The organism is Methanofollis aquaemaris (assembly GCF_017357525.1).
In the GTDB taxonomy this organism is placed as follows: domain Archaea; phylum Halobacteriota; class Methanomicrobia; order Methanomicrobiales; family Methanofollaceae; genus Methanofollis; species Methanofollis aquaemaris.
On the sequence record NZ_CP036172.1, the window covers coordinates 227348 to 458033 of the forward strand.

Here is a 230686-nt window from a genome sequence, read left to right on the forward strand (position 1 = left end):
ACACCCCGGCAGAGGTGAAGGCCGAGAGCGACATCTGCTGCACCTCGGCCAATGCCGTGGCGGTGGTCGAGTCGCTGGACGCCGACCAGGTGATCTTCGTGCCCGACCGGAACCTCGGCCGGTACGTCGCACGCTTCACCGCCAAGGAGATCCTCCCCTGGGAGGGGTTCTGTTATGTTCACGACCGGATGACGGTCGAGGACATTGACCGGGCAAGGGAGACGCACCCCGACGCCGAGGTGCTCGTCCACCCCGAGTGCCGGCCAGAGGTGATCGATGCCGCCGACCATGTCTTCTCCACCTCAGGGATGGTCAGGCATGTCTGCTCGTCGCCGGGGGAGGAGTTCGTCATCGGGACCGAGAACGGGATCCTGTACCCGATGCAGAAGAAATGTCCGGGGAAGCGCTGTTACCCTCTCTCCGAGCAGGCCATCTGTGTCAATATGAAAAAGACCGACCTCCCCCTGGTCAGGAAAGCGCTGGAACGCCTGGAACCCAGGGTCACCGTCCCGCCTGAGATCGCCGACCGGGCGCGGGCGGCCATCGAACGGATGCTGGCACTGTGAAAACCGATCCCCCCGCCTCTCACCAGACCGCCAGCAGCACCACCGCCATCACTCCCATCCCGAGGACCAGGCCGTAGACCGCAAGGTGCGCCTCCCCGTACTCCCTGGCCGCGGGGAGAAGTTCGTCGACGGCGACAAAGACCATGATCCCCGCGACCGCGGCGAAGAGAATGCCGAGCACCGCACCGCTGAGATAAGGGAGGAGAACGAAAAGGGCAACCACCGCCCCGGCGGGCTCTGCAAGTCCTGAAAGAAGGGAGTACATGAAGGCCGTCCGCCTGTTCCCGGTCGCATAATAGATCGGCACCGAGACGGCGATACCTTCCGGGATGTTGTGGATGGCGATGGCGACGGCGATCGCCACCCCGATGTTGAGGTCGAGGAGAGCGCTGGAGAAGGTGGCCATCCCCTCGGGCATGTTGTGGATGGTGATCGCCGCGGCGGTAATGAGACCGGTGCGGTACAGCCCGTCCGACTCCCTGCACTTCCTCCCCTCGACTTCGCAGATCGCCTCGACTCTCCGCGCCTCGTGCGGGTTCTGCGGGTAGGGAACGACCCGGTCGATGAGGGCGATCACACCCACGCCGCCGAAGAACGCAGCGGTCGCGAGCGGCGGTCGCGAGCGGCGGCCCCGCCGTCTCCATGGCGCCGGCCAGGAGTTCGACAAAGGAGACATAGAGCATCACCCCGGCAGAGAACCCGAGGGCGGCCGAGAGAAAACGAGTGCTTGTCTGGCGGGTGAAGAAGGCCATCAGGCTCCCGACTCCGGTCGAGAGCCCGGCCACCAGGGTCAGCCCGAAGGCCACAAGGAAAGACGTCGGGTCGGTCATCATCTGGACGCCTCCTGATCGTCTGCCCTGTTCTAAAACTCACCGGTGGCGCTTCTCAAAATGGAACTTCTTGCAGAATGCGGAGAAACGCTCACGCGCGTCGAATGAGTTGTTTTTTCCATCCTTGAAAAATTCCACCAGCACCCCGATCTGTTCGATGGTCTCGGGATGGAGTTCGTGTTCCATGAAACAGGCGTCTTTGTCGGCGACCATTTCAGGCACCTCGATGAGCATCAGGAAGGACTTGAGGGTGTCGTGCCTGGACTTGATCACCCAGGCGACCTTCTCCCCCTCAGGCTTGAGCGTCACTCCCTCGTAGCGCCTGTACTCGACCAGATCCATCCGGTCGAGTTTCTGGAACATCTCCACCACGCTTGAGGGACTGATCTCGAGTTCGCCGGCGACGTCCTTGGTCCTGGCATAGCCTTTCTCAAGAGAGACATTGAGGATGGCCTCAAGATAATCTTCAGCTTTTCTGGTGAGGGCGGTCACGCCGTGTACCTTTACCATGCTTCATCAAAAAGGTTGTTCAGGCCCCCTGCCTCTGGTCGAGGAGGAGCCAGGCGACAATGAGCGTGAAGGGAAGGAGGAGGATCGCCGGAGCGTACGGGGGTGCGAACCCTCCGATGAACCCTCCGAGCGAGTTGAAGAAGGCCTCGCTTTCCTCTCCCGCCGGGATGCCGCTGCAGATCATACCGAAGATGTCGCATCCGGCGATCAGCCAGACCATGATCACGCCCAGCACCGCGGTGGCACGCTGGTCGAGGTCGCCGAGGGAGCGGGCGCCTGCAAGCATGAGCACCCCGCCAAGGACGACGACCAGGCCGCCCCAGGCCCAGCGGAAGAAGTCGTCGCCGGTGATCTCAAGGATGCCGATACTGATCGGCCCGGTGCTGCCCGCCCAGACAAGGACGTCGGCAAGGCCGAGGACAAGGGCGGCCGCCCCGACGAGGGCGGCACTGATGGATGCAATGGTATATGATGTCTTCATTTATGCCACCCCCAGGAGGATGCCGATGCCGTGGATCACTCCGCCATAGACGAATACGACCACGACAAGGGCCGCAATGGCGGCCAGGAGCTGCTTCCAGCCTTCACGGAGCATGACCACAAAAGTGGCCACGCACGGGAAGTAGATGGATACCAGGACGACCGAGGTGATCATCTGGTACGGGGTCATGGCGATGGTGGAGAGTTGTGCGACCGCGAGATCCTTTCTGAGGAAGGCGGCGATCAGCGGCCCGACTGTCTCGGACGGCACCCCGAACCAGGTGACAAAGATGGGTGCCAGCGCCGTGGCAAGTGCCTGGATGACGCCGAGAAGATACAGGACGTTGACGATGAGGATACCGAACAGGACAAAGGGTACCGCTTCCTTGAGGAACCCTTTCGTCCGGTTCCAGAGTTTCTTCGCCACATTCTCGCGGACCGGCCACCGGTACGGCGGGACGTCGATGAGGATCTCTGGATTCTCCCCTGGTATCAAGCGGTCGAGGAGGAACCCGAAGACCGCAAAACCGGCGAGCAGATACAGGATCACCCAGCCCACCGATTCGGGGATGACGGCGAGCATGATCCCGAGCTGCGCCCCGCACGGGACGAAGATCGCGAGGAGCGTCATCATCAGGAACCGCTGTTTTTTCGTCTCCAGCACCCTGGTTGCCGTGACGGCCGGGACATTGCACCCGAGGCCCAGGATCGTCGGGACGATCGCATACCCGTGAAGCCCGATCTTGTGGAGGAAGGTGTCGGCGAGGACGGCAAGCCGCGGCAGATACCCTGAGTCCTCAAGGAGGGTCATGGTCAGGTAGAAGATGAGCACCGCCGGGAGGACGACTCCGATAGAAACGAAGAGCCCTGAACTCAGTACTCCAAAGGCCTCAAAACAGTTGTCCGCGAGCGGGTCGCCGACAAAGAGGAAGTAGAGGACACTGTTCGGATCCGGCCAGGCACTCTGGAGCCACGGAAGCCAGTGGTTGTCGAAGAGTTTGACCATGAAACCGTCGGTGACCAGGTCGCCGGCGAACGAAGAGAAGATGCTCCAGAAGGCATACAGGACGGCGAGGGCGACCGGCAGGCCGGTGAGCGGTTTGACGGTGAGGTCGCCGAGGGCGTCGGCAAGGCTGCGCTGTGAGGTGCCGGTGGAGACGACCTTGCTGGCGACCCGTTCGACGATCTCCCAGCGTTGGTCTGAGGTGAGTTCCATCAGTGGCACCCCCCGCACCCGGCGCAACCCCCACACCCGCTCATACGGGCGGTCTCAGGGGATGACCCGTTCGATCGTGCGGCGATGCCGTCGATGTCGCCGGGTTGGGCCTTTCTGAGCATGGCGGCCAGGTCTCTGATCCCCTCGCCCATGGTGGCGGAGGTCTGGACGACCGGAACCCCGAGAAGGTTCTGCAGGCGCCGGGCGTCGATTTTGATCGATTTTGCACGGGCGGCGTCCATCATATTGAGGACGATCAAGACCGGTGCACTCCGCTCCATCACCTCAAGGCTGAGGTAAAGTCCGCGCTCCAGGCGGGTGGCGTCGAGGACAAGGAGCACGACGGCATCCGGGTGTTCGTCCAGGATACGGACGGCCACTTCTTCGGCGGCGTCCCTCGGTTCAAGCGAGTACGCGCCCGGCACGTCGATGACCTCATAGGTCGTGCCGCTGTCGATGAGGTTGCCCCTGGTGACGTCGACGGTCGTGCCCGGATAATTGGAGACAACCGCCTGGGCCCCGGTGAGTCGGTTGAAGAGGGCGCTCTTGCCGACATTGGGGTTGCCGACCATCAGGACCGTCTGGGGGTCGGGGCTCTTTTTATTCGTCATGTTCTATGCTCCGTAAAAATCTCATTCTGATTCTACCATAACACGGGCCGCGATCTCAAGGCCCATGGCGACCTCGACCCCGTCTGCAAGGACAACCACCGGCCCCTTGATCGGTTGCCTGGTGATCATCTTCAGGGGCTTTCCTTTTCTGATGCCAAGGCAGTTTAAATCGTGACGGGAACCAAGGAGTTCGGTGACAACCCCGGTCTCGCCATATTTCATCTGGGTCAATGATTTCTGTGTCATACAACCTCTCAACAACAATCTGTGATGCCATTCTCCTGCCAAGCACGACCTCTCCGCCACCACTCTGGAGGACGACGGGACCGAAGGTGCAGGAGACCATGGTGACGATACGGCCTATCTGCACCCCGCGGAGGGCGAGGTGCTGGTTGAGGCCGTCCCGACCGTGGATGTCGATGATCCGTGCACGGTCACCGGATTTGAGTTCAATCAGCTGCATGCAGGCTGTTCCTCATGTAAAGAATTGAAGTTTCGATTGATATGAGGACTCCCCGAAAGATCTTCGGGATTTTCGGGCATTCGGAAGAAGTTTCGGATCGGGACGATTTTCCGAAGTGGAGGTATCGGAGAGAGCATCGGTACGACCCACCCTCGAATCCGGCTAGATTGTCCCTGGTTTCAAGGACAAAGCCCCTGATCGAGGGACATTCCGGGCTTCTATTCCGATCGAACTATAGGAATGTTTTTTCGTGCAACGCGGCGAGGGAACCAGGTTTCTCCCGCCCCCCTGAGCCCCGGCATGACTGCAAGCAATGCAAAACCTCATGGCCACCCGGTATCGCCAGCGAGAGAGGCGAAACAGGAGACAGGATTCCGGGCGGATTTCTGGTGGGTCGGTCCCGTTGAATCCTCATGCTTTTGTCGGGTTGGACTCTTTGATAAGTCGCCTTCCCCCTTCTGCTCCGCCGGGAAAGCAACATCAAAGGTTCTTGAACCGGTCTTTCCGTCTCCGGCTTTATCCTGGTGCCGGGTATGAGCGGAGCAAGCATGGAAACACGGATAATCGAAGACTAGAGATCGAATCTTTCAGCACGAGAAACAGGACAAAAGGTGTGTCGACCGGGGGAACCGGTCGAGGAAAAATGAGTTCCTTCCCTCTCAGATCCTATATTGGTGCGTGGAATCGCTGGAGGGCGACGAAATTTGGCAATTTTTTCGGATATGATTCCGGACACATCCTCCCCAACCAGGTGCCCGGAGATAGTATGGTGGGTTTTTCCCCTGGAATGCACAAGGAACCTGTGTGTTTGCATGGCCGGGACAGATAGGTACTACCGTCCCGCGGTGTCGGTCACATACGCTCACCCCCTCCGGGCGGAGGCACTCGTTCCTGTGCCTTTCCCCCAATACGTGATTGCCTGAAGATGGCCCTGAGGCCTTCCGGGAGATCATTGAGATCTTTTATGCCTCTGACCGAGGCGACGACGCTCATATGTCGACCCCCCGGCGTGCATTTTTTCTGCTCGTGCCTATCCTTCCAGGCCGGTATGGTGCTGATTTCATAAGCCTCTGTATCTATGGTCGGCCATTCGGGGCTGATGTACCCTCCCCTAAGAATGTTTGGAAAAACGGTGGCGGTGAAATTCCTTTGAGGATTTTCATGAAAACCCAATTTTTTGACAGTGGAGAATTCCTATCCGGCAGGTGGGCCGCGAGGCGGCCGGCCCCCACATCCCCGGGGAGGAGGTTTCTAAAGGGCCGAATTTTCCAAAAAATCTTTGGAATTCTTATATCTGATCCGAAACTCTCTACCTTATCTGTTCATCCAGAACAAAGGCCCGTTATGGACTCCCTGTCCACGCCCTCATGAACTCCCACCATACGGAGAATAATAGAATCATGCCAGCACCACAGACTGCCGCACTGTTCAAGAAAGTCGACACACTGCTCGACGCCATCAGCCCGAACCATGACAAGATGCTCCTCCGGGTCATTGCCGCACTTGTCCCGGTTCTCTGTTTTGCCGGGGACCAGGTCTTTGGCTCTCCGGTTCTCGCCTCGATCGGGGTGGTCACCTATCTCTTCTGCCTGCTGCTGTACGCCGAAGGGCTGCTCAGGACCATTGTCCTGATGCACCGCGTCAGCGCCGAACTCCTCATCGTTGCCGTGATGACCGTCACCTTCCTCGACGGTCAACCCCTGAGCGGGGCGCTGGTCGCCTGGGTCGTCGGGCTCGGCCTCTTCATCGCCACCACCATCATCAGGAAGAACCGCGAGCGTATCGAAGGGCTGGTGAAAGAGGGGAAACCGACGGCACGGGTGCTTGACGGCGGCACCGTCAGGGAAGTCGGGGTGCACGAGGTCTCTGCCGGAGACCTGGTGATCGTCCCGAAGGGATCGACGATCCCGGTCGACGGTGTGGTTACTGAGGGGCACTCGTCGGTCGACGAGTCCGCGGTCACCGGCGAGCCTTACCCTGTTTTCAAGCAGGCAGGAAGCCAGGTCACTTCAGGCACGCTCAATCTCTCGGCACCCCTCCATGTCAGAGCGACGCGGGACGGGGACGACACCTATCTTGCGGTGGTCACCCGGGAGATCGAGGCGAGTCTTGCAGAGAAATCACAGACCCAGCGGCAGGCCGAGACGATCGTTCAGGTCTTTCTCATCGGGGTGACCGCGTATGCGGGGCTTCTGTACCTCGTCACCGGCAACCTCCACCTGCCGGCCACCGCCCTCTCGGTGGCCTGCCCCTGCGCCTGGGCGCTGGCCACCCCCGCCGCCTTCGCCGCGACGATCGGCCGCCTTGGTCGGGAGCATGTCCTCACCAGGGGCGGCGAACCTCTTGAGCGACTCGTCGGGGCCGAGACCCTGGTGACCGATAAGACCGGCACCCTCACGAGGGCCGAACCCGAGGTGGGAGAGATCGTCATACTCAATGGTGCCGACAGGAAGGAGGTGCTGAGGTCTGCTGCCGCCGTCGAGGCCAGATTCTCGCATCCGATCGCTACGGCGATCACGGCATATGCCGTTTCGCAAGGGATCGGTGCGCTGCCTGAGGTGACAGAGAGCGAAGATCTCCCCGGCCAGGGGGTGCGGGCGGTTATCGACGGGAAATCGATCTTTGTCGGGAGCGGCGAGACCATCCGGGCGGCAGGCGTCACCCTTCCGGCCGTGCACTATGAGGGGCGGGCGGTCTGGCTCGCCGTCGAGAACGATCCGTGCGGAGTCTTTGTCATCAGGGATGCCCTGCCCGAAGCGGTGGAAGGGTTTGCCGACGCCGTGCGGGCGTGCGGGATCAATCGGGTGGTGCTGGCCACCGGCGATCAGGAAGAGGGGGAGGCGCAACGGGTTACCGCCGCGATCGGTGCCGACGAGTACCATGCCGGGTGCAGACCTGAGGACAAGACCGCGCTGGTGAAGGGATTCCAGAACGGCGGGCGCGTGGTGATGGTCGGCGACGGGGTGAACGACGCCCCGGCCCTTGCGGTGGCGGACGTCGGGATCGCGATCGGCGGCCACCGCAACCCCGGTCTTGTCGTGCGGTCGGCCGAGATCGTCGTCCTGGGCGACGACCCGGCCGCAGTCCCTGGCATCCTTGCGGCCGGGAAGGCGATGAAACAGGTGATCAGGCAGAACTATGCCTGGGCGGTGGGGTTCAACACCGTCGGCCTCGCCCTTGCGACCGCCGGGCTGCTCAACCCGATCCTGGCCGCCGTCCTCCACCATATCAGTTCGGTCTTTGTCGTGGCCAATGCCGCAAGGCTATACTTCGGCCGGGGGGGCGACCCCAAAAGACCACATAATGGCCCTTGATGCTAATTTTAAGTCCATATGACTGCGAAATTTTTCGCACCCAAGGGATCTTATTTTTACCCTGTGGTTTCATCTCTATGCATGCGACCCATGAAGAAGAACACTGCGCGACGCACCCTCCCCCTCCTGGGTGTGGCCGCCGTCCTCGCCGCCTGTCTTCTTGCCGCCGGATGCACGGGGCAGACGCCTGACGGGACGGACAATGAAACCGTGCAGGGGATCGATCTGAACGGCACCGCCTGGGATCTTGTTTCGTACGCACAGAACGGTTCGATGAAGAACACCCTCGAAGGAACCACGGTCTCCCTTGAGTTCGGTGAGAACAACACGGCCGGCGGCTCTGCCGGGTGCAACCATTACTCCGCCTCGTACACGCTGAACGGTAAAACGATCACCTTCGGCCCCGCGATCTCGACGCAGATGTATTGCATGAAACCGGGTGTGATGGAGCAGGAGAGCGCGTACCTCCGACTCCTCGACACGGTGAAATCCTATGAGGTCAGGGACGAGACCCTGACATTCTTCGACGAGAACGGCGCTGCCGTCCTGGTCTTCGCGAAGCATCTCCCTCCCGAGCCCGAACCGCTCGTCGGGACAGACTGGGAACTCCGGTGGTACCATGACAAAGAGGCGATCGTCTCTGTCATCTCAGGCACGACCATCACCGCCGTCTTCGACGAGGACGGTAAGGTCGCCGGTTCTGCCGGGTGCAACCGCTACTTTGCCTCGTACACGGTGAACGGCACGGAGATGACCATCGGCCCCGCAGGTTCGACGTTGATGGCCTGTATTGACGAAGACGTCATGAAGCAGGAGAGTACCTATCTCGGACTCCTGAGCACAGTGAAGACCTTCGCGATCGAGGGTGAGACGCTGACCTTCTTCGACGAGAACGGGACAAAGATCCTTGTGTTCGAGAAGGCCGTCCCTCCGCAGCCCGAACCCCTTGTCGGGACAAACTGGACCCTTGAGTCCTACCACACCGGTGACGCCATTGTTTCGGTCATCGCCGGCACCGAGATAACGGCAGTCTTCGACGAAGACGGAAAAGTTGCCGGCTCGGCCGGGTGCAACCGGTACTTCGCCTCATACGAGGTGAACGGCACTGAGATGACCGTCGGCCCTGCGGGTTCGACCCTCATGGCATGTCCTGACGAGGACGTCATGAAGCAGGAGAACACCTTCCTCAGCCTCCTCGGGACGGTGAAGTCCTTTGCGATCGAGGGCGACCGCCTCTCGTTCATGGACGAGAACGGCACGGCGGTCCTGGTCTTTGTGAAGACAGAGGGCCCCACGGCCCTGCCCCTTGTCGGCACCACCTGGGTGCTTGACACCTACCACCTCGGAGACATCGCGGTGCGAGTCATTGAAGGGACCGAGATCACTGCAGTCTTCGGGGAAGACGGGAAACTCACCGGCTCTGGCGGGTGCAACAACTACTTCGCGACCTACAACCTCTCGGGGTCGTCCCTGGAGATCGGCCCGGCGGGGTCCACGAAGATGATCTGCGCTGAGCCCGAGGGGATCATGAAGCAGGAGGAGACATACCTGTCGATCCTCAAGGCCGTGAAGGGCTACGAGATCGAAGGGAACCAGTTGAAGTTGCTCGACATGAACGGCTGGCGGATCCTTCTCTTCAATGCGAAGGTCTGAAGAATTTTTTCTCTCTCTCTCTTTTTTTGGTTTTGTAGAAATCATCTTGATAACACTCTGTGGTGGGGGACGTGACGGTCGACGATCTCCAAACTTCTCGACTGCTTGAAGGTCAGAGATCATCTTAAGTTCGCTGGCGCTCGCACCTCACTACACGATAGGTCAAGGATGGCAACCCCCCTCTTCCTGTTTGTCCATTGTGCCTTCTCGACTCATCGTCATCCTGGGGGTTCGGGAGATGCGAGCGTCAGCGAGCTTGAGAATATTTTGAATTTTCGCTGTGCGAGTGAGAACGAGCGTGAGATACACGGAATATTTCGATGACGACCGAAGGAAGTCGAGAAGAGAGAGTCTTCGAGGAGTCCCCGGCCCGAAGAGTTGGTGAGACAATAGAGTCACGGTCACCCAAGAGTTGGTGAGGGTTCGTTGGATCCACCGTCTATAACCCTCTCATATCCGACAACGGGGACCATGGGCCTTTCGGCCCCTGGTCCCTTCATCGTGAAGATTGGTCAAAGGCGGCAGCAGTCGATTAAAATGATAGCATTGGATCCCTCTCTTTGTGATCCTCGAACAATCGCCCTGGCGGGGGTCCGGGGACGACACGCCCCCGGCGAGAGACAAGCAATACACTCCCCGCACCAACTCCATCACCCTCTCTGATCACCCCAAAACGGGATTCATGAGCCTCCGGCCCATGAACCCCCTCATCATGAAGATATGTCGAGAACCGCAAGCAGCCAGAACAATGATAGAATAAAAATCGGCTCTGTAGAAAACCTCACCATTTCTTGGTTTAAGCATGATTCAGCCGCCTTCGTCCATGCTTGTGCCGGGGGCAGCGCCCCCGGCATGGTGGTGTGGGAAGGCACGTCGATCTGATCAGCCGCCCCCCATCGTCGAACCTTCACCGCCGTCTCGCACCGGGGGGCGGCCAGCCCCCCGGACCCCCCACGAACCGAAGATAGGCAGGGGCGGCGATGGAGTGAGGTCTCCACCAGTTCTTCTATCTTGAAAAGAGAGCGATCAAGCGGCGAGAAATTTTCATCCCGTATGCTTGAACCCCACGTTCATGCCCGATTCTACAGAGCCAAAAAATCTTACAGGATCACCTGGTCTGCAATCCTCGACCTATCATCGTTCTGAGGATCCATGGGATGCGAGCGTCAGCAAACTTGAGAATATCTGTGATTTTCGAGATCTGAGCGGATCGAACATGAGATGATTCGTAGGGTCTTCGAAGAACCTCCTACGAGAAGAACCGGGAAGGCGGATGAGTCACGCGTGCATCAAGAATTAGTGAAAATATCTACAGAACCAAAATAAATGAGTGAAAAAAAGTGACCATGACCCCAGTGTTCACCTGAAATCATTTTGGGAGTGCTCAACGAGGGGATCGCCCCCTCTGTTTTGATTCATTCTGCACGTGACCACTCAGAATATATGCTCGGGCTCAAGGTACCCGGATGAGTAGACCACACCGGTCTTGACATCAGAGAGGGTATACTCACTGCCGCCGTTGATATCGATCGCACCACTGGACCATGTATCGGTCGGATTATCTGGGTCTCCGCGATCACAGCGGAAGCCGAGTGTTGCTGGCGATCCCGGAGAGAAATATTCGCAATAGATAATGAATTGCTCCCCTGGTTCCACGATCGGGTCTTTCAGTTCCTCAAGAGTCAGGCCGCTGCCAAATTTCTGCATCCGATAGCCTGTTGCTTCCTTAGGGAGTGTAATACTATATTTTCCTTTACCACTCTGGTATCCGCTGTCCTCGACATAGATGAGGCTGACAGGGTCATTATAGGTCAGAGTAAATGTTCCCTGTGTGCCACCACTCCACTGCGTAAAGCCCAAACCTGTCATATAGTATTTCAGGTTCCTGAGGTCCAGAGTGCCACCGCCAGCGTTTTTAAAAACAATCCCTATCTGTGCATATGTCCATCGAGGAGGGTGTGATACATCCTTATATCCTCCGGAAGACACGCCGACCAGTTCCACCTGGGCGTCTGATCCCGTCTCGACCTCGCTGGTAAGCGAGGTTGCAAGGGAACTGACCACCGCCGCAATGATGATCGTCACGACGAGCATCAGCATCACCCCGACGACCGGTGAGACCGCATGCTCCCATTCTTGCATCTTTTTCATCACCATGTCGCCACCACATCCTGGTCATACACCGTCTGACCGCTTGGTGTGTGGACGATTGTTATATGGACAACCGACCCCTCCTGGAAACCATATGCCGTCCGGTCGGTCACATCGAACCCAAGGAACGCGTTCCTGTCCTTGAACCAGTACGGTTCGCCCGCTTTGAACAGGCAGGTTCCAAAGCACGGGGGATTGCCAACCATACCATTGCCAGGCACAAGACAGTTCATGGCCGAATCTGGAAGAAGACAATAGCCATTCACCTGGGGAACGAATGGATTGGAGTTCTCGTCCCACACATCATCCTGACCGATCGCACCGTCCAGCGTGTGCTTGATGACCTTGCCGGCATTCTTCAGAGGAACCCCGTTATAAGTCTCGGGGACCGTGTAGGTGGTGATGATCTGGAGGTCTGCTGAACTGAGCGTGTCTCCAGAGACCATGGTCAGCACCACGCACTCTGGGGCAGGACCGGGCGCATTAGATTTCACCCCATTCCCAACTTCATCTCCAGCACGGATGCTGATGTCGAATGCCGTCGTCGGTGCCGGTTCGGCCGAATCACTCAGGCCACCTGAAAAACTGCTGACCAGCGCGGCGACGATGATCGTCACGACAAGCATGAGCATCACCCCGATCACCGGCGAGACCGCACTCTCTCTTTCGATGAAAAAGGAGAAGGGACTCTCCGTTTCAGGGCTTATTCTCTCTCTGCACATTGTCATTCACCTATTCTGAAACGCAAATCACCGCAGGATCAGCGTACCCTTCTGGATGGGCTTGCCGCTCAACTGATTGGTGATCGTATACTCGAAGGGCACATCGGCCTGTACCTTGAAGATACCGCCTGTATCTTCAGGAGACCAGGTAAGGAACCGGCCTTTTACCACGGTTTTGTCGGTGGATTGAGTGCTGTCATAACAGTCATCTGCAACGATCATGAACGAGTCGCCGACGGTGATCAGTTCATCGCCGCCTCCAGGGAGTGCGAAATAGGTTTCCTTCTCTTCGGAATCTTTCACGAGTGTCAGTTTCGATTTGTCGACCGCTGTTGAGGTGCTGTTGAGGTGCGTCTTCATATTGAAGTTCATCACGCTGTCCCCGTTTTTCAACTGGACCGTAATATCCCGCAGCGAGAAAGAATCCCCACCTGAGAGACGGAACTTAATGCCATTGTTTGGCTTATCGGAATGATCGGGAACGTCATTCGTTTTGTCGGTATCCGTAATGCTGCAGGTGTAAGAAGTAGAGAGCGAGACCTGCGGTGCAAGCGTCTGGTCCTGTGAAACACTGCCTGAGAATGCACTCACCATGGCGGCGATGATGATCGTCACCACGAGCATCAACATAACGCCGACGACCGGAGAGATCGCATCGTCCTCTTTTCTGTTGATTCCAATCATTGTACAACCACCCTGCTGCTGAAAAAGCTCTTCTGGCTTGGGAGATGGATGATCTCGAAGTCAACCGCAGACCCTCTCCCAAAACCATATTCATTACGCTTCTCTGGTGTCGAGATGTCAAAGCCGAGCACCGTGCTTGTGCCTTTAGACCCTCCCGTGCTCATGACATCGCCTGAGGAGAAGGTGTACTCCCCGAAGTTCGTCTCATCGTCTCCGGGTGTGCCGCACGCGACATCATTCAGGTACGGGATCTTTACAGAGGAGATCTCCTCGCCATGGATGATCATCCCTCTCACAGCCTTTGTCGAGGATGTCACCTCACCGCGCTGCATGGTCTTGTGTGTCGATGCTGGCGGCGTGTAATAACTGACTATCCGCAGGTCGGACGTTGGGATACTGCTGCCCCCGTGGTGTTCGATCAGCATGACATACTGGTCTTTGTGGTCCCCTCCGTCGGAGATCATTTTTACGTCGATGGCGGCTGAGGGGGCGGTCTCGGTGTTCCCAAAGGCGTCGCCGGCGAACGCCGAGACAAATGCGGCGATGATTATCGTCACCACGAGCATCAGCATCACGCCGATGACCGGGGATACTGCGTCGGATTTCTCAGAACTCATTTTATCTCTCTTCCAGATCTGCCTGTTCATAACACACTTCCTACAAGAGTACCGGAGGAAATGACCGCTCCTGTGTTCTTATCGCTGAGCGTGTACGTTGTCCTGCTGCTCACCTCGAACTCACCGCTGGTGTATGGTGAGCCCTCCATGCCGCGGTCGGAGACGTACGCCACACGCCCGTACTTGCTCTTACCGTCCTCGATGAAGCGGTCCGCGTGGATCACGAACCTGTCCCCGGCCTTGATTTTCGAATTGGCAACAGTCGTGGCATAAGATGCATCATTCGTAGCCTTGCCATCTTTATCTACAATGCCGATCTTTTTCATGCGATACGTGAAATCAGACAAGAGACGGGCCTCATCTGGCACGGGGATATCAAGATACTTCGAGGAGGGGGCATCGGTGTAGGAGATCGAGACCTCGTCCCCCCCTGACAGGGTCGACTTCAGGTGAAGGTTCATATCTGACAACAGTAACGTCTCTCCTCCCTTGTTCTCGAATACCAGACCAATCTCCCCAAGACTCCCGCTCTGCCCTGTGAGCACCCCGACATACTCGACCAGGGTGCCTGGTGCTGCGTCGGTGTCCGAGACAAAACCGGTAGAAAATACGCTCACCGTTGCGGCGATGATGATCGTCACCACAACCATCAGCATCACGCCAACGACCGGGGAGACTGCATCGTCATTCCTTGAATTTACCACGGTACAATCACGTCCTTATCAAAGAGGACCTTCCCGTTGCCGGTGTGGACGATCATGACGTTCACCGTAACCCCTTCCCCAAATCCATACTTGCTATACACGCCTGTTTCAAATCCGAGGAAGTTGTCACGGTTGAAGGTGAGGCGTCCGCCCGGCACAAGAGTGGCCGTCCCGAAGGTCTTCTCCGCAGTTCTCGTGGACACGATGCTGTCGTCGTTGGTCACCTGCGGCGTAAACGGATATCCAGGAACTTCGGTATCAATGGCGTTCTCCTTGACCGGGGCAAGCGATCCGTCGATGGTGTGTTTGATGAGACACCCACTTTTCTCCAGTTCACTGGAGCCCCACTTTTCGGGAACAGTAAAAGAACTGACGATCTTGAGGTCTTTTGTCGCCAGAGAATCGCCGCCAAGATGTTCGATCGTCACGTTCTTCTCGTTCGGCCCGGCAAACATCTTGATATCCAGCGTTGCCACCGGCGCCTTCTCACTGGTAGACCCCAGGCCCCCGGCAAAACTGCTGACGATCGCGGCAATGATGATCGTCACGACAAGCATCAGCATCACCCCGACGACCGGGGAGACCGCATCGTCCCCTGCGCCGGAGTCCGGTTTTTTTCTGCCCCGTAATGGGGGTGTACATATCCAGGATTGTAAAATCATGGCGTCGCTTCTCCATAAACAAATTAATCCAAACTATGACAATAAATTTGTATTATGATATTTCGTAATTTGATATTTAAACTTTCTTACGGCTTATCGTAGCATATGGGTTGTTTTCTTAAAATAATGCTCTGCAATCTCGCCTATCGGGGTTGCATGCCGACACTGCATTGCGATCAAATAAAATAGCGATAAAGCAAACATTTTTGATATGGCGGCCAATCTCCGCCTCATGGAGTCTCACGATTATGAATCAATATCGGATCATAGCAGTCCTGTGTATGGCGCTCCTTCTCCTGGCTACAGCCACTGCAATCACTTCAGCGCGTTTCTCAACCCCTGAGGGGCCCAACGCAGGGATAAGTCCTGGAGATACCATTTTTATAGGGGAAAGAGAGGTAAATTTCTCGGCCTATTCTGACTCCACAAAAGGAGATCCGGTGCGGATCGTAAGAATTGACGAGTCCGGACAGCAGGTCGACCCGATTGCGATCACCGACAATGTCGCAAACTACATCCGCGGGAAACCAGGGCAGTATTACCCTGTTTACAGCGATGGAAACCGCAGTGAGAGCAGGTACTGCCTGATACAGAATGCTGCCGACAGCCTGGGGCAGATGATGATACGCACGGTCGGGACAGATATCAAGCCTGATACCAACCCCAGCCGGCAGGATGCCATCCCCTACCGGATGGGCATACAGTTCCAGATACCTGACCATAACCTCCCCCTCAATCAGTTTCAAGATTCATCATGGTATGAGTACGAACTGCAGGGCAATATCAGAACACACAGCATAATCAACACCGCTGGAAGTACGGTCTCTCTCGAAGACCTCGCCGCAAACCCTGCAGTACCAGACAATAATTATGTGTTCCGTCTCTCCGATCAGAGAGCAATCTCTCCTGGCAGCGACGCAACGATGGTGTTCAGGATGACCCTGAATGACCTGAACTATGAACTGCCGTATTCATTCAGGGTACAGGACTACCCGCTTACCCTTCAACTCTCTGAGAGTTCGGTGCAGCGTAACGACGACCTCATACTCACCGTCAAGGGCATGCCCTTCATGCAGTACGACCTCAGCCTGCCTGTTCCCGAGAATGGAGAAGACTTCCCGTTCTTCGACGGGGGCGGATGGGACGAGCCAAAGATCTCGGACTATCACGTGCGTGCCCACCCGGGGTGGGACGGAGAGGTGCGGCTGAACATCCATATTCCAAAAGGCGCTCAGCCCACCAGTTATACCGTCTCCGCGACCGGCCCCGGCACCGTCCAGCCGGTGACGGCGACCTTCTACATCGACCAGAAGGCCATAAGCCTGATCTTTGATGAGCCCGACCAGAACCAGTACGCCATCGGAGATATCATCGAATTATCAGGGACCCTGAAAAATATCGACAAAACATCTGCAACAAAGCTCATTCCGATCTATCTCTCAGTCACAGGGCCTAACCTGCCCCCGAACGGTGCCCCTCTCACTGATCCGTCACAGGAAGTGGTAGACGGCGTCCCGGATTCGTTCACCGTCACCTCGTACAATCCGGTCTTTGGAATATGGAGTTACAACTGGGAGACCTCGAAGTTCTCCTGCGATGAAGGGACCTACACCGTCCACGCCAACCTCCAGCCGATCGGGTATCAGAAGAGCAGTTATCCTGGTGCTCCAGGGTCCATCGACGGCGAAGTCCCCCCCTCGTGGGAGTATGAACTGAGCAGCCCGACCCTTCACGCGAAGTTCGACGAGAATACCGGGGGAGTCTTTGCCCGCGGGGATTATCTCTATTCCTGGTGGTATGCCAGGGGGAGCCCGGGCAACACCGGGATGACAAGTTCCACCGGTCACATGAAGTGGTACATCTTCGGCCCCAACTTCAGGTATGCCGACTTCAACCCCAGGTTCCCGCTCGGTGACAAAGAAGAAAAAGGTTCATACGGCATTACCCACTCGCGCAACTTCACCTATGACCTCTCCCCGGGGAACTACTTCATCGTCTACCAGCACCCGGGACATGACGGCCAGTTCGGCCTCCTGCCAGAGAATAGCCTCTTTTTCAGGGGCAATCTGAGAGAATTATTCGATGTGAATAATGGAAACGTGCTCGTCGACCTCGGGAGACTTGATGCGAAAAACGCCGCCGACGCCATGGTGAAGGCGCTGGACTCGCCGAACATCGACGACACCTTCGTGATGGACACCTTTACCGTCGAAGATCCCCTGATCCGGATCCGGCCGCCTGGCGACCTGGTCGTCGGTGATAAAATGGTCGTCGAAGGAAACACCAACCTTGCCGGAAAGGGAACAACCGCCGACGGCACAAATGTTGCCGACAAATTAACCCTGAAGATTACTGCGCTTGATCTCTATGATTCAGGCAAGGCAAATACCGTCATGAAGATCCCGGTCGACTACACGACTCCAGGGAAGTATGACTCCTCCAGCGGACTCCGTCCGTTCTCCTACGACCCGGTCGACACCAGTTCATGGTACCCGGGAAAGTACGAGATCACCGTTCAGTGCAAGGATGTCAAGTACAAAAGTACCACCACCTTTGAACTCCTTCGAGAGGGAAGCCAGAGGACTATCTCAGTGAGCGAACCCGAGCAGGATCCATCCATTCCCGTCACCTCTGCACCAACCTTCACTCCCGACCCGGGCCTCACCCCTGCCCACGTCGACGAGACCACGCCCATACCCATGACCACCCGGTCTCCTGGTTTTGAAGCATACCTCGCGGTTGCCGCAGTCATCGGGGCGCTTGTCGTGAGGAGGAGATAAACGTGGACCTCACCTTCGACGAGTCGCTGTTCAAGAAAGTCATCGCCGTTCTTGTGATAGCAATTATTATCGTCGGCGCCATCGCCACCCTCAAATTTACCGGTCTTCTCGGTGACGACGGCGACGGCCCCCTCGGTCCAGGTCAGGTTCCTTCGACCCCTGAACTCGACGAACCCGACTTCGAAGAGCAGGAGAGACAGGTCGCCGGACCAAAGTCCTATAACTGGACCTATCGCGGGACCCAGATGGAGATGGACCTCTTCATCTCCAACGCCACCTACCAGCACTTTGTATCTTCGTCGTACGGGACCTATGAAGACAAACCACAGCGCATGGCAGAATACGTCGTGACCGACGGCGATGACGGGGTCGTCGGCACGATCGCAGAATGGTTCCTCACCACCTCTCTGGCCGCGGGCTACGGGGACCGCGACACCGTTGGCAATGTCCTCGCCTTTGTGGAGAACCTCACATACACCACGGACGAAGAACGCCGGCAGACCGGAGCGTACCCGAACTACCCGGCCATCACTCTTGCTACCCAGGAAGGGGACAGCGAGGACCACACCATCCTTGCCGCCGCCATCCTCCATCAGATGGGGTACGGTGTCTCCCTCCTCTATTATCCCGCACAACTCGACCGGCGCATGATCATCCCCGAGGCCACCGCACTCGGCATCGTCAGCGACGGTGCCCTTCCGGGACGGACTTACGGGGCCGTTGCGGAAACTCCGGCGGGCAAGTTTGTCTACGACGCCAGGAACAAGACCGCTCTCACCCCCCTCCCCGAAGGGTGCGATGTAGGATCCGGGTGGTACTCGGGCGACGCCGTCTGGCACAACGCCACCTCCTCAGGTTCCCTTGACGATGTACGCTACTACCCGGCAAACCGAACCTTCGTCACCTGGACAGACCTGCCTGACGTCGATACTATCGTCATAGAGAACGCCGTCTGGAACCAACCGCTCCTCATCACCGCGGCCTGGACCGTGAACACCACGGAGAAAGGCATTCCCCGCGGCGCATACGACGGGATGGAGCCGTTCTTCAACGGCGGCGACGGCCTCTGGCAGGGCTGGACCGTCTCGCGGGACGACCGTCTCGATGCCGGCACCACCATAGCCGGGAAACAACCCCTCAATGAAGCCCCCCCGTTTTCGGCGAACGAGAGTCTTACCGCAGCCCTTCGCATGCCGGCCTCTGAGTTCACCTCGCCGCTGATCACCTGGCTTGAACCGGTACAGGAATACTATGCCGACACCTGGTACCCCTCCGGGATCGCCTGGACCTATGACGACAAATGGCACCTCCACGAGAACATCCTCGAGATGCAGGACTCCCTGCTTGAGAACCCGGAGGACTACTCGCTCCGGGGTGTCACCGAGGTCGTCGCACCGGTCCCCTGGCGGGTCTCCTATACGGTCCGGAAGATGGACGAGGACCATACAGAGAAAGAGATGACCCCGTACAGCGACGTGAGGTTCGCGGTGTACCGCATCGAAGACGGTGCCGCCGTCTTTGACCGGACCTTTGGGTGGCAGACGATCTACGGTGCGGATGTGCGGAAAAACGAGGCTGTATTTGGCGCTGGAGAATATGCGCTGGCAGTTTTTGTCAGGAACTGCGAGGTGGACGTGGCCATCGAATATCACGGCACACCGGCTGAAAAGACCTATCGTGGAGGGATATGATGTTCGACTTCTCTTCACTCTTTAGAAAGAAAACAAAAGAGATCCCTTCAGAAGATATTGCAGCAGATGAAGTTCCGGACCCCGACCCTTTCATCCTGGACCTTCCCCCCGCAGACCCGGCAGTGGATATGATAGAACGGTACTGGCTGGTCCCCCCCTTCTCGTACGTCAACATCTCCCGCGGGGACGCGGCCAGTCTCAGGTACGAGATCGTCGAACCCGGGGTCTCGGAAAAAGAACTGATCATCCTTGAAGAGACGTTTGACCAGCTCAGGGCAATGCTGATCTATGATACCGCTCGCAAGAGAGGCGAACTCGATCTCGATCCAGATCTCCTGAGAAAGGTGATCCGCTCTTTTGACCCGGAGATGCCTGATGAACGGATGGAAGTTCTGGTATATTATCTCAGGCGCAACTTCCTCGGCTACGGGAAACTCGACCCCCTGATGAACGACGATAAGATCGAGGACATCACCTGCAACGGCCCTGACATCCCGATCTTTCTTTATCACCGGAAATATGCCAACATTCAGACAAACTGCATCTATGACAATGAAGAACTGAACAAGTTCGTGCTCAAACTTGCCCAGAAGGCCGACAAACAACTCTCACTCTCGACCCCCCTCATCGACGCCGCCCTCCCCGAAGGTTCGAGGGCTCAGATCACCTACTCTGACATCATCTCTTCCAGGGGGAGTTCATTCACCATCAGGAAGTTCAAGGCCGACCCCATGACCCCGGTCGATCTCATCGAGAACCAGACCTACGACGCCGACCTTATGGCCCACATCTGGCTTGCCGTCGAGAACCACAAGAGCATGATCATCTCAGGCGGGACCGCGAGCGGCAAGACCTCGACGATGAACGCCACCTCCTTCTTCATCCCGGCGGTGGCAAAGATTGTTTCCATCGAGGATACCCGCGAGATCCAGCTCCCGCATACCAACTGGCTTCCGATGCGGACACGCGAGAGCGCCAATGCGAGCGGCACCGGGAATGTCGGGATGTTCCACCTCCTCAAAGCGGCACTCAGGCAGCGGCCGGAGTATATCATCGTCGGCGAGGTGCGGGGGGAAGAAGCGCAGACCCTCTTCCAGGCGATGAACACCGGGCACACCACCTACTCCACCGTTCACGCAGGAAACGTGCGGGAGACAATAAACCGCCTGACCCACGACCCCATCAACGTCCCGGTGGCAATGTTTAACGCTCTTGATCTGATTCTCGTACAGAGTCTCCTCTATGATAAAGGCAGAGGATTTCGCCGATGTCTCTCACTGAACGAGATCAAGGTCGTCGACGATGAAATCAGGTGGGAACCGCTCTTTTCCTGGGACCACCGGACTGATCAGTTTGTCAGGGTGTACAGGCAGTCGACGGTCTTTGATGAGATCGCCTACCAGAATGGGTGGGACAAAGAGCAGTTAGAATCAGCACTTGCTGTTCGCAGAAACGCTCTTGAGGAGATGGTCCGGAAAGGCGCCCCCTCTCCTTCGATGGTCGGGCGGATGATACAGGGAATGACCGTGCAGGAACAGCGATGACAAAATCAGCATCCCCCAGTACCTTCAGGGATCAGATAGCACACTCATTGCTGTCAGCACACATCCCGATCCCTGCCGCCCGATACCTGCAGTATGGTCTGATCGTAACCCTGCTTGCCGGTTTCCTCTATATACTCTCCGTTCTCCTCCTCTCCCTCTTCGGAGTCGAGGTCAATGTCCTTCCCATCCTCCCGTACGGCATTACGGTCCTGATCGGTTTTATTGTCATTATCGGCCTGCTAATTCTTGGCATCTACCTCTACCCTCTCCTTCAGGCGGAAGGGCGCCGGACACGGATCGAGGCGGACCTTCCCCATGCGGTCACCTACATGCAGGCCCTCTCCTCAACCTTTACGCTCTATGGCATATTCCGAGCGGTTTACGAGGCAGGCGACCTCTATGGTGAGGTCTCAAAGGAGTGCGGGCTGATTGTGAGGGATGTGGAGGTGTTCGGTCTTGATCTCCTCACGGCAATGCGAAATGTCCAGGAGGTCACGCCCTCGGCCAACTTCAAAGAACTGATCAACGACCTCTCGCTGGTCTACCGGAGCGGAGGAAGCCTTGTCAGTTTCTTCAACTCCAAGTCGGAGACATACCGTGAACTTGCACGCCAGGAGCAGGAATCTCTCCTCCAGATTCTGGAAATGATTGCCGAGATCTACGTGACCGTGTTTGTTGCCGGTCCGATCGCGATCATCATCATGCTGGTGGCACAGAACCTCACCGGCCAGAGTCAACTTGGCGGCATCATGCCGCTCATGTACCTCGGTCTCCCGCTGGGGGCGATCTGTCTCATCTTCATTCTCTACGTTCTCCTCCCCCCTGACAACCTCGACGTCACGCACCGCGAGGTACGGGACTCTGAGTTTGATGCCGATATCCTGGACCCTGCTACCGGAGAAGAACCAGACGAGAAGTTTCTCAAAAACCTTGAGTCAAGAAAACGCTGGCTGCGTCTTTGTGAGATCCTCCGCCATCCCGGAACATTCTTCATCTCCGATTATACGGTCGGGGCGGTGATTGGTGTTGGACTACTCGTCGGCCTATTCCTCAGTTTCCAGTTCGGGTTCTTTGAAACGGTATTCTCCACTTATACTCTGGAGGTCTTTCTCTGTCTTGCCATCATTGCGACCGTGGTACCGGTGATGATCGCCTACGAGGCGCGTCGCCGGTACGTCATGAAAGTCGAGGCGCAACTGCCTGAGTTTCTCGCCGAGATCGCGGATATGCGTGATATCGGTATGACGCTGCAGGGTGCCATCTTCATGATCTCCAACACCAAGATGGGCGTTCTCTCCCGTGAGGTGAAGATTGCCGCCGAGGAACTCAAGTTCGGATCCAGTGTTTCAGGGGCTCTCGTACGGATGGAGGAGCGTATCGGTCTCGTCTCGGTGAAACGGGCGATATCCCTGCTGGTGCGTGCAAGCGAGGTGACCGATTACATCCGCGAGATCCTGACGATCGCGATCAACGACCTCGAGCACTACATCAAGATGAAGACAAAACGGCTGAATGTCTCGTTCGTCTACCTGGCGGTGATTTATCTTTCATTCGGCATTTATCTCTACTCTGCCTACCAGTTGAATGTCGCCTTTATCTCAAGTTTCTCCGCGTACGACGTCACCTTTGATATCTCGACCAATATCAGGGAGATGCTCCACATCGGTATTATCCTTGGGTTCTTCTCCGGGATCATGGCCGGGCAGCTCTCGTCGAACAGTGTGCTTGCAGGCCTCAAGCACGTCTGCGTGATGCTGGCTGCGACGGTGATCCTCTTTGTCTACATCATTTGAGGCAGTTTCCATGAATGACAGAACACACTACGATGATGCGGTCTCCTCGGTCGTCGGCGAGATGATCATGATAGTACTGGTCATCATCCTGGTCGCTCTCTTTGCCACGTCGGCATTCTCCCTGATCCCTGGCGGCCGGGAGGCGAGCGTCGATATCGCAATGACGAACGAGTCCGGTGACTCCACCGTGATCATCTGGCACAAAGGCGGTGACTGGGTGGAGAAGAACGATCTGAAAGTGGTTATTCTCGGAGAGGATGGGTCCAGGGATGAGTATACGGGCCCGGACTTCGATCTCTATGATCACAACGGCGATCCCACCGGGGCATTCGATCTCGGCGGGCGTCTGGAGGTCGACCTTGATCGTCCCCTTAAGGGAGGAAAAGATACCGTGCGACTGGTGACGCAGACGAATGTCGTCTATTCAGGGGAGATCTGAGATGGAGAAAGATGAAGCAGTCTCAACCGTGATCGCGCTGATGCTGGTCCTTGGCATTCTCGCCACGGTGATCGCGATCTACTCTGCAACGTATCTTCCCGGGCTGAAACAGCAGTCTGAGATTGAACATTCCCACGAGGTGGCGGACGCCTTTGTCAGGTTCGGTTCGGATATCGATTACGTGGTATCGCATAAGACAACAGCCCGGTTCAGTGAACCGTTCTCCCTTGGCGGCGGTGAGGTTCTCTTGAGCCCGGTCAGATCGAGCGGGACGGTCACCATAGAAGAGAAAAATATGGTGAAGGTGACCGTCAGCAACCAGACACAAACCAGGAGTGCTACGGCCTCCATCGTGAACATCTCGTACGTGCCCTCGTTTACCACCTGGGAACCGCAGGGGTATCGGTGGGAGTACGGTTTTGTCGAGGTGACAAAGGACGAGAGGGCGGTGCCGCAGTCTTCGCGTTACCACACCAGGGCCGACGCCCTGGAAGACAGTGACAAGTTCCTCGGGTCGTTTATCGATGTGATCGACTCAAACAATGGCATCGAGATCACCCTGGTGAACCTCGTCCCTGAGAATGGCAGTTCATGTATCACCGGGAGCGGGATCGCCACGCTCGGATTGAATGCAACGGCAGACTCCAAAGGGGTCTCCCTGACAAAAGTAACCAAAATTGTCTTCGAAGACCTCACCTCGGATTCAATGATGACAGAACATCTGGACTATATCTGCAACGATATCCGCAGCAGGATCCCCGGCGCCACGTATGACCCTGACACACATACGCTTGAGTTCGACCCTGCGGTAAATCCGGTGAGCGTGACTCTCAGGGCCGTGAACGGCGAGGTGAGCGTATGCTAAATGCAGAGAAGGAGATGGCGGTCTCCCCGGTCATCGGGGTCATGCTTCTCCTGGCGATCGTAATCATCATCGCCGCGCTTGTCGCCTCCTTTGCCGGCGGTGCGGTCGATGCAAAGGAGAAGGCGCCCTCGGTGGACCTTGCGGTGTATACTGCAGGGAGTGGGAAGGAGTTCACCCTCGTCTTCGAGCACCGGGGTGGGGACCAGGTCAGGATCGAAGACCTCAGGGTCACTACCTGGGTCCACGGGAGTCAGCATTCTGTGTCTCATGAGGGAAAAGACCTGGAGACGCTCACTGGATCCGATGTCTTGAAGGCGGGAGGCAGTCTGGATACCGGGGATCTGGAGGCAACCGAAACTTTCCTTGATCTCGAAGGGAAGTTGTCCGACCGCATCAAGGAGTCGGCCGTGGTCGAAGTGAAAGTCTACCACCTGCCAGGTGGCGCACTCCTCCATAAGAGCAGTATTCTCTTGAAAGAACGGTGAATGATATGCACAATGGTATGAATACGATAGATAATGCCGTGTCTGAGGTGATTGGTGTCATGCTGATGATCTCGGTCACGTTGATCATCGTGGCCCTGGTGGCGGTGTACGCCACCGGCGCGGCGAGCGGGGATGAGCAGTCGGTCAGGGCAAGCCTGATCGCGTCAGAGGTGATGTCTGGTGAAGACGAAGATGAGTATATGGTCGTCTTCGAGCACATGGCCGGCGATCCGCTCCATCTCAACCAGACGACGGTGAGCCTGGGCGTGCGGGACGACGCCACCCGGCACATCGTCGTCAAGAATGGCAAGAAAGATCAGAATGATAAGAACAATCTGAAAAAAGAAGTCTATCTCCAGAGATTTACCAATCGTGGTGACAAATTTATGGTGCAGCTCGGCGACCGGTTCGTCCTGTACGCCGACGGGAAGGATGATAACGGCGACCTCTACTGGGGAGAGGGGAAGACGTTCACGGTCGAGTCAGGTCACTACCTCACCTACCGGTTCATCGACCGGCGCACCGGCGCACCGATCTCGTCAGGGGAGATCGCGGTCCCTGAATTTTAAGGTAGAGGAGGGCCTCGCCCCTCCTGCCTTTCCTTTCCTCCTCGATCACCTCACGACGGGCTTCACGGGCCTTCGGCCCCATGACTCCGTCTTCATGAAGATTGACGCGAGACGGCGGCATTCGATCCAAAAAATAGCACTCATCGGGTCCATCGCTCTGTTGTTCCCCCTCTTTCGCCATAGCGGGGGTCGGGGGATGTGAGTCCACCTTTTTGATCCACCTGTTCTCCCCTCTCGGTCGACCCACGACCGGGATCATGGAGCCTCTGGCCTTGGTCAACGCCCGGCGGGTGATTTCGTCTCCGGCCTCTTACTCAGGCCGTACAACTGCGATCGCCCCATAATCACCGTCGTCAAAGACGGCCGGGACAGCCCAGACAATATATCTGCCATATTCACCGTCAAGGGAGTGCCAGGCACGGTTGCCGTCCATTTTTCCCCGTACAACCCCGTCAAGATGGCCTGAATCAGCCAGGAGGTCGAAGAACGCACAGGAGGTCTCCGAGATCAGAACGCCGGCGACCGAGGCCTCTTCAAGGCTGAAAAGATCACAGAAGAGCACATTGGCATGCCTGACCCTGAGGTCTGAACCGATCGTGACGGCGGCATCGGGCAGGAAGGGGAAGATGGCCGAGACAGGGAGGCGCAGGGCGAGGCGGTAGACCCTGGCCGATCCAACAACCTGCATTTCGACCCTGCCTGCGATGACGAGCATGTTCAGATACTTCGCGACAGAATTGCGGTTGAGATCGATTTTCCGGGAGATATCAGAGATCGAAAGCCCGTGGGCCTCCTCTTCCAGAAGTTTCAGTATCCGGGCCCTTCCATCCTCGCACTCAGACGATGCCGGGCACTGTTCCCTGTCCTCTACCATGTCCATATAATTTTCGTTATGATCACATAAATGGATTAACATCTCTGAGTACAAAAAACCCTTTCAGGAGTTCATGCCCTCATGATGCACTGCTGGTGGCGTCAAGGGCGCATGAGTTCTGAAGTACGCAGGGCCCGTACCTCTGCAATGCATCTTCAGGTCCGGTGTGGATCCTCCCGCACCCGCCCTCGTGCAAGGGAGAAGAAGACCCCAACGACACAGAGGGCGGCAAAGAGCATGAAAGCCAGCGCGGTGCTTTCGAGGAGGGGGGCATGCTCGGCGGGGGTGATCGCCACCCGCCCGATGACCACCGAGAAGATCATCATCACGATCCCCATCGAGAGCATCATCCCGACCTGCCTGGAGGTGGCGAGGGTCGCGGAGGCCACCCCGTAGTACCGCTTCTCCACCGAACTCATGATGGCATTGGTGTTGGGCGATGAGAAGAGGGCGTAGCCGGTGCCGAGGATCACGAGGGAGAGGAGGATGTAGGGGAAGGGCGTCTCTTCTGTAAGGGCGGTGAGCATCGCGAGGCCCACGGCTGAGATGGCCATCCCGACCGAGGAGACGATCCTGGGCTCGACCCGGTCGGAGAGTCGCCCGGCCGCAGGGGAGATGAGGGTCTGGACGACCGGTTGGGCCAGGAGGATGAGGCCTGCGGCCTGGGGATCGAGGCCGCGGTTGAACTGGAGGTACAGGGACAGAAGGAAGCCCACAGCAAAGGTGGCGCTGTAGTTGATGAGGGCGGCGAGGTTGGAAAAGGTGAAGACATGGTTCTCAAAGAAGAGCCGCACCTGGAGGATCGGGCTCTCGGTGTGCGACTCCCACCAGACAAAGAAGAAAATCCCGACGACGCCGACGGCGATGAGAACGAAGCCCGCCACCTCAGGAAGAAGGGTGAGGCCGTACATCAGGGCAAGAAGCGTCGCACCGTAGACGACCGAACCGGTCCGGTCGAAGGGTTCGTCGCGGGGCGTCGACCACTCGCCCCTGGCCCGCAGGGTGAGGGCGACGGCGAGGAGGCCGAGCGGCACGACGGTAAGAAAGATGCTCCGCCACCCGAAGTGCTGGGTCAACACCCCACCGAGGAACGGCCCCATCGAGAGACCGGTATAGACCGCGGCTACATTGATCCCGAGCACCCGGCCGCGCTCGCCTGCCGGGAAGACGGCGGTGAGCACTGCCACGGCAGTCACGGCGGTCATGGCAGTTCCAACTCCCTGCGCCATCCGGATGACGACAAGGGCCTGCACCGAAGGGGAGAAGGCGCAGAGGATGGTCGAGAGAGTGAAGATGGTGATCCCGGTCAGGAAGATTTTTTTCATTCCCTGAATGTCGGCGAGTCGCCCGAAGGGGACAAGACAGATCGCCGAGGCCAGGAGATAGGCGGTCTGGACCCATCCAAGCAGGATCGCGTCGGTTGCGAACTCGGCGCCGATGGCCGGGAGAGCAATGTTGATGGACGAACTCATGAAAGGTGTGAGGAACGAAGCGACGGTGGCGATGATGAGGATGCACCGCCGGTCAGGCGCAGTATGTTCCTTGGCTGGGCTGGGACTCATCATCAGTGAGAAGGGATGGTCGCTGCTCTGATATGAATGCCGCGACTGGAGTGGCGGGAGAAATAGGGGGCGATCGGACGGCATGCCATCATGAATCATGACGCGGCCGATACGTAACAAAAGTGTTATGTAACAAGATTGTTATACAGTGGGTTTGAAGATCATGCTGCCCGTAGGAAGTCCTGCAACCGGGAACGATTTTATCGACAGAGAGATCGAAACCAGACTCATCCTTGATTATCTGGATAAAGACCATATCCTGCTCATTGCCCCGCGCAGATATGGAAAAACATCCATCATGAAAAAAATAGAACGCACATTATCAGAATCGGATGATATAATCTGTATCTTTCTGGAAGTTGAAGACATCTCAACCCCCTCAAAATTACTAACAGAAATGATATCTGGATTGATATCATCAGAAAAGCTGAAAAAAACAACAAAAATCACAACCAAGATAAAAGACGGATTCCATTGGTTCCGGGATAATTTCGAAAGTCTGGAATCGGTTGTCTTGAAAGCACAATTACGCCACGATATTGAATCCGATCTCCAGGAAGAATGGGATAATAAAGCATATCAGATGATGAAAATTGTCGGATCAACCAGCAACAAAGTCATCATCATTATTGACGAGTTCCCGTATGCACTCAAAAAAATGGATTCAAAAGATATGGAGGCATTTTTAAGCTGGTTTAGAAAAGTGAGAATGACCATCCCAAATGTGAAGTTTGTTGTGGGCGGATCGGTCAGCATTGATAATATTGTGGATTCTATAGGCGAATCAAAATTGATCAACGACTTTAAACGGGTGAAGATATCAGGGTTCAATAAAACCGTTGCACTGAGTGTTATTCAAAGAACATTTGAAGAAGAAAACTGGGATTACCGTCCAGCGTATGGGGAATATATCCTTGAGTGTATAGGCGAACCATATATCCCATATTTTCTTGCGATCTTTCTCAGTGCGATAAAAGATGAGACCACACAGGGTGAAGAGATCTCTTCTGATCTGTTAAGAACGATTTATGAGACCACGATCCTCGGAAGTGAGGGGAAACACCATTTTATTCATTATAAACAGCGCCTGAACACCGTCACCGACTACCCGGGGATACAAAGAAAGGTTGCAAAGAATCTATTGGACCAGTTATCACAGGTCGATGTCTACCCTCGAAGTCTGGCCTATGAAATATACAGAAATGAATCAGGTACAGATGATCATGACGAATTTTGCAGTCTGCTCGCAGACCTTGCGCATGACTACTATATTGTCGAGACCCCGGATGGAGATCTGAAATTCCATTCAAAACTCCTCAAAGATTGGTGGAGAATATACCATGGATACTGAATCTCTTACGCTGTTTCGTTTTTCTCCGGAAAAAATCCCGCAGGACACATTACGAGAATTATTCGTCGGACGTGAAAAGCAACTTGACAACCTGGTCGATGATGTCGGTAAAGCCTCAAAAGAGCACACCACAAGATTTCATCTCATCGTCGGTCCCAGAGGGATCGGCAAATCACATCTCATGGTCCTGGCATATTATGACCTGATAGAAAAGTATGGTTCGACGGTCATCCCCATCAAATTTGCAGAAGAAGAATACTCAATTTATCGTGCATCCGACCTTTTTTTACGGGCACTTGAAGAGTATGATAAAACCTACGGAAGGGTTCATACAGATATTCCGAAGGATAAAGGGGAAGATTTTATACTTGATTTCGCTCTGGGGAAGTTGGAACAGATTTCCAGAGAGGAAAAAAAGCAGTTCGTCTTCCTGATCGAAAACTTGAATGAAATTTTTCTGCAGCTGGAAAAAGACGAAGTTGCAAAATTGCGTTCAATCTTTCAGAGATATGATATCTTCTCTGTCGTTGCATCTGCTCCGATGATCTTTCCAGGCGTTTCAGAACACGATGAACCTTTTTTCAATTTTTTCAAGATCGATCATCTCAGAGAGTTTTCTCTTGCAGAGAGCAAGCAGTTCATGAGAAGGATCGGGGAGGTAGAAAAGAATGAATACTTCCTGCAAAATTTTGAAAAATTCGAGCCAAAACTTGAAGGGATCTATCACCTCACGGGCGGGAGCCCCAGACTTGTTCTGATCATCTACGAGATCATTCACCGTGGAAATATTGAGAATATCGAGACGATCTTTCTCAAAATGCTCGATGACCACACACCATATTATCAGAAGATATTCGAGATGCTGTCCGGGCAACGGAGAGTGATCGTTGATACGCTTATGCTCTCACCTACACCACTGACCCCCAAAGATATTGCCGAAAAGACGCGTATCGACGGAAGAACCGTCAACTCTCAACTCAGGAGACTGGAAAATGACAGATATGTCAGGTCTCACTCGATAGGAAAACGTACCTGCTACGAGGTACGGGAACGACTCTTCCGGCTCTGGAGAGAGATGAGACAACCGTTCGGGCGCAACAGGATCCCTCTCTTTATCGATTTTCTCACGCTCTGGTATACTCCCGAGGAGAGAGAGAAGATATTCCGGACAAAATTCGAGCGGTTAGAGGCAGGGGATACGTCCGTACTCAGGGGCCTCCATGAATACCATGAGGGCCTCGTTGTTGCCGATACAATCTTTGAAGGGAGTCCCGAATCATTCGGCACACTTGTTCGGAAACTTATGATGGCATATAATCTCAAAAAAAGAGAAGAAACCGTCGTGCTGGCAGACCGTCTTTATCCTCAGGCAGATAAAATCGGTCCGGACAGCATCTACCCTTATACTCTGGTCCTTCTCTCACTCGGATTCGACGAATATAGGGAAGGTAATTATGGGTACGGTAAGAAGCATATCTCAAGGGCGTACGAGATCGAATCAAAACGAAGTGAAGAATTTGATTTGAAAAATGACACGATAGAATTACTCAAAGAGATCATCGACACCGGCGATCCCGAACTCGTCAGGATGGTGGCCGATACCATCATCGAAGCGAAAGGGGATAAGGATTCAGAGTATCGCCGGTTCATGAAACCGATCACCGACGCCCTGATGATCATCGAGACCGGGAACACATCGCTCTATTATCTGATGCTCCAGTCGGAGGAGAGAGATCTGATTGCCGATATCGTAAAGAAAATTATGAAGTCAGATGCTTTGAGTCCGGACGTATAATCTCGTCCCACAGAACGTGGGGCCGCCATCATCCACAAGGGGCAGACAAAAACGATCTGTCCGGAGGGAGCCCCCTTCTCTCCAAACAAATTCAATAGCAAAAAAAATTATTCCACCGGGAGGGTGGTCTTCACCTTGAAACCCCTCGTGATGAAGGCAAGGTACACGATCCCGATGATCACCCAGATAAACCCGATCTCTTTTGCGAAGATGTCGAGACCATACCAGATCGCCCCGGTGAGGAGGAACCCGATCGCCGGGATGACGGCCAGTTTGGGGGTGCCCTCGATCTTGACGAACCGATACGCGAGCGAGAGGTGCAGGAGCATGAAGGCCGTCAGTGCCCCGAAGTTGACCAGGGACGAGAGATCCTGGAGGGTCAGCACGTAGAGAAGCACGCCGGTGACGGCGGCGACGGTGACGATCGAGATGTAGGGCGTCTTGTACTTCGGGTGGAGCCTGGCGAAGGCCGCCGGGATGTGGCCCTGACGTCCCATCGAGAAGAGGACGCGGGAGACGCTGGCCTGGGCGGCGAGACAGTCGCCGACCCCCCAGGCGATGACCGTGCCGAGCATCGCGAGGATCTGGAGCCAGTCCCCGCCGGCCTCCTGGGCGATGAAGAAGAAGGCGACGTCAGGATCTTCGAAGGTGGCGCCCGGGTGGATGACCGCACCGAAGTAGGTGAGCGAGACGAAGAAGAATGCGATGAGCGGGATGACCATGACGACGGCCTTGCTCACGACTTTCCGCGCCTCGACCGTCTCCTCGGCGAGGGTGGTCATCATGTCGAAGCCCAGGAAACTGAGCACCGCCACCGAGGCGCCCGAGAGGATCGCACCTGCGCTGAAGGTCTCGGGATTATAGAACGGCGCAAGCGTGAACGAGAGCGATGGGTCGGTGATGATCTTCGCTATGGCTACGATGACGAAGATCGCAAAGACGGCGATCTCAAAGAAGAAGAGCGCCATCGTGACCCGTGCGGCCTGTTTGATCCCGATGATGTTCAGGATGGTCGTCGGGATGAGGAAGGCGAGCGCCCAGAAATAAAACGCCACGCCGGTCGCTGCTTCAAGCCAGAGGGCCGAGACCAGGACGACCAGACCGGGGATCAGGATATAGTCGAGCAGGATCGCCCACCCGGCGACGAACCCGATATGGGGGCCGAAAGTCTCTCGCACATAGGCATAGGCTGATCCGGCCTCAGGGAAACGGTACGAGCACTGGCCGTAGACCCAGGCGGTGACCGACATGACGATCGCAGCGAGGAGGTAAACGAGCGGGACGTGTCCTTCGGAGAGGACGGCGACGATCCCGTAGATCCCCATCGGGGCGATGGGGACCATGGTGATGATCCCGAAGGCGAGCAGATCGCGCATATTCAGGATGCGGTCGAGTTGTTCGGCCATTTATGCCTCCATATGCAGCGCTTCGAGGAGCGCTCCGAGCGAGACGTGGGTCTTTGGGATACGTATCCGAACCGTCTTTCTCGGGTTGACGAGCTGGCTCACGCCGGCGTCGGCGACGAGGCTTGCGAGCATATAGGCGTCTTCCCAGGAGAGATCGTTGGCCTTCGCAAGGGCGCGGACGGCACAGGCGAACCCCTCTTCAAAGGCCGCGGTCAGGTCTTCGTCGGAGACCAGGATCGAGAAGGCGTCGTCGGTCTCGACGACCGGCCAGGCCGGGGCGAGATCCTTGCAGAGGTCGACTTCCACGGTGACCTCGGCCGGCACCTCGCAGGCGGCGACACAGGCCTCGCCGTCGCCCATGACCGCATGGACGTCGCCGAGCGCGAGCAGCCCCCCCTCATGGAAGACCGGGAGGTAGAGGGTTGCGCCGGCACCGATGAGCGTGGTGTCGAGGTTGCCGCCGTGCCTGCCCGGGTTGCCGCAGGAGACCTCTTCGTCTCCGGCGACGCCGATGACTCCGATCATCGGACGGGTCGGGATCCTCATCCCGCAGAACTCGACGGCACCCTCGTTCACCGGGCAACGTCTGGTCGTCGCCTGTTTTGTCCGGGCGCCGAGGACGCCGGCGTCAGGCACGGTGACGATGGTCCCGAAGGCCCCGGGGACGATATCGAGGACCTTCACCCTGAGGGCGTCGCCCCGCACGGCACCCTCGACGGCCACCGGGCCGGTTGCCGGGTTGACGCGTGAGAAGTCGATCCCGGTCACGAACTGGTCTTCGGTGGTGATCTGGTTGGAAAAACAGTCCAGAGTTTTGAACCGTACGATGCTTCCCGGTCCGACCGTCTCCACTGCGGTGTTGGAGGGGCCGAAGGCAAAGATGCATCTGTCATCATGTATTTGATGAAACGAACGCTGCATATGCTTGAAAGCTCCTGGCAGTCATCCTTTGGAATGAAGTACCAGAGTGTGCGGTTGGCGCCAATGCAGGAAATAGGATTCGATTTTTTTCAGGTATGCGGGTCGGGATCGGGGATCTCCTCTAATATCTGGGCAGATGTGGACATTCAAGGATGTTCTGGCGATTATGACTGCGATTCAAAAAATGGGGTACCGATTATATCTTCACGGAAATATCGGGCCTTGCCTCTCCTCTTGTCTCTTCCACGGCACCGGGCGGCCCATGCCATGCCATGGCAGGGCACGGGCCTCCGCACCGGGAGAAGATGGGGCGCGCGCAGATTCTCCGGGATCTCTCTCAACGCTCCCGTCTCGGCCTGAGCGGGAAGATGTACGGAACCCCGTCCCGCTCCTCGACCATTGCTTCGACCCCATAGACCTCGGCGATGAGGTCGGGGGTGAGCACCGCGGACGGCGGGCCGCTGGCATAGACCTGACCATGCCTCAGGACGACGAGCATCGTGCACGAGCGGGCGGCGAGGGTGAGGTCGTGGATGGCCATCACCACCAGGCGCCCGCCGTCATGGGCAAGCCTGCCGACCGTCTCCATCACCTCCATCCCGTTTCTGAGGTCGAGGGCGCTCGTCGGTTCGTCGAGGAGCATGAGCGGGGAACCCTGGGCCAGGGCCCGGGCGACCATCACCCGCTGCCGCTCCCCGCCGGAGAGATCGCGGAGCCGCCTGAACGCAAACTCTTCCACCTTCAGCGCTTCCATCGCCTTCACCACCGCCACCTCGTCCTCCTCCTTCACCCGCCAGGAGAGGTGCGGGCGGCGCCCCATCAGGATGGTCTCGTAGACCGTGGCATGTGAGTGGCTCGCAATCCCCTGCGGGACGTAGGCGATCTTTCTGGCGACCTTCGGTCTGGGGAGGGAGGCGACGGCCGTGCCGTCCAGGAGGACGGTGCCCTCGGACTTGAAGATCCCGTCGATGCACTTGATCAATGTCGTCTTGCCAGACCCGTTCGGGCCGACGAGGCCGACGACGCCCGGGCTCTCCGCGAGAAAACTGATCCCTTTGAGAACAGGGTGGTTGCGGTATGAGAAGGAGAGGTCTTTCACCTCAAGGTTCACCACCCGGCGTCCCCCCTGCGCATGAAGAGATAGATGAAGAACGGGACGCCGATGAACGCGGTCATGATCCCGACCGGCAAAACCGTCGGGGCAAGGATGGTCCTGGCCAGACTGTCGGCCGCGAGGAGGAGAAGCGCCCCCACCAGGCCCGAGGCCGGGAGGAGGAACCGGTGGTCGGTGCCCACCACCATCCTGGTGATGTGGGGGGCGACGAGGCCGATGAACCCGATCGTCCCGGTGAAGCAGATCACCGCCGCCGTGAGCAGCGAGGAGATGAACATGAAGATGGTCATCGAACGGTTGACCGGCACCCCGAGGCTCTCGGCGATCTCGTCCCCCTCGGCGAGGACATTGAGGTCCCATGCACGGTAGACGAGGTAGGGGATACAGACTACGAGGAGAAGGGTGACGATCCCGAGTTTCGGCCAGGACGAGCGGTCGAGAGAACCGAACATCCAGAAGACGATCTCCTGGAGTTCGTCGGCCGTCCCCAGGTACTGCAGCAGCGAGGTGACCGCCGAGAAGAGGTACATCAGGGCGATGCCGGCAAGAATCATCGAGGTGGCCCCCATGCCGCGGTATCTCGCCATCATGTAGATGACAAAGGCTGCGAGGAGGGCGAAGAGGAAGGCGTTCCCGACGATGAGATAACTCCCGCCGACGAAACCCGCGCCGAGGACGATTGCCACCGAGGCGCCGGTCGAGGCGGCCGAGGCGATGCCCAGGGTGAAGGGACTGGCGAGCGGGTTTCTGAGGATCCCCTGCATCACCGCTCCGGCCACCGCCAGGCCGAACCCGGCGGCGACGGCGAAGAGCACGCGGTGAAGACGGTAGTCCCAGACGATCGTCTTCGCCATCTCGGAAGATTCGAACGAACCCGGGAAGAGTCCGGCAAGCACGGCGCGGTAGGCCTCGGCGACCGAGAACCCCGCGCTTCCGAGGGTGACGGCCACGCCGAGCAGGAGGAGGAGGGCCACGAACATGGAAAAAAAGAAGATCGCCCGTTTCTGCCGGGCGACCGCTATGCCTTCCCTGAGTGCGTCGTGCGTCATGGGGGCTCAGGGGTAGACAAAGACTCCTGTGGCGGGGTCGAGGTCGAGGTGCTGGAACTCCTCCAGATAGGTGCGGTGGAGGGACTGCGGGTCGAGGGCTGAGGCCTGGTCGGGATAGCACCACTCTGCAAGATAGGTCATCCCGATAAAGTGCTGGGGGCCGCCCATGATGTCGTTGTGGAGGATGTGGAGACGGTCGTTCTTCACGACCGTGAGACTCTGCCATCCGGGCCGTGCGGCGAGGGAGTCGTAGACTTCGGCGACCTTCTCGTTCTCGGTGTCCGCGTAACCGCCGTACGGGTAGGCGCCCGCGCCGATGAGTTTGACGATCATGTCAGGGTCGGCGGCGATGACGGCCTCGGGGTCGACCTCTGGGTACTCGGCCGGGAGGTCTGAGAAGATGTTCTTCCCGCCGGCCATGGTGATCTTCCTGTCATATCCTGACCCGGCGGCACCGGTCTTGTAGTCTTTCCAGTTCTCCATGTAGACGGTGGGCCGCTCGGCCTCAGGCACGCCGGCACCGGCGGCCGAGATGTTTTCAAGGGCTCCGGTGTAGAAGTCGGCGAAGCGCTCGGCCTCGGACTCCTTCCCGAAGATCTCCCCGAGCGCCAGCACCTCGTCGGCATAGGTCTCGGGCGTGAAGCAGTCGAACCTGAAGACCTTCACGCCGGGGATCGAATCTTCGAGTTTTCTCTGGATCTCGTCGCAGGATTCCTTGCTGGTGGTGGCGTACAGGAAGACGGCGTCTGGCTGTAGAGCGATCACTTTCTCGTAGTCGGGCGACCAGACGCTCCCGACCACCGCGGTGTCCTGGTATTCGGGGAAGAAGGTCGTGCGCTCCGGCGAGTACTTGTCCACGCCGACGACCAGGGACGGGTCCACGCCAAGGGAACGCATCGTCTCAAGAGTCTCGCTGTTGAAGACAACGATCTTCTCCACCGGTCCGTCGAGGGCGACCTGCCGGCCGGAGAGGTCGGTGACTGTCCGTGATGTGCCGGAGAGGACGGCAAGGCGGGATGCAGCATCCTCGACCGTCGCCAGGTCGGGGGCGCCGTCTCCTCCGGTGAGGAAGGAGAGGACCATCCTCACAAACTCGTCCTCGGAGACGGTGTCGGCCGGAGCCTGGAGGGCCGCGGCCGCCGGTGCGGCGAGGAGGAAAAGGACGAGGAGTATGGTAAAGGTTCTCGCGCTCATTGCCGCCGCCCCCTTGAGAAGATCAGACCGGCGAGCAGGGCGACGATGAGGGCCGGTGCCGGGCCGGGCGCACCTGTGGTAGTGGCAACTCCCGCCCCGTCGACACCGATGCGAGAGGCCTGGATGGTGCCGTTGAGCCGATTGACAAAGTCATACCATTCTCCAGTGATCTCCCCGCCTCCCTTATCGGGAGCGACGATCTGGTAGGTGACCGAGGTCTCGTTGAGCAGGGCGAAACAGATCTGGTTCTTATCGGCTGCCACCCGGTCGGCCGGGAGGGTACTCCCTGCAAAGACAAAATCCGGAGGCAGGTGCTCGATCACCCCCCCGGCGGCGATCTCCTCGATCGACAGGGTGACATCCACCACACTCCCGTCCTCCGGGGCCGGGGTGCTGAGGGTGCGCTCGACATCGGCGGCGCCGGCCAGTGTCGGGAGGCCGGCGAGGCAGATGCACAGAAACAGGGTCAACACTTTCCGCATGTGTATCAGTCCAGCTATCTGATTCAGCTATGACATCACGGGTTAGAAACTTTGTGCTACAGGGTGACAAGAATACTCAGATCGGTATTACCCTTTCGACCCCCACCGCCGCGGCATAGATCGCAAAACTCCGCTCGCCGTCGAGGCCGAGGAGGGCGTCGAGTGCGTCGTCGTCGAAGGCGGCCATGGCACAGACACCGCATCCGACGGCTTCTGCTCCGAGGTAGAGGTTCTGGCAGGCATGCCCGGCGTCTATGAAGATGTACCGGTAGCCCCGCTCGCCGTACCGCCAGGTCATCCGGTAGATGTCGGCCGCCCAGAGGAAGACGACGGCCGCGTTGCCGACCATCGGCTGGCCGATCAACGCCTCCTCGACGGCGTCGACGACGTTCTCCGGGGCTTCGACCGCGGAGAGGCCGTGTGAGACGGCTGCATAATGGTACAGTCCTGGTGCAAGCCCTTCCACCTGGTTCACGAGAAGATAGGTCTCCAGGGCGTGGCGTGCCCCGGCAGACGGCACGGTCCTGAAGGTCCAGGTGTCTCTGAAGACCGAGGTCACTCCCTGCGAGCACCAGAGGAGGTACGAGAGGGTGGCAAGCGGCAGGGGTTCGGGAGCATAGGTGCGGACGCTCCGTCTCCGGGCGATCGCTTCGACCAGACTGACCGGCCTGAGGTCGGCATCTTCAGGAGGTGGGAGCGGGGTCACCGGCCCGGCATGCGGGCGTTCGAGCGGCGGCTGCGGCCTGCCGAGCACCTGGTCGGAGGGCGTGAGATGGGCAAACTTTGTCTCTTCAAGAAAGGTACGTCCGGTGCGAATCATCTCTCTCTGCATGGCCACCCCCGTACCGGGCAGGCATGTAAAGATTTGCGCCGGACAGGATCAGAGGGTATTTACCCGCGAAGACACCCATCCGGTATCGAGGGATTATGGTTTCCTGGCTCTTTGATCGGGTGGTCTTTGCAACTGATTTTTCACAGAACGCAGAGGAGGCGAGTGCGGTGCTCCCCCTTCTCCCGCGCCTCGGGGAGGTGACCCTGCTCCATGTCATCGGGCCGGGTGAGGAGGGACGACCGTGGTTTGCGGGTCGGTCTCTGCGTTCGCCTGAGGAGACGGCGGAACAGGCGCTCTCCACGCTTGCTGAGCGATACCAGGAGGCCGGGGTCAGGGCCAGGCACCGTACTGTCCGTTCCCCTGACGGCGATATACCCGCTGCAGTCCTGGCCGCCGTCAGAGAGGAAGAGGCGACGGCGGTCGTCGTCGGTGCCCAGGGGTATGGGCTCATCGGCACGCTTCTTCTCGGGAGCGTCTCGACCGGAGTGCTGGAGGAGGCCGTCGGGGTCCATGTGGTGATCGCACGGGATGGTGCCGAGACGCAGGATCCGGGGACCACCCCGGTCCTCTGCCCGGTGGCCTTTGGTCGACCGTCACGAGAGGCGGCGGCCCTCCTCCCCGCGCTTGGTGCCAGAGAGGTGGTGCTGCTCCATGTGCTCAAGAATGACCACGGTGTGGAGGAAGAGCGTGCGGCTGAGGGAGAACTTGCCAGGCTCAAGGCTCACCTGGAGTCCTGCGGGACTGAGGTGCGGACCCTCCTCAGAACCGGTCGGGCCTCAGACGAGATTGTCAGAGTGGCCAGGGACGCGGGGGCCGGGTTGATCGTCATCCCGCGCCTTGGCAGGACCGACTATATCAGAAACATCCTGATCGGGAGCACCGCCCTGGCCGTCGCGAAGAAAGCGCCGTGCTCGGTCCTGGTCCTTGCCCGCCCCCCTGACCTGAGCGAGGAGGTGCGCGAACTTGCCCCCGAAGAGTTCCCGCTCGCCGAGGAGGTCTGGACCGGTTACCACGGGCAGACAGCCGACCCGGCGACCGACCGGATTTTCGGGCTCTTTGTGGAGGGGACACTCGCGGCGGTGGCCAGGTGCCGCCGCCACCCCGACGGCCTGGAGGTGGACGGCGTCTTCACCCCCATGGAGATGCGGGGGCGCGGGTATGCCAGGAAGGTCACCGAGGCACTGGTCCGGGCCTGCGGCGGAGAAGACCTGTACATGCACTCGACCCTCGACCTCGTCGGGTTTTACGGGGGCTACGGTTTTGTCTCCATCCCCGAGTCCGGCCTCCCCCCCTCGATCAGGGCGCGGTTCTCCTTTGCAATCGGGGATCTCAGAGGAGCGAACGTCCAGCCGATGATGCGCCCGGCAGGCGGCGGGTCGTCGTGATCCTGAAATCTCTCTTTCCCACCTGTTGGGTGATGGAGGATGACTCGAAGTCTTTGAACTGATCCGGTCAGATCGATCTGCTGTGAATGGGGCCTGAGACGTGCCTGATGGTCAGAGTGCAGGAGGCACCGTTACGATAAAAGATGTCGTCATGCTCATTTACCGTGGAAGGTGAAGCGGTTCCCGCCGAGTCCGGAGGTCGGGTTCTGTCGATATCCAGATCGATGCAGGTACCACTCAGGCTATGGTGCCATGGGAGAGATCTTCAAGGAAGATGATCTTTCCTTCGGCCACTCAGGTGGAGGTCACCATTCCTACCCGGCCCAGAGCATCACGGCCGCGACGCCTGAGACGGCAATGAGAAGGGCCGTCATGATCACCGCTCCGATCCACCGCGTTCGTTTCATCTTATCTCTCTCCAATTGGTTCGTCCGCATTCGCTTCATCGAAGTCGAGTCCTTCGGTGAGCGCGCTGCACCCCTGCATCTCTTCGAGCCAGGTGCCGGTCATTGCCCATTTTCTAGACATCCATCATACAATCGCGCCCGGGGCGGCACCCTGATCGCGGGCACATGAAGGGCCGGGAGGGCTCCTCGTCCACAACCTCGAATCCGGAAAGATACCGGTTCCGACGTCGACGGGCATTTATATATCCTTTTTTGTATATTATAGTTCTGTGCGGATCATCGAAAGATAGGAGAAAGAAGGAGAGTCCCTTCGACCCCTGACCAACTCCGGTCCCCTTTGAGTGGTGCTCGGGTACTGGTCTTGCGCCATGCCGGAGGTAAGAACAACTATTATTTCCCGGCTTCCCACACGGTTGAGGGTGAAAAAAACCCACTCTCTTTCTCCCGGCATGAGGGCCGCGCTCCTCCTCCTCCTCGCCGCGGGTCTCCTTGCGCTCTCGGTCTTTGGTGCGGCATCGTTCCTCCACCAGGACAGCCCCCACGAGATTGCCATCATGACGACGGCCGACCTCCACGGCCATATCTTCCCTTACGCAAACGAGACAGGCGCGACCGTCGGGGGTATCGAACGGATTGCTGGTGCGAAAGATGCGATCGCCGCAGATGTCGACGGGTGGGTGCTGCTCTCCGCCGGCGACGATCTGACCGGTCCGCTGTACGCCACCTATGACGGTGAGCCTGAACTGGAGGCCATGAGTCTTGCCGGCTACACCGCGGCCTGCCCCGGCAACCATGAGTTCGACTATGGGGCGGCGCATTACCTGAATGCAACCCGCCATGCCGGGTTCCCACTTCTCTCGGCCAATCTCAAGATCGACGATCCCGCACTCGCCTCGGTCATCAGGCCCTCCGCCGTCATCGAGGTCGACGGGATCAGGTGCGGGCTCTTCGGCCTCATCACCCCCGACCTCGCGCTCATCACCAACCCCGGCCCGAATGTCACGGTCGATCCTGACTATGTGGGCGTGGCCAGGAACGAGGTGAAGGCCCTCAGGGAGGAGGGCGCCGGGTTCGTCGTCGTCCTCTCGCATATGGGCGCGGCCTGCGACGAAGACCTTGCGAGGCAGGTCGGGGGGATCGACCTCATCGTCGGCGGGCATGACCACACCTATGTCTGCGAGAGCGTCGACGGGCCCGAGGGGTGGACGACGGTCATCGTCCACGACGGCAGTCAGGGCGAGAGCCTCGGGGTGCTGAGGTGTGCGATCACCGGCGACGGGATCGAGGACTGGCAGTGGGAGACGGTGCCGATGGACAAATCGGTCGGCGCCGACCCGGCGGTCAGGGAATACCTCGCGCCCTTCAGGGCGGCAATGGAAGCGCAGGAGCAGGAGGCGATCGGCGAGAGCACGGTGCCGATCGATGCCGTGAAGGCGCACCTGCGCACTCAGGAGATGCCGCTCGGCGACCTGGTCGCCGACGCCTGGCTGGCATGGTTCGGCGAGGCCGATCTCGCCGTCGTCAACGGCGGGGGGATCAGGGGCGACCGCGTCTTCCCGGCAGGCCCGGTGACGCGAGGGATGCTCGCCGAGATCCTCCCCTTCGGCAACGAGATCGTGATCGTCAGCATGAACGGGACCGAGGTGCGCCGGATGCTTGAGATGAGCGCATCGGCCCTCGGTCCTGAGTTCCAGGGCATCCAGGAGTCGGGTTTTCTCCAGGTCGGCGGCGTGCGGATGACGATCGATCCGGGTAGGCCGGGATATGCCGCGGTCTATGATGAAAAAGCGATCCGGGAAGTGCTGTGCGAGGGCGCACGGGTAGAATCGGTCCTTGTCAGGGAGGAGGGTGCATGGGTGCCGATCGAGGACGACACCATGTACACCGTCCTGGTCAACGGGTACCTGGCAGATGGGGGGGACGGGTATGCCCTCTTCGCCGGGATACCTGAGGGGAGGAAGATCAGGACCGGGGTCAAGGCCATCGAGCCTGTCGAGGCCTATGTCAGGGAGCGCTCACCCCTCACCCCGGTCACCGACGGGCGGATCACCTGTGCCTCGCCTGACTCCCCCTCACCCGTGGTAGTTCCGGCGTGACTCTTCGATGACCCCTAATTTTCCGATCCTCTCCACCTCGCCCTCGCGGTGGAGGGCGCGGGCGCCGGTGTCCTGCCGCGCCGGGCAGTACGGGCAGAGGGAGAAGGGGACGTCCCCTTCCTTCTCCCTCACCGGGCAATAGTATGCCTCGCCCTCGGCATAGACCTCAAGCCCGCCGGGAAACGGCGTCCCGACCGGGTGGGCGGGGCGGCCGCGGACGTACATCGTGTAGGCCGCAAGGAGGTATTTGAGGAAGAGGAGGTCGGGCTCTTTTCCGGCCGCCACCCTTGCCCGGCAGGCCGCGGCGACCATCTCTGCGTAGGCCGGAAGGGAGGCGTCCACCGGTCCGTCGTCGAGATCCTTTTTCCCCTGACAGGTGAGGACGAGGTCGTGGTACGTCCCCATCACCTGCTCCTCCACCTTTGGCAGGAGGCGGCGGCGGTATCCTGGTTCGAGGTCTTCGGTCTTTCTCCTGAAGTTCTCCATCATCGCCCGCAAGTCGGTGACCTGGAAGGTGGAAACCCCGCGGCCGACGACCGCGAGGAGGGCACGCTTCGTCTCCGCATCTTTCATCTCTGCACAGATCTCTTCCACATCTTCCAGGGAAAGCGCAGTCCCACTCTCCCCGCGTGCCGGGGCGAGCACCTCCTCCCACATCGCCGGTCCGGGGGCAGGGGCCTGGCGGGGGTTCTCCGGTGATGAGAGGTGGAAGAATCTGTCGAGGAATCTCAGTCGCACAGAAAAAGGTCGGCACCAGGGGGAGAAAAGGGTGCGTGTCGGGGTCAAGAGGATGGTGCCAGGCAGAAGATTCACGCACCCGGACCTGACGTCAACGTAGAATAGACCCTGATCTCGTCGTCGTCCGGGTCATAACCGATGTACACTCTCTCACCCGCTTCCTCCTCAAACTCCCAGACGTACGGTGCGACCGATTCCTCGCAGGAGAGGCTCACCATGCGTGCCTTCCAGTTCCCGTCGGTGTACCCCGCATCGCCAAGCATGATGATCGCCGCGGTGAAGGGTGGGCGCATCCACGCGAAAGTTCCTGAGAGGTCATGCCTCCATTGGGAGAAATCAGGCGTCCCATTCTCAGAGACAGATATTTTTGCAACTGCTGTGATCTCTTCTCGATAGAACGGGACCAGATAGAAGTCGCGGATATTCCGGTCCCGGGACCGCACCAGGGTGGCGTCGCCGGCGAAGGCACCGGTGAGATTGGAGGGGAAATGCTGTTCCGCCTCTCTGACGACTGCCGGGATCTCCTCAGGCGGCACGGTCTCCAGCGAGACCTGCGGTCCTCCATGTCCGGGATGGAAGACGAGCAGGGCACCGAGCCCGACGAAAGCCACCACAAATGTCAGGAGGAGTATCGCAGCGAGAACCCTGAATTTCATCTGAAGTCACCTTTCAACAGGTCCGGATGGGATTTTGATAAATATATATTTTATTGACAGATATATTGGAGGTCGGTAGTTCGAAACCTTCCGGTTCTGTGAATCTTCTCAGGAGAGGCACGATAGAGACAGGTGACAGACCCACCATTCCCGACCGGGAGGTGGATGGGAACAGAGCACCTCGTCCCCTCTGAACATCCATCTTCCCATCACTCGCACCGGGGGCGTTGCTCCTGACCACCGGGATTGCGGTTGGAGGGAAGGCAGCGGGGCGATCCTGTCCTCTGCCGATCCGTCACACAGAGACAGGGTGTGGTCGGCCCCTGAGATTCACGCCAGAAGAGGATTTCAAGAGATCCAGAAATCGAAGACTCTGCCGGACTATCTCCCATACTGATTGAGCAGGTGGATCAGCGCGGCAAAGCCCTCCATCTCCATCAGCAGGACATCGTCCCGGCGCATCCCCATCGAGGTCTCGGCGTCTGCGGTGAGCATCTCCGGACCGCGGACGACCGTGCGGGCGACGCCGTCGCGGGAGAGCACCTTCGTGGCCTCCCGGTCATGGACAAAGGCCCGGCCCGGGATCACCACTGCCTCTTCGAGGGAGGCGAGGTCGAGGGCCGCAAGGTCGTCGCGGGTGATGAGGCACGCGATCTCCTGAGGCGTGGCCACCACCCGGCACCCCCCGCCGCAGGCGTCGAGCACCTGCTGGACATACGGCGTGGCGACACTGCCGCTGACCACCGTCGCCCGCCGCCTGACCCTGGGGAGTTTGGCCAGAAGGTCGGGCTCTTTGAGGATGGCAAAGGGGGATCCGATCTCGGGATCCCAGAGGGGCGTGCCGCTGATCTTGAGAGCGTGGGCTCCGGCAAGGGCGGTGACCTGGTCCCTGAATGCCTCCACCGTATCGACCCGCTGCCCCTCGATGACGGGTGCGTTCCCGAGGATCAACCCCTGTTCGGTGGTGTTTGCAAACCGCATCAGGATCAGCCCCTTCGCCCCCGCGTCCTCCAACCATGAGCAGGTCTCTTCGAGTTTTTTGCCGTCGTTGATACCGGGGATCACTACAGCGGCCGCATAGACATCGATCTCCTCGCAGAGCCGACGCATCACCTCAAGCGAGACCTCGGGGGTGGGGTCGTGCATGTACCTCCGTCGAAGGGCCGGGTCCGCGGAGAAGATGGTATACGAGACCTCGGTGAGACCATTCTCGATGAGCACATCGGCGACACCAGGGTCGTCAAAACCCTTCCCGCTGGTATAACCGATATGGAGGGGCGCCTCCATGCTCCCGAGGAGTTCGACAAGGTCGGTGAAGGCCGGATAACAACTCGGATCGCCGCCGCCGCTGATGGTGACGCGGCTGATGTCGTCGGTGAGCATCTGGAGGTTAGCAAGGATATCGTCCGCAACCGTGGATAGAGACTTGAACCCGCTGTACTGCTCCTTCACTCCGCGGGTGCAGTAATCGCAGCCCACCTTGAAAGGTGGGCAATACTGGCAGCCAAAGGGAGCGACGTCGCCGACATGCTTGAAATAACAGTACTCACAGAAACCCCGGCAATCGACACCCGGGCGCCCCCCGATATCCACGGTCAACTGAGCCATCTGCTATTTCTTTCTGTCCTGCAGAGTTAAATGCTATGGGATCGCTGTTTTGCGGGATCCGAAAAAAAAGATTGGTCGGGGCAGGCCGTGTCACTTGAATCTGCCGCGGCTGAGGACGATGCCGATGCCCGCAAGGGCGATCAGGCCGAGGGCGACGTACCCAACCACCGCAGGCATGTTTCCGGCGTTACCATCTGGTCCGGCCGACTCCTCATCCGACGGGAATCCTTCACCGATCCTGACGTCCCTGATCGCGACGGATCCTCCGGGATTTTTCGTTCCCTCACCGCCGCTCTTCGGAGCGAGAGTCTCGATTTCGGCGGGCCTCTCGTTTGCCCCGGCACTCTTCTCATCAGAGGATGAGGCGGACCAATCGCCGCCGTCGCTGTCAGAAGAGTAACTTCTGGGCTGTGCGTCGGTGGAACCGATGGTGAACTCGGTCTGGTCCACGGCGATGACCGAACCGTTTTCACCGGTACCGCAGAGAATAACCTGATAGGTTCCGGCCTTGAGTCCTGCGAGTGCCTCGGCAGGCACGGTCACCTCAGATCCCGTCCCGACCCCTGAGATCCCATAACCGGTGGAGATCGGGATTACCGCATCGACATCATCGGGCGCCTGAGTCTCACCGTCGATGATGAGACTGAACATGACCGGGCAGTCCTCGTAGGAGTGACCGGGCGTCTGCTGCATCAGGACGTCGAAGACTGACGTCTGAGTGACCATCGGGTGGTCCTTCAGGTCCATCAGGTTCTCGATGTTGACCCCCATTTCAGCATCGAAGACAGCATCTTCTTTGAAGATGAGATAAGTCAGCCCCTCAATTGCGTCTCCATCATCAAAACTGAGGGCGACGTCTCCCCCATCAGTGTAGGTCTGTGGAGATGCACCGCCGTTCCAGGTGATCGCACGGTCCTTGTGCATGACGACGACAGGAGCGCTGCCAAGGATCGTCATAGCCGAGGTGTCCTGATCATACCTGAAGAGAAGACAGAGATACTCTCCAGGTGGCGGGACGGTGTCGGGATGGGCGTCACCCATGCTCTTCGCCACATTGGGGTCGACAGAGAATTTGCTGAGGTCGACCTGCGTGTTCATGAGGGTCGTGCCAAAGTTATCCGGGTCGTAGCCGATCCCGTTGAAACCTCCCCAGAGCACAAATTCGTTCGTCTGTGGGTTCACATAGACGATTCCATTCTCAGTGTAGAGGTAGATGAGATCGGTGGCGCCAAAAAGTGCATCATAGTCGTCAGGACTCTCGACCTCAGGAGTCTCAGGCGGGCACCTCAGCAGGAGAACATTCCCGGTCTCACCAGGCACTTTTGTGGAGATCGTCGGGATCACCGCTTCCTTGTAGACTGTATGGGCATTGTTCCCGCTCCAGTCCGCCTGCCCTACCTCCGCAACGGTGACAGTACATCCGTCTACCTCAAATGTACCGCCTGGACAGTCTCTGGTGATATACCTCACCTGTGGGCAGGTGAGTGTCTTCACGTCGTTTCCTGTGGTACTTCCAAGGCCGATCCAGGTCAAATCAGGATCGGCGAGGTCGATGACCGAGATCTCGGATACCACAAGACCGTTGAAATCAAATGAATCATCGCATGAGACTGTAACGACCGGATCTGCAGCAGATACTATCGTCACCGCCCCGAATAGTAGAACAAAAAGAAAGATAACCGAATAATATCCAAAGAGCGTTTTCATTGCTCCCCCCGGTAACCCAAGTAACTTTTATAATATATAAATGTTTACTGACCTCAAAGAACGAGGGGACAAAATAATGGACTTCAAAACCTTTGTCTTAACCCTGATTATGCTGTCAGCATGCGTCCCCATGGGATGCGCCGCAGTCAGCATATCGGTTTCACCTGATGCGATAGAGGAGGGGGACCAGATAGAGATCACCATGCAGGATCTCCCTGACGGTGCCTCTTTTGCCATCCTGGTGGAGAGTCGGATCGAAGTGGGAAATGAAGAGAAGTTCTTCTATGAGGTGCAGGACTTCGTGCTCCCGGTCTCGTTGAGTGGCGGGTGGATATTTGCATCGACCAGAGACACCGCCTTCACCACCCTCTCCACAGCGCTTGATGGGAGTGCCATCAATGTCGGCGGGCCGTCGAAGGACGGTGTCTTCACGTTTTCACAGCAGATGGATATCCCGGCAGGGACGTATCGCTCTCTCAAACTTGAGGGGCGGTCGATGCCCGATGTCTCGGAGATCACCACACAGATGCGATTGAGCGGAGAGAAGACCGGACCCGTAGACAGCACCATCACCTTCTCGGTCAATGGCGTCAAGAAGGGGTCTAACACCATCGAGATCATCGTGGACGATGAGACCGCCCTGAGGGAGACAATACCGATCGGTGGCGGAACAACTGCGGAGCCGCCAACAGAAACAACGACAGTGCCGACCACCGAGAAACCTTCGGGTTCGTCGGGTTCTCCGGGTTCTCCGGGTTCATCAGGATCGTCAGGGAGCACAACGCAACAGAATGGTGGGGCGACAGCGACAGAGACGGTGACTACCGTTCCAGGTGTCGGTGCGGTGTGGTCTGAGGACAGACTGGTCCGCCTCGAAGGTCCGGGACTCGAAGGAGTGGGCCTGGCCAGGGCGGAGAGCGGGAATGTCCCTGACGGATGGATGCCTCTCGGTGATGCGGTTTCGGTCACCCCGGCGGACCGTACGTTCGGGGAACCGGTGCATCTTATCTTCACGCTTCCGGAAGGTGAGGCCGCAAGCGAGGCGACGACCTTTATTGCAGTCTTCAATGGTGGAACCTGGGAGATCCTCCCGAGCAATCTTGAGGAAGGAATAGTCGTCACTGAGGTCGCCAGTGCAGGCACCTATCGCCTGATGCGCTTTGCCGAAGCCGGGACGACCACAGTTCCGACGACAACCGCGACCACACTCCCGCAGACCACCCAGTCTTCTGTCGGTCCAACATGCCTTATTGCAGCGGTTATGCTCTCCTTTGTCCTTCTCAGGGGCAAAAAATAACTTTATTTTTACGAAGAAAATAGGATGAAGATCGGGCCGGGAAGGCAGAGAGATGGCAGTGAATAAGGCTTGATCCAGGGTGATTGTTCAAGCCCGGGATACTTTTGGGGTATGCTCATAGAGAGGATGTCATTTGGACAGGGCAATCCGATGCCCTGATTCTTCCCGGGTCTCGTTTTTCAGGACATCGTAAAATCGGTCTTTCGCATGCCGCTCGATCCAGGGGCGGTGGCCGCATCTCTCCAACAGGACGAACCGAAAGTTTCTGAGAATTCGGGAGAGGGGAATATCTGTCCCTGCAAAGGGATGCGGGTCATAATCGCCATGGATGGCGACGACCGGACACCGGATCCGCTCTCCCAGTTTCAGCAATTTCCCGCTGCTCCTCAACGCATCGGCCTCCTCCCAGACTCGTTGATAGACCTCATACCGGCACTCCAGAGCCTCATCGTCATGGGGCAGGGGGTCATATGCGTCGACTCCGGAGAGGAGCGACCCGAATCTGGCCAGAGTGATATCACGGTCCCCGGCGGCCCGACCGTTCAGAACTTTCATCAACGAGAGAACTTCCTCCCTCTCATCATCACCGAGCCTCCGGAGTCTGGTCCTCATAATCTCTCCGACATAGCCCCCTTCAAATGGTCCGCTCCCGACGAGAATGAGTTTCTTCACGATTGAAGGATACCGGGCGGCAACGATCCATGCAAGCCATGCACCCCAGGAAAAGCCGATCAAGGTGACGGGTGAATCTCCTTCGCTCTCCAGAACGCCCTTCAACTCCTCGACCTGCCCGTCGAGGGTGGTCGCCGTCTGGAGGGGTTCCAGGACGCCCCCCACAGACGAAAGTTCACGGGCAACCGGCGCCATCTCCCCGGCCGCACCGGGGCCGCCGTGGACGACCGCGATGGAATACGGCCTCTCACCATATCGTCTCAGGTTGTGCATCTCCCTGCCCCTCTCTTTTGATCGGATCGATCAGATGCGAAATGCTGAAAAAAAGGTTGTGCTAAAATTCATTCAGGAGTGCGAATGGCAGGGGGAGGCCCTCGCTCACTCTTTCTCCTCGCCGCCCTGACTGTTGTGCCGTTCGAGTTCGAGTTCGCGCAGGACGTTCCGCTTGATCTTGCCCGAGATGGTCTTGGGGAGATCCTCGACAAACTCGATGGCCCGCGGGTATTTGTACGGGGCGGTCATCCGCTTCACAAACTTCTGGAGTTCCTTGATGAGGACGTCCGATGGCTCGAAACCCGGCGCCAGGACGACAAATGCCTTGATGATCATCCCGCGGATTATGTCGGGTGACCCGACGACGGCACACTCCTGCACCGCCGGGTGTTCCATCAGGGCCGATTCGACCTCGAAGGGTCCGACGCGGTAGCCCGAACTCTTGATCACATCGTCGTCACGGCCGACAAACCAGAAGTAGCCGTCTTCGTCCATGTAGGCCTTGTCGCCGGTGTAATACCAACCGTCCTGGAAGGACTCCTCGTTTGCGGTCGGGTTGGCAAAATATTCCATGAACATGCCGGGAGGTCTGGGCTCAGCCCTGATCGCGATCCGTCCTTCCTCGCCTGTCGGGACCGGTTTGCCCTCGTCGTCATGGAGTTCGACCTGCCATCCGGGCGAGGGCCTGCCCATCGATCCGAGTTTTGGCTCCATGCACGGGAACGTGCCGACGCAGAGCACCGTCTCGGTCTGGCCGTAACCCTCGTAGATCGTCTGATCGGTCCCCTTCTCCCAGGCCCTGATCACTTCGGGGTTGAGAGGTTCGCCCGCACTGACGCAGTGACGCAACTGCGAGAGGTCGAACTTCTCCAGGTCTGCGAGGATGAGCATCCGGTACACCGTCGGTGGTGCGCAGAAACTTGTGACTTCATATTTTTCCAGGACCGGCAGGAGTTCGGTCGCCTTGAACTTGCCGCGGATATCGAAGATGAGGGTGCAGGCCCCCTGCATCCAGGGACCGAAGAACTTGCCCCACGCGCACTTGCCCCATCCGGTGTCCGCAAGGGTGAAGTGGAGATCGTTTTGTTTGATATCGAGCCAGAACTTTCCGGTGACGATGTGGCCGATCGGGTAGGCCTGGTTGTGGAGGACCATCTTCGGCTCGCCGGTCGTCCCTGAAGTGAAGAAGATGAGCATCGGGTCGACCGCTCGGGTCTTCCTCATGCCCGGGAGACGGACGAAGACGGTGGAGGCCGGGGCCGGATAGGTGAGTTCGATGGGGTAACTGATCCAGCCCGGCATCTCCCCGTCCACCAGGAAACGGGAGACGAGCGAGGGACATTCCGCACAGATCTCGTCGACCTTCCAGGCGTTCTCGGTGTCGGTGATGACCATCTTGAACTTGCCGGCATTGACCCGGTACTCCAGATCCTTGGGAGTGAGCATTGTCGGACAGGGACAGAAAACAGCGCCGAGCTTAATGGCCGCTATGGCGAAGATCCACCACTCAGGAATGCGGTGGAGCATGATGATGACCCGGTCGCCCTTGTTAATGCCGTACTTGAGAAGCATGTTTGCCGCCTGATTGGAGAGGTTCATCAGGTGGCGGAAGGTGTAGTTCCTCTCATGCCCTTCCTGGTCGGCCCAGATCATCGCAAGCCTGTTGCGGTCTTTCTCTGCCCACATGTCGACGACGTCAAAGCCGAAGTTGAAGAACTCCGGCACCTCCGGGTGATAGGAGGCATAGACGTCCTCGTAGGTTTGGTATGTATGCTCGGCGTCGTGCATAACGGTATACCGTATGGGAGGAAGGGTTGATATAGTATGCGATGCCCGGGGAAGTCTGGAAAAAGGACTTTTTTCGGCTCTGTTGAATTCCTTTTCTGGAGTGACCATGAGGGGCTGCTCACACCCTTGCCCCTCCGTGATGGATCGGCAGAGGACGGAAACACACTCTGAACGATTCCCCCCCGCCTTCCCGCCCCTATCGCAATCCCGGGGGTTCCGGGGGCAGCGCCCCCGGCGCGTATGGTGTGGGAAGGCACGTCGATCAGAAGATCTCTTGAACAATGTTCAACTGCGTATGCTTGAGCCAGGGGTTCATGCCCGATTCAACAGAGCCCTTTTTTCGTATTCAATGCCCGTTTCAGGGCCGGGATAGAAAAGAAAAATGGGGGCCGGGTTCAGTCGTCCTGGTCCCTGACGTGGCTGTTCTCGTAGCGTTCCATCTCGATCATCTTCAGTTCTTTGCGCCTGATCTTGCCTGAGATGGTCTTGGGGAGGTCGTCGACGAACTCGATGGCCCGCGGGTATTTGTACGGGGCGGTCGTCTTCTTGACATGCCGCTGCAGTTCCTTGACCAGGGTATCGGATGACTCGAACCCTTTGTTGAGGACAACGAAGGCCTTGACGATCATCCCGCGGATGAGATCGGGCGACCCGACAACGGCACATTCCTGGACCGCCGGGTGCTCGATGAGGGCCGATTCGACCTCGAAAGGTCCGATCCGGTAGCCCGAACTCTTGATCACGTCGTCGTCACGGCCGACAAACCAGAAGTAGCCGTCATCGTCAAAGTAGGCCCGGTCACCGGTGTAATAGAAGCCGTTCTGGAAGGATTCGGCATTGGCCTCAGGGTTGTTGAGGTACTCCACGATCAACCCGGCGGGCCGTGGATTGAGCGAGATGGCGATCCGCCCTTCCTTGTAGGCGCCAAGGACATTGCCCTCCTCGTCATGGAGCTCGATATGCCAGCCTGGCGAAGGGCGCCCCATCGAACCGAGCTTTGGCTCCATGCATGGGAAGGTGGCGATGGCACAGACTGTCTCGCTCTGCCCGTAGCCCTCCCTGATGGTGATCCCGGTCCCTTCCTGCCAGATCCGGATCACCTCGGGGTTGAGGGGCTCGCCCGCGCTGGTGCAGTGGCGCAGCTCGCGCAGGTCGTACTTCTTCAGGTCTGCGAGGATGAGCATCCGGTACACCGTCGGCGGGGCGCAGAAGGTGCTGACCTCGTACTTCTCAAGGAGCGGGAGGATCTCGGTCGCGGAGAACCTGCCATGGATGTCATGGACAAAGACCGCCGCACCGCAGATCCACTGCCCGAAGATCTTGCCCCAACCGCACTTTGCCCATCCGGTGTCTGAGAAGGTGAAGTGGACATCGTGCTCGGTGAGATCCTGCCAATACTTCGCAGTGATGATGTGGCCCAGCGGGTGCGCCTCGTTGTGGAGGACCATCTTCGGCTCGCCGGTCGTCCCTGAGGTGAAGTAGATGAGCATCGGGTCGGTCGCTCTCGTCTTCTTCTTCACCGGCAGCGAGACGGTGTGGTGGAGGACCGGCGCAGGGTACATCAGTTCGTACGGGAAACTCGCCCATCCTTCCTGCTCGCCGTCCACCAGGAAACGGTACTTGAGCGTGGGGCACTCGTTGCAGATCTCCTCGACCTTCCAGGAGTGCTCCATGTTGGTGATGACCATCTTGAACTTGCCCGCGTTCACCCGGTACTTCAGGTCTTTGGGGGTGAGGAGCGTGGGGCACGGACAGTATACGGCACCGAGTTTGATGAGGGCGGTGACGAAGATCCACCATTCGGGTACTCTTGGAAGAAGAATGAGTACCCGGTCGCCCTTGCAGATGTCGTACTTGAGCAGGATATTTGCCGCCTGGTTCGAGAGGTTTGCAATGTCCCTGAAGGTGAATTTCCTCTCTTTACCACTCTGGTCAACCCAGATCATGGCAAGGCGGTTTCGGTCCTTTTTGGCCCATGCGTCTACGACGTCATACCCGAAGTTGAAGTATTCGGGGACGTCGATCTTGAAACCCGCATAGGTCTCTTCGTAGTTTTCCATGTTGTGCTCCGCCATGGGATCTGTCCGTATACCTATGGTCAGTCACCGCTTTTTAATCTGACCGGTCTGGCGCTGGCCGGGCATGTATCTTTATGAAGGCGCGGCGCGATTTCCAGGCGATCAGGGGGCGGCTGTGATGGATGTCGGGATGATCGCAGTCATTGACGTGCTTTTCGCGGCGGTTGCGCTCTATTATGGCCGAGCGGTTCAGGATCGCCGTCACCGCCGTCATCCTCCTGCTCGCTCTTGCGTGGCTGGGACTGGTCACGCCGGCCCAGGCCGTCTCGGGGTTTGGGAGCAATGCCGCCGTCTCGATGGCAGGCGTGATGGTCCTCGGGTACGGGATCGACCGGGTGGGGATGATGCACCGGCTCTCCCAGTTCCTCATGGTTGGGGGGGCGGGTTGGAGCGGTGCCTCTTTGTGAGGGTATCCTCGGTCGTCGGCACGGTCTCGTCGGTGATGCAAAAACTCCTATCTCATCCCCACTCATCAGGTCAACGCCCTGCTGATGAGGCCCCGAGGCTACCATACCCGCGACCACCTCCGGGCCGGTACGGTGCTCACCCCTTTCTTTGCGCTGGCCTCAACGCTCCCGGTCTATCTCCTCTATCTCACCGGAACAACTGAGGCGGCGAGAATCCGCGAGTAGTCTTCGTCAGGGATCGCCCGCATCGCCTGGGCAGCGAGTTCGTCTCGCCAGTTGTCAATGTTTTTGAGCACTTTCAGTTCTTTTGCAAGAGGAGCGACCTGAATCGGCCCCTGAAAAGCCGCAGCAGGTTTGAGTTTGACCCTGAGCGGATAGCCCTCCTCGGTCCCGGAGAAAAGCGGGATCCGATTGATATAGAGTTCGGACGCGATCTCAAAGGCCCCGAGAAAGGAAGGCTCTTCCAGGTCATGGATATAGACAAGGAGACGGTCGCCGAGTTCTACCTTGCTGATCGTGTCGGCGTGACGCTGGGCGACCGCCCAGACCATCTTTTCCCTGATAGTCTCCCATTTATCTTCTTCAGAGACAGCAATCCAGCAGGTCATGGATGGTGATTGGCTGTCCCCTATTAAATGGTTTCGAGGGGTTGCGGGTGTGCGGAATCTATAAATGTCGGGGCCATGTGATAGCCCGGAGTGGGGATGTCAGTATGCCATACCGGTGGACAAGCAGACGGGACGTCGACGAGACGATTGTCGTGGTCATGAACTCGATTGAAGAGGAGGGAATGCTTCCCGAGTGGCTCAGGAGAACGATCCGGGGGTCGATCGATACGTCGGATCCGCAGTACGTGCGGTACTTCTATGATGAGGTGAAGAGACATGTCCCGACGGCGCTGAAACTCTTCGAGGAGAGTCCGTACGTCCCGTGACAGGTGACGGGGTCGGATACTCTATTCTTTCTTCATTTTTGGAAAAAATTTTCCATTCATCCCGGTCCATTTCGTTATAATTAAAGTATTGCAGACCGACATCCATATCAGTGAACGATTCTATGGATCGGATAAAAATAGCCATCGTCGGGGTCGGGAACTGTGCGTCTTCCCTCATCCAGGGGATCGAGTATTACCGGAACCATATGGATCAGGACGCGATCGGGCTGATGCATCGCGAGATCGGCGGCTATGCGCCGGGCGACATCGAGGTCGTCGCCGCCTTCGACATCGACGCCCGCAAGGTGGGCGGAGATATCGCGGAGGCGATCTTCGCCCCGCCGAACTGCACGAAGGTCTTCTGCCCGGAGATCCCAAAGATCGGCAAGGTGGTCAGGATGGGGCGGGTTCTCGACGGGTGCTCAGCACATATGACGCACTACCCCGAGGCCCGAACCTTTGTCCCCGCCCAGGAACCTGAGGCGACGAAGGAGGAGATCGTGGCCGAACTGAAGGCATCGGGTGCGGAGATCCTCCTCAACTATCTCCCGGTCGGTTCAGAACAGGCGGCCACGTTCTATGCCGGGTGCGCCCTCGAAGCCGGGGTGGCCCTCATCAACAATATGCCGGTCTTCATTGCGAGCGATCCGGAATGGTCCGAGCGGTTCAGGGCCCGCGGGATCCCGATCATCGGCGACGACGTCAAGGCACAACTCGGGGCGACGATCACCCATCGGACCCTTGCTGACCTCTTTGCAAAACGGGGCGTCGTCCTCGACCGGACCTACCAGCTCAACACCGGGGGGAACACCGACTTTCTTAATATGCTCAACCATGAGCGTCTTGCCTCGAAGAGAGTCTCAAAGACTGAGGCGGTCCAGTCGGTCCTTCCCCACCCCCTCAAGGACGAGAACATCCATATCGGGCCGAGTGACTATGTCCCCTGGCAAAACGACAACAAAGTCTGTTTCCTGCGGATGGAAGGCCGCATCTTCGGCGATGTCCCGATGAACCTCGAACTCCGCCTCTCGGTCGAGGACTCTCCGAACTCAGGCGGGGTGGTCATCGACGCGATCAGGTGCTGCAAACTCGCTCTTGAGCGGGGTATCGGTGGGGTGCTTGTCTCGCCGTCTTCGTTCTTTATGAAGCACCCGCCGGAACAATATCCCGACGACGAGGCATATGCGATGACCGAGGAGTTCATCGCCGGGCGGCGGCAGGTTTGAAAGGCGTTGTTTTTCTGGCGTGACCGATAGACAGAGGACGGGAACGCCCTCTGAACAATCTCCCCTCTGTCTTCCTGTTCCAATCTTCATCCAGGGGGTCTGGGAGCAACGCCCCCGGCGCGATTTAATGGGGGAAAGGCAGGCGATCGAGAAGGGGCACCCAAAAAAAGAATGAGAAATGCGAACCTGCTCTCTCGCGCCGGGGAGAAAAACCTGGATTCCCGAAGGCGAAGATAGCCGAGGGGCGGCGATTGAGAGGGAGCAAGGATCCTTCCACATCCCAAAAAACCGCGATGAGAAATTTTCATGCGGTATGCCGAGGCGTGCTCTCGCCTCATGACCAATGCAACACAGCTTTTATTTCCTGCGTTTCTTCGTCTTCTTCGGTTTTCTTGATTTTTTCGAGGGTTCTTTCTTTACGGTCTCCTTCATCTTATTCTCGACAAAGTAATCAAGGAGTATCCGCGTCTTGCGTGTGCCGAGGGACGGTTGGGTGCTCTCGAGCCAGAGGAAGAACCCTGCCATATGCGGAGTGCGTCTGCTCTCGTACTTGAACCCGCCGGCCTTTGCCGGCACCATCTTGTAATATTCCTTCCGGTTCCGCGTCCTGAAGTACAGAATCGGGCGGCACTCAGGGAGGTTGACGGCGAAGATCACCTTGGAGAAGCGTTTCATCACCTCTTCGTAGGTGATGGGTTCACCCTTGATCTTGATCTCGGTGCACTCGAAGAGGTACTTGATCGCCGGGGGGTGGAACGCGCCGAAGACAATCTTCTTGACGATCGGCGGGACATCGTCGGGGGCGGTCAGGGCCTCGCAGGACGCCCCTTCATCCATCAGTTTGATCATCCGTTCTTTGCGCTGGTCATGGAGTTCCCGGTAATCGAAGGGTCGTTTGGGACTGACATCGCCGAGCGAGATCAGTTTTGGGTGCGCAATCGGTTTTCTCGGCCTGTACCTGATATCCCGCGGGTTGAGAGTCTTCTTGATCTCCTCGCACGAAGAGGTGACGATCAGGACTGAGTCAGGTTCATTCATGATCCGCTGGACAATGGCGTTCCTTGAGATGTCCACCGACGAGACAAGGATGAACGGGACGATGGGCTGACCGTAAAGATAACCGATGAGCCGTTTCTTAAAGACAATCTCCTGTTCGAAGTCCTTGAGGTCGGTGGGCGAGGTGATGATCTCCGCGAAGGCGACGGTATTCTGCTGGTCGATGAGAAGGAGGTCGACCTCTGCAAGATCCTGGCCATTGCCCCTCACCTTGATATCGCCATAGTTGGAGTAGAAGGTTCCATTCTGATTCTGCGAGATCTTGTGCCTGGTATAAGGTGCATCGGCCCCTTTTCTGATCACGCCCTTGACAAAGTCGCACCTGGAGGCCGCCAGGATCATCATCTCATAGATGAGCCCCTCATACCACCGCCCCTCTGCGGTCCGCATCAGGGAGATATCCTCAGAAAACAGGTATTTTTTTTCAGATTTCCGGAGATGCCGGGTTGCTTTCAGAGCAAGGGCGTGTGTCGGGGCGATGGTATTGAAATTTTTTCGCAGCCACTCGATCATCTCCAGCCCATTATTTAATGCCATTGGATTTCCTTTCTTCCCGTTTTTGATCTGCCTTTTTGTATAAACATTTATGGATGTTCAGTCTGTTGCATCCTTCTCAAGCACCAGAACCCGACGAGTGAGGCTCTTGTGCACCCGCTGTTCGTGATATTGCAGGATGGTGAAGTGGCGACCGGCGATCTCTCTGATATCGCGGTGGGCGATGACGACCGCCCGACGACCGTCTTTGAGCACCCGCTTGATCTCGGTGAGAGATCCTTCATACAGCCAGTTCAGACTCTCGGCCTTGATGCAGACCGACTGGCCGTACGGCAGGTCGGTCACCACGGCATCGACCGAGGCGTCGCCGACCGGGAGGGCGGTGGCGTCGGCAACGAGGAGGCCGGCGGGAGGTACGTTCTGCTCTGCTCCCCTGACCATGAAGAGGTCGACATCGCTCCCGAACACCCTGGCCCCGACCAGTCGCCCTTCCTCAAGCATCCCGCCGGTCCCGCAGAAGGGGTCGTACATCACCTCGCCGGGCATGACGAGCGAGAGGTTCACCATCGCCCGCGCCATCCTCGGCATCATGACGCCGGGGTGGAAGAAGGGCCTGGTGATCGGACTCCTCTCCTCGTAGGTGCTGCGAAGCCCCCCCACGAGGACGCGGCCGAAAAAGCACCGGTCCTCTGATATGACCGCTCTGAAGATGATCTCCGGCGATTTCAGCGAGACCGGGCCGCGGATATGGCTCCCGATCAGTCGCTCCAGGGTGAGTTGGGGAGGATGGTCGGCGCTGCCGTCGACTACTTTGACCCGCGCGGCGAAGGGACGGTCGGTCTCGATCGCCAGGTCGTCGAGGAGGGCGACGAGGGCGTCGGCGGTCGGTTCGCACTCGCCGAGGTATTCCATCACCGTATGGGTGAGGGCCAGTCGGTTGGTCGCCGCCGGATCGGGGCACTCAGCCACTGCCACTCTGGTCCGCCGGTCAATGACCCGGCCCACACATTCCAGTTCGACGAAGGGGAGGGTCGGGTGTTCCCCTGAGAGCTCAAAGAGCAGTTTCATGGCTACCCATTATTAAGGGATTCTCAAATATATAGAGGCGTGCAAAGCAGTACGGCCGGAACCGATGACAAAACCCGTTCATTCTCTTCACAAACCCCCACTCGGGGCGCGTCTAACGCTCCAATACCCCCGGCGATCGCCACCGGCACTCCCCCGTTCTTCAAGCCCGAGTTCGAGGAAGCCTACCAGTATATCCTCAGGCACTATCAGGTTCCCGAGCGGGAGGTGGCAGTCTTTCTCCCCTGTTCGGTCCACAAACCGTACAGCACCAGCCCCAGCCACCGGCTCTTCGACCGGGTGATTTCTTCGAACCTGCCTGAGGAGCGGGTCCATCGGGTGGTCTTTGGGACCTGCGGGGTGGTGCCGCGAGAACTCGAACTGATGTACCCCTATGCCTCGTACCGGTACATGCTCGGCCGCTCTCCCGACCCGGCGGTCCATCGATCGTTTCTGCGGATCGAGACCGTCCGTCTGGAGGGATATCTCAGAAAGACGGAAGGGACGTACCGGCACCGCGTGGCCTATTGCCTTGGTGAGTTCAGGGAGGCTATGCGGGCGGCGTCGGCCCGCACCGGCATCCCGGTCACCCTCGTGCCGTCCGACGAGACCATCGCTGCGTGCAGAGATCCGGCGGCACGGTTCCCTGACGGGAGCCTCAGCAGGGAGGAGTACCTGGAGGAGTTTGCGGCGGTGCTCAGGGGACTGTGACCTGGTCAGACACTGGTCTTGATGACAATCGTCGATGTCCTCTCTATTATCATAGAACATATCCCAAAACTCTCTGAGGCTTGAACACTCCCTTGAACTGAAACACTCCTTTCCAGGAATTTTGAATGCGGATCTTCCGCCGGGGGGCTGCCGCCCCCCGTTCTCCCCGCAGAAGATAGGGAGGAGGGCATTCATCCCCTTTTCAGGATCATCAAGGGTGTCTTCCCGTCCCCATCGCCATCCCGGGGGTCCGGGGGCAGCGCCCCCGGCACGAGCGTGTGGGAAGGCCATAGATGCTTCTTTGAGCTATGAAGGGGTGAGGATCTTTCAACCATCATCCATCGCCATCTTCTGTGAAGGTAAAAGGTTGGAGAGTTTTGGGATGACCTCATATTTATGGTCTGAGTGCCCTGGGGCGGGCAGTCTGCCATGTCTGATCTTCACACGGGTGCGATCAGAAGGATTTCCCAGCGCAAAGAAAAAACTGCGGGGATATATTTTCAATATATACGCAAATCGGCTCTGGAGATATTCGTGCCTCTTCCGGATGCGAGCGCGACTTGCCCGGACTTTCAAGATGTAGATTGTGGCCGGGAAGGCAGAATGGATGAAGATGAAGAAGGTGTTGCCTTCCTCGACCATCGTGAGGCCAGGGGACCGGGGGCGGCATTCCCTCAGGTAGAGAGAGGGCTAGCACATCCCAGTCCTATGGGCATTATCCTGCAAAATCATCAGCCATGGGAGTTTCTATTGGGTCGAATATCTTCGGAATATAATTTTCAGCCTGAAATCCCGCAATATGATGCATATCCCTATATGCCAAGAGGTGCAGAATTATGCAGGCGATGACGTCCGCCATCAACCGCCCTATTCTGGACTGATGACGTCTATTTTCCGGCCGGACGTGCTGCGCCATGTGGAACACCATTACACCTCAAACTCTTCATGGAGCCTGCGGCATCTCCGGCCGGCAAGGGTGATATATCTCGCCCGTCATGACCACTCGTCGCGTACACCTTGCGACACACGGAGGAAAGAGAGATGCAGACTTGGATTATTGTGGGTATCGGTGGATTTATCGGGGCGGTGCTTCGATACTTCACCAGCGGCTGGCTGCAGGGGAGCGTCGGCACATTTCCCGTCGGCACCCTCGGCGTCAACGTGATCGGGAGTTTTTTCATCGGGGTTGTCATGTATCTCTCCGAATATGGGGGCGTATTTGACATGGAGACCAGGATCTTCCTGACCCTCGGCATACTCGGAGCGTTTACGACGATGTCGACATTCAGTTACGAGTCGTTCCGGCTCCTTGAACAGCAGGCATTCGGGCTGTTCGCTCTCAACCTGCTTGCCACCATTACCCTGACCCTTCTTGCCGTCTGGGCAGGGAAGATCGGGGCCGGGTATCTTGTGGAGGCTGCGCTATGAAGTTGGAAAAAAATGCAAAGGCTGTGCTGCTCAGGATTTACATTGGTGAATCCGATCGATATGAGGGCAAACCCCTCTATCGTTATCTTGTGGAACTGTTCAGGAAAGAGGGATTTTACGGGACGACGGTCCTGCGCGGGATCACCGGGTTTGGGATGACCAGCAGGATCCACAGTCATTCGATCCTCAGGCTCTCCACCGACCTGCCGGTCGTCGTCGAGGTGGTGGACTCGCGCGAGAAGATCGAGCAGATCAAACCGGCCCTCGAAGAGATCATCAGCGGTGGGCTGGTCACCGAGGAGGAGGTCACCATCTGCTTCTATCGCAGCGACGAGGACGAGGCGTGAGGGCCGGACGCGCGGGGCCAGAGAGGCGCCGGCCAGGACGTGCCGCGCCTTCTTCTGCCCTGACAATGTGATCCCCCGAGTGCACTCTTCTCTCTCGCCGTCCCCCACGCAACGAACGTGACGATACTTTTTTTCTTGAGCATATCCCCAAACTCTCTAGGGGTGAAGACCTCCTCGAACTGAAGTGCCTCCTTCCAGAAATTCTAAACTCTCTCCTCGACCGGGGGGCTTGGCCGCCCCCAGACCCCCCGCGGCACGATTGGTCGTGGACGACAATCCGTCTTCATAGATTTCAAATATGCCTTCCCGACCCTATTTCATCCCAGGGGGTCCGGGCGGCACTCGCCCCCGGCATGATGGTGTGGGAAGGCGTGCTGATCAGCCGTGCCGCCTCCATCAGAGAACCTTCATCGTTATCTCACACCGGGGGGTTGCACCCCCCAGACCCCCTTGCCACACGATAGGTCGAGTACTGCAATTTCCTCTTCATGTTTGTCTATGCCGCCTTCCCAGTCCAATCTTGATCCCGGCGCGAGCATATGGGAAGGCGTGCTGATCAGATATGTCGCCCCCTTGCAGGATCTTCACTGCGACTTTGCGACGGCGGCCGGCAATTGAGTGGAGGTCTCCATGGGTTCTCCTGTCTTGTGCGAGAGATGAAACGACGATAATTCTCATCCAGTATGCGTGGCGTGATCTCGCCTCATCTCTGATTCTCTTGCCGGAGCGGTGATGGGACACGATTCCCATCGATTATCCATTTTTGAAAAAGAGATGGTCTCTCTGGACCTGCCCTATCGCACAAATGCCTCGCGTCCTGCAAAAGGCAGGCAGCCGTGTGCCTCTTCCTCTATCCTGAGCAACTGATTATATTTCTCCACCCGCTCGCCGCGGGCCGGTGCACCGGTCTTGAGATGCCCGGTACCGAGGGCGACGCAGAGGTCGGCGATGAACGTATCGACCGTCTCGCCGCTCCGGTGCGAGACCATCGCACCCCAGCCGTTGGCCTGGGCCAGGTCGACGGCCGCGATCGTCTCGGTCACCGTGCCGACCTGGTTGGGTTTGATGAGCACGGCGTTGGCGGCCTGCTCCCTGATCCCCCGGCTGATCCGCTCCACGTTCGTGACAAAGAGGTCGTCGCCCACCAGTTCGAGGCGGTCGCCCAGCGTCTCGGTCAGCAGGCGCCAGCCGTCCCAGTCGTCCTCGGCCAGGCCGTCCTCGATCACGATGAGAGGGTAGGCGGCGGCAAGGTCTGCATAATAGTCCACCATCTCTCCGGCAGAGAGCGCTCGTCCCTCGGTCTTCAGGCGGTACTCGCCGTCCCCATACAATTCGCTCGACGCCGGATCGAGGGCCAGCCCGATCTCGGCCCCTGGCCTGAACCCCGCCGCCTCGATCGCCTCGACGATGAGGTCGAGCGGTTCCTGGTTGGACCTGACCGCCGGGGCGAACCCGCCTTCGTCCCCGACGCCGGTGTGATACCCCTTCGCCGCGAGGAGCGCCTTGAGGGCGTGATAGGTCTCCGAGCCGTAGCGGAGGGCCTCCCTGAAGTCGGGCGCCCCGTACGGGACGATCATGTACTCCTGGAAGTCGGCGCCCTGCCAGGCGGCATGCACCCCGCCGTTGAGGATGTTCATCATGGGCACCGGCATCGCCGCTCTCCCTTTGGGGTTTTCGAGGGAACGCCACAATGAGAGCCCCGACGCCGCGGCCGCACCCCTGGCCACGGCCATCGAGACCGCAAGGATGGTGTTGGCCCCGAGACGGGCCCTCGTGGGGGTGGCGTCGAGAGCGATGAGGCCGCGGTCGATCTCTTCCTGCTCTGCAGCGTCCTTGCCCTGCAAGAGGGTCGCGATCTCGGTGTTCACCAGGTCGACGGCGTGCAGGACACCTTTCCCGCGGTATCTCGACTGGTCCCCGTCTCTTAGTTCGTGGGCCTCATGGACCCCGGTCGACGCTCCAGAAGGAACGGCGGCGCGGGCACGTGCCCCGCATGCAAGCCAGATCTCAACCTCGACCGTGGGGTTACCCCGCGAGTCGAGGATCTCTCTCCCGTGAAGGGAGGTGATGGTGGTGTCAGTCATGAATAGTTTCACTCCGTTATGGTCAATCAGCCCTGAATCACGGCGACGAGCGCCAGTGCATCTTTCAGCCGGGTGATCTCACCCGCCGTCTCTTCGATCTCCCGGTCACGCCGCGCCGACGCCGTGCGGACCGCCGTGCCGGTGACCTGGACCGCCTCGTCCAGTTCGGTGTCCAGGTCTTCCTTGAACCGCCTGAAGGCGGCGTCGATGTTCTGGCGCGTGGCCCACCTGAGGTTCTCGACATTGTAGAGGGCGAGGCGTTCGATCTGGTCGGTGAGCCTCGCCCGCATCCGCCTCGCCCGCAGGCGGCTCGGCATGGCCCGCTCGATGAGGTCGGCGCCGACAGGGGAGAGGACGCTCCCCCAGTGTTTCCGCAAGACCCAGAAGGGTTCGCGCTCGACCACGTAGATCTCGCGCCGAGGACGGGCCGGAGTCGGGACCGCAAAGAGCGTGGCCGCCTCCTGGCGCACGCTCTCGACAAGACCGTCGACCTGGTCCTGGTGACGCTGGAGCCTGGCCGCAAGATCCCCGTCGACGAGGGCGGTGGTCTCTGCGAGGAGGGCTGAGAAGTAGTCGGGAATAAAGGCGGCGAGGGCGTCAATGGCGGCCTGCTCGTCCAGTCGACCCTGCGGGGAAGTGCGGAGCGCCTCAAAGGCGACCTCGTCCAGGCGTGCGATCGCACTCTCCCTGAGGCGCCCGGCCTCGGCCTCAAGGAGGGCGTTCACCCGCCGGTGGTCGCCCTCGATCTGGTCGGCGATCGCCTGGCGCTTCTCCTCGGCCTCCGTGATCACGGCGTCGAAGACCTGACACTTCTCTTCGAGGTCTTCGAGAGGGGTCTCGTGCGAGCGGAGTTCGAGTTCGAGGTGGAACCTGAGTTCGTCCACGACGGTGCGGGCCCGCCGCTCCATCGCCTCGCAGAGGACGTCCTCTTTCTCGTGGACGAGGAAAGTAACGAGGTGGTCGACGACGGCGTCAAGCCCGCTCTGCCGCCAGGCCTCCTCGTCGCCTTCTTCCCGCGCCCGGAGTCCGGTCCTGGCCGAGACCGAAAAGATCGTCAGGTCTTCCCCGTCCTCCCCGGTCTCCCCTGCAAGCACCTCTCTGAGAAACGCGACGGCGGTCTCCTGTTCGTCCTCTGAGAGGTAGTCGACCTTGTTGAGGAGGAAGAAGAGCCGGGGGACGGCGTGGCGCACCTCACGGAGGAAGCCGACCTCGACCTCGGTGATCGGCGGGTCTGCCGAGAGGAGGAAGAGGGCGGCGTCGCATCGAGGGAGGAGGGCGAGGGTCGTCTCGGTGTTGTGGCGGTGGGTGGACCCGATGCCGGGCGTGTCGATGAGGACCACATCCTCAAGCAGGGGCGCCGGGTGGACGACCTCGACCGAGGCGACGTGTTTCTCGTTTCCCGGGTTGCGGTCTTCGGCGACATATTCGAGGAGGACGGCTCTCATCTCCTCGGCGTCCCCGGCCTGGACGACCTTCTCCTCGCCTTCGTCCTCGAATCTGACCCGCACCTCCCGCCGCGCCCCATACGTGACGACGGTCGGGACGGCGGTGAGCGGGACCACCCCGCGTGGCAGGACGTCCTCGCCGATGAGGGCGTTCAACAGTGTGCTCTTGCCGCGTTTGAACTGGCCGAGCACGGCAAGATGAAATCTGCCGGCGTCGAGGCGGTCGGCAAGGTCGAGGAGGCGGGTCTCGTACCTGGCGTAGTCTGGCCCGAGGCCGCGGACGCACGCGATCGCACGCTCAAGGGTCTCTGGTCGGCGGGGAGAGGCGGGTGCTCCCTCGTGGTTAAGTGTCTGCTGCATGCTCCTTCTCCAGTGCGAAATCACGGAATGCTCGGGGAATGCAGGAGTTATCAGCACAAAAGGCGGTTTAAGGTGAACTCCATCACCTGGATAGAATGAAGTATGCACCGGTGCCGCATTAATTCTTTGCAATTGGGTGGGGGGATGTGATGAGGGACAACTTTTTAGAATCAAAAATGATGGCGTTCATCTGATCCTGCGCCCTGCGATCTCCCGCCTATCGCCACGGAGGGGAGCGAACGAGAGCGAGTGTGAGAAAATCTCCGATTTTCGAGGTCCGGGGGCGGAGTCCCCCGGTGGATGATGAGTGGTACACTTTCTGCACCACTCCCCCCCCTCCCTCCTTCCTCTCAGATCACCCGACGACGGGCTTCATGGGCCGTGCGTCCCCTGAACCCCTCGTCATGAAGATCGATCGTGGACGGCATCTCGGCGAACAAAAAAGAGAATGCTCATCTGATCTCCGCCTCTGTCGTCCTCGACCAATCGTGACGCGGGGGGTCCGGGGGGTGCAACCCCCCGGCGGATGATACAAAGACCCCCGGGCGAGAGAGTATGAGACGACGAGCAAGGCACATCCTCACCTTGGATTGGCGAGGGGTTTTGCAGATCCCTCTCCCAAAGTGGAGAGAGAATGATCAGAACCCACATATAACTATAGAATTATATTTCCCAATACACGCACCCCGGGTCCCCTGCGACTCCCTGGAAGGCGGTCTGGCCGTTGGATTCTGGTGCGGTCCTCCGCCTTCCAGAGACAGACCCCATGAAGGTGATGAGATGAAAAAACGCACAATTTTTGGGATCAGCGTCCTGGTCCTGCTGGCACTCGTCCTGATCTCGTACTGGTTCCTCTCCGGTCCCGGCGCCGACCCCCTTGGACCAAACCTCAACACGACAGGGAACGAAACGACGGCTGGAAACATCACCCGTCTCTCTGACGAGGAGAACAAGACTCCTCTGGCTGAAACCCCCGACGAAACCCCCGACCAGACACCTGTCGAGACCATAGAAGACGCACTCGCGGCCAGGAACATCACGTTGAGTAATGAGGAGGACGCCATTCTTCTGACCCAGGACACCGACCTCGCCGCATTTGCCCGTGAGCGGATGAACAGCCACGGGGTATTCCAGGAAGAACTGGCCGGTACGGTGCCGGGCGAACCGGTCTATGTATACTCGCTGGACGAAAAACTGAACGATTACTACCTCATCCCCTTTGAAAAGGACGGGTATATCGCTGTCATTGCAACGGTTACCATCATGGACGATATTGCACTCTTCGGCAGCGTGACTGCTCCTTCAATTCAGACAAAGGACGTCGTGCGGCCGACACTGGAAGAGGCCAGGGAGGTGCTCTCTGAGCGCGGCCATGACGACGACCTGGATGCCAGACTGGTCTGGAAGCCCTGCCTGCAGACCATGTCGCGACTCCAGCCAGTATGGGAGTTCAGCAACGATGACGGAGAGACGTGGTACGTCTGCTATTCTTTCGACGACACGATAGAGGTCTATGACGAACTGACCGAAAAGACGCGTGCAGGCTGAGAGCCACGCCCCTCACTCACTCCCTCTTTTTTGCGGGAACATTTCCCTTCCCCTCCTGCCGTGGCCCGCCCGCTCAGGCATGCGAAGATCAAAGATTTTTCCGTGAATCTTTGATTCTCGACGGCGCAGTCCCGGCTGAACGATACGAACACTCCGTCCAGCACTCATCTGATCCCCTGCTCAACGATCTCCCTTCAATCGCCGTCCCGGGGGTCCGGGAGCGAAGTACCCCGGTGGGAGGGTGAGCAGCACACTTCCTTAAAGCACCTGACCACGGGATTCATGGGCCGTGCGGCCCCTGGTCCCCTCATCATGAAAAATGGTCAGGGACAACATTTTGCCGATCAAAATAGATGGCGTCAATTTGGCCCGCCGCTCTCCGCTCTCCCCCCTATCGCCCTCACGAAGTTCACCCAAAAACCATCACACGAAAGTTCAAGAACCACAGACAATTCGGAGATCCCCTATGAAAGAAAATTTCTGATCTCCCGTGCACGAGAAAACCGAAACATACCCCGCCAGAAAAAATCATCACACTTCAAAAAATTCCTTGGCACCCCCAGGGCATGCCGCTCACAAAAAATTCACAAAAAAACGCGGAAAGGCGGTCTACTCTTCAGCCCTGCCCCGCATCAGGATAGGGGCGAGGACGACAAACTCCTCTTCAGATGCATCAATGGCGCCTTCCCGACCCTATCTTCATCCCGGGGGTCCGGGGGCAGAGCCCCCGGCGCAAGAATGAGGAAAGGCGATGGATTCAAGGTCATAGGGGGTTGAGGGGATGAAAAGAGGATGGTTTCTACAGGGCCGAAGAACCCCTTCTTCCCTGAATTCTTCTTTTCGAGTTCGAGGATCTTCTCGTAGAGGTTCCTCTCTTCGTCAGAGAACTTCTTTGGCACGACAAGCCGCACTCTCCGCCCGGAACCTGGAGGACCATGCTGTGATTGATTCTGCCCGGGATTTTCAGTTCGACCGTGCGGTCGTCGATAATTTCTGGGATCTGCGGGGTGATGCCGCGTGAACTCGAACTGATGTATTCCTATGCCTCGTACCGATACATGCTCGGCCGTTGCCCTGACCCGACGGTCTACCGATCGAGATTGTCCATCTGAAGGGATATCTCAGAAAGACGAAAGGGACGTACTGGCATCCCGGTCACCCTCGTGCCGCCTGGCGGGACCATCGCCGCGTTCAGGGATCTTGAGGCGAGATCCCCCCCCAACGGCAGTCTGGGCATGCGGGGGGCCGGGAGGAGTTTGCGGCGATGTTCAGGGGACTGTGACTCTATGATCCAGCCGCGTCCTCGACCTCCTCCAGCCACTCGTCCCTCCTCGTCGCCAGATACATCACCGTCGCCCGACTTTCCCGCACCCGTTCACAAAGTGCCCGCCCGAGTGCCGCCGCACATTCGGGACACGGGGCATAGAGGGCCGGGTCGTGCTCCACCACGATGCTCTGCCGCTGCACTTCGCCGAGCAGAAGAAGGAGCTCCCTCGCGTCCCGCACCGGCCAGGCATCCACATCCCCCGCGAGCATGCCGCCGATCGCGTCGAGGACGGGGTGCGTCCTCCCGCAGAAGTAGACCGGCGGAGGATCCGTTTCCCTGACAACCAGGGCAACCTCCTCCCTGGGTGCGACGAGGACGGTGAAGGCGGCCTGCCTGATGACGGTCTTTTGATGCATATGTTCCGTCCGGTTTTCCAGATAATGAGATGATGGCGTGCGTGCGGTCCGAAAGTGTTTTTTGGTCTGAGAGGGGGGGACAGACCGGGTCCGCCCCGACCCACCCCATCTATCCCAGATCTTCGATGAGTCGCCGGCCCAGCAGTCTGATCTCCGAAAGGTCGGTTGCGATCTCCTCGCCCCTGAGACCGGCCCCCATGAGATCCGCATCCGTTGGAATGACCGCAGCGATCCGATCACCCTCTTTGATGTTCTCTCGCATGAGGGGCTCGCTTGTCTCGTCCACCTTATTCAGGATGAAGTACACCGGTTTGTCCATGCTCCGGGCCATCTCCAGAACCTTCTCCGAGAGTCTCAGCGACTCGAAGGACGGGTCGATGAGCATCAGGACCGCATCCGCGTTCTCCTCGATTCCCCTCCCGAAGTGCTCGATGCCCGCCTCGGTGTCGATGATCACCGTCTCGCCGGGGTTCAGAGTCAGGTTGCCGATGAACTGCCGTGCAAGCATCCCCATCGGACAGGCACACCCCTCGCCCGCCTCGTGGATCTTCCCGATTGCGACGAGTATTACGCCGTCCTTCTCCGAGATATAACTCGCCGGAAGATCGGCCAGCCCCCATGCTTCTTCAAAGAACGAGACCGAACCATAGTCTGGCGCCGCCTCCATGATCCTCTGCATGACGGCCTGCTTGCCCCCATAGTAACCGGTAAAATCCTGAGGAAGGTCGAGGCCCAGTTGCCGGTGGAGGCCGAAGTTCGACTCGTCGGTGTCGACGACAAGGACCGGGCTGCCATTCTCTGCCAGTGATTTTGCGAGGAGGGCTGCAACCGTGCTCTTGCCGCTCCCTCCCTTTCCGCATAGAACAAGTTTCATGATACTCCCGTTGTTACAATTCTGATTTTAAGTAATATCCGATATTCAAAATTTCGATATGGATCGCAAACGGTCCCGGCCTGATCGGCAGGCATGAATAAAGAAAGACCTCCCCGACATCCTGCCCGGATGCCAGGGACAGACTTTTTCTAAAGAGTAAGTTTCGTGAAGGCCTTCCCTTCGAAGGAACCCAGAACACCGGATGGACTCACAGGAACGGTCAGGCCCATCTCCGTTTCATACGATCGAGGGCGTCGAGCGCCCTGACGGCATACCAGGTATTCTCCAGCGTCGCCGTCCCGCCGAAGACCGACCTCGAAAACCCGCCGGTATCTCGCCTGCACCGGCGGACAAATGCTCCGGCGCCGTCTGCCGGCGGCACCCCGAGAAGGCGGGCGGCTTCGACGCCGGCGGCGACATGTTCCAGATATGCCGGGACCGCCCCCGGCAGATTCAGATATCCATAGACCGGGTGGACACAGCAGGCCAGAAAAGATCTGGTGCTCGGGGGGACAACTCCAAAAAAGGCGGAGATCGCAAGAGCGTGATAGGTCTCGACGAGCGTGGAATACCCGCCGCCGTACCCGCTGTCAGGGCGATGACAGGTTCTGACCGCGTTGAGGAGGGCCGTTCGCACCGTGGGGGAAGGGTGCGCCCTCAGAGTCAGGCAGAGTCTGACGAAAAGATGCGGCCTTGAGAGCAGACTCGTCGACTCGACCGGGCGCGTGCCGCCGTTGGAAACAGACGGAACGATCGAGAAGAGCCAGGGGAGCGGATCGCGCTCAGGCCCGAGGTCGAGGACGGCGAGAGACGAGAGTACATAGTACCCGCTCTCCAGCGAATAATACCGCCCGTCCTCCCCCTGCCTCTCAAGAAGCCAGCAGGCGGTTTCGGGATCGTCCGGCACCGCCCCGAGGAGGCGGAGAGTGTCGAGGGCGAAGAAGGTGTCCGCAGGGTTTGGTTCTTCGAGGCGGTAGAAACAGTAACCGCCGTCGGCACACCGCCGTTCGGCGATGTACCGGATACAGGAACAGATGATCTCGTCGGTGAACATAGAACCTCATGCAGACGTCATCAGCCTGGTCGGCGTTTGAAGGCGGACGTCATCGCCTGCATGCGGTCGTTGATCAGAGATGATTTCGAGTGGGGAAGGATAAGGGTGGCGGTCCCCCTCCCGGAGATGCAAAAACTCATATAAACAGAGACTCATCTGCGGGATGATCAGGATGCACGGGAGATGGCGGGAGAGCCTGCGGACTAAAGTGGGTGACCTCTCAGTCTATCGGTTCAGAATATTGCTCTTTTTCCTGATCCTCACCCTGATCATCATTCCGCTGGCTGTGGTGTACCCCGAATTCAACCCCCTCTTTCTCATTTTCTTCTCCATGGTCATCATCAGCGGGGTCTTTGCGGCACAGAGAAAACGACATTTTCTCATCCTCATCCTCCTCCTCGCCATCCCCGCGGTCGCCGCCCGTTGGATCTCCTACCTCTTCCCCACCGCCGTCAGTGAGATCACCGTCCACCTCTTTGCCCTCCTCTTCTTCTCGTTCTTCGCCGTCTATCTCCTGGAGATCGTGCTCAGGGCAAAAACGATTACCGGCGACACCATCGCCGGGGCGATCAGCGTTTATCTGATCATGGGACTGACCTGGGCGCTGGCCTACCAGTTCATGGACGAGATTCAGCCAGGCTCGTTCGCCTACGACACCGGCACCGGGCCGGGCGGCGTGCTCTCTCTGATGGACTATGTCTACTTCAGTTTCGTCACTATCACCACCCTGGGGTATGGCGACATCTACCCTCTCTCCCCGGTGGCGGAGTCGGCCGCCTCCTTCGAGGCGGTGACCGGGACGATCTATATTGCGGTGCTCATCGCAAGGCTGGTGGGGTCGATGGAGTGGTAGGCGGCGAGACCAGAATTTCCGGGGCACCTTCACGCGATTCATCTCCCCCACCTCAACGATACCCTGATAACGCTGCTCACCAGAGCAGAGTCTCATGACTCACTGGCTTGCCATCGCCAACCGCGACAACGCCGTCGTCATTGAGAAAAAACAGATCTGGGGCGTCCCGAAACGATATGTCAACCAGATCGCGAAGACCGGACCGGGGGACACCCTCCTCGTCTATGTCGGGCAGGAGGTGGTCGACAGGGACACCACGCTCCCGCCGGCGATCACCGGGTGTTTTGCGATCACCTCAGAAGTCTATGAAGACACGAAAAAGATCTTCACCGCACCCCCCAGACTCAGGGACGAGATCTTCCCGTTGCGGATCAGACTCGCGCCCATCAAAGTCTTCGACCCACCCCTTGAGTTCAAACTCCTGATCCCGAAACTGGCATTCATCACCAACAAGAGACAGTGGTCAGGGCATATCAGGGGGCAGGCGATGCGGGTAATCCCTGAGGAGGATTATGCATATATCATGAAGGCCGCCGAAACGCCGCGGGACTGAGAAGTCAAAGTTCTCCTCGTGCAATCGCCCGTGCCGCTGAAAAGCCCGTTGAGAATGCCGCCTGGAGATTGTAGCCGCCCGTATCCCCGTCGATGTCGAGCACCTCGCCGATGAAATAGAGGTCTGGCACCAACTTCGAGGCCATGCTCTTCTGGTCGACCTCGTCGAGCGAGACCCCGCCCCGCGTCACCATCGCCTCGTCGAGACCTGAGAGGGCCTGCACGGTGAGCGGCCACTCGATGAGATGGGTGATGATCCGGTTGCGCGCCTTCTTGTCGAGGTGGGCGGAGGTGAGGTCGGCGGCGACCCCGGCTGCTTCGAGGAGTTTTCGGATGAAACGCTCAGGGAGCGGGTAGTCGTTGAGGATCGTTCTGACCAGTCGGTTCCCATTCGAGGCGGTCTTCTCGACGAGGTCTCCGACGAGGGACTCGCGGGTCATGCCGGGGAGGAAGGAGATCCGCAGCACATCGCCGGCGGTGATATACCTGGAGAGATGGAGGATACCCGGCCCCGAGAGCCCGGAGTGGGTGAAGAGGAGGTCGCCGGTCTGCTCGCGGACTTTCTTGTTCTCTCGAAAGAGCGAGATCGAGAGATCTTCAAACGAGATCCCGGCAAGGTCGGCGAAGGGGTGGGCCCGCACCTCGACGGCAGCGAGGGCCGGGGCGATCGCGGTGACCGTGTGCCCGAGGGCCCTGGCCATGGCGTAGCCGTCGCCGCTCGATCCGGTGGACGGATAGGTGGCCCCGCCGGTGGCGACGACAAGGGCGTCGGCATGGTAAGAGGACGGGCCGGTGCGGACCGTAAATCCCTTCTCCGTTGCGGCGACCTCTTCCACGGCCTCGTCGCACCTGATCTCCACGCCCATCCGCCTGCACTCCTCAAGGAGGAGGGACAGGACGTCGGCGGCCTTCCTGCTTGCGGGGAAGATCTTCCCGTTCGGTTCGGTGACGGTCGAAAGGCCGCGCTCCTCGAAGAACGCGACGAGGTTGCGGTTGGTGAAGCCACGGAGGGCCGGTCGCAGGAACTTCCCATGGTCACCGTAATGATCAAAGAACCCGGCGACCTCCCCGGTATGGGTGAGGTTGCACTGCCCGGTCCCGGTGATGAGGAGTTTTCTCCCGCAGGATTTTTTCTTCTCGATCACCAGCACCTGCCGTCCTTCTCCTGCAGCATGGACGGCGCAGAAGAGCCCGGCGGGTCCGCCGCCGATGATGATGATAGTCGGAGTGGCCACAGTATCCCGGTATGCGTGGGCCGCAAGAGATCTTAGCACTATCTGAGGGGAAGATGCAACGGGGCAGCCTGCTCTCCAACCATGTTTTTGCTGGCAGTATTATCCTGATTTCCGGCCTTCTTCCTGGATTGGGTTGTCACCGATCCTTAGAATGAAAAGTCCTGCCACCAGAACCGTTCCAGGAAAAAATCTCGCAAAAACTACAATTGTTTTAGATTTACCAAAAATATTGCGCAAATCAAATGAATTCATTATAAGAATATTCATATACTTCGGTGTGATAATATCAATATTCAGGTGAAATCCCCCCCGAACAATTCCCTCTCAGGGCAGGACGATGCGCCAGGTTTCCTCCAGCGCCTGGTCGACAGCATCAGCATACCCCTCTTCTACAAAGACACTCGGCAGGTCTACCTTGGGTGCAACACTGCCTACACCGAATTTATCGGATTACAAAAAGACGAGATCATCGGGAAGACCGTCTACGACATCTTCCCGCCCGAATTTGCCGAGACCTACCAGATCAGAGACACCGAACTCCTTGCCAACGCCGGGGTCCAGCAGTACGAGTTTTCGTTCCGGTCCGGTGACGGCAGGACTCGCCGCGTCGTCTTCTACAAGGCGACGTACGCCGACAGGTCCGGGAACGTCGCCGGCCTCGTCGGGATCGTCCTCGACATCACCGAGCAGCGGAATGCCGAGGAAAGACTCCGTCATTCTGAAGAGAAGTTCAGGATGCTCTTCGAGACGATGAACCAGGGAGTGGTCTACCAGGACGCGGAGGGGGGGATCATCGACGCCAACCCGGCCGCCGAGGCGATCCTCGGCCTGGCCCGCGCTCGCCTCCTCGGAAAGACTCTGACCGACCCATGCTGGGACGCCGCCTGCGAAGATGGAGAGGAGCACCCAGCCGAGGCCGCCCTTCAGTCAGGGATAAAAAGCAGGAAACTGGTCGGGATCAGAGATCCGATCTCTGACGAAGAAAAGTGGGTGATGACCTCGACCATCCCGCAGGGGGGCAACAAGGTGGCACAGCCGTACCACCAGTTCACCACCCTCGTCGACCTGACCACCGAGATCCAGGCCGAGCGGGCACTTCAGCATTCGGAAGCCGAGAAGGCGCTGATCCTGAACTCAGTGGACGAAGTGATGATCTACCTGGACTCCGACTATCGGATCATCTGGATCAATGACGCCACTTCCATACTCCTCGGGATAAAAAAGGAAGAAATCATCGGCAGGCGCTGTTATGAAGTCATCTGGGGGGGCAGCGAACAGTGCCCGTGGTGCCGGATCCCCCGCGTCGTCGAGAGCGGGAAGGCCGTCTCCGACGATGTGACCCTTGGAGACAGCCGGATCTTTCATATGACCACCTATCCGGTCCGAGACGAGATGGGTGCCATGGTTGGGTACATCGAGAAAGGGATCGACGTCACCGAGATCACCAGGACACGCCAGGCCCTGGAGGAGGCGAACCGAAAACTCGCGCTCCTCTCGGGCATCACTCGCCACGACATCCTCAACCTGGTCATGGCCCTGACGTTCTATAACGGAGAGGTTGAGAAAGGCCTTCCAAAAGACTCAGAACTGGCCCCACTGGTCGGGAAGATCAAGGAGACGACACGATGGATCGAGGAGCAGATCTCGTTTACCAGAGACTATGAGGATCTGGGAGTCCATGGTGCCGAGTGGCTGCGGGTCTCAGACCTCCTGCAGCGGGCGGCAACGGTCATCCCCGGAGAGATCGCCTACACCGAATCTGTCGGCGACCTGGAGGTCTTTGCCGACCCTCTCCTTGAAAAGGTCTTTTACAACCTCTTTGAGAACGCGGCCAGCCACGGAGGAAGGGTCACCGAGGTTTCGGTCTCCTTTGTGCCCGGCGACCCCACGGGGACGATCGCGATCGAGGACGATGGTGTCGGTGTGCCGACATCAGAAAAAGAGCGGATCTTTCAGAAGGGTGTCGGGAGAAAGACCGGGCTTGGTCTCTTCCTCTCAAAGGAGGTGCTGGAGATATCGGGGATCGAGATCAGGGAGACCGGCGGGGAGGGTGAGGGGGCGCGCTTCGAGATCCTGGTGCCAGTCGGTGCGTATCGCTCAGGTCAGGCGTGAGAGAGAACGCCGCATAATATTCTAATATCAGGACGCTGGGTATGCCTGATCATAGGGGATCTCGGGCGCGGCGGACCCCGGGGTTCCGGCATAGGGGGGACGAAGAGATGATGCGAAGACCGGCTGCCAGACGGACGGCCAGGCGGACCTCACGCAGGGTGACGCGTCGGCAGTTCAGGAGGACGGCCCTTGCCGGTGGGATGGTGGCGCTTGCCGTTGGCGGGACGGCAGCCGCTTTCAAGGTGCGCCAGCAGGACGTCGACCGGATCGAGGTGTACACAGGAAATAAGATCGATGAACTCTCAGAAGATGAGTTCAACCTGGCCATGGACGACCTGGGCATCAAGGAACAGGAGTTGACCGAGCAGGACATCAGGACGATCGAGAAGGCACCGCCGGAATCTTATCTCGACGAACTCGAACGGCTTGCAGCCCTGAAGGAGAAGGGTGTCATCACCGCAGAGGAGTTTGAGACGAAGAAGAAGGAACTCCTGGGTTTGTGAGGAGCCTCTCTTCAGCCCGGATTGATGACATTCAACCCGCTGCGTTCGGAGGCGGGGCAATGGATCGAAGAATATCGTCGACCTATGATAGGTCCGGCCGGAGAGTCGCACCGACCTTCCCGGCTTCGGGATCTATTTTGAATAATCTCATGCCAGAAAAACGGGATGAAGGGAGTACATATCTCTTTGTAACTCTCCGACATCCCGATCCTGCAAGACACACCGCGGCTCCTTAGACCATTTCCTCGACCGGGGTCTCTTCAACAATGGTCTCTTCAACCACTTCTTCCTCGACCGGGGTCTCTTCTTCGACTACCTCTTCTTCAACCACTTCCTCTTCAACCATCATCCCTTCAGGCAGCAGCACGCCGTCGATGACATGGATGACACCGTTCTCCGCCTCGACATCGGGCATGATCACCGTGACATTGTCGACCATCAACCCTCCCTCAGCGTCGAGGGTGAGGGTGAGGTTCTCGCCGGCGAGTGTCTGCACGGTCATGTTCTCCTCAGCCATGGCGATGAGGTCGGTCGAGTTGTATTCTCCCAGCACAATATGGTTTGCCAGAACGTAAACGAGTTCTGCGGACACATTTTCAGTGGACTCGTTTTCGACAGGTTCGGTTTCAACCGTCTCATTCTCGACCGATTCGTTTTCGACGGACGCGTTTTCGGCCATATCAAGCTCAAGGGCTTCGAAGGCCTCGTCAGATGGAGCGAAGACAGTGTACGGGCCGCCAAGGGCGAGGAGTTGCTCCATGCCCGAGACCTCGACCACCATTGTCATGATGCTCAGGTTTTCATCTGCTGCGATCATCGCATCCAGGCCGTCCATCCCGTCGGTGACGTTATCCATCTCTTCTTCTACTATCACTTCCTCGGTGACGTTGTCCATCTCTTCGTCTATTACTACGTCCTCAGTGACATCGTCCATCTCTTCGTCCATTTCATCGGTGACATTTCCCATCTCTCCTCCCACTTCATCACCATTCTCCTCCGATGAAGCGAGCGGGACGATGCAGAGGCCGATGAATATGGCGCAGATCAGGAAAGTCCTGAACATCTCCATTCCTTTCACACGAACACCTCTCTTGTATTTACGGGGGAAGTCGTACGGACAGGGATGAGCAGGTAAATGGGCTGGTTCGATGAAATCTACGGTCTTCGCTGGTGCAGCGTGGTCCTCGTAATGCAGTCGTCTTCAGGATAATGCGTCCCCCGCATCCCTTGAGAAACTCAGTTATTTTATTTGAATATATCTGTAAGAACCGCGCAGAGGCGATCAAGTGCGATATGGGGACCATATATTTCCTTTTTTTAGAACTGATAGTATCGTAAGCCGCCGTCTCCCTCTTACCCGATGTATCACTCTCATCTGTCTCGCGTCCAGCCTGGCTTCGAGACCGCGGATCCCTTCTATGGTCATCGTTCATCCATTTTCTGAGATTTTCATCACCAGGTCTGCAGGCTTTGCGGCCAGATGGAAAAAGAGAGTTCCCTCACCGACATATGACGGAGCTTCTTGATCTGACACCCCGGCCCCCTCGCACTCCTCAGTCTATCATGTCCACATGGAGGGAGGTGCGGGAGCCCTGATCTCTGGTTTTATCCGGGTCTCCGACTAACACATACGGCAGACTATGACTCAGATCGGCGTCATCGGCACGGGCAGCATGGGCAGCATGCTTGTCAGGGCCTTCATCAAAAGCGGGGCGGCGGCCCCGGAGGAGGTCATCGCATACAACCGGAGCACCAAGCGGGCGGCCGCTCTCTCGCAGGAGACCGGGATACGTCTCGGCACCTGCCGGGAGGTTGCGGCCGGGGCAGGGATCGTCTTCCTCTGCGTCAGACCCCACGAAGTGGAAGGCGTGCTCAGAGAACTCGGGGACACCCTCTCCCCCCGCACCCTGCTCGTCTCCATCGCCGCCGAGGTGCCGCTGGCCGACCTCCAGGCATGGACCGGCGCACGGGTGGTGCGGGTGATCCCGACGCTCACCTCTGAAATACTGAAGGGGGCCTCCCTCGTCGTCTTCGGAGAGCGAGCGACTTCGACGGACCGCGACCTGGTCCGCACCCTCATGGACGCGATCGGCCGGGCCGTCGAGGTGGAGGAAGAGGCGTTCGAACTCCTCACGCTCCTCACCAGTTGCGGCCCGGCGTTTATCGCCGCCACGATGAAAGAGTTTGCCGCGGCGGCGGTGCGGCGGGGCGGAGTCTCCCCGGCATGTGCCGACCTCCTGGTCACCGAGACCCTCGCCGGGACGGCCGGGTTGCTCGAAGAAGAAGGGAGCAGTTTTGACGAAGTCATATCACGGGTCGCCACCGAAGGCGGGATCACGGCGAAGGGCGTGGCGGTGATCCGCAAGGAAGGGCCAGGCGTCTTTGACGCGGTGGTCGCGGCGGCGCTTGGAGAGGACGAGTGACACCAAGAACCCGAAGGACAGTCCCGGCCCCGGGCAATATCCGGCCATATCGGCCTCCTTTTTGAGAATGAGGCCCCATATTTGAACTCACTTCGGCCTCAAATCCCGAAAGTCCAGATAATCGGTTTTTCAAGAATCGAAGAGGATATCGTGAAGTCACCCCGCCTTCTGAGGGGCTGTATGGAGGGGGAGGTAGTTTCACCCCCTGCCCTCCCGGTACGCCCACTGTCGGGACAGGAGATCGGCCGGAAATCGGCTCGATTATTTAAAGGCATTTGGGGCGCATCCTCGATATAGAAACAGATTGAGGGACCATAAAAGCCCGGAAGTCCCTTTCCAGGTGCCTTCTCTCCCATCTCATCACCCACCCGCACTTCCCGGGACAATGACGGCCTGAGGGCAGACAATGCATCGAACCGCGGACCGTTTTCATCGCCCTGAAAGATCTCCGTCACCCGGTCCCTTCCCGCAGCCATACCCACGCCGCGTCCCGCTCGCTCTCAGGAAAGTACCGTCCCTCATGGGCATAGAGCGGCACGGCAAGTCTTGCAATCCACTTCTCCCACGCCGCATCGCCGACGATTGCCAGACGTTCGACCGACCGGCCGTACTTGATCCCGAACTCGAAGTCCTCCCAGAGCGCCGCAAGTTCCACACCCTGGAACTCCTCCATATCGCAGAGCATCCTGATCGCCCCATACTCCCCGATGACCCCCCCGGCATCCGCGAAGATGCGGTCGTAATCGGCGGCGGTCAGTCTCCCGCTCACACGATAGCCCACGACCTTCCCCTCGCTCTGGTCAAGTTTCTCGATCATACCTGTGCCTCCTGCGTCCCGGAGGAGAGATTGAGATATATAGATACTCCCGCATGCCCCTCTCTGATCTCCTCCTCAATCGCGGCGGCACCCCGATGCTCTCCCCACAAACCGGCACGCCCTCCGCGGCACCGAGATCTCGAACCGTGCACCCTTCCCTGGTTCGCCGGTCTCGCGGATCAGAAGTCCGGTGATGGCAAGCACCTCGCGGGAGAGGTACAGCCCGAGACCGGTATTCTTGTAATACTCCCTCTTGAAAATCCCATCTTTGAACTGCTCCGGGATCCCGACGCCGTCATCCTCGCAGACAATGACGACCCCACCCTCCTCCTCCGTGCAGGAGAACCGTATCGTCGTCACGTGCTCCCCGTACCGCAGGGCATTGTCCACCAGATTGAAGAAAACCTTCTGAAGAAGGGGATCGGCATAGATCTCCAGACCCTCGAACTCGATCGAGAGGGCCACCCCCCCCACGTCCAGCGCCCGCACGCTCCCGGCGATGACCCGGCGCACGTCCTGCCACACCGGAGCCGCGACCCCGATATCCTGATAGTCCCGCGTGAACTCGATCTGGCGGCGTATCGATTCGGCGGCCATCTCCTCCTTCTCGATGTACCCGAGCACCGTGGGATCGGTTGTCTCCGCCTTCGTAAACCCGATATAGCCAAGCAACACTGTGATCTGGTTGAGGATATCGTGCCTCGTGATGCTGGAGAGGAGGTTGAGCTTTTCGTTTGCCGTCCTGATCGCCATCTCCGCGATCTTTCGTTCTGTGATATCACGTGCGACCAGGATTACCGAATCCACGGCCATCGGCGAGATCACCGCGGCAAACCATACCTCCCGCCCCCCGATGGACAGACCGTACTCGAAGTTCACCGGCCCCCCTGTCTCCAGCGCCCGCTCGATATTCTCATGAAACAGCCTGGCCTGCGGACCTGGACACACCTCGTCGACAGTCTTCCCGAGCAGTTCGTCGGCAGGCCTGTACAGGAGCGTCGGGTTGGTCGGTGCGACCTTCAGGTACCGTCCCTGCGCATCACAGACAATGACGACATCGGTCATACCCGCAAACAACGCCCTCAACTCGGCCTCTGAAGCGTTCCGCTCCTCTTCGGCCCGTGTGCGCATGACGAACTGCCCGATCCGCTGGGCGATGATCGTGATGAGGTTCTCTTCTTCCTTTAAGAACGGCCCCTCATCGTATTCAGGCCGTTCTTCCAGGTACACCACCTCGACCCTGCCGATCGTTTTCCCCCCGGCCACGATCGGCCGTTCCTGTGTCCATTCCGTCTCCCTGAACAATGCAGTCCGGTACATGCTCCCGTCCACGGTGATCCGCACCGCCGTGATCTCCGGGTACTGCCAGGCAGGCAGAATCGCCGCCGCGATATTCTGGATCACCCCGTCGATAGGCGCCTCCCCTTTCTCCAGGATGTTTGAGATTGCGTACAGACACCTCAACTCTTTGACCCGCTCGTTGAGGTCGTACGTTTTCTTCTTCAGCGCCTCTTCGGCGTGTTTGCGCGTGGTGATATCGCGGACGATCGCCTGGACTGACACCTCGTCCTCCAGCTGGATCCGGTTCAGACTCACCTCGGCAAAAAACGGTGTTTTCCCGGAGGTATGGCACTGACACTCGAAGAACTGCGACTCCCCCGCAAGTGCCCTCATGATCTTCTCCGAAACTATTTCCATCGAGTCCGAACCGTCGGGCTGGAGCGGCGGTGAGAATGCAGAGAGCGTGCTGCCGACGAACTGCTCGCGCGTGCACTCGAAGATCGTGAGCGCGCGTGGGTTGCAGTCGGTGATCCGGTTGTCCCTGATGAGCAGGATCGCGTCGTTTGCGTACTCGAAGAGCGACCGGTACTTGGTCTCGCTCTCCCGCAACGCCTCCTCGGCATGCCGGAACTCCGTGACATCGCGGATGCCCTGCACCGCACCGGTCACCTCCCCTGCGTCGTCGTAGAGGGGAGCGGCAAACGCCTTCAGGATCACCTCCTTCCCCTGCGGCCGCGCCTCCCCGGTCTCGGCGATCAGAAAATCTCCGTGCCTCTCGATCTCGCGATACACTCGCTCTTCTAGTTCCTCAGGGGAGGAGGAGAGGAGATCGAGAAGAAGCGGCCTTTTGTCCCCGTAAAACGGAACAGCATAGGCATGGTCGCCCTTCCCGAGAATCTCCACCGCCAGAACACCGGTCATCTCCTCGATCGACCGGTTCCACGCGATCACCTTCCCCTCAAGGTCGACGGCAAAGATCGCATCAGGCATGAAATGGATCAGGTCGGCGAGACGCCGCGTCTCTTCCGCTTTTTTCCGCTCGGTGACATCCATCACGGCCACAATACTCTGCTGCGTCCCAGGGATCGTCGCAACCGACATGAGCCCGTTCCTCACCTCCATGGCTCGATTTTTAAAATGACATTCATAGACCAAAGGGACCTGATCGGGATCGACCCTGCGCAACCGGTGATATCCGGCCACCCTCTGGAGGTCGGCCTCGCACGCCACGAAATCCTGCCAGCTCATCCTGCCCTCCACCTCGTCCCGGTTATACCCGCTGAGTCTCTCGAACTCATGGTTGACAAGGGAGATGGTCGTGTCCTCATCGACGATGACCACCGGGCTTCCGCTATTCTCGAAAAGCGTACGGTACCTGGCCTCCGACGCCTTCAGGGCTTCTTCGATCCGTCGCTGATCGGTGATGTCCTCCATCGTCTCCACCGCCCCGATGACCCGACCTCTCGCGTCCCTGATCAGAGCCGCGGTGAAATGCAGCCATGTCCCGTTCTCACCCATCTCGGGAAAGAAGGTCGTGCCCTCGTATGCGTCCTCGATAAATCGCGACCTCGTATATTTCTCCTCGTCCCACCCCGCGAACTCTCTCCTGTCAGGCGCCCCGTCGATGAGCAGGTCCGCCAGGCACGGTCGCTCGTCCGGATAGAACGCCTTCCAGTGGTCATGGGTGCCGACGACCTCCGCGGCCCTGATCCCGCTGTATGCCTCCAGCGCCTCGTTCCAGTACGCCACCCGGTGGTCTCCGTCGAGGACGAACTGCGGGATCGGAGAACCCTGAACAATGGCATTCAGGCGTGCGTCTTCGGCCTCCTTGTACTCGGTGATATCCCTGAGCGACTCGATCGCCCCGATGACCTCGCCCTGATCATTGTACAGGGGCGAGGCCTTCCCCCACAGGTATGCCCCGCGGCCGTCAGAAAGAAGGGGGAGGAACATCTCGGCCACGACGGTATCGCCCTCGCGTTCCAGATAGTGGTATGCGGATCCGAACTCGGCGTCAGGTTCCTGGACGAGGTCGACGAGGATCGGGATGGCCTTCCCGTAGAAGGGCACGGCATATGCATACTCTCCCTTGCCAAGCATATCTTCCTTCTTTACCCCGGTCATCTCCTCCATCGCCCGGTTCCAGGCGATGACTCTCCTTTCGGTATCGATGACAAAGGTGGCGTCGGGGAGGAAGTCGATGATGTCCAGAAGTTTCTGACGTGCGGCCTCGCGCTCTTCTTCAGCCTTTTTCCGCTCGGTGATGTCGCGGATCGACTCGATCGCCCCGACGACCGTGCCTTTCGTGTCGTACAGCGGCGAGGCGACGAACCAGAGATAGGCGCCTCTCCCTTCGTTCAGGCGGGGCACGAAAAATTCCGAGATCAATCTGTTCCCCTTCCGTATGACGCCGGGATAGGTGCTCCCTGCCTCCTCTTCCCCGGCCAGCACCTGATCGATGAGGAGCGGCCTCCTCTCGCCATAGAAGGGTACGGCGTATGTGAAGTCTCCCTCTCCAAGAACCTCCTCTGTTTTTATCCCGGTCATCTCCTCCATCGCCCGGTTCCAGGCGATCACCTTCCCGTCGAGGTCGACGGCAAAGGTGGCGTCGGGCAGAAAGTTGATCACGTCGGCCATCCGCTGCCTGGATTCGCGGAGTTCGACCATCGTCCACTTCCGCTCGATGGCAAGGGTGATCTTGTGTTCGAGTTCGACGAACTGGGAGACCGGGTCGCCTCCTTTCTGAAGATAGAAGTCGGCTCCGTGGTTGAGGGCCTCGATCACCACCTCCTCCCTCCCTTTTCCGGTGAAGAGGACGAACGGGAGGTCGCCGAAATGCGTGCGGATAAATTTGAGAAATTCGATCCCGTCCATCTCGGGCATCTGAAAGTCTGAGATGATGCCGTCGTATTTGTGTGAGTGCAGTTTTTCGATCGCTTCTGCGGCCGATCGTGCGGTCTCGACGGTGAGATGTCCTGATTGTTCCAGGAAAAGTTTGCCGATCTCAAGAAGCGCCGGTTCGTCGTCGACGTAGAGAATGGAGAACATTTATGCCAATCTTCATATCTCTCACCTGATATAATCGCTGTGATCGGTCATTCCGGAAAAAAAGGAGGGGAGGGGATGAGGGGTGAGGGACGGCAAGGGATCGTCTCGCCCGTCCCTTTCCTTTCCCACCGCTCTCAGTTGAGCGTGAAATGACCGACCATCTCATCGAGGTGTGCGGCCATCCCAGCGACCTCCTGGGCGCCGCCGCCTGCCTCCTCGGCCGAGGCCGAGATCTCTTCGAGGAGGGCGGCCACCTCCTCGATGGTCTTCATTTTTTCTCGGGTCTTCTCTTTTGTCATTTCCATCGCCTCGGAGACCCTGGTCGCATCGGTGGCCTGTTCTTCGGTGGCTTTGGTGATCTGGGTCACGCTCGCCCTGATCTCTCCTGACATCCGGACCATCTGGTCGAGGGCGTCGAGGGTCTTGCCGACACGCTCGATCCCGGTACAGATCTCGGTATACGAACTCTCGATCTCCTGTGAAGTCCTGGTGGTCTGTGCCTGGACGGTGGTGATGAGTTCTTCGATCTGGCCGGTGGCCTTCTTTGACTCGCCGGCAAGATTTCTCACCTCGCCCGCGACGACGGCAAAACCGCGCCCATGCTCGCCGGCCCTGGCCGCCTCGATGGCGGCGTTGAGCGCGAGCAGGTTGGTCTGGTTGGAGATGTCGGTGATCAGTTTGACGATCTTGTTGATCTCATGCATCTGCGAGTTGAGTCTGGCGATCTCCGCCATACTCTCCTTTGACGCGGCCTCCACCTCTTTCATCTTTGCTGCGGCGGTCTGGCCGAGTCTGCTCGCGTCTTCACCGATCTCGGCACTCTTCTCTGCGACCTGAAGCACTTCCTGGCAGGTGCCGGCCACCTCCTCGACTGCCGCCGAGAGTCCGGCCATCGCACCGGCCGATTCTTCGATCTCGTCGAGTTCGCCCTTCGAGTTGTCGGCGCCCTTCTGGCTTCGAGCCGCGATCTCTTCGACGGCCTGTGCGATCCCTTCGACGCTTCTGCTCGCCTCTCCGGTGCCGGCCTTGATCTCCCTGATGGCCCCGGCAAGGTCGAGGGTTGCGCCCCTGAGTTCTTCTCTGGTCCTCTGATAGTCCTCCTTGAGGGCCCTGAGGGGATCGTCCTCACGGATCTCAAGGGCGAAGGTGAGGTCCTGCCCTGCCATGGCGTCCATGGCAGTCTTGAGTTCTCGTGCACTCTCTTCGAGTCTTACGGCGTGCTCTTCGGCCTCTTTCTGCTGTTGCACATGCGCGGTGATGTCCTCGATCACCTCGATGTAGCCGATCCGGTCGCCGCGGCCGTCGGTGAGGTGAGCGGTGCCGACCTGGAGTGTCCTGCCTTCGTGCTCGAAGGTGGCGGCCATCCGCTCTTTCCCGCTCTTACGGAGTTGTTTTATCATACAGTTCTCGTTGTGGCAGAGCGGGCCGTTTGCGGCACTGCAGTGCCGCCCGATCGCTGCCGTGCGGTCGATGTTGAAGGTTCCGGCAAAAGCCCGGTTCATCCCGGTCCAGTTCATCGAGCGATCGGTGACCGAGATGGGGTACGGGATACTGTCGAGCACGGTTGCAAACCATTTATTTCTCTGTTCCCCTTCCTCGGTCATTTTTCTGAGTTCGTCTTCCTGTTCCCGCTCTCTGGTGATGTCGTCAAGGGTCACCAGGAGATTTTCGGTCCCTGCGTCCCGGTCGATGATCGGGACCGCCCGATACCTGAGATGTTTCTCTCCGTCTGGCAGATTGGCAATGCATTCGCCGGAGACCTGCGTGTTCCTGGCGAGGGCCCCGGTGATCTTCTGGCCGTTTACCGGAGTGTAGGAGAGTGTGCGCAGGTTCGTCCCGGTCAGGTGTTTCTGACTGATCCCGCTCATCGCGGTGAAGGCGCGGTTCCCGTTGACGACCGAAAGGTCTCTGTCCAGGAGGAGTATGGGCGTCGGGTTCTCCATGACCGCGGCCTGGTAGAGGGTGAGTTCTGTGTTGAGGTCGTTGGCTTTTCTCTGCATCTCCCATCTTCGGGAGGTGGTGCGGTTGACGGCGGCGGCGATGGGTCTGAGGTCGGTGGTGCACGTCGTCTCGTCAAGGTGGATCGGAGACCCATTTCCTGGTGTGGCGTCAAGGGCTCCGATGATCTCTTGTACTTCCATGTTTTAGCCTCGAAAGAGTTCCCGCCCCCTTTGCTCTGTAGAGGGACGGCAAATAAAAGGGGTTTCATGCGGTCATTTTGAGGATCAGGGCCGCAAAAGATCTTGTAGTCGACGTCATCTACAGAGGGGGATATTCTCAGGTTATTATTGGCAAAGCTTATAATTTTCTATCAACCATATGGATCTAATTAATATAGTTAACGTATTTTTTGAAGTACATGAAGGTCAAGAAATTATCTTTTCAGGAGATTTGCGCGCCGTTGCGGGGCGCATGTTGGCATTTCTGGGTGTTGTAAAAATCATCATGATGGATTTCTCTGCGGAGGGGTGATCGGCCCCCCGGTTCCCCAAGCGCGGGACGGCGGGTGAGATCCCTTCCGGCGGGTCGGTGCACAGGAGGGTCTGATTCATATCCTCAGGGGACAAGGATATCTCTGATTGACAGGAGCGTGATCTCAGTGTTCAGAAAAGTTTTGTATCCCACTGATTTTTCGGAATGTTCATACAAGGCCCTCGATTACGTCAAGACCCTCAAGGCCGCCGGCACCGAGGAGGTGGTCGTCGTCCATGTCCTGGACGAGCGGGAGATCGACCTGGTCTCGACCGGGATCGGGTGGCTGGCCGGCGACCGGATGGTCGAGTACGACGCCAAACTCGAACGGCGGATGCGGGAGAACGCCCAGGAAAAATTGAACGGCATCCTCTCGGCCATCAGGGGCGCCGGGATGAAGGCGAAGGCCGAGGTGCGCAAGGGCTTCCCCTCTGTCGAAGTCCTGGCCACGGCAAAGAGGGAGCGGGTCTCCCTGGTCGTGATGGGCAGTCATGGCAAGAGCAACCTTGCCGGGGCGGTGGTCGGGTCAGTCTCCGAGGAGGTGCTCAGGAAGTCGACGGTGCCGGTGTTGATCGTGACCAGGGAGACGCAGAACACCTGCATCGGCAGGTGAATTTTTTTTCAGTTTCTTGGGGAACCGGGCATGAGTCGGGGGTATGCCTGAGACCTGCTCCCGGCTCATGCCTGATCCAACAGTTCCGCCTCTCACTCCTTCTCCCCGCACAACTCCGAAGGAAGAGGTTCGGCCTCCTCCCGGTGCATCCCTTTCCCGGTCCGCCGCCTGATCAGATATTTGTAGAACTCGTGAGATCCAAAGAGGAGGATCGGGAAGGGTATGAGCAGGAGGAGGTAGGCGGGCGGGACGCTCGCGGTGTTGAAGATCGCCTGCACTGACGGTGCGGTGAGGAGGAGGTAGATCCAGATCGCCTCCAGGACCACGGCGACGATGAGCAGTTTGTTGGTGAAGAGGCCGCGTTCAAAGGCCGAGAACTCCCAGGAACGGAGCGTCCAGACATTGGCGAGCTGGCAGGTCACCGCCCCGAGGAGAGTCATGGTCATCGCCTGCCGGTGGAGTTCGGTGCCGGCGATGGAGAGGTCGCCGTACTGCCAGCCCATCAGGAAGAGGAACCCGAGGAAGGCGGTCATCGCCGCGGTCGCCTCGATGATCCCCAGGAAGAAGTAGCCTCGCTTGAAGACTTCGCGGTCGAGGATCCGCTCGGTCTTTCCCACCGGCGGGATCTCCATGATATCTTTCTCGTGCCGCTCGGAACCGAGGGCGAGGCCGGGGAGCATGTCAGAGCCGAGGTCGATGGAGAGGATCTGGATCACGGTGAGGGGGAGCGGGATCCTGAGGAAGAACTGAAGGATGTACGGGACGATCTCGGGGACGTTGGAGGCGAGGATGTAGGTGACGAACTTTTTGATGTTGAAGTAGACGGTCCGCCCCTCTTCGACGGCGGCGACGATGGAGCAGAAGTTGTCGTCGATGAGAACCATGTCGGCCGCCTCCTTCGCGACCTCGGTCCCCTTCACGCCCATGGCGATCCCGATGTCGGCCTTCTTGAGTGCCGGGGCGTCGTTCACCCCGTCGCCGGTCATCGCCACCACCTCGCCGTTCTTCTGGAGGGCGGTGGCGATCTGGAGTTTCTGGTCAGAACGCATCCTGGCAAAGAGGACGTCCTCGTCTTTGAGGATCGCTTCCAGGCGCTCCTCGGAAATCCCGGCCAGTTCGTCGCCGGTGATCACCCTGTCCACCGAGAGCCCGACCGCCCCGGCCACCGCCCCTGCGGTGATCGGGTTGTCGCCGGTGAGGACCATCACCCTGATCCCGGCCCGCCGGCAGGTCGCGACCGCGCCCGGCACCTCTGCCCTCGGCGGGTCCATCAAACCGACGAGTCCGAGATAGACGAGGTCGTCCTCTTCCTCGGTCTCGCCGTAGGCGACCGCGAGGAGACGGTAGGCCTGCCTCTCCAGGTCTTCGGCGTGTGCGGCGATCCGAGCCCGTTCTCCATCGTCGAGGGGGACGGCCGCCCCGGTGCGGTCCCGGAAGGCCCGGCACTTCGGGAGGACCACCTCAGGGGCGCCCTTCGTGAAGATGAGACGGTTGCCGTCCTTTGCATGGACCGTGGACATCATCTTACGCTCGCTGGTGAAGGGGATCTCGGCTATCTTCTCATAACCCGCAGGCCCCACGCAGGCCTTCCTGGCCGCGGCGACGAGGGCGAGTTCGGTGGGGTCGCCGTGGAGGTGGTCGCCCTCGATCGCCGCCCGGCAGTTGAGGAGCGCGGCCATGAGGAAAAACTCCAGGCGTTCGTCAGACCCCGCGGTCCGCCCCTCGATGACCGCCTCGCCGTCGCCCAGGTAGCCCTCGCCGCTGACCGCAACCTCTTCGCCGCTTGAGAGGACGATCACCCTCGCCGTCATCTCGTTCCGGGTCAGGGTTCCGGTCTTGTCGGTGCAGATGACCGTGGTGCTCCCCAGGGTCTGGACCGAGTCGAGGTTCTTGATGAGGGCGTTTCGCTGCGCCATGTGCTGGCTTGCAAGCGAGAGCGAGAGGGTGATGGTCGGGAGCATCCCCTCGGGGACGTTGGCGACGATGAGGGAGAGGGCGAAGATCGCCGCGACGAGCAACCCGAACCCGGCAAAATAACTGAGGACAAAAAAGACCCCGCCGACCAGGACGGCGGCGAGGGTGAGGATCCTGGTGATCCTGACGATCTCTTTCTGCATCGGGGTCTGGCGCTTCTCCACCTCCCTCGCAAGGGTAGCGATCTTCCCGAACTCAGTCGTCTGCCCGGTGGCATAGACCACCGCCGTCCCGTTGCCCGAGGTGACGGTGGTCCCGGCGAAGACGACGTTCTCGGCCGCAAGGGCCGAGGCCGCCGACGAGGGTGCGGCGGTCCGGTGGCGCGGCCTCGACTCGCCGGTGAGCGTGGAGAGGTCGACGTACAGCGAGTTCACGCCGGTCAGCACGGCGTCGGCGGCGATACGGTCGCCCTCTTCGAGGAGGAGGACATCGCCGGGCACGACCTCGCGGGCGTCCACGGTCTCGGCGACGCCATCCCGGCGCACCGTCACCATCGAGGGCATGAGCCGCAGCAGCGCCTCGACCGTCCGGTCGGCCTTGTACTCCTGCCAGAAGGCGAAGGTGGCGTTGATGACCACCGCCCCGACGATCGCATAACCCAGGAGATCGTAACCCTCGCCCGGTGCCGAGGCGTCGGCGACAAGGGAGAGGACGGCGGCGACTTCGAGGAGGACGGCAAAAAATTGGGTATACTGGCGGAGGTATACCCTGAAATAATTCTTTTTTTCCCGTTTCTGAATGACGTTTTTGCCGTGGACGCGGAGGCGCTCGTCGGCCTCCGCTCTGCTCAGCCCCTCCTCCCGTGACCCGGTCTGCGCATAGAGTTCGTCGCGGTCCCCGGCATAAATCGCCATCGGCCTTCACCGGCAGGGCCGGGATCTCCGCGTTCCTGCTATATATGTTGTCAGGCAGTCCTACCGTCGAGATAGGCCTCGAAGGCCTGGAGGGCCGCGGGCAGATCGGTCCGTGCAAATCCGACCCTGAAGTGGCTGTCGCCGTACTCGTAGGCCGTCGAGGGGAGGAGGAGCACCCCGCTCTCCTGCACTGTCCTGACGGCAAAGGCCTCCACGCTCTCTCCGGTGAGCAGGCGCGGGAAACCGATGGCCCCGGCCGTCGGGCGGACCCAGGCGAAGCGGTCGGCATGGCGCTCGAAGAAGGCGTCCAGGAGGGCGAGGTTGGACCTGATGATCCCGAGGTTGCGGTCGACGATCTCGTCGGCATGCCTGAGGGCGAGGGCGGTCAGGAACTCCGAAGGGGCGCTGCAGCAGATGGTGGTGTAGTCCTTGAGGGCGGCGACCCGCCGGCGCAGTTCGGCGTCCCGCGTCGCCGTCCACCCGATCCGCAGGCCGGCAAGTCCGAAGGCCTTGGACATCACGCCGACCGAGACCCCTTTCTCATAGATGTCGGCCATCGGCGGGAGGCGGGAGGCGGGGTCGTATTCGAGGAGGCGGTAGACCTCGTCTGAGAAGACCCAGGCCCCGGCGTCCTCGGCGATGTCCCGCACCGCCTGAAACTCCTCGCGGGTCATGTGGCACCCGGTCGGGTTGTGCGGGGTGTTGATGACCACGGCCTCGGTCTCCCTGGTGACGTGATCCTTGAGAGCCTCGATGTCAGGCCGCCACCCGTCCTCGTCGCAGAGTGTCCAGTGCGAGACCCGGCACCCGATGGACCTTGCCACCTCGTGGAGGGACTGGTAGGCCGGGGACTGGACGACGACGTGGTCGCCGGGGCCGAGCATGGCATGCATGCAGAGAAAGATCGACTCCTCCGCCCCGGCGGTGACAATGACTTCATCGGGGCCGACCGCCGAGTACATCCCGGCGACCTCCCGGCGCACCTCCGGGCCGCCGGCCGACTCGGTGTACCCGAGCCAGAGATCTTTGAACCGTCCTTCGGCCCCCTCCTCCATCGCCAGGAGGTCGGCGAGGTGTACCGACTCGCAGTCTGAGGTGCAGAGGAGGTGGGGTGCCGAGAACTCGTATTGTGCGAGAAACCGTTCGAGTTTGAAGTCCTGAAGATGCATAAGAGATGACATTGGTTTTTCGGGGGGATAAAGGATGTCGGCGAGGGAGAGCGTTCTCTTCTGAATAATTGGCCCTCTGCCTTTCCGGCCCGATCTGTGTTCCGGGGGTCTCGGCTGGTGGCCGGCCCCCGGCGTGAAGATCAGGCGTGCCGCCCTCAATTGAAGAATTTTCCCCGCCGTCTCGCGCCGGGGGGCGAGTGCCCCCCGGATCCTCCACGGGCCGAGGATGGGCGGAGGCGGCAGTGGTTGGTGTTCCTGTTCGCTGTTTTGATGTCAGTGATCAAGGATCTCCGGCGTGGCCTTCCTGGGGTGGGTAGAGCCACGGTGCGTATGGTGCGGGAAGGCACGTTGATCAGAAATCTCTGGAACAATTTTCATCGCGTATGCCTGAAGCATGCTCTCGACTCATGCATGATTACCATGAAAATGATCCAGACGTTTAATTCTGGAGTTCGGGATGCGAATACGAACACACAGATTTCCCTCATAACCAATATGCAGAGAACAAAATTGCCCCCAGAACAATCAGGCTCTATGCCTTCCCGGTCCTATCTTCATCCCGCACGATCCCCATTGATTCTCCTCTCTTGAAAAAGAGCGATCAAGCGACGGGAAATTTTCATCCTGTATGCTTGAGCCAGAGGTTCATGCATGATTCTACAGATCCAGTTCTTCTCCGAGGATACAGTTTACTCAATACTCCGCAGATCAACTCTGCCGTCGACGCGGACGTAGTCCCCTTTCTTCAGGTTAAGATGAAAATATTTTTTGTCGATCTCGATCAGGATCTTTCCAACACCAAAATCGACAACGGCATAATGCCACCGTTCGGCGTCTTTGGGATCGTCGGGGATGATGATCTCATCGATGCGTCCGTCGATTTCAAGGGCCGGCATCGAGGGATCCACGTATGCATGCTGATCTTCGGTTTCGTTCTTTTCCAGAGACGTCACAAGCATGCTCAGCACGACGCTTCCGTTTTTCTCAACCATCTCAGGATTGCAGAGCATCTCGTCATCGAACACAGATGCCCGAGTACCGTCTGCAAATTCAACGCGTACGACCTGAGTGTATACCACGTCTTGGTATTCGGCATCCTGCCTCGCGCCCACGATGTGGACAGGAACCTTGAGACTCTCTTTCAGCGCCCCATCTACAATATGGCCGGTTTCAGGATGTGCCGTTACAAGATACCCATTTTCGGCAATATAGAGGCGCAACGTCCTCCCATGAACTGGTTCACGATACTGGAAGACGGTCTGCTCGATCTCGACACCCTCCCGCGCACCGTTTAGGATCAGATCCCTGACCTTATCCTGTTTCACATAGTCCAAGCCAAAGGCGGAATAAAATTGGTTGCCTGACGGGGTGTTAACATGGTTATACACGATGTGAATCCAGCCGCTTCCTCCTTGATTGTCCTGATCCCACACACCGATTAAGTCGTTCCGGCAGCCTTTGACTCTTACATAGTCACCGATCTTATAAGTTGCTATAGCATCTCTTTCATCCCAACAAAGGTCTACCCCGATAGTGCCGACACCGATGTCGATAGAAAGAGAGTGATGTTTCTTATCGATATCAACGATCTCACCAAAAAAAAGAATGGGTTCTTTTTCTATGCTGACTACATCGTCAGGTGAGCGGTATTTTGATTCAACGCCCTTTGCAGGTGAAGAGTGTTTTCCGACATGGGCAGCAAATGCTAGAATACCCACTGTCTTGACTGTGCCTATCATCTCGTCTCTACTGCTCCCATCAGAGTCGAAAAGGTAAATTATCGTCCCGTCCTGCAGTTTGATAAAGACAAGTTGTTCATACACCTGTCCATTCTCGCCCAGCATGACCGGAATATTTTTCAAGATTTTTCCTTTCACACGCGCTCGAAACATCGACTTCACCTATCAATTGAACATACCCGGGACATGATCTGGAACTTTACCGAGGGATACTGGATGTGCTGTCCGGAGATACCCATTGCTACCTAACACAACTTTCATGAAATGATCCGCATCAATTCTCTCCCAATATACAACTGAATCCTCTGGATCCTGTAGTCCTGTTCTTGCACAGTTCATTATCAAATCTCTAATCCGATTTTCATCCTCATAAGCACTGCCAAATGCTTCGACGAACTGATTTTTGCCTAGATAGAGGATGTGGTTATTCCGGATGTGGATCCACCCGCTTCCTCCCACATCATATACAGTGCCTAAAGCCGTCCCTTCCGCTGATTTAAGTGTTCCTTCCTCTAACCATAAAGCAGTCCCGTCCCCACGTTTGGCCACTCTCAATATCTCAGTTGGCGTGAGTTTTTTGGTGCCATCATCGACAAGATCGAGCACATCGTCGGCGGTAACACCATCCCGAACCGTCCTTGTCCCGAGGCCAGGGGAACCTCCTGAACCAGCATAGATCTTGTCGAGCGCCGCGATCTTCTCAACCTCAGTCGGACAGTTCTTCCGGACAGCCTCGACAGCAATCTTTCTGTACTCATATTTCAGGACCAATTCCGGGTGATCGACGAACTGCCGGGCAATTTTCCCGATGTACTTCCCGCCATCACCACCGCCGGGGACCAGCCCGACGAGACAGACGGCTGCCATCTGCCTGTCTCCCTGTGAGATGTACACCCCGGCGTCCCGGATATCGCCGATGAAGATAAAACCGCTGAGCGACGAGCCGATCTGGTAGTAGGTGTTATCGTGGTTCTCCTCGTCGTACGCCCCTAGGGTGAACCCAAGGACCAGTTCGGCCGCTGCATGCTGCGGGCTGTACGCGTGGGTGCTGGGATCACGTGGTTCGCCGTCTTTTCCGTCGATCCACCCGTCACCATCGGAATCAGGGTTGGTGGGGTCGGTATCGTTGCGCAATTCATAGGAATCGGTCAGACCGTCGTGATCTGTGTCTCTCTCTAGGGGATTGGTGTAAAATTTCCGCAGTTCATCGATGTCATCAATCCCATCCCCATCCCCGTCGACGCTGTTCGGGTCGCTCACGAGGACAAAGTAGATCTTTCCGTCGACCGTGACCATCCGACCGGCTTCTTCGCTGTCGGTCAGGCCGTCGCCGTCAGAATCGGCACTGTTCGGATCGGTAAAGTGCAGGTTCCCGAAACCGTCGTACCATCCCGCCTTTTCAAGCCAGTCAGGGATACCGTCGCCGTCGGTGTCGATGTCGGACGCGAATTCAAGGGAATAAGTGAGATCACCGTAGTTGTCGCTCAAGATGCCGGAATCGTGATTCCACATCCCGATCTTGCCGCCGGTGTGGGTGATCTGGAGGACATTCGAGGTGACATGCACTTTGCTGACGGTCGTGCTATAGGCTGAACCGCTCTTATTGTACCGGACACTCATGCCCAAGTTGCCATAATCTCCCCATGCAGGTTTAGCCCCGATGTGCCAGTCGATCCATGAAGACAGCACGGCGTTGTTGTAACTGCCCGAGCAGTGGATCCTGTAGACTCCTGGCGGGAATCCCGCCCCTCCGTTGAACCAGTGAGTATTGAGCGTCTGGAGATTGGTGATCCGGATAGTCCAGGGGCCGTCTCCTGAGTCAGCGGCCGCTATCATCGTCATCCTCTGCTTCGTGCGGGGGTCGACGAAGAGACTCTCCCAGAGCGTGGCGTTGAAGACCGCAAGTGTCGAGGGAACGGTTACATTCCCGGTGATCGTCTGTGCGGTGGCATCGACCGTGGAGACGACCGGTTCATAGGTTCCGATGGTGCTGTTGAACTGGAAGAGCGAGAGGTCGGCCGTCGAGTTGACGCAACTGGCATTGAAGGGGAGCGTGACCGTCCCGTTGACGACCGAACCGTTCAGGCTCTGGTCGCTGAAACTGAGGTTCACCACTGGACCGGCCAGCGCCGGGGTGCCCGTGTAAACCGGCGAGGTGACGTTGTAGATGAGCAGTGTCTTTGCCAGGTCGCCTGTCCCGGTGACAGAGACTGTTACACTGAGGTTTTCGTCGATCTTCTGTGTGGTGTAGACTTCGTCCCCGTCAGGTACGCCATTGCCATTTGAATCGGCATCATTGGGGTTGGTCCCGATCCTGAGTTCACTGTCGTCGTCAAGGCCGTCGCCGTCGGAATCGGCAAGCATCGGATTGGTACCAACCTCGATCTCCTCGCTGTCGGTGAGCGAGTCGCCGTCCGAGTCGCTCTGGAGAGGGTCGGTGCCGTGCATCTGCTCTTCAAGATTGGTAAGTCCATCGCCGTCCAGGTCCTCGTCACCGTCGGAGATCCCGTTGCCGTCGGTATCGACCAAGTTCACATCGGTCAAAAGACCCATGCTGAGCAGTTCAAAGGTATCGGTCAGACCGTCGCCGTCGGTGTCCTCGTGGAACGGATCGGCGCCGATCCGATACCTTGCACAGGCAGGCAACTGGCCGCCGAGGAGTTCGTAGCCGTCGATGACACCGTTGCCGGCCTCATCTTCATCGGTTTTGTTGCAGTTTGAGTCTGCGTCAAGGGGGTCGAAGCCGATCTTCTCTTCGTACCATCCAGGCAACAGATCGCCGTCAAGGAGCAGCGTCGCCGACCTCAGCACACCTCCTGAATCCTCTGCTGAGATGGTGACGGTGTTGACGACTGTGAGATTCATCACGGCCGAGAAGTTCCCGTCCACCACCGGCACCAGAGAGGATACACCATTATGGACGAGAGTCACGTTGGTGATCGCAGGGTCGGTGACATTTCCCGTGACTGTGATGTTCCCGCTGGACACGTCGTCCTCAATCGGTTTCAGGATCGTGATCACGGAGGGCTCTGGAATGGCGCTGACCACGACCTTCGCCAATCCGCTCACCGATCCGTTCGCCGCTGAGACATTTGTCGTTCCAGGATTGCATGCCGAGAAGAGACCATTCTCGTCGATGGTCCCGACGGCCTCGTTGCTGGAGGTCCAGATGAAGAGAACACCGTCCATTACAGTGTCCGCATGATCATGGGCAGTGGCGTTGAACTGACAGGATTCGCCGACCGACAGATCGCGCTGCGCCGGCAGCACCCTGATGGTTGTCAGAACCGGGGAGGTGATTTTCTGGAATTGCCCGCTGCTCCACGCGTGCATGAGCGGGTACGTGTCCGTGTCTTGGCTCTCAGAGAGATTATAGGGAGTGTCTCCAATGCCGTCGTCGTCCGCATCTGTTCCGCTATAGTCTTCCCAGTAATTTCCGAGACAAATCCTGCGATAGGTTCCGTTATGGAGGTATTCGATCTCCTCAGGAGAGTTCCAGGTATTGATATTGTCATTAGCCCAGCCGTTTGTGCTGCCACCTGTTACATCGTTGAGATAGATCAGGTTCGAACTCGATGCTCTCAGAGCGATTCCATTCGTATTTGCATTCACAGTATTGCAGGTCACCGTATTGCTGTCTGAATCACTCAGCAGGATGCCATAATTGTTTGAAACCACAGTGTTCTCTGTGATGGTGTTGTTTTCAGAATGAGAGCGGACCCTGATACCGTGGTTGTTGTTCGAGGCTGCGGTGTTGTGGATGAGGATGTTGTGGCTGGATGAATTGAGGCGGATGCCGTAATACTCATTTGAACTAGCAGTGTTGTTCTGGAGAACATTGTGATGTGCATTGATCTCCAGCGATATGCCGCAGTCATTCTGTGATACGTTGTTGTAGGAGATGTTGCAGTCATTGGCGTACTGGAGAGAGATGCCGCTGCTGCGGTGGCCGTTCATATTTCCGGTCGCTCCTGTGATGCCGAATCCGGAAATTGTCACACCGTCTGCGGTGACGTCGAAGACATGGTGATCAGAACTCACGGCATGCACGCCGGTTGAATCCGACCCATGCTCGGTTCTGAGAATTACACTCTTGTTTACCTGTACGTACTCGGTATATGTTCCATCCCTGACGATGATCGTATCACCGACACCGGCAGCGTTCACCGCCGCCTGTATAGTGGTGAAGTCAGCACTGCCCGATGCATCGACGTACCAGGTCTGTAGTCCATCGATAGGAGTGAATTGGAGAGATGTCTGTGTGTTCTCAATCGGTTCATCAAAAATGGTGCAATTGTCGATCCCAACTGTTTCAGTTGGTTGTTCTGGCGTGACATTCGATGCCACGCCGGCCGCGCTTGCAGAGAGCGCAACCGGAAACCCTGCGGCAATTATGAAAATAGCCAGAATCAGGGGTAGAATCCATTTGTTTTGTCTCATTTCATGTGCCTCACAGATTGTTTTCCTGAGGCACGGAGTTAAGACTAAATAGAATTAGCATTTACAGTACCATGCCTCAGGGCGACGGGGAGTTCATCGTTCTTGTGGATGAGGAGTGAACTCTCCCGACAATTATCTGTAGATGATATCTTCTTTTAAAAATATTGCGATATTGATTTCAGGATTATTTCCAGAATTTCAACTGTAAAAGGTATTTTATCCAAGATAAACGATCAAGTCCCTCCATGGAATTTCAGAGTCGCCATGACACCACGCACGCCCCCGAATACTAGACTGTCCTCTCAATCATGGGGTGTTCCAATCTTCTCGGTCGCCCATGCCACCGAGACCGAAATCTATCCGGCAGCAAATATCTTTAGATTCTATCATCAGTTGATGGGGTAACTATTTGTGAAATCAAGTTTTAACCTTGATACAGTATCGATTTTGATTTATCAGTCTGGCATTCATTTTTGATCATCAAGGTCATCCCAAAGGTATTCACGGCTTGAACCATCCGCTGGATCATTAAATGTTTTTCGACTCTGTAAAATTGCTTTTCTGGAGTATGAATGCCGGGCAACTGGCCGCCCCCCAGACTCCCAGCGTCAGGACAGACGTGGTACGGCAAACTCCCTATACAGCACCTGAATGCTGTCGTGGGAAACTCACTTGATAGAACAAGTCCATGCTCTTCATAAAGGCGATACAACAACCTTCCACTCTATCTTCTGCGGAGGAGGGTTCGGGATGAGGTGGCAACTCTCTTCTGGTCGGGAGTTTTAGGATGACCTCATCTTAAAAATTAGTGGAGCATAAAAAAGATAACATAATGTCCAATTCTTGCTGTATATTGAATGCGTCTGTTCCTTTATCATCCATTTTTCATCATCGATTACTTTCTTCCAGTCATCAATCCTGAACGTTGTGGTCCAGAACCACTAGTTCAATGTCAGAACCATCGGTCCCGTGGGCGATGACGGTGACGCTCACCGGTGTACTGTTATCCTCGAACACGGCTCCCTTCCAGGTAGCCTTCGACCCCTCGACGGCCTGTAGTCCGTTAGCGGGCTCGACGGTTATGGCAAGACCGCTCGCGGCAGCGGCAGAGGTATTCGAGACATCAACGCCATGGAAGCCATTGATATAGACCGAGTAGGGGGGGTCGGCGAGGGCGGAGGTGGCGGGCACCTCCAGAGCCGTGAGGACGATGGTGTCGGGGGCGGTGTGTTCGAGTGAGATGAAGGTTCCTATCAACGCCACTGAGGAAGACACCTCGATCATCCCGGCACCGATCATCAAGTGAGCGACGAGCGGCGGGAGGGCCACAAAGGTGAGGATAAGAAGGATGATCGAGCTGAGAACCAGCCGCGATGCCCGGGCATTCTCTTCGGGGGTGTTCACCTTTTCCTGCGAGGAAAAGAGGACAAGGGCACCGAGGACGGCAAGGACCGCCACCATCAGGGTCAAGAACAGGAGAGGGAGAGTATAAATGATAATTATGGAAGCCTTGAAGATGAGGTGCCCAACTGGGTCAGTGCTCCCATGACTGAAGAGATCTAAGATCTCAGAATGGACCATATTGATGAGGAAGACCATACATCCGGAAACACCACCCGCAAAGACAGCCTGCGCCTGGCTCCCCACCTCACCCTGTTGCAGGGCGACCGCGAGCATCCCAGCAAGGAAGAGGACCAAGATGGTGAGCACGATGTACTGGAGTTCACTGATGCTGTCAAAAATGCTGTGGTTGAAACAGATGATATCATCCCAGCACCATGCATTGACATAGGTGCCCAGGAATATCCACAGTCCACCGCCGAGAAGTCCGGCAAGGAGCGAGGCAGGGAGGAGACGTGTGAGTCTCTGGATTGCCATGTGATTCGAGGATGTCATAATGGCTCCGGTTGAAAAAAAGAAAGGTTAGAGATATGGGTCAACCAGCACGACCTCGCAGGTCACCGCATCAACAAGTACCTGTCCACCCTGCGCAAAGGTACCATTATCCTTTCCATCCACATTAACAATCCACGTGAGGCGCTGCTCATCCTGTTCTGGATACATGACTGCCAACTGCACATCCACATTGGATACTTCAATCTCTTTAAATTGGGCAATTGCCGTTTTAATTGCATCCTCTCTGGAGATCTCGGGTTTGAGACCGACCTCCAGTGCCCTTTCTATCCCATGGTAGGAAATTACGTCAGCGGTGTTTGGGTTGATCGAGACAGAGACGTAATTAGGAGTCAAAATGCCGTCGACAATCTCACTCCAGACAAAAAGGTACTCTTTTCCTGCGTCTCCATGATCCAGAAGATCGGACCGGAGGAGTTGCATTTTTTTGTGGGAGAATGCTCTATATTTAGACCTTGCATACTCTTCTGCGATCTCTCGCGCTTTCTCTTTATTCAACTGCACTTCAGTTGAATTTTCGAGTGATTTGTAGAATATTACTCCTTCAACGGATTTTGTTTGAGAGTTTACGTATAATTTTTCATCTTCAGATTCAAACAGAATCATATCACCCGAGCAAGTAGACATCACACCTTTGTACTCGATATTGATGTCTTTTTTCCCAAGAAATGCCAGAACCTTATTTTTTGTGTCTTTACAGTCAACGATGTTGTTTTGGTCACTAATCAGACCTTCGATATCCTCCTGTGAGGTTGAAGTTGCGCTGGCTCCAGACATAAATATAGCGCCAATACTGCAGACCAAAGCACAAATAGTTATTATTTTGAGCTTTTTCATGATTTAGACCCCCGCAGTTGCTGGATCAATTCTCAAGTTCGAGTTTCCCTTAATAATGTACGACTCAACTCCCCCAGTATAAGCCACGAATCTTATCTGAGTATCAAATACAGCTCTTCCTGCTGCATTTTCAACAGTTTTTCCCTCATCAAGAAGATCCCAGAAATGATCAGACCAACATTCAGCGGTATTGACTTTGATTTCTTTTTCAAATCCGACTGCACAGTCTACACCGTTTGATGTTGACTCAGTCAACAGATTTCCATAAGTACTTTCAGTAGCACCAGATTTACATGCCACAAATACAGCAAGAGCAAGATCATTTAATTCTCCCGATGTAAAGTCTGAGATTGAATTTTGACCTGTGGTGGCAAAGATACGAGTTGTACCAAATTGTATTTGTCCCGGACCTCCATGACCACTGAAATAGAATACCTGATCATCTGGTAATCGGTTGAATGCGAAGTCTGCACGGCGATCTTTGTATTTAGATGTGGAATACCCCATGGACGCCTGTTTTTGCGCTGCATGCTCGATAAAAGAATATGTATCGATGCCGTCACTTACAGCGTAGTTGCTTGCTCTGTACGCTGACGCTGACTCAAACACTGGACTCAACACTATAAGAGTGCAGAGGACCAACATCCCCAGCATCAGAGATCGATTATCAATTCTCCATTTTTCTTCCATAATTCTCTCACCTTCCGGTCAGGAAGTTCTGAGAGGCACGTCCCGACTTCGAGTGAGAAGAAGTAGGTCAGTGCCTCAGGGCGACGGGGAGTTCATCGTTCTTGTGGATGAGGAGTGAACTCTCCCGGCGACTCAAAATATAATTCGTTCACTGATAAACATTCCGATATTATCTTGTGGAGTATATGCTCCCTGTGGAGATATTATCATTGATCAGTCTCCGAAACAAGGTGTGGCCAATCTCATGAATACTTGTTATGGCAGTCGAGTCCAGCCGTCAAAATAGTTTCGCGTCATAAAATAGAAGAACGATCTGCCCCCTGGCGGTCTAAGATGATGCCCTGCGATCTGCTTTGCTCTGTTCGCACCTCTCATATCTTTGAACTCTCTGGATTTAAGGCTCTGTAGAATCGCTTATGAAACAGAATCTCAGGCGGTTCTCTGATAAATACCGCCGGATTTTCATGGAAAAACCTCTCCCATTTGTAATGTTGAGTCCTGGATCTCCCCTCTTTCCCTCCTCCTCCCGAGCCCACGACGCGAGCATATAAGGGTGAAGATTTCTCCCCCGTAAATTTCCGAAACCAACCACGTTGATCCTGGTGAGGGGTCAGGCCTCCGATCGATTCTGGCATGCGCCCATTATTATATATCATCATAATATCTTCACCATGGAACCGCTCATCACGACCATGCCTCCTGGACCGCGTGCCCGCACCATCCTGGAGCGGGACCGGCGGGTCGTCTCCCAGTCGATGGCGCGGGAGTATCCCCTGGTCATCGAACGGGCCGCGGGCACCAACCTCTGGGACGTGGACGGGAACCGGTACCTCGACTTCACGGCCGGGATCGCCGTGATGAACGTGGGGTGGAACCACCCGGCGGTCGTCGAGGCGGTGCGAGAGCAGGCGGGCCGCCTCTCGCACGGGGCGTTCCTCGACTTCTGCTCTGAGGTGCCGGTCCGCTACGCCGAAACACTGGTGAAGATGCTCCCGGCCGGGCTCGATCAGGTCTACTTCTCCAACTCGGGTGCGGAGAGCGTGGAGGCCGCCCTCAAACTTGCCCGCCGCCACACGAAGCGGAAGTATTTCATCTCCTTCTACGGCGGTTTCCACGGCCGGACCTACGGGGCGCTCAGTCTCACGGCGACGAAGGTGATCCAGAGGAAGCACTTCGGCCCCTTCCTGCCGGTGGTCCATGCCCCATATCCCGACCCGTACCGCCCCTTCGGTCTCGAATCGGTGAGTTGCGCCGTCGACGTGATCCGGTATCTCAGGGAGGAGGTCTTCAGGACCGAGGTCTCGCCAGAGGAGGTGGCGGCCATCGTCGTCGAACCCATCCAGGGCGAGGGTGGGTATGTCGTCCCGCCGGCCGGGTTTTTGCGGGGCCTGCGGGAACTCTGCGACGAGTACGGGATCCTCCTGGTCGCCGACGAGGTGCAAACTGGGTGCTATCGAACCGGGCGGTTCCTTGCCTCCGAGCACGAAGGGTTCGTCCCCGACATTGTCTGCCTGGCCAAGGCCCTCGGCGGCGGGATGCCGCTTGGCGCCACGATCGCCTCGGAGGAGGTGATGAACTGGCCGCCCGGTTCGCATGCCAGCACCTTCGGCGGGAACAATGTGGCCTGCGCCGCGGGACTGGCGGTGCTTGAGATCATGCAGGAGCCGGGGTTCGGGGAGCATGTCAGGGAGGCCGGGGCGGTGCTCCTCGACGGACTTCGTCGGTTGTATGAACACCACGAGATTATCGGGGACGTGCGGGGGGTCGGGATGATGGCCGGGATCGAACTGGTCGAGGACCGGGTGAGCAGGGTGCCGGCGCGGGAGACCAGGAACCGCGCCCTGGTGCGGGCGTTCGAGCGGGGGCTCACCCTGCTTCCCGCAGGCGAGTCGGTGATCCGTTTCTCCCCGCCGCTCGTCATGGACGAAGAGGAGATCAGGGCCGGGCTCGCAGTCCTGGACGAGGCGATGGAAGGCCTCTGAGGAGTTGATGAAGATGAGAAAAGTTACCTATGTCAGCCTGGAATCGGACGAGGGGATGCATGCTTCCTATGAGGCGGCCCTCTCAGACCTGGAGAGCCGGCTCGGCCACCGCCACCCGCTCTTCATCGGCGGGAAACAGTTTACGACGACGCGGGAGTTTGCGGTCAGGTCGCCGGTCGACCAGGAGGTGATCACCGGCCACTTCCAGCAGGCCGGCGAGGAGGAGGCGAAGGCGGCGGTCGAGGTGGCGAAAGACGCATACCCGGCATGGAGCAGGACCGACCCGGCCGAGCGGGTGGCGGCGATGCGGGCGACGGCAAAGGTCCTCGACCGCGAGGTCTACTCCCTCGCCGCCCTCATCACCATGGAGGCCGGCAAGACGCGCTCCGAGGCCGTCGCCGAGGTCGGCGAGGCCGTCGACATGATCCGGTACCACTGCGACCTCTATGAGCGGGCCGACGGGTTCGTCGTCCCGATGCGGCCCGAGACGCCCGGCGCGACGAACCGGAGCGTGATGCGTCCGCACGGCGTCTGGGCGGTCATCTCGCCCTTCAACTTCCCGCTCGACCTCGCGGCCGGGATGGCCTCGGCGGCCCTCCTCACCGGCAACACCGTCGTGCTCAAACCCGCGAGCAAGACCCCGCTCTCCGGCATCAGGCTCTATGAAGCCTTTGTCGAGGGCGGGGTGCCGGACGGCGCCGTCAACCTGCTCACCGGTCCCGGCCACCCCTTCGGCGAGGTGGTCACCGCCCATCCGGCGGTCGACGGGATCGCCTTCACGGGCTCGCGGGAGGTGGGGATGTGGCTGATGCGCACCTTCCTGGCGCGGCAGGCGTACCCCAAACCGGTGGTGGCCGAGATGGGGAGCAAGAACCCCTGTATCGTCACCGGCACGGCCGACCTGGAGAAGGCGGTCGAGGGGGTGACCCGCGCCGCCTTCGGGTACGGGGGGCAGAAGTGCAGCGCCACCTCGCGGGTCTATGTCCAGCGCGAGGTTGCCGAAGAGTTTGCCGGGATGTTGATCCGGCGGGCCGGGGAGTGCGCCGTCGGTGACCCGCGAGAACGCGGGGCATTCATGGGGCCGCTCATCTCGGCCAGGGCAAAACAGACCTTCGAGGAGGCGGTCGCCAGGTGCCGGCAGGACGGCGGGCGGGTGCTGGCCGGTGGGATGACGCTGGAGGAGGGGGCCCTGGCCCGGGGGTTCTATGTGCAGCCCACCGTCGTCGCCGGCCTCCCCGAGAGCCACCCCCTCATGAAGCACGAACTCTTCGTCCCCTTCCTTTGCGTGCAACCTGTCGCATCTCTGGATGAGGCGATTCACCTTTCCAACGAGACCGGGTACGGCCTGACCGCCGGGATCTTTGCCGAAGACCCGGGGGAGGTGCGTTCCTTCTTTGACGGGATCAGGTTCGGAGTCTGTTATGCCAACCGGCGGGGCGGGGCGACGACCGGGGCGTGGCCGGGCGTGCAACCCTTCGGCGGGTGGAAGGCAAGCGGGTCGATGGGGAAGGGCGTCGGCGGGCCGTATTATCTCCTCTCTTTCCTCCGCGAGCAGGCGCAGAGCAGCCGGAACGGCCTCTGACCGCCACCTTTTTCTCGCCCCCCCGCTATTCAACGGCATGCGATTGGCCATGGAGCGCTGGCATCTTCCCGGCCTGAAGCAGGCGGTGGAGCGATGCCGGGAGAGGAACGGGCAGGGGATCACCTGCACGCTGACCCCGATCAGTGAATTTGCAAAAGACAAAATCGAGGCGAAGAAGTGGGCGTCAGAATTCGTCTCGGCCGTCCGTGCCGCCGAGAAGCGCAAACTCGACGCCGCGGTGGGGGTGAAGTTGACCGCGCTGGGAGGAGTCTTCGACCCCGAGGGGGCGCTGGAGCACCTGGACACGATCGTCGGCGATGGCGAACGGCGCGGGGTCGCCATCGAACTCGATATGGAAGGGCGGGGGCTGGTGGACCTTGCCATGGAGGCGGCGTACCGACATGCGACCGCCGAGCCTCCGCTCACCCTTGCCGTGCAGGCCTACCTCGACCGAACGGTCGACGACCTCTCCCGTCTTGCGGTGACCGGGACCAGACCGCGTCTGGTGAAGGGGGCGTACCTCGGGGACGCCGACGACTTCTTCGATGTCCAGGCCAGGTTCAGGAGTGTCGCCGCCAGGCTCATCACCTCGGGCCGTCCCTTCTCGATCGGCACCCACGACCCCGACCTGGTGGCCTGGCTCCTCGATGCCGGCGGGGCCTCGAAGGAGCAGGTGGAGTTCGCGTTCCTGACCGGGCTGGCCGACCGGACAAAAGAGCAGATGGCCGGGCAGGGGTGGAGAGTCAGGGAGTACATCCCCTTCGGCGAGGCGGCGGGGGCCTATGTGGAGCGGCGGCGGCGCTACCTTGCAAACCTACGGGCACTCGGGAGGATGCCGCTCCCCTGAAGTCTCCCCTTTTCGCGTCTCGCCGGCAATCCAGGCCAGGTAGTCGGCATCGCCGCCGATGACCGGGAGAGCGATGATCTCGGGGACATCATAGGGATGCGCTCCTTTCAGGGCGTCGGTGAGATCGGAGAGGAGATCTCTCCTCGTCTTGATGACCAGGAGTTCTTCACGCTCGCTGGTGACCGTCCCCTCCCACCAGAAGACCGACCCCACGCCAAAGAGACTTACGCACGCGGCCAGTCGTTTCTCGACGACCAGTCCGGCGATCCGTTCGGCGTCCCCCGACGGGGCGGTGCAGAGGACGACGACGATTTCGGCGTCCATTCAGACCCACCCCCGCGTCCGCATGGCGTCGAGGGTGTTGCTCACCGCGATGGAGTAGGCCGCCCGCCGAAGCGAGGTGCCGGAGATGAGGGCCTTCTCGTGGACGCTATGGTAGGTGTCCTTCATCTGTTTGCGCAGTCGCCGGTCGACCTCGGCCTCGTCCCAGTGGTCGAGGGTGGCGTTCTGCACCATCTCGAAGTACGAGACGACCACCCCGCCGCCGTTGCAGAGGATGTCGGGGAGGAGGAGCACCCCGTTCTCTTCAAGGGCGCTCTCGGCCGCCTCGGCCACCGGGCCGTTCGCAAACTCGGCGACGATCCCGGCCCGCACTTCCCCGGCATTCTCTTCGGTGATCGCGTTCTCGAGGGCCGCGGGGATGAGGAGGTCGACGTCGAGGGTGAGAAGGTCGCTGCTGCTCATCTCCCTGCCCCCCGGAAACCCGGCGACCTCCCCGGTGGCGTGCTTGTGCTCGATGAGGCGGTTGATGTCGAGACCCTCCCGATTCATCACCCCGCCCTGACTGTCGCTCACCGCCACCACCTTCGCCCCGGTGAGGACGGAGGCGAGGCGGGCGGCATGACTGCCCACGTTCCCGAAGCCCTGGACCGCGACCGTCGCTCTGGCAAGATCGATCCCGGCGTCCTTTGCCGCCTCTTCGACGACGTACCACCCGCCCCTGGCCGTGGCGTCGACCCGGCCTTCCGAACCCCAGACCGCGAGGGGTTTGCCGGTGATCGCCCCGAAGGCGTTTCTGCCGGCGATCCTGGAGTACTCGTCCATCATCCAGGCCATCACCCTCGCGTTCGTGTAGACGTCGGGTGCGGGGATGTCCTCGTCAGGTCCGATGAACCTGGAGACCGCCCGGATATACGCACGGCTCAGCCGTTCGAGTTCGGCCTCCGAGAGTTCTTTGGGATTGCAGATCACCCCGCCCTTCGCCCCGCCGAGGGGGAGGCCGAGGAGGGCGCACTTCCAGGTCATGATCGCCGCAAGCCCCCTGATCGATTCCAGGCTCTCGTCGGGGTGGAAGCGGATCCCGCCCTTCGTCGGCCCGCGTGCGTCGTTGAACTGGACCCTGAACCCCTCGAAGACCCTGGTCTTCCCTGAGTCCATCCTGACCGGGATGGAGACATGGAGCTCGCGCATCGGCATCGTGAGGGCGGCCTCGGTCTCGGCGTCCAGGCCGAGGTCGGCGGCGCAGGTGCAGACATGCCTGATGATGGTTTCGAGGAGTCCGGTCGCGCTCATAGTGAGGGCAGCATTCTCGCGCGCTGAGATAAATATGGTGTCTGGGGATGGGGAGTACCTTACAGATGAAGATTGATGGCCAGATAATTATATATTTCATGTGTTGCTATGTGGTTGTAGTGAGTAAATCCTTCCCGAAAAGGATGAGGCCGCCTTGAGGCGGGTGGGACGAAGTAGGGAAGGGGTCACTATTTTCTGCGTCCGTTAAAGTAATCCAGTGCAATGGTGATGCGATTTTCAAACACAGAGTAGTAGTCATTATAGGGCAGAGGTTCTCTGTAATGTCGGTGCACTGCTCCTGCAATAAAATCAACAGCCTGTATGCAATGATTCTTTTTTGAATCAGCGTGGAGAATTTCCAGATCATGCTCCCCCGTGTGGTTCGAATGCTCCTCCATCGAACGATAAAGAAGATATTTATCAAACTCATCTCTGACCACACCATCCAGAGATTTGTCTATTATCACATTGACATCATGTGAACATCCGTACTCTGATAATATTGTCGAAACAAGAGAACCTGTGATATAATTGTACAAAACCTGGCGTTTATCTCTGAGATTAATGTAGACCTGTTCTTTTCTCAGGACTGCGTATGCGATATCAACATCCGTCCTTGAGATACATTCCAGCACACGCCTTCTGTATGTGTCATCAGTATTGTGGTATTTTAACTCAGAGATGTTTTTGTATTTCTTTGGAAATTTTTTCTTGACCCTCTTCATACAGGTCTTACACTGCTGAACTTTTTCTGGCCCTTCTGCGATAATTGCTCCTACGATAAAGTATGAAGAACTATTCCCGCTAAAACCGAGATCGCCTGATTCATCAATGTAAATATTCACGCCATGAGGGGATGGCAGGATGTCGGAAATACAATCACCCCTGATCTGATCAATAGAATTGATGAATAATATATTGCATGGCCCATTCAATGTGGGCAATTTTATAGGTGGGTCTACAAAATGGTTCTAAAGTATCTGAAACTTGGACCTTATAGAATCGCTCATGAATAGAAAGCACACCTCAAGCATACCGAATGGAAATCTTTTATAGCAGATCTTCAGGGTGATTCATAGTAACCCATTCCCTATTCCAGGCGCATGTGTGAACCAACCGCCTTCCCACATCTTCGCGCCGGGGGCACTGCCCCCGGATTCCCTGGACGAAGATTGGGCCGGGAAGGCATAATCGATGAATATGAAGAGGGTTTTGTCGTCCCCACCCCTATCCTGACACGGGGGATCGGGGACAACCAACCCGCCGGCCCATCAAAACCCCCGCCGCAACCCCGCCCGCCGCGCCTCGGCCACCGCCTCCTCGTACTCCTCCCTCCTGAGCGCCCGGCCCAGACTCTCCTGGCACGGCGCAGTCCCTGCGGCGGCATGCCACATCGGGCGGTACTGGTCCATGACATTCACATACGCATCCCGCGAGACCTCTTCGGCGATAAAGCGAAAGACCTCGCGGCTCCCGGCAAGCCCGTCGGGGAGGACGAGGTGGCGGATGATCAGACCCCGCACCGCGACTCCCCGCTCGTCGACGACGAGATCGCCGACCTGCCGTTGCATCTCGACGAGTGCGGCCTTCATGTACCGGGTGTAGTGCGGGGCATGGGAGAGACGGCGTGCGGTCTCGTCGTCGCCGTACTTGGCGTCCGGCATATAGATGTCGAAGACCCCGTCGAGGAGTTCGAGGGTCGGGACGCAGTCGTAGCCGCCGGTGTTGTAGACGAGCGGGACGGAGAGTCCTGACCCCGCGGCGATCACCAGCGCCCCGAGGATCTGAGGGACATAGTGGGTCGGCGTGACAAAGTTGATGTTGTGACAGCCCCGCCGCTGGAGGGCGAGCATCATCATGGCCAGGTCGTCGCAGGAGACCTCCTGCCCGGCGCCCTCCTGGCTGATGGGATAGTTCTGGCAGAACTCGCAACGCATCGTGCAGTTAGAAAAAAAGATCGTCCCCGACCCATACCGGCCGACCAGTTCGGGCTCTTCCCCATAGTGCGGCCCGAAACTCGAAACCTTCGGTTCTGCTCCGCTCCGGCAATATCCCCGCTCCCCATGGAGACGGTCGACCCCGCACTGCCGCGGGCAGAGCGTGCAGGCAGAGAGAAGCGCCCGGGCCTCCCCGGCCCGGCGTGCAAGTTCCCCGCTCCTGAGGAGGGAGAGGTATGAAGTCTCCCTCTCTCCCATCGGTCTGGACCCGGTGCTCTTACGTCACGACGAAACTACCGGTCATCTGGTTCGGGTGGACGTCGCAGCGGAAGAAATAGATCCCCGGCTCCTCGGGTGCGGTGAAGGTGTAGGAGATCTGGGCCGGGCCGGTGATGACATCGCCGCGGAAGATCGTCTCGACGGCGGCGGGCGTCTTGTACACCGCAAAGTTGTGGTCGACCCCCTCGTCCTGGTTGTCGAAGTTGATGATGACCGGCGCCCCGGCCGGGACGCTGATCTCGTCGGTGTTGAACGCATTGTCCAGAGCGCTCAGGTCAAAGGTCACGCTCTCCCCTGAGGGCACAATTTCCTCGGTCTCGGTCTCGTTCGTCGTCTCATTCGTCGTTTCGTTCACGACCTCGACGGTGGTCTCGGCCATGGTTTCCGTTTCAGTCTCGGTCATTGTCTCAGTTCCGACTGCAGGTTCGGTCACCGTTTCGGTCACGGTCGTCTCTATCGGTGTCGGCGTGGGCGTCGTTGTCCCTGGTTCCCCCGTACACCCTGCCGCCATGACTACGGCGACCAGGGCGGCGAGTGCCAGCAAGCGTACCATCGCGTGCATGGTGCCGCAGAGGGTGATGGCGGTTCATATACCTTTCGGGCTTCTCTATATGCCGGCCCATCGAACCATAGAGTGATGCGCGAACTCGCTGCCGTGAAGACCGAGGTGAAAAAATCGCGCTTCTACGCCCACCTCTATGTCCTTGACGACCCCGACGAGATCACAGAGGTGCTCGACCTCCACAGAAAAGCATACCGCAGGGCCGCCCACCACTGCTCTGCCGTGCGGTTTCTGCCGGGAAAAAACCCGGTCGAGGCCACCAGGAACGACGGCGAGGTCGGCCACCCCGGCAAGGCCCTCCTCGCTGTCCTGGAAAAACATGCCCTCGACCACCACGCTCTTGTCGTCTCCCGGATCTTTGGCGGGATCAAACTCGGCCCCGGTGGGGTGACCCGGGCTTTCAGGGACGCCGGCGAGTATGTGGCTGATTATTATCGAAATGAGGGATGAGGAGTTGTGTAAAACCCCTTGATCACTCCATATTTATCTCACCAAAGAAGGACAACTCCGCATCCATTCCGGGCCTGAAGACCGGGGGCTTCCCGAGCCCTCCGCGGGGTGGCGGCACCATGCTCTGCACGATCTCTTTCTGACAATCGTTATGACCGCACATCCCGGGGCGAGAAGGGGAGATGGCGCGGAACCACAGGATTACGAAAAAAGTATCGGACATTTGAGGGATGACCGGGCACTAAGTCTCCCTTCGTCTCCCTTCACTTCCGCATCACAAAGAAGACATACCCGTACTCCGCTGCGTGCGCCCGGTACACCGCGATCTCTTTTTTCGTCATCTCGACAAGTTCCATCGCCCCGGCGTCGCCGGCGTGCTCAGCCGCAAACTCCTCAAGCCTTGTCTCAAGGGGACGGTAGTAGTCATCCCACCAGGCCGCTTCAGGGAGCCTGAACGAACCGACGAGGTCAAGGCCGCAGTCGGCGATGACCGCCGTATATTCTGCTTCGGTCCTGATCGCGGGGTAGATCTCCGCCCAGAAGGCCTTCGCCTCGGCCGAGGGGGCGGCGGTGAACCAGGCCGACTCGGAGACAGCCATATATCCGCCGTCTTTGAGGAACTGCTTCCAGTACGAGAGGCCCTTCTCAAAGCCGATGATAAAGATCGATCCTTCGGCCCAGATGAGATCGAAGGAATGGTTCTCGAAGGGGAGGTCGTCCATCGAGGCGCATATCGTTTTGATCCGGTCGGCGACCCCGGCCGCCGCGGCCCGCTCCTCCAGGGCGTCGAGGACGGGACGGTGAACGTCGACCGCCGTGATCCTCGCGTCCGGGCAGAGTTGTGCCAGGGCGAGAGTCTGCATTCCCGACCCGCACCCGACATCGAGGATCTCAGGGTTCTCTGGGAGTTCGGGGATCAGGGCAAAGGCGCGGGCCGTGCTCTCGTCGTTGCCCGGCCCCTGCCTGGGAAGGGTCTCGAAGAGGCGACAGATAAGTGAAATGTCCATAGAGGGGGTGACACCCCCTCTTTCAAACTGTTTGTGGTCAGACCTGGCGGTCAAAGACGAACTGCTTCGAGCCGTCGGCCCCTTGGGCGGCGACGGCGACATTCACCGGCGTGCCGTTGTTGTGGACCGCCGTCCCCTGCCAGGTGGCCCGCGACCCCTCGAAGGCCAGAAGCCCGTCGACGGGTTCGACGGTCACGGCAAGACCATTCGCGGCAGCGACGGTAGCATTCGAGGCCTCGACGCCGTCGAGATAGACCGAGAAGTGAGGGTCGGTGAGGACGGAGGTGGCGGGCACTTCCTGAGCGGTGAGGACGATGGTGTCGGGCGCGGTGCGTTCGACCGAGATGACGCTCCTGCCGATCGCCGCGACGGTCGGCTCCGTGCCGGGCATCGCATGGGCGACGAGCGGCGGGAGGAACATAAAGACAAGGATGATGAGGACGGTCGAACCGAGGACCAACCGCGATGCCCGGGCATTCTCTTCGGGGGTGGTTGCCTTTTCCAGAGAGGAGAAGAAGATGAGGGCCCCGAGGACGGCAAGGACCACCATGGTCAGGGTCAGGAACATGAGGGAGAGAGCATGACTGAGAATTAAGGAGGCATGAAAGATGAGATCCCCGACCAGGTCGACGCTCCCGTGACTGAGGAGATCTGAGACCAGAGTCAGGATCACGAAGACGAAGCAGGCCATACACCCCGAAACACCGCCCGCAAAGGCAGCCTGCGCCCGGTTCTTCCCGGGGTACAGCGCGACCGCGACCATCCCGGCAAGGAAGAGGGTCAGGAAGCAGAGCACGAGGGTATGGGCGCAGCCGATGGTGAAAAAAATGCCATGTTCGAAACTGAGGAGATCATACCAGCACCAGTCATAGACATATGATCTCAGGAATACAATCATCCCGCCGCCGAGAATTCCGGCAAGGAGCGAGGCGGGGAGGAGACGCACAAGGTCTTGAAGAGTCTGTTCTGTGTTCATGATACCACTGGTTGAAAATCAAAAGGTCGGGGAGAGGATTCATCGGCACGGCCATGCTCTCGCTGCATCGCCCGGGTCCGGAGAGGCATGTCCGGCCTCAATGTGTCGCGGGATGAGAGGGAGAGTTCACGGCATGGACGAATGAGAATCAGAATCCTCTGATAGTTTGAAATTGAATTTATTCTCAGATATATTTTCTGATCGAATCGTATGGGTTCAATATGTCCTGTGGAGTCTGTGGTGTGGCGGGTGAACCTCGTGGATGTCGGTCATGGCAGTCAGGTCCGGTCAGGTCACCGAAAACACCCCATGAACCGGGCAATGTCCTTCACAAAGGCGATACATTGCCCTCCCCCCCGGGGATCCGGGAGCAGCGCCCGCGGCGCGATTGAGAGAGAGACGTCCCCACCCTGAAACGCTGCTCAGCAATTTTCATCCCATATGCTTGAGCCTGGGGTTCATGCAAAATTACCATGAAAATGATCCTGAATATCGGCCCTTGAGATTTTGATGGAGATTGAAAACACCTGCATCAGGCGAGACCCATACACAAAGAACAGAAACGTCTTCTGAACAATTGTCTCTCTGCCTTCCCCGCCCAATCGCAATCCCGGGGGTCCGGGGGCAGCGCCCCCGGCATGAGAAGGCATGATGATCAGACGTGCCGCCCTCATCGTCGAATCTTCACCGTCGTCTCGCGCCGGGGGGTTTCACCCCCCGGACCCCCCACGGACCGAAGATAGGTGGGGGCGGCCATGGAACACGATCCCCTCCGATTCTCCTCTCTTGAAAAAGCGCGATCAAGCGACGAAAAATTTTCATCCCATATGCTTGAGGCGTGTTCTCGCCTCATGCAAAATTCTACAGAGCCAGAGAACAAAAAAATCGGGTGTGGAGAATCCGATCCGGTTGCATCGGACGTCTGCGATCCGTTCCGGACATCCTCCGATTATATCGACCAGTCCATACTCTGGCGCTGGAGACCGACCATATGCTTATACAGTCCTCCCTGCTCGATCAACTCATCAGAACTGCCCTGCTGTGCCACATACCCGCCGTCCAGCACGACGATCTTGTCGGCATTCGCAACCGTCCGCATCCGGTGGGCGATGACCAGCACGGTCTTATCTTTGATCAACTGCGAGATGGCGGTCTGGATCTTCGTCTCGTTCTCGACATCCAGAGACGCCGTCGCCTCATCCAGCAGGACGACCGGTGCGTCCTTGAGCAACGCCCGTGCGATGGAGATCCGCTGGCGTTCACCGCCCGACAACGTCGAACCGTTCTCGCCGATGACCGTCCGGTACCCCTGCGGCAGGCGGGAGACGAAATCGTCGCACATCGCCGACTTCGCGGCCGCCATCACTTCTTCGTCGGTTGCGTCCCTTCTCCCGAGCCTGATATTTTCCATCACCGTATCCTGGAAGAGCACGACGTCCTGGAAGACGATGGCATAGTTTCTCAGCAGCGCTTCGGGATCGACCATGGAAACATCCACGCCCCCGAGCGTGATCGTGCCATGATCGATATCCCAGAAGCGGGCCGCGAGTTTTGTCGCCGTACTCTTCCCGCCGCCCGAGGGCCCGACCAGCGCCGTCACCTCGCCCTGCTTCGCGGTGAACGAGACATCTTTCAGGACCGTCTCGCCCTCGTTATAGGAGAACCCCACATGATCGAAGACGATATCGTAGCCCTTCGTCGAATACTCCTCGACGCCCTCCTGCACCGGGTGCTGCATGATCTCGTTCATCCGATCGATACGCACATCGACATGGATGATCTCGGCGATATTGGCAATGACCCCGGAGAGAGGATCATAGATCCTGGACGCCGCAATCAAAAAGATCAGGAAGGTCAGCAGATCGGTCTGGCCGTTGATCAACAGACTGCTCCCGACCAGGATCACGGTCGCCAGTCCCAACTTCAACACCATCTCCGCACTCTTGACGAACACCCCTGCGGTGAACTCTGAAGAGATCTGTGCCTTCTCGGACGCGTCCAGTTTCCGGTCCAGACCGTCCAGATAGGCCTCTTCCCGGTTGTAGGCCTTGATGTCCTGCACCGTCTCCAGGCACTCCTGGATCCCGTCCGCACAGGCACGCTTCGCGTGGTAATGCTTCTCGACCCCACTCTTGTGTACTCTCTTCGAACCGAGGATGATCACCAGGGCGACCGGTATCACCCACAGCAGGGCCACTCCCATCTTCCAGTCAAAGATCAACAGCCCGATCCCGACCAGGACCGTCGAGATGCTCGCACCGACCAACTGCGGGATCGCATGCGAGAACGCATGTTCCAGGTCGGCACAGTCGCCCATGACAGTGTTGGTCAGGTCGGAGAGGTCTTTCTTCCCGAAGTACGATAAGGGCAGGTGCCGCAGTTTCTCTGCCAGCGAGATCCGGCGCGTCGCACTCTCAGCGTAGGTGGAAACAAATACACTGGTATACTGGACCCAGTGACAGACGTACATAAATCCCAGGATGAGCACGCCCAGCACCGTGTAGAGCACAATGTCGGGCGGCTGACTCGCCGGCGCCCCGAAGATCGGTTTCAGAAGGGCGTCCAGCAGGAGCACCAGAAGACCCAGGGGCACCATCAGACTGATGTCGGCAAGGGCACAGTACAGACTCCCTTTGATGAGATCCTTTGCGCCCTGTTCGCTGAGCGCGAACCGGTTCTGTAGATATTTACGCATGACTTTCCTCCTTTCCCACTCTCCATTCTACGGAGTGCTGGTATTCCTGCCACATCTCTGCATACAACCCGTCTTGTGCAAGGAGTTCATCGTGAGTTCCCTGTTCTTTCACCTCGCCGTCCTTGACGACCATGATGCAGTCGACGTTGCGCACCGACGAGAGCCGGTGGGCGATCATCAGCACGGTCTTGTTTTCGGTCAGTTTTTCAAAGGCACGCTGGATCTGGTATTCGTTCTCGGGATCCGCAAATGCCGTCGCCTCGTCCAGGACGACGATGGGGGCGTCCTTGAGGATCGCACGGGCCAGGGCGATACGCTGCTGTTCGCCGCCGGAGAGGTACACCCCGTCTGTCCCGACGACCGTGTCCAGGCCCTCAGGGAATTTGTCGAGGATGTCGGTACACCGGGCCAGTTCTGCCGCCCGGAGCACTTCCTCGCGGCTGGCACCAGGTCTGGCAAACCGGATATTTTCCAGGATGCTTGCCTTGAACAGATGAGCGTTCTGGAACACAAACGCAATCTGGTCCATCAGAGAGTTCGACGCCATGTGCCGTACGTCCACGCCGCCCACTTCGACCGCACCCTCCTGAACGTCCCAGAACCGTGGGATGAGACTTGCAATGGTGGTTTTCCCTCCGCCGGACGGGCCGACCAGCGCATAGGTCTTCCCTTCGGGGATCACAAAACTGACATCGCTGACCGCCTTCCCCTCGCTCCCCGGATAGGTGAACGAGACGTTCTTAAAGGCAACAGAATGTTCTTTCGGCTGCTGCGGACGGGCGGGTTCGGGGAGAGGTTCGTCGTCCAGGAGTCCGGTGACACGGTTCACCGCTTCCATCGCGACAAAATACCCTTCTGCCAGACGCATGATCTTGTTCATCATCACCGCACAGACCGGAGTGAAGAGGATGTAGAAGATCAGGTTCAGGAGGAAGGCCTGGTAGTCGGGGGCGTGCGCGATGAGCAGCAACCCGACCGGGACCAGCAGGACAAAGGTTCCGTTGAGGGCGACGGTGTACTTCGTCATCGGCGAACGGCACCGGATCGAATAATCCAGCACCCACTCTTTGTAGTTCCGAATGGATTGATGGAAATTTTTGAACGAGTACACCGTCTGCTGGAAGACTTTGACCACCGGGACGCCGCGCACATATTCGACGGCCTCGGTGTTCATCTCTTCCAGGGCGTCCATATATTTCTGGATCGAACCCCGATCTCCTCCCATCATCTGCTTGAGATAGTAGACGCTCACGACAAGCGGGATGAGACTCACGAGCCCCAGTCTCCAGTCAAAGACAAAGAGCAGGGCCAGGATGGCGAACGGCATGACCACCGCACCGGCAAGGTCGGGCAGGAGGTGTGCCATGAAGGTGTGCGTGGTCCCGGCGTTGTCGTCGATGATCTTTCTCATGCGACCGCTGGTGTTCTGGTCGAAGAAGCCCAGAGGCAATGTAACGATTTTGTGCATCGCCTCTTTTCTCATGTTCTTCTCGACACGGAACGCCGCCAGGTGGGAGCACATCAGCGCGGCAAAGTAGAGCACAACACTGAGAACGGCAAACCCGACCGCCAGCCATCCGTACCAGGTGACGCCGGCGGCGGCGGAGAGGTCGGGCCATGCAGCAAAGACGTCCCTGACCACATACCAGATACAGATATAGGGAGCAAGGGAGAGCACGGCACTGATCGCAGACAGAATGCATGCCGTCACAATCAGGATGCGATGATTGCCTGCAAGTTCAAAGAGCCATGAAATCCCTCTTTTTTTATTTTCTTTCACGAAAATCTCCTCTTACATATTTTGATCGTCTATTCTTGATCGGTCCTGCTGCCCGGACAGTTCTGTCCGTGCTGCGAGGCCTCGTCCTGACAGGACAGAGGGGACCGGAACCGGCCGGGGTGTGCCGGGATGACGTGCCCTCCGGCAGGTTCGCATTCATTTGGAGATAAATCAGTCGGACGCATATCTTATCAGAAAATATGCGATTCGGCCGCAATTAACCAGAGCCGAACTCTCTTCGGAAATGGAGATTTTTCCTGAAAGTTTTGGGTAAAAATGCAAGCCGAAAGATGGGAGGGCCATGCCCTCATGGCAACACGAAAAAACGCGAGGAAGGAAAAATGAGAGGACGTTTCACCTCACGTCGTGAACAGATGAGCATGTACGATGAAGTCATCAATCCTGGACTTTGTAGGCGGCACGGTTGATCGATCACCGTCCCGATCCCTCGCGTCGATCCATCGCACGCCTTCCCTCATGATTCGCGCGGGGGGTTGCGACCCCCGGACCCCCCACCCCGGGATTGGGTCGGGAAGGCAACGCCGGAGATCCTGACCGCTCCCCGTCTGGCAAAACCGCGGACATGAACACCACTCACTCTCTCTCCGTGGGGGTTCGGAGGTGCAACCCCCCGGCGCGAGACGGCGGGGAAGATTCTGCAATTGGGGGCGGCACATCCGATCATCATGCCTTCCCTCCATTGAACGTCTGGATCATATTTCCATGAAAACCCCATTGAAATCCGGAAAAGAATTCAATGTGTCTGTTCTCATCGGTTCAACATGAGGCGCAAGCCTCATGCCGTTTCATGGTAACACCCCTGACAATTGCATCATGAATGCTCTCCACCACGCCCTTCCAGATATCTCCGATATTTTTCCCGGCACTCCTCAAGATGGGGTATGAGAGGATAGTTCATGGAAGAACTCTCAATCCAGAGCGGGGATGTACCGACCAGAGCGATGTACGTCTCGACCATCGCAAATAGTTCTTCAATCCAATCTTCGAGCCTGAACCGGATGTCCCGTGCATCGGTACCCGGCAGATACCAGTTATCGAGTGAGAACAGGATCGTACCATCTTCACCGGGGGTGAGGGTTATGGTTCGCTGACCAGGGGTGGTCAGATCGATTGGAAACGCCTTCCATTCAAGGCATTCTGCTACTGCAAAGAGGGGACCCTCTACAAATATTGTCGCCCAGAAGAGTTCTTCATAGAAAATGTCATCGAATAACACCTCCCCGTCAACCGAGAGGGAAAACCTGGACAGAGCATTTTCCGGAGTTTTACCTTCGGTGAGGGTGACACCGAACGAGAGATGTGACACCTCGCCGTCCGGTGTCGGGGGGAGTACCGGCCGGTATGCACGCCAGGCGCGATCTACGAGAGCATCGTAGTCCAGGATCTGCCCGTCGCCAGGCAGGATCCCCTGACCGGAACAGCGCACCATCACTTCGTTCCGACGATCGGCCAGTACCCGGGGGTATGGAGTCCTGCTCACATGCGGGTGGATCTCAAGCACCTGCCAGAGATACCGGTCCACAGCATCGACGACGACCTCCACATAGTCCCTCACCGGCATCGCCGTCTCCTGCATGACAACGGCGTCTGATTCCTGTACCGAGATCTGCACCAGACCGCGGCCACAGGGTTTCAAGACCAGATGGGGGCAGGACAGAGAACCGGACCAGATGGTGACAGTCTTTCCATCGAGCAGTTCGAGGCCGGATTGAACGAACCTCCCCAGCAGAGAGAATAGGGAGGTTTCGATGAAATGATCCCCGGAGGTATCGGTTTCTCCCCCAAATACAGGGACATCATCTATTTTCAGGGAAAAAGAACCTCGTTGCCTTAACCATGCGTCCCAGGGTATGCTCTCAATATCTGACGTATCAACCAGGTAATTTTTCGGAGAGAGGTTTTCTTCATCGATGAAAAATTCGAGAGCGAAAGGCGCTCCGTTTCCTTTTTCTAATAGATCTCCGATATCAACATCCGACTGGATGGCGTCCGATCGCGGATCTGTCAATTCATGGATACTCACCAGATCTCCACGACCGATTTGAAGATGGAGATGGTCGCCTTCATGGAAATGATCCTGATCTTTCTCAGGCAGGTCAATCATGATCGCGTCGGGGCCAGAATTCACGATACCATGACTTCCCTCATAAATGCCATTCTGCATGGTCCCGATGTGAACAAGTGTACCCCATACTTCGAACGAAGACGAGCCCCGGGTATCGGTCAGGATTCGTGGAACAACTTCCGGGATCTTCTCGATACCCATATCAATACTGCTTTCTATCTCGACCGCCACCCATTTCCAGAGCATCGAGAGAGGGCACTTCACAAACCAGGAAATGAGTTCAAGCCTGGTACCGTCCAGCATCTCAACCGTAACCAATTCGTCATAGGACTCCCCCTCATAGAGACTGTTGGGCTCGATCTCCAGAACCCTCACCCTGAGCAGGGTCGAGATCATTGGTCCGCACCTCCCTCAGCGATCACGGGGAGACGAGCGTCCTGCATCCTGAGGACGCCTCCGGGCACATATTGGGTGATATCGATGTCACGGTAGTCGCCGTTCTCATAATGGTGTGTGCTGTGAGAGAATGATATATACGAATAGAGCGCAGTGACGTCCTGACTTTCCCACATGCAGTTTTCAGGCATTTCTGTCTCTTTCACAGCCCACACAAGTGCCCGGCGGACCTCGTCACCGGACCGCACGACACAATCCCGGTGGTTTCCATGGCTTCCGGGTTTTTTATTGACATTTTTTTTCGAACTCATCGGTACATTTCCTCCTGAAGGTGTTGTTCATACAGAAGGACGGGGTAACCCCATCCCGGATCTGCTCCTTTTCATGCTCAACTCGGTTGTCTCACGTGGTGAAGACGCGGGACGTGTCTCGCTTTCAAGAGAAGGCACCAGATTCCCTTATCAACCTTCCAGGATCATTTCTCCAGGTGACGCCACCAGAACTGTTCGGGATAATAGTCGGCGGCGGTGTCGGCATAGATGCCGACACTGAAGTCACGATGCCTGTCATCAGCGTCAGAATACACGTCACGGTGCAGTTCATCGAAAGCGTCTACCTGAATCTTCATCTCTGTAAGGTCGTGGTCCTTCGCCATCTCCATCATCAGGATCTCAAGGGCATCGCGCTCGTTGAGGGTCTGTTCAATCTCTGTCCGGTAGGGTTCAAGGACGGTCACCAACGCCACCACAAGCCAGTAGTTCTCTACGAAAAACTGCAACTCGGTAAAGGCCTGCTCCCTGAACGGTGCGCCGCCACGCGCTTCAAGGTCGGCAAACCGCCGGTTCAACTGCTCATACTCGACCCTGGCAGAAGAGAGATCGGTTCCTTTTGTCTCATAATAATCCAGAAGAAAACCCAGGAAATATTTGCAGCAGTACGGTGCCCTGGCGGTGTAGCGCCCCTTTACCTCAAGGGTGTCCGTGTGGGTTTCGGTCTCGCCGATCACCACGGCATAGCGATCCAGCGCCTGCCGCACCAGACCAGAGAGGGTATCGGTGGTATGCTCGCTCATTCTCATCAGTGGGATGAGACAGGCATCAATGAAGGACATATCCGACTTCTCCCTCATCATTTCACTCACTTCCTCCAGCGAGATGAGACCGTCCCGCTCGTCGACATAGGGCAGGTAGACACCTGAGACCCCGGTTGCTTCGGGCCGGAAGTACGACTGGATCTCTCCTTTCTCGTTCCCGGCCGCAAGGGTGTTGCTCGCACGGTCGTAGACTATCAGGTTATGAAGGTCGGCCTGATAGTAGACCTCCACTCCATCACGCAGGGACGCAAGGTGGCAGGCCTGCTCGAAATACTCCTGCATCATCCACTTGTTTCCCACCGTGATCAGATCGAGGGGAGCGAGATTGCGGGCCTGCCTGCAGTATTCATGCACCCCTTCCCGGTCGCTGAACTCCCCGGAAAAACCGAAGTCAGGCCCATGACGGGCAAAGTGGAGAGACGAGATGTCGGGGGGGATACGCTGTGCGAGGATAAGGGAAGGGTGCGCCCACCAGAACGGATCTGGGGGTAGATAAAAATACCATGAATCAAGACGGCGGATCTCCTCTTCGGCAAGGTTCCCGATACCCAACTGATATTTGAAGCGCAGAACGCGGTCGAGGGCAGCGATCCTGATATCGATCTCATGGAGGTCGTGGTCACGCCTGAGTTCGGCCCGAAGGATTTCTATCGAGTTCCGGCGATCAAGACTGTCATCAACTCTGTCCGGGAAGACAGGATGTAAAAAGGAACGGACATCCCGCCAATAATTGTCGATCCGATATTGGAACTCCTCCATGAGTTTTTTACGGAGTGGTTTGCCAAGATGCTTCTCGGTCGCCTCCCACTTCGTATTCAGAAGTGTGTACTGATCTTTGTACTCCGACACATCGACGCCTGCTCCCTCAAGATAGGAGAGGAGGTACCGGGCCTCGCTTCTTCGCCGATAGGGATAAGATGCACGAAACTTCCCGTCGACTTCAATTTTGTCAAAAAAAGCATTGGTGCTCTCAATACTTCCGTGAAAATATTCTAAATGCCACTCCAACCTCTGAATTAATTCCTCTGACATTTTCTATCTCCCGATCATTTCCTGGGGTGACGCCACCAGAACTGTTCGGGATAGTAGTCTGCGGCGGTGGCGGCATAGATGCCAGCATCTCTGAATTCGTATTCAAAATAATATATGTCCCGGTGCAATTCTTCGAGAGCGTCCACCTGGATCTTCAACTCTGTGAGGTCGTGGTCCTTCGCCATCTCTATCATCAGGATCTCAAGGGCGTCGCGCTCGTTGAGGTCGTGCTCGGCTTCGGTCAGGTAGGGTTCGAGACTGGCCACCGACGCCGCCACCCGCCAGTAGTTCTCCACGAAGAACTGCAACTCGGCATAGACCTGCTCCCTGAACAGTGTGCCGCCGCGTGCTTCGAAGGCGGCAAGCCGCCGGTTCAACTGCTCATACTCAGTTCTGGCAGAAGAGAGATCGGTTTCTTTTGTCTCATAATGATCCAGGAGATAACCCAGGAGATATTTGGAGCAGTACGGCGCCCTGGCGGTGTAGCACCCCTTCACTTCAAGGGCGTTCATGTGGGTCTCGGTCTCGCCGATCACCGTGGCATAGCGATCCAGGGCCTGCCGAACAAGTTCTACGGGGGTCTCGGAGGTGGCGGCCCGTTCAGCCTTCCCCTTCAACGGGATAAGCAGGCCGCGTGCATCCCGTTCGTCGACGTACGGGCGGTAGACGCCTGAGACCCCGGTCGCTTCAGGCCTGAAGTACGACTGGATCTCTCCCTTCTCGTTCCCGGCCGCGAGGGTGTTGCTCTCGCGGTCATAGACCACCAGGTTATCGACATCGGCCTGATAGTAGACCTCCACTCCCTCACGTAAGGACGCAAGGCGACAGGCCTGCTCGAAATACTTCTGTACGCCCTCATGGTCGCTTAATCGCCCAGAAAGGCCGAAGTCGGGGCCGTGACGGGCGAAGTGGAGAGATGAAGTGTCAATGGGACCGCGCTGCGCAAGGATGAGAGACGGGTGTGCCCACCAGAATGGATTTGGGGGAAGATAGAGGTCACGGGATTCGAGACGGTGGATCTCCTCATCAGTAAGATTCTTGATATCTCGTTCATATTTGAAGCGCAGAACCTGGTCGAGAGCGGCGACCTTGAGGTCGATCTCATGAAGGTCGTGATCGCGGCGGAGTTCGGTCCGAAGGGTCTCTATTGCAGTACGATGATCGAGATCATTGTCAACTTCGTCTAGAAAGTCGGGATCTAAAAAGTGACTGGCAATTCGCCCGTACTTTTCGACCTCGAACTGTAAGTCCACCATGAGTTTATCACGGAGTGATTTGCCAAGAAGATCTTCTGTTTCTTTCAACTTTCTACAGAGGAACGAATACTTCTTCCTGTATTCGGAAACCTCAATTCCATTGGATTCAAGATAGGATAAGAGATATTTTAATTCATATTTTGAATTATAAGGGGAATGAGCGGAATATCTTCCAAGAACCTCCAGTCGATCAAAAAAAGTTTGAGTTTCCTCTATATACTTCTCGAAATATTTCATATTTCTTTCGAGCCGATTTACGTATCTATCCAGCATTTGTTCATCCCGATCAAATTCAATTCAACGAAACCCGGACCTTGAGGTACTCGATCTGTAAATCAGACGCAGAACCATCGGCCCTATGGACAACGACTCTCACCGGCGTACTGTTGTCCTCGAACACGGCTCCCTTCCAGGTGGCCTGCGATCCCTCGAAAGGCTGCAGTCCGTCGGCAGGCTCAACGGTCACGGCAAGGCCGCTCGCAGCAGCGGCGGAGGCATTCGAGACGTCGATGCCGTCGATATAGACCGAGTAGGGAGGGGTCGCAAGAGCGCAGGCGGGGAGTACTTCATGGGCGGCGAGGACGATGGTGTCCGGAGCGGTGCGTTCGAGTGAGATGAAGGTCCACACCGGATACGCCTCGATCATGCCGGCACTGAACATCAAGTGGGTAACGAGCGGCGGGAGGAACAGAAGGACGAGAATGATGAGGATGGTCGAGCCGATGACCAGCCGCAATGCCCGGGCATTCTCTTCGGGGGTGGCCGCCTTCTCCCGCGAGGAGAAGAGGAGGAGGGCCCCGAGGGTGGCAAAGGCCGCCACTATCAGGGCCGGGAAGAGGGTAGAGGCGAAATTGACGAGGATGTAGGAGATGCTGTCGATGAGGAACCCAACATGGTCGGTGACCCAGTCCCTGAGGAGATCTGAGACCAGAGTATGAACCATAATGACAAAGAAGGCCATACATCCGGAAACACCGCCCGCAAAGACAGCCTGCGCCTGGCCCCCCACCTCACCCTGTTGCAGCGCGACCGCGAGCATCCCGGTAAGGAAGAGGGTCAGGAAGCAGAGCACGAGGGTATGGGCGTAGCCGATGGTGAAAAAAATACCGTGGCAGAGACCTAAGAGATCATACCAGCACCAATAATAGGCATAAGATTTCAGGAATACGATCAGTCCGCCGCCGAGAAGCCCGGCAAGGAGCGAGGCGGGGAGGAGTCTTTTGAGGTCTTGGAGTGTCTGTCCTTTTTTCATGATAAAACCAGGTGAAAATTCAGGTTCCGGCTCTCTCCGCCGCCGCCCACCCCACGGAGACGAGCGTCCTGCATCCAGAGGACGCCTCCGGGCACATACAGGGTGATGTCGATGGGGCCACGCCGGGCGAGGATGAGAGATGGGTGCCACCACCAGAACGGATCGGGTGGGAGATGGATGTCACGGTATTCAAGATAGAGGATCTCCTCATCGGAGAGGGTATCGAGTCCTCGCTCATATTTGAAGTGCATGACACGGTCCGATCAAATTCAATTCAACGAAGCCAGGACGCTACGGTTCAGAACCATTAACTCAATCTCAGAACCATCGGTCCCGTGGGCGATGACGGTGACGCTCGTCGGCGTACTGTTGTCCTCAAACACAGGCCCTTTCCAGGTGGCCTGCGACCCCTCGAAGGCCTGCAGTCCGTCGGCTGGCTCGACGGCCACGGCAAGACCGCTCGCGGCAGCGGCGGAGGCATTCGAGACATCGATGCCGTCGAGGCCGTCGATATAGACCGAGAAGTGGGTGTCGGCGAGAGTGAAGGCGGGAGGCACCTTGTGGGCGGTGAGGACGATGGTGTCCGGGGCGGTGTGTTCGAGTGAGATGAAGGTCCCCATCAACGCCGCTGAGGAATGAACCCTGATCATGCCGGCACCAATCATCAGGCGGGCGACGAGCGGCGGGATGATCATACAGACGAGGATGATGAGAACGGTCGAGCCGAGGACCAGCCGTGATGCCCGGGCATTCTCTTCAGGGGTGGCCGCCTTTTCCAGGGAGGAAAAGAGGATGAGGGCGCCGAGGACGGCAAGGGCCGCCATTATCAGGGCCGCGAAGAGGGTAGAGGCGAAATTGACGAGGATGTAGGAGATGCTGTCGATGAGGTACCCGACCGGATCGGTGCCCCCGTTGCCCACGTACCAGAGGAGATTTGAGACCCGAGTATAAACCCTAATGACAAAGAAGGCCATAAATCCGGAAACACCGCCCGCAAAGGCAGCCTGCGCCTGGCTCCCTACCTCACCCCGTTGCAGCGCGACCGCGAGCATCCCGGTAAAGAAGAGGGCCAGGATGCAAAGCACGAAGACCTGGAGGGTGCTGCTGATGTCGAAAATGCTGTGGTTGAGACAGATGATGCCATGCCAGCACCACATATCGGCATACGATCCCAGGAATACAAACAATCCGCCGCCGAGAAGCCCGGCAAGGAGGGCGGCGGGGAGGAGGCGTTTGAGGTTCTGGAGTGTCTGTTCTTTTTTCATGATATCACCAGTTGAAGATTCAGGTCCTGATCCGCTCCACCGCCGCCCATGCCACGAAGAGCACCGCCGCTCCCGCCGCGGCGATGACGACACCCCGGAGAGTCGAGACGAGGAGGGCAAGCGGAGGGGGAAGAGAGAGGTCGAGCGGATCAGTCCAGAGGACGAGCACCACGAGGTACGGGAAGAGGAGGGTGCCCGAGACTGCGACGGCGGGGATGGGCCGTCTCAACGGGAGGCGACGTGTGAGGAGGAGGAACGGCACGACCGCCGCCAGGCAGAGGAGGCTGAGGCCGGACAGAAATGTCATGAGGCTCAGCAGGGCGTCGAGGAGGGGAGGGGCGTCGAAGTACGACCATCCGGGAAGAAAATTGGGCAGGTCCATACGCCTCGACGCCCCCATCAGGGAGGCGGGGACGAGATAGAGGAGGGCGAGGCCGGCGGCGAGGATCAAAAGACGCCGCGGCCCGACCTGCACCTCAGTCCTCACGCCCTCGTAGAGGAGGGCGGCGGCGCACCCGAAGAGGAGCGGGGTGAGGAGGAGGACGCCGGCGTACCGGACCATAGCGAGGGCACCTATGTCCGGCATCCGGAACGTCGGTTCGGGATCCTCCCCCGGCGGCCTGACCGCTGACGGCGAGAAGCGTTCTGCGATCAGCGCCTTCAGCGAACCCTCCGGGTCGGGGCCGACGACGTCCCCGCAGGTTCCGTAGTAGACGATGAAGAAATCGTCTCCATTGTCGAACGGCCTCACGTAGGTGAGGACGTACCCCGTCGCCGTCTCGTTCGTGAAGCGCAATGCCGGGCACACCTGCTCTGCCGCAGCGGCAGGGAGATGGTCGCCGAGGTCGAGCATCACAGGAGATATCTCGCCACGGTCGGCCAGCAAACCGAGGAACATCTTCTTCTCGTCCCTGAAGGCCTCTTCGTCGGTGTACCACCACTGGCCGATGACGTACTCTTCGCCGGTCTGCTCCCGCGTGTACACCGCATGAAGGGGAGTCGCCGATTGAGAGGAGAAAGAAAGAAGGGGGCCGTATCCGAAATCACTCAGGTTCGTATGAAAGTCGCCCTCAATGGTGTGGACAGTGGAGGGCGGGTATCCCGGCGTGCCCGAACCGTCGGGAATGAACCAGGCCTGCTTCATAAAGGGATCTGGCTGGTCGGAGCCGCAGAGAAAGAGGCCGGGTTCGAGAAAGCCCGGAACAAACCAGATGAAAACGACACAGATGAGATACAGTCCTATGAGCGCCGCTGGCCGCGGCATCTGCTCCTCGGATGAAGCCTCTGTATGTCGAGTGATTTTTTTCAATGATATACCCCGTTCGGGCGCCCGGTATCGATCCATGGGATGATACCGCGTGGATGGGGGAGGGCACCCCTTACAGGTACCAATAGTGGAAAATTGATTATATAAACAAATCGATATTGATTTTGTAATTATTCGGGCCCTTGAAAGATATGATCCGATTTTTCTCCTCCGATGCCCGGCATCGAGCGTACGCTCCCGATGATCCACAGGCAAAAAAGATGAACGCCCTCACAACCCCAGCACCTCGAGGAGGTACAGCACCGCGAGCATCAGGACGACGAAGACCGCGACCACCACCCACTCGTTGACCCTGAGCACTTCCGGGATCGTCCTGATATCGAACTCGCCGCGGGCCAGAATCCCGCCGACGAGCCGCGGGTACAGCCTGGCAAAAACCCCGGCGCCGATGACCATCCCGACGACCCCGCCGACCAGGGCGTCGAGCCACCCCTGCCCGACCGCCCCGGCGACGGTGCCCGGACAGTAGCCGAGGATTGCAAACCCGGCGCCGAAGATGAGCCCACCGATCACCACCGAGCCCAGGGTCACGTTCTTGCAGTGGATCATAGCCATCTCCTTTCCCTTGAGGAAGTAAAAGCCGATCATCCCGACGATCACCGCCGAGAGCATCAGTTTCACCACCGTGAAGTCCTGGAGAAGAAGTTGGCCGACGATGACGTCGTAGGTGGTCACCCCTCCCTTCTGGATGAAGAAGCCAAACCCGATCCCGAGCAGGAGCCCGATGAGCAGTTGGGCCCGTGCATTCTTGTGAAGTGCCGTCAGCATTCTCTTCACCCCCTCAGAACGGAAACCCATAGATCGCCATCGCCGTCACGATCCCGCCGATGAAGAAGAAGGCCGCCGCGATGATGCTGTTGACCGAAAGTTGGAGCGTCCCGCTGATCCCATGCCCGCTCGTGCACCCCCCGGCCCAACGTGCGCCGAAACCCAGGAGAAATCCGCCGGCCAGGGCGACCAGGACGCGGACGACCGGGTCGTAGCCGAAGGTTTCGCCCCAGAGCGACGGCACCCAGGCAAGGGCGAAGACGCCCGAGAGCATGGCCGAGATAAACGCCCCGATGACGATCCCGACGACGATCATCCACGAGCCGTCGACCTTCGGGACATATTTCCGGTAGTAAGGATGTTCTTTCACTCCCTTTCCCCGCACCGCGACCTCGACCATCCCGCTTGTCTTGACAAACGCCGTCGAGCACCCGAGCGGCCGGTCGGCAAGAAGAAACGAGAGCACCGCCATCACGCCGACCCCGACCCCCGCGAGATACGGGGACCAGAGCGGCGCCGTAAGATATGCAAAGACCATATCAGACTCCCCCCGTGTGCATGGCACACGCACCCCCGTCGGCACCGCGCTATAAGAATGTGCGCCGCGGCCGCCGACTATTTGTGCCCTCCCTCACAATGATCTATCCGATGCCCCCAAGCAACCTCAGCCCCTCCCTTGTCGCCCGATATTTTCATCACCAGTGCCCCAGGTTTCTCAGGTATGCCGCCACGCCGCCGCAGGCCCGCGCCGGACTCGGCATCCCTGAACCAATGGAAGAGCAGAGCGTGGTCACCGACCTGCTCAGGAAGAAGGGGTTTGCGTGGGAGGAGGAGGCCGTCGGCGGGCAGATCCCGGGGAAGGTGCTGGTCGCGCCCGGGGCCGGCCCTCTCCATGAACGGCGGTTCGGGGTGCAGGAGAGCCTCCGCCTCCTCGCCGACGCTCCTGCGGGCACCGGCATCTACCAGTCCACTCTCGTCGCCCCGCCGGGATTTTACCGGCGGTTCAGCCTCGACCCGACGGTCTGTTCCTTTCACGAGAGTCACCCCGACCTCATCTGGTCCATCGGCGACGAACGCCTCAGGGTGATCGACCTCAAGGCGACCGACCAGGTCAAGACCAGTCACCGCGTCCAGGTCGCCCTGTACGCCCTCATCATCGATGCGATCCTTGAGGAGCAGGGCATCGAGCGGAGCGTCGACCGCACCTGCGCCGGAGTCTGGCTCCAGGACGCCGAGGCTCCGGAGACGGTGGAGATCACCCCTGACCTGCGGGTGCTGGAGACGTTCCTCTCCCATGACCTCGGGGCGATCATGGGCGCCCCTCCCCATGACCTCCCCTGGCACCTCAGGCCGAACTGCGAGGCGTGCCCCTTCTTCGCCTCGTGTCAGCGAGAGGCAGACGAGAAAAACTCGGTCTCCCTCATGCCAGGACTCACCCCCGGCGCCAGGCGCTACCTCCACGACCTCGGGGTCGACGGCCTCGAAGACCTCGAGAAATTCCTCACAGAACCGGACGCGGACGACACCCTGGAGCGGTGCGGATCGCTGCGGGGGAAGGGCGAGCGGCTCAAACGGCAGGTCAGCGCCCTCACGAGCGGGACGGTCGTCCCGCTCGGCGGGGCCTCGCCCTCCCTGCCAATCAACGAGAGCATCGGAGTCATCGTCACCCTCCAGAAAGAACCGGTCGGGGGCCGCCTCTATGCCGCCGGGTTCAGGCGGTTCAAGGGCAAGGACGTCTACCCATCGCCCTCACAGGTCTGGGTGCAGGTCGCCAGGACCCCTGAGGAGTGCGGGGAGGTCGGCAAAGAATTTGTCAGGGCGCTCCACCATGAACTCAAGACCCTCGCGGAATACAACGAAGGCCGTTCGTTCAGGGAACAGCGCTCGCTCCAGACCTACGTCCTCGACGAAGGCGAGCGTCTTCTCCTCCTCGACCTGCTCAGGGAATGCGCCGAAGACCCGGAGACCGCAACCGAAGCCCTCCCCCTTCTTCAGTATTACGCCGGCGTGAACGGCGACCGGACCAGGTACCCGGTGGTGGTCCTCTCGCGGCTCCTCAACGAGTCGGTCGCCCTGCCGGTGCCGGTCGCGGCTCGCCTCCCAGACGTCCTCGCCGCCCTCCTCGGCGCCGACCACCCGGCCTCGTTCAGCCCCTCAGACCTCTTCTGGCCGGCACTCAGTAACCGCATGAAGAGCGACGCCGTCGCGATGGCATGGTACGGCGGCCGCGCCGAGGCGCTGGAGTGGACAAGAGACGAGGTCGCCCGCCGTCTCCGCACCTCCGGCGACCTCCTCTGCGCCATCAGAGATCGTTCCCACCCCCACCGGTGGGCCGAGAAGTTTGCCTTCCCGCCGGTTCACCGGTACGCCCACCCTGAACTCGCCGCCCTTGCCGGGACTGTCAGGGAAGAGGCGGCGACAGCGGCGGCAGAGGTGCGACAGGCGAGGTGTCTCCCAGAGGCCGAGGCAGAATGGAACGGAACCCAGATCAGGCTGCGGTGTATCGACAGCGAGAACTGGGAGGTGCTCTCCCGTCTCGACAGGGCCACGCTCCCCACCATCGGCGGCCTCCCCGGTTACCTCCTCGTCCCCGACACCGCCGAGGGGATGCGGGCTGCCCGGGCCTTCGACGACGCCCCCTATGTCGCCACCACCAGACCGCCGCAGGGCGAGGTCAGGTTTGCCGGAGTGAAAGAGGTCGAGGAAAACCGCAGCGGCCAGGTCTCGCGCCTCACCCTCGCGATCAGGTACGCCGCCGACCAGGACCAGTTCGGGGACGGCGACCACGCCCTCCTCTTTCCGCGGGCAACCGACTTCACCTCAACCAAGATCCTCGACCAGATCGAGGAGTCAGATGCCCTGAGAGAGAGCGACCTCCTCACCCTCCTCACCGACCCGCGAGCCTTCGCCATGCCGATGCCCTTCCTCTGCCACCCCGACCCGGAGGCGCTCGCCGGATTCACCGAAAGTCAGAGGCGGGCCCTCTCCCGGATCCTCGAAAACCGGTTGACCCTTGTCTGGGGCCCGCCGGGCACCGGAAAGACTCACTTCCTTGCCCATACGATCCGGACGATCGCAAAGGCCGGGCAGGGCCGGATCAGGATCGCGGTGAGCGCCCTCACCCACGCCGCCATCGAAAACCTCCTCTTTGAACTCCAGAACCTGACGAGCGGGGACTTCGGCCTCGACCTCTCGGTCTGCAAACTCGAACGGGCAACCAGCCCGAAGGGGCACGCGCTCACCGTCCTCGGCCACGACGTCATCAAGGCCATGACCCGCGTGCCTGACCGTTTTGTCCTCGGCGGGACGGCCCAGGCCTTTCACAAGTACCGGACCCACCTCCCGACCTTTGACCTCCTCATCATCGATGAGGCCTCGCAGATGCAGTTCGGCGAACTTGCCCTCCTCCTCCCCCTCCTGGACACGGGGGGCAGACTGGTCCTGGCAGGCGACGACCTCCAGCTCCCGCCGGTCGTGATGAGCGGCACCGACGAGGACGAGGAGGAGAACGAGCTGCAGGACTCGGTCTTCGCCTGGATGAGACGCCGGGACACCGGGTGCGACACGTCCTGCACGGTCCAGCTCCTGGAAAACTGGCGGATGAACGCGACGCTCTCCCGCTTTTCTGCAGAGAGTTTGTATGGCAGCGGCTACCGCCCGGCAAACGAGGACGTCGCCTGCCAGCAGATCAGGCTCCTGGAAGGGGACCACCGCGACCCCTTCGTCGAGTACGTCCTCGACCCCGCCTGCCCGCTCACCGTCGTCGTCCTGGAGGGGGTGCGGGCCGCCGTCGAGAACCGGGAGGAGGCCGGGCTGGTGGCCGACCTCGCCTGCGCCCTGAGGGAGAGACTCTGTCAGCCCGAACAGGAGACACCCTACCCGGCCTCGATGAGCGGCGACAGCGCCTTCTGGCGCGAGGGGCTTTTCATCGTCAGCCCGCACCACGCCCAGATCGCGGCGATCAAACATGCCCTCTCCGAGCGCAGGCCCTGGAAATCAGACCCCTTCGTCGATACCGTCGACAAGATGCAGGGCCAACAGTGCGAGGCGGTCATCGTCTCCTATGGCGTCAGCGATTCTGAAACCGCCCTGAGAGAGGCAGAGTTCATCTACAGTCTCAATCGGCTCAACGTCTCGGTGACGCGGGCACGGGCCAAGTGCATCGTCTTCCTGCCCCGCCCGCTCCTCGAACCTTCCTTCGAACTGCTCAGGCATGAGAAGGCAGCGAGAGGGCTCGAATATATGCTTACTCTCCTCTCCTTCTGTGAAAATGGAGAAAAGCAAAAATTCTCTCTTGAAGGAGTCGGAGATGTGACCGTCTTCAGGACTACGTAATAATTTAGAACTTTTGAAGAAAATAAAGACAGAAAAACCGATCGAAATAAAAGAATATCGAATATTAAAAATGTACAGAATATAAATCTTTATAATGAATCATGTGAAATTCTCATAGCAGGGTGAGATCATTCGGTGCATCGCATTTGCCCACCATAAAGGAGGGACCGGCAAGACGACCTCGTGCCTCAATATCGCGGGGTTTCTCCAGAAGGCAGGGAAGAGAGTCCTGGTCGTGGACAGCGACCCCCAGGCAAATGCAACCTCAGGTCTCGGCATCAGTCCGGGATCCTATCAAAAGAGCATCTACGACCTTTTCATGAGCAGAGTCGAAGGTTACCCCGAGGTAAAACTGCAGGAGACAGTGGTCAAGACCGATTCCGGGATCGACCTCCTCCCTTCCTCCCTCGATCTTGTAGGGGCCGAACCCTACCTCTACTCGGTCGAAGACCGCGCGACCATCCTCAGAGACGCCCTCGCCGGAGGGGCCGCGGACTATGATCTGGTTCTCATCGACACCCCGCCGAGCATGGGCCAGCTCGTCATCAACGGCATGGTCGCGGCAGACCATGTCATCGTCAACCTGGACTCCGGGTTCTTCGCCCTCGGCGGCGTCGCGACGATGAAGGCAATCTTTGGGGACATCGAGGAACATGTGGGCGTGAGCATCAGGCCCGAGATGGCCCTCATCATGTCGAGGGGAGGCTCGCAGGAGAGGCCCGGAGGATTCTTCTCCCGGATGAGACGCCGGTTCACACAGAACCATGAAAACGAGGATAGAAAAGATCCGGTCGAGGCCGAGGCGTCCAGAACATTTCTCAGAGTGGAGAAGATCCCCTTCTCCCCTGAAATCCCTGAGGCCCAGGAGCACGGGCTCCCGATCTCCCATTATGCGCCGGACTGTCCTGCCGGTGCGGCGTACCGGGAGATTGCGGTCTTTGTAGGTGAGTGGAACTGATCAGATAAGAGGTGGAGATGATGATTTCTGAAAAACCTGGGAGACAGGCACTTTTTGCCGCGCCGGCGGCATTGAACGGGAGCGGAGAGGAAAAAGAGGCCCTGATGGAGAGGGTCAGCGAACTTGCAACGGCACTGTGTCGGGCACTGGAAGGAGATTTCTCGGTGCAGGTCGATGCAGAGGAGACCCCCGAAGATCTCAGGAGTCTTACAGATGCAGTCGCAGGCGTCATCTCCAGGATGCAGGAGGTACCCGAGCATGGGGTCACCGATCTCACCGACACCCTCCGGCAGGCCCTGGCCGGCGAGTCCCCCGCACCGGTCGGGACAGAGATGCTCCCGGACAATCTGAAAGAACTTGCCGATATGGTCAACTGCACCCTCACCAGGATGCAGGAGGACCGGGAGGCCATCGCAGGGCTGAATAAAGAAACAGCCCGGATGCAGGAGGGACAGGCGACCGTTGCAGAGTTGAGAGAAGAGATCGCCAGGATGCAGGAAGAACAGGCAACGGTTGCGGATTTGAATGAGGAAATTGTCAGAACACAGGAGGAACAGGCAGCGGTTGCTGAACTGAAAGAGGAAGCAGCCAGGTCGAACGCATCGGTCCGGAAACTGGCCGACGCACTCAGGCACACCCTCAGCGGGGACGCGTCCCTCCGTCTGGACAGTTCCTCCTACCCGGGCGAATTCAGGGCTCTTGCCGACGCGATCCAGGAGATTTTCTCTCAAATGCAGGAGAAGCAGAAGGCCGACCTCTGGCTGAAGACGGTCTTCCTGGAGAACCCGATGCCGATGGCACTCATCAACCGCGACCTGCGGGTGCTCGCCCTCAACGACGCTTACTGTGAGTTGATGGAGGAGTCCAGGGAACGCCTCACCTCAGGCTCGAAGAGCCGCGTCGGGATCAAGCATCTTGCCGGGGACAGAAACAACCATGTCTTCTCACGGGGCAAAAAGACCAGGTCGACACTTGAACTCGCCTTCGGGAGGAGAAGAAAGGTCGTCGAGCAGTACGGGATCCCCCTCACCGATAAAGCGGACCGGACCGACCAGGCCCTCTTCATCTTCTATGACATCACTGCTGTCAGGGAAAAGGAGGCGCAACTCAAGGAGGAGATGACCGAGATCAAAGACCTCCAGGTCCGTACCCAGACGATCGTCGACCAGAACCCGATGCCAATCCTCCTCCTCTCCCCCGACCTCACCATCGTCTCTGCCAACGAGGCCTATGCCTCGATGTCGGGGATCCCATTCGAAAACCTGAAGGGGACGAGCGTACGCTCCTTCAAGATTCTTGAACAGAAAGGCGAAGGACTCAAGCAGGCCCTCCAGTACAGACGTCGCTGCCGCGGCGAGGTCACGGTGGAACTCCCGAGCGGCACCCACGTCCTCGAACAGTACGGCATCCCCCTCATCTCGACCGGAGGAGAGATCACAAACATCATCATCGTCTACAATGACGTCACCGAGCAGCGCGAGAAAGAGAGCGAGATAAGATCTCTCATGGCCGAGGCCGACGAGCGAGCACGGAGGTTCGAGATGAGTGCCGCCACACTTGGCAGAGTCATGGAAGCCGCCGCCGGTGGTGACCTCTCCACCGGTGTCGCCATCGACGAGGACGACCTCCTGGCAGCGGTGAAGGAGGACTACAACCGTTCGCTTGGGAACTTCAGAGCGATCATCGAGGACGTGAACCGGGCCGCGCATGTCCTGGAGGAGACGGCCGGAGAGACCAGCAGGGGTGCGGCCGATATCAGCAAGGCCACCGAACAGGTGGCGCTCGCGACCCAGAAGTCCTCTGAGTCATCCCGCGACCTCCTCGAAAACATTGAGAACGTGAACCGGAGCATCTCCGACTTCTCGGCATCCATCGAAGAGATCGCAAGCACCACCCAGGAAATCATGAAGAAGGCCCAGGCTTCGGCCGAGGAAGGACGGGCCGGTGCGGAGATCGGAAAAGTTGCATACCAGAAGATGGAGGCCGTCGGGACGGTCTCAGAGGCGACGGTCCGGGACATCGGGCACCTCAATTCTCAGATGCACGAGATCACGAAGATCATAAAGTTGATCAACGAGATTTCCAGCCAGACCAACCTGCTCGCGCTCAATGCCGCCATCGAGGCGGCGCGGGCGGGCGAGCACGGCAGAGGCTTTGCGGTCGTCGCCGGGGAGATCAGAAACCTGGCCGGCGATTCGAGAGAGGCGAGCCAGCAGATCGAGGAACTGATCGCCTCCATCCAGAAAGAGAGCGAGCAGACTGCCGAATCGATGCGTGCATCCCATGAGGAGATCCAGGAGGGGATCGACAGCGTCAACCGCGCCATCACCGTCCTCACCAGGATCAGTGTCGATATCGATGACGCCGCGAGTGCAATCACCGAGATCACGCAGGCGACCGAGAATCAGGCCGGGGAGACCGGCAAGATCATGGAGATGATGGAGCAGGCCGCAAGCAAGACCAAAGAGAACCTCAAACAGGTGGAAGACATGGCCGCACTCGCCGAGGAGGTCAGCGCCTCGACGCAGGAAGTCGGAAGTGCCGCCCAGGAACTCACCGAACTTTCAACAGAACTGAAAGGGAAGATGGACACGTTCAAGACCAGTTAGCATTCAGGGAACACACCATGGACGACTTTATAGCACTCAACCGGACGATCGAGCGTGTTGTGGGGATCAAGACCTCCAACTACAAGGAAGACTACATCCGCCGCCGCCTCCTCTCCAGGATGCGGATCTCAGGGAAAGAATCGTTTGCCGACTACCACAAGTATCTTCTTTCTGAGGAAGGCGAGAAAGATCTCCTCAGGAACGCGCTCACCATCAATGTAACCGAATTCCTGCGCGATCCCGAGGTATTTTCGCTTGTGCACCAGCAAGTGCTCCCCGAGATCCTCAAAAAGAAGAAGCGGATCCGGATCTGGTGTGCAGGGTGCGCCACCGGGGAGGAGGCGTACACCTACGCCATGCTTGCCAGGGATCTCTCGTTCACCCAGGAGATCGACTGCACCATCTATGCGACCGATATCGACAAAAAAGTCCTTGAGAAAGCGCGTGAAGGGGTGTATGATCCCAGGGCCCTCAAGAACCTCAATGAGAGGCAGATCCAGAGGCACTTTATCCACACCGATGAGGGGAAGTATGAGGCAAAACCGGAACTGAAAAAACTGATCCACTTCTCCCATCACGATCTGATGACCAATGTCCCGGCAGCCCGTTTTCTGGACCTTGTCTCATGCAGGAACGTGACCATCTATTTCAACGAGAAACAGAAGACCGACCTTGTGCGGATGATACACGAGTCTCTCGGGATGGGAGGCTACTATGTGATGGGCAAGACCGAGTACCTCGGACGGGATGTCGAGGATCTCTTCGCCCCCTTCGATCCGATTCAGAAGATATTTGTCAAGAAATAGATTGAAAACTCGGCTCTGTTGAATTGCTCATGAGGCGAGGGGCACGCCTCAAGCATACGGGATGAAAATTTCTCGTTGCAGTTCTCCTGAGTGCGGAGGAATATTTGATTCCTCTCCTCACAACAGGGCACCTGAAGGATACTGTTCAATTGCCCGCCTCGGCTTCGGCTATCTTCGTCGTGGGGGGTCCGGGGGGTCTCCCCCCGGCGAAAGAAAGCAGGAAAACATTTTTTAGTCTATATGTGGGGCGGCACATCGATCGGTCTGCCTTCCTCGAACAATCCAGAAAAGGGGATTACCGTCCTCCCCTCTCTCTTCTGCGGGAGGACCACGGGGCAGCCAGCCACCCGGCAGAAGATCTGCGCTCAGAATTTCTGGAATGAAAAGTTTTGATCCAGACAAAGATTCATGTCCGGGATACTTTTGGGATATGCTCCATGAAAACCTCATTGAAGATTGAGAGGAGATGGCGTGGGATCAGAGAGGTACAAAAAAAGCATGAGGGTTTCAGCAGAACCACTCTTTCAAACCGTTTTTCGGAACATGCATTCACACTCGCACCCCCGAGCCTGTTCCCCGGGGCAGGGCCGAAATAGCTTCGACTCTACGAGTGGTAACAGTCCAGGTCGATCAATCCGCGTCCTCAGTCTCGGCCTCGATCTCAATCGCTGAAAGCCGTTTCATCATGTCCCGCTGTGCCGAACTCCGTTTGAGTTCGGCCAGGACAACGAGGAAGTTCGCCCCTACAACGACGAAGACGAGCAGCATGCTCATCCAGAGCATGAACCCCCGCGCAGAGAGGAATGCCGCCCAGAGGAGTGCCACCGAGGAGATGAGGTACAGGAAGACCCATGTCCTGAATTCCGGGAGCTCCATCAAAATATAAATTGGAGTGATATGATATATAGGTTTTTAATTTTTGAAAAAGAGAAATTGACAAATTATTGCAATATATACTTTTAATATTCGTTAAATATTAAAAAAGTATTTTACACAAGATGTCACATAGAGAGATCATGTCTTCAGGAGACCTCCTGAGCGTTGCGGCGGGTGTCGTGATCGTTGTCCTCGTCGCCTCTGCCGTGCAGTGGTGGGGAGACGACCGCCTTCCCATAGACAACAGTACAGAGAATGTGCAACCGCTCCTTTTGCACCAGACCGATCCGACCCAGTCTCCGACTCCGGTACCTCTGCCCACCATCTCAAAGATTGGATATGTCGAAAAACCGGTTCTCAAATATAAGACCTATCTCCTGCCAGACAACATCAGTCTCTTCGGGGCCTCGGATCCATCCTGGAAAACAAAAGATAGCGTCGCCTTCGCCTCTCTCGAAGAAGAGCACGGAGGAGTCACCGGCACCTTCACCGTCCCCTACCCGATGTGGCGGATGAACTGCACCGTCACCCCCGACGATAGCCCGGAATATACGCTTTTCAGGGCAATCCTCATCGACGTCAAGACAAATGCCATCATCGAAGGCATCGAACTCAGGGCTCCGGGCCATGTCATCAAGAATATCATGGTCTCTGATGGCGAATATTATCTCGTCGTTGAATGCCGACACGCCCACTTCACGATAGATATGGAGACAAAAAAAGAATTCATCCGATAGTTTTACTGCGTATAATATTCAAAGTCCATTCATAAACTCACTTCCATTTTTTCCGCAGGATCAATTGCCAAAATATAATATCTCATCCCTTGTAGTAGACTATGATATGCGCGGTGAGACACTCTCCGAAGCAGTCCAGTATGAGAGAATCGAGATGCTGAAACTGGACTTCTTCGAATATATACAGAAAAATCACCATAAAATCGATGAAAAACTGCCGGTCTTCTACGGGTATGTCATTTCGGCCCTCGACTCCTCATTTCCTCACCTGGACTCCAGAGACCTTGACACCTTTCTGGACGCCATCAGTTTCAAGATCCTGGAGACATCCCCAAGAGCTGCCGATGCTGGCTTTGTCGAGAGCGTCATCGAAAACGCCGCGAGGTTCAAAAAAGGAAAAAAACCGAAGGCCGGTCTCGAGATCGCCGCCGGGTTCAGGATGGTGAAGGCCGGCGAGTTTGCGCACGCGATCCCCTACCTCCGAAAATACCGCTCCCATGATATCATGGCCCATATGACGCTGGCCTACTGTTACTATGTCCTCTCACTCCATGAAGTCGCACGACTCGGCGACACAAAGACCCCGGGCGAGATGGAACTGAGGGCCAGAGAACAGATGCTGGAGATCGCACGGACCCACCGGAGCATAAAGACCGCTCTCCCCTATGGCACCGATCCCGCGCTCCTCAGGATCTTCTGGCTGATGATCACCTGCGCCACCGAATGGTTCCCGAGCAACCCGGCCTTCATCAAAATCGGCCTTGAGAAGGCAAAGGCCGATCACAACCATGAGATGAGAAACGAGATGCTGAAGATCGCCAGGAACCGCTTCTTCGACGACATGGGATTCCTGCGCGAGGCATTTCATTTCGCCATCGAAGAGGGAAACGGATCCGAAGCGGCGGGCGTTGTAAAACAGATGCGCCAGCAGGCACCGGACAGCAGCGAACCAGTCTACTATGGGATGCTCCTGGCCCTGAGAACGACAAAACGCTCGGGCTATCACACCTTCAGAAAACAGGCCGAAGAAAAAAGAATGCCTCCCGATGTCCTCGGCCTCCTTGACCTCTCGTTCTCGCTCTTCTCAGGACTTGAAAAGGATGTCTACACCCGCATACGGATCATGAGAGATACCTATCCGTCGCTTGACCATTATCTCACGCTCATCAACTATCTCTCGCATGACATCCTCTCCGAAGAGGAGACACGAGGAAAAAAAGCAAAAAAAGCCTATCTCGACTCGATGGAAGCCTACTGCAGACGCAGACTGCTCCCGGGATAAGACCTCACGTACCCCTCGCCGGCCTTTCAAAGGTGATGGGTATCAGGGTCGTATTCTCGGGAGAATAATATCCGACTGCAGTCGACGTCGAGTACCAGCAGCGCCCCCCGCAGTCCACAAAGACCTTCTTGACGACCGGAGACCAGATGCCGTCCGCCCGATCGATCTCTCCGGCAACACCGCCGTCCGCCCAGCAGAAGATCCCGCGATCAGTCGCAAGCCAGAGCGCCCCGTCAGGCGCGGGGCTGAGATCTCTGATAGACCTGACACCGGTTCCCAGGTCAGAAGAGAGAAGCACCCGTGTTAGTCTCCCTGCAGGACCGAGGTGGACCACCTCCGTGCTGTTGAAGAGATAGACCCCGCCGAAGGGATCGGTCCTGACCCCATCGTAACCTGAAAGCGGCATGCCGTTCAACGTAACCGGATGGAATCCGGCACTGACATTCTCTCCTATCGCCCAGAGACCGTCATGGGAGAGACAGTAGAGGAGACGGTCCATGGGATCGAGTGCCATGTCTTCCAGGTCGTAACTTGCCGGCGACCCTGGTCTGAAAGGCTTGTACCAGGTCCAGTTCTCACCTTCCACGCGGTGAACACCGCTGTTTCGCGTCTCGATCCACATCGCATCGTCCCAGCGCTGCAGCCCGATGACCGCCGGGTTCTTGAGCCGGTGCTGGTCGGCAATGTTCCGGAAAGTATGACCGTCCAGAGTCTGGAGGCCGAGAGTCGTCCCGATCCAGAGCGCACCCTCGGGCCCATATTCTATCGAGAGCACGGTATCCGAAGAGAGCCACTCGGGCATATATCCCTTTGGCGCGTGATAGGTCGTCCAGTTTGCTCCGTCATAAAAAGAGAGGCCGTCTGAGGTCGCAAAGACCACTTCGCCCTCGGGCCCGTTCACGCAGTCATGGACCTGAGTGGACGACAGACCTCCATAGGAAGGGAGGAAGATCGTCAGATCTGCAGATGCCGGGAGAGAGAGGGTAATGCAGATGAAGACGGCGAGGATCAGAGCTCGGCGCATACCCCATCCGCTCTCCTGACCACAATCTCTCCGCCCGCCTTCGGGTTGTATATCACCGACCTCCCGACCTTCCCGCCGACATCCTCTGCATCAAGGAAGATGCGCTTCTCTTTCAGAGCGTTGTGCACCGCCTCGATGTTCCGTTCGCCGATATTGAGATTGTTGTCATTGAACCCGAACATGTTGGCGCCGCCCACCATCTTCGCGCGGATCGAACCGTTCCTCGACCCAAAGGCTCCAAGCCCCTCAAGCAGCGTCACCAGAGCAGTGTCTGCATACTTTCCAGGCCGATCGGTCTGGCCCTTGCTCTCGGGGAGCATGACATGAGCCATGGCTCCGACCCCATGCCGCTCGTCATGGAGGATCAGGGCAATGCAGGAACCGAGCCCTATGGTGGTCATGGCATCCCCGCCCACATAGTACTCGCCGATCCCTATAAATCGGGCGTTGACATCGATGGGTCGAAACTCGGCCATTGAGTTCTCCCTCACATCCCCTGTGATGTAAGCGCCTCAAGGAGACTGAGCAAGTTGCCAAGCATCTCGGGCGTGAGGAACATCAGGATCGTCCCGTCGATCGCGTGCTCGCCTGAGGTCAGGTTTGTCCTGAAAATGACCACGTCGTTGGTCTCCATGGCGACCTCCGCGATGAGCGCCTCCATACCCGCATGGGCCATATCGATGCAGAGGGCCGGCGGGGAGGGGAGCATGACGATACCAAGGAGGCCGGCCGTGGCGTCGAGAAATGCCGAGACCATGATGTTGCCGATCTCGATGATGGCACTCTGGTCCATCTCGTTGATCTCCCGGTCCATATCGTCCATGCCGAGCATGGTGTTGGTCATCCTGATCGCCGAGGCAAGCGGCATCGTCACCACGACAAAACCCTCGCCTTCGACCTCGCCTTTAATCCTGAAGACCACGAGTGCGACTTTTTCGTCTCCCACACACTTATAAAATTGAGCGATGTCGATGATGTCGACTGCCGGTACGTCCATCTCGATGTTGCTCATCAGCATCTGGGAGAGGGTCGTCGCTGCATGGGCCGCCCCGATGTTCCCGAGTTCCCCGAGTGCATCTGCCTGTATCTCTGTTAATTTCATGATATTCCTCAGATCATTGTATTCACGTCAAGGACCGGGACGACTTCGCCGTCACCAGGAATAGTGACGCCACCCACGCCCGGACAGCTCCCGATGAGCGTGCTGAGCGGTTTGACGACGACTTCCTGCTGCCCTTCGACGACATCGGCCACGATACCGCATTTCTTGGAACCATACTGGAGGACCACAAGAACCTCTCCATGATTGGATCCACCAAACATGTCGCCGAGCAGATGGATCGGGAGCACCTCGTCGCGGAGGAGGATCACCTGGCTGCTTCCGACCCGGTGGACGGCGTCTTTCTTGAGAATTGCAACTTCGACGACGTTACTGATCGGGATCGCACACCGCCGGCCATTGATCCTGACCATCATCACCTCGACAATGGCCATCGTCGGCGGCAGGACCAGTTCAAAACAGGTTCCCTCTCCCCGGGTGGACCTGACATTGATCGAACCCTTCATCGATTCGATGGCGGCCTTCACGACGTCCAGGCCGACCCCGCGACCGCTGATATCGGTGATCGTCTCGGCGGTCGAGAAGCCCGGACTGAAGAGGAGATCGTTGACCTGATCTTCTGAGAGAGCGGCGGCCTCTTCCTGAGTCATCAGCCCCTTTGAGACTGCCTTTGACCTGACCCTCTCGACATCGATCCCCGCGCCGTCGTCCTCGATCCTGATGACGACATTGTCGCGGTCTCGCATCGCCGTGAGGTGGAGACAACCTTTCTCTGGTTTTCCGGCAGCCCTGCGCTCCTCGGGAAGTTCGATCCCGTGGTCGACGGCATTCCGGATCAGGTGCAGGAGGGGATCGTTGAGCCCGTCCATGACGCTCCGGTCCAGTTCGGTCTCCCCACCATCGATGATGAAGTCCACTTCCTTGCCTTCATGCTGGGCCACGTCACGGACGACCCTCGGGAGACGATTGAAGATATGGCTCAGCGGGATCATCCTGATGTGCATCATCAGGTTCTGGAGATCGGCCACCGAACGGCCGACCATGCTGAGGGCCTCGTCGAACTCCTTGATCTGGTTCTTCTGAGCGATCTGTTTAAGGCGGCCCCGGTTGATGACCAGGTCCTCGACCAGGTTCATCATCTGGTCGAGGAGGTGGATGTCCACCCTGATGTTCTTGATCTCCTTGGTCTTCCCGTGGTGTTCGGATTTCTGCTGTTTGGCTTCTTTCTTCTTCTCGGGTGCGGGGGGCGCGTCCGCCGACTCCACGGTGACGCTGACGATATCGGTCCCGGAGATGGCCGCCTGGATCGCCTCGGCTCCGGCCTCGCTCTCGAATATGACCTCAAAGTGGTCCTCGAAGTTGCCGTCCTCGATCGCCTCCACTCCTGGTTTGGCAGAGATGATACTGCCGATCTCACCCAGGTTCGAGAGGGCGATCATGGCGCGGACATCTTTCATCGAACACTCGGGGACAAGGGTAACCGTCACGCGGTAACGCTCTCCGCTTCCCCGGGCATTCCCGTCCACAGGTGCCTCGGACTCTGCAGGATCCCGCTGCGCCTCTCCGTCCTCGGTGGAGGATGCATCCGCCCGGTTCCCGTTCTCCTTCCAGGTATCGAGGGCCGTGACCAGATCCTCGATATTCTCACCCTGATCGTCGCCGCCACCCTCGATCGAATCGAGCAGGGCTTCGATCTCATCGGTACACCCGAGGAAAACATCGATGAGCGGTGCGGACGCCACGACTTTGCCGTTCCTGATGAGGTCGAAGACGTCCTCCATCGTGTGGCAGAGTTTTTCCAGGTTCATGTAGCCCATCGACGCCGAGGCGCCCTTGATGGTATGGGCCGACCTGAAGATCTCGTCGATGGTCTCCCGGTCGTTGCACTCTTCCAGTGTCAGGAGCGCCTGAGCGATGGTCTCGTTGCTCTCCCTGGACTCCACCACAAAGAGTTCTTTATAATCCTCCATATCAGCCATCTTCTGCCTCCATTCTTCTGACCGCCTTCACGACCTCCTCAGGGATGTGCCTCAAAGAGACCGTCTGATCGACGCTGCTCTTTTTGAGTGCCGAACGAGCCATCCCGTATACCAGGCAATCGTGCTCCTTACAGACATAGACCGTCCCCCCGGCGGCTTTGATGTCGGCGGCACCGTCGCCGCAGTCACTCCCCATGCCGCTCATGACAACGGCGAGTGTCCGTTCTCCAAATACCTTTGCCGCCGACGAGAAGGTCTTGTCAATCGCCGGCCTCACCGCATGGACCGGTGGTGCCGAGGAATGGATGATCTTGCCGCCGCGGGTTCCCTCCCCGGTAAGGATCGCCGAGATCACGGTGTGGAATCCAGCCTTCGAGATGACGACCTCGCCTTCCTTCAGGACAGATCCGTTCTCCGACTCCCGTACCGGAAGAGGACAGATCCGGTTGAACCGTTCGGCAAGAGCGGCGGTGAATCCTGCAGGCATATGCTGGGTAACGACAACCGCCGCATCCAGTTCAGAAGAGAGCCTGGAGAGGACGAGGTCGAGTTGCTGAAGACCGCCGGCCGACGACCCGAAGAGGACCACCTTTCCGGCGACTCTGTCCCGGCGCCCTCTGACCTTGACAGCCGTCTTGATCTCGATGAGGTGTTTGATCCTGGTGACCAGTTCCTCCTCGATCCCCCGGACCTTGAAGATCTCGGTGGGTTTGAGCATGAAGTCGTCGGCACCGAGAGCCAGGGCTTTTCTCGTGTGCTCAGCGTCCTTTGCGGTGAGGGAACTGAGCATCATCACCTTCGGTCGGTGCTGGCATTCTTTCATCCTTTCGAGTACTTCAAGCCCGTTCAGCTTTGGCATCTCGATATCGAGCGTCATCGCATCAGGCCTGAGAGTATCGATCAGTTCGAGTGCTTCGGCACCGTCGGACGCCGTCCCCACAACCTCGATCTCCGGCGATTTGCCGAAAATATCCTTTAGTATTGTGCGGATAAAGACCGAATCATCGACAATTAGAACCCTGATCATGATCAGGCCCCAAGGACGTTTTTCACCTCCTCAAGTACCTTCGGTGCCTGGAACGGCTTGACGATATAGCCCTTTGCGCCGCTTTTTACCGCCAACTTCACCATCTGTTCCTGGCCCACCGCAGTACACATGACCACCTTTGCATTGGGGTCGATCTCCCTGATCCCCTGGAGTGCTTCGATGCCGTTCTTCTTTGGCATGACGACGTCCATCGTAACAAGGTCAGGTTTCAGTTCCTGGTACTTCGCGATCGCGTCTTCGCCGTTCTCGGCTTCACCGACGATCGTATGCCCTCCGGAAAAGAGGATATTCTTCAGGAGAGTCCGCATAAAGAGCGTATCATCGACAATCAGGATCTTACCCATGGTGCTCCCAGGTATTTTATTTGAGAACACCCATTAATAAAGATATCTATTTTTGTATGTGGTTAAAAATAAAAGAATTTATACTTTTGTTGCATCTGAGATGTACCTTACTCCTTTTGTCGTGAGTTTGACCTCTCTTCGAGTCACGACGACCTCGGCAAGCCCCTGTTTGATCAGGACATCATAGATATGATCGACATCCCGCTGCGACACATTGAGCATATTCTCGATCGATGCCGTGTCCATCCCGCTGTAGACAAGCATCGCGACCTGCGCCGACTGGGGATCGAGTTCGTTGCCCGCCATATCCATCCCCTTTGTGGACTCCTTGAGAAAATTGTAGAGCACCTGGAGGGTCGTGATCGGACAGAGGACCAGACTGGTGACCACATCACTCTCCTCAATGTGGTCGATCTTGATGACATCGATATTCTTGCCCTGGACCTCCCGCTTGGTCATCTCGATCGAGGCGACATCATCCATGGGCACGCAGATCTGGTGATCCTTCGAGAAGAACCAGATGCCCGACACCAGGACGGCGATACCCCCTTTCTCCCAGTTTGCATCCTTGACAAAGACGCCTCCCCTCACTGCCGGGGACATGAAGAAGGTGCTGAGGCGGTACGCACTGCATGAGGCGAGGATCTGTCTCTTCACAATACTGAGCACCTTTGCGACCGATGCGATCCTGATGGGATCCTTCTGTCCCTTTATCACAATGCTGAGAACACTACCCTTTGCCTCAAGGTCGACAATCGATTTGTACTGGACAGCAAGGGTGTTGTCCGAGGACTTCATACCCTCAGCGTCCAGAGCGAGTTTTGCAGCGATCCATTTTCCCTGCACTTCGATCTTCACCGGCAGACTACTCATTTCGCATTCACCTTCGTCTTCTTTGCCTTCTTGGGCTTCAACATCCCCATAGTCTCCTCAAGCTCTCCGAGCAGATCCTTGGCCTCGAATTTCTTTCCTTTGAGATCGCGCAGCAGGCTGTCATGATCTTCGGTCTTCTTCTTCTTGACATCTTCTTTGAGAAGACTCATCAGGTCATTCGGGTCTCCGCTGCCGGTCGCGAAGGCGACCATGTCAACACCACTACCGTCTTCTTCTTCCCCGGCGGATGCTGCCGCCGCACCGCCGGCATCCTGCGGCGGGGCGATGTCAGCCTGCAATGTCTCGGTCAGGGACGGGGCATTCTCTTCTTCAGGTTCAGGCTGAAGGTCATCGATCTCGGCATCAGAGAGATCGAGCGAGTCGAGGTCGACCTCGTCGAAGCCGTCGAGGTCTTCGGAAAGATCGCTGTCCAGATCCTCGATCTCCCCGAGTTCTGCAAACTCTTCGAGTTCTTCGGCATGTGCCTCCAGGATCGCGGAGACCGCCGAAAGGTCGGCCGACACTCCGGGCACCTCGGCGTCGAGGGGGATTTCCAGGGCAGACCCGGAGTCCAGTTCCTCGTCCCCAAGGTCAAGCCCTTCAAGGTCATCGTCGAACTCATCGTCACCGAGAGCAAGAGCGCCCACTCCTCCTGCTCCGGCCGACGCCTCGGACGCAGAGACCGCTCCGCCGGAAGCCATTGCAACTTCAAGAGCCGAATCGATCTCCTTCAATTTTTCGTCTTTATGGAAGAGCGTTGCCTTCAGCCTTTCAGCACCGCCTCTGAATACCCCGGAGAGTTGTGCGCATGCCAGACGGAGAGAGACTAATGTATCCTGATCCTGCTTCTTCGTGAGTATCGCATTCTCTCTGCCCGCACTGTCCTGCCCTTCAGTCTTCTCTCTCCTGACCCTGAATTCCTGGATAGCCTTCTTGATCTGACTTGGCTTGAGGTCCGAGAGTCTGGCGGCCCCGAAGATAAAGAGGGTGAGAGAGCCTGCGACGACGGTCCCGATAAGCAGCAGTTCAGTCGGAACATCATAGAGAATGAAGACTGAGCCGATGGTCACTGTCGAGAGAAAGATGAGCAACCGCCTGACGGTCGGATCGATTGTGGGGAAACTGATCTTTTTCATGTTAAACCGCTCCAAACTGGGGAATCTGGAAGAAGAATTCGATAATCGGCGGTACGATGAGGATAAGCATCCCGGTGATGGCGAAGAGGAGCGCCGAGAGGAAATAAACCATGTACCGGTCCCCCCCTACGACAACCTTGCCTGCGATGATGTTGGACATGGTGATCATCAGGAGGATGATCATCACGAAAGGAACCATCTTGTCCTCAGGGAAGTTGACAAACATGGTCATCGAGCCCATCATCGATCCGGCGATCGAATCCGACGAGGTGAGAGCCGCCTGGTTCTCGCCCAGCGATGCCATCACGTTGGTGACGGCCTTCGACATCGTGTGGAGGATCTCATAGAGGGTCAGGAAGATCCCGACCATGGCGATGTGCATGGGGACCAGGAGGACAATAAACCCGGTCGCCACCATATCGCGCTTCCGGCGCAGGAGCACCTGCGAGAGCATGGACGATCCCACGATCTTACCGATGACTCCCGGCGCTCCGCCGAGTGCGACCGAGTCCCGGAAGATGTTCATATACTTTGCAATGAGGTTTGTCCCGCAGTCGCCGATGAACCGCTCCCAGGTCAGCGCCTCTTCAAGCCCCAGGTTCAACTTGGTATAGGCCGAGTTGATGAGAGGTTCGAGGGCGACGAGAGACTTGCGGTCGACCTCCCGGATCGCCTCGACCATGGTGGTGCCCTTCCCTTCCATGATCGATCCCACACCCCGGATAAATGCCGGGAAATCCTCGTCCCTGAGCACCACATTGTGGTTGTCGATGTACCCGATGATCCCGAGGGGGGCAAGCAGGAGACCGATCATCAGGTAGACCATTCCGGTGTTCACTCCTGCCAGAAGAAGGAGGAGAACACCGACCGCGGTGATCCCGAGGATCGGTTTCTGCAGCCTGTCGATCATCGCTTGTTCACGCGAACACCAGTGGTTCATCGAACGGTCGATGGTCTTCTCGTCGACCGGGACGGCGCGATACATCAGGGTGACGCCGAACCCGGAGGTGAGCAGGACCATGGCATAGGCCATGTTGAGTGCGGAATCGATCCCGCTCGGTGCATAGATCGCGACCGAGATCATGAGGATGATCGCAATGAGCATCGAGGAGAAGAGGAGGGCGATATAGGCGTCGCCCCACTTTTTCAGCATCTCAAAGCCCTGTTCGAAGGTGTTGCGGTAGACATTGCGGGCGGTGCCCAATTCCATCTCCAGGAAGTCGCCGTCAGGCACCCCTGACTCGATGGAGTTGGCGTACCGGTTGAACATGCTCCTGAGCATGTCGTTGTGGACCCGGTCGGCCACCATCCTGAGCCCCTCGGCATACCCGTAGTTCCAGCGTTTGACAAAGAAGACAACCTTCTGGATGTACTTTGTCGAGATGTACTCGTACCGGTTTGCGGTGTACTCGAAGAGTTCGGGCCTGGAGACGTCTGCCGTCATCGCCGAAGCCATGTATGTCGTCATGAAGACCAGGTCCCCTTCCATCTTCTTGTTCTCGGAGATCTCGGCGACCTTTGTCTTCACCGCCTTGAACTCTCCTTCGAAGGGGACTGTCCCGCCGTTCTTCTCGGCGAGTTTGCTCTTCACCGACTCAAACATCTCTCAGACCTCGATATCAAGGAGACCCTGTTTCTTGATCTTCGAGATCATGTGGAAGAGATCCCAGAACCTGATATACCCGGCATCGTTGAGCCTCTGCAGGATCTTCGCCCGTTTCTCGACCTCAAAGTAGATCTCGTTTCTCTTGCTTTCCGGGATGCCGAGCAGGGTCGCGATCTTGTTCTCAAGCAGATAACTGCTCCCCCGCCCGGAAAAGACATGCTCGTCGGTGACCGGGTCCCAGTGGAACATCTCGACAAAGGAGAAGCCCTGGGACTGGGGATCATAGCCGACAAGTTCGTTGATGCTGAGGATCCTTCGTACGGTCCCGCCGCCCGGTCTGCGGACCGCACTCTGGATGAGGACGATGTTGAGGTTGTCCACATGGGTTTTCGGGATATTGATCGGGTCACCGCAGAGACGCTGGATCAATTTTTCCACCGACGCGGCGTGGAAGGTGCTCATGACCGGGTGGCCGGTCTGCATGGCCGAGAAGGCGACGCTCCCTTCGATACCACGGATTTCACCCACCAGGATCTGGTTGGGACGCTGACGGAGGGCGGCTTTCAGCAGGTCGAACATCGTCACGTCCGAGCCCTCGCCCTCGCCCTTACCCTTCCCCTTCGCGACCTCGCGCGTCCAGTTCCGGTGCGGCACGGTCAGTTCGGGGGTATCCTCGATGGTCACGATCTTGTTCTCAGGCGGGAGAAAGGTGGTGATGGCGTTGAGGGTGGTCGTCTTCCCACTCGCCGTCTCCCCGCTCACGAAGAGGGACATCCCGAACTCAAGGCAGATCCAGAGGTACGCCGCGATCGTGAAGTCGCAGGTCTTGGAACTGATGAGGTGGAGGATGGAGAGCGGTTCTTCATTCACTCTCCTGATCGTGAAGTTGCTCCCGTGCCGACTGATGTCGCTGCCGTACACGATGTTGATACGCGACCCGTCAGGGAGGGTGGCGTCCACCACCGGGTTGCGGTAGGTGATCGGTTTCTTGATCCGCTCGGCCATCTTGATGACAAAATGGTCGAGGGGGCCGGATTCCGTGAACCCGATCACCGACTTGAGCCCCTTGAAGACCTTGTGCTCGATGAAGATCGGGCCGACGCCGTCGCAGGAGATATCCTCGATATAGGGGTCGGAGAGGAAGGGCTTGAGGATGCCCATCTCGATCTTGTCCCTGACCATCATGTACTCGAGCGCCCGGTGTTCCTGGGGGGTGACCACGATCCGCCCGTCAGGGAGTCTGGTGACCCCTGTGTCCACCTCGCTGGTGTCAAGTTTCTTCTTTGCCGAGAAGTCGGTGTTGAGGAACTTGACAACTTTGTCCTTGACCGAGGTCTTCTGGATGCCTTTGAGGAGGTCGGAACTGATCTCCTCGCCCGACTCTTTGATGTACACGATCTCATGGATCAGTTTCTTCAGGACCACCGTCCGCTCCTCGTTGGTGATCGGGTCTTTATCCAGGGCATCCAGGAGGTCGATGAGCCTGGCCTCGACTGCCGGCATCAGATAGTTGACACTGTGGAGGAAGGAGGGCTCGATCGGGATATAGTAGTTCCTGACATCTTCGGGGTCCTGAAGGATGTGAATGAATGTGTCACCGTCAGCCGGGTAGATGAGGTTGAGGTTCTCAATGTTTCTGGCGTCCCGCCCGAGTTCAGAGAAGAAGAGCGGGATCCCATACTGGTTCACCGGGAAGATGTTGAGGTACTCGAGAAGGTGAGGGCTCTGCTTCACGTACTCTCTCGCATTGGAGGGGAGCATCCGGTACAGGGCAGAGGACTCGGGGTCTGCATAGCAACCGCTCAGATCCTCGTTTGCCTCTGTTTTGAATGGGAGTTTTGCTGAAACAAAGAGTGGTGCGCCCATATCAGACCTTCGCGTAGGTCATCGGAATAATCTTCATGCCATAACCTGGGTGGACCTCGAAACTGATGATGTTCCCGGTGGTCCTCTGTGCCCCGCGTACCTTTACGACCTCAAGCATCATGACGTACTTGTCGCCGACAAGTGCCTTCTTCATGAAGAGGTGGGCGTCGCAGATCGATCTGATACGCACCAGGGTGTCGGCCTCGAAGGCGTAGGTGTGCAGGGTGATCAGGATCGTCTTGCCGTGGTCGACGAGGTTTTTGCAGTTCGTGAAGAAGGTGAGGATCATGTCGGTGGAGGCGTATTCCGTGAAAAGCGTGAGTGAATCGATGACCGCCACCTCGGCCTTGCTCTGATGGATCTGCGCGATGATGGCCTGGAGGATGCCCTGCATGTCCTCTTTCTTCCACTCAAACCCGACGGTATGCAGGGGATAGGTTCGCAGATATCCCCAGGCAAAGTAGTCGGAGATGTCCAGGCTCATTGACTCCATCTGGCTGATGAAACTCTTGGTGGTGTTCTCGGTGGTGAAGAGGTCGACGTTGAGTCCCTGCTTCATCGCTCCCCAGATGATCTGCTGGGTGAGCACGCTCTTGCCGGTGTCGTTCTCCCCTTCGATGAGGGTGAGCGACTCGAGGGGCAGGCCGTCGGCAATCTTCTTGTCCAGTTCCGTGTTTCCTGTGGAGAGGATCTTCTTGTCCGCCCCGCCAAGGAGGTCGCCAAGGGAGTTGTCTGATTGTTCCGCCATGGTATCACCTGAGATATGCAGAGTCTGAGACGCCGTTCGACGTCGTTACCTGGGCCCAGTCGGGCTGGGCGCCTTCGTAATGGATCGACATATTGATCCTTTCATCTGGATCGAGTTCATGGGGATGGATGGCATCGGGCTGGATCGAGACCCACGACCAGGTGCCGGCACCGCCTGCGGTGTTATAGGGATAATAGATCGGGGTTGTTTTCTCAGTGGCGGTGAAGACCACCATCTGGTCGAACTTCAGGATCGGTTCGTTGCCGGTGTTCTCCACCAGGAGATAGAAGGTCGAGGCGCTGGTGTCTACAGAGTGATCGATGATTGTAATCGACGTATGGAGACGGGACTCCTGTACCTGGACCAGGTCTTTGTGGGCGGCGGCGACCACCTCTGCGGTGACAAGGGTGCCGCCGATGATCGTGTAGGCGACGACAATGATGAGGACAATCGATATTGCCGATGCAACCAGTGACCCCGCTCCCATGCTCATGCACCTGCCGTGAACTCTGTCGACCTCACCGTCCCGCCGGGCAGCACGATCTGGAAATAGACGACATCTCCGGACACTGTAGGAAGAAGGTTGCAATCATCGATGTCAATCAGGATCGTCTCACCTGGCAGCCAGTATTTTGAGTCTCCATCAAGGACATCATAGGTCCAGCCTGAAGAATAAGAGATCCGGTTGAATTCGCCGGGTTTGCCGATGAAGATGTCAGATGAAGACAGTTCATTTACTGCAATCCGGGTTGAACCGAGATTTTTAATCCAGATATCCGCACTCTTGTTCGAGGCTGAGACATAGGCATTGATGATCTTGATATCTGTCCGGGCCTGCTGATCCACGGCATGAGAAGTAGATCCTGCAGTGTCAGAAATAGTATAAATTATGGGGAAAATTGCATTAACGAGCACTCCGGCTGCTATTACAGCACCGATTAGCAATATAGCAGTCGTAATGGTTTCGCTCGACATCCATCATATCCTGTTCAAATCCTTTCCAGCGATTTGATCCAGTCATCGCTGGTGTCTTTCTCGATCTCTTCCTGCTTTTCGCCTTCGACTTTTGTGGACTTGTTGTCCATCAGCACCTGGATCATGTCCCGGTCGAGGGAGATGTCGTTGGGGTCAAGGATGCGGTTGAGGACATAGAGTTCTGAGACAAATTCTTCTGCTTTGATCTCGTCGGCCTCGCCGAGGGAGGGGGGCATGAGCCTGGCGATCTCTTTGACCTGCGCGATCTCGTCGCGTTCCAGGTAGCCCATGGAGGAGTACGAGTCGAGCATGATCTCAAGTCGGTCAAGGCCGTATTTCTTGACAGCCTTGCCGGTCCACTCAAAGAGCCGGTGGACTTTCTGGAGGCGGATTTTGCTCTGTTTTGGGTGTTCGGAGGACTGATGCTGGTTTGCGGCGAGCTGCGCCTGAAGGGCGGCAAGCATCTCGCTGTCGGCCTGAAGACCTGCGAGGTCAGATCCGAGATCAGGTTTTTTCTGTTTTTTCGGTCTGGTCTTGACCTCTTCCTCTTCTTCCTCTATTTCTTCTTCCTCTTCTTCGGCGTCCGCCGTGTCTATGGGGGGCGCCTGGGCAAAGCCGCTTGCAGCAAAGACGAAGGGGTTCTCCATCTCGTTCATCCGCTCCCTGATGTCGATGAGGAGCTTCTTGATCGATGACTTGACGAGGTCAACCTCACGCTCAAGGTTTGCGAGTTTGACCTCAGGATCGTCTGCCGACGCGGCGCCGAGAATTTGATCAACCTGTGCCTGGTTCACCGTCATTCCACATCACCATTCCCTTTTTCAGAGTTCGACCTCAAAAAAAAGGGGGTTAGTAGATTCAAATCCTCACTCGAAGAGGAGGGTAACGTTGTCGACCTGTGTCGGCACGTACTTCTTCAGCTGGAGGGTCGCACCGACCGCAGGCTTGAGTTCAATGCCGAACTGATCGCCGGAGACTGCAGTTGCATCTGCCGGAATCGAGACGTTAATGAGGAACTGTTCGCCCCTCTGCACGAGGGTGTCGTCGTTCCCGTTCAGGATCTGCTCGACAGACCAGTTGCCTGCACCAGGGACACCAGGGGTAATCTTACCGGTCTTTCTGTCCACAGAGGAACTCCGGTTGACAATGTACTGGCCGCCCTTATCGGTATAGGTCATCAGGACGTCTCCGACATCATAGGCGCTACCGCCGGCAGTCGTCGAGATGGTAAAGAGGACGTTCGTCAGATTATCATGGGACGATCCGCCGAGGCCGACGACATTGCCGACGATCTCGACGCTCGAACTGGCCTGTGCCATACTGCTGTGGACGACTTCCTGGCTCTTCTGGGAGGTGAAGAAACCAGCGCCGAGCATCACATACGAGAAGACCGCTGCGACCACAACAAATGCGATGAGCACGATTGCAGCCTCAAGGCCGGTAAATGCTTCTTCCTGCTTGAAAGATCTCATTTCTGTCTCACCTCAGTACACTTCGTAGAATCTCTTATCTTCAATCCGCGTGGGGGCGGTCCGTGCGAGGGACAGTGCGGCACCGACCGACGGCTTCACGTCGATGGTGAAGACCTGCTTCGGGCTGACAGAAACATCATTCAGGGGCACATCAACTTTCACCAGTTCGCCGGCCTCAAGGAGGCTGTCGGAGTCGGTATCGTTGTTGTACCAGGTGTATCCTACCTGCGTACTGTTCAGCAACGCGAAGGCGTTGTCCGTGGTCACCGCATATGCAGTCCTGCTGAGGTCGACGGGCGTACCGCCAGAGGTCAGCTGGAGATAAAAGGTCGCATTGGCCAGTTTGTCGCTGGCGCCACCTATCACGACGACGCTGCCCGCCAGATCGACCGACGAACTCGTCTGAGAAGTCGCCGTGTGGACGACTTCCTGGCTCTTCTGGGAGGTGAAGAAACCAGCGCCGAGCATCATGTACGAGAACACAGCGGCCACGACGACGAAGGCGATCAGGACGATCGCAGCCTCGAGACCGGTGAATGCCTCATCATTCTTTCCGAATTTTCTCATAACTTCACCCTAGATTTTCAGTGAACGCTGGACCCGTCCAACATTCCTACCAAGTAACTCTACATCCGAATATATATAGATTCGCATTTTTATGCCGGCACGTTCAATTCTTTTATCGGGAATACCATCCCAATCAATTCTCAATTCAAAGATAGAAGAATTTTTATGCACCCTGAAATCATATAGATCGAGAGCAAACAGATGGAGAAAGAAGACGTAATCAGCCTGGTGGCTGGAATCGCCATTGTGATCATCGTCGCTTTTGTCGTAAAGCCCATGGTTCAGGGAGAGACGCCGGGCCAGGCCATACCAAGCGCAGAAGGACAGGCAGGAGTCGGCGCTGTCCTGACGCCAACCATTCCCGCGCCCCCGCTCCAGACACCCACACCCGTGCCGACCTGGGACGGGAAGACAAAGGAAGTCGGTTTCGTCGACCCCGCGTCGTACAACATCAACCTATCAAATGACGGGATCGGCAGGGGCGTCAAGATCCCCCCCGTGATCCCGACAAAGTATCACATGGTCGCGTACGCCAGGATCCAGGGGAAGGGTAGTGGTACGACCGAGATCATTCGCATCCCGTTCCCGTACTGGGAACTCTGGTATGATGCCGACCCATACAGCACCGACTTCTGCTTCTTCAATGTCCAGGTGATGGACGCGGACGACCCCAACCGGTTCGTGCGGATCCTCTCCCACCCGTACACCGACTTCAAGAGCAACGATGACAAGAAGAGCGGATGGACAGAACAGTTCTATGAGGGCAACGGCGATTACTGGTTTGTGATCAACACCCAGATGATCCGATCCTATGACCTCAGGGTCATGGTGCCCGAACAGTACGCGCACCCCGAGAACTCGTAAGGCCGGCAGACCGGGAAAACCGGCCGGCACACTCTTTTATTATCCAGTGTTTCATTCTCTCCTATGTACGGGATCTCCACCTATGCCCTCCATACCCTCCCACTCGCCGAGGCGCTGGACCGGATCGCGGCCCTGACCGGATATGTCGAGGTGATGGACGACGGGCTTCACTTCCTTGAGAATGCAGAGCCGCTCCTCTCCTATGACCTCCGTTACACCATCCATGCGCCGTCCAGGAGCGTCAACATCGCCAGCACCCTTGAACCGATCCGGCGGGCAAGCGTCGAGGTGATCACCGACTGTTTCTCCATTGCGGCGGAGGTGGGTGCCGACGTGGTTATCCATCCGGGGTACTTCGCATGGGAGGCCGACAAAGAGGAGGCGCGCCGGCAGTTCGGACGGTCGCTGGACGAACTCTCGGGGGCGGCCATGGAACGATCGATCAACTATGCGGTGGAGAACATGGCATGGGAGTTCTTCCTCCTCCAGACTCCCGACGAACTCCCCCTGCCCGGAGATGTGGGACTTGTCCTCGATGTGGGCCATGCCAACATCAGGAGATGTCTTCCCGCATTCCTCGACCACCCGATCTCCCACTTCCATCTTCATGACAATGACGGGAGTGCCGACACCCACTCGCCGGTGGGTACCGGGACCGTCGATTTTGCCGCGGTGATGAAAGCGGTCAGGAGGAGCGGCGTTGACCCGGTGATCGAAGTGAAAGAGATCGAAGGCGCGATTGAGAGCATTGAGAAACTTGAAGGGATTTACGGATAGATTCCAACGTAATATACACAATATATTATTCTTTTTCTGATCTGGAACAATCAACACAATTTTATAGGAGATTCGCTCACCTATGTAATGCATCTGTGCTCTGGTGGCCCGACCACTGGCAGGATGAACAGGTGCCTCGGTGGCATAGCGGTATCGCGCTTCCTTGGTAAGGAAGAGGTCGCGGGTTCGATTCCCGCCCGAGGCTCTATTCGTTTTTGTTCGGTTCTTTTCAGTGTTTCTCTGCAGCATTCGCTTCTTCCATGCGATCGCTTCTTTCCATCCATGCTTGAAGAGAAAGGGCGGCGCCTCGGCGATTGACCGCGGCGCGCATACGGGACGGGCGATCCGGACGGCGACCCGTCTGATCGACGTGCCTTCCCACACCATACGCACCGGGGGCGCTGTCCCCGGACCTCCGTGCGATAGGAGGGGAAGGCGGGCGGGGAATCGTTCTGAGAGGTTCCCGTCCTCTGCCGATCCGTCACGGAGGGGCAAGAGCGTGAGCGGCCCCTCATGGTCACTCCAGAAGAGAAATTCACCAGAACCGTCAGATCGTTATTTTTCGTGAACTACTGGATCCAATAGTCTCCCCTCATCTCATGTCGACGCCTTTCTCGCTGGAGAAAAAAAACCGGGCAGTCAGTATCTCTTGCTGGCCATCCCCCCTGCCATCATGACGGTCAATACTCCTCCAGGAACCACTTTGCATCCAGGCCCTTGATCTCTTTCACGGTCGTTTCGGGCTTCCACACCACCCGCACCGCAATGTCTCTGTTCATGTCGATGAGCAGATACAGTTCCAGCGCGGTGAACGCAGGCACCGTATAGGCTGTCAACGCCAGGCCCTCGATGTCGGCCAGAAATTCATCAAAACGCTCCTTTCTGATGATATATGTGCTGTCAAAACTGTTATTCATCAGGACCACGTCCCCGATCATGCGGGGAGGGGCGTCCTCGTTTTTATATCTTCGTGCCCGTGCTCGCGGGGACGACCATCGGGTATGCCGGGACAGAACGCTTTTTCATCGAACAGAACCAGATCCACACGGCAGACTATGACCTATCATCATCTCTTCGGCCCGGTCCCGTCCAGACGTCTCGGGGTCTCGCTCGGGGTCGACCTCATTCCCTTCAAGACCTGCTCATACAACTGCGTCTACTGCGAGTGCGGCCCGACGACCCGCCTCACCGTCGAGCGAAAAGAATATGTCCCGACCGCCGAGGTGATCAGCGAACTGCGCACATACCTTGCCACCTCGCCCGCCCTCGACTACCTCACCCTCGCGGGGTCGGGAGAACCCACCCTCCACACCGGGATCGGCGAGGTGATCGCGATGATCAAGGACGAGTTCCCTGCGTATCGCGTGGCTGTCCTCACCAACGGCAGCCTCCTCTCCGACCCCGAGGTGCGCCGCGCCCTCCTCAGGGCCGACCTTGTCGTCCCGACTCTTGTCGCCGTCTCCGAGGAGGCCTTCAGGAAGATCCACCGGGCGCACCCCTCGATCACCCCTGCCGCGGTGATCGACGGGATCGAGCAGTTCAGGGAGGAGTACGCGGGCGCCCTCTGGCTCGAAGTCTTCATCGTCCCCGGCGTCAACGACGGCGACGAGGAGGTCGCCGGGATCGCCGGGGCCGTCGAGAAAATCAGGCCCGACAAAGTCCAGCTGAACACCCTCGACCGACCGGGCGCCGCCGTCTGGATCAGACCTGCAGAGAAGAAACGGCTCAGGGAGATCGCATCGGCCATCACCGCCGCACCCGTCGAGATCATCGACGACCTCCCCTCGCGCGATACCGTAGGGTCGTTCCATCCGGAGACCTCCGAGTTCATCCTCTCCATGGTCAGGAGACGGCCGTGCACCCTCGACGACCTGGCCAGGATCACCGGCCTGCACAGAAACGAGGTCGGAAAATATCTCCAATACCTGCTTGAAGAAGAGTTGATCGAAGAGAAAACCGAGGAGAGAGGGACGTTTTTCCGCCCCAAAAAATTCAGTCCTTCCTGAGATGCACGTCCATCTGCGGGAACGGGATCTCGATCCCCTCTTCCCCGAACCGCTCGTCGATCCTGGTGTTGATGAAGTCCTGCACCTCCCAACTCATGTTGAAGGCCTTTGCCCAGACGATCAGCACAAAGTTCAGACTTGAGTCTGCAAACTCCAGGAAGTAGACGCTCGGCGCGGGGTACCTGAGCACCGCTGCCGAGCGCTCCACGGCCTCGTCGGCGATCTCAAGGAGGATCTCCTTGACCCTTTTAACGTCGGTGCCGTACGCCACCGAGACCGGGATCTTGATCTTGAGCCGCGTCTCGGGGAGGGCGTAGTTGGTGATGACTGAGTTTGCGACCATGGAGTTGGGGATGGTCACGAGTTGGTAGTCCAGGGTCTGGATGCGGGTGCTCCGCGGCCCGATGCTGACCACGTCGCCGAGGTACCCGTCGATCTTGATCCTGTCCCGCACCTGGAAGGGCTTGTCCATCACGATGAGCGCGCCGCCGAAGAAGTTGGAGAGGATATCTTGCGCCGCCATGGCAACGGCGACACCGGCGATCCCGGCACCCGCGAGGAGCGGCGTGATGTCGATCTGCAGGGTGCTGAGGATGAGAAGGAAGGCGATGAACCAGATGACATACTTCACCACCACCTCGAGCACCTCGATGATCCGGTCGTCGACCTCGCTCTCAGTCCGTGCCGACATCCACCCGCCATAGAGGTGGATGAAGTTGTACGAGAAACTCGAGGCCACCCAGGCGCCGATGATAATATAGAAGGCGTTGAGATACTCGGATGCCAGGATATAGTCATAGCGCGCCGGGATGAGGTCAGAGTAAAGGACCGAGAAATAGATGCTGACGACAAAAACCGTGATGACAAGAGGTTTTCCCATCGCCGCGACCAGGAGATCGTCGATCTTTGACTCCGTCCGCTCGGCACGCTTCAGCAGCAGGCGATAGACCCAGTAGATGATTACCGATCCAATCAGCCCGGTAAAAAGGAGAAGAATGGCGTACAGGGCGTTTCCCATGGGTACACTTATGCTCTGGAATGCATATTAAACTATGAGGATTCCATGGCAACAGGAGACGAACTGAAGGCCGCGCTCCATGACCTGGTGGACCGCGACTACACTTTCATGCATATCTGCGGCACGCACGAGGCGGCCATTGCACGGACCGGGCTGCGCAGCGTCCTCCCCGAGGGCTTGAAGATTGTGATGGGGCCGGGTTGCCCGGTCTGCATCACCCCGCAGGGCGAGATCGACGCCGCCCTGAAGTTTGTGGAGAAAGGGTGCATCGTCGCCACCTACGGCGACCTCCTCCGGGTGCCGGGCACAAAAGGCTCCCTTGAGTCGAGCGGCGGGGACGTGCGCGTGGTCCAGGGCATTCACAAGGCCGTAGAGATCGCGGAGAAGACCCCTGATAAAGAGGTCGTCTTCATCTCGGTCGGGTTCGAGACGACGGCGCCGACGGTGGCGGCGACCATCCTTGCCCGCCCGCCTGAGAATTTCTCCATCCTCTCCTGCCACCGTCTCGTCCCGCCGGCGATGCAGTGGCTGCTCGAACAGGGCGAGGCCTCGCTGGACGGATTTCTCCTCCCCGGCCATGTCTGCGTCGTCACCGGCTACGAGGAGTACGAGCAGTTCCCGGTTCCCCAGGTCGTCGCCGGGTTCGAGGCCGAAGATATCCTGCTTGGCCTCCTGATGCTGGTGAAGCAGGTGAAGGAGGGGCGTCACGAGGTCGAGAACGCCTATCCGCGCGCGGTCTGCCGCGAAGGCAACAGAAAGGCGATGGACCTGATGTACGAAGTCTTCGAACCGGTCGACGTGGAGTGGCGCGGCTTCCCGGTGATCCCGAAGTCAGGGCTGAAGCTCAGGCCCGAGTTCAGGCAGTACGACGCCCTGGAGAAGTTCGGGATCGAGATCAAACATGTGGAAAAACACTCGGGATGCATCTGCGACCAGGTGCTGCGCGGGGTGGCGCAACCCACCGACTGCAAACTCTTCGGAAAGGTCTGCACGCCGAGGACGCCGGTCGGCCCGTGTATGGTCAGCCACGAGGGTGCCTGCAAGATCTGGAACCTCTATCATGTCCGCCACCTCTGAGTGGCCCACCCCTTTTTATATTTGGCGAGTCAACTAGTATGAGCAGGCCCCGGTAGGGTAGTGGATATCCTGAGAGCCTCCGGAGCTTTCGACCTGGGTTCGAATCCCAGCCGGGGCGTCTGTGTTTTTCTGTTCCGTTCATTTTAAGATCTGATCTCTTCATTATGCGACCTTAATGCCTTTGATCGATCTTCAGGAGACATGAGACCAGAATCTCAGGTCCGGAATATTAAGCTGACTTTTTGCAATAAGATAATATTCAAAGAAATCTCAAAGCATTTCTATTAAATATCAGCAACCCGCACTGTTATGTTGCTATGTGCGCGCCGGCCATGCACTCCGTTCAGATCGTCTCTGAAAGGAGACAGAGACAGAGCAACAGAATCAAAGGACAGTGACCATGAAACTGCGCACCCATGTCGCACTCGTGATCGTCCTGATCACGCTCTCCCTGATCAGCGGCATCGTCCTGGCCTCACACTATCTCCTGCTCGAAGATCTGGACGATGTCGAGAAGGCCGCAGTCGAGAGGGCCTGCGACCTGCTTGAGAGCCATATCGACAGGGAAGTGCATGCCCTGGCTCTCCTTGCGGGCGACTATGCGACCTGGGACGAGACTCACACCCGCCTGACTTCCGTCGAGACTTCCGATTTTGAATCCGATTATCTCAATAAGACTTTTATTGCATCACAGGTCGATTGGCTCATCATTTTCGACAAAGAGGGTATGCCGGCAGTCCATCTCTCCTTCGGGGAGGCAAACGAGACGCCCGACCGGCAGACCCTCCTCTCTGAAACCAGGCGTCTGAACCTGACCGTGATCAACGAGAGCACCGAAGGGATCGTCGTCCTCCCCGAGGGGCCTGCGATCGTCGCCGCCGCCCCGGTGCTCAGGGGTTCGGGCGAAGGACCTCAGGCCGGAACACTGGTCATAGGGCGGCAACTCGACGAGGAGATGGTGCAGCAACTCTCAGACACCGCCATGATGCCGATCTCTCTCGTTGACTCCGGCGAGAAGATCACGTTCAGTGTCGTTCATCCCGGTTCCCCGGTCACCAACAGGACAGAGATCGGGATCTCGGCCGACCGCAAGAACATCTCGGGTCTCATCACCATACCAGGCCTGGCGGAGTCGCCGGACTTCATCGCCAGAGTCGATCTCCCGCGGAACCTCTATTTCGGAGGGCTGGATGCCATCTACACTTTCATCCTTCTGATCGTCACCACCTGCTCGGTCGCAGGGATACTCATCATCCTGGTCCTCGACCGTTCGCTCATCTCCCACTTCAGGAGGATGACCGATGTCGTCGAGGCGGTCCGACAGGACCAGGACTATTCGCGGCGCCTGCCAAAGGGACATGTGAAGGAGATGAATCTCCTCACCTCCTCGGTCAACGAACTCTTCGGATACCTGGAGAAATATCTTGTCGAGCGCGAGAACTACGAGCAAACGATCACAGAGTCGGAGGAGCGGTACCGCACCCTCGTCGAGTCAGCGAAAGACGGCATCTGCGTCATCGACAGGGACCGGATCATCGACTGCAACTCCAGGTCCTCCGAGATGCTCGGGCGCGGGAGGGAGAGCGTGATCCAGACCTCCCTGCTTGCCTACACCCCCGAATACCAGCCTGGCGGCAGGCGCTCAGAAGAGTTGCTGGAGGAATACACCGGGCAGGCCTACCAGGGCGAGTCCCCCTGCTTCGAGTGGCGATACCTGACAGTGGACGGCACACCTGTCGATGTCGAGGTGACCCTGAACCACTTTGACCTGGCCTCGGGTTCGTACCTCCTTGCGATCGTCAGGGACATCTCTGAGCGCAAACAACTTGAACAGTTGAAATCGGAGGCGTTTGCCCAGATCGAACAGAACCTCCGGCAGTTTGCGGTTCTCAACGACGAGATCAGAAACCCTCTCCAGGTCATCCAGGGCCTCGCTGAACTCGACGGCGGGGAGGACACCGAGAAGGTTCTCAGGCAGGTCAGGGCGATCAACGAGATCGTCGACGAACTGGACCGCGGCTATATCGAGTCCGACAAGGTGCGCGAGTTCCTCAGAAAACACTACGAGATCGGGGAAAATGAGGAGTGACCAGGTAGATTGTTTATTTAGAGGTTCAGAATTTCAGGCGGGTCTTTGAAAACCGCTGCAGTATTTTTCAAGAACATACCCCCAGAGCCGATATCCTCAAGAGCCCATTTATCTGTACAGGCTCACAGCCCATTCTGAGGCCTCATCGGCCCCGGCATTGTTCCGCGCCCGGGCACCGGCGGGGCGGAAGTCGCCGGGAGATGATTAAGCACTGTTGCTCTATCTTTTAAAATCACCGATATTATATGGGTACATAATAAAAAATCGCCATATTTAATTGGAATTTAAACAGTGTCTTAAAATAGTATGACCTTCGAGTAAAATCTATTTGGGACAGGCGGCACCGCTGACAGCAATCCCCACTGAAAACCTGCCCGGCAGCGTCTGTGTACCACAGCAGAGAGATCATGAAAGTCCTGACATTCATCGTCCTTGTCACCATCTGTACGGCACTTGCCCTGATCACCGGTATCTTCGGGGTCACCCATCTCCTCCTTGATGAGAACATTGAGACGGCCGAGACGTCAGCGATGATCGAGGACTGCACACTGCTGGAGCATGGGCTCAAGAGCCAGCAGAATGACCTTGCTCTCCTCTGCCGGGACTACGCCACATGGGACGACACCTATGCCTTTGTACAGGATCAAAATGAGGCCTATCTTCGATCGAACATGGTCCCCGAAACCTTCCGCTCATCGCACCTTGACACAGTCCTGATCTTTGATGCAGAAGGCACCCTCTTCTACGGGGCCGGGTACGATCGTTCAAACGAGAGCATTGTCCCGCCGGCCCCTCTCCTCCTCACGCACCTGCGTGCAAACGGCCTTATCGAAGCGAACACTTCTTCCGGAGAGGTCGCCTCCGGGCTGGTCCTCCTCCCGCAGGGACCGATGATGATCTCGGCCGCACCCATACTCAGGAGTTCGGGGGACGGCCCTGCAATGGGGGTGCTGGTATTCGGACGGTTTTTCACCGAGGATGAGATTGCCGGGATCCGGGAGGTCACCGGCCTGCCGGCCATATTCTTCTCACCCGACGACCCTGCAGCATTCGCCGGCATTGCAGCACCAGAACTCCCCGACCTGGAGAACCCCACGGCGGTCATCCGATCGGCCGACCGATCGACGATCACAGGAGTGACTCTCTTCACCGACATTGCCGGTCAACCGGCACTCATCACGCGAGTCGACGCCCCGAGAGATCTGTACTCCGGGCATCTTGCCATCGTCACCTCTCTCATCGCCGTCATCATCGCGACATGTGCAGGTCTCGGCCTTCTTCTCGTCGGCATCATCTATTACTCTGTTATCCGCCGTTTCGAAGAGATCAGCAGAACCGTTGCGGCGGTCAGAAAAGACCGGGACTTCTCCCACCGCCTCCCTCCCCAAAAGACCGACGAGATGATCATGCTCTCCGCATCGGTCAACGATCTGTTCTCCTTCCTTGAGGAGTACATCGCTGAAAAGAACCGATACGAAGAGGAACTTGAGGAGTCCAGAGAGGAATACCGCCAGTTGTTCCACTCGGCCAACGATGCCATCTATGTCATCCATGAAAAACAGTTTTCAAGGTGCAACCAGAGGGCACTGGAGATGCTCGGGTGCCGGAGGGAAGATACGATCTCTCGCTCTCCTCTCGATTTCTCCCCCGAATTTCAACCTGACGGCAGACGGTCTGCGGAGGCGATGGAAGCGTACTATGCTCTGGCATGCGGGGGGGCCTCTCTCAGATTTGAGTGGCGCAACCAGAGGAAAGACGGTTCTTCAGTCGATACCGAGGTCACCCTCACCAGGTTTGACCTGCAATCAGGCCCCTATCTCCTCGCCATCGCGAGGGACATCACCGAGAAGAAGCAGACCGAACAACTCAAGGCGGAGGCGTTCGCGCAGATCGAAGAGAACCTCGAACAGTTTGCCATCCTCAACGACGAGATCAGAAACCCCCTTCAGGTCATCCTGGCCGTCGTCGAGTTGAATGCCTGTGATGACGCCGAGATCGTGATGCAACAGGTCAGGTGCATCAACCGCCTCGTCGACGACCTGGACGCCGGATACATCGAGTCTGAGAAGGTGCGGGAGTTTCTCAGGAAGCACTACGAGATCGGGGAGAAAGAGGAATAACCGATAAGATGAGGGAGGGAAATTATCTCTTGTTCTACCGGGATTGCCACGACAGCGAAAAACTCCAACCGCCGGTTGGAGAAACCAGTTCATCATTCTGTCGCGTTGCAAGGTGATACCTCGTTCCCTGCCGATCCGTGACGCGGGGGTGGAGTGTGGTCAGCCTCATTCACCCTCCTGAAGAGGAATGCCACAGAGTCCTGCTATCAGTTGTTACCCGCGAGTCGGTTCAGAAAAACTCGCACCACGGGTGCGAGAAATCGGTTGGAGTCAGCAGGAACACCGACCATCACCGACCCGCCCATCTCGCGCCGGGCGTTGCGACCCAGGCCAGAGATCGTCAGGAAGAGATCGCGGGAGAAAAAATATTCACAGTCCCCGCAGCATATTCCCGAACTTGGGCAGGAAATCTTTCTTGCGCGACATCACGTTTTCAAGTCGCATAGGTTGCCCGGTCATCCCCAGTTTTGCCAGGGTCACCTCGTCGGCGGCGGCGAAGAGGTCGCTGGCATTCTCAAAGACATTGGTGAAGAGCGCGATGAAGATGTCGGCCCCGGCCTCGGCGCGCAACCCTTCGAGGACGCCCCTGATCTCCCCGGCCCGCTCGGTGCTGTACTCGAAGGAAGGGACGATCACCTGGGCGATGACCACCGCCCGGTCGAAGAGGTTGTAGTGCTTGGTGTCCCTGAGGAGGAGGTCGTGGAGAGGGACGTCCTTGAGTTCGATCCCCTGCTGGACCATCTCTGTCCCGTACTCCTCGGGGTCGACCCCTGCAATCGCGGCGAGGTAGTCGACGGCCTTCCGGTCCTCGGGCGTCGTCGTGGACATCCGCAGCACCAGGGTGTCGGAGAGGATACCGGAGAGGAGGAGGCCGGCCGTCCTCTGGTCGGGCTCGATCCCGGCCTCGATGAACTTGCGGGTGACGATCGTCGAGGTCGAACCCACGGGTTCGTTGAGGAACCGGATCGGCTTGAGGGTCGAGAACGCCCCGATGCGGTGGTGGTCGAGGATCTCAAGGACGTCGGCCTTCTCGATCCCGTCGACGGCCTGCGAATATTCGTTGTGGTCGACCAGGATCACCGGTTTGTTGATCTCGTCGACGAAGGTGTTGCGCGAGATCATCCCGAGGAGACGGTCGTCGGCCCCGACCACACAGGCCGTCCGGTATTTGGAGTTGGAGACGACACCCTTGACATATTCGAGGGGGTCGTTTGTCCCGACTCTGGGCATGTCGGTGGCCATCACCATGCTCGCCGGGAGGGAGAGGTTGATCATCTTCCCGACCCCGAAGGCGTCCAGGGTGGTCGAGAGGACGGCGATGTTGCCGGTCTGTGCGGCATGAATCACGCGGTCGCCGACCGGCGATGCGTCGGCGATGATGAGGGCGGCGATCCCGGCCGAGATGAGCGCGAGTTGCGCGGGTTCGTTGTCGCCGACGATGGCCACGTCCCGCTCACCCAGTCTGGAGAGCGAGACATGGAGGGCGTCGATGGCGATGTAGACCATGCCTTCCAGGAGGTCGGGGCCTGGGACGACGATCTCGGCGCTGAGGATCTTCGCAAGAGTCTCGAGTTTGATGGGCGCGATGGAGAGCTGCTCGATCTTCGTCCTGGTCACATAGGCGCGGGCAAGCCCGTGCTCACTGACCAGACCGAGGAGACGGTCGTCGTCGTCGACGATCGGCATGTTCCGCACGCCCTGCTCGTCCATCTTTGCGACGACCTCGATGGTCGGGACGTCGGCGCGGGCGCTGATCGGGTAGGTGAACGGGAGGTCGGAGACATTCGGCTCGACGCTCTCGATAAAATACGGCTCTTCCGCTCCGAAGTGTTCGAGCACGAACCCGGTCTCAGGATTGATTTCGCCGCAACGGGCGGCGACGTATTTTCCAGGCTCGGCATGGTTGAGGAGTTCGGCATAGCCGATGGCGCTGCATATGCTGTCGGTATCCGGGTGCTTATGTCCGATCACATAGACTTTGTTCATCTGCATTTTCCCTCGGGATCGTTGGCCTCATAATCTTGCCGCTCCGCGCTCATATCACCTTCCCCCTCGTTGGCGGGTGGCAGGAGAGAGCAGGTGAGATCCCTTCGGGTGGGGCGGCAATTATGATCACTATAGGTTCTCGGTCAGGACTTCTGAATGACTGCCTTCCCACACGCTCGCACCGGGGGCGCTGTCGAAAATCGAAGATTTTTTCAGGCTCGCTATCGCTCGCAGCCCCACTGGAACTTTCTACGACCGCTTTCCTGAGTAACGGCCATTTCTCAAAATCTTCCTCAGTGAGGTGAACGATGACACCGTCCTCTGTCTCGCTCTCATTTACCGGGAAGAGATGGATAGAATAAGAAGGATCGATACTTTCCCGGTACAACCCGTATCCTGCATACGCCACGAAGAGGAGAAAGGCGATGCCGATGATGAGCACCCTCTCCTGACATTTCGGTCTCGTTTTTCATTGGTCCGGGGTGCCTCCTGGATTTCCGGTTTTTTCATCAACAGATCCGGGTGCCCCCCTCTGCTCCGGACACAGGGGTTTACCTCCGCATAGAACCGAATTCAATAGGCAATAGATACCGCTTCAGTGGATAAGTGTCTTGATCTCGAAATATTGCCCCTCATATTCGACGTAAATAGGCGTGTCGGTTGTATGGTTGCGGATGTACTCCCGCCCAAACTCTCTATGCGCCGGAGATGTTCTGAGTTCTGGTGCTGGTACACTATCATCATTTTCTTTGAATGCTTTCCCGAGCGACGGCCACTTCTCGAAGTCTTCTTCAGTGAGGTGGACGACTATGCCGTCCTCTGTCTCGCTCTCATTTACCGGGAATACCCTGAGAATTGGGGGATCATTACTTTCCCGGTACAGTCCGTATCCTATGTAGGCCACGAAGAGGATAAAGGCGATGCAGAAGATGAGAAACACTCTTCTGACATTTCGGTCTCGTTTTTCGTTGGTCATGGATTTCTTCTGGACTTTTGAGTCTTTTTTATCGACATTACGGGGTGTCTCAGGGCACCCTTCTGTCCATTCCGCCTTGATCTTGACTCTGATGTCATCTCGCGGTAGATCTAAACTACAGATCAGAAATGTGATCTCATGATTGACCAATCAAGATGTTGAAATATTCCCCTTCATATTCAACGTAAATTGGCTTTTCAATGGTGCTGTTGTACATGTACTCTTCGCGAAATGTGTCAAGCACCATTGGATCATCCAGTTCTGGTGCACCTGCATTGGAATCTTCCTTAATCGCCTCCTCAAGAAACGGCCATTTCTCAAAGTCTTCCTCGGTGAGGTGGACGATGACATGATCCTCTGTCTCGTTCTCATCTATCGGGAATGCACCGATAAACGGAGGAGCGGTACTCTCCTGGTAAAGTCCATATCCTGCATACGCCACGAAGAGGATAAAGGCGATGCAGAAGATGAGAAACACTCTCCTGACATTTCGGTCTCGTTTTTCGTTGGTCATGGATTTCTCCCACATTTCCGGGCCTATTTTCATCAGCAATCAGCAGACATGAGGTTCTATCCTCAAAAATGAAAAGATGGGTAATGTCTATGTGACATACTGGGACACATTCAATTTTGCCTCCTTCTCTGGACGATTGTTTTCATTTTTGCATCTCCAAGATTTTTCTCATCGGAGACCCGGCACCGCAATGGCTGTCACAAATGATAACCAGCAGCACCATAACCTTCGGGCGGCACGTTAGGGCCGGGAAGCACGCTGGTCACGTTCTCCGGCCCCGGCGGGACACTCGTTCAGGTGTCCACGGCCCGAAATATGTCCTTGGTTATATATATGGATTCTGTGCTGATCCTCTAATTTTCAGGGAAATAAAAACCTCTATTCTGCCAGATCATACCTGCATGATCTCGCTTTGAGGTGGCCCCCGGCGCGAGATGGCGGTGAAGATTTTGTGAGGAGGGCGGCATGGCTGATCCCTCCATCTTCTCGCTCAAACACGCGTCCCTCCCCCTATGCTCTCGCCGGGGAGGCATAATCTACGAACATGAAGAGGGTGTTGCCGCCTTCCCCTCCTATCAGTTACACAGGGGCGGGGGACGACCAATCCCCGATGAATACTCCAGAAAAAAATTGAAAGAGATATTATTTCTTCAGGGCACGCCCGGCCGAGAAGGCCTTCGCGATCTCCGGCCCGACGCCGTGGTACGTACGGCACGCTGAGTCGTAGAGGAAGGGCATGACCTTCTCCATCGCGGGGTTGCCGTCCTCGCCGAGGACCGACTCGTCCACCCTGACGTCGACGATCTCGCCGATGAACTGGGTGTGGACGCCGATCTCGACGCTCTGCGAGACCCGGCACTCAAGGACGACCGGGAACTCCTCGATGTAGGGGGCGTCCACCTGCGCCGCCTTCGCCGCGGTCAGGCCGGCGGCGGCGATCTTGTCGGTGTTTTTGCCCGACTCGATCCCGAAGTAGTCGGCCTCCGCGACATACTTCGCGGAGGGGATGCAGACGGTGAAGGCCTGTTTTGCCGTCAGGTTCTCGTAGGTCTTCCTCGACTTCTGCACCGATACCGCAACCGACGGCGGGTTCGAGGAGCATATCCCGCCCCACGCCGCGTTCATGGCGTTGGGGTTGCCCTCGGCGTCGTACGTGCAGATGATCAGCACCGGATGCGGATACAGAAGGGTCTTTGCACCGATTGATCTCTTCATGCCTCTTACTGGGCGGCAGAGGGTAAGGTTCTTGCGCCGGAGAAGGAAGAACACAAAAAAAAGATTCAGAAGTCCGGTTCGGACTTCAGTGCCTCGACGAGGAGGGCGACGCCGTTCTCGATATCGGCGAGGTCGAGCACCTCGACCGGCGAGTGGATGTACCTCGTCGGGATGCTCAGCGTCGTCGCCGGGATGCCGCCCCGCTCCAGGTGGATGGTGGTGGCGTCGGTGGTCCCGCCCTTCCCGACTTCGAGCTGGAACGGCACTTCCTTCGCCTCGGCCGCCTGCCGCAGCCATGCGACGACCTTGCGGTTCGCGATGAGCCCGCGACCGTTGCTGTCGACGATGGTGATCACCGGACCGGCTCCCATCTCCAGAGAGGCGTCCTTCTTCTCGATGCCGGGGTGGTCGCCAGGGATCGTGGTGTCGGTGGCGATGGCGCAGTCGGGGTTGAGCGAGTAGGCGACAGTCTTTGCCCCCTTCAGCCCGACCTCCTCCTGCACGGTGAAGACCCCGTAGATGGTATGCGGGGACTTGACCGTCTTGAGCGTCTCGATGAGCATCGCACACCCGGCGCGGTTGTCGAAGGCCTTCCCGGTCACCCGCTTGTTCGCCAGGGCGCAGAACTCCCGGTCGATGTTGACCGGCGTGCCGACCTCGATGCCGAGTTCCGCCGCCTCTTCCGCCGACGTCGCACCGATGTCGATGAACATGTCGTCCACCTTGGGCGGGCGCTTGCGGTCCTCCTCCTTCATCACATGGGGCGGCTTGCCGCCGACCACACCGTAGACCGGACCCTTCGTCCCGTGGAGCACGACCCGCTGGGCATAGAGCGTGGGGTCGTACCATCCGCCGATGGTGACGAACCTGACAAAGCCCTTCTCATCGACGTACTTGACCATCGCCCCGATCTCGTCCATGTGCGCCGCAAGCATGATCGAGAAATCGTCGCCCTTCTTGACCGTGATGAGGTTACCCATCGAGTCTTCCCTGATCTCGTCGACAAAGGGCGCGACCTCGGCCCTGATGACCTCGGCGACGCTCCCCTCGCTCCCGGAGATCCCGTGGGCATTGGAGAGTTTTTTCAAGATTTCTTGAACCATATCATTCACCTTTCTTTTCTGAGACGTTAATCTTCAAGGACCGCCTCGGCGATCCTGGCCAGCGCCCGCCGCAGATCGTCCTGCGACGCGGCATAACTGATCCTGGCGTAATCGGGCGCGCGAGTGCCGAAGGCCGAACCCGGCACGATGATCACTCCCTTCTCGACGATCTTCGCAAAGAGGTCGTGGCCCATCGGGACAAACGCATAGAACGCACCCTCGGGCACCGGGAACTTCAACCCCATCTCGGCAAGCCCGGAACAGAGGAGGTCGCGGCGCGCCCTGTACTCCTCGCGCATCGCCGCCACCGGCGACTGGTCCCCGGTGAGTGCCGCCAGCGCCGCATACTGCGAGATGGAGGTGGCGCAGGCCTGGCAATACTGGTGGACCTTGATGCACTCCTCCACCACCGCATCAGGCGCGGCCATATAGCCCAGACGCCACCCGGTCATCGAGTAGGTCTTCGAGGTGGCGTTGATGGTCACGACGTCCTCGCCGAAGCGCGCCGCACTCACGTGAGGTTTGCCGTAGGTGAAGTGCTCGTAGACCTCGTCCGAGACGACGGTGACGCCCATGTCCCCGGCATACTCGACGAGGGCCTTCACCGACTCCTCACTCTCCACCATCCCGGTCGGGTTCGCAGGCGTGTTCAGGACAAGCAGACGGGCGCCGTCCATCCGCTCCTTCGCCGCCTCCACGTCGAGGTGGAGGGAGGCGTCGAGGCTGAGCCCTTCGGCCCGGCCGCCGGCAAGTTCGGCGAGTGCTGCATAGGAGACAAAACCCGGATCCGCGATGAGCACCCGGTCGCCCCGGTCCACCAGAGCCTCCATCACGATATGGAGGGCCTCGCTCGCTCCCGCCGTGACGATCACCTGATCTGGCGAGTACGAGAGGGCGTTCTCGCGCCCGAACTTCTCGCAGACCGCCTCGCGCAGCTCCGGAATGCCGGCGTTCATCGTGTAGCCGGTCATTCCGCGGTCGATCGCCTCCTTCGCCGCTTCCCTGATCCGGGCCGGCGTCGGGAAGTCGGGCTGGCCGATGCCGAGGTTGATCGCGTCCTCGCCTGCCCCTTCGAACATCTTCCTGATCCCCGAGATCTCGATCCCGCGGACCCGCTCTGCAAACCTATCTCCAGCCATATCGGTCACTCGATATTGGCGTGCCTGCACTTGAGGTCTTCGACATTGGTCTCGGTGATCTCCATCAGGCGCGAGACGATCGCGTCTGCAAAGACCATCGAGGTCGTCTCAAAGATCGTGCCGAGGGGAGCGAAGGACTTGTGCTGGCCCATCATCTGCCTGACCTCGAACTCGGCCGACTCGTCCTTCACCTCGTCGCGGTGACTCTCGATCTCGACGGCGCAGTCGGCGATCTTTCCGATCCGCGAGTCCGAGTTCGAGGTGATGAGGCAGACTCGGCCGCCGATCTCCTTGACCGTCTCCGCAAGTTCGGCGACGGTCTTGGTCTTGCCCGAGCCCGAGAAGACCACCAGCACATCGCCCTCGCCCATGGCCGGGGTGACGGTCTCGCCGACGACGTACGAGTGCAGCCCGAGATGCATCAGCCGCATGGCAAAGGCCTTCGCCACCAGCCCCGAGCGTCCGGCCCCGAGGACATAGATCCTCTTTGCGCAGAGGAGTTCCTGGAGGAAGGACTCGACCTCGGCATCTGCGATCATATCGGCGATAGAGGCAATCTTTGAGGCCATCAGGCCCATCATATCCTGAACAACGTGTTTTTCCATGGTCCTACCTCACAGGTGGTCGTGCCAACTACATTAGAATATCGTGTTCGGAGAGGCCAATAGGAAATGTCATCACACCTGAAGACGACATGTATCCGGGCAAAGAAATGAAGCGAATAGAGCCTTATTTTTCATGCGATGGTGCGACGCTCCTGCACGGCGATGCGATCGAGTGCATGGCGTCCATCCCCGACGGCTCGGTCGACCTCGTCTTTGCCGATCCCCCGTATAATCTTTCCAACGGCGGCTTCACCTGCCAGGGTGGGAAGCGGGCGCCGGTCGACAAGGGTGCATGGGACCAGAGCGCAGGGATCGAGGAGGACTTCGAATTTCATCGCCGGTGGATCGAGGCCTGCGGCAGGGTGCTCAGGGACGGGGGGACGATCTGGATCAGCGGCACCTACCACTCGATCTATGTCTGCGGTTTCGCCCTCCAGGCTCTGGGTTTTCAGATCCTCAACGATATCTGCTGGTACAAACCCAACGCTCCCCCGAACCTCAGCACCCGCTACTTCACCGCAAGCCACGAGACCCTGATCTGGGCAAAGAAGGGGGAGGAACGGCACACCTTCAACTACGACGAGATGAAGAACGGCGAGTGGGAGTACGATGTCATCAAACGTCCGGGAAAACAGATGCGGTCGGTCTGGTCGGTCCCGGCCCCCAAGCGTTCCGAGAAGAAGGAGGGGAAGCACCCGACCCAGAAGCCGCTCGCCCTCCTGGAGCGGGTGGTGCTCGCGAGTTCCGAGGAGGGTGACCTGGTCCTCGACCCCTTTGCCGGGAGTTCGACAACCGGGCTTGCGGCCGTGATGCACGGCCGGCGGTTCCTGGGGATCGAGCGGGAGGAGGAGTACCTCGACCTCTCGGTCCGGCGGTTTCGAGCGCTGATGGACTGAGACTACAAAAACCTCTCAAACCGATCTTTTTTCGCCCGGCAGATCGGGCAGATCTCGGGCGGTTCATCGCGTGCGCAGAGATACCCGCAGACCCGGCACCGGTGGACCGGGTACGGGAGCGAGCCCGTAAGATGGGCCGGCCGTTTTGCGGCGCTCTTCGTGGGGCCGCCGGGCGGGCGGCGTTCGGGCACCCGGCCGACCGTTTGTTCGCCGGCGACGACCGCCCCTGTGACATAGAGAGTGCAGTAGCAGGCGCCGTATTCGGCGAGATCGGGATCGCGGTACTCACACGGGCAGACGATGTCGGCGTCGGCCTCCTTCACCCCGATACTGAGACGGCACGGGCATGCCGGGTACCCATACCGCCGTTCGTTGGCCAGAAGGCCCCTGACCAGGTCTTTTACAAACTCAGTGTCAGGGTTGAGATGGTAGCCCCCGGCCTCGGCCTCACGGTCCAGGCGGAGACATACCTTCTCGACCTCCTCGTCGGTGACTCTGTCGGTCACACCAGCGCCTCCCTGATCTCGTCTTCCTGGTAGCCCACGATCGTCTTCCCGTTGATCACCAGCGTGGGAAACGATCCCATCGGATTGTAGCGGTGAATAATCTCAGTGTAGACCTTCTCCATCTCGTCCTTGGGGAGTTGGTCGACGAAAAGGTAGTCGTACTCCACGCCAAGGGTATTGAGGAGATCTTTGGTCTTTGCGCACCAGCCGCAGGTGCTCAGGGCATAGAGCAGGATCTGCCCCTTCTTCTTGCCGTCGACATGTATCAGGTCCATAAGATATGCGTGAGTTGCCCCCTCTCCCCATAAGGGTTGTGTTCCCGATCAGACCGGGGGGAAGGTTGATGTCCGGCGGCGTCCCCCATCTCCGTCGATGAGTCTTGAACTCCTCGTCGAGGCCTACCGACTCGCCGCGGAGAGCCTCAGCTTTGTAGGGGCGCTCGTGATCATCTACGGCGGGATCAGGGCCGCGGTGAGGACGCTGCAGAAAGAAGTGTTGAAAAAACCGTTCAAATACCATGACATCAGGCTGGGGTTCACCTCCAAGATCGTCTTCGGCCTCGACTTTCTCATCGCCTCCGACATCCTCCTCACCCTCATCGCCCCGAGCCAGGAGGAGTTGCTCGTCCTCGGTGCCACGGTCATCATCAGGACGATCATGGGATATTTTCTCACCAAAGAGGCACAGGAGTTTGTCTTCGATTGATCGAGTTCGGAGAGTCGGGCATGATTCGAGAGTGCGTCTCAGGCATGCCTGATGAAAATCTCATTTCGCGACTTTGTAGAATTCGGGATGAACGCCGGGCTCAAGCATACGCGATGATTATTTTTCGTCGCGTGCTTGCTCTTTCTCAAGAAAGGATAACTGATGAAAATCTCGCTTCATCGCCGCCCCCTGGCTATCCTCTCTCCGGCGGGGTCCGGGGGTGCAACCCCCGGCCGAGACGGCAGAAAAATATCTCCGATGGAGGGCGGCACGCCTGATCATTCCATCTCGCCTTCCCCCATGCTCCCGCCGGGGGCTCTGCCCCCGGTCCCCCGGGATGGCGATAGGGTCGGGAAGGCCACGCTGGAGATCCTTTGATCACTCTCCTTACAACAGAAAAACAAATCGAAACACCACCTCTCGCCGCCCCCGCCTATCCTCATTCCGGCGGGGTCCGGGGGTGCAACCCCCGGTGGAAGACGGCAGAAAAATTCTGCGACGAGGGGCGGCACATCGATCAAATCATCATGCCGCCCCCCACCGATCCTCACCGTGGGTGATCATCACACCCGGAGCGACCCAGAGGGGAACTCGATCCCCAACGCCGGGATGAGATCCCTGATCTCCTGGAGCACATAGTCGGGCCTGCAGATGGGTTCGGGCCCCTCGCTGTGGTCGCCGTACAGTGCATAGGCCGCCTGCATCCCGAGCGCCTTTGCGGGTGCGACCTCGCGGCGGATGCTGTCTCCCACGACCATCGTCGTGGCCGGTTCGGCAGAGAGGGCGTTGATGGCGCAGCAGAACTGTGTCGGGTCGGGTTTTTTCCGGCCGGTCAGGTCGGGGGTGACAAGATACGAAAAATAGTCCCTGAGCCCGGTCTGTTCCAGTCGCGCCAGCGCCTGGAAAGAGTAGGCGTCGGTGACGACGGCCATGGTGATCCCGGCACCGGCGATGGCCCCCAGGGTCTCCTCCACGCCGTCGAAGAGCCTGATCGAGGTGAGTTTGGCCCTCTCGTAGACCCAGCACGAACGGCCGAAGGCCTCTCTTCCGGCACCGAGCATGGCAAGATAGTCCCTGATGTTCTGCAAGTCCTCGTACCCGACGCCGGGCCGCCTGAAATACTGGTAGAGTGCTTCGGCGTCGCCGGCTCCGAGATCCTCGACGACCGCCCGGCACGCCTCTCTCTTCGCGCCGACGAAGTCCCAGAGCGTGTTGTCCATGTCGAAGAGCACGTGCCTTATCGCCGGATCCCCAGGGCCGAAAGTTTCCTGCATAGTTCGATGTCCCTCTCGCACTCGGTATGATGGTCATCGCCGATGAAGGTGAGCCTGAAGGCATCGGGGTCGTCCCCCTTCCCCCCGAACTCGCCGAAGAGGACGGCCGATCCGATGGTGACGACGCCAAAGGAGAGAGCAAGGTGGGCGACGAGTTTGAAGAAGGTCTCGGGCGAGGCATGGCGGGGTTTTGGGTGGTAGGGTGCCCTGAAGAGAAAATATTCCACCCCCTCGGCATCGCAGAGGTCGGCCATCGACCCGTCCGCGGTGAGGAGAACCGGCAGGCCGAACCGCTTCTCCTCGAACCGGCGGAGGGCCTCGACGATCATCTGGTCGTTCTCGCGGGTGGCATGCACCGCCTTCTCTCCTTCATCGACGAGGATGGCCCGGTCGCGGAGGGTCTTGTACTCGGGCATCGCGAGGTACGCCGCCTTCCTCGACTTTTTCTTCCGCCGGTTCTCGAACTCGGCGATATACCAGCTGGCTTCGGGCGCACTCTCCCGCAGTTCGGCGATGAAGCGGGCCGAATATTTGTGGTTGAGCACGTACTCGATTTCCTGGCGCACGATCCCCGTGAGGATCACCTCGTCGGGACGGAGGGCGCGACTCGTGGTGAAGAAGCGGTGGTACATGAGGTTGGTGTCGAGCCCGAACGAGATCTCCTTCTTCAGCCCGCGGTAGATCTTCGCCTTCTCCCTGAACGCCTCCATGTTCGCATAGGTGGTGACCCCGCTGGCAAGGAGACATTCCTCGAAGTCAGAGAAGAACGGCATCTCCATCGCGTGCTCGCCGAACCTGAGCGAAGCGGCATAGAACTCGTCGGGGTTGGAGAGGATGGAGATCCGGTAGCCCGTACCCTCGGGCCGCGCTTCGAGAAGACGGATCCCGTAGATCGGATACGAGATGACGACCTCGCCGCCGAAGTGATTGATGAGGGCCGGGATCTCCCGGCTCGCGATCAGCATCTCGCTCATCCGCCGCCCTCCTCGACGAGGTCGCGGAGAGGCTGGATGTGGAGGGGGATGAGCAGGTACGGCATGGCCGGCGGGTCGGGGATGGGGAGACCGAGATAATAGATGTGGTCGACCCGCAGATCGGCGGCGGCAAGATCCAGGCAGACCGAGACGATCGCCGCCTTCCGTCCCGGCGTGATGTCGAGGGCGATCTCAAAACCACCAGCGATAAGGAAGCGGACCAGCCCGGTCACCTCCTCCCCGGCCGCGGCATAGTCGCCTTCGGCCACCCTGACGACCGATACCTCAGGGGAAAAACCGTAGCGTTTTGAGATCAGCCTGATCCCCTCCAGCACGGGCCCGACAGAACTCTCCTCCCAGGCGACGAGATGGACCAGTGCCGGGCGGTAGCCGCGCTCACGCAGCACCGCATGATAGGTGTTGAGGAGCGCCCAGCCCGATCGGCCGGCAAGGGAGATGTAGGCCTGCACCCGCACCCGGGACATACCCCCGGATGAGAGGCGCGGGCAAAAAAGGTTGTCGTTTATGCGGCCGGGATCACGAGCGGGAAACCGCGGTGGGTCTCCACGTCGACCGGCACGCCATAGACGGCGGCGATCACCTCGGGGGTCACGATCTCGGCCCCGCCGGCGGCATAGATCGTCCCGCCCTTGAGGAAGATGAAGCGGTCCGAGTACCTGAGGGCGGTGTTGAGGTCGTGCATCGTGAGGACGGCGGCGACGTTGTGGGTGGCGACCGCCTCGCGCACGGTGTCCATGATATCGATCTGGTTGCGCAGGTCGAGGCTGCTCGTCGGTTCGTCGAGGAGGAGCACCCTGGGCTCCTGGACCAGGGCCCTCGCGATGCTCACCTTCTGGAGTTCGCCGCCGCTCATCTCGTCGATGAACCTGAGCGAGAGGTCTTGCAGGCAGAGCCTCTTGATCGCCGCGTCCACCAGTCTGAGGTCGTGCTCGGTCACCTTCCAGCGGATGTACGGCCGCCGGCCCAGCAGGATGGCGTCGAAGGCGGTGAGCCGCCCGGTCTCGCACCGCTGCGGGACGTAGCCGATCCTTTTGGCGATCTCCAACTGTTCGAGGGCAAGGACGTCGTCGTCGCCGACCATCACCGACCCGGCCTTCGGGCGGAGGATGGCGTTCATGCACTTGAGCAGCGTCGTCTTCCCGACGCCGTTGGGGCCCATGATCGAGACGACCTGCCCGTTCTCCACCGAGAACGCCACGTCCTGGAGGACGGCCCGCGAGTTGTACTCGAACCTGACATCTGATACTTCGATCAACATCGTGCATACCCCCGTACCAGCAGATACAGGAAGACCGGAGCGCCCATGAACGCGGTGAGGATCGCCACCGGCAGGATATGGGGGGCGAGCATGATCCTGGCCACGGTGTCGGCGGCGAGGAGAAGGACCGCCCCGGCGACACAGGAGCCGGGAATGAGGAAGCGGTGGTCGTCGCCGATGACCCGCCTGACCATGTGCGGACAGACGAGGCCGACAAACCCGATCACGCCGAGGAAGGCGACGACGATGGCAATGACCATGGAGGCGAGGAGCATCCCGACGAGCCGGATCCGTTCCACGTTGACGCCGAGCCCCTTTGCGGTCTCGTCTCCGGCGTCGATGGCATTGTAGTTCCAGCTGTTGAGATAGAAGTACACCGCCGCGAGGGCGACCGGCACGGCGATGATGGGAAGCTCGTTCCAGCTTGCACGGCCCAGGTCGCCGAAGGTCCAGAAGACCATCGCGGCGAGCTGGTTGTCGTCGGCAAAGTACTGCAAAAACATCGTCCCTGCAACGGCGAGAGAGCCGATGGCGACGCCGGCGAGGACCATCACCTCGGGCGAGGTCTGCCGCATCTTCGAGATGGCCAGGATCACGAGGGTGGCGAGGAGCGCGAAGACGAAGGCGCTGACGGTGGTGAGAAGGGGGTTGGAGATGTTCACCGAGGTGCCGGTGCTCTGCATCGTCCCGGCTCCGAGGATCATCACCGAGAAGGCCGCCCCGAACGCGGCGGCATGGGAGGTCCCGAGGGTGTAGGGCGAAGCGAGCGGATTCCTGAGGATCGACTGCATCGCGAGGCCCGCAACCGAGAGCCCGAGCCCGGCGACGATGCCCGCGAGGGCCTGAGGGAGCCTGATGTTCCAGATGATCGAGTCCTCCATCTGGGGCACCTGGCCCGCGAAGACGTTCGGGAGCGAGAGGTTGAAGAATCCGTTGACCCGCTCGATCAACCCGGAGACGAGGGCGGTCGCCACCTCGGCCGGCGGGATCCAGACCGCCCCCACCGAGATGGAGAGGATGAGAAGGAGAATGAGGATGGCCACCCCCCCGAGGATGGCCGAGATCTTCCGGCCGGTGTATTGGAGATATTCCTGGGGAACCTCCCCGTCAGCGAGATGCATCCTTCACCTGCTCCCTCTGGATTCAGATACTCAGTTTCGTGAACGCCATCTGCTGGAAGTCGTCGTTCATCTCACCGAAGACCGGTTTCTTCACCAGGAAGGTGTAGATCTCGTCGGCTTCCGCGGCCGGGTCGATGTCGGCGAACTGATCGGGATACAGCACCTTGCCGACATAGTAGGCGTCGGCCAGGATGGAACCCTGGTTCTGGCTGTACCAGTTGTACGGGAGGACACCGTAGACTTCGCCGTTCTTCTTTGCCGAGAGCCCGGCGTAGGAGGGGTCGTTCTTCAGTTCGTCGATGGCGCTTGAGCCGTCGGTGAGCTGGAGGGTGGCGAGGTCGACGAAGATGATCTCAGGATCCCACTCCAGGATCTTTTCCTTGGCGACCGGGGTGCCGGTCTGGAGCTGCTCGTCAGGGGCCTTCGAGGTGTCGTAGGCGACGTTGACGGCGTTCACGAAGACGAAAGGCGGGTAGGAGGTCTCGGTGGACTGCAGCCCGTGTGCACCGCGGTAGGCGATACCGCCGACATAGGCGCGGGTCTTCTCGCTGTCAGGGACGTCTTTGGTCCTGGTGTCCAGGTCGGCGATCCGCTCGTCGAAGAAGGCGATCACTTCTTCGGCGCGGTCATCGGTGCCGAGCACCTTGCCCATCGTCCGCAGCGACTGGCAGAAGTCGTCCCGGTGGAAACTGAGGTCGCCGTAGTTGAGGACGACGACCGGGATGCCGGTCTTCTGCTGGAGTTCTTCGGGGTCGTAGCCTGAGGTGGCGTAGGTCTTGAAGATCACGTCCGGCTTGAGGGCGAGGATCTTCTCGGGGTCGTCGTGGCCCCTGAACTCGCCGATGAGGGGGTAGTCCTTGAACTGGGGGTTGGCAAGGAAGTACGGGCGGGCGTCCATCGGTTGCTCGCGTTTTTCGATGTCGTCGACCCCGACGATCCGGTCCTGGGCGCCGAGGTAGGTGAGGTAGCGCAGGCTGCCCGAGCCTGAGCAGACGACGTGTTCGATGGTGGCGGGCACGGTCACGCTGCGGCCCGCACCGTCGGTGATGGTGACAGTCTCAGCGGGGGCGGGGTTGTCCTGGACGGTGGCGCCGCCCTGCGTGCCGGTGCATCCTGCGATACAGAGGCATGCCAGGAGGGCTGCCGATAAACAGAGGTAGAGAAACGTACGTCTTGACACAATTCATCAACTCTATACGATATATCTCTGAAGGTGCGTTATTAAATCTTATCGTTGTTAACTTTGGTATGAATATCGGGGTGCGGCAGAGATATTCTTCAGAGCAGATATGAAAAAAGAGAACAATTCTCAGCAGGATTCAGGTCTCAGATCTCCTCGATGGAGACGACATGCACCGGTCTGCCCCACTGCTGGATGGTCATTACGTCCTCGGCCGGTTCGAGCGTGAACCGCACCTTCAGTCCGTCCTGCTGGAATGCCTCGTCGAGATCGAGAGGGAGGTAGCGTGCCCCGTCGTCGGCGACGATCCCGTAGAAACCGCCTTCGAGGTCGATGTAAGTTATGGTGCCGGTGCCGGTGACCCCGGCCGCCGGAGTCTCGTTCACCGTTCCACCGGGTGTCTCATTCAACTCTTCGCCGCCATCGGTGCCGGTGCACCCCGCAAAGAGCACCGCACCGCAGAGGAGTGCGACGACCGCCAGGATGGCGGGCCATGATCTGTCATACATTGTTTCCACCACTCTGAGATCGGTCTGAGAGAATATAGTGCTTTTTAAGACCGCGAATTTATTCGTAGTCACAAACCTATTGTTATCGCTTCAAAAGGTTTTAATCGTTTATTGAATCAGAATGCCCGGATAGAGAGTTCATATGACATCCGGTAGAGAACCGCCAGACTCCATCGATGGCGGCACCCGGGATCCATGATGGACAATACAGGAGTATTTACCGATTTTAGGTTTAAATTCACTGGATTATGGTAATTCATCGCCGACAGTCAATATAGTATTTGTTATATGCTATCATACATATTTATGTCTGGGCGCGTTTATCCGCCCATTTAGAAATGTGTCCTTCGAAAACGGTACGAAAGTCGTCATACCGGAGGATACAGAACCTATCGAGAGACTTCATGAGGTGAAAAAATGGAGAAAAAAATTGGTTCTCACAGCAAGTGGATGCTCCTGCTTCTGATAATTGCAGTTGCAGTAACGATACAGCCCGTAAGCGCAACGACACATGTCGTTGAACTGGGGAATGCATGGATCTGGGACAGACCCAGTGTCACCAGCGGGGTTCTCAACCTCTGCCAACCTGAAGAGTATACGATCGAGATCAACTCAGGTGACATTGTGGAATACAGGATGGAGTATGCATTTACCGACGAGCGAACACATAGCGGAGACAACAGTGCGTCATTTATTTTGCGCTGTAATGGAGTCGATGCAGACAGGGATGAGATCATTGATAGAAGCAATATAGATGATGGAGAGCACAGGTATCTCTCATGGAGCCAGAGGTATTATAATAATAATCACCATATTCTCGTGGACCTGGTGGCCGCATATAACGGTGATCGATCGTGGTCGGATAATAAGCAGATGCTGGTGCACATCAATGTGGTATAGATCTCATCGAGAATTTCATCCTTTTTTTATGAAACCTGCTCTCCGGCCCCGATATCATGCGAGAGATGAGTAAAAATCATAGGGGTGACGAACAGTCGATATTGGGGGCCTCATACTCCTGAAGAGAAGCTTAGTTTCCCTCATCTCGGGCCTATATTTGGAGGAGCCGGCAGGATGATATATCCGCTTCGAAAAAAGATATACTCAGAGATCCGGAGAATATCAATGATCATCACAACCACCGACACCATCCCCGGCCGCGACTTCGAGACACTCGGCCTCGTCGTGGGCAACACCGTACAGGCAAAGAACATCGGACGCGACATCCTGAGCGGACTCAAAGGCGTGATCGGCGGGGAGATCACCGCCTACACCGAGATGCTCTCCGAGGCACGGGAGATCGCACTCGATCGGATGGAGAAAGAGGCCGAGAAACTCGGTGCCGACGCTGTCGTCGCGCTCAGGTTCTCTACCGCGGAGGCGATGCCCGGCGCCGCCGAACTGATGGCCTACGGGACCGCGGTCAGGTTCAGGTAAACGTGCGGGAGGGGGAATCCTCCGCCCGCACAACACATTTTCTGTCCGGCGCAGGCGGCGATGTCCGGCATCTGCCGCTCCGAATCGCGCCGATTTCCTGCATTTTTCCCGCCCTTATAATAGTCGATCGGAGAGAGGGAAAGGTCAAACCATATCTTCGGTTCATCTAGTCCGGCATAGGGGCAGGAGATAGCATGGATATCCGGGGATTTCGTGGATGAGGCTGATTATATCGATATCTGAAAATACAGTCGTTTTGAGCCTAGACCCGAGGTGACGATCCCTGAATGGAAGTAGATCTGGGTGTATCCGGGTGTACAGTAGTTTACTAAAAATTATGATCTGACCCAGATCCAATGGAACCACTCGTATGAAAAAGGGTTTTGTTGGGCTTTGTAAAATTCCTCTTCAGGAGCGATCATCGGGGGCTGACCACACCCTTACCCCCGCATGACGGATCGGTGGAGGACGGGATCACTCTCTGAACTATTCCCCCCCACCTTCCCGTCCCTATCGCAATACCGGGGGCCCGGGCGGCAAGCGCCCCCGTCGAGAGCGTGGGGGAAGGCATGTCGATCAGACGGGCCGCCCCACAGAAGAACAAGAAATTTTGGCCTGCTCTCGCACGCCAGGGGGAGACCCCCCGGACCCTCTCCACGGCGAAGATAGCCGGGGGGCGGCGAGGTGCTCGGTTCCTGTCATCCTCCCTGTCAGGAGGAGAGGAATCGAGGGAGTACCATGAAACGAGATGAAGCGTTGCCTCAGGCTGAACCAATGAAAACCAATAAATTGAATTCTATTTCTGATAGCAATGGGGTTTTCATGGAACAGAGTTTTTATGCGGCATGCCTGAGGCGTGCTCTCGGCTCATGCCTAATTCTACATAGCCGAAAAATTAGAGAAGTAATGGGGTAGGAAGGGAAGGGCTTCCCAGAGATCCAGAAAGGAGTGGCAACCCTCCACTATATTCATCACCCGCATTTAAACAGATCTCGGATCACACCCCCGCACAACTAACTGGTTCTGGCCATCCATGCAATCTCCTGCTCAAATCGACAAAATATTAATTTTTAAAATAATTGACAATTTTTATGTAGAAAAGTATAATAATTGAAAGTATCTATATTTTCAAGTTTAAATTGGATCCCCGTGCGATCGGAACAATACTAAAGGCAACCATGAAGGATCCATTTAGCCGGAAAATCCAGGGACAAACCACCAGATTTCATACCCCCAACCATCACGCACAGCCATCACAGGTTCCTCTTCCTCCTTCACTTGCAGCAGAAACCATACCCAGACTCATCACTGCAGATCTCAGGATCCGGAAAGAATCGCGACATGGCCATAAAAAATGAGACCAGTATGAAACCAGAACCCAGCGTTGACAAAATTGCTCCTGCAGTTTGCCTGCACGAAATCGACAGAAACAGTACCCACGCCAAGTGGAACGCGGACTCAGTCGGATCTTCAAGGACGAACTGGTCCCGGAAGACTTTGTCTCCCACCACTATTGTCTACCTTCTACCCCAAACCTCGCCATCCGCCCAGAGCAGGACCGGAACATCTTGCAGTTCTATAGACTCAACCCCCGCCTTGAATGCTTCTTCTTCGAAGATCTGGCACTTGCCTGATCGGCATGCTGATCAGTGTAATTCAGGAAAAAACCGGACAATTCGGTCATATCGATACAATGAAGTTGAAGACACTCTACCTGACACTCTATACTGATAAGCCTGTGAAGAAGGATGTAACGCACCTCCAGGGCTATATCGCCGGTCTGGATTCCAACCGGCCAATCCTCAACCCTCATGCCCAGGTCTTCCCGCAGAACTATCCGCGCCTGCAGTGCCGGGTCGTTGAGGGAATACCCACGATTCTCGGGATTGAAGAAGAAGTGGAGAGACTCCTCGAGATCATCGGGACGATCAAAGAACTCCATCTTGGCAATGTGACGTACCAGGTGACTCTTCGGAGTGCCTACGAGCAGGGGATTTATCTCCATTCAACTGAGAGTCTGCGGCACTATCAGTTTGTCACCCCCTGGCTGGCGCTCAATGAAGAGGACTGCGAGCATTACCAGAACCTGCAGAACTGGCAGAAAAAGAAGGATCTGATCAACCAGATTCTTGTCGACAATATCCTTTCCATGGCAAAGGGGCTGGGAATTGTCGTTGACCAGAGACTCAGGGCGGACACCTGTCTGGAGGAGGTACCGATCTCTTACAAGAGGATCGAGATGATTGGGTTCGTTGGAGATTTCAGGGTGAATTATTCTATTCCCGAGTATTTCGGCCTGGGTATGGGGATCTCTCGTGGATTTGGCGTGGTGAAATCGCTCTCGATACCGGGGACTTATTCGGTGGTGACCAAGGAATCGGCGAAGATACACTTCTCATAAGGAATGAGGGGGGTTGAGGTGCAACCCGATTCAAGGACGACACATCAAAAGAGGTCGATACTGGGCCTCCCCTGTGTGTAACCACAGATGAGAGAGTAACGGCGGTTGGGTGAGGAGGAGTGTGACAGGTTCCGGTCACCTCCCCTACGCGTGCCCAGACACCCTTATATACCGCAACCTCCCCCTCAGCGAGGGAGGGACATGATCTTCGAGCAGATCGAATCAGAAGGATTGGCCCACTATTCGTACTTCATCGGGGCCGGGCGGGCCGCGTTCGTCGTCGATCCCAGGCGGGACGTGGACGTCTACCTCGACCTCGCCGCAGCGCACGGGGTCGGAATCACCCACATCTTCGAGACCCACCGCAACGAAGACTACTGCACCGGATCGCTCGAACTCGCCGGAGCGACCGGAGCGGAGATCCTTCATGGGGCGGCCCTGGACTTCGCCTTCGGCCGCCCGGTAAAGGATGGGGACGTCGTCGGCGTAGGATCGCTGGAGGTGCGGGTGCTCGACACCCCCGGTCACACCGACGAGAGCATCTCTCTCGCGCTCGCCGAGGCCGGGCATGCCGACACACCCTTCATGGTCTTCACCGGCGACGCCCTCTTTGCCGGCGACGTGGGGAGGACCGACTTCTTCAAAGAGCGCCTGGAAGAGATGGCCGGCAGACTCTACGACTCGCTCCACGACACGATCCTCACCCTCGGCGACGGCGTCATCGTCTGCCCGGCCCACGGCGCCGGGTCGGTCTGCGGCGGCGCGATCAGCGCCCGCCCGCTCACCACCGTCGGCCACGAGAAGCGGACGAACCCCCTTCTCCAACTTGACAAACCTGAGTTCATCGCCCGCAAACGCGCCGAACACCACCCCATCCCCCCGTACTTCGCCACCATGGAGCGCTACAACCTCGCCGGCCCCCCGCCCCTCGGAGAGGCCCCGTCGATGCGGCCGATGACCGCCGGCGCCGTCGAGAACGCGGCCGGACGGGGCGCCGTCCTCGTCGACCTCAGGGGGCCTTCCGCCTTTGCCGGCGGCCACATCCCCGGAAGCCTGAACATCTGGGAGGCCGGGATCTCGGCATATCTCGGATATTATGCAGGATACGACCAGCCCATCATCTTCGTCGACGACGCAGCATCGGCCCCGCGCAACGCCGAGACCCAGGCCCGACGCCTCGGATTCGACACCATTGACGGCTACCTGGCCGGCGGGATGAGAGCATGGTACCGCAGCGGCCGCCCCATCGCCAGGTGCGGAACCTGCTCGGTCCGCGAGGTGGAGCCCGGTGCAAAGGATCAGTTCATCCTCGACGTCAGGGATGTCGCCACCCGCCTGGCGGTCGGGACGATACCCGGTTCCCACTCCATCCCGGTCGAGGAGATCGTCGGCAGGATCGACGAAGTGCCGGGATACAAAAAGATCCTGGTCTACTGCAACACAGGGTTCAAAGGAAGCCTTGCGGCCTCGGTCCTTCTCAAGAACGGCTGCCAGGACGTCACCAACATCCTGGGCGGGATGAGCGCCTGGATCGAAGCCGGGCGTGAAGTCAGAAAAGGCGCGGGCAGGGAGTGGCCGCCACTCCCGGCATGACGCGCCCGACAACAGTGCCAAAAGCACCGTTCAGATGAGGCGACACGCCGCGCCGTCAAGCATCGACCAGACAACCGGTTCAGATTTCAGTCGTCTCGGTCTCTGTTGTCTCAGTCTCGGTCGTCTCGGTCTCTATTGCCTCGCTCTCGGTTGTCTCGTTCTCGGCAACTTCCTCAACGGCCATCACCGTCGGCGGGAGGAGCACGGCATCGATCTCATGGATGATACCATTGCTTGCCTCGATATCAGCCGTGACCACCGTGGCACCTTCAACGGTCACGACACCGTCGGTGACCGAGACATTCAACATCTCGCCCTCAAGCGTTTCGAGCGTCTCGACATCTTCGAGAGATGTCGCATTGAACTCTCCGGGCACCACATGATACTGCAGCACGCTGGTGAGCTCTGTGGTGTTGGCCAGGAGGTCATCGAGGGTACCGGCGGGCAGCGCCTCGAAGGCCGCGTCGTTCGGTGCGAAGACGGTGTACGGCCCCTCCTCCTGGAGTGCGGCAGTCAGTTCGGCCGAATCGAGCGCCGTCAACAGGGTGGTGAAGGTTCCGGCATCGGTCGCAACCCCGACGATATCAGCGGTTGTCCCGGTCTCGTTTCCAGTCTCATTGCCCATTTCTGTCTCTGTCTCTGTCACTGTCACAGTTTCTGTTTCAGTCACGGTTTCCGTCTCGGTTACTGTCTCAGTCTCCCCGATGGGCACAGTCGTCGTAACCTCTGTCGGCGACGGCGTCTGGCCCTCCGGCGAGGTGCTCGTACACCCGCAGACCATCAGTGTGGCTACGAGTGCTGCAAGCACCAGGAGTGTCCATTTCCCACTCTTCATGGATGTGTCCCCCCCCACAGGGTTATCCTCTCTTCATAATTTGCTCCATATAGTCTTTCCCCCATGGGACCCGCTCACCTGCGATGACCTTCCTGAGCGTGGAGGTGTCGGTCACCGGTTGTTCGCATGCCGAACCCCTGCAGAGGTAGGTCACCGGCCTCCCTTCGTCGAGGTCCATCTCGCGGGTATAGGGTGCGACCGCATTGAGCACGCCCTCGTTCCTGCTGTCTCTCAGGATGAGCGAGGTATATGGGAGATAATATCCTTTCAGGACTTCCAGAAACTTTCTCGTCCTCATGTCGTCTCTCTCTCCCGCGACCACGACCTCATAGGAGTGGGAAAGGGCGGAGAGGAGGGCGTCCATATACCCGGCATAGGACGACGGCCGCTCGGAGGCCATCGTCGAGAATGCCCCGAGGCCCGAGGAGGCGGCCTGTGCATAGAGGGTGCTGCCGGTCAGGCGGGAGAGGGCGAGCAGCGCGGTGAGGGCAAGAGAGTTCCCTGACGGCACTGCTCCGTCATATGCCTCTTTTCTCCTGAGGATCAACTCTTCGCCGCCTCTCGGGGAGGTAAAGAACCCTCCTTCATCTTTGTCCCCGAAGAGGTCGATCATATGATCGGCAAGGAGACGGGCCTCCCGCAGGTACGTGCCCTCGAAGGTGGCGGGGTAGAGTTCGGTGAGCGCCCAGACCATGGCGGCATAGTCGTTGAGCATGCCGGGGACCGCCGTCTCGCCGTCCCGGTACCGGTGGAAGAGTCTTCCGTCCTTCCGCCGCATCCGGTCGAGGAGAAAAATGGTCGCACTCTCGGCCGCCGCGACGTAGCGCTCCTCGCCAAAGACCTGCCCGCCCCTGGCCAGCGCTGCGATCATGAAGGCGTTCCAGTCGAGAAGAACTTTGTCGTCGACAGACGGCCGCGGCCGCCTGGCACGGGCCGAGAGAAGGGTCTTCCTGGCACCCTCGAGTTTTGTCCTCACCTCGTCCTCTCGCATCGCGAACTCCTCGGCAAGATCGATCGCCGGCACCCGCTGATGCAGGATGTTCACGCCTGGCACCGGCCCCTTGCTCTTGAGGGCACGGCCGATGCCGTATGCCCTGACAAAGAGGTCGGCGTCGGCGGGGTCGAGGAGTTCTCCAACGTCCTCGGCGGTCCAGAGATAGAACTTCCCCTCGATCCCCTCGCTGTCCGCGTCTTCGGCGGTGTAAAACGCTCCGTCAGGCGACTGCAGATCCCGCAGCACATACTCGAAGACCTCGTCGGCGGTCTCACGGTAGAACGGTTCCCTGGTCGCCTCATATGCCTCGATGCAGGCGAGGGCGAGGAAGGCCTGGTCGTAGAGCATCTTCTCGAAATGGGGCACCACCCATTCGGCGTCGGTGGTGTAACGGTGGACCCCATAGCCGAGTTGGTCGAATATTCCGCCCCTTCGGATCGCTCGCAGGGTCTCTTCGGCCATGTCGAGCGCTTTTTCCTCGCCGGTCTCACTCCAGTAGCGTATGAGGAACTGGAGTGTGTGCGGTGCCGGGAACTTCGGGGCGTTGTCGAAGCCGGCGTTGTTCTGATCGTATCGTCGTATCAGTTCCCGGTAGGTCCGATGGATGAGATCGATCCCCGGTTCGGTGCCGGTCTTTCTGCCGGTCTGCGCACGGATCAGTCGTTCCCTGATCTCGTCGGCCGAGGCGACGACGTCTTTGCGCTGATCGGCCCAGAGTCTCTGTATCCGCGGGACCAGTTCGAAGAGACCGGTCATCCCGAAGCGCGACTCCCTGGGAATATAGGTGGCCGCATAGAACGGAAGTTTCTCAGACGTCAGGATGACGTTCAGAGGCCACCCCCCTGTCCCGGTGAGCGAGAGGCATGCCTCCATGTAGACGGCATCGATGTCAGGCCGCTCCTCCCGGTCGACTTTGATCGGGACAAAGGTCTCGTTGAGCAACTGCGCCACCGCGGGGTCTTCGAACGACTCCTCTGCCATTACATGACACCAGTGACAGGTCGAGTATCCGATCGAGAGAAAGATCGGTTTATTTTCACTCCGTGCACGTTCGAACGCCTCTTCCCCCCACGGATACCAGTCCACCGGGTTATAGGCGTGCTGCAACAGGTACGGACTCTTCTCTCCAATAAGATGATTCGGCTTCGGCCGGTTCTTCTCGCCTTCCATATGTGCCCCCCCTCACCTACCTCCTGCCACATCCTCTATATCAGTCTTTCCCGCGAGGCTCGACACCCTTAATCATCCTCTCATCGAAATGGTATGAAAAGAACTGAAAACCAGTATGGTGGTTACAAGAATGGGCGAAAACTTCTTAGAACGTCATTTCAGACTTAGCGAACATGGCACGTCGGTCAAAAAAGAGTTTGTCGGCGGCCTTGTCACATTCATGACGATGGCTTATATCATCGTCGTCAACCCGGCGATCCTTGAGGCGGCGGGTATGCCCTTCGGACCGGCGATGGTCGCGACAATTCTCTCGGCCATCTTCGGGACAGTGATCATGGGAATCTACGCCAACCGGCCTTTCGCGATCGCTCCCTATATGGGAGAGAACGCCTTCGTCGCATACACGGTCTGCGGCGTCCTCGGCTATTCGTGGCAGACGGCACTCGGTGCGGTCTTCATCTCGGGCGTGCTCCTGACGATCCTCACGCTCACGAAGTCCAGGAACCTCATGGTCGAGGCCGTGCCTCACAACCTCAAGGTCAGTTTTGCCGTGGGTATCGGGATGTTCATCACCTTCATCGGGCTGGTGAACTCGAAGATCGTCGTCCTCGGGGTTGAAGGGGCGCCGCTCCATATCGGACAGGTCACCTCGCCCGAGGTGCTGATCGCCGTCGTCGGGTTTTTGATCATGGCGGCTCTGATGATCCGCAAAGTGAAAGGTGCGGTCCTCATCGGGATCCTCTCCGCCGCCCTGCTCGCCTTCGCCGGCGGGGTCGCGAAGGCACCCGAGCAGATCGTCAGCATGCCCCCCGATGTCTCGGCGGTCTTCCTCCAGCTCGATGTGCTGGGTGCGCTCTCCTGGGGGTTCTTCGCGGTCATCCTGACGATGTTCACGATGGACTTCCTGGACACGATGGGGACGCTCGTCGGCGCCTCGGCCAAGGCCGGGTTCCTGGACGAGGACGGGAACCTGCCCGAGATCGAGAAGCCCTTCCTCGCCGACTCGCTCGCGACGGTCTTTGGCGCCGTCGCCGGGACGACGACGACCGGCACCTTCGTCGAGTCGGCGGCCGGGATCGAGGAGGGAGGACGGACCGGGCTCTGCGCCCTGGTCGTCGCCGCCTTCTTCGCGCTCGGTCTCTTCTTCTCGCCGCTCTTCGCGGCCATCCCTGCGGCGGCCACCGGGCCGGCACTGATCATCGTCGGGATCCTGATGATGTCGGCAGTGAAGGACCTGGAGTTCGAGGACTATGCCGAGGCGATCCCGGCATTTGCGGTCATCGTGCTGATGAGCTTCACCTACAACATGGGTGTCGGGCTCTGCGCGGGTTTCGTTCTCTTCCCGCTCCTCAAGGTCGTGCAGGGGAAGGTGCGTGACGTCAAGCCGGCGGCATGGGTGCTCTTCCTGCTCTGTCTGGCCTTCTTCATCTTCTATCCTTACTAACTCTTTTTTTCGAGGCCGCGGATTTGAGGGACGCGTATCGCAAAACCCTCTATCAGGGTCTGTAATTGGAAGACGTTTTCGAAACACGGCGTAGTTCAAGAGATTGTTGCCGCCCCACCCCTATCTTCGTCGTGGGGGGGTCCGGGGAGGGTCTCCCCCCGGCGGGAGAGAGCAAGAGAACATTCTTTATTCTCTCTGTGGGCAGCACGTCTGATCGGTCTGCCTTCCTCCGTCACTCGCAACGAGGCCGCCGCCCCCGGACTCCTGTAATGGCGATTGAAGTGGGGGAGGCAGAGGAATGGCCGGGAAGTGTCTCGATCCTGATGATTGATGGAGCCAAGGATAGTTTTGGGATATGCTCCATATGAAACAGAAGATTGAGATGAAGGGGATCTTTTGAGACGGGTCCGTCATCTTCTTCCATTCCCGCGTCGAACCGATCGTCCTCTCCTCATCCTCTCATCTCTCCCCGATCGTGCATCTCCAGTTACATGACAGTTACATATCAAAAAATAGAGAGATGCCCGTTTCATCGGAAAATCCGCCAGGCCCTGAAGACGCTGAACCCCGGCGACCGGGGCCTCACCAGCAGGAGTTACATATTCATCAGACGTGCACGTGTCGCTCTTCACCGCATCGCAATCTGCCTGATCAGCGCCATCACGCCCGGCTTCGTCTCCCTCGCCCGCCGCGACCGCGACCGCGATCCCCCCATCTCCAGGAACGGCGAGGACTCGAACATCTCCTTGTTGATCCTGCCGCCGATCTCCTCGAAGATCCTGGCATAGGCCGGGCAGTGCGGGTCGACGCCCATGACCTCGCCGCCGGTCGGTGCGATGGCGTTGTACGGACACCCGCCCCGGCAATATTTGATGTGGGCGCAGTCCTTGCAGTGCTCGTCCACGTACGCCCTGAACGCCTCCATCTGCTTCCAGACCGCCGACTGCTCAAGGTCTTCCCTGCTCGGGTGGGTGGCGACATTGCCCATCACGAACTCCGGCATGCCCACGAAGCGGTAACACGGGTAGATGCTCCCGTCCGGGCCGATTGCGAAGGTGTTGCCCATGCAGTCGGCGTAGGTGCAGACCGTGCCGTGGCGGGTGAAGACGCCGCGGCAGAGATCGTTGATGTTCATCACCTCGATCTCGCCCAGGTGCTCCAGGGACTGGTCGAGGAGATAGACGAGGAGTTCGCCGTACTTCTCCGGGGTGAGCGTCCACCGGTCCGGGTTGGAGTCGCGCAGCGACGGGAGGGCCGGGTGGAGTTTGAGGGTGAGGTTGTTTTCGAGGAAGAAGTCGAAGATCTCCTCTTTGCGCTCCACCGAGTCGGAGGTGAAGGTGCAGATGAACCTGACGTCGAGGCCGTGCTCGCGGGCGATCTCGTAGCCCCGCATCGTCCGCTCATAGTAGCCCTCGCCCCGCTGCACGTCGCAGATCTCTTTGGGGCCGTCGATGCTGGAGCCGACCGGGATGTTATACTTCGCGAAGAGGTCGGCGATGCCGGGCGTGAGGAGCCAGAGGTTGGTCTGGATGGCGAAGGTGGGGTTGAGGTGACCGAGCCCTTCGGCGAGGAGGGGGAGGGCCTCGCGGTAAAATGCCTCGCCGGCAAGGAGGGGCTCGCCGCCATGGAAGGTGACGGTGACCTGGTCGTCCCTGAAGTCCTTGAGCCATTCGACCACATCCTCGATCGTCTCGATGCTCATCCGGGGAGAGTGCTCATCCGAACTCCAGCAATATTTGCAGTGGGCCGGGCAGCCCAGGGTGGGGATGAGCATGATGTGGAAGGTGCTTTTCATACGTGGAGGTCATCATGCAGAGAGGTATAGTTTTCCAAATCCACCGCGGCCGCCGGGCCGCGGGCAAAAAAGAAGTATTGGGGGATGAACGAGGTCGGACGTTTGGGGGGTTTGCAGTTCAGAGCAGCACCGAGGCCGCCGCGAGCACCGGGAGCATCGTCACCATGGCGAGGTGCGGCGCGAAACCCGGCGAGGTCTGGAAGGAGTACCTGAAGGGGGTCCAGACCTGGGTGAAGGCCGTGACCGTCGCCAGCACCTGGAGGGCGGCGGCTGCCATGGCAAGCGCCGGGATGCCGGTCGCGAGGGCGGCGAGGGTGGCGACGAGGGCGAGCATCAGCGCCCCGAAGTGGAGGGCGAGTTTCATCCCGAGCATCCTGAAGATAATGAAGCCGGTCACCATGCTGCTTGCGAGGACTGCAAGGGCGAGCACCTGATAGATCGTTTCCATTCTGTTTCACCTCAGAAGTTGACGACGGCGTTCGCAGGGTCGCTGAGGAGCTGGATGTAGGTCGCGGCCCCGGCCAGTCTGACCCCGTCCACGAGGTCGGCCTGGCCGATCCCCCTGAACTTCGCGCTCATCTCGCAGGCGTAGACCGTGGCCCCGCCCCGGATCACCTCGTCCATGAGGTGGTCGAGACGGTCGAAGGCCGGGTGTTTGACGACTGCGGCGTTCCCCTGCCGCGCCATGCTTACGCCGTCCATGAGCAGGAAGACCGTCACCTCTTTGCCCATGCTCTGCGCCGCCTTCGCAAAGAGGAAGGTTGCGTAGGCCCGCTCGGCGTTGCCGATCCCGTTGCTCTGGGCGATGAGGACGCGGTCGCGGGCCACGACGGCCTGGGAACTTTCCTGCTTCTCGGCCTTCTCGGCGATGAGGTAGTGCTTCTCGCCGTCGGCGCCCTGCTTCACGACCTTCGAGCCCGACGACTCGACGGCCGCGGCGATGTCGGCGATCGAGTCGGCGCTCGTGCTCGTGACCTTCAGCCTCTCCCCGACCGGAAGGGTGGCGAGGATGGTGCCGACCGTGATCACCGGGCCGGGACAGAAGTCCCCGCTGACGTCGATCTCTTCCATGGTGCTGCCGGTGGGTGTCATGCGTGCCTCCGTGTGGTTCTCTGCTGATGTGATCTCCAGGGTGTAGCCGTGCTTCCCGGCCACGGCCTCCATCCCCTCCTCGGCGCCCGGGCTGAGGAGGAAGACGACGGTCTCCGCCGGGTCGTCCAGATGTTTGACGACGTTGTCGGCGAGGATGGAGGCGTTCGGGGCCTTGATCCCGAGGGCGCTGACGGTCTTTGCCATCTTCAGCCCCACTTCTCCTTGAAGATCTTCAGGGCCTCGACGATCCCGTCAAGGTGTGCGGGCGGGATGCCGAGGATCACTTCGTCTTCGGCGATCCCGGAGTTCTTCCTTGAGCCATTGCAGCCCAGGGTCATGTTCGGGACGCCGCGCTGGATGACGGCGACGACGGCGTCGGCACAGATGGACTGGATACCGGAGTAGTCGCTGGAGACCCGGCCGCCGTGGGCGTGGAGGGAGGCCTGGGTGAGCCGGAGGGCCTGCCTGGGCGTGGCGACGATGACGACCACGTCGGGCTCGAAGGCGGCCGTCTCCAGGGGGGCGTAGACCGAGGCGTAGAACTTTTCGGTGCTCTTCGGCATCGCGGCGACGGTCTCGAGCGCCCCTTCGGCGGTCTTGAAGTTGCCGAGTTTGTGGTAGGTGCTCCCATTGGCCAGGTGCTCGGGGAGGGGGCCGATGCCCATGACGCCGGCGCCGCCCTTGCACTGGTGCTCGTCGGCGGTGGCATACCCGGCGGCCCCTTTGAGTCTGGCGTCCTGGACAAACTGGCAGTGCCTGCTCTTCTCGACCTTTGCATAGCCTGCCGGGACGTCGTCGGCGGTCTTCGCAAGTTTCACGGCGACGGGGCTGCCTTTCAGCCCCAGCAGTTCGATGAGTTCGGTTGCGGTCGTCTCGTAGGACATGGTCGTTTCACCTTAGGGTTTTAGACTGTGTGGTCTAACTATACGGTATAGTATAGTTTTGATATATACTTTTCCCTGTGGCGAAAGATATTAGACGATATAGTATAGACTCAGAGAGGATCATGGAGACGTACTCAGATACCGAGCAGGTGATCCTCTCCTACCTCAGGTCGCACCGGCCTGAGGAGTGCATGCTCGACAAGATCTCCAGGGGGACCGGGAAGAGCAGGGCCACGGTCCTGAAATATCTCGGCATCCTCCATGCGAGGGGGCTCCTGGAGTACACCTTTGTCGGCCGCAGCAAACTCTGGATGGTGAAGGAAGAGGCGGGCGTCGGGGAGCAGGCGGCACCCGCGGCGGCGCCTGCCGAGGAGGAGCAGGATCTCGCGGCCCTGGCCTTCGCCCTCTACGAGGCCAGGCGGCGGGAGGCCGACCTCGCCGACCGGCTCGCCCTCCCGGAGACGATCGTCCTGACCGTCACCGACGATCTCAGGGTGCTCGCCGCAAACCGTCTCTTCGCCTCCCTCTTCCCCGACACCGGGAGCCTGCGCGACCTCCTCCGCCCGGCCGACGAGCCGAGAGTGGACGGGGCGCTCCGGACGGTGAGAGCGGGCCGGGCTGCCACCGTCGAACTTGATCTCAGGGAGAAGGCCGGGGTCTACCGCCCCTATGCCGTCACCCTCGTCCCCGCGCCGGCCAGCGGCCCGGCCGGGTGCGTGGCCGTCATCGGGGAAGATCTTTCGAGTCGCCGGCGGACGAAACGGGACCTGGAGGCACTGCTGTATATCATCAGGAGTGTGGGGACCGCACCGGACGAGGAGCACCTCCTGGAGGGGACGATGACGGGCATCAGGGAGAAACTGGTCCCGTACCTCCATGCGGCGGTCTTCACGCCCGGCGGGCGTCCGGCCTACGCCACCTTCGAGCCTTCCGCCGACCGTCTGGCCGCCGTCACTCCGCTGGTGAGGGAGAGCATGGAAAATCTCGAGACCGCGACCGCCGGGCCGCTCGCCCTCCCCGGCATCGAGGGCGAGGTAAAATCCGCCCTTGCCGTCCCGATCATCGAGGAGGAGGAGGCGACCGGCACCGTGCTCCTGCTCCTCGGCTCAGCGGCGAGCGCGACGCTGGTCGAGAGCCTGGAGATCGTCGCCGACGAACTGGCGAGCGCCCTGAAGATGCAGCGCCTCGACCGGGAGCGGAGCGAGTACGTCAACACGCTCCTAGCCCTCAACCGCCTCTCCGGGATCCTCAACGACGCACGAGACGAGGCGTCGATGCTGGAGCGTTCCATCGAGGCGGTGATGGGGGCGCTCGGCTTCGAGATGGGCTGCGTCTACCTCCTCGACGAGGCCGACGAGATGGTCCCGCGGGTGCAGCGCAACATGCCCGAGAGCCTGCGGCAGATGTGCCTCTCCGGCGTCTTCGACGCCCTCTTCGAGCGGGCGTTTGCCGAGCAGAAGGTCGTGTACATCACCCCCGAGACTCCGGCCTATGCCGCGCTCGACGAGGCCGTCAGGGCGCAGGGGGTGAGGACCGTCCTCATCATGCCGATCAAGATCGGCGGCGAGGTGGTGGGGCTGCTGAATATGGGGAGCGGCAGAGAGAAGCGGTATATGCGCACCAGCCTGGAGAACCTCTCCTCCATCGGGCTCCAGCTGGGGCTGGCCCTGGAACGTTCGAGGCTGGCTCGGGAACTTGAGGCGCGGGGGTGAGGAACTCTTTTGAGATCCTGATTCTTTTTTTGTAATTCTCTGGAAACTCATGCCTTCCTTCGCACTCGCGCCGAGGGGTGCTACCCCCCCCAGAGATAGCCGTCCCGAGGGCATCTGCACAGCCGAAAAAAGGGTAGATGCCAAGCACCTATTTTTCCAGATACCTCTTATACCACCAGAACCACGGCGTATCCAGGAACCCGACGACGTTCTTCGCCACGATCTGGCCGATGATGAGCGGGACGAGCGGGGCGACGCCGCCGAAGGCGATGACGACGAAGATGACGCTGTCCACCGTGAGGCTGAAGAGGTCGCTGGAGGCGCTCCGGAGGATGACGCGATTCGGATAGCGTTCCTTGAGCCTCGCAAAGATCCAGGCGTCGATGTTCTGGGCGACCAGGAAGGTGACCCAGGAGGCGAGGATGATCCTGAGGCTCTGGGCGAAGACGTCCTGCCACATCGATTCATAGGCGAAGAAGGGCGCCGGCGTGAGGGTGTTGGTCATCACGATGAAGGCGACGAGGAGCACCTGGGTGAGGAAGGCGATCCCGATGGCGATATGAGTCTTGTGCTCGCCGTAGACCTCGTTGATCATATCGATGGCCTGCGAGAGGAAGGGATAGATGAAGACCCCGGCCGGCGCGAAGAAGACGGCGATGCCCAGGTCGAACTCGACGAACCGTGCGGCAAGCACCTGGGAAGCGGCGAGGTAGACGACATAGAACCCGACCAGGGCGGGGTAGCCGTACTCACGGTGGTGCCTGATGATGTACGCCGAGGCGTAGGTGACGATGGTGAGGCTGAGCGCCCAGTAGATCCAGACGACGGGGAAGTCCATGATGTCTTCAGGAGTTGGGCGGGAGAGGACTTAGATGCTGGCACCGCGAGGGGAGGCCCCGAATTTTTCTTCGCCTGTGGAGGACCAGGCATCCCGCAAGAAAATCGTACAGCAGGTCTTCGGGTTTGTCGTCACCGCCCATCTTCGCGCGGGGGTTCTGGAGCAGAGAACATGAACGCGAAGACAAAAAAATCCTGAAGAGCGTTGATGCCGCCCCTGGCTATCTTCGTCGTGGGGGTCCGGAGGCAGAGCCCCCGGCGCGAGACGGCGGGAAAAAATCTGCGATGAGGGCGGCACATCCGATCGATCACCATCCTGATCTCTCGCGCTGATCGATGTGCCTTCCTCAATGTTCGCGCTGGGGGTTTTACCGCCTGACCCGATACCCCGCCCGCGTCAGCGTCTCGATCACCCGCTCGTCCCACCCGGCATCGTCGTCCTCTCGGATCGTCCTGATCGATCTCTCCCAGAACGCTGCGAGGCCGGGGTCGTCGGTCGCGAGGTGCCGGCGCTCCATCACCCGCCCCACCCGCCGTCCCCGTGCGTTCAGGATGAGCAGGCGCCAGCATGAATACTCCCGGCAGATCTCGGGCCTGGTGAGGTGGATGATGCAGCAGATCCGGTTCTGCGCGGGGTCGTCGCGGAGGAAGGGGCAGGCCCGCGGCCACCGCTCGAAGATGCTCGGGTCGGGGAAGAGATGGAGTTTGTCGGGATCGATCCTGACGGCGTGCTCCTCCCCGGTGTAGCGGTTGAGCATCACAAAACTTCCGTCGCCGCACGCCTCAGTCACGACATGGACGTCGCCCAGGTGGCTGCAGCACTCCCCGCACTGGATGCACGTGAACGGCATGGGGTCTCTCCTCGATGAGGAGAACGTTTGGCCGCCCCATAAAAGTGCTCCTCCCCCACGGACACAAAAACCCTATCACCCCCCTCCCCCATATCTTCCCAACCATGGCCCGCGAGACGATACAACCGGCCGGCCGGCTCAGGGACATCCTGAGACGGATCGACGGCCGCGGATACAAGGCATACAAAGACTGCGAGGGGGCCTACGCCTTCGACGACTTCACCCTCATCATCGACCACGCCCAGGGCGACCCCTTCGCCGCCCCGAGCCGCGTGCGGGTGCGGGTGGCGGCAAACGTCGCAGGCTTCCCGGCCGGGTGCTTCACGACCAGGACCCGCGAGGTGGCGTTTCGGGACTTCCTGGCCAGGGGCTTTGCCGCGGCCATCGACGCCGCGGGCCAGAACCGCCGGGGGAGCGGGAAGAGCGGGCAGATCGCCGTCGCCCGCCCCGGCCAGGAGGTGCTGGAGCGCTCATCCGTCGTCGTCACCGCCGAGCACGCCGTCGAAGTGCGGTTCACCGTCGGCCTCCCGGCACGCGGCCGGAGCGTGCTCGGGCGGCAGGCGGAGGCGATCTTTTTTGAGGACGTCCCGGCCCTGGTGCGGGCCTCACTCCTGTACGCCGCCGTCGACGCCGCCGCCCTCGACCGCCACCTCGAGGTGAGCGAGGACGCCGATCATCTCAGGGCCGCGCTGCATGACCGCGGCCTCGTCGCCTTCGTCGCCGACGGCGCCGTCCTCCCGCGGGCGAGCGGGGTGGACGACCGCCCCCTCAAAGGCGGCGTTCCCTTCGCCTCGCCGCCCTCCCTCAGGGTCGAGATCGACCTCCCCAACTGCGGCACCGTCACCGGCATGGGCGTGCCGGCCGGCATCACCCTCATCGTCGGCGGCGGCTTTCACGGCAAGTCCACCCTGCTCCGGGCGATCGAGCGCGGCGTCTACACCCACATCCCGGGCGACGGCCGGGAGTACGTCGTCGCCGACCCCACCGCGGTGAAGATCCGCGCCGAAGACGGCCGCCGGGTGGAGCAGGTCGACATCTCACCCTTCATCGCCGGCCTCCCCGACGGCCGGGACACCCGCGCCTTCTCCACCGAGAACGCGAGCGGGAGCACCTCGCAGGCTGCCAATATCATGGAAGCCCTGGAGAGCGGCACCCGCCTCCTCCTCATCGACGAGGACACCGCCGCGACGAACATGATGATCCGCGACCGACGGATGCAGGAACTCGTCGCCGACGACCAGGAACCGATCACGCCCTTCATCGACCGGGCGCGGGCGCTGTACCGCGACCTCGGCGTCTCGACCGTGCTCGTCATCGGCGGGTCGGGCGACTACTTCGACATCGCCGACACCGTCGTCTGCATGCAGGCCTACCGCCCCGAGGACGCCACCGCACGGGCGCAGGCGATCGCCGCACGCTACGCCTCTGAACGCTTCACCTCGCAGAAAGACGGGTTTGGCACCTTCATGCGGCGGGTGCCCGAGGCGCGGAGCATCGACGCGAGCAAAGGCAGACGGGAGGCAAAAGTGGCGGCCGACGGTGTTCGCGGGATCAGGTTCGGCGTCCACGAGGTCGACCTCTCGGCCGTGGCGCAGGTCGTGGACCCGGCCCAGACCGCGGCCATCGCCCATGGCATGCTCAGGGCAAAACGCCTGATGAACGGGCGCTCGACCCTCGACGAGGTGGTGCGAGCCGTCGCCGCCGAAGTCGAGAGAGAAGGCCTCGACGCCCTCACCTCCCACCCGGTCGGCGGACTTGCGACTTTCCGGCCCTTCGAACTCGCCGCGGCGCTCAACCGGCTCAGAACCTTCAGAGCCGGGCAGACCCGGTAGGTGGGTCGGGTTCCTCCCGGCCCCCGCCTCGTTGCACCTCCCGTACGACCGCGATATCGGGGATCTCCATGCCGCCGAGCAGCGCGACGATCGCCTGCACGTACGGCTCCTGCCGCGTCATACTCGGAGACGCACGCGGATCATCGCGCCCTCCTTTTCGCCCCATCTTCGCATGTCCGGTGGCGATATAATACAGAAAATCTTCTTTTGGGAGACCCCACCGGCAGTTCACCTGGAGCCGGACAAAATTTGGGTTCTTCGGATTGGGGGAGAGCAGTGCACGGGTGCCGGGAAGAGGAACCGGCTTCCCGTTCTTCGAGTTGGCAAGTGCGATCACCTGCCGCCACAAAGGATCGCAGGCACCCGCAGCATCAGGGCATGACCTTGCAGTATCGATTCGACGGCGGCGTGCCGTCGCCGACATAGTGCCGGCAGAAGTTTCCATCCATAGACGGTTCTTTGGCGGAGAAGCGATGAAGGGATCGGTTTTCTTCTTTGTTCGCAGTGCCGGGGACGTCTGGAAAAAAATATGGGCAGGGACCGTCCGCCTCACTCAGGATCCTTTTCGCACGCCTTCTCCGCGAAGATCCCGGAGACCCCGAGCAGGCCGTTGATCCACCGCAGTTCGTCGCTGCACTGGAGCAGGATGATCAAGAGGAGCGTGATCGGGACGGCAAAGATCATGCCGGGCAGACCCAGTATCCAGCCCCAGACGATGAGCGAGAGGATCACAACGATCGGCGGCATCTCGAACCGCTTCGAGGCGATCCTGGCATAGACCGGGTTCTCGACGACGGCGTTGAGGAGGACGACAATCCCCACGACCGCCGCCGCTCCCCAGAGACCGTACTGGAGCCAGGCAAAAAATATTGCCGGGAGGGCGGCGATGATCAGGCCGATATAGGGGATGAAGGCCAGGATAAACGTGAGAACCCCCCACAGCACGGCGGAATGGATTCCCATCAACCAGAGCGAGAGGCCGAAGAGGACGCCGTGGATCAGGTTTGCCTCGGTCCTCACGATCACGAAATCCATCATGAGTCCGCTCATCTTCTCGATCCCGACGAACTTCTTCGGTTCAAGCACGAGTCCTTTCTTCAGGCGCTCGGAGATGCGGGGGATCTCCAGGACGGCGAAGATCGTCGTGATCAGGATTAAGAAGAGGTACATGAGCGCGTTCCCGAACCCGAGGGCATAGGGTTCGATGAAGGTGACGACATCGGCAAGATGGAGGGACGAGAGGGCGAACGACGAGGTATCGATGCCGACGTCATGAAGCAGTCCTGTCAGGTCGGCAAGGCGCATCTGGAGGTCGGCCTGGTAGGTCGGGAGGTCGTTGATCAGCGTCTTGAACGAACTGACCGTGATCGCCACCCCGACGATCATCACCGCGGTGGCGACGACCGAGATGACACCGATGGCGGCGATGTCGGGCAGGCCCCGTTTTCTGAGCATATCCATTGCCGGAAGGGCAAGGATTGTCAGGATCAGGGAGACCAACAGGAGGTTGACAACGTATGCGGAGTATCGCATCCCGATGACGATCACGATGAGTGCCGCCATGATGGCCAGCGACTGTAATGTACCGGAGAATTCTGAAGGATGGTCCATGATATATGTGTCGTAATGGGGAGAGAAAGGATATCATCTTTGGGAATTGATCCGTGGAAGGGATGGGGTTATATCATTTATTTGTCCCGTATTTCGGCGGCCCGGAGCACGCAGTCCCGGCAGTCCTGCATCCCGCAGGCGAACCTGCCTCGAAGAGTGCGGCACCGAAAGAACAATGAGATCGCACGGAAACGATCGTGGAAGGAAAGGCCATGAACACCGGAATGAGCGGATATACCCTGGGTCGGATCGAACCCGCCGACACTGTCTGGATGGAAAAAGAGATCTAATGGGTCTTACAGCATCTCGACCTCGTCCTCCTGCATCAGGCGCACCCGCTCCTCGTAGGCGTCGGGGTCGCGGGCGTACTCCCTGACGGCCCGGATCTCGTCTGCCGCCCGCCCGGTCAGGGCGGCCTGGAGTGCGGCGAGGTCGGCGTCGTGGCGGGTGAGGGCCGCTGCCATCACCGGGGATAAGTAATCCTCTTTTCGCACCGAATCGCCGTCAGCGGCCAGGTGCTCGATCACCGCCTGGTCGTCGCCCAGGACGGCGAGGAGGTGGAGGGCGAGTCTCACCGCCGTGCGGTCATCCCCGGAACATTCGAGGACGACGCGAAGCCGCGTGGCCGCGGCCCCCCGGTCTGCCGGGAGTGTCCCCTGCCGCATTGCCGAGGCATATAAAATCTGGAGACCCGTCTGCGCCGCCTTCCCCCTGAGGTCGAGCACCGCGGCGACGGCGTCCAGGTCTGCAGGCGCGAGCGGGTGCACCGCCTTGTAGAGGAGGAGGTCGTGGAGTGCGGCATGGACCGCATCCTCGTCCCCGGACGCCAGGGCCTCCTCCAGATCGGCGGTCCGAAAAATCGTCCTGTTGTCGTCCTGCATCATATTCCCGGAGATCACTCGCACCGACAACGCATGAAGGTGCCGTTGCCTGACGAAGACGACCCTCCACAAGGTTGATACCTGCCGCCCCCGACTCTCAGTCATCAGAGGAAGAGACGATGCTGCATACCCGTGAGATTATCAAAAAACTCTGGGACGCCCAGGGATACGGCAACCTCGCCATCTGGGAGGACGGGTCCACCGAGGTAGTGGCGCCGGAATCACAGCCGGAGAAAGGAGGCAAAGCACCCCTTGTCGTGCTCAAGCCCCTCGCCATGGTGGCCGGGTTTCCGATGCTCGATTATGCCCTCCATGACGCCGAACTCCTGGCCGCGGTTGAGAAGGCCATCCAGGATGCCGGGGCCGAGATCGTGCGGGACTGAGGGGGACGCACCTAACCCGCGCCGCTCCCTCCCCTTTAACCCGGCGCTTTCATGGCATAGGGCAGGCATTTAGTGGAGAATTGAGGAGTGCCCCGCATAGAAGAGAGGGTAAACATTACCGCTCTGCATTCAGGCACCCAAGGATTCATCACCTATAAGTGTTATTTTATAAGTGGAGACCTGAAATGGAAACCAGCAAGTTGTATGTCGGAAACCTGACATATTCGGTAACTGAAGACCAGTTAGAAGAATTGTTTTCCCAGTACGGCGAAGTCAAGAGCGTCCGTGTTATTGAGCGCAAGGGATTCGGATTCGTTGAGATGGGCACCCCCGAAGAAGCGGAGAGCGCAAAGGAAGCCCTGAACGAGACCGAGTTCTCCGGACGTATGCTTCGTATTGACGAAGCCCGCCCGCCGCGCCCGAGAAACGAATACCGGAGATACTGAGTTTTTCTCTTTCTCCTTTTTTAGGGTGTGCGATCTGTCACATCCCGATTGATCGATCAGCGTCAGCGCTCTCGTATCGTCTTTCCGACTGGCATGAGGTAGAGCGGATGCTCATCCTCGTTCATCCCGAGCACGCGCCCGACATCATCGTCATGGAACGCCCCGATCGAGACGGTTCCGAGTCCGAGGGACGCGGCCTGGAGGTAGATGTTCTGCGCCGCATGCCCTGCCTCCATATGCACGTACCTGATCCCGCGCTCCCCGTATTTCCCGGTGGTCCGCTCGTACACGCCTGCGATCGCAATGACGGCGGCGGCGTCCCCGACCGCCGACTGGTTGAGCGCCGCACCCGATAGGTCGCGCCTGCGATCTCCTTCTGCGACACGGTCGAGTCGATGCTCCGCCGGGAGGTAGCGGTAGACGCCGGCGGGCAGGTCGGCCACCTCGCCTGCCGCCACGTAGACCTCAAGCGGGTACAGCGCTCCGGCAGACGGGGCGGTTCTGAAGCCGGTCGGATCGTCGGTCACCCCCTGGGCCGCCCAGAGGAGTTGTGAGAGTTCTTGCAGGGTCAGCAGGCCGTCGGCGTACTCCCGCACCGAGCGGCGGGCCGCGAGCACCTCCTCGATTGATCGCCCGCCGTCCTTCCGGGGCGCCGGGAGTTGTACGCTCTTTTCTTCACGTTCTTCTGCCGGTGTCCGGACCTCTGTGGTCTGCAGTGTGGAGAAGACCATCGTCAACCCGACGGTCATCATGATCGTAACAAAAAGCATGAGCAGCAGATAGTTCATCCTGACCCCTCTCATGTGGGGCATACCCTGCGCTCTAATATTTATACCGCTCCCCTCGGGAGAGGCGTGAAAAAAGATGAGGACTGATCCCTTCGGTTACGTCCGGGTGTCTTCGCCGAGGTGATCGAGGAGGAAGACCGCGATCTCCTGGCGGGCGACGGCGGCCTCGGGGACGGGGGAGCCCTCGAAGATGTGCCACATGCCTTCGTAGACGATGAGTTCCGCGTCGACGCCGTCGTGCGTCATCTTCCGGTGGATCCTGGAGCACTCGCTCAGGAGGAGGTCGCGGGTGCCGGTGACGACGAGGGTGGGCGGGTAGTCGGCCGAGTAGTTTGCATAGAGGGGGGAGAGGAGCGGGTCGGTGCGATCGTGACCTGCGGCGTAGATGGCGAACCCGGTGAGGAGGGTCTCCTGGGAGAGGACGGGGTCGAGGCCGTCGTTGGTGTACAGGCTGTCGCTGCCGCCGGTGAGGTCGACGGCCGGGGAGAGGAGGGCGAGGGCGGCGGGCATGGGGAGGTCGTTCTCGTGGGCCCTGACCATGGTGGCGAGGGCGAGGTTGCCGCCGGCCGAGTCGCCCATGACGACGATCTTCGCGGGGTCGTGCTCTTTGATCAGGCTCTCGTAGACGGTGTAGCAGTCGTCAAGCGGTGCGGGGTAGGGGTGGTCGGGTGCGAGACGGTAGTCGACCGAGTAGACGGTGAGCCCGAGATCTTCTGCGAAGAGGTAGGCGATGGGGTACTCGGCGCTGTTGAAGATCCAGTCGCCGCCGTGGATGTAGATGGCGATGGGGTCGGCGGACGTGGCGTTCGTCGGGGTGATGACGAGGACCGGGACGCCGGCGATCTCTTCAGTCTCTGCACTCTCCATATGGCTGCGGAGTGCGTCGAGGACCGGTTTCTTCGCTTCGGCACTCATCGCCCTGGCCTTCTGCACTTCTTCGAGGGGGATGTTGGCCGGGACGGTGACGGCGGTGGTGGTCGTGAGGATTTCCTGCGCTTCGGCGCTGATGTCGGTGGGGATGGGGATGTCAGGCGTTTGCGTGGGTGTGGGCGTCGATGTCGTCGGGGTTGTCGGCGCCGGGGTCTGGACGCATCCTGCGGAAATCATGGCGATTGCAAGGAGGAGGGCGGCGGCCAGCAGGCGGTTGCGGGATGGTGTGTTCATGGTCTTGACCTCGGATAGGTTCTTTCTCAAGAGTATTTCTGGAGACGATAAACGTCTTCTGATTATTTTGAGGATGTTTCCCGGAGGGGAGAGGTCATCAGGCGCCGCTTTCGGATCGGGTCTGCGACCATGGATGCCCGGCCGACGCTAACTTCTGTCATGGTGCAACAGAATCGGTTCGGCGTCCTGCCTTACCGGGCAGGATATAGTCGTGCGACGCCAAAAGATGGACGTTTAAGTGGTGTGTGCGCATGGTGTTGATGCAGACGACGCCGCACGGTCTGGAGATGTCGTCATCCCTATCGGGATATGATATGTGGACTGCATCTCCGACCAATAGTGTTGATCATTTTGGTATTTTATTGTTTTTGTGGGCGCGGTTTTCAAAATGATCGCACATTTAATGAGATTCATTCATGTTTATTCATGATGAATTTTAAAAGTTCGGGAACGAGGGTGCGAACCCCCCCTGGCCGCCATCACCTTTTTGTTCTTGTATGTCCATTTTGTAGGAGAGCGAGGGTAGCCAAGTTGGCCAAAGGCGCCGGACTTAAGATCCGGTCCCGCAGGGGTCCATGGGTTCGAATCCCATCCCTCGCATTCATTCTCCGGGTTGCAGTTTGTTGAAAAAACGTCACTTCTGGAATTGTCCATTTCCTGATGGTGGGGGATTTCATGATCTGGCGAGGGAAGATCTGCGAACTGTCGAAAAATGAAAATCTTGATTGTCGTACCAGATAGTTTCCTCAGGTGATTTGACTCAGACTAGCAGATTATGTCAGATTTGAGAGCTGACACAATATTTTAAAATTACATATTGCCGACTGTTAAAAGTTGTAAAAATATCTGTTGTATTGGTCAGCTTTTCGTTTATTCGAAGATTATTCAGGGTTTTACAGCGATACGGGTTTATAAGAAGAAAAAGATACAAATTAAACCAGACTTAGGCCTGACGAGGAAACTATATGGCAATGAGCAAGAAACAACTGGGGAAGCAGAACAAAGTGAAGAAGGCCAAGGCAGAAGAGCTCTCAAAGCAGGCGGCCGGGGGCAACGAGGCCGCCAAGAAGAAGCTCAAGAAGCTCAACAAAAAGATCAAGTGAGCAGCCAGGAATTTTCAACGATTTTTCTTTTTTTTAAGGGCCAGAGCGTGAACGGATTGCCCCCGCGAACAAAAGGAGGCACCACGCGAATGAAGAATGGCCGTGAGCATGCCCGACGTGGCCGGTGCCGCAAGCACGGGGCATCGACCGCCCTCTCCGGAGTCGGCGGTGAGGTGCGTGGCGAGGAAGTCGCGGGCGGTCGGAGACGGCAGAAAAAGATCCCGGATCATCAGGACGCGGTGGGACGGGAGCCTGCGAGCGGTCCATGGTGGTCATATCGATCCACACTCTTGAAGGCACGCGTTCACTTTCACGGCGCACAGGCCATACTTATCACAAATATTGTATCATCATTATCTATGCCACGCGAATGTGGCGAAAATATCCGGAACCGGCGGAGTGGGCTGCCGTTCCTGCGATGAAGACCATGCACTCGTCACCGACGCCGACGCCGACACGTTACCGCCGTGTCGCCGGTGTTTGGGGGATGAGTTCGGGAGAGGTTCATGGCAACCTCAGCATGATGGTCTGAGTCTTTCACCCTTCACTGAACTTCCTTTTTTTTTTTGTTGTCGAAATCCTGCATTCCACCTGCGAAGGGGAACATCCGGAAGGAGGCGTGCGGTGCGTCACGACCTGACCGAATCGATGCCATCAAATGACGACTTCACAATCCACGCACATTTCAGATCAGAAATGTGACAGAAATGTGACAGAAATGTGACAGAAATGTGACAGAAATGTGACAATCACATTCTGGATCACATTTTCTTCAGCCTCGATAGACATACCTGCTCCCCCGCCCCTTTCCCTCAAGGCCGATCTGCGGATCTTCCTGCTGGAGTTGCTGCATCAACCGCACCGCCTGATACCGGTCCGGACGGGTAAACCGCCGGATCTCCGCGTTCGACAACCCCGCCTCACCGCGCTCGGCCCGCTGCCTGAGCACGCTCAACACCCGCGTCGTCGCCGCCTCCCGGTCGATCCGTCGGTCGCGGTCAGGGTGGCCCGCCGCCATCAGTCGGTGGTGAAGGTCGGGACGAAGAACCCGGTTGGTGCCCCGCCTTGAAAAACACCCCAAAAAACGCGCCGATTTCCGTCCATCTCTCCCGCCCTTTCCTCGCCCGCACCGGCACCTTCCCCCATGCGATGTCCGGCAACCACCTCTACCCTCCATTCTGACCCCGATATACCCGCGGTTTCCACGCTCAACCCGTCAAAATACCGCCAGAATAACAATTTCCCAAACGCAGTCCATTCCACCCGGATCAGCGGGCCCAAAATCGAAATCCTGACCCATATCGGGGAGACCCTGGGGGGGGGGAGGAGAGATCCCATCTCCATATTCCGCGCCTGCACCACCCGGGCAAAACACCCTCGAAACCTTCCGGGCATCTCATGCTCTCTTCTGTTGCGTCCAGGTCGCTCTTCACCCGGGCAAACTCCGGGTGGTCCAGGACGCCCGGCAACGTCTCTTGCAACCGTCCCCCTCTTTTTTCATCGGTTTTCAGCAGGTTACGGATGATGGCGTCACCCAACGGACGATGCGGAGTGCGTTGATCACGATTCGAACCCCGACACGGCGATACCGCCGGATCGTTTCCACCATTCCGGGGATCGCACTCACACCCACACCCGGACACAGAGGAACCGGTGCCACCGGGTGCGTGTGCGTTTTGCTGTACTTCAGTAATAAGAGAGAGACGCGTCTCTCTATCTGTACTAATACTATCAGATCCAGAACCGTTCCCGGCCGCTCGATCTTCGCAGACGTCGCTGCAATCCTGCGGGAAATCTGCTGGAATGGTGCAAGAGTCGGCGGGGCCGGGACCATCCGACCACCGCATCGGATCAGATTTATCAATTCACGCCGACTTTATGCCCATCATGCACAGGACGATCGCGCTCATCTTCATCTGCACCCTCCTCTCTGCCGGATGCCTCTCACCAGAACCTCCGCAGACGGAGGAGGGCGTCCGCCCGGTCGCGCCGGGAGCGAACATCTCCCTCTTTGAGGGCCAGGGGGTCTACACCGGGATCATCGGCGAAGAGACCCCTGATATCCCGGCAAACTACAGCATGGGAACGGTCACCATCCCACCGGGCAATGCCACGTCCCCGCACCGACTGGTCGGGACCACCGAGTTCGTCTATCTGACCGGCGGCGAGGCCGAGATCAGGTGCGACAACCAGATCGTGACCGCCCGTGCAGGCGAGGCCGTGCTCCTGCCCGCAGGCGTGCTCCAGTCGATCGCCTCGGTCGGGGAGACCGACCTCCGGTATGTCGACGTGATCCAGCCACCTTTCTCGGCGAAAAACGAGATCTCGGGCGACGACCTCGCGGCCCTCGCGGGGACGACCGACGGCGTCCCGGTCGTCTTCCCCGACCCCAGGGAAGGGATCGAGTGGGATCTCGGCTCTGAGATGATGATCTACACCCTGGCAAACCCGGTGCTGATGGAGGAGATGAACCTCCCGATCGAGTACAGCGTCGCGTACGTCGAACTCCTCCCCGGCGGCTCGATCGGATACAACCGGCTCAACGGCTCCTCCGAGGTGGTCTATGTCCTCGACGGCGAGGTCGAGGTCTTCACCCCTGACGCCGGAGCGGTGCGGGTTCCCGCCGGAACTGCGGCGTACGTCCCGCCCGACCGCGTGAAAGGCTACCGGAACGTCGCGGCGACGAACTCGACGATGCTCAGCTTCGTCGACCCGGCCTGGACGCCTGAGCGGACCGAGATGCTGGAGTGAGAGGTCGAGAAAAAAAGTGATCTTCTGGTCTGGCACGTCCTCAGACGAGGGGGCGGATGACGACCAGACGCCACTCCGTACCGTGCAGACCGACCGTCGTCCAGTACGCCTCCTTCCGGACGATCCCTTCAAAGCCGGTGTCATAGAAGGAGTAGGTCGCATGCCCCGACCAGTTCCCGGAAAAAGATCGTGCAGTCTCGAGGATCTCCGGGAAGTCTGCATACATGGATTCGTTGAGCGTCTCCTTCCCGATCTCTTCGGGGTCCGCATCGTAGAGCACCAGACCGCCTGCCTGGGCGGCCATCACGGCATAGGGCGTCCCGTTGATCGCGGACTCTGCGTGCTCGCCGACGAGACGGTCGGGCAGGAAGGAGATGCTCACCATGCCGATCAACTCTTCATCCGGCGAGAAGACGGGGCACTCGATCGTCGCTGCGTACCCGCCCTCTGCAAGGGGGAAGAGGTCGGACATCACCGGCGCCTTCCGGTCGAAGACCTCCCGCACGACGGCCTGCTCGCCCAGATTGCTCCCGACAAGCCCGAGGTCGGCGGGCCGGGCGGCAGTGACCGTGCCGTTGCGTGCGACCGCGATCGCCGTGGAGACGGACGGATCGGCCGCCAGCGCACCGTCGAGGAGCGCCTCCGCTTCCGGCCCCGAGAGCCCGGTGCTCTCAAGGCCCGCGGCCGTCTCCGCCGTCGCCCGGTCGATCGCCGTCAGGCTTCCGGTGACCGTGCCCTGCATCTCGCCGAGGAGGGAGAGCATCTCCACGCGGGCGGCGTCATCGGAGGCATTGCTCTCCGCCGGGGTCGTGCAGCCGGCGCAGAGAAGGGAGGCCGCCACCAGGACGAGAGCGATCGCCCATGCATGAGATTTCATACATCACCTCTCGACAGAAGAGGACAAGAAATCGACGCACGGAGAAGATGGGGAAACACCGGCAAGAGACCATCTCTGATTCGGTTCACGAGGATCGGGAGAGGTGAGAACCACAATAACGATACTTTTATTTTCTCTATCTCCACTTCTCCGTATGAAACGTACAGGAATCTTTCCGGTCCTGATGATTTTTCTTCTCTGTGCACCCGTCTCGGCGTGCACTATCTTCGCGGTCACGCCGGGCGCCTCCGAGAACGGCACCATGTATGTCGGTCACACCAACGACGGCGTCGGTCCGGACTGGAGAAACATCGACGACATCGTCCTGACCTATGTCCCGGCGGCCGACCACGCCGCAGGAGAGACGAGACCGGTCTACTTCGACCCGAACAGCGGTTCCGACGCCGCCGGCAAAAAAGCAGGGAACGCCACCGAGCTCGTCCTCGGCGAGATCCCGCAGGTGCCCCGCACCTACGGGTATTACACCGCCTCCTACGCCATGATGAACGAGCACCAGCTCCTCAGCGCCGAGTGCACCGATTATGCGAAGGTCCAACTCGACGCCGAGGAGGGGAAGAGGATCTTCTACTCCTCAGAACTCTCGAACGTGGCGCTCGAACGCTGCACCACCGCGAGGGTCGCCGTCGAACTCGTCGGCAGCCTCATCGACACCTACGGCTATTACGGGACCGGCGAGACGCTCATCTTCGCCGACCCGAAGGAGGCATGGGTCATCGAGATGTGCTCCAGTCCGGCAGGCACCGGCGGGCTCTGGGTCGCCGAGAAGATACCCGACGGCGAGGTCTTCGTGGCCGGGAACGAGTTCAGGATCCGCACCGTCGCCGAAGGCGACGCGGACATCCTGCACACCCCCGACCTCTTCGCCGTCGCCGAGGAGTACGGGCTCCGGTCGCCCTCGGAGGGAACCTTCGACTGGCTGGAGGCGACGAGCTACGGCGAATATTCTCATCCCTACTACTCGCTGATGAGGGTCTGGAGCATCCAGAACCGGCTTGCGCCCTCGCTGAACCTGAGCCCCTATGTCGAGGACTCGTACACGACCGCCCTGCCCTTTACGGTCGCGCCCGACACACCGGTCAACCGCACGACCGCCCTCTCGCTCTTCCGCGACCACTATGAAGGCACGGAGTTCGACCTCACCGCCGGCGTCGCCGCCGGGCCGTTCGGGAACCCGTACCGCTATCTCGGGCCCGCCGATGCCCACACGAATTTCCAGAACGAGTCCTTCATCGAGGTGCGGCCGGGCGCGAACCCGCGGCCGGTCTCGGCGATCTTCTGCAGTTACAGTTATGTCGCCGAGGCGCGTGCAGACCTTCCCGATCCGGTCGGAGGCGTCCTCTGGTTCGGTCCGGCCGTGGCCTACGAGACGGTGTACGCACCGATGTATGCAGGATCGGAGAATGTTTCGAGTGCTTACACCACCGGGACGCGGACCGCGTACGACCCCGCCGCCGCCTACTGGACCTTCGATTTCGTGACCAACTGGGCGATGCTCAGGTACGACGCGATGATCGAGGACATCAAGGCAGAACAGGCCGCGCTCGAAGCTGACTCGATCCGGCAGGTCGGGGAGACCGACGCACGGGCGGCCGCCATGATCGCAGCAGGCGACGAGGCCGGCGCCCGCCGTCTCCTCACCGACTTCACGGTGCAGCGGGGCGACGAGATCATCGACGAGTGGCATGACCTCGCGGGGATGCTGGTCGTGAAGTACTCGAACGGACTCATCACCGACCCGGCGACCGGGGAGGTCGATGAACCCGGATATCCGGCATGGTGGTACCAGGAGGCCGACTACCAGTACGGCCCGAGGGTCTACGACCTCGAACGCCTCCGCGCCACGCCTGGCCTGAACTACACCGGCGAGAGTGTCTGGTTCCCCAAAAATGCGTCGATCGACCAGATCCTGGAGAGGATCTGATTCTTTTTTTGCAGGTTTTTTCAGGGTTCCCCTATGCCCGGCCAGATCTCGCACGCCTTTATTTCTCTTCAAAGAGACGTACACTATCACTGATCCCCATGCATACCATCCGCCGATACCATTTTTCATGGATCATTCTCCTGGCCGTCGTCATTCTCACGACCGCCGGATGCATCGAGAACGCACGGCATGAAGAGTCCGCAGAGGGTGTCGGCCCCATCCGGACCCACTACTCGCCCGGCGAGATAACAAAAATGAGAGAGGCCGCAGAAGAGACTGCAAACGCCTCGCTCGACGCCATCGCCGCGATTCCCCCGGACAAACGCACCTTCGAGACCACGGTCATCGCATTCGACCGGACACTCGCAGACTATTCCGACGCCGTCGGCCCCATCACGCTGATGGGTTCGGTGTACCCCGACACAAAAATCGCCGCAGAAGGCATGGCCTGTGAAGAATCTGCATCGGTCTTTTTCACCGGCGTGTATACCAGGCGCGACCTCTACGACGCTCTCCGGGACCAGAGCCCGCGCACTCCCGAGGAGTCCCGCCTCTACGACGTAACCATGAGGGAGTTCGAGAAGAACGGCCTGAAACTCCCTGAAGATCGTCTCGCAAAAGTGCGGGAGATGAGGACGGTGTTGAGCGGACTCGAGACCCAATACTCGGCCAATCTCAACAACGACAACACCACGCTCGAATGCACCGCCGACGAACTTGCCGGCGTGCCGTCGTCGTCGATGGCGGCGTTCTCGCAGACGCCGGAGGGAACCTATCTCGTCACCGCGAAGCGCCCGGATTATGTCGCGGTGATGACCTATGCCGACGACGCCGGGACACGCAAGCGGATGTACGAGGCATACCACAACCGGCAGGCGGAGGCGAACACCCCGCTCCTCGAAGAGGCGATCGTGCTGCGCCAGCAGATCGCACGGGAACTGGGGTACGCCACGTGGGCCGACTACCAGATCGAGGGCAGGATGGCGGGGAACACGAGCAATGTGATGGCATTTCTCACCTCCATGCAGGCGCCCCTGAAGGAGAAATACACCGACGAGATGGCGGACCTTCTCGCGATCAAGACGCGTCTGGACCCGGCGGCGACGGCGGTCGAGTCCTGGGACGTCGCGTACCTCCAGGATATCCGCAAGCAGGAGGAGTATGCCTATGACGAAGAGGAGGTCCGGGAATATTTCCCGCTCGACACCGTCCTTCAGGGGCTTTTCGATACCTACGGGACGCTCTTTGGCGTCGGGTTTACCGAGGTCGAGGACGCTGCCGTCTGGGCGCCCGAGGTGAGGCTGTATGCGGGGAAAGACCTGGACGGGAACGAGACGATCGGCTACCTGTACCTCGACCTCTATCCGCGTGAGGGGAAGTTCGGGCATTTCTGTGCGACGCCGGTGATCGGCGGGAGGATGGAAAACGGTACGTACTCGGTCCCGGTCGTTGCGATCATAGGTAATTTCCGCACGCCCGAGGGGGAGAAGCCGTCGCTTCTGACCATGTACGAGATCGAGACGCTCTTCCACGAGACCGGGCATGCGATGCATTATCTCCTGACGACCGCACCCTATGGCTCTCTTTCGGGGTTCAATGTGGAGTGGGATTTTGTCGAGACGCCCTCGCAGACGCTTGAGGAGTGGGCCTGGGATCCTGAGATCATGGAGTCGATCTCAGGCCATTATACCAACTCGTCCGAAAAGATTCCGCCGGATCTTCGCGACCGCGTCATTGCGGCGCGAGCGATCGGGGCGGGGAATGTATATGCCGGGCATCTGCTTGTCAATTCTCTGGAGGATATGCGGTTTCACACCGCGACCGCACCGGTCAATGTGACCGAGGTCTGGTCCGCGACCTGCGAGGACGTGACCGGCAGGCGCCCGCTTGCCGGCACGCATCAGCCTGCGTCGTTCGGTCATCTCATGGGCGGGTACGATGCCGGGTATTACGGGTATCTCTGGTCGAAGGTCTATGCCCTCGATATTGTCGACGAGTTCAAAGAGGAGGGGATGACCAACCGGACCACCGGGACGAGGTTCAGGGACGAGATTCTTTCACGGGGCAATATGGAGGACGGCACCGTGCTTCTGGAGAATTTCCTGGGGAGAGAACCGGGGCCCGAGGCGCTGTACCGGCACCTCGGGATAGAGATGTCCGGGGATAATTAATCAGCCAGACCGTTTCTCCTCCGATCTTTTTTATTTCAGATCCGGTCCATTACGGGATCTTTGCCGCGGCCTTCATGGCGAGGTCTTCGAGCAGTTCATAATCGGGATCAGGCCCGACGGTCACGAACATCTCATAGAGATCATATTGCGAGAAGGTGATCACGTAGTGAATGTGGTCCTCGGTTGCATTCCGGTGCCGGCCGATCAGTTTGAATGCCGCGGAGTTCTCCCCGATGGCGGGCGGGTCGAGCACTTCGTTTCGTCCGATGGAGTAGGTCTCGTAGTCGGAGTCGACCATTCTGGTGGCGTTTCCTTCAGGGAAGGTGATGAGTTTCTGCGAGATGACAAGGTCCCCCGGCTTTGGTGCCGGTTCTTCTGAAAAAAATTCTACAAATCCGACATCAGCCCCGAACGCTCTCATCGTCGGGGAGAGTTTTGACTCAGGTATCAACTTGTATCTGGGCGGGGCATAATCTGCGGGGAGATCGTCTATGGTTAAGAAGAGGTCGAAGAACTCTGTTCTCTGGGTGTCGGGCGCCGGCGGCGTGGTCGCCACCGGTACAGGGGCATCTATGATGTCATCAGCATGCTCATCTGCCGATGGCACCGGCCCGATGAGCAGGACCGCCGCGATCATGGCGACCACAAAGACATACACCGCGGCCGGCACCCAGAACAGCCTGCTCTTCCCGGTGAATGCCGCGTCGCCCCGGTTGATTTTCTCCGCCGTCCTGTAGGCGTCGTATATGGAATGTCCGAGGATCGCGATCACCGCGAGGACGGCGAGGAGGAGCACTGCCGCGGATACCCAGAACGAGACGAAGAAGAGCGGCACGACGAGCAGGGTGGCGAAGAGCGCCGTGACCGTATACGCCCCGAGATAGACGAGGCCGTCGTCGGTCCGCCCGTTATACCACTGCCCCCACCCGATCCAGAGGAGACTGCAAAGAGCGGCGACCAGGGGGTTGCGGATTTTTCTCACGTCAGGCGATTGAGTGGGGACGTTGTCGGATGGCGGCGATGGGGCGGCCGCGCCGTGCGGGAGGGAATCGTTTTGGGCACCGCAGAACGGGCAGGCAGGCAGGCTCTCGTCATAATAAATGTTACAGGAGGGGCATTCTCTGACCGGCGGCATGGATCAACTCTGATGAGAGAATGCCGCCGCACTTAATGTGCCTGTTGATCTTCTTTTCAACCCCTCACTCCCTCTCCGGGCAGACTCCCTGCGGTCGGGTCGCCGGGTTCTGGAGATACTCCATCACCCTCGCCATCACCTCGGGGTTCCTGGGCAGGCCGATATGGCAGTACTGCTCTGGCCTCTGCGCCAGGGACGCAGGATCCGCCGGGAGGATGTCCACGCCCGCGCCCGGCAGGTACGAGTCGGTGAGCGGCACGATGCCGTCGCCGGCATAGGTCGTCCGCCATTCGCCGTCGGGGCCGAAGGTCCAGGTTTTTCCCTCGAAGCAGGGGAAGAAGGCGGGGGTGGCCGTGAGGTTCGCGGCAAGGATCAGCCTGTACGCGATGTCGTCGCGGCCCTTCGCACGCCGCAGTGCGGCGATGGTCCTGCTGCCCGGCCTGAACTCCTGCACGATGACGTCGCCTTCGGGGTCGAAGGTGCGGGGCACGAAGACCCCGGCCAGGCGGTCGACGACCTCGGGGCCGTACCCGGGATCGCTGAAGAGTTCGGCCATGGAAGATCCGTTGTTCGGCGGCCCGAGACCGATCAACTGCCTGACCCGCTCTTCCCGCCGTCCCCCGTCGATCACCTCCAGGAGGTAGCGGGCGATGCCGGTCCCCATCGAGTGGCAGACCATGTCCACGGGTCCGGCATAGCCGGTCTCGTCCCGCGTCAGGGCGAGGAAGTCCCCGAACGCCGCGGCGATCTCGCCGGGCACGGCGTCGCCCATCTCGCTGTGGTCATAGATCCGGTACGGTATCGCCGCCGCCTCAAGGTGCGGTATCAGGCGTTTCCAGACGCCGGGATGGCTCCTCCACCCGTGGACCAGTACGGCCGGACAACTTCCTCGCTGCATCTCGCGATTCTTCTCTTCGTGAAACACCATGAGCCTTTGGCCTGGCCGGGGAAGAGATATATGGCATGGCCCAGATCTCAGCGGCATATGGACCGCACGATCCGGGCATTTGAGAAGGAGTCCTGGGACTGGAGAGAGGAGTTCACCGACCCTGGCGACGACGCCGGGGCGTCCCTCATAGAGAAACTCTCCGACGACGATATCGCCGTGCGGTGGAAGGCCGCCTGGGCCCTCGGCCATCTCGGCGACCCCCGCGCCGTCGACCCTCTCATCGCCTCCCTGGACTTCGCCGCTCCTGTCGTCATGGGGGAGGGGGTATTCACCCTGAACATGGCCGCCGCCTGGGCCCTCGGAAAACTGAAAGACTCCCGGGCGGTCGAACCCCTGGTCCGGGGCCTCTCAAGCGCCTGCTCCGACTATGTCTGGGTCGCGGCCTGGGCCCTCGGCGAGATCGGGGACAGGCGTGCGATCGGGCCCCTGCAGAAGGCGCGGGAGCGGGACGAGTTCGAGTGTGTCTGGCAGGGTGACGCCTCGTGGAGCGGACGGGTGATTGATCCTGCCGAAAAAGTCGTCCTCGCTTCCATCACGGAGCGGACGTTTCACGCCCCGGAGACGCCGGTCGAGAAGGCGCTCGAAAAGTTGGGTGAAAAAGGGGATTTCACCTGATCCGTTCCGCATCGCCGCGGTGATTTATCCCTTCTTCCCCTTTCTGTCCTGTCCTTTTGTTTTTGTGTACTTTCTTGGGATAGATTGAATGATCTCCCGGCCTTTCTCAGATTTTAATACCGTGAGCACTGCATTCTCAAGCACATCACTATCAATTTCGATCGTGATCTTCCCCCTGTTTGCAGGGTTAGGTCCGGGATCTTCGATTTGAGGAGCTGGTCTCTCCCCTCTCTTTTCGGTGAGATAACCTACATATTTTGGGATATCGAACTTCACTCCGTCGATCTGATCCCCGCGAGCTTGAATTACAATTGCCCGACTATGTGCGGTCAATTTCTTTTTCTCGGTGATATTAATGATATTCGCCAGCATCTCCCGGTATCCCTGATGACACATGGGACAATCGCAGAAACCCAGCTTCTTTTTGCCACTGGCAAGAATCAGAATAAGATTCATGAAGAGTGAAAAGGACATCTCATACGAGTCACAGAGGGTACGGATCGTGCACCAGTGAATGACATCCCCGTCCTTCGGAGAATCTTTTTGCGAAGCGGATTTTTTTCCATTCCGGGAGGGTGGAGGTTTTTCAATAATGATCTCGGGTTCGTCCGAGCTTTTTGCCTCTCGTAAATCGACACCACACATGCCACAAAAAGAATTGGTATCACCAATGTCATTCCCGCAAATATCACATTTCTTTTGCATTCAATGAACTAGAAATATTATCTGACTGATAATAGTGCCCATCGCGGGATTGCCGTGATTCGCATCGAACCCCTGGCCGGCGATGGAGAAACCATGGTTTTTGAGCACACCACGGAAGGCATTCTCAGAATGGATGTTCACGCTACGAAGAAGTGAAGATTTTACACCTTCATCTCTCTCTATCATCTCCGGGGAGTGGAAGCAGGAGAATTTTGGGATATGACCGATGAGAAAAACGGCAAAGATCGATCGAATAATACCTGGCAGATAAAAAGAAAATATACGTGCACGAGATATAATACGATGAAACCGCCCCTCTGTATCCGGACAAAATCAGCATCTCTTCGTCCCTGGGAGATCGATGATGCACCCGCCCTTGCACGCCATGCGAACAATCCGGATATCGCGGGTTCTATGCGGGACGGCTTTCCCTCCCCCTATACCCTGAACGATGCCGAGAATTTCATACATATGGCATCCGGCACGTCGTCCGCAATTCTGCTCGCAATAGAGGTGGACGGAGAGGCCGTCGGAGGGATCGGCGTCACCCCTCTGGACGACGTGTACCGAAATACGGCGGAGATCGGGTACTGGCTGGCCGCACCCTATCAGGGCAGGGGGATTGTAACAGAAGCGGTGAAGGCTCTCGTACCGGTTGCCTTCGAGCGTCTGGACGTTCTCAGAATTCAGGCGGGAATCTTTGAGAACAACTGTGCATCAGCGCGTGTCCTTGAAAAGTGCGGTTTTCAACGGGAAGCCATGCACAAAAAAGCGATCACAAAGAACGGAACGGTCATGGACGAAGTGATATACGCCTGCTTCAGGGACGAATAAATGCAAAAACGATGGAACGGTTCATCTTTAAATGGCCCTGTTGAAACCTCTCTGGATCGATGTTTTGCCAGGACTCACCGACCGCCTGGCCCCTCCATAAGATAGCGCCGAGGAGGACGGCACCGCCATCTCTTACGGTTATCTTTCTGCCTTCCCGGCGCAAGCGTCTGGGAAGACATGATAATCAGACATGCCGCCGTCTCGCTCATTAAAAAAATCAATTCGAGAGATTCCTAACAAAGGATTCGATAGAGGATTTCCATGAAACTCTCTTTTTTTTGGCTCTGTAGAATCGGGCATGAGGCATGCGTTCGCTTCATGAGCAATTTTACAGAGCCAGATTTTCAATATTCATCTCTGGATAAGAGGAGCGAGGCGATAATGCCGAGTAGTCCCGGAAATAGCCCACGAAGAATGCGACAAAGAACCCTATGAGGGGGAGGCCGGATGCCTGGGACATGACCGGCGCGACGCTCTCTGCAATCTCCTCGTAGCGTGCCCGGACAACGAGGACGACGGCGCTACTCCGCCATATCTTTTTTATGGCGGACATATCGTCGCCCCCATGCACTGATCACGTCCAGCACGGGGAAGACCGACTCGCCGAACTCAGTGAGACGGTATTCGACGCGGGGCGGTATCTCCGGGAATACGGTGCGGATCACGATCCCGTCTGCCTCGAGTTCGCGGAGGTTCTTTGTAAGCGTCACCTGCGTGATGCCCGGGACCTTTTTCATCAGTTCCCCGAACCGGAGCGGCCCTTTGCGCAGGAACCAGAGGATCTCCGGCTTCCACTTCCCGCCGATAACCCGGATATAGACGTGGACCGGCAGGACGTCGGGATCTGATTCTGAGCTCATTTGACCATTAGTACATTTTTTAACCCTATATACATTTTTTTATGCTGGTTTCTTTTTGGTACCAAGGCGCCAACAGAACTCTGTAACGAGGGAGAAAAAAATGTCACACCCCGAACCCCGGAAAAATGTCACGCTTCTCATGGGCAGCCCGCGAAGGAACGGCAGCACCCACCTGCTCGTACAGGAAGCAGCGCGTGCGCTCCACGATCAGGGCGTCGCAACGCAGGAGGTCTTCCTGGACGACCTCACAATCCACGACTGCCGCGGCTGCCATGGATGCAAACAGGAGCATAACGGCCGCTGTGTCGTACAGGACGACATGCAGCGGGTGTACCGCATGATGGAATCATCCGGCGGCCTGGTTGTTGCAGCACCGGTCTATTTCGGGTACGTCCCGGCCATGACAAAGGCGTGGCTCGACCGCCTCGTGCCATATATCGGGATGGATATGTCCCCGACATTCCCCGGTTCCTGCCCGGTCTCATTCATCTTCGTGCAGAACATGCCCGACCCGTCGCTCTTCGAGCCGGCACTCCGTTCATTCACGGACGCGGTGGCAATGTCCGGCCTCGATGTGCGGGAGTGCCTGGTCGCAACCGACTGCGAGATGGGAGCAAAGCCGCCGGTCACGGAACGGCCCGACCTGATGGAGCGGGCATACGCCCTGGGGAGAGACCTGATTGCAATGCGCCCGGAGGCAAAAAATGAGTTTTAATTTTTGAAACTGTGGATGGGCGCCGGGATCCTCCCGCCGCGGTTCACGAACGCCTCGCACCCGAACGGGTTGACCTGCTGCACCGGCGCATACCCGAGCAGTCCACCGAACTCCACCGTGTCGCCGACCTCTTTCCCGATGACCGGGATGAGCCGGACGGCGGTCGTCTTCTGATTGATCATGCCGATCGCCGCCTCGTCGGCGATCATGCCGGAGATGGTGGTGGCCGGCGTATCGCCGGGGATCGCGATCATGTCCAGGCCGACCGAGCAGACGCAGGTCATGGCCTCGAGTTTCTCGATCGAAAGGGCCCCGCGGTTGACGGCGTCGATCATGCCCTGGTCCTCGCTGACCGGGATGAAGGCGCCGCTCAGCCCGCCGACAAACGAACTGGCCATCACCCCTCCTTTCTTCACCTGGTCGTTGAGGAGCGCGAGCGCCGCCGTCGTGCCCGGCGCACCGACCGACTCCAGACCCATCTCCTCTAAGATTCCTGCGACGCTGTCGCCCACCGCCGGCGTCGGCGCGAGCGAGAGGTCGACGATCCCGAACGGCACCCCGAGCCTTTCCGAGGCCTCCTGGGCCACCAACTGCCCGACGCGGGTGACCTTGAAGGCCGTCTTCTTCACCGTCTCGCAGAGCACCTCGAAGTTCTCGCCCCGCACGCCTTCGAGCGCGTGCTTCACCACGCCCGGCCCGCTCACACCCACGTTGATCACGGCGTCCGCCTCGGTCACGCCATGGAAGGCCCCGGCCATGAAGGGATTGTCGTCTGGGGCGTTGCAGAAGACGACGAGTTTTGCACAGCCCAGAGAACTGTCCTCTTTCGTCGCCTCCGCCGTCTCCTTCACGATCTCGCCCATCAGTTTGACGGCGTCCATGTTGATGCCGGTCCTGGTGGACCCGACATTCACCGAACTGCAGACCCGCTCCGTGGATGCGAGGGCCTGGGGGATGGACCGGATGAGATTTTCGTCGGCCTTCGTCATGCCCTTGGAGACGAGCGCCGAGTAGCCTCCCAGGAAGTTCACCCCGGTCTCCTTCGCAGCCCGGTCAAGGGTCTTTGCGATCGTCACGAAGTCTTCGGGAGAGGTGCAGGCCCGTCCTCCCACCAGGGCGATGGGGGTGACGGAGATGCGTTTGTTGACGATCGGAATGCCATATTCAAGTTCGATCTCCCTGCCCGTCGAGACGAGGTCTCGTGCGACGCGGGTGATTTTCTCGTAGATGTTCCGGTTGAGGGTGTCCAGGTCGGCGTCGATGCAGTCGAGAAGACTGATGCCCATCGTGATGGTGCGGACATCGAGCTTCTCCTGCTCGATCATCGTGTTCGTCTCGTTGACCTCTAAGAAATTGATCATCGGCACGCCTCTCAGATCCGGTGCATTTTCGTAAAGATGTCCTCGCGCTGGCACCGGATCCTGACCCCGATCTCGTCGCCGAGGGTTTCGAGATCACGGACCATCTCGCCGAAGGGTCTTGTCGACCCGTCGGTGTCGACGATCATCATCATATTGAAGTAGCCCTGCACGATGGTCTGGGAGATGTCCTCGACGTTCACCTGGTTCTCCGCGAGGTAGGTGCAGACCTTCGCGATGATCCCGACGGTGTCTTTGCCCACGACCGTGATGATGGTTTTTTTCATGCCCTGTCACTCCTGGTAGTATATTGGTGCTCGCGGGAGATTAATTTCGTCGCGGGATGAGGTCTACGAAAAATTTTCGCCGGGTCAGATCCCGTCTGCGAACTTCCCCGGCATGTTCACGCTCTCCACATCCTGACTCTCAGTTCGCACTCCTCGCCCGGCAGCCAGCGCCCGTTCTGCCGCATCGTCTCGATCGCTCTGGCCGCCCTGCTCGGCGTCACGATCTCGCCGGCGACGAGGTGATCCATGAGCCAGAGGGTGCCGTGGAGCACAACTCCTTCTTCCCGTGCGGTCTTTCGCAGCGGACCGTCCCCGGAGAGAAGGACGGCCCCGGTATGGCGTGCGAGGACCATCACCGAGATGTCCTCCATGGAAAGAGCAGGATAGTTCTTCCTGAGTTCGAGCATTTCGATGACCTGTTCGCCGGGAAGTTCCCTGATCTCGAGCCCACGCAGGTCCGTGAGCGGAACGGTCCTGACCTCATGGACGACGATGTCGGTGGTCAGGAAGACGCAGTCAAGAGAGAAGAGATCGTGCAGGATTCCCCCGGCAACGAGATCGAAGAGGACGTTTGCATCGACGACGCAGGTCGGGGGGATGCCCTGCGTCCGCCGCACCTACTCAACCCCTGCGGTGATCCCGGGCAGGTCGCCCCCGAAGAGTTCTCTGGCCCGCGACCGCGTGATCTTCTTCTCGTTCATGGCCCGCAGGATGAGCAGATGCATGTACGTGGGCGTTTCATGTCTCACCGGTTTCGCAGGCTTTTCCCTGCCGGCCTTCGCCTGGTTCAGCCGGGCATACAGCCCCTTTGCGGTCACCCCGGTGATGACCCCGAGGTCCTGGGCACGACGGACCCAGGCTTTCATGCTCATCCCGTACTTGTGCTTGAGGAGATAGAGTTCCCGGAGATCGACGGCATGGCGTTTCTTCCCCAGTTCTTTCCACACCATCTCGCGGGGCACAAGAAATGCGCCGGCAAACCGGTGCGCCGCCGCTTCTTCATCGAGCGGGTGCTCCACCCGGAGGAGCAGGTGCCCCAGTTCGTGGGCGCAGTTGTAGCGTTGGCGATCCCCGCTCATGGCGGTGTTGACCGCGATCACCGGCGTCCTCTCGTCGTGATACAATGTCAGGGCGTCGAAGGAGTCGGGTGCTTCGATGGTGCCGACCTTGATCCCGTGCTGTTCCAGGACGTCCATCACGTTCTCGATGGGGTCGAGGCCCAGGTCCCAGGCCTCGCGTACCCGCGAGGCGACCGCTTCCACCTCCTCCATGCCGGATGCCCGGCACTCTTCACGCGGCGGGAGGTCCAGATCGGCCCTGATGCCCGAGATCATCTCGATCTCCAGGTAGCGTTCCAGCCAGTCGGTCACCTTCGCGTGGATGATATGCTCCTCTTTTTTGGTGAGTGTTCGGTGGCACCGGTACTGCGGTGCGGAGAGGTGCACCGTGACCTGCCGGAAGAAGAAGTCGATGTTGACGTCCAGGGCCTCACCGAGGCGGATGAGCGTGCCCGAAGCCGGGACCACCTCTTCTCGTTCGTACTTCGAAATCGCCGTCGCACTTACTCCGACTGCCGCACCGAGTTCCCGCTGGTTCATCCCGGCACTTCTTCGGGCCGCCTTTATCCGCTCGGCAATGCTCATATGGCTCACTCCTCTTCGACCTGGTTGCCGTGAAGTTTACAAAAGTTCTGGAGTTCGAGATTTTGTAAACTATGCTCCAGTCTCCATCACGATATTTGAAGGTTGTGATCTTTTTTCTGGGGGGGTTCTCCGGGTGGAATGGGGGGTTGTGAGGTCTATTTTTTGGGCGGGATGGGAGCGGGAGGGGTGCCGTGTCTTCGTTCGAGGGGAGAAGGATTTGGTGGTGCGCCTCATGTTCTGGATTTTCGGCATCAAAAAATAGGGGAGGATGGAATGGAGAAGTACCCTTATATTAGATCTCTATGATACTTGCAAAGATGGATATTAATACTTTATTTATCAAAATAGCCAATTCAAACAATAATGGAAAGGACTATATATTGAACATCTCTTATTTTATTATTAAGGGCTGTTTCGGTTAGTGATCTCAATGAAGTTGTTATTAGACACGAATATTCTTCTACATCGTGAAAGTAAAAATCCTGTTAACCAAGATATTGGGAGACTTTTTTCTTGGATCGATAAATTAGGATATGAAAAATGTATACATCAAGTCAATATCGATGAGATAGAAAAAATTAAAGATGAAAATGTTCGTAAGGCATTTTTGATTAAAATTGATAGTTATCATCGTTTACCTACCGTGGCCCCACTTCATCCAGTTGTAAGAGAAGTATCAGAAAAATATGATACAAGTAGTAATGACTTGAACGATACTGCTCTCTTAAATGAGGTATATTCTCAGCGTGTCGATTTACTACTGACCGAAGACCGAAAAATTCATAAAAAGGCTTTAAAGTTAGGGATTGACGAAAAAGTATTCACAATAGACTCTTTTTTGGAGAAAGTCACTTCAGAAAATCCTGACCTTGTTGACTATAATATTTTATCAGTACGAAAAGAATACTTTGGAAATATTAATATAAAAGATGATTTTTTTGAAAGTTTAAAAGAAGATTATCAAGATTTTGAGAAATGGTTCGCGAAAAAATCTGATGAAAAAGCATATATCTGTCTTTTGGAAAAAAAAATAATTGCATTTCTTTATTTAAAATTAGAAAAAGAGAATGAACTCTATTCAGATATAAGACCTAATTTTTCAAAAAAAAGGCGACTCAAAATAGGTACATTTAAGGTTGATTTAAATGGTTACAAACTTGGAGAAAGATTCTTAAAAATAATCTTCGATAACGCGATACAGTATTCTGTAGATGAAATATATGTTACAATTTTTCCAAAAAGCATTGGTCAATTACGTCTAATAAATTTGCTTAAAGATTTTGGTTTTGCATACCATGGCAAAAAAGAGTCAATTTCTGGGGAAGAAGATGTATATGTTAGGGAATTCTCACGAAATGCTTTGAAATCATCACCTAAGACAACCTACCCGTACATTGATAGTAAAGTCAATAAATATCTTGTTTCCATATATCCTGAATATCATACAAGCCTTCTACCAGACTCTATACTTTGTACTGAATCATCTGAGGATTATATTGAGAACGAACCTCACAGAAATGCAATTTCAAAGATTTTTATATCGAGATCGTTTAATCGAGATTTAAACGTTGGGGACATTATAATATTTTATCGAACTGGGGGATATCATAAGAGTGTAATTACCACCCTTGGGATTGTAGAAAACATCCACACAAATATTCAAGATGAAGATCACTTTATTAGCCTGTGCCGAAAAAGAAGTGTTTTTTCCACAGACGAACTTATCGCCAAGTGGAATGAAAAACCAAATTCCAGACCTTTTGTTGTAAATTTCTTGTATACCTATTCATTCCCAAAAAGACTAAATTTAAAGCGGCTCATTGAATTGGGAGTAATTAAAGATAGATCTTCGGCCCCACGAGGATTTGAAGAGATATCTGATCAGAGTTTTGAAAAAATAATTTCAGAGACAGGCACCAATCGGCACATTATTATCACGTGAATCAAGATTTTCAAAAAAATTTTTTGGGAGAGATAATATGAATTTCAAAGATGAAAACCAAAATTATGATCCAAATCTTGGTTTCACGAAAAGATTTGCCGATCCAGCAAATCCCCATAATATTGATTCATACTTCAAATCTCCTCAAAATTATGGTTATATTATCTCTTCAACAGAATTGCGACCACAGAAGGAAGGGATGGTAGTTAAAAATGTCACAATATAGACTTGATCGGATCCTTCATGAAGAGGAAATTAGCCAATTAGAAAATTTACTAGTACCTATACTCACGAATGAGTATCCAAATTTTTCAAAATGGCTTGAAAAAGTCCAAATAGAGATAACAAACGGGAGTCGATTCGCGAATGGAATTTGGAAAGAAAAATTGATCGCTACCTCAATAATAAAATTGACTGCAAGTGGAATAGCAGAGTTAAAAAGTTTTTTTATTGATCCTAATTTTCAACATTCAGGTTATGGTAACGACCTTTACGATGATACCGAAACACAATGTCGGAAAGCGGGGGTAAAGAGAATCATATCGTATATATACACCGATGATACCCCCATGATAGAATTTTTGATATCAAAGGGGTTCTTGATATCAGGAAAAGAAGATCTTTATGGAAACTCAAGGGAATCCTATATTCTTTCAAAAGCATTAGATCCAGAATACTTTGGAGATCCATTTGATTGGGAGGGGCTTGGAGAATGGTATCTTCAAACTAGGTTAAATGCGATAAATATAAAGGATCATCCTCTTGTTAATGATAGGCGATTTGATAGACATATGATGATCAGTCTAGGAGATTATTCGATTCATGCATTGGTCGAAGTAAAAGACCAAAAAGTCGATCTTGACCCTGTATCAATTTTGCATAAACACTGTAATGAATCAGAATATCATTTACCAATCTTCATTGCTCGTGAGTTTACTGAAAGAGCTGAAAATTATGCTAAAAAGAATGCAGTAATTATCTTCAATTCTCGTGATATTGCTCAGTACCTCGGGAGGAAAACCCCAGTTATTTGTGAGGGCACCCCAAAAGGAATGATTGTTTCAATCAAGCCAGATTACCTTGAAAGACTTTTGAGACAAGATCCTCCCTATTATTATATAAAGGGGGGACCATCAGGTAAATCCCTTAAAGCCGGGCAAACGTTAGTATTTTACTCAACAGCCCCCGAAAAGTGTGTAAAAGCACTTGGTAAAATAAGATCAGTTACAGTAGGCACTCCAGATGAAATATGGAACATGTATAACCAGAATTTAGTCCTTAGTAAAGAAGAGTACTTCCGTTTTGCCTCTATTAAGCAAAAAATATTGGTTATTGAATTGAATGATGTTAGTGAGATAACTTCTATCAAAGAAGACGAATTAGACACAATTATTTCAAAAAAAGATAGAAGTGGATCGTATATTGATGAAAAAACCTTAAATGGAATTATAAAATTAGGTTCTGGGTTTGATGAATGAGATAATTTGTGGATTTAAATTGTAGAAATACAGCAGTTTAAATAAAATCATCTTTTGAGGTTCTGTTTATGATTCTAATTTTGCAAACGTAGTTATTCAGCACAGGAAGAAAAAGATATTTGCGCGAAATCACCACTGAACAAAGATCGCTAATATAATGGGTTTCATAAGTCGAACATCCATGATTGGTGTTTTATTTTCTGACTTATCTAACAAAGAGCATATCTCAGAAGTATCTTGGGCTCAATCAATCATCAGGATCGAGAAACTTTCCGACCATTCCTCTGCCTCCCCCACTTCAATCGCCATCACAGGGATCCAGGGGCGGTGGCCCCGGCGCGAGTGACGGAGGAAGGCAGGCCGATCAGACGTGCCGCCCACAGAGAGAATAAAGAATGTTTCCTTGCTGACACCCCAGCCCTCCCCACGACGAAGATAGGGGTGGGGCGGCAACAATCTCTTGAACGACACCATGCTTCAGAAACGTCTCCCACTCCCCTATCAAGGCCTGGAGAGTTTTGGGATGACCTTAAACTATATTAAGTAACGTTCACTTTCACAATGCAGTCGAAATTACTAATAAATTGGGGCTCTTAATATAGACAAGAAATTATTCCATCAAATACACAAGACTAAAAATTAGTCAAGTGGGACACAAATAATTTTCACACAAGATCCGCAGTTTATTACCTAAACTGATAATACAGACGACACATGGATTAAACAGCCGAGTGGAATCAATGCGAGTCATACTATCCATTAGACCAAAGCATGTCCGGAAAATAATTAGTGGGAAGAAGAGATATGAATTCCGTAAAGTAATATTTAAAGACAGATCTGTTCATGAAATTTACGTCTATTCATCATCTCCTGTGAAGAAAATTGTTGGTAAATTTAATGTTGGACAGATTCTTGAAGATCACCCTGAGGCTTTATGGGAAAAAGTGAAAGATGATTCTGGACTCACAAAAAGTGACTTTTACAGTTATTTCTCTGGAAAAAATAAGGGATATGCTATAGAGATAGTAAACTTTGTTCTATTTGAAGAACCGATTGATCCAAAAAAGATCGATCCTAAATTCATCCCTCCTCAATCGTTCATATATCTAAAAGATTGAATCTTAATTTTTGCATTTATTTAGACAAATTGACTATTGTCTGATCAAATGTTGTTCTTGCTCGTTCGATCTTCGCGAACAATAACACCCTCCTCACCCCCTCTCAATCAACACCACCCCCCGCGTCGCCGCGTACCCCACCAACGTCGCGATCACCACCGCCGGCACGATATCCCACTGCAAAAAAACCATCGCGAGGAGGACGAGGACCACCGACGGCATCTTCAGCACCGCGACGGTCATCCCGGCCATGGCCGCAGGGACGGCGAGGGCGACGGGGACGCCGGGGGCGAGGAGACTCGCGGCCATGCCCAGGGTGCCGCCCGCAAAGAAGAGGGGGAAGACCGGGCCGCCCTTGAAGACCGTGGCCATGCACCAGGTGCTGGCGAGGATCTTGGCCGCGACGATCCCGATGAGCACGACCGCACCCATCGCCGCCCCTTCGGCAAGCACGGTCTGGAACTGCGTCTGGCCTGAGAAGAGGACGAGCGGGGCGAGGGTGCCGAGGATGCCGAGGCCCAGACCGCCGAGCAGGCCGCGGAGGAGGGGGCGGTCGGCGAGGGGTGCGACGAGGCGGGCGAAGAGGTGGTACGAATAGATGAAGCCCACGCCTGCCGCGGCGCCGACGAGGCCGAGGACCGTTGCATAGAGGAGGTCGACGGCGACGAATTTGTAGGGCGGGACCGGGTACAGGGCGCCGGGCGGGCCGGTGAGGAGGAGATAGATTGCAAAACCCACCAGGCACCCGAGGAAGCCGACCGTCGAGAGGTCGCGGACGCGGTCTTTCAGGGCCGCCACCCGGTCGCCGAGGCGGGTGCCCATCCCGCCGCCCATATCGACGGCGGCCACCTCGGGCCCGAGACTGGCGCCGCCGACGAGGGAGAGATAGATGGTGAGCAGGCCGGCCGGGAGATACTGCGGTTCGAACCGGCCGGTCTCCTTGAAAGTTGCGAGGGTCTCCTGGAGCAGTCCCACGTGGTCACCGAAGAGGTGGAGGCAGAGCCCGACCGCGAGGCCGCCGGCGGTGGTGAGGAGGAGGGTGAAGTACGGGACCGGCGGCGATTCCGGCCAGATCAGTGCCACCCCCCCATACTGCACCGCGAGGAAGAGCACCATCGCTCCCGCGGCGGCCACCGCAAGCAGGACGGCCGCGAGTGCGAAACGCAGGGTGTGCCCGAAGGCGGCGGGATCGTCTGGCGGCATCGGTCAGGCCAGGGGTGAGATGGGCGGGGTGGTATTTATAGGGACGCGGGACACCGGCGGCCTCTTCCAAAAGACAAGACATATCCCCTCTCCTGAGAGTGTACTGATACGATTTGCCCGGTACACAACGAACGAAACCATGACCAGACTTGAAGAGTTCCTCGGACCCCTGGACCAGGGCGTATGGGAAGTCGCTGTCCCCAGAGAGGCGGTGACCGAACCGCTGGACAGCGGGTGGAAGCGGTCCAGGATCAATGTCCCCTCCCCGGGCACGCTGGCCAGTTACCGGAAAGGCAACTACCACCTCCACGAGACCGCCGCCGAGTGGCGGGTCCATTACGACCGCTACGACCCCAAACAGCACCCGCTCCTCCACCTCGTCGACGACGCCCCGCTCATCCTGATGATCGGCGAAACTTTTCTCGCCCTGGTCACCAACGCCCGCACCGCGAGGAGCGACGAGACCACCCTCGTCCTCGAAGGTCAGCGGCGGACCTGGCAGTTCATGATCCTTGCCGGGTGTGCGGTGATCCTCGCCGCCCTCGCCATCCTCGCCCGCCCGGTCCACATCTTCGCCGCGGTCGTCTCGATCCTCATCCCCCTGCTCATCGCGGGCCTCGGCCTCCTCGTCGTGATGAACGGCGTCTCCCTCCACCCGCCGGCCGTCGCCTCGAAGGGCAGCGTCTTCCTCGGGCTCTGCGTCATGGCGCTGGGCGGCAGTTCGGCCTCCCTCCCGGTGGCGCTCTGGACCATGATCATCTTCGTCGTCCTGGCCGTCTGGATGTTTGCGAGCGCCCTCGTCTCGTTCAGGCGCGTCACCAGGGGCCGGCGGGCCGTACCCGAAGGCCTCTTCAAACGCCTCGCCCTCGGGATCCTCTCGCTCGTCCTCGGCTCGCTCATCTTCCTCGCACCGCAGGCCTTCCTGAAATTGATGCTCGACCTCCTGGCGCTGATCCTCGTCGCGCTCGGGATCGTCTTCATCGAGAACGGTGCGGAACTGAGGCGGCGGATGGCCGCAGGTATCGGGCAGTGACGCTGTAGAGCAGGAACGCGGCGATGGCCCCGTTGAGCGGGGGGATGCCCGGAGAAGAGACGGCGACGGCCGACGCCGCGATATAGGCGACGACCCCGGTCCAGCGAACGGCGCACCGGTCCGCCTCCTCGAGAGAGGGATACCGGCCTTTCTGAACAAGAATAAAGTCTGCAAGGATGATCCCGCCGATCGGCGGGATCAGGGTGCCGAGCATCTGCATATAGGGGACGAGCCAGTCGTACATCCCGAGGAGCGCGAGGACGGTGCCCGCCCCCGCTCCCCCGAGCGTGATCAGTCGGCGCCGGTTCGTCCGCAGCAGGTCGCACCCGGCCACCGAGAAGTTGTAGATGGTGTTGTCCTGCGTCGTCCAGATGTTCATGAAGAGCATCACGACGCCCCCGATGAGCAGACCCTGGAGGCCGAGCATCTGCACGATGTCGCTCTCCCCGTAGACCAGCGCGCCGTAGGCGCCGACCAGGATCATCAGGCCGTTTCCCAGCAGAAAGGCGATCAACGCCGCACCCACCGCAGCGCGCGGGGTGTCGGAGAACCGCGTCCAGTTCGTCGCCTGCGTTCCTCCCGCGATGAAGGTTCCGACCACGATGGTCACCGCCTCGCCGACGCCCATGCTGGCCGCGGGCGCGATGGAGAAGACGCCGGCCACGCCCCCGCCGTCCCTGGTGGCGATCGTCATGCTCACGAGGATGAGGATGCACATCAGGGGAACCGAGACCATCGAAAGCCGTTCGAGCCCGCGGTACCCGATGAAGGCGGTCAGGCAGAAGGTGGCGCCGAAGAGTACCATGAGCGGCGCCTTCCACCCTTCGCCGAGGCCCAGGAGGTCGACACTGAGGATGGCGACCGTTGCCGTCCCCCAGGCGTACCAGCCGACCTGGGTGAGGCCGAGGACCAGGTCGGGCCAGCGGCTTCCGATCCTGCCAAAACAGTACCGGCCCATCAGCGCCGTGTTCAGTCCGCTCTTCTGAGAGACATAGGCAAGCGCCGCCACGTAACCTGCGAGCAGGAGGTTGCCGAGGAGGATGACGGCGATCAGGTCGGGCCAGAAGGGGAAGGCGACGCCGATGGTACCGCCCGCCCACATCGTCGCCGAGAAAAACGTGAAGCCGAGGAGGATGATGACGGTCGGGAGAAAGCCCCGGCGGGCATGCGGGGGGACGGGAGACTGGGGGTAGTCCTCGATGGTGTCTTCGTCGCCTTCTTTCATGTGGCACCCCCGGGTTGACTCTGAAAAACGTGGGAGTGGAGAGGTTTTCAGGGTTCTGATCGGGGTCATGGGGCCCTGGAGCCCGCGACGAAAAGTTTATATCCTCTCCGGAATGTACATGGTCGTGTATCGAACGGTTCGAAACCGAAACATTACGCGACCACCACCATGACAGGCATCTGGAAGTTTCCATCAAAGAACGGACGGGAGCGGGGGCTCATGGCTCTCTACATCCTCCACTCTCTCGCCCAAAGCCCGAAGTCGGGTTACGACCTCCTCAAGGAGATCGAGGAAAAGACCGAAGGGACATGGGTGCCGAGCAAGGGAACCCTCTATCCTCTGCTCAAACAACTCGAAGAAGAAGCACTCATACGTCTCTTTGAGACCGGAAAACGTTCGAAGCAGGTCTACGAACTGACAGAGACCGGCGAGGAGACGCTGCGGGCCCATCGACAGCACCGGAGAGAGTCGAGAGAGAAGATGCTGCAGATGAAAAATCTGCTCGTCGAAATCTTCGGAGACGAAAAACGCGAGTTGAACGCCCTCTTCGTCGAGATCAGGAGTCTCATCGACGCACTCCCATCTGAAAAAGACGAAGAGGCAGGAAAAATCCTCGGGCAATGCCTCGAAGACCTGCGGAGGATCAAATGACCGCGCTCGCCATCGACGTCCGGGAACTCACCAGAACCTTCGGCGACTTCGTCGCGGTCGACGCGATCTCGTTTGCGATCCGCAAAGGAGAAATCTTCGGCCTGCTCGGTCCCAACGGTGCCGGCAAGACCACCACCATCTCGATGCTGGCGACCATGCTCAGGCCGACGTCGGGCCGGGCGACCGTCGACGGCCACGACATCCTGACCGACGAGGACGGCGTGCGCCGGTCCATCGGGATCGTCTTCCAGGACCAGACCCTGGACGAAGAACTCACCGCCTATGAGAACATGGACTTTCACGGCCGCCTCTATAGGATCCCAAAAGACCTTCGGGAACGGCGGATCGCCGAACTCATGGACCTGGTCGGCCTGGGCGAGAAGATGGACCAGCAGGTCAAGACCTTCTCCGGCGGGATGAAACGGCGCCTCGAGATCGCCCGCGGCCTCCTGCACCGGCCGGCGGTCCTCTTCCTCGACGAACCAACCCTCGGCCTGGACCCCCAGACGAGAAACCATCTCTGGGCGTACATCGAGCAGATGAACACCGAAGAGGGGATCACGATCATCCTCACCACCCATTACATGGAAGAAGCCGACCGCCTCTGCGACCGGGTGGCGATCATCGATCACGGCAGGATCATCGCCATGGACACCCCGGAGAATCTCAAAGCCGCGATCGGGGGCGACATCATCACCATCGACTCGCCGGACGCGGAAGAGGCCTATGCCGGGATCGATGCGGCGTGGCCGGGCCAGGTCGAACGCCAGGGGAGCACGGTGACCGTACGCCTGCATCACGCCGAAGAGGAGATCACCGGGATCGTGAATCTCCTCAGTGCGCAGAGCGTCGGGATCAGGTCGATCTCCGTGCACACCCCGACCCTCGAAGACGTCTTTCTGCACATGACCGGGCGGGCGATGCGGGACGAACACGCGTCAGGCACAGACCAGATGCGGATGCGCCACCGGGCGAGGCGGTAACATGGACATCATCTACACCATCTGGCTGCGAAACATCAAACTCTACCTGCGTTCGCGGAGCAGGATCGTCGGCAGCCTCGGGATGCCCCTCTTCTTCCTGGTGATCATGGGCTTCGGGCTGAACGAGGTGGTGCGGATCCCTGGAGCCGAGGATGGCTATGTCGCATTCCTCATCCCCGGCGTCGTCTCGATGAGCGTCCTCTTCACCTCCATCTTCTCGGGCATCCAGGTCATCTGGGACAAGCAGTTCGGGTTCCTCAAGGAGACCCTGGTCGCCCCCGTCTCCAGGATCGAGATCATGCTGGGCCAGACGCTGGGAGGCGCCACGACGGCGTTCATCCAGGGCGTGATCATCCTGGTGCTCTCGCTCTTCATCGGGCTGCAACTCACGAGTCTGTCCGGGTTCGTGATCGCATTTCTCTTCATGCTCCTCATCGGCGTGACCTTCACGGCCTTCGGGATCGCCATCGCATCCCGCATGGAGGATATGCACGGTTTCCAGCTCGTCATGAACTTTGTCGTCTTCCCGATCTTCGGGCTCTCGGGTGCGCTGTTCCCCATCAGCAGCCTCCCCTCGTGGATCCAACCGCTCACGCTCCTGGACCCCCTCACCTATGGGGTGGAAGGGATACGGTACGGACTCTCGGGATCGGCCCAGATCAGTCCGGTCATCTGCGGCATCGTGCTGAGCGGGTGTGCCGTCGTGATGGCGGTCGTCGGGGCTTATCTCTTCAGAAAGATCACGGTGTGAGAGGGGCAGGGCGCCGGCGCTCCCGGTGGGAGGTCGGCCCCCTCTCGAAACCCATATCTCGCCTCCCATCGATGGGGATGATAATGGACTGGTCAATCATCCTCAGCGTCATCTTCTTCTTCAATGTCCTCTTCGCCATCGCCGTCGTCTTCTTCGAACGCAAAAATCCCACCGCAGCCCTGGCATGGCTGATGGTCCTCTTCCTCCTGCCCCCGATCGGGTTTGCCCTGTACCTGATCTTCGGGCAGAACTTCACCAGGCAGAAGATGTTCGCCCTCAAGAAGGAGGCCGACCAGTACCTCAAAGATCTCTTCGAGGAGCAGCACCAGGACCTGGTCGATCGCGGCTTCAGGTTCGCAAATCCGGCGGCAGAACAGTACCGCGACACCATCCTCGCCCTCCTCACGAACAACCAGGCGCTCGTGACCGAGAAGAACAAGGTCGAGGTCTATACCGACGGAAAAGAAAAGTTCGACGCTCTCTTCGAGGCCATCGGGGCGGCACGCCACCACGTCCACCTGGAATATTTCATCGTCAACAACGACGAACTCGGGCGCTCGGTCGTCCACGCCCTTGCGGAGAAGGCGAAGGAGGGCGTCGAGGTCCGCCTCCTCTTCGACGCCCTGGGGACGAGGGCCGGCGGCGGGTCGAAGGAGGCCTTCCGTGAACTGACCGACGCCGGCGGCGAGATCGGGGTCTTCTTCCCCTCGCTGTACCGGGTGAACTACCGCAACCATCGCAAGATCGCCGTCATCGACGGGACGGTCGGGTTCATCGGCGGGTTCAACATCGGCGACGAGTACCTGGGCAAAGGTCCGCTCGGCTACTGGCGGGACACCGCGGTCAGGATCACCGGGCGGGCCGTGAACATGCTGCAACTGCGGTTCTTCCTCGACTGGAACCATGCCACCGGCGAATACCGCGGTTCGGACCCGGTCTACTTCCCCGACCC

207 protein-coding genes, 3 tRNA genes, 1 pseudogene and 3 riboswitches (2 of these 214 cut by a window edge) are annotated in these 230686 nt (G+C 58.4%); of the genes and pseudogenes, 79 read left to right on the top strand and 132 right to left on the bottom strand.

All coding sequences use genetic code 11. The features are described 5' to 3' along the window. On the top strand, window positions 1-566 hold the 3' portion of the coding sequence (gene nadA / locus RJ40_RS01060) for a quinolinate synthase NadA (protein WP_265581499.1). Its footprint begins 337 nt before the window's first position; only the last 566 of its 903 coding nucleotides appear in the window; its start codon lies beyond the left edge, outside the window; its stop codon occupies window positions 564-566. 19 nt (window positions 567-585) lie between these two features. Here nadA and zupT read toward each other — a convergent pair whose 3' ends face one another. The 7 genes and pseudogenes from zupT to RJ40_RS13015 form a co-directional block, all read right to left on the bottom strand. Next, on the bottom strand, window positions 586-1242 hold the full coding sequence (gene zupT / locus RJ40_RS01065; RefSeq protein ID WP_265581500.1) for a zinc transporter ZupT: 657 nt from the start codon (window positions 1240-1242) through the stop codon (window positions 586-588). A gap of 193 nt (window positions 1243-1435) precedes the next feature. After that, the gene (locus tag RJ40_RS01070) at window positions 1436-1906 is read right to left on the bottom strand and encodes a metal-dependent transcriptional regulator (protein ID WP_265581501.1); all 471 of its coding nucleotides are present in this window, start codon (window positions 1904-1906) and stop codon (window positions 1436-1438) included. 19 nt (window positions 1907-1925) lie between these two features. Continuing rightward, window positions 1926-2387, bottom strand: coding sequence for a hypothetical protein (locus tag RJ40_RS01075; protein ID WP_265581502.1), 462 nt, complete (start codon window positions 2385-2387; stop codon window positions 1926-1928). Then, window positions 2388-3602, bottom strand: coding sequence for a nucleoside recognition domain-containing protein (locus tag RJ40_RS01080; RefSeq protein ID WP_265581503.1), 1215 nt, complete (start codon window positions 3600-3602; stop codon window positions 2388-2390). Beyond that, on the bottom strand, window positions 3602-4213 hold the full coding sequence (locus tag RJ40_RS01085) for a FeoB small GTPase domain-containing protein (RefSeq protein WP_265581504.1): 612 nt from the start codon (window positions 4211-4213) through the stop codon (window positions 3602-3604). The genes RJ40_RS01080 and RJ40_RS01085 overlap by 1 nt, the downstream gene beginning before the upstream one ends. A gap of 21 nt (window positions 4214-4234) precedes the next feature. Continuing rightward, window positions 4235-4459 (bottom strand): FeoA family protein, encoded by a 225-nt coding sequence (locus tag RJ40_RS01090; RefSeq protein ID WP_265581505.1) that lies wholly within the window; start codon window positions 4457-4459, stop codon window positions 4235-4237. 16 nt (window positions 4460-4475) lie between these two features. After that, window positions 4476-4676 (bottom strand): annotated as a pseudogene (locus tag RJ40_RS13015) (FeoA family protein); the annotation flags it as partial. A 1400-nt stretch (window positions 4677-6076) separates the two neighbouring features. Between RJ40_RS13015 and RJ40_RS01095 the strand changes: the two are divergent. Next, a complete protein-coding gene (locus RJ40_RS01095) occupies window positions 6077-7990 on the top strand; it encodes a heavy metal translocating P-type ATPase (protein WP_265581506.1) in 1914 nt (637 codons plus the stop codon). Window positions 7991-8080: 90 nt separating this feature from the next. After that, entirely contained in the window at window positions 8081-9643 is a 1563-nt protein-coding gene (locus RJ40_RS01100; protein WP_265581507.1) for an META domain-containing protein, read from the top strand. Between the two features lie 1434 nt (window positions 9644-11077). Here RJ40_RS01100 and RJ40_RS01105 read toward each other — a convergent pair. Together RJ40_RS01105 and RJ40_RS01110 are read right to left on the bottom strand one after the other, a co-directional pair. Then, the gene (locus RJ40_RS01105; RefSeq protein ID WP_265581508.1) at window positions 11078-11800 is read right to left on the bottom strand and encodes a type IV pilin; all 723 of its coding nucleotides are present in this window, start codon (window positions 11798-11800) and stop codon (window positions 11078-11080) included. Next, window positions 11794-12426: a type IV pilin N-terminal domain-containing protein gene (locus RJ40_RS01110; RefSeq protein WP_322743908.1), complete on the bottom strand. Its 633-nt coding sequence runs from the start codon at window positions 12424-12426 to the stop codon at window positions 11794-11796. The genes RJ40_RS01105 and RJ40_RS01110 overlap by 7 nt, the downstream gene beginning before the upstream one ends. Here RJ40_RS01110 and RJ40_RS01115 point away from each other — a divergent pair. Further along, complete coding sequence (locus RJ40_RS01115) at window positions 12323-12535, top strand: hypothetical protein (protein ID WP_265582632.1); 213 nt, start codon at window positions 12323-12325, stop codon at window positions 12533-12535. The genes RJ40_RS01110 and RJ40_RS01115 overlap by 104 nt on opposite strands. Before the next feature lie 8 nt (window positions 12536-12543). Here the strand turns inward: RJ40_RS01115 and RJ40_RS01120 are convergent, their stop codons facing one another. Genes RJ40_RS01120 through RJ40_RS01135 form a run of 4 tightly spaced genes read right to left on the bottom strand, consistent with a single transcriptional unit; the run spans window position 12544 to window position 15078 of the window. Continuing rightward, complete coding sequence (locus RJ40_RS01120) at window positions 12544-13200, bottom strand: type IV pilin N-terminal domain-containing protein (RefSeq protein ID WP_265581509.1); 657 nt, start codon at window positions 13198-13200, stop codon at window positions 12544-12546. Further along, window positions 13197-13817, bottom strand: coding sequence for a type IV pilin N-terminal domain-containing protein (locus tag RJ40_RS01125; RefSeq protein WP_265581511.1), 621 nt, complete (start codon window positions 13815-13817; stop codon window positions 13197-13199). Before RJ40_RS01125 ends, RJ40_RS01120 begins: the two co-directional genes overlap by 4 nt. Before the next feature lie 26 nt (window positions 13818-13843). After that, entirely contained in the window at window positions 13844-14473 is a 630-nt protein-coding gene (locus tag RJ40_RS01130; RefSeq protein WP_394357408.1) for a type IV pilin N-terminal domain-containing protein, read from the bottom strand. A 41-nt stretch (window positions 14474-14514) separates the two neighbouring features. Then, entirely contained in the window at window positions 14515-15078 is a 564-nt protein-coding gene (locus RJ40_RS01135) for a type IV pilin N-terminal domain-containing protein (RefSeq protein WP_394357397.1), read from the bottom strand. Between the two features lie 545 nt (window positions 15079-15623). Here RJ40_RS01135 and RJ40_RS01140 point away from each other — a divergent pair. The 8 genes from RJ40_RS01140 to RJ40_RS01175 all read left to right on the top strand — a co-directional run bounded on the left by RJ40_RS01140 (window position 15624) and on the right by RJ40_RS01175 (window position 25349). After that, window positions 15624-17963: a hypothetical protein gene (locus RJ40_RS01140; RefSeq protein WP_265581514.1), complete on the top strand. Its 2340-nt coding sequence runs from the start codon at window positions 15624-15626 to the stop codon at window positions 17961-17963. A gap of 2 nt (window positions 17964-17965) precedes the next feature. Next, window positions 17966-19654: a hypothetical protein gene (locus RJ40_RS01145; RefSeq protein ID WP_265581515.1), complete on the top strand. Its 1689-nt coding sequence runs from the start codon at window positions 17966-17968 to the stop codon at window positions 19652-19654. A gap of 128 nt (window positions 19655-19782) precedes the next feature. Beyond that, on the top strand, window positions 19783-21198 hold the full coding sequence (locus RJ40_RS01150) for a type II/IV secretion system ATPase subunit (RefSeq protein WP_265581516.1): 1416 nt from the start codon (window positions 19783-19785) through the stop codon (window positions 21196-21198). 47 nt (window positions 21199-21245) lie between these two features. Then, window positions 21246-22991, top strand: a complete 1746-nt coding sequence (locus RJ40_RS01155; RefSeq protein WP_265581517.1) for a type II secretion system F family protein — start codon at window positions 21246-21248, stop codon at window positions 22989-22991. A 10-nt stretch (window positions 22992-23001) separates the two neighbouring features. Continuing rightward, on the top strand, window positions 23002-23430 hold the full coding sequence (locus RJ40_RS01160) for a type IV pilin N-terminal domain-containing protein (protein ID WP_265581518.1): 429 nt from the start codon (window positions 23002-23004) through the stop codon (window positions 23428-23430). Between the two features lies 1 nt (window position 23431). After that, the gene (locus RJ40_RS01165; RefSeq protein ID WP_265581519.1) at window positions 23432-24295 is read left to right on the top strand and encodes a hypothetical protein; all 864 of its coding nucleotides are present in this window, start codon (window positions 23432-23434) and stop codon (window positions 24293-24295) included. Next, the gene (locus RJ40_RS01170; RefSeq protein ID WP_265581520.1) at window positions 24289-24780 is read left to right on the top strand and encodes a type IV pilin N-terminal domain-containing protein; all 492 of its coding nucleotides are present in this window, start codon (window positions 24289-24291) and stop codon (window positions 24778-24780) included. The genes RJ40_RS01165 and RJ40_RS01170 overlap by 7 nt, the downstream gene beginning before the upstream one ends. Before the next feature lie 17 nt (window positions 24781-24797). Further along, complete coding sequence (locus tag RJ40_RS01175) at window positions 24798-25349, top strand: type IV pilin N-terminal domain-containing protein (protein WP_265581521.1); 552 nt, start codon at window positions 24798-24800, stop codon at window positions 25347-25349. 310 nt (window positions 25350-25659) lie between these two features. Here RJ40_RS01175 and RJ40_RS01180 read toward each other — a convergent pair whose 3' ends face one another. Together RJ40_RS01180 and RJ40_RS01185 are read right to left on the bottom strand one after the other, a co-directional pair. Next, window positions 25660-26223 carry a winged helix-turn-helix domain-containing protein gene (locus tag RJ40_RS01180; RefSeq protein ID WP_265581522.1) on the bottom strand — a complete coding sequence of 188 codons (564 nt, stop codon included), beginning with the start codon at window positions 26221-26223 and terminating at the stop codon, window positions 25660-25662. Window positions 26224-26378: 155 nt separating this feature from the next. Beyond that, a complete protein-coding gene (locus tag RJ40_RS01185; protein ID WP_265581523.1) occupies window positions 26379-27788 on the bottom strand; it encodes an MFS transporter in 1410 nt (469 codons plus the stop codon). Between the two features lie 151 nt (window positions 27789-27939). Between RJ40_RS01185 and RJ40_RS01190 the strand changes: the two genes are divergently transcribed. Both RJ40_RS01190 and RJ40_RS01195 read left to right on the top strand, forming a co-directional pair. Next, a complete protein-coding gene (locus tag RJ40_RS01190; protein ID WP_265581524.1) occupies window positions 27940-29136 on the top strand; it encodes an ATP-binding protein in 1197 nt (398 codons plus the stop codon). After that, window positions 29126-30931 carry an ATP-binding protein gene (locus RJ40_RS01195; protein WP_265581525.1) on the top strand — a complete coding sequence of 602 codons (1806 nt, stop codon included), beginning with the start codon at window positions 29126-29128 and terminating at the stop codon, window positions 30929-30931. The genes RJ40_RS01190 and RJ40_RS01195 overlap by 11 nt, the downstream gene beginning before the upstream one ends. 107 nt (window positions 30932-31038) lie before the next feature. Here RJ40_RS01195 and RJ40_RS01200 read toward each other — a convergent pair whose 3' ends face one another. The 7 genes from RJ40_RS01200 to RJ40_RS01230 form a co-directional block, all read right to left on the bottom strand. Further along, a complete protein-coding gene (locus RJ40_RS01200) occupies window positions 31039-32337 on the bottom strand; it encodes an APC family permease (RefSeq protein ID WP_265581526.1) in 1299 nt (432 codons plus the stop codon). Beyond that, window positions 32338-33258 carry an acetamidase/formamidase family protein gene (locus RJ40_RS01205; protein ID WP_265581527.1) on the bottom strand — a complete coding sequence of 307 codons (921 nt, stop codon included), beginning with the start codon at window positions 33256-33258 and terminating at the stop codon, window positions 32338-32340. Window positions 33259-33595: 337 nt separating this feature from the next. Next, window positions 33596-34372, bottom strand: a complete 777-nt coding sequence (locus RJ40_RS01210; protein WP_265581528.1) for an ABC transporter ATP-binding protein — start codon at window positions 34370-34372, stop codon at window positions 33596-33598. Next, window positions 34366-35421: a FecCD family ABC transporter permease gene (locus RJ40_RS01215; protein ID WP_265581529.1), complete on the bottom strand. Its 1056-nt coding sequence runs from the start codon at window positions 35419-35421 to the stop codon at window positions 34366-34368. Before RJ40_RS01215 ends, RJ40_RS01210 begins: the two co-directional genes overlap by 7 nt. A gap of 6 nt (window positions 35422-35427) precedes the next feature. Continuing rightward, a complete protein-coding gene (locus tag RJ40_RS01220) occupies window positions 35428-36615 on the bottom strand; it encodes an ABC transporter substrate-binding protein (RefSeq protein ID WP_265581530.1) in 1188 nt (395 codons plus the stop codon). Continuing rightward, entirely contained in the window at window positions 36612-37097 is a 486-nt protein-coding gene (locus RJ40_RS01225) for a hypothetical protein (RefSeq protein WP_265581531.1), read from the bottom strand. Before RJ40_RS01225 ends, RJ40_RS01220 begins: the two co-directional genes overlap by 4 nt. Before the next feature lie 76 nt (window positions 37098-37173). Further along, window positions 37174-37929 (bottom strand): SagB/ThcOx family dehydrogenase, encoded by a 756-nt coding sequence (locus RJ40_RS01230; protein WP_265581532.1) that lies wholly within the window; start codon window positions 37927-37929, stop codon window positions 37174-37176. A 95-nt stretch (window positions 37930-38024) separates the two neighbouring features. Between RJ40_RS01230 and RJ40_RS12985 the strand changes: the two genes are divergently transcribed. Both RJ40_RS12985 and RJ40_RS01245 read left to right on the top strand, forming a co-directional pair. Continuing rightward, the gene (locus RJ40_RS12985) at window positions 38025-39314 is read left to right on the top strand and encodes a universal stress protein (RefSeq protein ID WP_322743886.1); all 1290 of its coding nucleotides are present in this window, start codon (window positions 38025-38027) and stop codon (window positions 39312-39314) included. 856 nt (window positions 39315-40170) lie between these two features. After that, window positions 40171-41817: a bifunctional metallophosphatase/5'-nucleotidase gene (locus RJ40_RS01245; RefSeq protein ID WP_265581533.1), complete on the top strand. Its 1647-nt coding sequence runs from the start codon at window positions 40171-40173 to the stop codon at window positions 41815-41817. On the opposite strand, the gene RJ40_RS01250 is transcribed toward RJ40_RS01245, so the two are convergent. From RJ40_RS01250 to RJ40_RS01265, 4 genes are all read right to left on the bottom strand, one after another. After that, window positions 41794-42555 (bottom strand): DUF2115 domain-containing protein, encoded by a 762-nt coding sequence (locus RJ40_RS01250; protein WP_265581534.1) that lies wholly within the window; start codon window positions 42553-42555, stop codon window positions 41794-41796. The genes RJ40_RS01245 and RJ40_RS01250 overlap by 24 nt on opposite strands. Window positions 42556-42626: 71 nt before the next feature. After that, the gene (locus RJ40_RS01255; RefSeq protein ID WP_265581535.1) at window positions 42627-43211 is read right to left on the bottom strand and encodes a hypothetical protein; all 585 of its coding nucleotides are present in this window, start codon (window positions 43209-43211) and stop codon (window positions 42627-42629) included. A gap of 381 nt (window positions 43212-43592) precedes the next feature. Then, window positions 43593-44819 carry a methyl coenzyme M reductase-arginine methyltransferase Mmp10 gene (mmp10, locus tag RJ40_RS01260; RefSeq protein WP_265581536.1) on the bottom strand — a complete coding sequence of 409 codons (1227 nt, stop codon included), beginning with the start codon at window positions 44817-44819 and terminating at the stop codon, window positions 43593-43595. A 90-nt stretch (window positions 44820-44909) separates the two neighbouring features. After that, on the bottom strand, window positions 44910-46526 hold the full coding sequence (locus RJ40_RS01265) for a hypothetical protein (protein WP_265581537.1): 1617 nt from the start codon (window positions 46524-46526) through the stop codon (window positions 44910-44912). 202 nt (window positions 46527-46728) lie between these two features. Between RJ40_RS01265 and RJ40_RS01270 the strand changes: the two genes are divergently transcribed. Then, the gene (locus tag RJ40_RS01270; RefSeq protein WP_265581538.1) at window positions 46729-47823 is read left to right on the top strand and encodes a hypothetical protein; all 1095 of its coding nucleotides are present in this window, start codon (window positions 46729-46731) and stop codon (window positions 47821-47823) included. 129 nt (window positions 47824-47952) lie between these two features. On the opposite strand, the gene RJ40_RS01275 is transcribed toward RJ40_RS01270, so the two are convergent. The 3 genes from RJ40_RS01275 to RJ40_RS01285 all read right to left on the bottom strand — a co-directional run bounded on the left by RJ40_RS01275 (window position 47953) and on the right by RJ40_RS01285 (window position 52616). After that, window positions 47953-48768: an alpha/beta fold hydrolase gene (locus RJ40_RS01275; protein ID WP_265581539.1), complete on the bottom strand. Its 816-nt coding sequence runs from the start codon at window positions 48766-48768 to the stop codon at window positions 47953-47955. Window positions 48769-48873: 105 nt separating this feature from the next. Then, window positions 48874-50556, bottom strand: a complete 1683-nt coding sequence (locus RJ40_RS01280; protein ID WP_265581540.1) for an AMP-binding protein — start codon at window positions 50554-50556, stop codon at window positions 48874-48876. A 395-nt stretch (window positions 50557-50951) separates the two neighbouring features. Continuing rightward, on the bottom strand, window positions 50952-52616 hold the full coding sequence (locus RJ40_RS01285) for an AMP-binding protein (RefSeq protein ID WP_394357398.1): 1665 nt from the start codon (window positions 52614-52616) through the stop codon (window positions 50952-50954). A gap of 194 nt (window positions 52617-52810) precedes the next feature. Here RJ40_RS01285 and RJ40_RS01290 point away from each other — a divergent pair, with 194 nt between their 5' ends. Next, window positions 52811-53041, top strand: coding sequence for an SLC13 family permease (locus tag RJ40_RS01290; RefSeq protein WP_265581542.1), 231 nt, complete (start codon window positions 52811-52813; stop codon window positions 53039-53041). A 182-nt stretch (window positions 53042-53223) separates the two neighbouring features. Here RJ40_RS01290 and RJ40_RS01295 read toward each other — a convergent pair whose 3' ends face one another. Further along, window positions 53224-53649: an EVE domain-containing protein gene (locus RJ40_RS01295; RefSeq protein ID WP_265581543.1), complete on the bottom strand. Its 426-nt coding sequence runs from the start codon at window positions 53647-53649 to the stop codon at window positions 53224-53226. A 104-nt stretch (window positions 53650-53753) separates the two neighbouring features. Between RJ40_RS01295 and RJ40_RS01300 the strand changes: the two genes are divergently transcribed. Together RJ40_RS01300 and RJ40_RS01305 are read left to right on the top strand one after the other, a co-directional pair. Then, entirely contained in the window at window positions 53754-53975 is a 222-nt protein-coding gene (locus tag RJ40_RS01300) for a hypothetical protein (RefSeq protein WP_265581544.1), read from the top strand. Between the two features lie 122 nt (window positions 53976-54097). Beyond that, window positions 54098-55201 carry an inositol-3-phosphate synthase gene (locus RJ40_RS01305; RefSeq protein WP_265581545.1) on the top strand — a complete coding sequence of 368 codons (1104 nt, stop codon included), beginning with the start codon at window positions 54098-54100 and terminating at the stop codon, window positions 55199-55201. A gap of 357 nt (window positions 55202-55558) precedes the next feature. Here RJ40_RS01305 and RJ40_RS01310 read toward each other — a convergent pair whose 3' ends face one another. After that, window positions 55559-56647 (bottom strand): hypothetical protein, encoded by a 1089-nt coding sequence (locus RJ40_RS01310; RefSeq protein ID WP_265581546.1) that lies wholly within the window; start codon window positions 56645-56647, stop codon window positions 55559-55561. 204 nt (window positions 56648-56851) lie between these two features. After that, window positions 56852-57820 carry a methyltransferase domain-containing protein gene (locus RJ40_RS01315; protein WP_265581547.1) on the bottom strand — a complete coding sequence of 323 codons (969 nt, stop codon included), beginning with the start codon at window positions 57818-57820 and terminating at the stop codon, window positions 56852-56854. A gap of 39 nt (window positions 57821-57859) precedes the next feature. Between RJ40_RS01315 and RJ40_RS01320 the strand changes: the two genes are divergently transcribed. Continuing rightward, complete coding sequence (locus RJ40_RS01320) at window positions 57860-58528, top strand: DUF5591 domain-containing protein (protein WP_265581548.1); 669 nt, start codon at window positions 57860-57862, stop codon at window positions 58526-58528. Between the two features lie 715 nt (window positions 58529-59243). Here RJ40_RS01320 and RJ40_RS01325 read toward each other — a convergent pair. Next, a complete protein-coding gene (locus tag RJ40_RS01325; protein ID WP_265581549.1) occupies window positions 59244-59387 on the bottom strand; it encodes a hypothetical protein in 144 nt (47 codons plus the stop codon). Continuing rightward, window positions 59361-59425: riboswitch (Fluoride riboswitch) on the top strand. (Overlaps the previous gene by 27 nt.) A 144-nt stretch (window positions 59426-59569) precedes the next feature. Here RJ40_RS01325 and crcB point away from each other — a divergent pair. Both crcB and RJ40_RS01335 read left to right on the top strand, forming a co-directional pair. Further along, window positions 59570-59956, top strand: a complete 387-nt coding sequence (gene crcB, locus RJ40_RS01330) for a fluoride efflux transporter CrcB (protein ID WP_265581550.1) — start codon at window positions 59570-59572, stop codon at window positions 59954-59956. Further along, entirely contained in the window at window positions 59953-60303 is a 351-nt protein-coding gene (locus tag RJ40_RS01335; RefSeq protein ID WP_265581551.1) for a DUF190 domain-containing protein, read from the top strand. The genes crcB and RJ40_RS01335 overlap by 4 nt, the downstream gene beginning before the upstream one ends. Before the next feature lie 794 nt (window positions 60304-61097). On the opposite strand, the gene eno is transcribed toward RJ40_RS01335, so the two are convergent. Next, a complete protein-coding gene (eno, locus tag RJ40_RS01340) occupies window positions 61098-62387 on the bottom strand; it encodes a phosphopyruvate hydratase (RefSeq protein ID WP_265581552.1) in 1290 nt (429 codons plus the stop codon). A 26-nt stretch (window positions 62388-62413) separates the two neighbouring features. Next, complete coding sequence (locus RJ40_RS01345; protein ID WP_265581553.1) at window positions 62414-64192, bottom strand: dynamin family protein; 1779 nt, start codon at window positions 64190-64192, stop codon at window positions 62414-62416. A 34-nt stretch (window positions 64193-64226) separates the two neighbouring features. Beyond that, window positions 64227-64288: riboswitch (Fluoride riboswitch) on the bottom strand. A gap of 684 nt (window positions 64289-64972) precedes the next feature. On the opposite strand from RJ40_RS01345, the gene RJ40_RS01350 reads away from it, so the two are divergent. Next, window positions 64973-65740, top strand: coding sequence for a hypothetical protein (locus RJ40_RS01350; protein WP_265581554.1), 768 nt, complete (start codon window positions 64973-64975; stop codon window positions 65738-65740). Between the two features lie 632 nt (window positions 65741-66372). Here RJ40_RS01350 and RJ40_RS01355 read toward each other — a convergent pair. The 4 genes from RJ40_RS01355 to RJ40_RS01370 form a co-directional block, all read right to left on the bottom strand. Next, on the bottom strand, window positions 66373-66639 hold the full coding sequence (locus RJ40_RS01355; RefSeq protein ID WP_265581555.1) for a hypothetical protein: 267 nt from the start codon (window positions 66637-66639) through the stop codon (window positions 66373-66375). A gap of 385 nt (window positions 66640-67024) precedes the next feature. Further along, window positions 67025-67423 (bottom strand): hypothetical protein, encoded by a 399-nt coding sequence (locus RJ40_RS01360; protein WP_265581556.1) that lies wholly within the window; start codon window positions 67421-67423, stop codon window positions 67025-67027. A 109-nt stretch (window positions 67424-67532) separates the two neighbouring features. Then, window positions 67533-68297 carry an ATP-binding protein gene (locus RJ40_RS01365; protein WP_265581557.1) on the bottom strand — a complete coding sequence of 255 codons (765 nt, stop codon included), beginning with the start codon at window positions 68295-68297 and terminating at the stop codon, window positions 67533-67535. Window positions 68298-68517: 220 nt separating this feature from the next. Beyond that, complete coding sequence (locus RJ40_RS01370; protein WP_265581558.1) at window positions 68518-69351, bottom strand: prenyltransferase/squalene oxidase repeat-containing protein; 834 nt, start codon at window positions 69349-69351, stop codon at window positions 68518-68520. 4 nt (window positions 69352-69355) lie between these two features. Then, window positions 69356-69417: riboswitch (Fluoride riboswitch) on the bottom strand. A 106-nt stretch (window positions 69418-69523) separates the two neighbouring features. Here RJ40_RS01370 and RJ40_RS01375 point away from each other — a divergent pair. Both RJ40_RS01375 and RJ40_RS01380 read left to right on the top strand, forming a co-directional pair. After that, window positions 69524-70204, top strand: coding sequence for a potassium channel family protein (locus RJ40_RS01375; protein ID WP_265581559.1), 681 nt, complete (start codon window positions 69524-69526; stop codon window positions 70202-70204). A 94-nt stretch (window positions 70205-70298) separates the two neighbouring features. Further along, window positions 70299-70757 carry an EVE domain-containing protein gene (locus tag RJ40_RS01380; protein ID WP_265581560.1) on the top strand — a complete coding sequence of 153 codons (459 nt, stop codon included), beginning with the start codon at window positions 70299-70301 and terminating at the stop codon, window positions 70755-70757. Between the two features lie 4 nt (window positions 70758-70761). On the opposite strand, the gene RJ40_RS01385 is transcribed toward RJ40_RS01380, so the two are convergent. Continuing rightward, complete coding sequence (locus RJ40_RS01385; RefSeq protein WP_265581561.1) at window positions 70762-71991, bottom strand: BaiN/RdsA family NAD(P)/FAD-dependent oxidoreductase; 1230 nt, start codon at window positions 71989-71991, stop codon at window positions 70762-70764. A gap of 297 nt (window positions 71992-72288) precedes the next feature. Between RJ40_RS01385 and RJ40_RS01390 the strand changes: the two genes are divergently transcribed. Together RJ40_RS01390 and RJ40_RS01395 are read left to right on the top strand one after the other, a co-directional pair. Continuing rightward, on the top strand, window positions 72289-74103 hold the full coding sequence (locus tag RJ40_RS01390) for a PAS domain-containing protein (RefSeq protein WP_265581562.1): 1815 nt from the start codon (window positions 72289-72291) through the stop codon (window positions 74101-74103). A gap of 107 nt (window positions 74104-74210) precedes the next feature. Further along, window positions 74211-74606, top strand: coding sequence for an SHOCT domain-containing protein (locus tag RJ40_RS01395; protein WP_265581563.1), 396 nt, complete (start codon window positions 74211-74213; stop codon window positions 74604-74606). 232 nt (window positions 74607-74838) lie between these two features. Here the strand turns inward: RJ40_RS01395 and RJ40_RS01400 are convergent, their stop codons facing one another. After that, window positions 74839-75675 carry a fasciclin domain-containing protein gene (locus tag RJ40_RS01400; protein ID WP_265582591.1) on the bottom strand — a complete coding sequence of 279 codons (837 nt, stop codon included), beginning with the start codon at window positions 75673-75675 and terminating at the stop codon, window positions 74839-74841. A 571-nt stretch (window positions 75676-76246) separates the two neighbouring features. On the opposite strand from RJ40_RS01400, the gene RJ40_RS01405 reads away from it, so the two are divergent. Continuing rightward, on the top strand, window positions 76247-77029 hold the full coding sequence (locus RJ40_RS01405; protein WP_265581564.1) for a pyrroline-5-carboxylate reductase family protein: 783 nt from the start codon (window positions 76247-76249) through the stop codon (window positions 77027-77029). 451 nt (window positions 77030-77480) lie between these two features. Here the strand turns inward: RJ40_RS01405 and RJ40_RS01410 are convergent, their stop codons facing one another. From RJ40_RS01410 to RJ40_RS01420, 3 genes are all read right to left on the bottom strand, one after another. After that, window positions 77481-77846 carry a SpoIIAA family protein gene (locus RJ40_RS01410; RefSeq protein WP_265581565.1) on the bottom strand — a complete coding sequence of 122 codons (366 nt, stop codon included), beginning with the start codon at window positions 77844-77846 and terminating at the stop codon, window positions 77481-77483. 75 nt (window positions 77847-77921) lie between these two features. Then, window positions 77922-82175, bottom strand: a complete 4254-nt coding sequence (locus RJ40_RS01415; RefSeq protein ID WP_265581566.1) for a PAS domain S-box protein — start codon at window positions 82173-82175, stop codon at window positions 77922-77924. 134 nt (window positions 82176-82309) lie between these two features. Continuing rightward, window positions 82310-84316: a methyl-accepting chemotaxis protein gene (locus tag RJ40_RS01420; RefSeq protein WP_265581567.1), complete on the bottom strand. Its 2007-nt coding sequence runs from the start codon at window positions 84314-84316 to the stop codon at window positions 82310-82312. A gap of 458 nt (window positions 84317-84774) precedes the next feature. Here RJ40_RS01420 and RJ40_RS01425 point away from each other — a divergent pair, with 458 nt between their 5' ends. Next, complete coding sequence (locus RJ40_RS01425) at window positions 84775-85260, top strand: universal stress protein (protein WP_265581568.1); 486 nt, start codon at window positions 84775-84777, stop codon at window positions 85258-85260. A gap of 92 nt (window positions 85261-85352) precedes the next feature. On the opposite strand, the gene RJ40_RS01430 is transcribed toward RJ40_RS01425, so the two are convergent. The 7 genes from RJ40_RS01430 to RJ40_RS01460 all read right to left on the bottom strand — a co-directional run bounded on the left by RJ40_RS01430 (window position 85353) and on the right by RJ40_RS01460 (window position 98877). Further along, entirely contained in the window at window positions 85353-88088 is a 2736-nt protein-coding gene (locus tag RJ40_RS01430; protein ID WP_265581569.1) for a cation-translocating P-type ATPase, read from the bottom strand. Between the two features lie 50 nt (window positions 88089-88138). Further along, window positions 88139-89257, bottom strand: coding sequence for an aminotransferase class I/II-fold pyridoxal phosphate-dependent enzyme (locus RJ40_RS01435; protein ID WP_265581570.1), 1119 nt, complete (start codon window positions 89255-89257; stop codon window positions 88139-88141). Between the two features lie 689 nt (window positions 89258-89946). Further along, window positions 89947-91134, bottom strand: a complete 1188-nt coding sequence (locus RJ40_RS01440) for a hypothetical protein (protein ID WP_265581571.1) — start codon at window positions 91132-91134, stop codon at window positions 89947-89949. Window positions 91135-91161: 27 nt separating this feature from the next. Continuing rightward, window positions 91162-95343, bottom strand: coding sequence for a NosD domain-containing protein (locus RJ40_RS01445; RefSeq protein WP_265581572.1), 4182 nt, complete (start codon window positions 95341-95343; stop codon window positions 91162-91164). Between the two features lie 1005 nt (window positions 95344-96348). Then, window positions 96349-97332, bottom strand: a complete 984-nt coding sequence (locus tag RJ40_RS01450) for a hypothetical protein (protein ID WP_265581573.1) — start codon at window positions 97330-97332, stop codon at window positions 96349-96351. Window positions 97333-97359: 27 nt separating this feature from the next. Further along, window positions 97360-98187, bottom strand: a complete 828-nt coding sequence (locus RJ40_RS01455; RefSeq protein WP_265581574.1) for a YcdB/YcdC domain-containing protein — start codon at window positions 98185-98187, stop codon at window positions 97360-97362. 3 nt (window positions 98188-98190) lie between these two features. Continuing rightward, entirely contained in the window at window positions 98191-98877 is a 687-nt protein-coding gene (locus tag RJ40_RS01460) for a hypothetical protein (RefSeq protein WP_265581575.1), read from the bottom strand. 671 nt (window positions 98878-99548) lie between these two features. Here RJ40_RS01460 and RJ40_RS01465 point away from each other — a divergent pair. The 3 genes from RJ40_RS01465 to RJ40_RS01475 are packed head-to-tail and all read left to right on the top strand — an operon-like array spanning window position 99549 to window position 103288. After that, window positions 99549-100859, top strand: coding sequence for an acetyl ornithine aminotransferase family protein (locus tag RJ40_RS01465; protein ID WP_265581576.1), 1311 nt, complete (start codon window positions 99549-99551; stop codon window positions 100857-100859). 7 nt (window positions 100860-100866) lie between these two features. Next, window positions 100867-102441 carry an aldehyde dehydrogenase family protein gene (locus RJ40_RS01470; RefSeq protein ID WP_265581577.1) on the top strand — a complete coding sequence of 525 codons (1575 nt, stop codon included), beginning with the start codon at window positions 100867-100869 and terminating at the stop codon, window positions 102439-102441. Window positions 102442-102490: 49 nt separating this feature from the next. After that, window positions 102491-103288 (top strand): proline dehydrogenase family protein, encoded by a 798-nt coding sequence (locus tag RJ40_RS01475; RefSeq protein ID WP_265581578.1) that lies wholly within the window; start codon window positions 102491-102493, stop codon window positions 103286-103288. Here RJ40_RS01475 and cutA read toward each other — a convergent pair. From cutA to RJ40_RS01500, 5 genes are all read right to left on the bottom strand, one after another. Then, entirely contained in the window at window positions 103256-103612 is a 357-nt protein-coding gene (gene cutA, locus RJ40_RS01480) for a divalent-cation tolerance protein CutA (RefSeq protein WP_265581579.1), read from the bottom strand. The genes RJ40_RS01475 and cutA overlap by 33 nt on opposite strands. Then, entirely contained in the window at window positions 103613-104860 is a 1248-nt protein-coding gene (locus RJ40_RS01485; protein WP_265581580.1) for a Glu/Leu/Phe/Val family dehydrogenase, read from the bottom strand. Window positions 104861-105048: 188 nt separating this feature from the next. After that, window positions 105049-105705 carry a DUF3800 domain-containing protein gene (locus RJ40_RS01490; protein WP_265581581.1) on the bottom strand — a complete coding sequence of 219 codons (657 nt, stop codon included), beginning with the start codon at window positions 105703-105705 and terminating at the stop codon, window positions 105049-105051. 426 nt (window positions 105706-106131) lie between these two features. Beyond that, on the bottom strand, window positions 106132-107055 hold the full coding sequence (locus tag RJ40_RS01495; protein WP_265581582.1) for a radical SAM protein: 924 nt from the start codon (window positions 107053-107055) through the stop codon (window positions 106132-106134). 19 nt (window positions 107056-107074) lie between these two features. Further along, complete coding sequence (locus RJ40_RS01500) at window positions 107075-107638, bottom strand: cupredoxin domain-containing protein (protein WP_265581583.1); 564 nt, start codon at window positions 107636-107638, stop codon at window positions 107075-107077. Window positions 107639-107713: 75 nt separating this feature from the next. Between RJ40_RS01500 and RJ40_RS01505 the strand changes: the two genes are divergently transcribed. Beyond that, window positions 107714-108088, top strand: a complete 375-nt coding sequence (locus tag RJ40_RS01505) for a YigZ family protein (RefSeq protein ID WP_265581584.1) — start codon at window positions 107714-107716, stop codon at window positions 108086-108088. A 263-nt stretch (window positions 108089-108351) separates the two neighbouring features. Here RJ40_RS01505 and RJ40_RS01510 read toward each other — a convergent pair whose 3' ends face one another. From RJ40_RS01510 to RJ40_RS01545, 8 genes are all read right to left on the bottom strand, one after another. Beyond that, entirely contained in the window at window positions 108352-109095 is a 744-nt protein-coding gene (locus tag RJ40_RS01510) for a class I SAM-dependent methyltransferase (protein ID WP_265581585.1), read from the bottom strand. A 37-nt stretch (window positions 109096-109132) separates the two neighbouring features. After that, on the bottom strand, window positions 109133-110071 hold the full coding sequence (locus RJ40_RS01515) for a hypothetical protein (RefSeq protein ID WP_265581586.1): 939 nt from the start codon (window positions 110069-110071) through the stop codon (window positions 109133-109135). Window positions 110072-111020: 949 nt separating this feature from the next. After that, the gene (locus tag RJ40_RS01520; RefSeq protein WP_265581587.1) at window positions 111021-112766 is read right to left on the bottom strand and encodes an ABC transporter ATP-binding protein; all 1746 of its coding nucleotides are present in this window, start codon (window positions 112764-112766) and stop codon (window positions 111021-111023) included. Next, entirely contained in the window at window positions 112759-114546 is a 1788-nt protein-coding gene (locus RJ40_RS01525; protein WP_265581588.1) for an ABC transporter ATP-binding protein, read from the bottom strand. The genes RJ40_RS01520 and RJ40_RS01525 overlap by 8 nt, the downstream gene beginning before the upstream one ends. Window positions 114547-115378: 832 nt before the next feature. Then, window positions 115379-117028, bottom strand: a complete 1650-nt coding sequence (locus tag RJ40_RS01530; protein WP_265581589.1) for a hypothetical protein — start codon at window positions 117026-117028, stop codon at window positions 115379-115381. Next, window positions 117025-117339 (bottom strand): hypothetical protein, encoded by a 315-nt coding sequence (locus RJ40_RS01535; RefSeq protein WP_265581590.1) that lies wholly within the window; start codon window positions 117337-117339, stop codon window positions 117025-117027. Before RJ40_RS01535 ends, RJ40_RS01530 begins: the two co-directional genes overlap by 4 nt. 164 nt (window positions 117340-117503) lie before the next feature. Further along, the gene (locus tag RJ40_RS01540; RefSeq protein ID WP_265581591.1) at window positions 117504-119129 is read right to left on the bottom strand and encodes a hypothetical protein; all 1626 of its coding nucleotides are present in this window, start codon (window positions 119127-119129) and stop codon (window positions 117504-117506) included. A 38-nt stretch (window positions 119130-119167) separates the two neighbouring features. Further along, complete coding sequence (locus tag RJ40_RS01545) at window positions 119168-119953, bottom strand: hypothetical protein (protein WP_265581592.1); 786 nt, start codon at window positions 119951-119953, stop codon at window positions 119168-119170. A 213-nt stretch (window positions 119954-120166) separates the two neighbouring features. Between RJ40_RS01545 and RJ40_RS01550 the strand changes: the two genes are divergently transcribed. Next, window positions 120167-120340, top strand: coding sequence for a hypothetical protein (locus RJ40_RS01550; protein WP_265581593.1), 174 nt, complete (start codon window positions 120167-120169; stop codon window positions 120338-120340). Between the two features lie 361 nt (window positions 120341-120701). Here the strand turns inward: RJ40_RS01550 and RJ40_RS01555 are convergent, their stop codons facing one another. The 6 genes from RJ40_RS01555 to RJ40_RS01580 all read right to left on the bottom strand — a co-directional run bounded on the left by RJ40_RS01555 (window position 120702) and on the right by RJ40_RS01580 (window position 125559). After that, window positions 120702-121661 carry a hypothetical protein gene (locus RJ40_RS01555; RefSeq protein ID WP_265581594.1) on the bottom strand — a complete coding sequence of 320 codons (960 nt, stop codon included), beginning with the start codon at window positions 121659-121661 and terminating at the stop codon, window positions 120702-120704. Beyond that, the gene (locus tag RJ40_RS01560) at window positions 121658-121912 is read right to left on the bottom strand and encodes a hypothetical protein (protein ID WP_265581595.1); all 255 of its coding nucleotides are present in this window, start codon (window positions 121910-121912) and stop codon (window positions 121658-121660) included. The genes RJ40_RS01555 and RJ40_RS01560 overlap by 4 nt, the downstream gene beginning before the upstream one ends. Window positions 121913-121930: 18 nt before the next feature. Continuing rightward, window positions 121931-122926, bottom strand: a complete 996-nt coding sequence (locus RJ40_RS01565; RefSeq protein ID WP_265581596.1) for a hypothetical protein — start codon at window positions 122924-122926, stop codon at window positions 121931-121933. A 19-nt stretch (window positions 122927-122945) separates the two neighbouring features. Continuing rightward, a complete protein-coding gene (locus RJ40_RS01570) occupies window positions 122946-124190 on the bottom strand; it encodes a hypothetical protein (protein WP_265581597.1) in 1245 nt (414 codons plus the stop codon). A 273-nt stretch (window positions 124191-124463) separates the two neighbouring features. Beyond that, window positions 124464-125021 carry a YeeE/YedE thiosulfate transporter family protein gene (locus RJ40_RS01575; protein WP_265581598.1) on the bottom strand — a complete coding sequence of 186 codons (558 nt, stop codon included), beginning with the start codon at window positions 125019-125021 and terminating at the stop codon, window positions 124464-124466. Window positions 125022-125034: 13 nt separating this feature from the next. Further along, a complete protein-coding gene (locus RJ40_RS01580; protein ID WP_265581599.1) occupies window positions 125035-125559 on the bottom strand; it encodes a YeeE/YedE thiosulfate transporter family protein in 525 nt (174 codons plus the stop codon). 110 nt (window positions 125560-125669) lie between these two features. Here RJ40_RS01580 and RJ40_RS01585 point away from each other — a divergent pair, with 110 nt between their 5' ends. The 4 genes from RJ40_RS01585 (at window position 125670) to RJ40_RS01600 (ending at window position 133729) form a co-directional block, all read left to right on the top strand. Beyond that, complete coding sequence (locus RJ40_RS01585) at window positions 125670-129356, top strand: bifunctional RecB family nuclease/DEAD/DEAH box helicase (RefSeq protein WP_265581600.1); 3687 nt, start codon at window positions 125670-125672, stop codon at window positions 129354-129356. Window positions 129357-129495: 139 nt separating this feature from the next. Further along, window positions 129496-130314 carry a ParA family protein gene (locus RJ40_RS01590; protein WP_322743909.1) on the top strand — a complete coding sequence of 273 codons (819 nt, stop codon included), beginning with the start codon at window positions 129496-129498 and terminating at the stop codon, window positions 130312-130314. A gap of 17 nt (window positions 130315-130331) precedes the next feature. Next, the gene (locus RJ40_RS01595) at window positions 130332-132923 is read left to right on the top strand and encodes a methyl-accepting chemotaxis protein (protein WP_265581601.1); all 2592 of its coding nucleotides are present in this window, start codon (window positions 130332-130334) and stop codon (window positions 132921-132923) included. A 17-nt stretch (window positions 132924-132940) separates the two neighbouring features. Then, on the top strand, window positions 132941-133729 hold the full coding sequence (locus RJ40_RS01600) for a CheR family methyltransferase (protein ID WP_265581602.1): 789 nt from the start codon (window positions 132941-132943) through the stop codon (window positions 133727-133729). Window positions 133730-134359: 630 nt separating this feature from the next. Here RJ40_RS01600 and RJ40_RS01605 read toward each other — a convergent pair. Further along, window positions 134360-134605, bottom strand: a complete 246-nt coding sequence (locus RJ40_RS01605) for a hypothetical protein (protein ID WP_265581603.1) — start codon at window positions 134603-134605, stop codon at window positions 134360-134362. 140 nt (window positions 134606-134745) lie between these two features. On the opposite strand from RJ40_RS01605, the gene RJ40_RS01610 reads away from it, so the two are divergent. After that, window positions 134746-135342, top strand: a complete 597-nt coding sequence (locus RJ40_RS01610) for a hypothetical protein (protein WP_265581604.1) — start codon at window positions 134746-134748, stop codon at window positions 135340-135342. Window positions 135343-135448: 106 nt separating this feature from the next. After that, entirely contained in the window at window positions 135449-136624 is a 1176-nt protein-coding gene (locus RJ40_RS01615; protein ID WP_265581605.1) for a hypothetical protein, read from the top strand. Window positions 136625-136628: 4 nt separating this feature from the next. Here the strand turns inward: RJ40_RS01615 and RJ40_RS01620 are convergent, their stop codons facing one another. From RJ40_RS01620 to RJ40_RS01695, 16 genes are all read right to left on the bottom strand, one after another. After that, window positions 136629-137648, bottom strand: a complete 1020-nt coding sequence (locus RJ40_RS01620; RefSeq protein WP_265581606.1) for a ligand-binding sensor domain-containing protein — start codon at window positions 137646-137648, stop codon at window positions 136629-136631. After that, complete coding sequence (locus RJ40_RS01625) at window positions 137633-138124, bottom strand: chemotaxis protein CheD (RefSeq protein WP_265581607.1); 492 nt, start codon at window positions 138122-138124, stop codon at window positions 137633-137635. Before RJ40_RS01625 ends, RJ40_RS01620 begins: the two co-directional genes overlap by 16 nt. 11 nt (window positions 138125-138135) lie before the next feature. Continuing rightward, window positions 138136-138750, bottom strand: a complete 615-nt coding sequence (locus tag RJ40_RS01630) for a chemotaxis protein CheC (protein ID WP_265581608.1) — start codon at window positions 138748-138750, stop codon at window positions 138136-138138. 8 nt (window positions 138751-138758) lie between these two features. Further along, the gene (locus RJ40_RS01635) at window positions 138759-140687 is read right to left on the bottom strand and encodes a chemotaxis protein CheA (protein WP_265581609.1); all 1929 of its coding nucleotides are present in this window, start codon (window positions 140685-140687) and stop codon (window positions 138759-138761) included. Further along, window positions 140680-141714: a chemotaxis-specific protein-glutamate methyltransferase CheB gene (gene cheB / locus RJ40_RS01640; protein WP_265581610.1), complete on the bottom strand. Its 1035-nt coding sequence runs from the start codon at window positions 141712-141714 to the stop codon at window positions 140680-140682. The genes RJ40_RS01635 and cheB overlap by 8 nt, the downstream gene beginning before the upstream one ends. 2 nt (window positions 141715-141716) lie before the next feature. After that, complete coding sequence (locus tag RJ40_RS01645; RefSeq protein ID WP_265581611.1) at window positions 141717-142079, bottom strand: response regulator; 363 nt, start codon at window positions 142077-142079, stop codon at window positions 141717-141719. Between the two features lie 78 nt (window positions 142080-142157). Beyond that, complete coding sequence (locus tag RJ40_RS01650; RefSeq protein ID WP_265581612.1) at window positions 142158-142952, bottom strand: CheF family chemotaxis protein; 795 nt, start codon at window positions 142950-142952, stop codon at window positions 142158-142160. Further along, complete coding sequence (locus RJ40_RS01655; RefSeq protein ID WP_265581613.1) at window positions 142949-144088, bottom strand: hypothetical protein; 1140 nt, start codon at window positions 144086-144088, stop codon at window positions 142949-142951. The genes RJ40_RS01650 and RJ40_RS01655 overlap by 4 nt, the downstream gene beginning before the upstream one ends. 1 nt (window position 144089) lies before the next feature. Next, complete coding sequence (gene flaJ / locus RJ40_RS01660; protein ID WP_265581614.1) at window positions 144090-145691, bottom strand: archaellar assembly protein FlaJ; 1602 nt, start codon at window positions 145689-145691, stop codon at window positions 144090-144092. 3 nt (window positions 145692-145694) lie between these two features. Further along, entirely contained in the window at window positions 145695-147560 is a 1866-nt protein-coding gene (locus RJ40_RS01665; protein ID WP_265581615.1) for a type II/IV secretion system ATPase subunit, read from the bottom strand. 1 nt (window position 147561) lies between these two features. Beyond that, window positions 147562-148308 (bottom strand): ATPase domain-containing protein, encoded by a 747-nt coding sequence (locus RJ40_RS01670; protein ID WP_265581616.1) that lies wholly within the window; start codon window positions 148306-148308, stop codon window positions 147562-147564. A gap of 4 nt (window positions 148309-148312) precedes the next feature. Beyond that, window positions 148313-148795, bottom strand: coding sequence for a hypothetical protein (locus RJ40_RS01675; RefSeq protein ID WP_265581617.1), 483 nt, complete (start codon window positions 148793-148795; stop codon window positions 148313-148315). Window positions 148796-148797: 2 nt separating this feature from the next. Next, a complete protein-coding gene (locus RJ40_RS01680; protein WP_265581618.1) occupies window positions 148798-149283 on the bottom strand; it encodes a flagellin in 486 nt (161 codons plus the stop codon). A 14-nt stretch (window positions 149284-149297) separates the two neighbouring features. Continuing rightward, window positions 149298-150083, bottom strand: coding sequence for a hypothetical protein (locus RJ40_RS01685; RefSeq protein WP_265581619.1), 786 nt, complete (start codon window positions 150081-150083; stop codon window positions 149298-149300). Window positions 150084-150149: 66 nt separating this feature from the next. Next, entirely contained in the window at window positions 150150-150755 is a 606-nt protein-coding gene (locus RJ40_RS01690) for an archaellin/type IV pilin N-terminal domain-containing protein (protein ID WP_265581620.1), read from the bottom strand. A gap of 12 nt (window positions 150756-150767) precedes the next feature. Next, the gene (locus RJ40_RS01695) at window positions 150768-151322 is read right to left on the bottom strand and encodes a flagellin (RefSeq protein WP_265581621.1); all 555 of its coding nucleotides are present in this window, start codon (window positions 151320-151322) and stop codon (window positions 150768-150770) included. Between the two features lie 201 nt (window positions 151323-151523). Between RJ40_RS01695 and RJ40_RS01700 the strand changes: the two genes are divergently transcribed. From RJ40_RS01700 to RJ40_RS01710, 3 genes are all read left to right on the top strand, one after another. Then, complete coding sequence (locus RJ40_RS01700) at window positions 151524-152186, top strand: hypothetical protein (RefSeq protein ID WP_265581622.1); 663 nt, start codon at window positions 151524-151526, stop codon at window positions 152184-152186. Window positions 152187-152249: 63 nt separating this feature from the next. Then, entirely contained in the window at window positions 152250-152963 is a 714-nt protein-coding gene (locus tag RJ40_RS01705; protein WP_265581623.1) for a sugar phosphate isomerase/epimerase family protein, read from the top strand. Between the two features lie 133 nt (window positions 152964-153096). Further along, window positions 153097-153168, top strand: a tRNA-Thr gene (locus RJ40_RS01710). 475 nt (window positions 153169-153643) lie between these two features. Here RJ40_RS01710 and RJ40_RS01715 read toward each other — a convergent pair. Next, on the bottom strand, window positions 153644-153880 hold the full coding sequence (locus tag RJ40_RS01715) for a hypothetical protein (protein ID WP_265581624.1): 237 nt from the start codon (window positions 153878-153880) through the stop codon (window positions 153644-153646). A 138-nt stretch (window positions 153881-154018) separates the two neighbouring features. Here RJ40_RS01715 and RJ40_RS01720 point away from each other — a divergent pair, with 138 nt between their 5' ends. Continuing rightward, window positions 154019-154969: a radical SAM protein gene (locus tag RJ40_RS01720; RefSeq protein WP_265581626.1), complete on the top strand. Its 951-nt coding sequence runs from the start codon at window positions 154019-154021 to the stop codon at window positions 154967-154969. Here RJ40_RS01720 and RJ40_RS01725 read toward each other — a convergent pair. Beyond that, window positions 154956-155987: a mechanosensitive ion channel family protein gene (locus RJ40_RS01725; protein ID WP_265581627.1), complete on the bottom strand. Its 1032-nt coding sequence runs from the start codon at window positions 155985-155987 to the stop codon at window positions 154956-154958. The genes RJ40_RS01720 and RJ40_RS01725 overlap by 14 nt on opposite strands. Before the next feature lie 45 nt (window positions 155988-156032). Here RJ40_RS01725 and hypD point away from each other — a divergent pair, with 45 nt between their 5' ends. From hypD to RJ40_RS01745, 4 genes are all read left to right on the top strand, one after another. Then, entirely contained in the window at window positions 156033-157064 is a 1032-nt protein-coding gene (hypD, locus tag RJ40_RS01730; RefSeq protein ID WP_265581628.1) for a hydrogenase formation protein HypD, read from the top strand. 46 nt (window positions 157065-157110) lie between these two features. Beyond that, a tRNA-Arg gene (locus RJ40_RS01735) sits at window positions 157111-157182 on the top strand. Window positions 157183-157464: 282 nt separating this feature from the next. Beyond that, window positions 157465-159153: a CHASE4 domain-containing protein gene (locus RJ40_RS01740; RefSeq protein ID WP_265581629.1), complete on the top strand. Its 1689-nt coding sequence runs from the start codon at window positions 157465-157467 to the stop codon at window positions 159151-159153. Window positions 159154-159560: 407 nt separating this feature from the next. Next, window positions 159561-161273, top strand: a complete 1713-nt coding sequence (locus tag RJ40_RS01745) for a CHASE4 domain-containing protein (RefSeq protein WP_265581630.1) — start codon at window positions 159561-159563, stop codon at window positions 161271-161273. Window positions 161274-161642: 369 nt separating this feature from the next. Here RJ40_RS01745 and RJ40_RS01750 read toward each other — a convergent pair whose 3' ends face one another. From RJ40_RS01750 to hxlB, 8 genes are all read right to left on the bottom strand, one after another. Next, the gene (locus RJ40_RS01750) at window positions 161643-163259 is read right to left on the bottom strand and encodes a putative manganese-dependent inorganic diphosphatase (RefSeq protein WP_265581631.1); all 1617 of its coding nucleotides are present in this window, start codon (window positions 163257-163259) and stop codon (window positions 161643-161645) included. 49 nt (window positions 163260-163308) lie between these two features. After that, the gene (locus RJ40_RS01755) at window positions 163309-163701 is read right to left on the bottom strand and encodes a hypothetical protein (protein WP_265581632.1); all 393 of its coding nucleotides are present in this window, start codon (window positions 163699-163701) and stop codon (window positions 163309-163311) included. 153 nt (window positions 163702-163854) lie between these two features. Beyond that, window positions 163855-164235: a hypothetical protein gene (locus RJ40_RS01760; RefSeq protein WP_265581633.1), complete on the bottom strand. Its 381-nt coding sequence runs from the start codon at window positions 164233-164235 to the stop codon at window positions 163855-163857. Window positions 164236-164371: 136 nt separating this feature from the next. Then, window positions 164372-164749 (bottom strand): hypothetical protein, encoded by a 378-nt coding sequence (locus RJ40_RS01765; protein ID WP_265581635.1) that lies wholly within the window; start codon window positions 164747-164749, stop codon window positions 164372-164374. 642 nt (window positions 164750-165391) lie between these two features. Further along, the gene (locus tag RJ40_RS01770) at window positions 165392-165964 is read right to left on the bottom strand and encodes a flavin reductase family protein (protein WP_265581636.1); all 573 of its coding nucleotides are present in this window, start codon (window positions 165962-165964) and stop codon (window positions 165392-165394) included. 65 nt (window positions 165965-166029) lie between these two features. Continuing rightward, window positions 166030-167067, bottom strand: a complete 1038-nt coding sequence (locus RJ40_RS01775) for a M42 family metallopeptidase (RefSeq protein ID WP_265581637.1) — start codon at window positions 167065-167067, stop codon at window positions 166030-166032. Between the two features lie 26 nt (window positions 167068-167093). Then, window positions 167094-168206, bottom strand: a complete 1113-nt coding sequence (locus RJ40_RS01780; RefSeq protein WP_265581638.1) for a pyridoxal phosphate-dependent aminotransferase — start codon at window positions 168204-168206, stop codon at window positions 167094-167096. 5 nt (window positions 168207-168211) lie between these two features. Next, entirely contained in the window at window positions 168212-168811 is a 600-nt protein-coding gene (gene hxlB / locus RJ40_RS01785) for a 6-phospho-3-hexuloisomerase (protein WP_265581639.1), read from the bottom strand. Window positions 168812-168918: 107 nt separating this feature from the next. Between hxlB and RJ40_RS01790 the strand changes: the two genes are divergently transcribed. Continuing rightward, on the top strand, window positions 168919-169707 hold the full coding sequence (locus RJ40_RS01790) for a DNA-methyltransferase (RefSeq protein ID WP_265581640.1): 789 nt from the start codon (window positions 168919-168921) through the stop codon (window positions 169705-169707). Window positions 169708-169709: 2 nt separating this feature from the next. Here RJ40_RS01790 and RJ40_RS01795 read toward each other — a convergent pair whose 3' ends face one another. Together RJ40_RS01795 and RJ40_RS01800 are read right to left on the bottom strand one after the other, a co-directional pair. Next, window positions 169710-170213, bottom strand: coding sequence for a ferredoxin-thioredoxin reductase catalytic domain-containing protein (locus tag RJ40_RS01795; protein WP_265581641.1), 504 nt, complete (start codon window positions 170211-170213; stop codon window positions 169710-169712). Then, complete coding sequence (locus RJ40_RS01800) at window positions 170210-170488, bottom strand: glutaredoxin family protein (RefSeq protein ID WP_265581642.1); 279 nt, start codon at window positions 170486-170488, stop codon at window positions 170210-170212. Before RJ40_RS01800 ends, RJ40_RS01795 begins: the two co-directional genes overlap by 4 nt. A gap of 97 nt (window positions 170489-170585) precedes the next feature. On the opposite strand from RJ40_RS01800, the gene RJ40_RS01805 reads away from it, so the two are divergent. Beyond that, complete coding sequence (locus RJ40_RS01805) at window positions 170586-170918, top strand: DUF1622 domain-containing protein (RefSeq protein ID WP_265581643.1); 333 nt, start codon at window positions 170586-170588, stop codon at window positions 170916-170918. 563 nt (window positions 170919-171481) lie between these two features. Here the strand turns inward: RJ40_RS01805 and RJ40_RS01810 are convergent. From RJ40_RS01810 to RJ40_RS01840, 7 genes are all read right to left on the bottom strand, one after another. After that, window positions 171482-172150: an HAD family hydrolase gene (locus RJ40_RS01810; protein WP_265581645.1), complete on the bottom strand. Its 669-nt coding sequence runs from the start codon at window positions 172148-172150 to the stop codon at window positions 171482-171484. Between the two features lie 5 nt (window positions 172151-172155). After that, window positions 172156-173166, bottom strand: coding sequence for a PIN domain-containing protein (locus tag RJ40_RS01815; protein WP_265581646.1), 1011 nt, complete (start codon window positions 173164-173166; stop codon window positions 172156-172158). Beyond that, window positions 173163-173651 (bottom strand): hypothetical protein, encoded by a 489-nt coding sequence (locus tag RJ40_RS01820; RefSeq protein WP_265581647.1) that lies wholly within the window; start codon window positions 173649-173651, stop codon window positions 173163-173165. The genes RJ40_RS01815 and RJ40_RS01820 overlap by 4 nt, the downstream gene beginning before the upstream one ends. 38 nt (window positions 173652-173689) lie before the next feature. Next, window positions 173690-174445 carry an ABC transporter ATP-binding protein gene (locus RJ40_RS01825; protein WP_265581649.1) on the bottom strand — a complete coding sequence of 252 codons (756 nt, stop codon included), beginning with the start codon at window positions 174443-174445 and terminating at the stop codon, window positions 173690-173692. Further along, entirely contained in the window at window positions 174439-175566 is a 1128-nt protein-coding gene (locus RJ40_RS01830) for a FecCD family ABC transporter permease (RefSeq protein ID WP_265581650.1), read from the bottom strand. Before RJ40_RS01830 ends, RJ40_RS01825 begins: the two co-directional genes overlap by 7 nt. A 22-nt stretch (window positions 175567-175588) precedes the next feature. Beyond that, complete coding sequence (locus tag RJ40_RS01835; RefSeq protein WP_265581651.1) at window positions 175589-176746, bottom strand: iron ABC transporter substrate-binding protein; 1158 nt, start codon at window positions 176744-176746, stop codon at window positions 175589-175591. Window positions 176747-176892: 146 nt separating this feature from the next. After that, on the bottom strand, window positions 176893-177255 hold the full coding sequence (locus RJ40_RS01840; RefSeq protein ID WP_265581652.1) for a hypothetical protein: 363 nt from the start codon (window positions 177253-177255) through the stop codon (window positions 176893-176895). Window positions 177256-177672: 417 nt separating this feature from the next. Here RJ40_RS01840 and RJ40_RS01845 point away from each other — a divergent pair, with 417 nt between their 5' ends. From RJ40_RS01845 to RJ40_RS01865, 5 genes are all read left to right on the top strand, one after another. Then, window positions 177673-178155, top strand: a complete 483-nt coding sequence (locus RJ40_RS01845; RefSeq protein ID WP_265581653.1) for a hypothetical protein — start codon at window positions 177673-177675, stop codon at window positions 178153-178155. Window positions 178156-178380: 225 nt separating this feature from the next. Beyond that, complete coding sequence (locus RJ40_RS01850) at window positions 178381-178692, top strand: heavy metal-binding domain-containing protein (RefSeq protein ID WP_265581654.1); 312 nt, start codon at window positions 178381-178383, stop codon at window positions 178690-178692. A 1445-nt stretch (window positions 178693-180137) separates the two neighbouring features. Next, window positions 180138-180326, top strand: a complete 189-nt coding sequence (locus tag RJ40_RS01855; protein WP_265581655.1) for a hypothetical protein — start codon at window positions 180138-180140, stop codon at window positions 180324-180326. A gap of 59 nt (window positions 180327-180385) precedes the next feature. Beyond that, window positions 180386-181093: a CRISPR-associated endonuclease Cas6 gene (locus RJ40_RS01860; protein ID WP_265581656.1), complete on the top strand. Its 708-nt coding sequence runs from the start codon at window positions 180386-180388 to the stop codon at window positions 181091-181093. A 201-nt stretch (window positions 181094-181294) separates the two neighbouring features. Continuing rightward, window positions 181295-182686, top strand: coding sequence for an MBL fold metallo-hydrolase (locus RJ40_RS01865; RefSeq protein WP_265581657.1), 1392 nt, complete (start codon window positions 181295-181297; stop codon window positions 182684-182686). A 79-nt stretch (window positions 182687-182765) separates the two neighbouring features. Here RJ40_RS01865 and RJ40_RS01870 read toward each other — a convergent pair whose 3' ends face one another. Both RJ40_RS01870 and RJ40_RS01875 read right to left on the bottom strand, forming a co-directional pair. Then, the gene (locus RJ40_RS01870; protein ID WP_265581658.1) at window positions 182766-183521 is read right to left on the bottom strand and encodes a fasciclin domain-containing protein; all 756 of its coding nucleotides are present in this window, start codon (window positions 183519-183521) and stop codon (window positions 182766-182768) included. 22 nt (window positions 183522-183543) lie between these two features. Further along, the gene (locus RJ40_RS01875) at window positions 183544-185685 is read right to left on the bottom strand and encodes a thioredoxin domain-containing protein (RefSeq protein WP_265581659.1); all 2142 of its coding nucleotides are present in this window, start codon (window positions 185683-185685) and stop codon (window positions 183544-183546) included. Window positions 185686-185815: 130 nt separating this feature from the next. On the opposite strand from RJ40_RS01875, the gene RJ40_RS01880 reads away from it, so the two are divergent. Next, a complete protein-coding gene (locus RJ40_RS01880; protein WP_265581660.1) occupies window positions 185816-187129 on the top strand; it encodes an NCS2 family permease in 1314 nt (437 codons plus the stop codon). 628 nt (window positions 187130-187757) lie between these two features. Here the strand turns inward: RJ40_RS01880 and RJ40_RS01885 are convergent. From RJ40_RS01885 to RJ40_RS01900, 4 genes are all read right to left on the bottom strand, one after another. After that, window positions 187758-188924 (bottom strand): TIGR04083 family peptide-modifying radical SAM enzyme, encoded by a 1167-nt coding sequence (locus RJ40_RS01885; protein ID WP_265581661.1) that lies wholly within the window; start codon window positions 188922-188924, stop codon window positions 187758-187760. 118 nt (window positions 188925-189042) lie between these two features. Next, a complete protein-coding gene (locus RJ40_RS01890) occupies window positions 189043-189372 on the bottom strand; it encodes a DUF5400 family protein (protein ID WP_265581663.1) in 330 nt (109 codons plus the stop codon). A gap of 11 nt (window positions 189373-189383) precedes the next feature. Further along, window positions 189384-190220, bottom strand: a complete 837-nt coding sequence (locus tag RJ40_RS01895; RefSeq protein WP_265581664.1) for a DsrE family protein — start codon at window positions 190218-190220, stop codon at window positions 189384-189386. A gap of 2 nt (window positions 190221-190222) precedes the next feature. Beyond that, complete coding sequence (locus RJ40_RS01900; protein WP_265581665.1) at window positions 190223-190900, bottom strand: DUF169 domain-containing protein; 678 nt, start codon at window positions 190898-190900, stop codon at window positions 190223-190225. A 122-nt stretch (window positions 190901-191022) separates the two neighbouring features. Here RJ40_RS01900 and RJ40_RS01905 point away from each other — a divergent pair, with 122 nt between their 5' ends. Further along, window positions 191023-192612 (top strand): GAF domain-containing protein, encoded by a 1590-nt coding sequence (locus RJ40_RS01905; RefSeq protein ID WP_265581666.1) that lies wholly within the window; start codon window positions 191023-191025, stop codon window positions 192610-192612. 148 nt (window positions 192613-192760) lie between these two features. On the opposite strand, the gene RJ40_RS01910 is transcribed toward RJ40_RS01905, so the two are convergent. Both RJ40_RS01910 and RJ40_RS01915 read right to left on the bottom strand, forming a co-directional pair. Continuing rightward, window positions 192761-193450: a queuosine precursor transporter gene (locus RJ40_RS01910; protein WP_265581667.1), complete on the bottom strand. Its 690-nt coding sequence runs from the start codon at window positions 193448-193450 to the stop codon at window positions 192761-192763. 367 nt (window positions 193451-193817) lie between these two features. Continuing rightward, a complete protein-coding gene (locus RJ40_RS01915; protein WP_265581668.1) occupies window positions 193818-194300 on the bottom strand; it encodes a YkgJ family cysteine cluster protein in 483 nt (160 codons plus the stop codon). A 14-nt stretch (window positions 194301-194314) separates the two neighbouring features. Here RJ40_RS01915 and RJ40_RS01920 point away from each other — a divergent pair, with 14 nt between their 5' ends. Next, a complete protein-coding gene (locus tag RJ40_RS01920; protein ID WP_265581669.1) occupies window positions 194315-196132 on the top strand; it encodes an ABC-ATPase domain-containing protein in 1818 nt (605 codons plus the stop codon). On the opposite strand, the gene RJ40_RS01925 is transcribed toward RJ40_RS01920, so the two are convergent. From RJ40_RS01925 to RJ40_RS01935, 3 genes are all read right to left on the bottom strand, one after another. After that, a complete protein-coding gene (locus tag RJ40_RS01925) occupies window positions 196110-196481 on the bottom strand; it encodes a hypothetical protein (protein WP_265581670.1) in 372 nt (123 codons plus the stop codon). The two genes, RJ40_RS01920 and RJ40_RS01925, sit on opposite strands and share 23 nt — an antisense overlap. 200 nt (window positions 196482-196681) lie before the next feature. Next, window positions 196682-197743 carry an AI-2E family transporter gene (locus tag RJ40_RS01930; RefSeq protein ID WP_265581671.1) on the bottom strand — a complete coding sequence of 354 codons (1062 nt, stop codon included), beginning with the start codon at window positions 197741-197743 and terminating at the stop codon, window positions 196682-196684. A gap of 296 nt (window positions 197744-198039) precedes the next feature. Next, window positions 198040-198696 (bottom strand): hypothetical protein, encoded by a 657-nt coding sequence (locus tag RJ40_RS01935; protein ID WP_265581672.1) that lies wholly within the window; start codon window positions 198694-198696, stop codon window positions 198040-198042. A gap of 47 nt (window positions 198697-198743) precedes the next feature. On the opposite strand from RJ40_RS01935, the gene RJ40_RS01940 reads away from it, so the two are divergent. After that, window positions 198744-199007 carry a hypothetical protein gene (locus RJ40_RS01940; RefSeq protein ID WP_265581673.1) on the top strand — a complete coding sequence of 88 codons (264 nt, stop codon included), beginning with the start codon at window positions 198744-198746 and terminating at the stop codon, window positions 199005-199007. A 185-nt stretch (window positions 199008-199192) separates the two neighbouring features. Further along, the gene (locus RJ40_RS01945; protein ID WP_265581674.1) at window positions 199193-199453 is read left to right on the top strand and encodes an RNA recognition motif domain-containing protein; all 261 of its coding nucleotides are present in this window, start codon (window positions 199193-199195) and stop codon (window positions 199451-199453) included. A gap of 62 nt (window positions 199454-199515) precedes the next feature. Here RJ40_RS01945 and RJ40_RS01950 read toward each other — a convergent pair whose 3' ends face one another. Both RJ40_RS01950 and RJ40_RS01955 read right to left on the bottom strand, forming a co-directional pair. Further along, on the bottom strand, window positions 199516-200241 hold the full coding sequence (locus tag RJ40_RS01950) for a SagB/ThcOx family dehydrogenase (protein ID WP_265581675.1): 726 nt from the start codon (window positions 200239-200241) through the stop codon (window positions 199516-199518). A 96-nt stretch (window positions 200242-200337) separates the two neighbouring features. After that, complete coding sequence (locus tag RJ40_RS01955; protein WP_265581676.1) at window positions 200338-201405, bottom strand: alpha/beta hydrolase; 1068 nt, start codon at window positions 201403-201405, stop codon at window positions 200338-200340. 516 nt (window positions 201406-201921) lie between these two features. Between RJ40_RS01955 and RJ40_RS01960 the strand changes: the two genes are divergently transcribed. The 3 genes from RJ40_RS01960 to RJ40_RS01970 all read left to right on the top strand — a co-directional run bounded on the left by RJ40_RS01960 (window position 201922) and on the right by RJ40_RS01970 (window position 202802). After that, a tRNA-Leu gene (locus tag RJ40_RS01960) sits at window positions 201922-202005 on the top strand. A gap of 365 nt (window positions 202006-202370) precedes the next feature. Beyond that, on the top strand, window positions 202371-202508 hold the full coding sequence (locus tag RJ40_RS01965) for a hypothetical protein (protein ID WP_265581677.1): 138 nt from the start codon (window positions 202371-202373) through the stop codon (window positions 202506-202508). A 96-nt stretch (window positions 202509-202604) separates the two neighbouring features. Next, window positions 202605-202802: a hypothetical protein gene (locus RJ40_RS01970; protein ID WP_265581678.1), complete on the top strand. Its 198-nt coding sequence runs from the start codon at window positions 202605-202607 to the stop codon at window positions 202800-202802. A 478-nt stretch (window positions 202803-203280) separates the two neighbouring features. Here RJ40_RS01970 and RJ40_RS01975 read toward each other — a convergent pair whose 3' ends face one another. Then, window positions 203281-203526, bottom strand: a complete 246-nt coding sequence (locus RJ40_RS01975) for a hypothetical protein (protein ID WP_265581679.1) — start codon at window positions 203524-203526, stop codon at window positions 203281-203283. A gap of 869 nt (window positions 203527-204395) precedes the next feature. Here RJ40_RS01975 and RJ40_RS01980 point away from each other — a divergent pair. Then, window positions 204396-205259 (top strand): cupin domain-containing protein, encoded by an 864-nt coding sequence (locus tag RJ40_RS01980; protein ID WP_265581680.1) that lies wholly within the window; start codon window positions 204396-204398, stop codon window positions 205257-205259. Between the two features lie 40 nt (window positions 205260-205299). Here the strand turns inward: RJ40_RS01980 and RJ40_RS01985 are convergent, their stop codons facing one another. Beyond that, on the bottom strand, window positions 205300-206136 hold the full coding sequence (locus RJ40_RS01985) for a cache domain-containing protein (protein WP_265581681.1): 837 nt from the start codon (window positions 206134-206136) through the stop codon (window positions 205300-205302). 154 nt (window positions 206137-206290) lie between these two features. Between RJ40_RS01985 and RJ40_RS01990 the strand changes: the two genes are divergently transcribed. Next, window positions 206291-208078, top strand: coding sequence for a dipeptidase (locus RJ40_RS01990; protein WP_265581682.1), 1788 nt, complete (start codon window positions 206291-206293; stop codon window positions 208076-208078). Between the two features lie 98 nt (window positions 208079-208176). Further along, on the top strand, window positions 208177-210249 hold the full coding sequence (locus tag RJ40_RS01995; protein WP_265581683.1) for a M3 family metallopeptidase: 2073 nt from the start codon (window positions 208177-208179) through the stop codon (window positions 210247-210249). A gap of 49 nt (window positions 210250-210298) precedes the next feature. Here the strand turns inward: RJ40_RS01995 and RJ40_RS02000 are convergent, their stop codons facing one another. Both RJ40_RS02000 and RJ40_RS02005 read right to left on the bottom strand, forming a co-directional pair. Further along, entirely contained in the window at window positions 210299-211384 is a 1086-nt protein-coding gene (locus tag RJ40_RS02000) for a hypothetical protein (RefSeq protein ID WP_265581684.1), read from the bottom strand. Between the two features lie 64 nt (window positions 211385-211448). After that, entirely contained in the window at window positions 211449-212282 is an 834-nt protein-coding gene (locus RJ40_RS02005) for an esterase/lipase family protein (protein WP_265581685.1), read from the bottom strand. Window positions 212283-212342: 60 nt separating this feature from the next. On the opposite strand from RJ40_RS02005, the gene RJ40_RS02010 reads away from it, so the two are divergent. Then, entirely contained in the window at window positions 212343-212948 is a 606-nt protein-coding gene (locus RJ40_RS02010; RefSeq protein ID WP_265581686.1) for a HEAT repeat domain-containing protein, read from the top strand. Between the two features lie 24 nt (window positions 212949-212972). On the opposite strand, the gene RJ40_RS02015 is transcribed toward RJ40_RS02010, so the two are convergent. After that, window positions 212973-213593, bottom strand: a complete 621-nt coding sequence (locus RJ40_RS02015; protein ID WP_265581687.1) for a hypothetical protein — start codon at window positions 213591-213593, stop codon at window positions 212973-212975. Window positions 213594-213956: 363 nt separating this feature from the next. Here RJ40_RS02015 and RJ40_RS02020 point away from each other — a divergent pair, with 363 nt between their 5' ends. Continuing rightward, window positions 213957-214487 carry a GNAT family N-acetyltransferase gene (locus RJ40_RS02020; RefSeq protein ID WP_265581688.1) on the top strand — a complete coding sequence of 177 codons (531 nt, stop codon included), beginning with the start codon at window positions 213957-213959 and terminating at the stop codon, window positions 214485-214487. Between the two features lie 328 nt (window positions 214488-214815). On the opposite strand, the gene RJ40_RS02025 is transcribed toward RJ40_RS02020, so the two are convergent. Together RJ40_RS02025 and RJ40_RS02030 are read right to left on the bottom strand one after the other, a co-directional pair. Beyond that, window positions 214816-215040 (bottom strand): hypothetical protein, encoded by a 225-nt coding sequence (locus RJ40_RS02025; protein WP_265581689.1) that lies wholly within the window; start codon window positions 215038-215040, stop codon window positions 214816-214818. After that, on the bottom strand, window positions 215009-215347 hold the full coding sequence (locus tag RJ40_RS02030; RefSeq protein ID WP_265581690.1) for a winged helix-turn-helix transcriptional regulator: 339 nt from the start codon (window positions 215345-215347) through the stop codon (window positions 215009-215011). Before RJ40_RS02030 ends, RJ40_RS02025 begins: the two co-directional genes overlap by 32 nt. 100 nt (window positions 215348-215447) lie before the next feature. On the opposite strand from RJ40_RS02030, the gene RJ40_RS02035 reads away from it, so the two are divergent. Then, window positions 215448-216062 (top strand): flavodoxin family protein, encoded by a 615-nt coding sequence (locus RJ40_RS02035; protein WP_265581691.1) that lies wholly within the window; start codon window positions 215448-215450, stop codon window positions 216060-216062. Here the strand turns inward: RJ40_RS02035 and RJ40_RS02040 are convergent. The 4 genes from RJ40_RS02040 to RJ40_RS02055 form a co-directional block, all read right to left on the bottom strand. After that, entirely contained in the window at window positions 216059-217423 is a 1365-nt protein-coding gene (locus RJ40_RS02040) for a PFL family protein (protein WP_265581692.1), read from the bottom strand. The two genes, RJ40_RS02035 and RJ40_RS02040, sit on opposite strands and share 4 nt — an antisense overlap. Window positions 217424-217434: 11 nt before the next feature. Continuing rightward, the gene (locus tag RJ40_RS02045; RefSeq protein WP_265581693.1) at window positions 217435-217707 is read right to left on the bottom strand and encodes an ACT domain-containing protein; all 273 of its coding nucleotides are present in this window, start codon (window positions 217705-217707) and stop codon (window positions 217435-217437) included. A gap of 116 nt (window positions 217708-217823) precedes the next feature. Then, window positions 217824-218324 (bottom strand): PIN domain-containing protein, encoded by a 501-nt coding sequence (locus RJ40_RS02050; protein WP_265581694.1) that lies wholly within the window; start codon window positions 218322-218324, stop codon window positions 217824-217826. After that, a complete protein-coding gene (locus RJ40_RS02055) occupies window positions 218325-219350 on the bottom strand; it encodes a helix-turn-helix domain-containing protein (RefSeq protein ID WP_265581695.1) in 1026 nt (341 codons plus the stop codon). A 430-nt stretch (window positions 219351-219780) separates the two neighbouring features. Here RJ40_RS02055 and RJ40_RS02060 point away from each other — a divergent pair, with 430 nt between their 5' ends. The 4 genes from RJ40_RS02060 to RJ40_RS02075 all read left to right on the top strand — a co-directional run bounded on the left by RJ40_RS02060 (window position 219781) and on the right by RJ40_RS02075 (window position 223888). After that, a complete protein-coding gene (locus RJ40_RS02060; protein WP_265581696.1) occupies window positions 219781-221292 on the top strand; it encodes a PIN domain-containing protein in 1512 nt (503 codons plus the stop codon). Window positions 221293-221329: 37 nt separating this feature from the next. Further along, entirely contained in the window at window positions 221330-221518 is a 189-nt protein-coding gene (locus RJ40_RS02065) for a hypothetical protein (RefSeq protein ID WP_265581697.1), read from the top strand. Continuing rightward, window positions 221505-222770: a GNAT family N-acetyltransferase gene (locus tag RJ40_RS02070; RefSeq protein WP_265581698.1), complete on the top strand. Its 1266-nt coding sequence runs from the start codon at window positions 221505-221507 to the stop codon at window positions 222768-222770. The genes RJ40_RS02065 and RJ40_RS02070 overlap by 14 nt, the downstream gene beginning before the upstream one ends. Window positions 222771-223510: 740 nt before the next feature. Then, complete coding sequence (locus RJ40_RS02075; RefSeq protein ID WP_265581699.1) at window positions 223511-223888, top strand: hypothetical protein; 378 nt, start codon at window positions 223511-223513, stop codon at window positions 223886-223888. A 93-nt stretch (window positions 223889-223981) separates the two neighbouring features. On the opposite strand, the gene RJ40_RS02080 is transcribed toward RJ40_RS02075, so the two are convergent. Further along, window positions 223982-225091: a chloride channel protein gene (locus RJ40_RS02080; protein WP_265581700.1), complete on the bottom strand. Its 1110-nt coding sequence runs from the start codon at window positions 225089-225091 to the stop codon at window positions 223982-223984. Between the two features lie 139 nt (window positions 225092-225230). Here RJ40_RS02080 and RJ40_RS02085 point away from each other — a divergent pair, with 139 nt between their 5' ends. Continuing rightward, on the top strand, window positions 225231-226124 hold the full coding sequence (locus RJ40_RS02085) for a hypothetical protein (protein ID WP_265581701.1): 894 nt from the start codon (window positions 225231-225233) through the stop codon (window positions 226122-226124). On the opposite strand, the gene codB is transcribed toward RJ40_RS02085, so the two are convergent. Then, on the bottom strand, window positions 226069-227349 hold the full coding sequence (codB, locus tag RJ40_RS02090; RefSeq protein WP_265581702.1) for a cytosine permease: 1281 nt from the start codon (window positions 227347-227349) through the stop codon (window positions 226069-226071). The genes RJ40_RS02085 and codB overlap by 56 nt on opposite strands. A gap of 168 nt (window positions 227350-227517) precedes the next feature. On the opposite strand from codB, the gene RJ40_RS02095 reads away from it, so the two are divergent. From RJ40_RS02095 to cls, 4 genes are all read left to right on the top strand, one after another. Beyond that, the gene (locus tag RJ40_RS02095; RefSeq protein WP_265581703.1) at window positions 227518-228000 is read left to right on the top strand and encodes a PadR family transcriptional regulator; all 483 of its coding nucleotides are present in this window, start codon (window positions 227518-227520) and stop codon (window positions 227998-228000) included. Next, window positions 227997-228983 (top strand): ATP-binding cassette domain-containing protein, encoded by a 987-nt coding sequence (locus RJ40_RS02100; RefSeq protein WP_265581704.1) that lies wholly within the window; start codon window positions 227997-227999, stop codon window positions 228981-228983. Before RJ40_RS02095 ends, RJ40_RS02100 begins: the two co-directional genes overlap by 4 nt. Window position 228984: 1 nt before the next feature. Further along, a complete protein-coding gene (locus tag RJ40_RS02105; protein WP_265581705.1) occupies window positions 228985-229734 on the top strand; it encodes an ABC transporter permease in 750 nt (249 codons plus the stop codon). An 83-nt stretch (window positions 229735-229817) separates the two neighbouring features. Continuing rightward, window positions 229818-230686, top strand: partial view of a cardiolipin synthase gene (gene cls / locus RJ40_RS02110; protein WP_265581706.1) — the 5' portion only. 562 nt of this gene lie beyond the right edge of the window; the window shows 869 of its 1431 coding nt (coding positions 1-869); it begins with the start codon at window positions 229818-229820; its stop codon lies off the right edge, out of view.

Excerpts from the sequence above, each read along its gene's own strand:
- RJ40_RS01315 (WP_265581547.1), bottom strand. The coding sequence starts at position 57,820 with ATGAAACTGCTCTTTGAGCTCTCAGGGGAACACCCGACCCTCCCCTTC.
- cheB (WP_265581610.1), bottom strand. The coding sequence starts at position 141,714 with ATGATCAGGGTTCTAATTGTCGATGATTCGGTCTTTATCCGCACAATA.
- eno (WP_265581552.1), bottom strand. The coding sequence starts at position 62,387 with ATGACTGACACCACCATCACCTCCCTTCACGGGAGAGAGATCCTCGAC.
- RJ40_RS01695 (WP_265581621.1), bottom strand. The coding sequence starts at position 151,322 with ATGAGAAAATTCGGAAAGAATGATGAGGCATTCACCGGTCTCGAGGCT.
- RJ40_RS01465 (WP_265581576.1), top strand. The coding sequence starts at position 99,549 with ATGGAACCGCTCATCACGACCATGCCTCCTGGACCGCGTGCCCGCACC.
- RJ40_RS01875 (WP_265581659.1), bottom strand. The coding sequence starts at position 185,685 with ATGGAAGGCGAGAAGAACCGGCCGAAGCCGAATCATCTTATTGGAGAG.
- RJ40_RS02020 (WP_265581688.1), top strand. The coding sequence starts at position 213,957 with ATGAAACCGCCCCTCTGTATCCGGACAAAATCAGCATCTCTTCGTCCC.
- RJ40_RS01295 (WP_265581543.1), bottom strand. The coding sequence starts at position 53,649 with ATGACCTGCTGGATTGCTGTCTCTGAAGAAGATAAATGGGAGACTATC.
- RJ40_RS01105 (WP_265581508.1), bottom strand. The coding sequence starts at position 11,800 with ATGGTGATGAAAAAGATGCAAGAATGGGAGCATGCGGTCTCACCGGTC.
- RJ40_RS02025 (WP_265581689.1), bottom strand. The coding sequence starts at position 215,040 with ATGTCCGCCATAAAAAAGATATGGCGGAGTAGCGCCGTCGTCCTCGTT.
- RJ40_RS02070 (WP_265581698.1), top strand. The coding sequence starts at position 221,505 with ATGTCACAATATAGACTTGATCGGATCCTTCATGAAGAGGAAATTAGC.
- RJ40_RS01745 (WP_265581630.1), top strand. The coding sequence starts at position 159,561 with ATGAAAGTCCTGACATTCATCGTCCTTGTCACCATCTGTACGGCACTT.
- hypD (WP_265581628.1), top strand. The coding sequence starts at position 156,033 with ATGGCAACAGGAGACGAACTGAAGGCCGCGCTCCATGACCTGGTGGAC.
- RJ40_RS01365 (WP_265581557.1), bottom strand. The coding sequence starts at position 68,297 with ATGAAACTTGTTCTATGCGGAAAGGGAGGGAGCGGCAAGAGCACGGTT.
- RJ40_RS01895 (WP_265581664.1), bottom strand. The coding sequence starts at position 190,220 with ATGGCAAAGACCGTCAGCGCCCTCGGGATCAAGGCCCCGAACGCCTCC.
- RJ40_RS01455 (WP_265581574.1), bottom strand. The coding sequence starts at position 98,187 with ATGAAAAAGCTCAAAATAATAACTATTTGTGCTTTGGTCTGCAGTATT.
- RJ40_RS01270 (WP_265581538.1), top strand. The coding sequence starts at position 46,729 with ATGCAGGATCTCCCTGACGGTGCCTCTTTTGCCATCCTGGTGGAGAGT.
- RJ40_RS01500 (WP_265581583.1), bottom strand. The coding sequence starts at position 107,638 with ATGCACGCGATGGTACGCTTGCTGGCACTCGCCGCCCTGGTCGCCGTA.
- RJ40_RS01620 (WP_265581606.1), bottom strand. The coding sequence starts at position 137,648 with ATGCGCCGAGCTCTGATCCTCGCCGTCTTCATCTGCATTACCCTCTCT.
- RJ40_RS01430 (WP_265581569.1), bottom strand. The coding sequence starts at position 88,088 with ATGGCGATTTATGCCGGGGACCGCGACGAACTCTATGCGCAGACCGGG.
- RJ40_RS01985 (WP_265581681.1), bottom strand. The coding sequence starts at position 206,136 with ATGAAATCTCATGCATGGGCGATCGCTCTCGTCCTGGTGGCGGCCTCC.
- RJ40_RS01610 (WP_265581604.1), top strand. The coding sequence starts at position 134,746 with ATGTCTTCAGGAGACCTCCTGAGCGTTGCGGCGGGTGTCGTGATCGTT.
- RJ40_RS01205 (WP_265581527.1), bottom strand. The coding sequence starts at position 33,258 with ATGCAGCGTTCGTTTCATCAAATACATGATGACAGATGCATCTTTGCC.
- RJ40_RS01325 (WP_265581549.1), bottom strand. The coding sequence starts at position 59,387 with ATGGCGGACGTCATCGCCTGCATAATTCTGCACCTCTTGGCATATAGG.
- RJ40_RS01185 (WP_265581523.1), bottom strand. The coding sequence starts at position 27,788 with ATGATGAGTCCCAGCCCAGCCAAGGAACATACTGCGCCTGACCGGCGG.
- RJ40_RS01450 (WP_265581573.1), bottom strand. The coding sequence starts at position 97,332 with ATGACATCCTCGAATCACATGGCAATCCAGAGACTCACACGTCTCCTC.
- RJ40_RS01420 (WP_265581567.1), bottom strand. The coding sequence starts at position 84,316 with ATGGAAGTACAAGAGATCATCGGAGCCCTTGACGCCACACCAGGAAAT.
- RJ40_RS01815 (WP_265581646.1), bottom strand. The coding sequence starts at position 173,166 with ATGAGCGAGATGCTGATCGCGAGCCGGGAGATCCCGGCCCTCATCAAT.
- RJ40_RS01400 (WP_265582591.1), bottom strand. The coding sequence starts at position 75,675 with ATGGAGATGTTCAGGACTTTCCTGATCTGCGCCATATTCATCGGCCTC.
- RJ40_RS01720 (WP_265581626.1), top strand. The coding sequence starts at position 154,019 with ATGACCTATCATCATCTCTTCGGCCCGGTCCCGTCCAGACGTCTCGGG.
- RJ40_RS01310 (WP_265581546.1), bottom strand. The coding sequence starts at position 56,647 with ATGCGGACCGCAGAGGGGCGGTGGTATGAGGGGCTCATCTATGAGATG.
- RJ40_RS01375 (WP_265581559.1), top strand. The coding sequence starts at position 69,524 with ATGCACGGGAGATGGCGGGAGAGCCTGCGGACTAAAGTGGGTGACCTC.
- RJ40_RS01850 (WP_265581654.1), top strand. The coding sequence starts at position 178,381 with ATGATCATCACAACCACCGACACCATCCCCGGCCGCGACTTCGAGACA.
- RJ40_RS01305 (WP_265581545.1), top strand. The coding sequence starts at position 54,098 with ATGGATCGGATAAAAATAGCCATCGTCGGGGTCGGGAACTGTGCGTCT.
- RJ40_RS01130 (WP_394357408.1), bottom strand. The coding sequence starts at position 14,473 with ATGCTGATGGTTGTGGTGACGATCATCATCGCCGCAACGGTGAGCGTA.
- RJ40_RS01945 (WP_265581674.1), top strand. The coding sequence starts at position 199,193 with ATGGAAACCAGCAAGTTGTATGTCGGAAACCTGACATATTCGGTAACT.
- flaJ (WP_265581614.1), bottom strand. The coding sequence starts at position 145,691 with ATGTTTGAGTCGGTGAAGAGCAAACTCGCCGAGAAGAACGGCGGGACA.
- RJ40_RS01175 (WP_265581521.1), top strand. The coding sequence starts at position 24,798 with ATGAATACGATAGATAATGCCGTGTCTGAGGTGATTGGTGTCATGCTG.
- RJ40_RS01635 (WP_265581609.1), bottom strand. The coding sequence starts at position 140,687 with ATGGCTGATATGGAGGATTATAAAGAACTCTTTGTGGTGGAGTCCAGG.
- RJ40_RS01080 (WP_265581503.1), bottom strand. The coding sequence starts at position 3,602 with ATGGAACTCACCTCAGACCAACGCTGGGAGATCGTCGAACGGGTCGCC.
- RJ40_RS01200 (WP_265581526.1), bottom strand. The coding sequence starts at position 32,337 with ATGGCCGAACAACTCGACCGCATCCTGAATATGCGCGATCTGCTCGCC.
- RJ40_RS01780 (WP_265581638.1), bottom strand. The coding sequence starts at position 168,206 with ATGGCTGGAGATAGGTTTGCAGAGCGGGTCCGCGGGATCGAGATCTCG.
- RJ40_RS01880 (WP_265581660.1), top strand. The coding sequence starts at position 185,816 with ATGGGCGAAAACTTCTTAGAACGTCATTTCAGACTTAGCGAACATGGC.
- RJ40_RS01120 (WP_265581509.1), bottom strand. The coding sequence starts at position 13,200 with ATGATTGGAATCAACAGAAAAGAGGACGATGCGATCTCTCCGGTCGTC.
- RJ40_RS01280 (WP_265581540.1), bottom strand. The coding sequence starts at position 50,556 with ATGCACGACGCCGAGCATACATACCAAACCTACGAGGACGTCTATGCC.
- RJ40_RS01995 (WP_265581683.1), top strand. The coding sequence starts at position 208,177 with ATGCATACCATCCGCCGATACCATTTTTCATGGATCATTCTCCTGGCC.
- RJ40_RS01750 (WP_265581631.1), bottom strand. The coding sequence starts at position 163,259 with ATGAACAAAGTCTATGTGATCGGACATAAGCACCCGGATACCGACAGC.
- RJ40_RS01530 (WP_265581589.1), bottom strand. The coding sequence starts at position 117,028 with ATGATCTCGACCCTGCTCAGGGTGAGGGTTCTGGAGATCGAGCCCAAC.
- RJ40_RS01170 (WP_265581520.1), top strand. The coding sequence starts at position 24,289 with ATGCTAAATGCAGAGAAGGAGATGGCGGTCTCCCCGGTCATCGGGGTC.
- RJ40_RS01830 (WP_265581650.1), bottom strand. The coding sequence starts at position 175,566 with ATGCATCTCGCTGACGGGGAGGTTCCCCAGGAATATCTCCAATACACC.
- RJ40_RS01685 (WP_265581619.1), bottom strand. The coding sequence starts at position 150,083 with ATGACGGTGAACCAGGCACAGGTTGATCAAATTCTCGGCGCCGCGTCG.
- RJ40_RS01110 (WP_322743908.1), bottom strand. The coding sequence starts at position 12,426 with ATGCTCATGCTTGTCGTGACGATCATCGTCGCCGCGCTGGTCAGCAGT.
- RJ40_RS01915 (WP_265581668.1), bottom strand. The coding sequence starts at position 194,300 with ATGCCGTTCACGTGCATCCAGTGCGGGGAGTGCTGCAGCCACCTGGGC.
- RJ40_RS01705 (WP_265581623.1), top strand. The coding sequence starts at position 152,250 with ATGTACGGGATCTCCACCTATGCCCTCCATACCCTCCCACTCGCCGAG.
- RJ40_RS01725 (WP_265581627.1), bottom strand. The coding sequence starts at position 155,987 with ATGGGAAACGCCCTGTACGCCATTCTTCTCCTTTTTACCGGGCTGATT.
- RJ40_RS01070 (WP_265581501.1), bottom strand. The coding sequence starts at position 1,906 with ATGGTAAAGGTACACGGCGTGACCGCCCTCACCAGAAAAGCTGAAGAT.
- RJ40_RS01345 (WP_265581553.1), bottom strand. The coding sequence starts at position 64,192 with ATGCAGCAGACACTTAACCACGAGGGAGCACCCGCCTCTCCCCGCCGA.
- RJ40_RS01905 (WP_265581666.1), top strand. The coding sequence starts at position 191,023 with ATGGAGACGTACTCAGATACCGAGCAGGTGATCCTCTCCTACCTCAGG.
- RJ40_RS02055 (WP_265581695.1), bottom strand. The coding sequence starts at position 219,350 with ATGAGCATTGCCGAGCGGATAAAGGCGGCCCGAAGAAGTGCCGGGATG.
- RJ40_RS02010 (WP_265581686.1), top strand. The coding sequence starts at position 212,343 with ATGGCATGGCCCAGATCTCAGCGGCATATGGACCGCACGATCCGGGCA.
- cutA (WP_265581579.1), bottom strand. The coding sequence starts at position 103,612 with ATGGACGCCGAAATCGTCGTCGTCCTCTGCACCGCCCCGTCGGGGGAC.
- zupT (WP_265581500.1), bottom strand. The coding sequence starts at position 1,242 with ATGTCTCCTTTGTCGAACTCCTGGCCGGCGCCATGGAGACGGCGGGGC.
- RJ40_RS01900 (WP_265581665.1), bottom strand. The coding sequence starts at position 190,900 with ATGTCCTACGAGACGACCGCAACCGAACTCATCGAACTGCTGGGGCTG.
- RJ40_RS01245 (WP_265581533.1), top strand. The coding sequence starts at position 40,171 with ATGAGGGCCGCGCTCCTCCTCCTCCTCGCCGCGGGTCTCCTTGCGCTC.
- RJ40_RS01335 (WP_265581551.1), top strand. The coding sequence starts at position 59,953 with ATGAAGTTGGAAAAAAATGCAAAGGCTGTGCTGCTCAGGATTTACATT.
- RJ40_RS01405 (WP_265581564.1), top strand. The coding sequence starts at position 76,247 with ATGACTCAGATCGGCGTCATCGGCACGGGCAGCATGGGCAGCATGCTT.
- RJ40_RS01180 (WP_265581522.1), bottom strand. The coding sequence starts at position 26,223 with ATGGTAGAGGACAGGGAACAGTGCCCGGCATCGTCTGAGTGCGAGGAT.
- RJ40_RS01805 (WP_265581643.1), top strand. The coding sequence starts at position 170,586 with ATGAGTCTTGAACTCCTCGTCGAGGCCTACCGACTCGCCGCGGAGAGC.
- RJ40_RS01585 (WP_265581600.1), top strand. The coding sequence starts at position 125,670 with ATGCCCCCAAGCAACCTCAGCCCCTCCCTTGTCGCCCGATATTTTCAT.
- RJ40_RS01770 (WP_265581636.1), bottom strand. The coding sequence starts at position 165,964 with ATGAAGAGATCAATCGGTGCAAAGACCCTTCTGTATCCGCATCCGGTG.
- RJ40_RS02045 (WP_265581693.1), bottom strand. The coding sequence starts at position 217,707 with ATGAAAAAAACCATCATCACGGTCGTGGGCAAAGACACCGTCGGGATC.
- RJ40_RS01690 (WP_265581620.1), bottom strand. The coding sequence starts at position 150,755 with ATGAGATCTTTCAAGCAGGAAGAAGCATTTACCGGCCTTGAGGCTGCA.
- RJ40_RS01520 (WP_265581587.1), bottom strand. The coding sequence starts at position 112,766 with ATGCGTAAATATCTACAGAACCGGTTCGCGCTCAGCGAACAGGGCGCA.
- RJ40_RS01765 (WP_265581635.1), bottom strand. The coding sequence starts at position 164,749 with ATGACCAACGAAAAACGAGACCGAAATGTCAGGAGAGTGTTTCTCATC.
- RJ40_RS02075 (WP_265581699.1), top strand. The coding sequence starts at position 223,511 with ATGCGAGTCATACTATCCATTAGACCAAAGCATGTCCGGAAAATAATT.
- RJ40_RS02105 (WP_265581705.1), top strand. The coding sequence starts at position 228,985 with ATGGACATCATCTACACCATCTGGCTGCGAAACATCAAACTCTACCTG.
- RJ40_RS01535 (WP_265581590.1), bottom strand. The coding sequence starts at position 117,339 with ATGAGTTCGAAAAAAAATGTCAATAAAAAACCCGGAAGCCATGGAAAC.
- RJ40_RS01485 (WP_265581580.1), bottom strand. The coding sequence starts at position 104,860 with ATGAGCGCGACCGGACTCCTCGAAACCATCATCAGGCATGTCTGCACC.
- RJ40_RS01700 (WP_265581622.1), top strand. The coding sequence starts at position 151,524 with ATGGAGAAAGAAGACGTAATCAGCCTGGTGGCTGGAATCGCCATTGTG.
- RJ40_RS01645 (WP_265581611.1), bottom strand. The coding sequence starts at position 142,079 with ATGGGTAAGATCCTGATTGTCGATGATACGCTCTTTATGCGGACTCTC.
- RJ40_RS02005 (WP_265581685.1), bottom strand. The coding sequence starts at position 212,282 with ATGCAGCGAGGAAGTTGTCCGGCCGTACTGGTCCACGGGTGGAGGAGC.
- RJ40_RS01630 (WP_265581608.1), bottom strand. The coding sequence starts at position 138,750 with ATGAAATTAACAGAGATACAGGCAGATGCACTCGGGGAACTCGGGAAC.
- RJ40_RS01095 (WP_265581506.1), top strand. The coding sequence starts at position 6,077 with ATGCCAGCACCACAGACTGCCGCACTGTTCAAGAAAGTCGACACACTG.
- RJ40_RS01255 (WP_265581535.1), bottom strand. The coding sequence starts at position 43,211 with ATGAAATTCAGGGTTCTCGCTGCGATACTCCTCCTGACATTTGTGGTG.
- RJ40_RS01970 (WP_265581678.1), top strand. The coding sequence starts at position 202,605 with ATGGCCGTGAGCATGCCCGACGTGGCCGGTGCCGCAAGCACGGGGCAT.
- RJ40_RS02060 (WP_265581696.1), top strand. The coding sequence starts at position 219,781 with ATGAAGTTGTTATTAGACACGAATATTCTTCTACATCGTGAAAGTAAA.
- RJ40_RS01980 (WP_265581680.1), top strand. The coding sequence starts at position 204,396 with ATGCACAGGACGATCGCGCTCATCTTCATCTGCACCCTCCTCTCTGCC.
- RJ40_RS01625 (WP_265581607.1), bottom strand. The coding sequence starts at position 138,124 with ATGGCCGAGTTTCGACCCATCGATGTCAACGCCCGATTTATAGGGATC.
- RJ40_RS01950 (WP_265581675.1), bottom strand. The coding sequence starts at position 200,241 with ATGAACTATCTGCTGCTCATGCTTTTTGTTACGATCATGATGACCGTC.
- RJ40_RS01220 (WP_265581530.1), bottom strand. The coding sequence starts at position 36,615 with ATGAGCGCGAGAACCTTTACCATACTCCTCGTCCTTTTCCTCCTCGCC.
- RJ40_RS01840 (WP_265581652.1), bottom strand. The coding sequence starts at position 177,255 with ATGTATGACAGATCATGGCCCGCCATCCTGGCGGTCGTCGCACTCCTC.
- RJ40_RS01580 (WP_265581599.1), bottom strand. The coding sequence starts at position 125,559 with ATGGTCTTTGCATATCTTACGGCGCCGCTCTGGTCCCCGTATCTCGCG.
- RJ40_RS01600 (WP_265581602.1), top strand. The coding sequence starts at position 132,941 with ATGGACGACTTTATAGCACTCAACCGGACGATCGAGCGTGTTGTGGGG.
- RJ40_RS01505 (WP_265581584.1), top strand. The coding sequence starts at position 107,714 with ATGCGCGAACTCGCTGCCGTGAAGACCGAGGTGAAAAAATCGCGCTTC.
- RJ40_RS01670 (WP_265581616.1), bottom strand. The coding sequence starts at position 148,308 with ATGGCGGAACAATCAGACAACTCCCTTGGCGACCTCCTTGGCGGGGCG.
- RJ40_RS01865 (WP_265581657.1), top strand. The coding sequence starts at position 181,295 with ATGATCTTCGAGCAGATCGAATCAGAAGGATTGGCCCACTATTCGTAC.
- RJ40_RS01215 (WP_265581529.1), bottom strand. The coding sequence starts at position 35,421 with ATGACGCACGACGCACTCAGGGAAGGCATAGCGGTCGCCCGGCAGAAA.
- RJ40_RS01160 (WP_265581518.1), top strand. The coding sequence starts at position 23,002 with ATGAATGACAGAACACACTACGATGATGCGGTCTCCTCGGTCGTCGGC.
- hxlB (WP_265581639.1), bottom strand. The coding sequence starts at position 168,811 with ATGGAAAAACACGTTGTTCAGGATATGATGGGCCTGATGGCCTCAAAG.
- RJ40_RS01740 (WP_265581629.1), top strand. The coding sequence starts at position 157,465 with ATGAAACTGCGCACCCATGTCGCACTCGTGATCGTCCTGATCACGCTC.
- RJ40_RS01860 (WP_265581656.1), top strand. The coding sequence starts at position 180,386 with ATGAAGTTGAAGACACTCTACCTGACACTCTATACTGATAAGCCTGTG.
- RJ40_RS01350 (WP_265581554.1), top strand. The coding sequence starts at position 64,973 with ATGAAAAAACGCACAATTTTTGGGATCAGCGTCCTGGTCCTGCTGGCA.
- RJ40_RS02085 (WP_265581701.1), top strand. The coding sequence starts at position 225,231 with ATGACCAGACTTGAAGAGTTCCTCGGACCCCTGGACCAGGGCGTATGG.
- RJ40_RS02100 (WP_265581704.1), top strand. The coding sequence starts at position 227,997 with ATGACCGCGCTCGCCATCGACGTCCGGGAACTCACCAGAACCTTCGGC.
- RJ40_RS01790 (WP_265581640.1), top strand. The coding sequence starts at position 168,919 with ATGAAGCGAATAGAGCCTTATTTTTCATGCGATGGTGCGACGCTCCTG.
- RJ40_RS01870 (WP_265581658.1), bottom strand. The coding sequence starts at position 183,521 with ATGAAGAGTGGGAAATGGACACTCCTGGTGCTTGCAGCACTCGTAGCC.
- RJ40_RS01565 (WP_265581596.1), bottom strand. The coding sequence starts at position 122,926 with ATGAAAAAAGAACAGACACTCCAGAACCTCAAACGCCTCCTCCCCGCC.
- RJ40_RS01135 (WP_394357397.1), bottom strand. The coding sequence starts at position 15,078 with ATGCTTGTCGTGACGATCATCATTGCCGCGATCGTCAGCAGTTTTGCC.
- RJ40_RS01965 (WP_265581677.1), top strand. The coding sequence starts at position 202,371 with ATGGCAATGAGCAAGAAACAACTGGGGAAGCAGAACAAAGTGAAGAAG.
- RJ40_RS02035 (WP_265581691.1), top strand. The coding sequence starts at position 215,448 with ATGTCACACCCCGAACCCCGGAAAAATGTCACGCTTCTCATGGGCAGC.
- RJ40_RS01275 (WP_265581539.1), bottom strand. The coding sequence starts at position 48,768 with ATGCACAACCTGAGACGATATGGTGAGAGGCCGTATTCCATCGCGGTC.
- RJ40_RS01090 (WP_265581505.1), bottom strand. The coding sequence starts at position 4,459 with ATGACACAGAAATCATTGACCCAGATGAAATATGGCGAGACCGGGGTT.
- RJ40_RS01920 (WP_265581669.1), top strand. The coding sequence starts at position 194,315 with ATGAGGAGAACGTTTGGCCGCCCCATAAAAGTGCTCCTCCCCCACGGA.
- RJ40_RS01820 (WP_265581647.1), bottom strand. The coding sequence starts at position 173,651 with ATGTCCCGGGTGCGGGTGCAGGCCTACATCTCCCTTGCCGGCCGATCG.
- RJ40_RS01360 (WP_265581556.1), bottom strand. The coding sequence starts at position 67,423 with ATGCATCAAAAGACCGTCATCAGGCAGGCCGCCTTCACCGTCCTCGTC.
- RJ40_RS01615 (WP_265581605.1), top strand. The coding sequence starts at position 135,449 with ATGCGCGGTGAGACACTCTCCGAAGCAGTCCAGTATGAGAGAATCGAG.
- RJ40_RS01665 (WP_265581615.1), bottom strand. The coding sequence starts at position 147,560 with ATGGGCGCACCACTCTTTGTTTCAGCAAAACTCCCATTCAAAACAGAG.
- RJ40_RS01410 (WP_265581565.1), bottom strand. The coding sequence starts at position 77,846 with ATGATCGAGAAACTTGACCAGAGCGAGGGGAAGGTCGTGGGCTATCGT.
- RJ40_RS01515 (WP_265581586.1), bottom strand. The coding sequence starts at position 110,071 with ATGAACACAGAACAGACTCTTCAAGACCTTGTGCGTCTCCTCCCCGCC.
- RJ40_RS02065 (WP_265581697.1), top strand. The coding sequence starts at position 221,330 with ATGAATTTCAAAGATGAAAACCAAAATTATGATCCAAATCTTGGTTTC.
- RJ40_RS01890 (WP_265581663.1), bottom strand. The coding sequence starts at position 189,372 with ATGGAAACGATCTATCAGGTGCTCGCCCTTGCAGTCCTCGCAAGCAGC.
- RJ40_RS01475 (WP_265581578.1), top strand. The coding sequence starts at position 102,491 with ATGGAGCGCTGGCATCTTCCCGGCCTGAAGCAGGCGGTGGAGCGATGC.
- RJ40_RS01955 (WP_265581676.1), bottom strand. The coding sequence starts at position 201,405 with ATGAACACACCATCCCGCAACCGCCTGCTGGCCGCCGCCCTCCTCCTT.
- RJ40_RS01300 (WP_265581544.1), top strand. The coding sequence starts at position 53,754 with ATGCCATACCGGTGGACAAGCAGACGGGACGTCGACGAGACGATTGTC.
- RJ40_RS01655 (WP_265581613.1), bottom strand. The coding sequence starts at position 144,088 with ATGAAAAAGATCAGTTTCCCCACAATCGATCCGACCGTCAGGCGGTTG.
- RJ40_RS01395 (WP_265581563.1), top strand. The coding sequence starts at position 74,211 with ATGATGCGAAGACCGGCTGCCAGACGGACGGCCAGGCGGACCTCACGC.
- RJ40_RS01460 (WP_265581575.1), bottom strand. The coding sequence starts at position 98,877 with ATGGAAGAAAAATGGAGAATTGATAATCGATCTCTGATGCTGGGGATG.
- RJ40_RS01560 (WP_265581595.1), bottom strand. The coding sequence starts at position 121,912 with ATGCACTTCAAATATGAGCGAGGACTCGATACCCTCTCCGATGAGGAG.
- RJ40_RS01650 (WP_265581612.1), bottom strand. The coding sequence starts at position 142,952 with ATGAGTAGTCTGCCGGTGAAGATCGAAGTGCAGGGAAAATGGATCGCT.
- RJ40_RS01370 (WP_265581558.1), bottom strand. The coding sequence starts at position 69,351 with ATGTTCACCGACGAGATCATCTGTTCCTGTATCCGGTACATCGCCGAA.
- RJ40_RS01290 (WP_265581542.1), top strand. The coding sequence starts at position 52,811 with ATGGCCGAGCGGTTCAGGATCGCCGTCACCGCCGTCATCCTCCTGCTC.
- RJ40_RS01575 (WP_265581598.1), bottom strand. The coding sequence starts at position 125,021 with ATGCTGACGGCACTTCACAAGAATGCACGGGCCCAACTGCTCATCGGG.
- RJ40_RS01415 (WP_265581566.1), bottom strand. The coding sequence starts at position 82,175 with ATGTTCTCCATTCTCTACGTCGACGACGAACCGGCGCTTCTTGAGATC.
- RJ40_RS01570 (WP_265581597.1), bottom strand. The coding sequence starts at position 124,190 with ATGCCGCGGCCAGCGGCGCTCATAGGACTGTATCTCATCTGTGTCGTT.
- codB (WP_265581702.1), bottom strand. The coding sequence starts at position 227,349 with ATGAAAGAAGGCGACGAAGACACCATCGAGGACTACCCCCAGTCTCCC.
- RJ40_RS02015 (WP_265581687.1), bottom strand. The coding sequence starts at position 213,593 with ATGTGTGGTGTCGATTTACGAGAGGCAAAAAGCTCGGACGAACCCGAG.
- RJ40_RS01885 (WP_265581661.1), bottom strand. The coding sequence starts at position 188,924 with ATGAAAAGCACCTTCCACATCATGCTCATCCCCACCCTGGGCTGCCCG.
- RJ40_RS01930 (WP_265581671.1), bottom strand. The coding sequence starts at position 197,743 with ATGGACCATCCTTCAGAATTCTCCGGTACATTACAGTCGCTGGCCATC.
- RJ40_RS01825 (WP_265581649.1), bottom strand. The coding sequence starts at position 174,445 with ATGTTGATCGAAGTATCAGATGTCAGGTTCGAGTACAACTCGCGGGCC.
- RJ40_RS02040 (WP_265581692.1), bottom strand. The coding sequence starts at position 217,423 with ATGATCAATTTCTTAGAGGTCAACGAGACGAACACGATGATCGAGCAG.
- RJ40_RS01555 (WP_265581594.1), bottom strand. The coding sequence starts at position 121,661 with ATGAAAAAAGGACAGACACTCCAAGACCTCAAAAGACTCCTCCCCGCC.
- RJ40_RS01125 (WP_265581511.1), bottom strand. The coding sequence starts at position 13,817 with ATGAGTTCTGAGAAATCCGACGCAGTATCCCCGGTCATCGGCGTGATG.
- RJ40_RS01115 (WP_265582632.1), top strand. The coding sequence starts at position 12,323 with ATGTCGAATGCCGTCGTCGGTGCCGGTTCGGCCGAATCACTCAGGCCA.
- mmp10 (WP_265581536.1), bottom strand. The coding sequence starts at position 44,819 with ATGGCTCAGTTGACCGTGGATATCGGGGGGCGCCCGGGTGTCGATTGC.
- RJ40_RS12985 (WP_322743886.1), top strand. The coding sequence starts at position 38,025 with ATGGTTTCCTGGCTCTTTGATCGGGTGGTCTTTGCAACTGATTTTTCA.
- RJ40_RS01715 (WP_265581624.1), bottom strand. The coding sequence starts at position 153,880 with ATGAATAACAGTTTTGACAGCACATATATCATCAGAAAGGAGCGTTTT.
- RJ40_RS01775 (WP_265581637.1), bottom strand. The coding sequence starts at position 167,067 with ATGGTTCAAGAAATCTTGAAAAAACTCTCCAATGCCCACGGGATCTCC.
- RJ40_RS01470 (WP_265581577.1), top strand. The coding sequence starts at position 100,867 with ATGAAGATGAGAAAAGTTACCTATGTCAGCCTGGAATCGGACGAGGGG.
- RJ40_RS01085 (WP_265581504.1), bottom strand. The coding sequence starts at position 4,213 with ATGACGAATAAAAAGAGCCCCGACCCCCAGACGGTCCTGATGGTCGGC.
- RJ40_RS01150 (WP_265581516.1), top strand. The coding sequence starts at position 19,783 with ATGATAGAACGGTACTGGCTGGTCCCCCCCTTCTCGTACGTCAACATC.
- RJ40_RS01605 (WP_265581603.1), bottom strand. The coding sequence starts at position 134,605 with ATGGAGCTCCCGGAATTCAGGACATGGGTCTTCCTGTACCTCATCTCC.
- RJ40_RS01800 (WP_265581642.1), bottom strand. The coding sequence starts at position 170,488 with ATGGACCTGATACATGTCGACGGCAAGAAGAAGGGGCAGATCCTGCTC.
- RJ40_RS02030 (WP_265581690.1), bottom strand. The coding sequence starts at position 215,347 with ATGAGCTCAGAATCAGATCCCGACGTCCTGCCGGTCCACGTCTATATC.
- RJ40_RS01495 (WP_265581582.1), bottom strand. The coding sequence starts at position 107,055 with ATGGGAGAGAGGGAGACTTCATACCTCTCCCTCCTCAGGAGCGGGGAA.
- RJ40_RS02095 (WP_265581703.1), top strand. The coding sequence starts at position 227,518 with ATGACAGGCATCTGGAAGTTTCCATCAAAGAACGGACGGGAGCGGGGG.
- RJ40_RS01675 (WP_265581617.1), bottom strand. The coding sequence starts at position 148,795 with ATGGGAGCGGGGTCACTGGTTGCATCGGCAATATCGATTGTCCTCATC.
- RJ40_RS01680 (WP_265581618.1), bottom strand. The coding sequence starts at position 149,283 with ATGTCGAGCGAAACCATTACGACTGCTATATTGCTAATCGGTGCTGTA.
- crcB (WP_265581550.1), top strand. The coding sequence starts at position 59,570 with ATGCAGACTTGGATTATTGTGGGTATCGGTGGATTTATCGGGGCGGTG.
- RJ40_RS01165 (WP_265581519.1), top strand. The coding sequence starts at position 23,432 with ATGGAGAAAGATGAAGCAGTCTCAACCGTGATCGCGCTGATGCTGGTC.
- RJ40_RS01195 (WP_265581525.1), top strand. The coding sequence starts at position 29,126 with ATGGATACTGAATCTCTTACGCTGTTTCGTTTTTCTCCGGAAAAAATC.
- RJ40_RS01225 (WP_265581531.1), bottom strand. The coding sequence starts at position 37,097 with ATGCGGAAAGTGTTGACCCTGTTTCTGTGCATCTGCCTCGCCGGCCTC.
- RJ40_RS01845 (WP_265581653.1), top strand. The coding sequence starts at position 177,673 with ATGGAGAAAAAAATTGGTTCTCACAGCAAGTGGATGCTCCTGCTTCTG.
- RJ40_RS01100 (WP_265581507.1), top strand. The coding sequence starts at position 8,081 with ATGAAGAAGAACACTGCGCGACGCACCCTCCCCCTCCTGGGTGTGGCC.
- RJ40_RS01910 (WP_265581667.1), bottom strand. The coding sequence starts at position 193,450 with ATGGACTTCCCCGTCGTCTGGATCTACTGGGCGCTCAGCCTCACCATC.
- RJ40_RS02080 (WP_265581700.1), bottom strand. The coding sequence starts at position 225,091 with ATGCCGCCAGACGATCCCGCCGCCTTCGGGCACACCCTGCGTTTCGCA.
- RJ40_RS01380 (WP_265581560.1), top strand. The coding sequence starts at position 70,299 with ATGACTCACTGGCTTGCCATCGCCAACCGCGACAACGCCGTCGTCATT.
- RJ40_RS01230 (WP_265581532.1), bottom strand. The coding sequence starts at position 37,929 with ATGCAGAGAGAGATGATTCGCACCGGACGTACCTTTCTTGAAGAGACA.
- RJ40_RS01435 (WP_265581570.1), bottom strand. The coding sequence starts at position 89,257 with ATGCATCTTCAGGACTTCAAACTCGAACGGTTTCTCGCACAATACGAG.
- RJ40_RS01285 (WP_394357398.1), bottom strand. The coding sequence starts at position 52,616 with ATGGAAAACTACGAAGAGACCTATGCGGGTTTCAAGATCGACGTCCCC.
- RJ40_RS01975 (WP_265581679.1), bottom strand. The coding sequence starts at position 203,526 with ATGGCGGCGGGCCACCCTGACCGCGACCGACGGATCGACCGGGAGGCG.
- RJ40_RS01940 (WP_265581673.1), top strand. The coding sequence starts at position 198,744 with ATGCTGCATACCCGTGAGATTATCAAAAAACTCTGGGACGCCCAGGGA.
- RJ40_RS01510 (WP_265581585.1), bottom strand. The coding sequence starts at position 109,095 with ATGGACATTTCACTTATCTGTCGCCTCTTCGAGACCCTTCCCAGGCAG.
- RJ40_RS01595 (WP_265581601.1), top strand. The coding sequence starts at position 130,332 with ATGATGATTTCTGAAAAACCTGGGAGACAGGCACTTTTTGCCGCGCCG.
- RJ40_RS01990 (WP_265581682.1), top strand. The coding sequence starts at position 206,291 with ATGAAACGTACAGGAATCTTTCCGGTCCTGATGATTTTTCTTCTCTGT.
- RJ40_RS01265 (WP_265581537.1), bottom strand. The coding sequence starts at position 46,526 with ATGAAAACGCTCTTTGGATATTATTCGGTTATCTTTCTTTTTGTTCTA.
- RJ40_RS02000 (WP_265581684.1), bottom strand. The coding sequence starts at position 211,384 with ATGCCGCCGGTCAGAGAATGCCCCTCCTGTAACATTTATTATGACGAG.
- RJ40_RS01760 (WP_265581633.1), bottom strand. The coding sequence starts at position 164,235 with ATGACCAACGAAAAACGAGACCGAAATGTCAGAAGAGTGTTTCTCATC.
- RJ40_RS01075 (WP_265581502.1), bottom strand. The coding sequence starts at position 2,387 with ATGAAGACATCATATACCATTGCATCCATCAGTGCCGCCCTCGTCGGG.